Source organism: Arenibacter hampyeongensis (genome assembly GCF_002909255.1).
Lineage (GTDB): Bacteria > Bacteroidota > Bacteroidia > Flavobacteriales > Flavobacteriaceae > Arenibacter > Arenibacter hampyeongensis.
The window spans coordinates 1,094,240-1,307,222 of sequence record NZ_PIOB01000001.1; the positions used below are offsets into that span (position 1 = coordinate 1,094,240).

A 212,983-nucleotide genomic window follows, 5' to 3' on the forward strand; every position below is an offset into this window, starting at 1 on the left:
GTCTGGAAGATGCCACGGGCAAGAGTGGAATACCCTTGCCAAAAGTGCAGGCTGTAAGTGTGGAGGTACTGAAGGATATCGAGGACACAGGATTTAAGTTAAGGGAATTAATTTTTGAATCCGGATTGTACGAACTTGTTCTTCCCCCCCAGTCAATTACATCCAAGAATTCCAGTGAATTGGAAATGAAGCTGGAAAAGCTTATTCCTATTAAGGATAATATTATATGGCTTTCCCTAAAGGACAACTATGTCCAGGACAAGCATTTAAAAACCATCAGTCAATTTGTAAACCTTCAAAAGCTGGTGATTGAAAAAAATCCGATCACTGATGCTGGCATTGGCGAAATAGAGGCCAACGAAAGCATAACTGGCCTCAATTTATATCAAACTAAAATAACGGCATTGAGCTTTGAAAACTTTATCAAAATGAAGGGATTGAAGCGAGTGTATGCGTGGGGGACGGCCATAACAAAGGAGGAGGTAGATCGTTTTGCGACAAATGAAAATAGTCCGGCAATAATTTTGGGTATGTAAAATTGAAGCATGGTCAGGCATACGAAAAATCATATTGGGTTAGGGATAAAGTAAATTTTATCGACTTTCTCACCTAAGAAATTTAATCAAATACAAAAGTAGTTCCCTAATGAAACAAAAAGTTGTAATAGTATTTATTTTATTAGGCTTGGTTGCCCTGCTTTTTGCGTTTAAATCGGGTTTTTTTAAAACTTCCCAAGGTGTATATGCCAATCAGAAACTGCCGGAGGTAGTGGACTATAATTTCCATATAAAACCTATACTTTCGGATAATTGTTATACCTGTCACGGCCCTGATGCCAATAAGCGGAAAGCGGGCCTGCGCCTGGATCTGGAGCAAGGGGCGCTTTCGGAACTTCCGGAGAATCCCGGCAAATATGCCGTTGTAGCGGGGAAACCCGGTAACAGTATGCTTTACCTTCACGTGGTCTCCGATGACCCGAAACAGTTGATGCCTCCAGCGGATTCACAATTGAAATTGAATTCCTACGAAAAGAGATTGTTAAAAAAATGGATAGAGCAGGGCGCCAAATTTGAAAAGCACTGGGCCTTTATCCCGCCCAAGAAGGCGGATCTGCCAAAAACAGAAACGGAGGACTGGGCCCAAAACGAGATAGATGCCTTTATTTTGGAAAAGATGGAGGAGAACGATTTGGCCCCCGCCCATAAAGCTGAAAAGCCCACCCTTATCAGAAGAATGAGTTTGGATCTTACGGGTTTGCCGCCAAATGCAAAACAGGTACAACATTATCTATCCAATACCTCGGAGGAAATTTTGGAACAGGCCATAGATGAGTTTCTGGCTTCTCCGACATATGGGGAACGAATGACCCAAGTCTGGTTGGATGTGGCGAGATATGCTGATTCCCATGGCTATCAAGATGACAGCTATAGGAGTATGTGGCCCTGGCGCGACTGGGTGATCCACGCTTTTAACAACAACCTTCCCTATGATGAGTTTTTGACCATGCAACTCGCGGGCGATCTATTGCCGGATGCCAATAAGGAAGAGATTCTGGCCTCTGGATTCAACAGGAACCACCCTATAACTCAGGAGGGGGGAATCATACAGGAGGAATACCGTTCCTATTATGTAGTGGACCGTACCAATACCTTGGGGAAAGGAATCTTGGGTCTTACTTTGGAATGCGCCAAATGCCATGACCATAAATACGACCAGTTGACACAAAGGGATTATTTTGAAATCTATTCCTTCTTCAACAAGGTGGATGAAAAGGGATTGCAAAAGACGGCCGGTGATGCTTTTAGAAAGGAATATTTTGCTGATGCACCCTTTTTAACAATTACCGATGAGGAGACAGAAGGCGTTTTATCCTTTATTAATAAAGCTGAGGGAAAAGATGTCAAGGTGATGGTGATGAACGATTCCATCCCTAGAAAAACGTATATTTTCAACCGTGGCGAGTATGACAGCCCTGGAGAAGAAGTGTTCCCCAATGCACCGGAAATAATACTTCCCTTTTCCGAAAAACTACCAAAAAATAGATTGGGATTGGCCCAATGGATGACCGATGAAAACAATCCGTTGACCTCGAGGGTCTTTGTGAACAGGGTCTGGGGGATGTTGTTCGGGAACGGGCTTGTGGAAACCTCGGAGGATTTCGGTGTCCAGGGGAGCCTGCCCACCCATCCGCAATTGTTGGACTGGCTGGCAAAGGATTTTATGGAGCATAATTGGGATATTAAATATCTATTAAAAAAAATAATGCTTTCCGCCACTTACCAGCAAAGTTCGGTAGCCTCTGAGGAGTCCAAAAAGGCCGACCCGGACAACAAATGGCTTTCCAGGGCACCCAGGTTCAGGATGAGCGGGGAAATCATCAGGGACTATGTCCTGGCCACAAGTGGGCTGTTGAACAAAGGAATAGGTGGACCCAGTGTAAAACCGTACCAGCCTCCGGGACTGTGGGAGGAGACCACGGCCGGAAGTAACAGAGGAGGCTTAACCAGTTATGTTCAGGATGAAGGAGATAAATTGTACAGGCGCTCCCTGTACACGCTTTGGAAAAGGACCCTGCCACCACCTAGCATGTCGATTTTCGATGCGCCAAATAGGGATATTTGCGAGGTAAGGAGGCAGAAGACCAATACCCCACTTCAGGCACTGGCTCTTCAGAACGACGTCCAGATGTTGGAGGCAGCAAGGGTATTGGCAGAAAATATTATTGTAGAAACCAATGATCCCCAGCAATGGGTCACCACTGTTTTTCAGCGAATTTTGGTGAGGAACCCTAAAGAGGATGAAAAAAAGGTCTTGGAAGAATACTATACCGATGCCTTGAACAATTTTATGAGCAACCAGGAAAATGCCGAAAAATTGATTGCCCAAGGAGAATATAAAAGGTTGGAAACAGATCCAGCTAGGACAGCAGCACTTATGTTAACGGCTCAAGTGATATACAATCTTGATGAAACAATTACCAGGGAATAGGGACTATGGAAGTAATAATAATATGTCATTTGAAAAGATTGGATAAGCTATTTCCATGAAAATTGTTCGGGAATAAATTTTGGGAAGGAAGGCCCTTTGTATTTCGGCTATTTTTTTTGTCATATCATACTAATATCTATATTCATTAATGGATAGTTATGTACTATCAATTTCTCTCGAGATTGATAAGGTCATTATACTCTTAGTTACAACTCCCATATCTACTATTCTCTTGAATAGGATACTGTTATTTAGGGTAATATATTTAAACATGATTGGGGTTTTGTTCAACTCCAATCTTAAAATATACGCAAGCGTGTAATTCAATTGTGCCTCACAGTCTATGCTAGGAACGAAAATAGTCTTAATGTTTCTAGGGGTAAACAGATTTTTTAAATATGTGCATACATATAAACATATATGCACATATTTATTATATTTGAAAAACTGAATTATTGAATACTTCTAAATGAAAAGAAAAACGGATCAATATATTATCCCGGTAAAAAAGAAGAAGCTCAAACATAAAACTTATGATATTTTACCAGTGCATCCAATATTTGATGGGAAAATCGGTCTAGGTTATGATGGCTTAGCCACAAAGTTAGTAATGGAAAGGACCGTTATTTTGGATGGCTATATAGGTGTTGATTGGGAGGAGGTTGTTTCGTCGCTAGTTATTTCTCTCCAGAAATTGGGACGGTCCGTGTTAACCTTTGATATAGGGAATTGCCTAAAACCTGAGCACGATATTGAAAGTATGGTTGAACCCTTTTTAGGTGGAAATGATCCTATCTTCGGGTTCAAAACCAATTTGAGGTTGCAAGATTATTTTGACCTAAATAAGATAAACGCTATTGAGCCGGATGGAGCCACAGATATATTCATTGTATATGGTACAGGATCTTGTCAATCCAATTTAAAAGGGTGCATGGTTTACTTTGATTTACCAAAAAATGAATTGCAATTTAGAATGCGGGCTAAGAAAGTCCATAATCTGGGAATTAGCACAATTAAGAATGAAAAGCAGATTTATAAGCATTTCTATTTCGTAGATTGGGTGATTCTAAATGATGAAAAAAAGAAATTACTTCCAAAAATATCTTGGATAGTTGATCAGCAAAGGCCGGGTGAGCCTACTTGGATGGAAGGCTCGGCATTGAGAAAAAGTTTGTTAAAAATGTCCAGTTCCTATTTTAGGGTAAGACCATGGTTCGAACCGGGAATTTGGGGAGGACAATGGATGAAAGAGCGCTTTGAGGGATTAAATCAGGATGTTCCTAATTACGCTTGGTCTTTTGAGATGATTGTACCAGAAAATGGGCTGTTGTTTGAAGATGAAGGCAGACTTTTGGAAGTCTCTTTTGATATGTTGATGTTTCAGGAAAACAAAAATGTTTTGGGGAAAGCGGCCAATAGGTTTAAGGACGAATTTCCAATTAGGTTTGATTTTCTTGATACTTTTCAAGGGGGAAATCTTTCTGTACAATGTCATCCTAAACCAGATTACATTAAAAGTGAGTTTGGAGAAAATTTCACACAGGACGAGACTTACTATATACTTGATGCAGGGGAGGATGCCAATGTTTATTTGGGGTTTCAAGACGAAATTGACCCAATGGAATTCAAGCAAGATTTAGAACATTCCTATAATACCAAAGAAGTCTTGGATGTAGAAAAATATGTAATGAAACTTCCAGCAAAAAAACATGACCTATTTTTAATCCCTCATGGTACGGTACATTGTTCCGGTATCAACAATATGGTTTTGGAAATAAGTGCCACTCCATATATTTTCACTTTTAAAATGTACGATTGGCAGCGACTTGATATGGATGGTCAACCAAGACCTTTGAATATTGAACATGCCTTTAAAAATTTGGATTTCAGTAGAAAAGGAAGTGTTGTTAAAGAAACCTTGGTGTCCAAACCAAGGGTCGTTGAATTTGGAAATTCGTGGGAGAAAGTTCATTTGCCTACACATAAAGATCATTTTTATGATATCTATAGATATGAATTCAACAAAGAGGTTATCATTGAAAATTTAGGTCAATGTCATATTTTAATGCTCGTAGAAGGCTGTACTATAGAGCTGGAAATTGTTGATGCAACCCAAGAATTCCATTATGCTGAAACATTTGCAATTCCTGCAGCGACCAAAAGTTATAAATTGATTAATAGAGGAGATTCTACGGCAAAGGTTATTGTCTCCTTTGTAAAGGATGAAGCATGTTAAGTTATAATCTATTTTACATTAAAACTGTAGTTATACACTTGTTAATTGCATTAATATCAGGTAGTGGCTTTTGTCAACAATCTGAAATTTGGCAAATAGGTATTTCCGATAATAGTAGTGCAGAATTTGCTTTGGCTTCCAATGAGTACGATAAATTCTTAGAAAAGGACTTTGGTTGGGAAGATAGGTTTTATGTAATTGGGTATTCGGTAGAGAGGAAGGACTTTCCATTTGTGCTGCCTGGAACTGTAGATTATTGGGGTGGTACTTCGGGATTGGCAGGGATTAGGCCGCACGAAATTAATATTTTATTTGGTATTGATTCAAAACCAAAAATAGGGGACTGGCAATTAATTGTGGATATTCTGGATTGCAATCCAGTAACACCCCCTTATCTTAAAATTTCTGTCAATGGAAAATCTTGGAAATATAAACTGGAAAACGGACGCAATCCTGAAGCACTCAAAGGGGAGATTATAAATACTAAAGAACAGAAAATAATTATACCGATAGATGCTAAAATGCTAAAAAATGGAGGTAACAGTATCCAGTTGACCACTTTGGAAGGTAGTTGGTTGGTTTTTGACCAAGTTCGATTGAATGGACCTCAAAATGTCATCCTGTTACAACCTGAGAAGGCATTTGTCAGAAATGTTGCCCCTGCAGATTATGAATTGGATAAAAATGGTACTCGGTTTCAACCTCTCTTGTTGGATGTGCAATATCTTCAAGGAAGTCCAAAAGTGAGTGTTATATTGGATGGGAAAACCATTTTTGAAGAGATCGTAGAACATGGCAGAAATATCTATGAAGTTCCGATGATGGCCGTAAGCAGTTCAGTAACGAACAGTTATTCCGTATCTGTAGATGGAAAAATAATTGATAAGGGCGAAATTCTACGAAGTCCGCAAAAACTAAATCTCCTTTCGGATTATGTGGATACCAAGATTGGTACAGGACATTCAAGATGGATGATTGCTCCAGGTCCGTGGATGCCTTTTAGTATGGTCAAAATTAGTCCCGACAACCAAAATGAAGGATGGCAAGCCGGGTATCAACCTACTTTTGAGAGTGTAGGCGCCTTTAGTCATATTCACGAATGGACTATGGCAGGTCTGGGTACATTCCCCACCAATGGGCCACTAATTACGGAGGTTGGAAATCAAGGGGAACCAGATAATGGCTATCGTTCGCGAGTCGAAAAGTCTACTGAAGAGACACCCTTAGGATATTACTCTGTTTTTCTGAGCGATTATAATATTAAGGCAGAGCTTACAGCTACTACAAGAGCTAGTTTTCAGAGATATACGTATCCAAAGGACTCCCAGGACTCAAGAATTCTAATCGATTTAAAGGTTCCATCAGAATATGCATATGATATTCAAGAAGCTTACTTTGAGAAAATAAGCGACCATAAACTTGCGGGTTATAGCAAACAAAAGTCGTCGTCCATTTGGGGAGAACAATACTACCGCAGCCAAATGGTTGAGGATGGGGATAAAAAAATGGAATGGGATGATGTTGATCAAGAATACACGGTGCATTTTGTGATGGAATTTGATCAACCCATAAAAAATTTTGGAGTTTGGGTCAACGGACCTGCAAAAGGGAATAATGATGCTTATATATCCGAGGAGACGTCCAAGATAACTGTTTCAGATCCAGAGGACATTGTAGCCTTTGTGGAATTCGAAACATCTAAGAACCAAGTAGTACAGACAAGAACAGGCATATCATATGTAAGTGTTGAAAATGCAGGATTGAATTTAGAAGAAGAAATTTCGCAGCCATTCGGTTGGAGTTTTGAAAAAGTGCGGGAGAATCAAGAAAAGACCTGGAACGATTTATTCAACAGGGTCAAGGTTACCTCCAATAACATATTGGAAAAGACCAGATTCTATTCCAATATGTACCGTGCCTTGGTAAGCAGAAATATTTTTAGTGATGTGGATGGCAGTTGGGTCGATGCTGAGGAACATGTACAGAAATTCTCAAATCCTGATGATGTCGCCTTGGGGTGCGATGCCTTCTGGAATACCTTTTGGAACCTCAATCAGTTCTGGAATTTGGTAACTCCAGAATGGTCTTCAAAATGGGTAAAATCTCAATTGGCTATGTACGATGCTAGTGGTTGGCTAGCCAAAGGCCCAGCTGGAATGGAATATATACCTGTAATGGTGGCGGAACACGAAATTCCTCTAATCGTGGGTGCCTATCAAATGGGGATTCGCGATTTTGATGCCGAAAAAGCTTTTGAGGCTGTCTATAAAATGCAAACAACAAAAGGGGAGCAAGTGGGTAATGGCTATGCAGGCAACAGGGATCTCGAAACCTATCTCAAACATAAATATGTGCCATACAATAAGGGGCGATTTTCCAACACTTTGGAATATTCTTTTGACGATTTTACTGTTTCACAATTCGCCAAATCCTTAGGCAAGATTAACGAATATAATGAATTCATCGATAGGGCATACTGGTGGAAAAATGCTATTGATCCTGAAATTGGCTTTGCTCGATTAAAACATTCGGATGGTTCTTGGGTTAAAGATTTTGATCCTATTGAAACCGGTGGCAATCATCAATTTGCTGAGGGCAATGCTTGGCAGCTTACCTTTTTTGTGCCCCAGGATATTCCTGAATTGGCCAAAATAATAGGGGAGGACTTATTAGCAAAACGTTTGGATGAAGGTTTCAAGGTGAGCAGTAATTGGCGCTATAATGCCCCGAACGAAAAGTATTGGGATTTTCCTGTTATCCAAGGCAACCAACAATCCATGCATTTCTCATTTATGTTCAATTGGGTAAAAAGACCATGGTTGACGCAAGAATGGAACCGAGATATTTTATCGCGTTTTTACGGCTACGGAGTTTCAAATGCTTATCTGGGCGATGAAGACCAAGGACAGATGAGTGCGTGGTTTATGATGTCGGCCATAGGTCTTTTTCAGACAGACGGAGGCACAAGAGCAGAACCTATATATGAGATAGGAAGTCCATTGTTCGAGAAAATTGAAATAGATCTTGGCTATCAATATGATAGGGGAAATAACTTTGTCATTGAAGCTAAAAACACTTCTTTCAATAATAAATATGTGCAAAGTGCGACACTGAACGGAAAGAAACTGACAAACTTTTGGTTTCCTGCAAAAGAGTTGTTAAAGGGAGGCAGCTTAATATTAGAAATGGGCCCTATACCTAATGTAAATTGGGGAATTGGAAGTATGCCTATGCCTCCAAGTAGTGCAGATTTTAATACCAAAATCCAAGATAATGAATAAGTACTTTATTTTATTTATGGCATTCTGTGTTGGTATAGGCACAGCGCAAAATAAGGACAATGAATTGGCCGATAGGATACTTGCCAATATAGAATTTGGGCAAGTACAAAAAAGGGCTTTGGAAGTGGTAAAGACAGGCTTCAATGCTGGCGATGGCTATGGTGAGGTCTGGATAAGGGATTACAATACTTTTATTGAATTATCTGCCGAAGTTTTTGAGGCAAAGGAATTGGAGGAGAATTTATTGGTGTTCTTTAGGTTGCAAGGTGACGATGGAAACATCATTGACGGATTTATACCTAAAGAAAAAGCAGTTAAGATTGATGGGGGATATCAATACATTTATAACGATTTGGAGCCTACCTATTGTGGACACAAAAATACCGTAGAGACTGATCATGAAAGTTCCTTGGTACAGGCTGTCTATAAATATATCAAGAAGACTGGCAACAAAAACTTCCTAAGAATAAAAGTTGGAAATGAAACCGTTGCGGATCGAATGGAAAAGGCAATGCAATTTCTTATGGAGTACCGATGGGCCAATAAATTCGGCTTAATATATGGAGCCACCACGGCAGACTGGGGCGACGTGCAACACACACATCCGTGGGGTGTTTATATTACCGACGACACCAAATATTGTGTTGATATTTATGATAATGCCATGATGTTGATTGCGTTGGACAATTTGATGGAACTTCTTCCCGATACAAAAGTGAAATGGCAGATAATACGTAACAATATAGCTAGGAACACCATGGAGGTGTTATGGGACGAAAAAAATGAGAAATTCATTCCTCATGTATATCTCGATGGATCGCCCTATCCTGAAGAATTTAACGAAAATGAAATCTATTATCACGGAGGAACGGCGGTTGCCATTGAAGCTGGACTCTTGAACAAAGAGCAAATCAAAACTTCCTTGAATAAGATGATGGCCAATGTAAAAGCTTCAGGCGCAGGTTCGATTGGCCTGACCTTGTACCCTACCTATCCTGAATGGGCATTTGAAAATAAAGGAATGTACCCATACGGCTATCAAAATGGTGGAGATTGGACATGGTTTGGGGGTCGAATGATTCAACAATTAATAAAATATGGCTTCGTAGAGGAAGCTTTTGAACAAATAGAGCCGATGACTAATCGTGTGATAGTGAACAATGGTTTCTATGAGTGGTATACTGTCAATAATAAACCGGAAGGCTCGGGGACATTCCGGGGATCTGCTGGGGTATTGTATATTGCAATTGAAATGTTTAAGGATTGGGCCAAAAAAATAAAATAGTTTGGCGATCAGGATAGCTGTATTCAATTATTCTGCCATATTCTAAAAATTAATATAAAGTAAATAGTGTTATCTTAGAGGGTTAATTAATTGGAAGAATCCATTTAGAATATGAATTTTAAGTTAGATCAAAACAGCCCCGTGCCCTTACATGCTCAAATTGAAGAATATTTACGAGGACTCATTATTAAGAAGGATTACAAAAGCGGAAAAAAGTTTTTGCCAAAGGAGGTCGCCATGTCCAATAAATTGGGGGTCTCCAGGAATACGATTAGACAGGCCATAAATAAATTGGTTCATGAGGGACTAATTGAGCGCAAAAAGGGAGTTGGGACCAAAGTGGTAACAAAGAAAATATCTACTCGGTTGGACAATTGGATCAGCTTTACAAAAGAAATGCGAAATCAAGGCATTGAGGTTGTTAATTATTTAGTTAACATTGCTTTGGTTGAAGTCCAAGATGAGGTAGCGGAGGCACTATCCATTGCCAAAACAAAAAAGGTTTGGAAACTTGAAAAAATAAGGGGTTCAAAGGAAGCGAAATACCTTTACTCAGTATCATATTTTCATCCCAGAATTGGGATTACCGGAGATGAAAATTTTATGATCCCTTTGTACGAGTTATTGGAAAAGGAGCATGATATTATAGTTTCTACTTCTAAAGAAAAATTAAGGGCTATAAAGGCTGACAGTAAAATAGCAGCTTTGCTTGACATTGGCAAGGATGTGGCTATTTTAAAAAGGGAAAGATTAGTTTTAGATATTGGCGATAGGCCTGTTGAATACAATATGGTTTACTATCATACGGATTATTTCACCTACGATATAGACATTAAAAGGGAAGTTTAATTTTATTAATTGATTTCGTAAGTGTCCATTTTGATTTTGTTATATATGTTTAAATGTACTTACATTATATAAGATTTTTGTACCTATAATTTTCGTAAGTCCAAAAACCCAAATTAAAATTTACTCAACTTATGATTTCAATACTAATTAATCTATAAAAAATTTTACATGAATTACCGAATAGCCATTGGGGTCGATGTGGGGGGGAGCCATATAACCTCTGCCGCGGTGAACATAAACAAACTTACAATAGTTGAGGGGTCTACCTTTTCCGTCAAGGTAGACAATAAGGCCACTAAAGATGCCATATTGGAAAACTGGAGCAGTGCCATTAACAAAACCTTGGATAGTATTTCTTTGAATAGTAATGTGGACATCGCATGCGCAATGCCAGGTCCTTTTCATTATAAAACCGGATTGGCGTTGTTCGTTGGAAATAATCAAAAATATGAAAGCCTTTACAATGTTTCCATACCCGATGAATTGGGGAAATACATTAAAGGCACTAATTTGGATTTCAGATTCATTAATGACGCCACTGCTTTTGGAGTCGGGGTGGCATCTATGGGCAAGGCAAAAAATTACAGCAAAGTTGTAGCTATTACTTTGGGCACTGGTTTTGGATCCGCATTCATCAAAGACGGTGAGCCCCAAGTAATTTCACATGATGTACCAAAGGGAGGGTTTATGTGGGACAAACCGTATAAGGATGGTCTAGGCGATGATTATTTCTCAACCCGTTGGTGCATAAAAAGGTATAAGGATATTACTGGAGTCGAGACAACTGGAGTCAAGCAAATAGCCAATGCTAACAATGATAATTCACGAAAAGTTTTTGTTGAATTCGGTTCGAACATGGCAGAATTTATGTTGCCTTTTCTCAAAAATTACCAACCCGACCTTATAATTCTAGGAGGTAATGTGTCTAAGGCCAGTGAACTTTTTCTCCCTGCTTTTAAAAACAAGATCAAAGATGCCGGAATGCGTGTTGATTTTGAAATATCCGATGTATTGGAAGAAGCGGCCATTATTGGAAGCGCCAAATTATATAACTCCCATTTTTGGGAACAAGTACAAAACACAATTTATTAGGAAGATGAAACAAATGAATATGAAAACACCTTTGAGTCATCAGTTTTTTAACGCCTATCTAATGCTGTTTTTATGCACAACGATTACGGCACAATCGCCATCACAGCAGGTGATTTGGCACATAGGACAGTCAGATCGATCTTATTCGGAATTTGCTTTGGCTCCAAATGGCTATGCCGAGTTTGCTCCTGAAGGATTTGGCGGTACCAATAGGTATTATGTGGTCGGCAAATCGAATCCTGGGAATGATTGGCCCTTTATTCTTCCTGGACCTAAAGATGATTTTGCCGGTTATGGTTATTGGGCCGGACGTGCGCTTCATCAATTGCCCATCTACTTTGTACTGGAACAAACCACCGAGGGGGATACTTGTGTACTTCTGATCGATATATTGGAGGCGAGTTCGAAAAATGCACCTTTGTTCAGGGCCTATATTAACGGAAAAGTGTACGAACAACAATTACGGCCTGGTAAATCAGGCGACCTTCCGGAACGGTTACAGTCCAATACCCAAACGGTCTCGTTTTCAATTCCATCCGTGGAATTGAAACGAGGGGTGAACGAGATTATCTTCCAAAATATGACAGGGGGTTGGTGCGTGTTTGATGGTATCAAGTTGATCGGCCCTAATGAATTATCCTTAGGAGTGATTGATAACACTGTTTTAAAGTCCGTTGCCTTCGCTGATTTTGAAATGAATAAAAAAAATAAAAAATTTCAACCCCTTTTAGTGGATATACTACAGCAAGAAAACAGTTCGGAGATAAAGGTATTTGTGGACGGACAGGAGATTATTAAAAAAAGTGAGGTGGGTCACAGTATTCTTGAATTTTATGTACCGGCTGTATCCTTAAAAAAAATGTCCGAGGTTAAAATATACGTGGATGGAAAACTGAAGTATGAGCAACAACTACAAAGAATGCCAATGGAACAAATTGCACTTTCCGATTATGTGGATCAATTTATGGGCACTAGTGGATCTCGTTGGATGATTACCCCCGGGCCCCGTAACCCAATGCCCATGGTACAACTTGGTCCAAATAATGAAGAAACGGTGTGGAAGGCAGGCTATGAATATCAAATAGAAAGTTTAACCGGTTTCAACCATACCCAGGAATGGACCATGGCCGGATTTCTAATGATGCCGACCGTTGGAGCATTGCAAACAAACCCGGGCCCTGAGAATAGTCCTGATTTGGGGTATCGTTCCCGAATCGATAAATCGTCAGAAAAAGCTAAGATTGGAAAATACAGTGTAGACCTGACGGACTACAATATTCATGTAGATCTTACCGCTACCACCCGAGCGGCTTTTCAAAGATATGTTTTTCCCAAATCGGACGCTTCGCGTGTCTTATTGGATGCTTACCCGGATGCTGAATATGGCTATCAAAATGTGGAGACCGAGATAACCAGAATAGACGATAAAAGAATAGAAGGTTACGTACATCATATTTGCGATAAGACGGGTTATATGATGACCCAAGATTACAAATTGTATTTTGCATTGGAGTTCAACAAACCTTTTGAAAGTATGGGAGGGTGGACGGACAAGTCCAAGGCCTTGGAAAAAATGAACCATGGCCTAACCTATGAATCGGTTCAAAATGATACCAGGACAATCAAAGGTTCAGGAAGTGTTGGTGCATTTGTCAATTTCAAAACAACAGAAAATGATACGCTTTTAGTAAGAAGTTCCATTTCTTTGGTAAGTGCTGAAAATGCATGGTTGAATTTAAAAAAGGAAATCACTGAGCCGTTCGACTGGAATTTTGAACAGGTGGTCAAAAACCAACAGGACCTTTGGGATAAATACTTGGGCAGGATAGAAATAGAGACCGATGATTATCTTCAAAAAGTAAAATTCTATACCAATCTATATAGAGCGTTGTCTGGAAGAATGGCATGGGGCGATGTAAATGGTGAATGGAGGGACATGAACGAAGAGATTCAAACATTTGAAGATCGCGACCAAAGGTTGTGCTCTGGAGAATTTTGGAATACATTTTGGAACGTTCAACAGTTGAATCAACTGATTGCCCCCGAGTTTTCTTCGATGCAGGTTAAAAGTTTGCTCGCGTTCTATGATAAGGGAGGCTGGCTATCCAAAGGCATTTTTGCCGGGGAATATTCCAGCGTTATGGTCGCGGAACATGGTATTCCCTGGATTGTAGGCGCATGGAATAGTGGCATCAAAGACTTTGATTTTGAAAATGCATACAAGGTTATGCGCCATGTGCAGACCACTCTACCTATGGACTCCCATCCCGGAGGTGGAAGAGTGGGCAATGAAAGCCTTGAGCCCTATTTGAAATATGGGTACGTACCACTAAATACGAATCTTTACCAAAGTTATGTCTCCAATACCCTTGAATATGCTTTTGACGATTGGTGTTTGGCCCAGGCCGCCAAGGTCCTAAAGGAGGAAAAGGACTATAAGTTATTTATGAACCGTGCGAGGAACTGGCAGAATATCTTTGATTCCAAATCTGGCTTTATGCGGCCAAAAAAAGCTGACGGAACATGGTACGAGCCATTTGACCCCTATCATACGCCAGGTTTTGTCGAGGGTAATGCTTGGCAATTTAGCTGGTTCGTTCCACACAATATGAACGGCTTGGTTGACGCTATTGGCAAGGAACGCTTTGTTGCCCGTTTGGACAGTGCAATGCACCGTTCGCAAAAAGTGAATTTTAATGCTTTAGGCGATAATTTTTCAAAATATCCCATCAACCATGGTAATCAGCCAAATATGCAATCCTGTTACCTCTTTAATTATGCGGGCGCTCCTTGGTTGACGCAAAAGTGGGCAAGGGAAATACAGGATAAATATTATGGAACAGGCCCTAGGGACGCCTATCCTGGAGATGAGGATCAAGGCCAAATGAGTGCTTGGTATGTGATGAGTACCCTAGGATTATTTCAGATGGATGGGGGCGCGGCGATCCATCCACAGTACGAATTAGGTAGTCCAAGATTTGAAAAGATTACCATTCATTTAAGTGATGAGTATTATGGTGGAAATACTTTTGTTATCAAAGCCAAGAATGCATCCCGAGATAATAAATATATTAATGCAGCCAAGCTGAATGGGAAAAAATGGGATTCATGGAAAATTCCACAAAAAGAGATAATAAAGGGCGGGGAATTGATATTGGAAATGAAGGATGTTCCCAATAAAGAAGTATTCAATAAGTAATCCTGGGTGATTATGTCCCTAATGGCAATAATGAAGGTTGTATTTGGCGCCATCTGGGAGGAGAATTTTAAAAATGCCATTAGATAATTGTTAAAATAATTTAATTATGACATCTGCGGATAATTTAGAAGTGAATGATTTAGCCAACTTTGGTAAACCTGTAACTGAAATGTTCAAACAACCTCAAAGTCCTGAGGAATGGGAGCAATATGCACTGACCGAAGAACAACTTGAATTTTTTCAAGAGTACGGTTTTCTTTCAGGAATTAAAATTTTAACGGGAGAACAGGTAAATTGGCTGAACGAGGAATTGGCCGAATTCAACCCCATAGATAAGGAGCGCAAGAAATTGTTCTATCATTACGAGAGCAATGAATCCGAAGACCCCAATAGGGTTCTTTTTCATGCCATCGGAGGATGGCGGGCAGCAAAGGGGTTCCATGATCTTCTTTGGGCCCCGGCCTACCGCATGGCTGCTTACCAGCTGATGGGAGGCTCATTTAAGCTCTTTCATGATCAGCTTTTTTGTAAACCCTCAAAGCACGGCGGTGTGGTAGCTTGGCATCAAGATTTTTCATATTGGACTTTTACCAAGCCTATGAACCATCTGACCTGCTGGATAGGCCTTGATAATGCCAACGATGACAATGGCTGTTTGTATTATATTCCCGGAAGTCATAAATGGGGTCTATTGCCAGTTACCGGATTAGCAGGCGACATGGATGCCGTTCAAAAAATTCTAAACCAGGAGCAGTTGGCCAGTTTTAACAAAAGGAAAGCGAATGAATTGCCAAAGGGATATGCCAGTTTTCATCATCCTCTTACTTTACATGGCTCTTATGCCAATACTTCGGATCGCTCGAGAAGGGCGGTAGTCATCAATGCAATGGGGCCAAATACCGTTTCGAACATTGCAAACTACGACCGTCTTGATGCATTGAAACATTTTCCTCCACTTGGTAAGGATGGACAGTTATTGGAGAGCAAATTTTTCCCATTGCTTTTTGATGCGGACAAAGAACTGGGAAGCTTAAAGAAGACTATTCCGATACTGGCCAAAACCAAAAGAAATAATTGAATTTTGTTTTAAAAAGACCAATAAAAATGAAAATATGATAGTGAAAGACAAAGAGGCCGTGAAGACTAATATGAAGTATGTGTATTTGGTGACCGCGGTGGCCGCCTTGGGTGGACTTTTATTTGGGTATGATACTGCTGTAATTGCCGGTGCCATAGGGTTCTTGCAAACCAAATTTGAACTGTCTTCCGCAATGACCGGGTGGGCGGCATCAAGTGCCATATGGGGTTGTTTGTTTGGGGCCATGTTCGCAGGTTATGCCAGTGACAGGTTGGGAAGGAAAAAAGTGCTATTGGCAACTGCCGTACTTTTTTCGCTATCGGCAATAGGCTCGGCCATCCCAAATTCCCTTACACAATTTGTAGCTGCCAGATTCGTTGGAGGTTTGGGAGTGGGGGCGGCCTCCATGCTTTCACCTTTGTATATTTCCGAAATTGCACCTGCAAAGATGAGGGGAATGTTAGTCTCGTTGTACCAATTGGCAATTGTGTTGGGAATCAACTTTGTCTATTTCGTTAACTTGAAAATAGCCAATGTAGGAACCGAAGCCTGGAATATAGAAATGGGATGGCGGTATATGCTTGGATCGGAGATTATACCTGCACTTATTTTCTTTTTATTGCTTTTTAAAGTGCCTGAAAGTCCACGCTGGCTTACTTTGAAGGGTAGAGAAAAGGAAGCGGCCACCATTCTGGAAAAAGTAAATGGGAAGGAAAAGGGGATGCAAGTTTTAAATGAGATCAAAGAAGCTATCATGGCCGAAAAAGGAACGTTGAAAGAGCTATTCGCCACAAAGTTAAGAAGGACACTGATAATCGGTTTGGTTCTAGCTTTGTTCTCACAGATTACGGGTATAAATGCAATCATATATTATGCTCCTGAAATATTCAAGAATATTGGCTTCGGTACCGATTCGGCCTTACAGCAGACCGTAATTATCGGGTTTATTAATACCATTTTCACCTTTGTGGCCATTTACTTTATTGATAGAATGGGAAGAAGGACTCTATTGTTATGGGGGTTATCAGGCATGATTGTTTGTCTTTTCGGAACGGGCCTTGTTTTCTATTTAGGGCAAAGTTCCAGTATATGGACGTTAATTTTCATATTGGGCTTTACTGCAAGTTTTTCCTCTTCACTTGGGCCGATTCCATGGGTGATAATGTCAGAAATATTCCCAACGAAAATCAGAGGCTTGGCTATGTCCTTTGCGACCATGACCCTTTGGTTGGGGGTGGTGGCCATCACACAATTTACCCCTATAATGCTCGAAAATTTGGGTGGGGCATATACCTTTTGGATATTTATGGGTAACGCAATTTTTCTATTGATTTTCACCTACAATATGATTCCCGAAACCAAGGGAAAGACTTTGGAAGAAATAGAAAAGAGTTGGAGCAAGAAATAGGGGACGACTTTTTGAGCGAACGCAAAAGAGTATAATAACTTAGTATGAATAAAAGCTAGAATAGCTTATGAAAAAATTATCATATAAAATAACTTAAAATTATGTCTTTTCCATCTCACCAACGAACCGTGATATTTACTTTTCTATTCATGATATTGCTGAACAAAGTGCAGGCAGGTCCTGGAAATATTGCCATTAATGCCAGAGCTACTGTTAGTGCTGCCATTAATGACCAATTGGGAGCTATTAATGTAAATGATGGGATGGTTTATTTTGAGGATATGGGCGAATGGGTCTCTGATAGTAAGATGAATTTTTGGGGCGGTATTAATTATCCATGGGCAAAATTAGATTGGGACCATCCACAAACAATTAATAAGGTAATTGTTTATGATAGACCTAACAGCCAATCACATACGGCAGGAGGAACCCTTTTCTTTAGTGATGGAACAGAAATAAGTGTAACGGCAATTCCAAACAATGGCGCTCCAAAAGTTATTTCGTTTCCCGATAAAACAATAAAGTGGTTACGCTTTGAGGTTACTGATGGGAATGGGAATAATTTAGGTTTGTCGGAGATTGAAGTGTTTCCTGCACCCTCTGACTACAAAGACCCTGTTTCTTGGGTGGATCCTTATATAGAAACTACAAGAGGTAGATATTTTTTCTTTGTAACTGGGAGTCGTCCTTTTGGAATGGTCAGTTCTGCCCCCATGACGCGAAACAAAAATCAAATGGGAGGAGGTTACAACTACAATTCGACAGAGATTTTAGGGTTTCCTCAGGTACATGGCTGGATGCTTTCCGGAGTAAATATAATGCCCACAACTGGGTTGATAAACCCTTCAAATGGGGAGGAGAACTGGAAATCATCTTTTTCACATGAGGATGAAATTGTGCAACCCGGCTATCATAAGGTTTTTTTGGAAAAGTATAGGACCTGGGTAGAACAAACTAGTACGGATAGGGTAAGTTTTTATCGTTTTAAGTATACACAAGACTCCAAATCCAATATTTTGGTGAATTTGGGGGGATATCTTAGTACGACTACAATGACAGATGCCCAAGTAAAGAAAATCAGTAACAAGGAAATCGAAGGTTCGGTGAACACAACAGGACGATTATGGGGTGGACCAGATAATGTAAAGATTTTTTATGTGATTCAATTTGATCGCCCTTTTGAAACTTTAGATGGTTGGGTAGGGGAAAAGAACTATTCGGATATATCAAGTTTGCAAGGTGACAAAGAGGTGGTGCCAAAAAATTCAGGACAAAGTTATTACGACTCAAAGACCTCGGGAGTCAATGCTATTTACCAGGTAAGAAAAGGAGATGAGATTCAAATGAAAATTGCAATCTCTTATACCAGTATTGAAAATGCCCGTAATAATTTGGTTCAAGAATGTAGCGATTGGGATTTTGATAAAGTGAGACTGGATTCAAAAATGGAATGGAACGACTGGTTGGGGAAAATTCAGGTCAAGGGAGGTACAAATGAACATAAAATTAAATTTTATACTGATTTGTGGCACGTACTATTGGGTAGGCACAAGATTGATGATTTTACCGGTGATTATCCAGATTACACCAAAGGGTTAAGAAAAGGGAACCATACCATAAATGCTGAGCTAAAAATTAGAACTGTTCCAAAAGATGAAAAAGGTAAATCAAAATTTCATATGTACAATTCGGATGCATTTTGGTTAACTCAATGGAATTTAAATATTCTTTGGGGATTGGCATGGCCAGAGATGTTGGATGAATTTTCTTCGTCACTAGTTCAATATGCTGATAATGGGGGGTTATTGCCCCGAGGTCCCAACGCTGGGGGGTATTCCTATATTATGACTGGTTGCCCAGCAACTCCATTAATCGTTTCCGCCTACACCAAAGGAATTTTAACTAAGGTAGATAGTGAGCATGCCTATAATGTCATGAAGTTAAATCATATGCCTGGGGGAATGTTGGAAGCCGACGACCATTATATTGAAAAAGGCTACTTTGCAGGAAATGCGGGAAGGACTTTGGAAGCGGCGTTTCAAGATTGGTCCTTGGCCCAGATGGCCGAAGGATTGGAAAAGAAAAATGATGCCCATTATTTTTTGAAACGCTCCGAAGGTTGGAAAAAGTTATACAACAAGGAGCAAGGTCTTATTTTTCCCAAGGACCAAAATGGAAAATGGTCCCACGGCGACCCGCTTAGCGGTAAAGGCTGGATCGAAGCAAACGCCTGGCAGGCTACATGGTCGGTATCACACGACATCCAAGGGTTATCGGCATTAATGGGCGGTAATGACAAGCTAAGCGAAAAGCTGAATTTTGCCTTTGAGCAGGCAGAACCTACCGATTTTGTTTTTGCCTATGGGAATGGTTACGTGAGTTATGCCAACCAACCAGGCTGTTCCAATGCACATGTATTTAATTATGCTGGCAAGCCATGGCTAAGTCAATATTGGGTGCGTAAGGTAAAAGAACAAGCCTATGGAGCGATAACCCCTGACAAGGGCTATGGTGGCCATGACGAAGATCAAGGACAAATGGGGGCCGTAAGTGCCTTAATGTCCATTGGGCTTTTTAGCCTAAACGGAACCTCATCCTTAGACCCGGTGTATGATATTACCAGCCCTGTTTTTGATGAAATAATCATTAAGCTTGATCAGAATTATTACCAAGGTGAGAAGTTCGTTATTAAGGCATATAACAACTCTGAAGATAACATGTATATCCAAAAAGCTAACTTGAACGGTAAACTACATGAAGAATTCTATTTTGACCATAAGGAATTTAGTAATGGTGGAATCCTAGAATTATGGTTGGGACCAAATCCAAATAAAAAATGGGGCGTTAAAGAATTGCCGAATTGAATGCCAATAATATGAATTTTTGATAATTCAAAATATTTCATCTTAATTATATTTTAAAAATATGATGTATGTCATATTTTTTTTATTATATTTGATTATGTCTATACATATAAACATGGTCTGTTTTTTGTGCTAATTGGCACGAAAAGTCCGCATAGGTTCCGTTTTAATTAGAAGGACAGATAGCCAAAAAAATTGAAATTCCGAGTTGTAACAGGTGTTAATATGAAACTCGTTATTTTTTATAATGCACTTTGAAATAGAATAACTGACATCTTAATCGATTTATCATAATCTCAAACTTTACATTTCTTAAAAAAGTAGAATCTTTTGAGTAAGGCCAATGTGAAGGGATTTAGGAGCACAAGCTTAATTATTAACCAATCAATTAAACCTAAAATGAAAAGCAAACTATTCTTACGTGGCCGGCCATGGGCCAATTACAATGCGTACTTCTTTATTTTATCTTTTCTCCTATGCACTGGTTTATGGGCAAATGATAATATTCTAAACAAAAACAAGGAATCTAAACTCCTTGAGGAAGTAGAGAGTATCACTTTTAATGCTGTTTATCAGCAAAGTGTATCCGGGCAAGTCGTAGATGAAAACGGAGTGCCTCTTCCAGGTGTTAGTGTATTGGAAAAAGGCACCACTAATGGTGTGGCGGCCGATTTCGACGGAAACTACAGTATTACAGTCGGTAGTGAAAACAGTGTCCTGGTTTTTTCATATATAGGATATTCGAGCAAGGAGGTAATAGTTGGTGCGTCATCGACAGTTGATGTGAATATGGAGTTGGATGCCAGCCAGTTGGACGAAGTTATCGTTGTGGGATATGGAACTCAGATAAAGGCAAAGGTTACCAATGCCGTTGTTCAGGTATCTGGTGAGACAATTAATAAATCACCCTCTGTTTCTATGGCGAATTCCCTGGCAGGTCGTATGTCCGGAGTTTTTATTACTCAGAACAGCTCAACACCAGGTAGGGATGATGCAACAATTCAGGTAAGAGGAACAAATACCTATCGCAATAGTGGTGCACTTATCGTCATTGACGGGGTTGCCAATGCAGATGGGATAGATAGATTGGACCCCAATGATATTGAGACAGTCACTGTATTAAAGGATGCCTCTGCAGCAATTTATGGGGCACAATCTGCTGGTGGTGTTATATTGATTACCACAAAAAGAGGTAAAACCGGGAAAATGCAGGTTGATTATAATTCTTCGTTAAGTTTCCAGAGTTTGGCAAAACAAAGGGAATATGCAAATGCGGTGGATTATATGAATATCGTAAATTCGGCTGATATACTGAATGGGGCTGACCCTTCTTTTCCTAATGAGACCATAGATAACTTTAAATCCGGGGCGAGAAAATCCGAGAACTGGTTGGAAGCCTTTTACGGAGGTCGATCTGCTTTACAGAAGAGGCAGTCTTTGACAATGTCTGGAGGATCTGAGCGGATCAGGTATTTTACGTCTTTGGGAACATCGTCTCAAGGGGGACTTTTGGTGGGAGACAACAAAACAAAAAACAGACAATACAATGTAAGGATGAATCTGGATGTCAAGGCTAATGATAATCTGGATATAGGCTTGGATATTGCTCTACGTCAAAAAAACTCCCAATATCCTCAAGGTGGTGGTGCTGGCGGTAGTGGTAATACCAGCCCCCTTGTAGAAGCATTTGTTGATGGAGACACCCGTTACCCGACCCAAGGATGGTCCCATTTAAATCAGGCTGCCAGGGTCAGAGGTGTTGGATACCAGAGGGAGGCGGATCATGTGTTGACCTCGAGATTAACCTATAAATATAAAATTCCGGGTGTGGAAGGCCTATCTTTGGAAGGCTTTGCCGCCTTTAACAGAACCTGGCAATATGATAAGGCATTCAATTGGCCATGGGACTATTGGGAGAAAAATTTGGAGGGTGAAATTATTAAAGTCAAGGCAAGGGATATAGATCCTGAAGGACTGACAGAAAGATTTGAACAAGAAGAGGCCATAACATTAAATGCAAGAATTGCCTATTCTACGATTATAGGCGAGGACCATAGGTTGGATGCCTTCGTAGCCTATGAACAAAGCGAAGGTAAAGGTAATTACTTTTGGACGTCACGATTGGGGTTTGCTTCTAAATCGATCGATCAACTTTTTGCGGGCAGCGAAGACACTGCAAATTTCAGGAATTTTGGTTCCGGAAGTGTAAATGCGAGAAGAAATTATTTTGGTCGCTTGTCGTATGACTATAAATCAAAATATCTGTTCGGATTTAATTTTAGATATGATGGGTCCATAACCTTTCCAAAAGATTCGCGATTTGGTTTTTTCCCTGGCGTATCTGCGGGTTGGGTGATTTCTGAGGAATCCTTTTTCAAGAATAATCTAGTGAACCATTTAAAGCTTAGGAGCTCTTGGGGGCAGTTAGGTAACGATAGGGTGGATCAATTTCAATACTTAGCTGTTTATAAGTACAGTGAACCACCCGGTTTCGGTATAATCGGAGATGGATATGTTTGGGGCAACCAAGATGTAAAAGGGGTGGTGCCAGATGGTGTTGCCAATCCAAATATTACTTGGGAGGTATCAGACAATCTAGATATTGGGCTCGAAATGGGCTTGTTTGAGGGCGCGCTGAACTTTGAATTGGATTACTTTATAATTAAGACCACTAACATATTGGGTCGAAGAATAGCGTCTATTCCGGCATATACCGGTCTAGATCTGCCCGATGAGAATATTGGGGAAATGGAAAATAAGGGAATCGATTTTTCATTTAGATATAATCAAAAATTGGGTGAATTGGGCCTTGGTCTGGGAGGGACTTTGACCTATGCCAAAAACAAGATCATATATTTTGACGAAACGCCTACCGATTTTAAATATCAGAAATTGGAAGGGCAACCTTTTGGTTCGAATTTGGTATATGAATCTATTGGCATTTACAGGACCCAAGCAGATTTGGACAGTAACGTGAATTATCCCAATGCTGGTCTTGGCCAATTGATTTTTGCAGACCTAAGTGGGGATGGTCAGATCAATGGCGATGACAGATATCGCTATGACCCACTTCAAACTCCAAGACTTCAATTTGGTTTAAATTTGGATCTGAATTATAAGAATTTTGATTTTACGGTATTATTCCAAGGTGCCACCAAGGTACAAAGAGCATTGAGCAACGGTTTCAATTCAGGGGCCGGAGGGAATTCATTTGATTATGCTGCACAAAATAGCTATACTTTAGATCGTACGGATGCCTTGCTCCCCAGGGTAGGGACAACAACTTTAGGAAATTCCGCTAGTGATTTTTGGTACCGGGATGCATCTTATGTTCGTTTAAAATCTATGGAATTCGGATATAGTTTTCCAAAAGATATTATGAATAAATTTGGTATTGATCAATTAAGATTCTTTGCCAGTGGTTATAATTTGTTGACATTCTCAAAATTGGATAAATACGGTTATGGAGATCCCGAGCAAGACAATGGGGGTTATCCTCCTTTAAAAACAATAAGTTTTGGTTTAAATCTAGCTTTTTAAAAAGATAACTATGAGAAATTTAATAAACATCAATAAATTGAAGAATATAAAGAACGCCATTCCCATTCTCTTAGTTGTGATTATGGGTGCCACATTGGTATTGTCATGTAATGATGATTTGTTGGACAAAAGTCCATTGTACGCCATTCCAGAGGAAGACGTTTTTAACGACCCCATTTTTTTGAATGGCTATGTTGCTTCCACCTATAATGGCATTAAAGTTCATTATCGGCCGTCTGCTGGAGGGCTTATAGGTTTAACGGATCTGGCCTTTATACAAACACAAACAAATGATATAGGGGGGCCGGGAGAGGAATATCTTCAAGGTGGGATGACTCCAGAAAATGTGGACGCCCTTACAAATGGGTTATGGGCCCATCAATACAAGTATATTACCAATGTGAATGTTTTTTTCGAAAAAGTAGAGGGTTCAACTATGGATAAGGATATTCTAGATCCTCTAGTAGGCCAGATGCTCTTTTTAAGGGCCTATATGTATTTTGAATTAAGCAGGCATTTTGGAGGTGTTCCGTTAATTACCGAAACTTTTAGTTTGACAGAAGAGTCCTATAGTGTTCCACGAAACACCTACGATGAGGTTGCCGCATTTGTAATTTCAGAAGCTGAAAAGGCCATTCCGCTTCTTAAGAATCATGGGGATGCACCCTCAGGGGCTGCCTCCAAACAGGCGGCAATGGCTTTAAAGGCCAGAATGCTATTGTATATGGCAAGCCCTTTGAACAACCCTAACAATGACTTATCCAAATGGCAAGCTGCTGAGGTGGCCACAAAAGCGGTCATTGAATCTGGGTTTACGTTACATCCCGATTATATGGAATTATTTCATGATCCAGTTGCGGAGGACGAAATCATACTTGCCAGAAGTTATACGAGTCTAAACAGAGTGGCATCACAAGGCGGATGGGGGTATAATTATGATTTCTGGCCCAGTGGCTTTGATGCGAACCAGAGAGTTACGCCTACTCAGAATTTTGTAAACACATTTCAGATGACAAATGGGGAATACCCATATCTTGAAGATGGAATCACCATAAATCCGACTTCCGGTTATGACGATCAGCTCCCAAATTTGAACAGAGATCCGCGATATTATGTAAATGTTCTCTATTCGGGAGCTGTTGTTCAAATTTTTGATGGATCCAAGAGCGCAGAGCGGGCTTATGAATATTGGGAGGATGCAAACCCAGATATTCCTATGGAGAATCCTGATTGGAATGGTGAAACTATTTTTGATTTCGGAAAAGACTCCAAGTCATTCTGGGTTGCTGGAAAAACGCCTTTCCATTGGAACATACAAACCGGGTATGCGTTTAGAAAGTTGACTGATTTTACCAGCCCTAGGGCCAGTTGGGACCATGACTATGATAATGTGACCTCCTATTTTAGATTGGGAGAATTCTTGTTGAATTATGCCGAAATTCAAATGGCACTAGGCAATGAACCTCTAGCGCGTGACTACATTAATAGGGTGCGTAAAAGGGAATCGGTCAATATGCCCGATGTTACAGAGAGTGGTGCTGATCTGGTCCGTGTATATAGAAGTGAACGCGTAGTAGAATTAAACTTGGAAGACTCACGTTTTTATGACCTTATGAGATGGAAAGCGGCACCTGGATTGGTGGATCTTAATCCTGCCAGAGGAATTACAAGTCTTAAAAAGGACTGGTCCGATGGAGGCAAACTAAGTTATGAGTATGGCAAAATTACTACGGCTACAACAAGAGCACCCTGGCCCGGAGATTACTATTATTTAATGCCAATACCTATTGATGAAATAAATAAAAGTGACGGAGCACTGGAGCAAAATCCGGGGTATTAATGACCGGTAACGTTAGTTGTTGGATGGTGATTAGTTCTAAAGCAGTCATTATGTAGCTAACTTGCCACATAACTTAAATGTCAAATATTAAATTATTTGTCTATTTCTGTAAACTTATAATTTGAATTGAATCCGTCTAGTTTTACATGAATTAGACGGGTTTCGTTCTATTCAATCGGAAATTAATTGTTTGTTGATGAGAGTGGTATGGATAAATGTAGGAATTATGTTAGTTTAGTTAAAAAAAATTAATAATGTCAAAATTTGTTTTAGGCCTTATGAACTGTTTTAAGAGGGTTAGAGTATTTCTTTTACCCCTTCTTATAGTGGTCCTATTTACTAGTTGTGAAACTTCAACAGATGATAATTCAATAGGCCTATTTGAAAAATTATCATCGGAACGTTCGGGAATCGATTTTTCAAACAACATAACGGAGAACGATTCGATCAACTATTTTAGCTACCTCTATCTTTATATGGGTGGCGGCGTAGCCATAGGAGATTTTAACAATGATGGCCTTCAGGATATTTATCTTACCGGAAATATGGTGGAGAATAAAATGTATCTCAACAAAGGGAATTTGCAGTTTGAGGATATTTCCAAAGAAGCAGGGGTTGTCGCGGATAATAGGTGGGTAACTGGCGTTACTTTAGGAGATGCCAATCAGGACGGATGGCTGGATATATATGTTAGTGTTTCAGGAAAATGGGTTACTAGAAAAAATTTATTATTTATTAATGATGCCAAGGTTGGCGCCAACCCCACTTTCACCGAATCGGCAGAAAATTATGGCTTGGCGGATACTGGAAATACTACCCAGGCCGTATTTTTTGATTATGATCTTGATGGTGATCAAGATCTGTATGTAGCAAACTACCCAATGACCTCTCCTGGCCAGAACATGGAGAAATATTTGAACTACACCAATTTGGGTACTCCTTATGATCAAAGCGATCGACTATACAGGAATGATGGTAATGGGAAATTTGCTGATGTGACCCAGGAGGCAAATTTGGCGAAATACGGACTCTCCTTGGGAATTTCCGTAGGCGATTTTAATCAAGATGGTTGGCCCGACCTTTATGTGTGCAATGACTTTGTTACACCCGATTATTTTTTGATCAATAACAAGGATGGTTCCTTTTCCGATCAAAATTTAAAGCTAACCAATCATACTTCTTATTTTTCCATGGGTTCAGATGTTGCCGATTTTAACAATGATGGTTTATTGGACCTGCTGCAAGTGGATATGTTACCCAAAAGTAACAGCAGGATCAAAGAAAACATGGCTAGTATGGATACCGATAGATTCAATGATATCGTAAGAAATGGACTGCATCATCAGTACTCGACGAACACCCTGCAATTGAATATGGGCAATGACAAGGATGGATTGCCACGATTTGGGGATGTTGCCCGAATGTCTGGATTGTCTTCAACGGATTGGAGTTGGGCTGCTTTATTTGCCGATTTTGATAATGATGGTTTTAAGGACGTTTATGTGACGAACGGAGTTAGACGAGACATAAACAATCAAGATTTTTTTGCCGTTCCTAAAGAGGAAACAGACAAATTGAATGATTTGGAACTAACAAAGAGATTACCTTTTGAAAAAATCAGGAACTTTGCCTTCAAAAATAAAGCAGATCTTTCTTTTGAGGATATAGGGCAACAATGGGGGATCGATTATGAAGGATTTTCCAATGGAGTGGCCTATGCCGACCTTGACAATGACGGTGATTTGGATTTGGTAGTAAACAATCTGGACGATAAAAGTATACTCTATGAAAATAAGGCGAGCGACCGGAAATTGAATAATTTTTTAAGAGTTAAAATGAATGGCCCTAAAGACAATGCTTTTGGTTTAGGCTGTAAAATATGGTTGGAAGACAATGGGGAGACTCAATTTCAGGAATTGACTTTGACCCGAGGATTTCAATCATCGGTAGAACCAATATTGCATTTTGGAATAGGAAAAAAGAATACCATAGATAAAGTCAGGATACTTTGGCAAGATGGGAAAGAACAGCTTTTAACCAATGTTAAGGCCAATCAACTCCTTGCAGTTGATTATAATGATGCGAAAACAAAAGGTAAATTTCAAAAAGAAGTGGCAAAACCCCTTTTTGAGGACATAACGGAGCAAGTTCAGTTGAAGTTTAAGCACGAAGAAAATCCATTTAACGATTTTACATACCAGGTTCTACTTCCTCATAAAACATCGGAGTACGGCCCGGCAATGGCAGTAGGTGATATTGATAACAATGGTTTGGACGATATTTATATTGGAGGAGCGTATGGACAGGCCGCAAAGATGTTTTATCAGAATGAAGAAGGCATTTTTATTGAAATTTTAGATGAGGTTTGGGAATCGGATAAAAAACAAGAGGATGTAGGTGCAACCTTTTTTGACGCCAATGGTGATGGATTACAAGACCTTTATGTAGTAAGCGGGGGCAATGAAGCTGAAGCTGAAAGTGATTATTATCAAGACCGTTTGTATATAAATGAGGGCCAAGGGAAATTTAGAAAAAATAGTACTGCCCTTCCGAAAACGAACAGTAGTGGATCCTGTGTAGTTGCTGGAGATTTTGACAATGACGGAGATATGGACCTCTTTGTGGGTGGAAGGTTGACCCCAAGAAATTACCCAGTTGCCCCCAGAAGTTATATCCTTAGGAATGAGAGTTCTACATCGGGTATAAAATTTGTGGATGTTACCGAAGAAATTTCGCCTGGGCTGGCAAATATTGGAATGGTTACCAAGGCTGAATGGGTAGATTTTGATGATGATAGTTATTTGGATTTAATGGTTGTAGGGGAATGGATGCCTATTTCCTATTTTAATAATAATAAAGGGAAATTTGTAAATGAAACCGAAAAAATGGGGTTTTCTGGAACTAATGGTTGGTGGTTTGGTATGACCAGTGAAGATTTTGATCATGACGGAGATCTTGATTTTGTACTGGGAAATCTTGGTCTAAATTACAAATATCAGGCTACTGAAAAAGAACCATTTGGTATCTATATGAGAGATTTTGATCGGAACAATAAGAACGATATTGTCTTAAGTTATTTTGAAAGTGGAACAGAATATCCTGTTAGAGGTAAAGGGTGCTCATCGGAACAGATTCCTGTTATAAGTTATAAATTCAAAGATTATAAGTCTTTTGCAGCTGCAAGCTTGGCAGACGTATATACTACTGATGAATTGAATGAATCCTTGCAATTTAAAGTGGGTAGCTTTGCAAGTGTATACATGGAGAATCTAGGCGGTCACAAATTTAAAATTAGTCCATTGGACAATTTAGCACAGATATCTTCTATTAACACGATCTTGGCTGAAGATTTTGACAATGACGGAAATATGGATTTGGTAATAGGAGGCAACTTGTATGGTTCCGAAGTGGAAACACCGAGAAATGATTCCAGTTTTGGCGCTTTGATGGTTGGTAACGGGAAAGGTTCTTTTAGTAGCAGAATGCCCTATGAAAGTGGTATAATGGCGAAGGGTGAGGTAAAAGCCATAGAAAAAATTAGGTTGACAGGGGGTCAAGAAGGGATACTTTTTGCCAAAAACAATGATTATTTGCAGCTGCTTAAAATTTCAAATTAGTTGGCCGATGCAGGAATCGTTTTCCCAATGTAATAATGTTCATTAGCTTCTAATGAGAATTATGGATACTGTGGGGCAAAACGTATCCCTGTAATAAAGTATAATAGAAGTTGAGTTAGTTTAGTTTTTTGACCACAGATTCAATTATGATAATAAATAGATGGGTCTGTGGTTTTTATCGACTAAATATTTTCTAAAGTGGATTCTTTGAATTCCTTTAAGTTTTTTCATTTAAAAAGGAATCTTAATAACGGCCTATTTGGGTAGGATAGCATTATCAATGAATTAATTTTCCCCTAATGAAAAAAGCAATTCTATGTTCATTTGGCATTCTTGCATTGACATGTGTTTCCATAGATAATAAAATTTCGTATTTGGCAGTAAAATTACTGACTGATCGTAATGAACAATCCTCTATTTTTGAAATTTTAGAAGTATACTTGGAAAATATACTCCTGCAACCTTTGTTTTACTCCCATGATTTTTAGTAGTGTACGTATTACGAAACGATTGATATTGATGAAAAACCTATAAAACCTAAAGCCATAAAAAAATGACCTTAAAGACCAACCTGAACAATCTTTATTTAGTCATTTCCACAATTAGGTTGTACGTTCTATTTTTGGGATAACATGAGGTAGTAATCGCGATTTGAACCTAATTTGCAAAGTTGAGCGCGTGGAAATAAAGACCTTCCAATTATTTTATTGGCTCCAGTTATTCCAAAATCATTTCCATGGGGACCCAGATGAATTTTGGTCGGTAGTAATCGGTATTTACTTCATGGATTTTTTTGACGTCAAAGCTGTTGACGCAGTAGGAAATCAATAATTTATTATCCGTTATGTATTGAGGGTGGGCCATAGCATTATACGTAAAAATCTGATCTTTAACATTCTCCTGTTCAGTGGTATGGTACAATAATTTTTCATTACGCCAAGGTCCCCAAGGGGCGTCGGCAACGTATGAGTATATATTTCCGTTTCCCAGTTCCCTTGCTTGTAGAATCAAAACATATATATCTCCTTGCTTAAAGACGGAAAATTGTTCTGGTACTGGTTTATGGATTCCAATCAAAGGTTTACTTGTCAAGGGGTCTGAGACCCAGGTCTTGCCATCAAAAAATTTAACCCTGTTTATTTCATTTTTTTCTAGGTCAAAAGTTGCTCTTGCAACATGCAGGGCAGTAGAATCCTTATCACTCCAAGACCCGTATATATAGATTTCATTCCCTTCAGTCAATATGGAATGTCCATAATGCACATTATTTTGGTTTGAATAGGGAAAGTTTTCTTGGCTGTTAACCTCTAAAGTGTTTTTATCCAAACGAATATAATCGGTTCCTGAAAATTTAAAGCCCCAATCATAATCCCCATGTAGAAACCGGGACATAAAAATATGGATTATTCCATTTTTTTGAAAACCATGTCCTGGCCAATAGTATTCCTTTGGATTTCCATTGGTTGGCTTTAATAGTGCATCCGGCACTATTGATGCATCATTATACAATGCCTTGTGGGTGTCTTTTTTTTTGTTGATTAAAATAAAGGTATTGTTGATCATAGGACTATTAACATCCCTTTTCTTGTTTCGGACAGGGGTTAAAAAAGAATCTCCCATCATGAATATAGATTTGTTATCATCCAAGGGAAAAGAAATTACACCATCAGCACCAGTAATTCCTAAACTATCTACTGTGACCAGATTATTGAAAGAATCAGCTTTGGTCACAAGTCGTGCGTCAGTTTTGTCTTGGTGCTTAGGATTGATATTGTGGCTACTGCGACAGTTGGTATTTAAAATAACCAAAATCACAATAGAAATTTGTTGAAAGAATTTCTTAGTTAAATATATTTTTATTGGAATTGCCACTTTTGTGATTTTTTTTAAAGGTATTAATAAAAATCAATTTGTTCATATGTATGAACATGATAAATATATTATTATTATATTTGACATTGGTGACGTTAATTATGAAAAATTTACGCCTTTTATCCAAAATATGTTGTTATTTTAGTATAAATAATATCATATATGTAAATTGAGCGGCAGTATCCTCTCATAGGAGAATGGATAATTTTACAGTTCTTCCCTCCTAGAACTTAAACAATTGAAAATGTAGTTCCCTAATGAAACAAAAAGTTGGTATAGTAGTTATTTTATTGGGCTTGGTTGCTTTATTGTTTGCATTTAAATCGGGATTTTTTAAAACTTCCCAGGATGGGTACATCAATCAAAAGCTGCCAGAAGTCGTGGACTATAATTTCCATATAAAGCCTATTCTTTCGGATAATTGCTATACCTGTCATGGCCCTGATGCCAATAAGCGAAAAGCGGGCCTACGTCTGGACCTGGAGGAGGCCGCATTGTCACAATTGCCGGAGAATCCCGGTAAGTTTGCCATTGTAGCCGGAAAGCCTGGTCATAGTCTTTTGTACCAGCATGTGGTTTCCGATGACCCAAAGCAGTTGATGCCTCCGCCGGATTCCCAATTGGCACTGAATTCCTATGAAAAGAAACTTTTAAAAAAATGGATAGAACAAGGCGCCAAGTTTGAAAAACATTGGGCCTTTATCCCGCCCAAGAAAGCGGACCTGCCAAAAACGGAACTGGCGGATTGGGTCCAAAATGAAATCGATGCCTTTATTTTGGAAAAGATGGAGGAGAACGATCTGGTTCCGTCCCAAAAAGCGGAAGAACACACACTGATCAGACGAATGAGTTTGGACCTTACTGGGCTGCCGCCAAATGCCAAACAGGTCCAGCACTATCTTTCCAATTCCAAGGTGGATGTTTTGGAACAGGCCATAGATGAGTTTTTAGCCTCCCCCGCATATGGGGAGCGAATGACCCAAGTCTGGTTGGATGTGGCGAGATATGCGGATTCACATGGCTATCAAGATGACAGCTATAGGAGTATGTGGCCCTGGCGCGATTGGGTGATCCATGCTTTTAACAACAACCTGCCCTATGATGAGTTCTTGACCATGCAAATGGCTGGCGATCTGATGCCCAATGCGAATAAGGAGCAAATTTTGGCTACCGGATTCAATAGGAACCACCCTATAACCCAAGAGGGCGGTGTAATCCAGGATGAATACCAATCCTATTATGTGGTGGATCGTACCAATACCTTAGGGAAGGGCATTTTGGGCCTTACCCTGGAATGCGCCAAATGTCACGACCATAAATACGATCAGTTATCCCAACAAAATTATTTTGAAATCTATTCCTTCTTCAACAATGTTAATGAAAAAGGCCTGCGTATGGATGCGGTACAAGCTGCCAATCAGAAATATTTTGCAGACGCACCATTCATGACCATTACCGATAAAGAGTCCAAAGGGGTTCTATCCTTTATCAATAAGGCTGAAGGAGAAGCGGTCAAGGTGATGGTCATGAACGACTCCACACCTAGAAAGACATATATTTTCAATCGTGGCGAATATGACAGTCCAGGAGAGGAAGTGACCCCCAGTGCTCCTGAAATAATATTTCCCTTTTCCGACAAACTTCCAAAAAACAGATTGGGATTGGCCCAATGGATGACCGATGAGAACAATCCATTGACCTCAAGGGTCTTTGTGAACAGGGTCTGGGGGATGTTGTTCGGGAACGGACTTGTAGTTACTGCAGAGGATTTTGGGGTACAGGGAAGTCTGCCCACCCATCCACAATTGTTGGATTGGTTGGCGAGAGATTTTATGGATAATAATTGGGACATTAAATATTTATTAAAAAAAATAATGCTTTCCGCCACTTACCAACAAAGTTCCATTGCCACTGAAGAGTCCAAAAAGGCGGACCCTGACAACAAGTGGCTTTCAAGATCCCCAAGATTTAGGATGAGCGGGGAGATCATTCGCGATTATGTTTTGGCTACAAGCGGGCTGTTGAACAAAGAAATTGGTGGACCCAGTGTAAAACCTTATCAGCCCCCTGGCCTTTGGGAAGAGACCAATGCTGGTGGAAATAGAGGAGTCCTTACTACCTATGTTGCCGATGAAGGCGACAAATTGTACAGACGATCCTTGTATACTTTATGGAAAAGGACATTGCCACCGCCAAGTATGTCCATTTTTGATGCGCCAAATAGGGACATTTGCGAAGTAAGGAGACAGAAGACCAATACTCCCTTACAGGCACTGGCACTTCAGAACGACGTCCAGATGTTGGAGTCGGCTAGAGTATTGGCGGAAAATACCATTACTGATACTAAAGATGCCAAGCAATGGGTCACCACTGTTTTTCAGCGCATATTGGTTCGTAATCCCAAAGAGGAAGAAAAAAAGGTTTTGGAGGAATATTATACCGATGCCTTGGATAATTTCTTGAAGAACAAGGAAAATGCTGAAAAATTGATTGCCCAAGGCGAATATAAGAGATTGGATACCGATCCGGCAAAAACAGCCGCACTTATGTTAACAGCACAGGTGATATATAATCTAGATGAAACAATTACCAAAGAATAACGATTATGGAAGAAGACAAATCAAAATCTGAAAATCCACTTAAAGTAAACCGTAGGCACTTCTTTTCTCAATTGAGTGTTGGGATCGGTTCTTTGGCTTTAGGGTCATTGTTGATTCCAGATCTGTTTAAAGGAGGTAAGGGGCCATTGGCCAGTCAGCCACTTGGTATTCCCCATTTTGCACCAAAGGCCAAACGGGTAATCTATTTGTTTCAATCAGGGGCCCCGTCACAATTGGAGTCGTTCGATTATAAACCTACCTTAACCAAACGGATGGGGGAGGATTTACCGGAATCCATACGAAATGGCCAACGACTTACTGGTATGACCTCTGGTCAGGATAAATTTCCATTGATGCCTTCAGCTGCCAAATTTGCCCAACATGGTAAAAGTGGTGCTTGGGTAAGCGAATTTTTTCCTCATATTGCCAAAATTGCGGACGAGATATGTATTGTAAGGAGTATGCACACCGAGGCTATCAATCACGATCCGGCCATCACCTTTTTTCAGACGGGTAGTCAACAATCCGGAAGGCCCAGTATGGGTTCCTGGATGAGTTATGGTTTGGGCAGTGAAAATCAAAATTTACCTTCCTTTGTGGTGCTTACCTCTAGGGGAAAAGGTAATAGTCAAGGCCTATATTCCAAGTTATGGTCCAGTGGCTTTCTGGATTCCAAGCATCAAGGGGTACTGTTGCGCTCTGGAAAAGATCCAGTTTTATATTTAAACGACCCGGACGGACTATCGCGTTCAGATAAGCGTCATTTATTAGATCATGTATCCTCACTTAATAAAATACATCATGTTGAAACTGGGGACGATGAGATAGAATCAAGGATTGCCCAGTATGAAATGGCCTATAGAATGCAAATGTCCGTACCGGATGTTATGGATATTAAGAAAGAACCAGAATCCATTATAAAATTATATGGAGAAGATTCCCAAGTTCCTGGGACCTATGCCGCCAATTGTCTTCAGGCCCGTAGGCTTGCAGAGAGTGGAGTGCGTTTTATTCAATTGTACCATCAGGGTTGGGATCAGCATGGCAATCTGCCCAATGAAATGGCAGGACAGGCCAAGGATGTAGATCAGGCTTCGGCCGCACTTATCCTGGATCTAAAGCAACGTGGAATGTTGGAGGATACCTTGGTTATTTGGGGTGGAGAGTTTGGAAGGACCAACTATTGCCAAGGAAATTTTGATCCTAAAAATTACGGTAGGGACCATCACCCTAGAGCCTTTAGTATATGGATGGCCGGTGGTGGTATAAAACCTGGCATTACCTATGGTGAAACCGATGAATTTGGATATAATATTGTAAAGAATCCGGTTCATATCAACGATTTTCACGCTACTATAATGAATAATTTGGGACTGGATCACGAACAATTAATTTATAAATACCAAGGCCGTCGCTTTAGGCTTACAGATGTTGCCGGTAATGTTGTAAATGATATCTTAACATAGTATATGGCTCAAAAAAATAGTTCTCCATGGGTCGATTATGTTATTTTCGGTCTTACTGTATTTCTTGTATTCTGTTTAATTTTCGAATCTTTTATTGATCTTCCCAGTCTTGTGGCATGGTTGGGGCGCTGGCATCCCCTAATTCTACATTTTCCCATAGTGCTTTTGTTAATGGCTGCTGCAATTGGCCTATTCAATAGAATAGTGCCCAAACTATTGCTAACGATTGCCACATTGTCCGCCTTGGTTACGGCCATTACAGGATTCTTTTTGGGAACAGAAACGGTACCTAAGGGAGACCTTATTTTATGGCATCAATGGATGGGGGCGGGCGTTGCATTTTTGGCGGTTTTGTGGTATTGGTTGAGTACTAATCATTTACAACAAACTTATTTGGTCAAAGGTATTCAGGTGATATTGATTCTCTTGGTTGGTTTCACTGGCCATTTTGGAGGAATGATTACCCATGGCGAGGACTTTCTCGCCATGCCGCGAAGTAAGAAATTGGAAAAAATTCCCGAAAATCCATTGATATATGAACATATAGTTCACAGGGTGTTGGACAATAGTTGTATAGGTTGCCATAATCCCAACAAGTCAAAAGGAGAGCTTTTAATGACAAGTATTGGAGAACTAATTAAAGGGGGTGAAAGTGGTCCCGCTTTGGTTGTTGGCGACCCAGTTAATAGTGAATTAATTAGGCGCTTGCATTTGCCCATGGAGGATGAGGAACATATGCCCCCTGATGGCAAGAAACCATTATCCGACAACGAAATACAGATCTTGGAACGCTGGATAGCCTTGGGCGCCTCGGACACCTTAAAGTTAAGTGATTTGGACAACAGTGAACCTCTAGCGGGGATGGTCAAAAAAATGATGGAGGAAGGAACATCGAATTCATGGGCAAAACTTCCAAAAGTAGCGGATAGTACCTTGCAGAATTTGGCGTCGGATTACGTTACTATACAAAGGATTAGCAGTAATTCACAAGCATTGAGTATATCCGTGTTTTTGCCGCCGGATTACGATCCGAAAAATATAACGGACTTAAAACGGATTTCTAATAATATCATTGAATTAGATCTGAGCGGAATCCCCATTGGAGAAAAGGAAATGGAATTTGTGGCAATGTGCAAAAATTTGGAATGGTTGGAAGTGGACCGTACTCCTCTCACCGATACGGAGTTTGATAAATTAAAGGGTCTTGCCCAGCTAAGAGTTCTAAAGGCTTATGAAACTGGTATTACCGATAAAAGTGTCGCCGTTCTAAAGGATTTTAAAGGGCTAAAAAGTCTTTACTTATGGGAGACACAAATTTCTGAAGTGGGATTCACCGAGCTAAAGGAAGCATTGCCCAATCTAATATTAGACCACGGAATTGATCCAGAGCTCAAAAGGGAATTTATCGAGAAAGACACTATTGTGGATAGTATACAGTAATTTCGTAAGTAGATTAATAATTACTTAGGATGTATATTACTTTTCGTATTCCAATTGTCATTTTACTATTTGTCTTTCATTCCATATCGATCGCCCAAACCAGGTATGAGTATGCCCATCAACAAATGGGTACCCAAATTGGGTTGGTATTCTATCAAAATGAAAGCGATGCGGGAAGGGCAGATTCAATAGCTGAATTGGTATTCAAGAGAATAGATGAACTGAATGGCACTTTAAGCAATTATCTGCCAGAAAGTGAAATTAACAGGCTTAGCAGTAGTCCAAATATAAACGTCACGGTTAGCGATGACCTGTTTCGACTAATGCAGATTTCTGTCGTCTATGCCGCAAGGACCAATGGAGCCTTCGATATTACTCTTGGACCATTAATTGAACTTTGGAGAAAAGCCAGGCAAAACAAGGAAGTACCTTTAATTGGAGAAATGCAGCTTGCCATAAAAAGTATAGGTTATGGCAATTTGGAATTCCCCGCTGGGAATATCATAAAACTTAGTAAGGAAGGCATGCGATTGGATGTTGGCGGGATAGGCAAGGGGTTTGCCGCAGATGAGGCGATCAATTTATTAAAAAGGCATGGTATAACAGCTGCCTTGGTGGATATGGGTGGCGATATCACGGTTAGCGATGCCCCGCCCAATAAGAAGTTTTGGGTTTTAGGCTTTAGTTATATCGATAAAAATGGGGGTGAAGTCTTCCAAAAAATAAAGTTGAAAAATCAGGCAGTGGCCACTTCGGGAGATTTATATCAGTATGCCATGATTGATGGAAAACGATATTCCCACATTATAGACCCTTACAGTGGTAAGGCGCTGAACAATAATATTCAGGTAACGACAATTGCTCCCAATGGAACTATGGCCGATGCCTATGCCTCTGCTTTAAGTGTCCTAGGTGTTGTGAATGGTAAGCAATTTATTCAAGAAACCCCTAATTTAGAGGTCTTCATGGTCGAGGATGTCCCTGGGGCATACCAGCAGTGGAATAGTTCTGGATTTTTGAATTATATAATGGAGGATTGAAATAAGATTGTAAATAATTAAAGGTTCCTTTCACTAGAAGTGGAACGGAAGGGGTGATTATGGTGGGTATTTGGTGTTCTGAGCTGGATCCCTTCCGACTTTTGTCCCTGAGAAAGGTCCAAAAGCCACCTTCCCTTGCCAAGGGAAGGAGCATGTTGAATGGTATATTGAGGAAATTAGGGATATCTTTAAGAATAGTGAAGTGGAACGAAAGGGGTGATTTGTTAAATTCGATTGGTGTTCTGGGCTGGATCCCTTCCTACTTTTGTCCCCGAAAAGGATCCAAAAGTCATATTCCCTTACCGAGGGAATGAGCAAATATTTTAGTTGTTATAATGTGGTCCAACACTAGTTATACATGAAGTTAGAAGTTATATGAATACAATTGAAAAAATAAAACAACTGGCAAAAACATATTCTTCAGAATTCATTGGAATCCGAAGGTTTCTTCACCAGCACCCGGAACTGTCGTTTAAAGAGTATGAGACTTGCTCTTATGTACGGCAGCAGCTTATGGCAATTGGTATTCACAAAATAGAATCTGTGGCAAAAACTGGGTTATTGGCCACTATTAATGGTACCGATAAAGGAAAAACCATCCTTCTTAGGGCGGATATGGATGCTCTGCCCATTAATGAAGAAAATACTGTGGAATACGCTTCCCAAAATAAAGGGGTTATGCATGCCTGCGGGCATGATGTGCATATGACTTCTTTGTTGTTGACCGCTAAAATTCTATTTGAGCTTAGGAATGAATTTTCTGGAACTATAAAATTATTATTTCAACCAGGTGAGGAACTAATGCCGGGAGGGGCAACCTTGGTCATGAAAGAGGTCGCTTATAAGACATTGGGTTCCATTCCCCATTTGGGACAGCATGTAATGCCAAACCTTCCCGTTGGCAAGGTGGGTTTTAGACCTGGACTATTTATGGCCAGTATGGATGAGATTTATATTACAGTGATAGGGAAGGGAGGGCATGCCGCAGTGCCGGAAGAATGTATAGATCCCATTCTAATTGCTTCCCATATTATTGTAGCTGCCCAACAAGTGGTCAGTAGAATGGCATCGCCAAAAACTCCCAGTGTATTGTCTTTTGGGCGTATTATTGGCGATGGAGCCAATAACGTTATTCCGGACAAGGTAACTATTGAAGGTACTTTTAGGACTTATGATGAAGTTTGGAGAACGGAAGCCATAGAAAAACTCACCAAGATGGTAAAATCCATTGCAGAGGGGATGGGTGCGGAATGCTTAGTGGATATTCCAAGGGGATATCCCCACCTTAAAAATGACCTAACCCTGACCAACTCCATGAAACAGGGTGCTATATCTTTCCTTGGGGAGGATAATGTGGAAGACCTGGATTTATGGATGGCCGCCGAAGATTTTGCCTACTACACCCAAAAAAATCAGGCCTGCTTTTATTTATTGGGCGTAGGGAATACAGAAATCGGCATTACTTCCGGATTACATACCCCAACCTTTAATATAGATGAAACGGCTCTGGAAACAGGAGGTGGATTAATGGCATGGCTGGCTATGGAGTCTCTGGCATAGACCGTTATTGTTCATGTAGATTACGGACAGGTTATTCTACGGTTAGGCCCTCAGTCAGGACCGATTGAACTTCCTTTTGGTCCAACTCCTCGTCCAAACGATGTTAATGTTGTGCATTAAATCCAATTTTACTTTAAACATGTTTATGGGCAATAAAAAGGATATGTACTTATTATCCAATTAAGTGGTACGGATATGAAAAAATTGTTTTAAAACAACAAGGTAAAGGTGGTGTACTTGTCAGGAATTGAATTCACCTTTAAATTGCCGCCGTGCATCCGTAATATCTGTTTGGATAGACTTAACCCGACCCCCGTTCCGGAATTTTTAGTGGTGAAAAATGGGACAAAGATTTCGTTTATCAATTCTGCAGGTATACCAGGGCCATTGTCCTTTACCTCAATATATTTATGCCCTGATTTATTGATTCCGGCCATCAATTTTATGGAACTGTTTTTTTGCTGTTCCAGGGATTGGAGTGCATTTCTACACAAATTGATCAAGACCTGGGTTATTTGTTTTTCATCAATAAAAAGTTCCAAGTCCTGGGTGTGCATTCGCATTTCAATGGACGTATTTGAAAATTCTTTGTCTTGCCCTACCAATAATATTACTTTCTCCAATAAATTATGTACACGAACAATTTTTTTATCCGGCATAGGAACATTTAAAAAACTGCGGTATGATTGCACGAAACTCATTAAATTAGTTCCTTGATCTTTTATCACTTCCAGGCCCTTTATGGTGTTTTCCAAACGTTTTTGATATACAGTTTCATCCACAAGGTTTTTGTCTGCCATCGTGTTATATTTTAAAATGGAATCGGAAATGGAAGTTATTGGAGTGATGGAATTCATTATTTCATGGGTCAGAACCCTAATTAGCCTGGTCCAGGATTCGGTCTCTTTTTCGTCCAATTCCTGATGAATATCTTGGATGACCACCAATAACAATTCTTGTCCATCCATATTAAAGGAAGAGGACTTTATGGCCAAATCTATTTTCTCCCGTTCATTGGTCAATTGGAGCATTCGACGTTCAAATGGCTTTAATTCACTAAATATTTGATACAAATCCTCATCTACTTGCGTTAGTTGCTTAATGTGGTTAAGGGGTGTGTAATTCAGCATTTGTTCAATTCTGGGATTGGCAAAAAGAATATGTCCTTTACTATTGATAGCTAAAATACCTATATCCGCCTGTTTTAATATTTCTTGGTAGAACCGTTCTTGGGTCTGATTTTTTAAATGAATTTTTTGAATCATTTCATTGAGCATGTTAAGACTGTGATTTAGTTCTTCTAGAGACTTAACACTCAATTTTTCTGGAAATCTAAGGGTGAAATCCTCATTTTTTATGGCATCAAAGAAATAGGCAATTTTTCTATTGGTTTCGTTAACATATCTGATTAAATGGTAGGTTTGAAATACAAGGATGGCCAGTGATAGGGCCGCAAGGACATACTTTTCCCTGTACAGGAGAAAGGCAATTAAAACTGCTGTAATGCTTATGAGCAGCACTCTGCCAATAGTCTGGAAATAGAAGTTTTTACTCACCATTTTTTTCCTGCTTTTTAATTTTATTGTACAGTGTTTGCCGAGAAATTCCCAATTGGGCAGCGGCGGCACTATAATTGCCATCATTGTTGTGCAGAGCGTTCAATATCATTATTTCCTCCATTTCCTCCAAAGTTTTTGGTAAGACCTCTGTTGTTGTCGAAGATTTGATATTCAATATAAAATCGGTAGGTTTTAGAATATTTCCTTCGCACAGGATCACTGCCCTTTCTAAGGTATGTTGTAGTTCCCGTACATTTCCCGGCCATGAATATTGTTTCAGCTTTTCTATGGCTACATCGTTTATTCGAATCCCATGTTTTGCATATTTGGCACTATATTTCTTTAAATAAAAGTCAGCCAAGGTCAATATATCATCACCTCTGTCCCGAAGTGCGGGAACCTCTATATGGATGGTGTTAATGCGATACAGTAGATCTTCCCTAAACAGCCCATCCATTACCATTTGCTTTAAATTGCCATTGGTGGCGCAGACCAACCGTATATCTACGGGAATGGATTTGTTGGAACCTACACGTACAATTACCTTATTTTGAATGGCCGAAAGCAATTTGGCCTGCATTTGTAGGGAAAGATTTCCAATTTCATCCAGAAACAGGGTGCCTCCATTAGCTGCTTCAAATTTGCCAATTCTATCTTCCTTAGCGTCCGTAAAGGAACCTTTTAAGTGGCCAAATAGCTCGCTCTCAAATAGATTTTCTGAAATGGAACCCATATCTACCGCAATAAAAACTTCATTCTGTCTAGGGGATAATTTGTGGAGTTGTCGGGCAATAAGTTCTTTGCCAGTGCCATTTTCACCTGTGATCAGAACATTTACATCCGTTTTGGCTACTTTTTGGGTTAGATTTAATACGGAAGTCAAGGCCTTTGAATTTCCTATTATATAATTTTTGTCTTGGTTAATGACCTGTTTTAAGTTGCTTTCCTTTTGTTTTAAATGATTTATTTCTTTTTGGGATTTACGAAGCAAATAGGCAGCTTTCACAGTGGCCAAGAATTTATCGTTGTTCCAAGGTTTTAGGATAAAATCTGATGCGCCTTCTTTCAGGGCCTTGACCGCTAATTCTACGTCTCCGTAGGCGGTCATCATAATAACAGCGGTCAGTGGTGTTTTTTTCTTGATTTCCTTTAACCAAAAGAGACCTTCATTTCCGGAATTCACTCCGGCGGAAAAATTCATATCCAACAGAACAACATCAATTTTGTTTAAATCCGGAAAGGACGATATTTGATTGGGATTGGAAATTGTACTTATGTTCTTGTATTCAAACTGTAATAATATTTCCAGTGCACTCAAGACACTTTTGTTATCATCTATTACTAAAATCTGCGCATCTACCATGATTATATCAAAATTGGTCATGTTAAAACTACAAAACCTGTTCTTTAAAATGTAAATAGTGTCCAACTATTGGACATTTATTGTACAACTATTTTACATCAATATTTATTTAGTTTTAATATTAAGATGTAAATACGTGTAAATCAATTAATTGAGTATATGGCACGAACTTGGAATATGGTTGTAGGTCGACAGTTAATTCAATTATCAATATGAAGCCCTTTTTAATCGCATTTGCATTATGAATTTTAAGAAAGGAAAATTATTTTTTATCCTATTTTTCATCACCTTGAATGGTTTTGGTCAAGAGAACTGGACTTTGGACAATTGCATTTCCTATGCCTTAGATCATAATCTTACACTGAAGGATTATCAATATTTGGAAAATTCCGGCAAGGAAAGTTATAATCAGTCCCTAAGGGACCTTCTTCCTAGAGTGAACGGATTCGCCGATTATAATATTCGGTATGGCCGATCTACCGATCCCAATACCAATGATATAATAAATACCGATTTCTTTTCCAATGGCTATTCCATGAGTGCTTCCATTGATCTTTTTGAAGGATTCCAAAAGATCAACACTATCAAGGCAAGAAAACTATTGTTTAAAGCAAGCAAGGAAGCAGCACAACAACAAAGGTTCTTACTGGCTCTTAGGGTAATGACAGCTTACCATGACATTCAGTTTTATGAAGGTATATTGGCCATTTCAAAAGAGCAACTTTCCATTTCCGAGGCCAATTTTAAGCTTGCCAAAAAGCAAATTGAACTGGGGCTGAAGGCCGGGGCTGATTTGTATGAGGCGGAATCCATTCTGTACACGGATCAGTTGGATGTTACCCAAAGTGAAAACCAATTGCAGGCGGCCAAGCTAACCTTGATTCAGGAAATGAATTTGGATAATGCCCAAACCATCCAGTTAAACCCTGTTGTACCCAAAACGATTTCTGAAAACGAAATTGAAACGGATAGTATCTACGGAAAAGCAAAGGAATTTGTACCCCTTTTAAAGGCACAACATCTTAGAACGGAGGCGGCAAAAAAGGAACTGGGAATTGTTAGAGGAAGGCTTTACCCTTCACTTTCCTTTGCCACTGGCTATGGTACCGGATATTACGAAACTACTAGGGATACTTTGGGCGTCACCATTCCATTTAAAACTCAAATTGAGGACAATGCCTCCAGATTTATAGGTTTTTCCCTTAATGTTCCCATTTTTAATGCCTGGTCCACGCGGTCTGCCATAAAGCAGCAGAAAATAGCCTTGGGAAGGGAACAAAATAATCTAAAAATACAGGAACAGGAAATATATAAGGCCATACAACAATTGGTACAGGAAAATAAGGCCTTAAATGTTGAAATTATACAAAGTGAAAAACAAATTATGGCCCAGGAACAGGCTTTTGGAGTGGCACAAAAAAAATATGAAAAGGGATTGTTTACCATTATGGAGCTGAATCTTGCAAAATCGATGTACGCCACTTCCCAAAATAAAAATTTACAGGTAAAACTGCAACTTCAAATTAACCAAAATACACTGTCTTTTTACCAAGGCTTACCTATTTTTAACATTAACAGCACCAATTAAAATGGATATACAATTAGAAAAGAAGAAAGGATTGAGACCAAAACACTATGGGTACATCGCCCTTGGCGTTTTGTTGCTCTTTGTGGGATGGAAAATGTTAACGGCAAGTGTGGGCAACACTTTTAGAACCGAAAAGGACAAACTGTCCATTGCTGAGGTTGTTCAGGGGAAATTTGACGATTATATAACCATCAATGGTACCGTGGCGCCGATTGCTACCATTTATATGGATGCTTATGAAGGCGGGCGTGTAACCGAAAAACTAATTGAGGAAGGAGCTATGGTACAAAAGGGCGATATCATTCTTAAGTTGGATAACATTGGCCTTTATGAGCAAATATTGAATAGTGAAAGCAATTTGGCCTTAAAGCAGAACGACCTTAGGTCTACCAAATTAACCTTCGATTCCAGACAGGTAGAAGGCAGAAAATCCTTGGCTACTGCTAGGACGGAATTGCAACGTTTGAAAAGAAATTTTGAGCAGAACCAAGCGCTTTATGACGATGAATTAATTTCTAAGGAAGTGTATTTGACCTCAAAAGAGAACTATGAACTTTCAGAAAAACAATATGATATTGTAAAAGTACAAACAGACAATGATGACGAACTGAGAAAAACTTCCTTGCCTGTCTTGGAGGCCGATTTAAACCGTATGCAAAAAACTTTGGGCATGGTCTATCAGCGCTTAGACCATTTGAACGTAAGGGCACCGGCAGATGGACAACTGGGGTTTTTGGATGCCGAAATAGGTCAGAATATTAGTCAAGGTCAACGAATTGGGCAAGTAAATGTGCTAACAGATTATAAGATCGAAGCGGATATAGATGAACATTATATAGATCGTGTAAAACGAGACTTAAATGCAAGTTTTGAGCGCAATGGAACGGAACATAGGCTAAGGTTGAGAAAGGTATATCCGGAAGTGCGAAATGGCAAGTTCAAGATAGATTTGGTTTTCACTGGTGAAAAGCCACAAAACATTCGGGCCGGGCAAAGTTATAATATAAAACTTCAGTTGGGGGAATCCAGTGATGCGCTCTTGCTGCCCAAGGGAAGTTTTTTCCAAAGTACCGGCGGACAATGGATTTTTGTGGTTAGCCCTGATGGTGACCAGGCATTGAAGCGAAATATAAAAATAGGAAAACAAAACTCCAGATTTTATGAAGTGTTGGAAGGATTGGAAAATGGTGAAAAAGTAATTACATCCAACTATGATAGTTTTGGAGATGCGGATAATATAGTGCTGAAATAGCTTCGGCTAGGCTCAGCTACCCAATTTGAAAAAAAGAACCCTGAGTGGAACGGAAGGGTGGTCTAGCAGAAAGAATAACATTAAAAAACTGTAACTAAAACGAAATACAGAAGTCTTTAATTATAACACTTAAAATCCAATCGAAGAATGATACAAATACAAAATCTTAACAAAAGCTTTAGGACCGAAGAGGTAGAAACTTTGGCACTGAACAATGTGAACCTTAAAGTTCAAGAAGGGGAATTCGTAGCCATAATGGGGCCATCTGGCTGTGGCAAATCCACTTTATTGAATATTATAGGTATGTTGGACAACCCTACTTCCGGGAGTTATCAATTCGCTGGCCACGAAGTTGGGCATTTAAAAGAAAATCAACGTACCCAACTGCGAAAAGGGAATCTAGGCTTCGTCTTCCAGAGTTTTAATTTGATTGATGAACTCACCGTCTTCGAAAATGTGGAATTGCCTTTGATCTACCTTAAAATGAATAAAAATGAGCGAAAGCAAAAGGTGATGGCCGTATTGGAACGGATGAAAATAGCACATCGTGAAAAGCACTTTCCACAACAACTCTCAGGAGGTCAGCAACAACGTGTTGCAATTTCAAGGGCCGTTGTCACAAATCCAAAGTTGATTTTGGCGGATGAGCCCACGGGAAATCTGGATTCCAAAAACGGAATCGAAGTGATGAACCTGTTGACAGAACTAAATCAGGAAGGTACCACTATAGTGATGGTAACCCACTCGGATCGGGATTCCCACTATGCACATCGCATTGTGAATCTCTTTGATGGTCAGATTGCCACCGAAAGCCATAATAGGGCTATGGGGGCATTGATGTAGAAGACCAAGTAGCGATAGGAAAGTGAAACCTGCAAGGTGTAGTCCGCTCTTTTTACGGACCTCCTAGTAGGCCTGGAAAAGATTTGGAAGGGAAACCTTGCAGGTTGGGATGGAAATAAAAGAAAGAGGTTTTGGAAACCTTGCAGGTTTATAAGAAAAAGGAGTTTATGCATCAATCTATGCTGAACTTGTTTCAGTATCAAAATCAATCGGAACTGAACCGGTTTCAGTGCCAAAAAACACTAATCATGTTTAAAAATCACATCAAAATTGCGTGGAGAAGTCTTAAAAGACAGCCCTTTTTCGCATTCCTAAATACGTTTGGCCTGGCCATTGGCATGGCCGGAGGACTGCTCATATCTTTATACATCTACGATGAAATGAATTTTGATACGATGTTCAAAGATGCCGATCGTATTTATAGAATAAATGCAGATATAAAATTTGGTGGAACGGAGAGTAAATCCGCACAAGTTTCAGCACCAATGGCTGCAGCAATGGAAAGCGATTTTTCACAGGTGGAACTAACTACTAGATTTAGGAATTTGGGCGGTATGCTCCTCAGAAAGAGTAATACGGAAGCCAACATAAAGGAAGAAGGTGCAACCTTTGTGGATGCTACTTTCTTTGAGATGTTCGGTCTTGACCTGTTGGTAGGGGATATGCAAACCGCCCTAAAAGAACCCAACACCTTGGTCCTGACCAGGACGGCAGCCCTGAAACATTTCGGTTTAAAAAAAGCTATAGGTCAAAGTTTGGTATTGAACAATACCGATACCTATACGGTAACCGGGGTAATAGAGGATATGCCAGAGCGATCATTTCTAAGAAATCACAACGTTTTTATGGCAATGGCAGGGAATGAAGACGCACAAAAGCAGGAATGGACCAGCCATAATTTCTTTACTTTTATTAAACTAATACCGGGTGCCGATATTGCCGATTTTCAGACACCCTTACAGTCCATGCTCGGCACATATATAATGCCGTATGTACAGACATTTCTGCCAGGTGCAACCGAAGAACAGTTGGAGGCCTCTGGTAATTATCTGTATTATGGCACTATAGCTTTGAAGGATATACATCTGTATTCTGCCAAAGACCATGAACTTAGCCCGAACAGCAGTATCCAAAATGTCTACATTCTTTCATTTATAGGTTTGTTCCTGATTTTATTGGCCAGCGTTAATTTTATGAACTTGTCAACGGCACAGTCCCTTAAACGGGCAAAAGAAGTGGGTATTCGTAAAACCTTGGGGTCGGATAAACCTGCCTTGATACGACAATTTTTGACCGAATCGGGTTTAATTTCCTTCATCTCCCTTTTGTTTTCCTTGGGCATAGCAGTAGTGGCCATCCCTTATTTTAATGCACTTTCCGGGAAGTCCATTTCCATACCATTTACCGAACCTGTTTTCTGGATGGCCTTATTTATTGGGGCTACGGTTTTAGCTCTCTTTTCTGGAATGTATCCTGCATTCTTTATGTCGCGTTTTGCGCCGGTGAAGGTGCTAAAGGGAGCAGGAGCAACTAGTACCGGAGGAGGAAATATTAGAAGTTTGCTTGTGGTATTCCAATTTGCTATTTCCGTGTTTTTAATAGTAAGTACTTTGGTCGTCTTTATGCAATTGAAGTTCATTCAAAGTAAAGATCTGGGTTTTACAAAAGATCAGGTTTTGATTGTTGACGATGTATATACATTGGGAGAAAAGGCCACGGCTTTTAAGGAGCAGGTAGAGCAACTTGGCCAAGTGCAAAGTGCAACATTGAGTAGTTTTTTACCAACACCATCCGTCCGAAGTAATACCTCTTTTTTTAAGGAAGGGGGGGCAACGGCGGAAAATTCCATCAATATGCAGATATGGAATGTTGACGATAATTATATCCCCACTTTGAATATGGAAATCCTGGAGGGCAGGAATTTTGATAGACAGTTTGGTACCGACTCTACGGCTATGCTCATCAACGAGTCGGCGGTCGCCATTTTGGGAGTGCAGGCCAAAGAGGCCTTGGGAATGCGAATTATTCGCAATTTTGAAAATGGGAGTTCCAATAATTTTACAATTATTGGTGTAATCAAAAATTTTAATTATGAATCGCTCAGGGAAAATATTGGTGCCGTGAGCATGACTTTGGGAAGGTCTACCGGTTCTTTGGCTGTAAAACTTGAGGCTGGGAATTTTTCAAACTCAATTTCAAGTATTGAAGGGATATGGAACAAAGTGGCACCGGGACAACCTTTCAGCTATCGATTTATGGAGGACTCCTTTAATACCACCTATGAAGCAGAGCAGCAGTTAGGACGTATTTTCGTGACCTTTACTATACTGTCCATTTTAATCGCATGCCTTGGATTGTTTGGCCTAGCGGCCTTCAATGCTCAAAAACGCACCAAGGAGATAGGCATCCGAAAAGTGTTGGGCGCCAGTATCGGCCAAATAACTTATCGCCTCACGACCGACTTTTTAAAAATGGTAGGGGTAGCCATTATTGTTTCGCTGCCCGTTGGCTGGTACTTAATGAACAAGTGGCTCGAGGACTTTACCTATAGAATAGAAATTAGTTGGTGGGTGTTTGCCTTTGCAGCGCTAATTGCACTCACCATAGCGGTACTAACTGTAAGCTACCAAAGTATTAAGGCGGCCATCGTAAATCCGGTAAAAAGTTTACGAACCTAGTGAGAAAGTGATCAGTAAACAGTGTTCAGTGATCAGTAAACAATAAGTAAAAAGTGAGCAGTTGGCAGTGAGCAGTAAACAGTTTCCAGTGAGCAGTATACAGTTGGCAGTGCACAATGAGCAATTAACAATGAATTGGGAGCAGTGAACAGCTAAGAATTGAAACGCATATCATCAATCAAATCAAAAAACGCAAATCATGTTTAAGAACTATCTAAAAATCGCTTGGAGGAACTTATGGAAAAATAAGGGCTATTCCGTAATAAATGTTGGCGGGCTTGCCTTGGGAATGGCGGTTACGCTCATAATTGGTCTCTGGATCCAAGATGAACTTAGCCATAACAGTTATTTTAAAAACAAAGACAGTATTGCACAAGTGTTCCAATCACAAACGTTTAACCAAGAAACGGGTACGGGCCCCGCTATACCCAGACCCTTGGAAAAAGCGTTACGGGACGGTTATGCAGATAACTTTAAGCATTTGGTAATGTCTTCGTGGAACATTTCCAGATATCTTCGATACAAAGAGAAAAGTCTTTCCAAAAAAGGAAATTTTATGCAGCGGGAAGCTCCTGAAATGTTGGATTTAAAAATTGTAAAAGGGGAGAAAGATGGCTTGCGAGAACTAAATTCCGTAATGCTGTCCGAATCGGTCGCCTATGCGCTTTTTGGTAATGAGGAACCTATTGGTAAAACCTTACAAGTAAACAATCAATATGATGTAATGGTGAGTGCGGTATATGAGGATATTCCTTTTAATAATTCATTTCATGATGTCGAATTCCTAATGCCATGGGACAAAATGATAGCGACCCAAGAATGGATGAAAAATGCTGAAGATCAATGGGGAAACAACTCCTTTCAGATGTTCGTTCAGATTGCTGACAATTCCACAATGGAAAAAGTTACCGAGGCCATTCTGAATGTGAAAAAGAATTTAAACGAGGATACGGCGGAATTCAATCCACAAATATTTCTTTTTCCAATGAAAGATTGGTACTTACGAGGCAATTTCGAAAACGGGGAGCAAGTTGGTGGCCGTATAAAATATGTGTGGCTATTCGGAATAATTGGAGCCTTTGTTTTGCTATTGGCTTGTATAAATTTCATGAACCTGAGTACGGCCAGGTCCGAAAAAAGGGCCAAGGAAGTGGGGATTCGAAAATCCATTGGCTCACAAAGAAATCAATTGATCAACCAGTTTTTGAGCGAATCTTTCTTAGTGGTATTGTTTGCGTTTATTATTGCTGTGATGATTGTTTTATTGTCCATGAACGGATTCAACGATTTATCCAAAAAGGAAATTTCGTTCCCATGGAATAGCACTGTTTTTTGGGTTGTCTCATGGGTGTTTATAACGATTACGGCTTTGGTGGCAGGTAGCTATCCGGCACTTTACCTGTCTTCTTTTAGACCGGTAGATGTATTAAAAGGAACCTTCAAATCTGGAAAATATGCCGGATTGCCCAGAAAAATTTTGGTAGTACTACAGTTTACCGTTTCCGTGGCCTTTATTATTGGAACCGTCATAGTAATGCAACAGATCAATTATGCCAAAAACCGACCAGTGGGGTATGATAAAGCTGGCCTTGTTCAGATACCTACCTTCAGTCAAGATTTTGAAGGTAAATATGACTTAATGCGAAGCGAATTTTTAAATTCAGGTGCGGTAATCGAAATGTCGGCTTCCAGCAGCCCAACCACGCAGATTTGGTCCAACCGCAGTGGATTTGATTGGGAAGGCAAGCCCGAAGGTTTTCAAGAGGATTTGGCATGGACCGAAGTAACTCCGGAATACGCTAAGTCTTTAGGTATGGAAATTGTTGAAGGCCGAGATTTTTCAAGGGAGTTCGCTACCGATTCAAACGCTGTGTTGATCAATCGGACCGCAGTAAAATACATGGGGATCAAGGATCCCGTTGGCAAGTTTTTAAAAGACGATGATGAAGAAGATCCAGGTCCACCCTTAAAAATTATTGGTGTTGTAGAAGACATGATTACGCAATCGCCCTATGAACCTGTAAAGCAGGGTGTTTATGTTTTTGATAAACACGGCAATTCCAGTTTCTATAATTTAAGATTGAATCCAAATCAAAGTGTAGGTCAGAACATGGGAACTATTGAAAGTGTGTTCAAAGAACATTTTCCTGGCCTTCCTTTTCAATATGATTTTGTAGATGATGAATACGGCGAAAAATTTGCTGCTGAAGAACGCATTGGAACCTTATCTGGGATTTTTACGGCACTGGCCATTTTAATAAGTTGTCTTGGCCTATTCGGACTTACCTCATTTGTAGCGGAACAGCGTACCAAGGAAATAGGGGTCCGGAAGGTTCTGGGAGCCACTGTATTCAATGTGTGGAACATGCTTTCCAAAGATTTTTTAAAACTGGTAATCATTTCTTGTTTTATAGCCATACCTATTTCGTACTACGTTATGAACGGCTGGCTGCAAGACTATCCATACCATGTAATCTTGGAGTGGTGGATCTTCGCTTTGGCCGTTATTGGATCGTTGGCGATTACCATTCTAACCGTGAGTTTTCAGGCCATTAAAGCGGCTAATGCCAATCCGGTAAAAAGCTTGCGAACGGAGTGAGAAAGTAAACTGTTGGCAGTAAGCAGTTGACAGTAAACAGTAAACAGTTGGCAGTTGCCAGTGGGCAGTGAACAATTAACAATGAATTGGGGGCAGTGGACAGTTGGCAGTAAGCAGTTAACATTATCGTAGAACAAAGAATAACTATCAATGTGCAATGAATACGAAAGATATTAAAATTTAAACCATAAATCGAACCTGTTCCCCCTTCTTGGGTGGGGGTTTGGGGGAGGACCAAAAAAACAGGGATCATGCTAAAAAATCATCTAAAAATTGCCTTACGATTCTTTTTAAGGAACAAATTGTTTACGGGTATCAATGTCTTAGGCCTTTCCATTGGAATTACGGCATTTATCCTGTTGACGCAGTACATCACATTCGAAAAAAGCTATGATACCTTTATCCCTGATGTAGATGACCTATATAGGGTTACCCTGACTACAAATTTGGGCGATAATGGATTTGTTACTTCAGCAACAAATCATCCTATGACAGGCCGGGCAATGCTATCAGATTTTCCGGAAGTTGAAAGTTATACCCGTATTGCTGATAAACCAATGGCATTTTCAGGCACTATGAATATTTCATATACCAATACACTAGGTGACGAAATAAAATCTGATGCCAATGATGATCATATTTATTTTGCTGATAATGCAATTATCAATCTTTTCGATTTACAATTCATTCAAGGTGATGCCGCAACTGCACTCAATGAACCTACCTCTGTAATTCTGAGTGAGAAAATAGCCCATCGCTTTTTCGGGAATGAAGACCCAATTGAAAAAATGATAGAGGTCAATGATAATTTTAAATTGAAGGTAACCGGTGTTTTTAAAGAACGGCCAGACAATACGCACTTACCTATGGGTATGATTGTTTCCTATAACATCTTCGGACCAAATGGCGATCATGCGAACAGTTGGGTATGGCCAGAATTTTACAATTATATTAAGCTAAAACCGGGAACAAGTCAGAAGACCGTAGAAGCTAAGTTTCCGGGATTCGTAAAAAAATATTTGGGGGATATTATGATCGAGCACGGGTTTGAAGCAAAAATGGCATTGCAACCTGTTAAGGACATTCATTTAAAATCACACTTATTAAAAGAGATTTCTGCCAACAACAGTGAAGGTACCTTGTACTTTTTATTGATCGTAGCAGGTTTTATAATTGCAATCGCTATGATTAATTTCATCAACCTATCTACTGCCAAATCAATGGAGCGCGCTAAAGAAGTCGGTATTAAAAAGGTGGTTGGCGCCCCTAGATCGATACTTATACATCAATTTCTATTTGAATCGCTCCTCATTAATTTTTTTGCAGTTATCATAGCATTTGTACTGATCAATTTGTTGATTCCCTCTTTTAATTCATTGGTCGGAATAGAGGTTTTAAACTTTGGAATGTGGGGTGAATGGCAAGTCTGGTTGGCCATGATAGGTATATTTCTTATAGGAGGAGTATTAGCAGGCCTTTACCCGGCCTTTGTATTGTCCGGTTTTGTACCTATTGAAGTTCTTCGAGGTAAGTTTCATAAAACAACAAAAGGAAATACACTTCAAAAGACTTTGGTAGTTTCTCAATTTGCCATTTCAATAGCGCTTATTGCGGGAACTTACATTGTTTATAACCAATTCTCATACATGCAAAACCAGGACCTTGGTTTCAACGCTGAGCAAAATCTTGTCTTTGCTGCACCAACTTATGCTGATTCAACCACCCAACTGAAAGTTGAATCTTTTAAGCGGGAACTGATTCAAAACCCAAGAATCAATAGTGTCGCCTTGTCTGATGAAATACCAGGAAAGCCAATTGTACAAGGGAATACCATAAGACAGGTGCATAAACCAATAGAGTTGGGGGTCAGTGCCAATTTCGTAATTATAGATCAAGATTTTATAAAAACCTACAACATTGATCTCTTGGCAGGAAGAGATTTTGTGAAGGAAGATACCAGCTCACTGTATACGAGGGAAGGTCCAGTTCCGTCCGGTCATAGGGTCCTGATCAACCGTTCGGCGGCAAGAATATTGGGGTTTTCGGACCCTGAAGCGGCTATCAACAAAAAGATGATTTTTAAGTATGGCCCAATTGATAGAACAGCCGACATAATCGGAGTGGTGGAAGACCATCATCAACAATCGCTTCAAAAAGGGTACGATCCAATTGTCTTCATGAATCTCATGGGCTACGGAGTCTCGTTTGTAACTGTAAATATTGCAGCTGGTAATATTCCTGAAACCACAGGCCAAATAGAGTCCAAATTCAAAGAGTTTTTTCCAAACGATTTGTACAACTCCTTTTTTATGGATGACTATTTTAATCGGCAGTACCAGGCCGAATCGAAATTCGGGATTATCTGTTTGGTGTTTTCATTGTTGGCAATTTTTATTGCGGCATTGGGACTATTCGGTCTGGGATCGCATATGGCCATGCAAAAGACCAAAGAGATAAGTATACGGAAAGTTATGGGTGCCACTGTGGTACAGGCCTTGGCAATAATTCCAAGTAAATTGCTTAGCCTGGTGCTGCTATCGGGGGCAATTGCCTTACCGATCATCTATTTTGTCACTAAAAAATGGTTGGAAAAATATGCCTTCAAAATTGAACTTAATATATGGATGTTCGCATTGCCACTCTTGGTAGTGCTACTGGTAGCAGCATTGTCCATCCTCTCTCAATCATTTAAAACGGCAATGGTCAACCCGGCAGAATCCTTGAGAAACGAATGATTATCAATCCATAAAATCGACCATAATGATTAAAAATTATCTAAAAATAGCGTGGCGAAGCATTAAAAGTGATAAGCTCTTCACCTTTATTAAGGTCGGTGGTTTTGCCATGGGCATTGCAGCATGTCTGTTAATAGCCTTATTCATCGGCGATGAACTTGGTTATGATCAACAATACAAAAACAAGGACCGTATTTATCGGGTTGTTTTGCAGGGTTTTATGGACGGTGAAATTAGAAAGAGTGTCCATTTTCAATTGCCTTTTGCGGATGCCCTACAATCCGATTTTCCAGAAATTGAGAAGGCTGGTAAAATAAACATGAGCGAGCTCTTTGGCGCTGGCAAACGAGGATTGCGTTTGGTAGGTGAATCGCAAAACAATTTTGAGGACGGATTTGTATTTGCCAACCAGAACATCCTTGAGATTCTTGAGATTTCCTTGGAGCAGGGAAACTCGAAAGAAGCATTATTGCAACCTGGGAATATTGTGATTTCCAAATCCAAGGCAGATAAATACTTCCCAAATGGGGATGCCTTGGGCAAGTCCATTGTGTTGGATGACAATACGTCAAGGCCTTATACTATTACCGGCGTAATGCCGGATTTTCCCAAAAATTCCCATCTCCAGTTTAATTTTCTGTTACCCATAGAGGATACCAATATGAGCTGGACCAATCAGAATTATTTCACCTATGTTCTCGTGGACGAAAATGCCAGTATTCCGGCATTGGAGAAAAAAATGTTTTCCATTATGGAAAACTACATAATCCCAGCCCAATTGGCTTATGGTCGTGACCCAGCTTTTATCCAAGTCCTGAAAACAATTGAATATAAGTTGCAACCAATTGCCGATATACATTTACGATCAGATCTTGCCATGGGGGATGGTCTAAAACATGGTGATATTAGGTTTGTTTGGCTATTTGGAGCCATAGCAGGGTTTATTTTATTATTGGCCTGTATCAATTTCATTAACCTTACTACCGCCAAATCGGCCAATAGGGCAAAGGAAGTGGGATTGCGTAAAACGGTTGGGGCTTATAAAAGTAATCTGGTTGCACAATTCCTTACCGAATCGGTACTGTACAGTCTAATCTCTTTTTTATTGGGGTTGATGTTGGCTTGGGCCTTGCTCCCTACCTTTAATGAAATTGCAGCAAAGTCCATTTTATTTCCCTGGGAGGTTGGGTGGTTTGTGCCCCTTATGGTAGCCTCCGCCCTGCTAATTGGGATTTTGGCAGGAATGTACCCTGCATTTTATCTCTCTTCCTTTAGACCTGTAAATGTGCTGAAAGGGAGCCTTAGTGTCGGCAGTAAAAGCGGAAATCTTAGAAGCGGATTGGTCGTGTTTCAGTTTGCTGCATCGGTAATCCTCATTATAGGGACACTGATCATCTACAAGCAAATGGATTATATCCTGAAAAAAGAACTGGGTTATGACAAAGAACAAGTGGTGATTTTGGAAGGGGCCAATATCTTGGGAAATAATTCGGAAAGCTTTAAGGCTCAATTGTTACAGCTTCCTCATGTACAAAATGTAACAAAAAGTGATTATTTGCCGATCGATGGCGCAAAGAGAAATGGCAATACTTTTAAAAAGGTGGGTGAGGGAATTGAAGATCGTGGGATTCCTGCCCAAGTTTGGCGAGTGGATTATGATTACATAAAAACATTGGGAGTGAAGGTAAAGGAGGGTAGGGATTTTTCCAGGGAATTTGCTTCCGACTCCATTAACTCGATGATTGTCAATGCTAAAATGGCCAAAGATCTCGGTTATGATAATCCTATAGGAAAGCATATAAACAATGGCAAGGACTGGAATATTGTGGGGGTGGTACAGGACTTTCACTTTAAATCCTTGAAAGAAGATATAAGCGCGCTTACCCTAGTTGTTGCAAACAATGACGTGGGTGCAATTTCCGTAAAACTTAAGACTGATAATATTGGGGAGACCTTGACATCCATGGAAACCATTTGGAACAAAAATGTTCCCAACCAAGCTTTTGCTTATTCTTTTTTAGACCAGAAATTTACTCAAATGCACGAGGATGTGCAGCGTATGGGAAAAATATTCAACAGTTTTGCCTTGTTTGCTATTCTAGTAGCTTGTTTAGGACTGTTTGCACTTTCCGCCTTTATGGTGGAACAGCGAAAAAAGGAAATAAGTATTCGGTTGGTTTTAGGGGCTCCTTTTGAAAGTATCTATAAACTATTGACATTGGATTTTTTAAAGTTGATTGTTATTGCCATACTTATTGCGATACCTATAGGATGGTATATGATGAACCGATGGTTGGAGGATTTTGCCTATAAGGTAGATATTGGATGGGAGATATTCCTGAGTGCAGGTGGGATTGCCTTGGTCATTGCGGTAGCGACCATTAGCTACCAATCTATAGGGGCGGCATTGATCAAACCCTTGAAAAGTCTAAGGACGGAGTAATCCTCAAGGAATAACCAAGGTTCAGTTTGTGGCTATGGTGAACTTTGGAAAAGGAAGAAATTGATTTTCCTAATTGAAGCCAACGGGAATCAATTACTTATCCTTGAAAGGAGTTAGGGGAAGGATATCAACTAATTAAATAGATAATATGCTACTACAACTTAATAACATTTTTAAATGGGTAAACTCAGGGGGGCAACGTATCTTCCTCTTAAAGGATATTAACCTCAATGTGGAAGAAGGGGAGTTTATTTCGATTATGGGACCCTCAGGTTCGGGTAAATCCACACTGCTCAATGTCATTGGCATGTTGGATAATTTTGATGAAGGGGAATACAGTTTTTTGGATGAGCCCGTTCACACCTTAAAAGAAAAACATCGCGCCAATTTGTACAAACAATATATTGGCTTTGTTTTTCAATCCTACCATCTATTGGATGACCTTACAGTAAAGGAAAATCTGGAAATGCCCTTGCTGTATAAGAAAGTGGGCAGCTCTGAACGTAAATCCTTGGTGGCCGATACTTTGGACCGTTTTAATATTGTTGGAAAGAAAGACCTTTTTCCTTCACAGCTGAGTGGTGGACAGCAGCAATTGGTAGGCGTTGCACGTGCACTGATCTCATCTCCTAAGCTTATTCTTGCAGATGAACCTACAGGGAATTTAAACTCCAAGCAAGGGGAGGAAATCATGGGTCTTTTTAAACAATTGAATAGTGAAGGGGTCACTATAATTCAGGTGACACACTCAGAAAAAAATGCTACCTATGGCTCGCGTATAATAGATTTGTTGGATGGGAGAAAAATATAGTTTTAGACATCCGTAAATTCATGAGAGTTGTTCTCTGAGTATAATGGGAAGAATAGAGTGATTTTTCCTTACTTTTGGGTATTCCATCGGTGAGTATAATATGAAAAACTATTTGCAGTATTTTATTAGTTTTCTGTTTGTGCTACTGATCTATGGTATACATATGTTGCCGGTGTCGGACAGTATGCTGAATGAAAACAACACCGAACTTTCCCATGTTTTTTTAGCTTCCCAAATTAGATATCATCAAGAATTCGCGCCTTTTGCAAGACGCCCGTTGACCTCATTGTTGATTGAGGGCAATTCCGGCATTTTTGGAGTTACCTTAGGGGAGTCTTTCGTTATAGTAAACCTAATATTGTTATTTATCAGTGGAATATTGATATATGCAATCTCATTAAAACTTAATGCTTCAAAGGGCCAGGCAATGTTTAACCAAGTGGCCTATTTTCTAACATTTTCAATTTTATTTGCTTTTTTTCCTCCGGTATTTAGTTATGATGAGCCACTTCAATATTGTTTGATTATGCTCAGTATTCTTGCTCTGATGCATGAAAAGTGGCAGTATTATGTTCCCTTATTTTTAATGGCGACCATAGCTAGGGAAAGCACTGTTTTCCTATGGCCCGGCTTGGTAATTATATTTTCTGGCCTAAGTTTGAAATCCAAAAATATGTGGTCCCCAACAGTTAGAAGAAAACTGCTGCTACTTTTTATGCCACTTCCCCTTTATGGTATTTATTTGGGGGTATTTTTATGGATTACCGGTATTTGGAAGGAGACCTCCGAAATTGCAGCTAACAGGCTCAGCTGTTACTTCCAAAACTTTGGAACTTATGCCAGTTCCATTGAAACCATGGTTTCCTTTTTCATAGTATTGGGCCCCAGTCTATATTTGCTTTATATAAATCTAAAGCCTAAGGTATTTACCATTTTGGAAAAAAAGTATGTATTGGCCTTTCTTCTTGCAGTGGTGATAAATACACCTATTGTAATGGCAGCAACTTTGGCCAGGGAAACAAGGTTATTTGCATTGCCCCTTTTTTTTATATGGCCTTTGGCCGGACAATTGTTTGGAAAGGAATTGACCTTGTTATTGAGGCCTGGCCTGTATCTTGATTGCTTCAGGAATTGGCGATATAGTCTGTTTTTATTGACTTTGTTCCTAGTAAGTTATTCAGTCGCGTTTAAACTGTATGTTCCCAGTTTTCCTGCAAAGGATAATTTTTTTAATGAATATCTTTTAATACTTCTTTTAATGATATCATTGCATTTTGTGCTTTTTACTTTTAAGAGAAAAGGAGGGGCGTTGTAGGAAAGAATTGATTAAAGCCAAAAACCGTTATGATGATCAATCTTTAGTCAGCTCTTGTTGCCCCAAGTTTACTGACTGTGCTTTGTAATTTAAGGATCATCAAACTCCCACTTACTCTTTTACCTTACGATGTAATACAGGAGCCACCAAATTGGGGTCGCGAGGTAATGTGGATTGTTCAAATTCCAGTTTGTGTTCATTTCCCATGTTATCATAGGATTCCAATACTAAATCTAAATAGCCTTTTTCAATAATACTTTTGTCTTTGTCATTAAAGGCATCATATTCATATGCCGGCAGTGCCTTGTATGCATAGACTTTACCATTTTCAAAATCGTATTCTTCAACACGATCTGTGACATCAATTCTTGAGTACCCTAATTCAAATTCATCAAACAATGCTAATTCCTCATGGGTTAGAAAATACAAAGTACAGTTTAATCGAATATCCTTATTCTCTATAATATTTAAAAAAATGGATTTTTCGTAAGGTATGGCACTGTTGTTTTTAAGACAAAGGGACTCATATTTTATATATTCCGCCGGAAAATTAGGGTCGCTATTTGGGGCTACAAAATTCCAAGCGCGTTGCAGACCGTTAAGATGTATCCAATAAATGGGATCTTGATATTTCCTCCCTAGAATTTCCTCAAGACTCTCCAAAGAGGATAGCATGCCGTAGCCGATCATTCCTACTTTGCCTTCTTGGATTTTTATTGTGGATTTGTCTTTCATTTTCATGCAACCTACTTAAGTGATAATAGCCAATTTCCCTGCTGTTTTCATAACCTTATTGATCCGACCAAACCGCAAGTTCATTACCTGAAGGGTCTTTAAAGTGGAATCTGTGCCCCCCGGGGAAAGAGAAAATATTTTTTGAGATTTGCCCCCCTGCCTCGATAATTTTAGTTTTAATGACCTCAAGATCGGTATGAAACAAAACAATTAAAGCACCATTTACAATTTCGTTTTCAGTCTTTTCGAATCCACCTTCAAGTCCACTTTCCGAAAAAGCGATATAAGTCGGTCCATAATCCGTAAAAGTCCATTCAAAGGACGAAGTGTAGAACTTCTTAATTGCTTCCAGGTCCTTGGCTTTGAACTCAACATAGTTGATATGACTGTCTTTGGTGCTCATATAATTTAATTTATGATTGGCTACAATTCGAATACCAATTTATTACCTTCAATTGTCATTTGGACACCGATATTTGTCGGCATCACTCCCCGTGATTTTTGATGATTTTCAGTATACTTCGGTCCAACATTTTAAACATTAATTCCATTGGTCAAAAGCCAAAAGCATAAGCTTTACAGCTAATGTTGAAGTTGGCGCAATAATTTTCATAAAAGCAAAGCAGCCTTGAATATGATTGGGGACAAGTACATAAAGCTACCCTTTTTTATTTATTTTTCGGCAAGTTTTTCATGCATTTTTTTGCCTTGCTTAACGATTACTTCAATGATTTCCTCAATATCTTTTTTTGAAGTCCTAAAATTTACAATACATCCCCGCAGGCAATATTTATGCTGAACTATGGCATTCGATAAGAATACCTCTCCACCTTGTTGCAACTCATCCAATAAGGCTTCATTTAGGGTGTTTAAATAGGCTTCGTTCTCTTCTGTTTTTCCGTCATAACCACCTGGGACATATCTCAAGGTAGCAATACTCAAGTTTTGCGTTATAGCTTCCAACTCAGTATGATTATCAGCTAGTTGGAAAAGGAATTGGGATAATTCAATATCTTCCCTTATCGTTTTCAAATATCCATTTCTTCCTATTTGCTTTAATGCCATCCAAACTTTAAGAGCTCTAAATCCACGCGAGTTTTGAAGCCCATATTCATAAAAATTATGAGTGAGCCCATGGTCATTTTTACTAAAATTATAGTATTCTGGATGAGAACTAAAGGTATCGGTAAGGTGTTTCGGGTTTTTTACCAAGGTACACCCTGCCTCCAATGGACTATAAAGCCATTTATGAGGGTCAAGGGCGATGGAATCTGCTTCTTTAATGCCTTCGAACATCTGTTGTAATTCGGGAATAACAGCAGCAGGTATACCATATGCTCCATCAATATGGAACCATAAATTGTATGTTTTGCTTATGGATGCGATAACCTTTAGGTCATCTACAACTCCTGTACTTACATCTCCTGCTGTTCCAACAATCATAAACGGTTGGTGGCCATCTTTCAAATCCTTTTTAATGGCTTGTTCCAAGAGATTATTATCCATTTTATTACAGCTGTCGGTAGGGATCCATCTAGTGGATTTTGAACCGTGACCAAAGAGAATAGTGGCTTTTTCTACCCACGTATGTGTAGTTTTTGAACAATAGACAATTAATTTTTTTGAAGAAGCAGTTAGGCCATCTACCTTAATATTTTTTGGTGCCTTGGCCGTTCGGGCCGCTAAAAAGGCCGTGAAATTGGCCATATTTCCACCACTGACCAGGATTCCACTACAGTCTGGCGAGACCCCAATAAATTCGGCCAACCATTTTACGGTTTGTTTTTCAATTTCTGTAGCAATGGGGCTAAGTATTTGTGCGCCAACATTGGAATTCACGGAGGCCGCCAATAAATCGGCAAACATGCCAATAGGTGCTGGCGATGAAGTAATATAGCCCATGAATTTTGGATGACCGTTGAGCAAGGAATGGTTCATCAATAGTTCGGAGGCATTGGAGATTATATCAGCCGCTGGACTTCCATTTTCGGGTAGTGATGAAGCTCCTAATATTTTTTGAAGTTCTTCTGGAGATTCTCCCGAGGTAACCGCTTTTTCATCAATGGAGTCCAGAAATCCGGCAATCTTATCAATTAGCTGATATCCAATTTTTTTAAACTCCTCCTTACTTATTTCCAGTGATGAATCTCGTTTATTTATCATATCGTTCAAGGATTTAACAATTGGTCAATTCAATTTTAGCAGGGCATGGAAAAGTAACTAGGCCAATTAAAAGGTATTATCATGTTAATTCTTTTTATGATGTCATTTGAAACTTTCTCCCTAAACCATATTTGCTGGCTATTGAAAATACTTATAAATTTCATCGGCAATAATTCCATGCCCTTCTGCATTGGGATGATTTACTTGGGACATATATTTGGAAATGCTATCTCCTGCAACAACTTTTTCCTTAAATAATGCGTAGCTATCCACAAGTCCAACCCCGTTTTCTTTTGCTAATTGCCTAATCTGATTTTTGTGCTGTTCCAAAACATTATTGGTTTCCATAATGCTTATTCTTTGGTCTGGGGAAGGGGTTAAAAGGATTATTTGAATTTTCTTCTTCAATGCTTTTCCAATCATATTATTCCATGCTTCATATGATTTCTCAAGCCCAACTCCTGTATCATTTAAGGCATAATCCAAGAAAAGAACATCAGGTTCATGGTTTAGAACTTCAGTCTCAAAACGTTGGGCTCCACGTACTGAATTTTCACCGCCAATGGAAGTATTTATAATGTTGACTACTGCAAATGGATATTGTTCCTTTATTCTCTTTAATACCTGGTAAGGATAGGAGTCAAAGGTATTGACCATAGGTGTCTTAAAATATCCTGCAGGTACCGAATGCCCATGAAAAACCAGATTGATCGTTCTGTTTTCCGGCCATTTTTTAACCAGTTCTGCTTTAATATCATTTAAATAATTAGAAGGAGGGGCAATCTTGTTTTGCGCATTTGTAGACCAAAAACATAATATCATTAGAAATATGGCAAATTTTATTTTTTTCATTTTCACTAGTTTTTTATCGGTTTTGGTCACAAGGGATATAAAATAGGTTCGAAACCACACAATGCCAAGCTAAAAAGTCTTGGGCAATGGCAATGGTTTAGGATATCTCTTTAGCATTGGATACATTTCTTGTAAATAAAAGTTATAGCAGCTCCATTTTTATCCAAATGGACCAAATAAAAAATAAAGTAATGCACATGGTGATTCCATATAATAAAAGAATTGCAAGCATTCTTAAAAGAGTCTTTCCCCAACTGCGTTTGTAGAGATGCAACTTTCCGAAAAATAAGTAAATAGGTATGGATGCGATCAAGTAGTTCTCGGGATAATAAGTACGAATTGGGAATATAAGTTTTAAGCAAATTATTACAATAAACAATAGGAAAACAAAGGTATGTTGATTTATGGCGAGGACCAGGTGACTATAATAATATTTTTTACTTTTTCTAAATATCATCCACAGGAAGAATGCGTAAACTGGCATAAGAAAGAATAAGGACCAGGAAACGAATTTTAGGAAGCTGTCCATATACATTTTAGGGTCGTTTAAAACCCTTGTCAGGGCATTGGACAATTTCTCTGGAGCGATGGAGGTAGTGTCAAAATTTAATTGGTTTGTACTTAAGGAATCGGCAGAAGTATTAGTAGGGTTCAACTGTTCATTAATAGATAGGTTTATTTCCTGTCTGTCTTTTTCACTAATTTGTATTTTTCTTCCAGCATAGATGGACAACAATAAAAAGAATATGAAACTCATAAATATATAAAGCCTAAAAGGTGACATATACCTTGCCCTATAACCACTTAAATATTCTTGTGCAAATTTTCCAGGACGGAAAATAAGGGATGTCATGGATTTCCATATCCTTGTATCAAAGGCAAATATATTCCCGGCAAGATCAACAATTAAAAAGCGAAAGGGTTTTTCAAACTCATATACAGACTGTCCGCAATTAGGGCAGTATTTACCTGTAAATTGAGTTTTACAGTTCTTGCATTCGGCATTTTCCAGTTTTACCTGAGACTCTTCTGAATTCATTTTGATTTGATCGGTCATTTCTGGAGGTCTATTATTTTAAGTGATTGGCAATATGGGTAAAATGGAGCACTGCGTATTGAGCAATATTTGGCTTTATCAGGTTTGGATCTTACAGTTGGGGAAAGTAGTAATCCCTAGTTCTAAATCGGCCCATACATTATACCCACTGGTTTTATCAAATTTACATCATTTCTTAGAAAGTTTTCAATGTCAATTTTATCTTTCAGTTCTAGGCAAAAATAGATGCTTCAATTTTTATGATTCAACCGTAATCTGTACGAGCAGTTTTTCTGCCATTGTGGGGAGATTTTGTTATTGGACAGGAATTTTGCCTTATAGACAGCAGGTATGGGAATGATAAATATATCGACCTTTTCTACGAAGGGCATTTATAAAACTTGCACATTTCTTTTATCTTTAGAAAAAAGTAAGTGAATGGATGTTTTAAAAAGGAATAATGTAAATGTAATTGGCAAGGGGACCCAAGTTATTATGTTCGCCCACGGTTTTGGATGCGATCAGGTCATGTGGAGATTTATAACTCCTGCTTTTGAAGCGGATTTTAGGTTGGTGCTGTTTGATTATGTTGGCTGTGGTAATTCGGATACAGCGCAATATAATGAAGATCGCTACGGTTCGCTTCAAGGATACGCACAGGATGTTCTTGAAATATGTGATGCCCTAAACCTAGAAAACGTAATATTTGTGGGGCATTCCGTGAGTTCCATGATAGGGGTAATCGCCTCCATACAACAACCGGAATTGTTCCGTTCATTGATTCTGGTGTGTCCATCCCCTTGTTATATTAATAAGCCAGGATATACTGGAGGCTTTGAAGAAAAGGATTTAAAAGAACTTATGGAAGTCATGGAGAATAATTATGTTGGCTGGGCAAGTTTTCTGGCTCCAGTGGTTATGAAAAATACAGAAAGACCAGAACTTACTCAGGAACTTGAAAAAAGTTTTTGTTCTATGGACAAGGAGATTACGGGCAATTTTGCCAAAGTAACTTTTTTTTCGGACAACAGGGAAGACCTTCCCAAGGTGAATGTTCCCAGCCTAATTCTTCAATGTACGAAAGATGATATTGCAAGTGACAAGGTGGGCGACTTTGTGCACGATAAATTAAGAAAAAGTGTAATGTACCATATGAAGGCCACTGGACATTGCCCGCATATGAGTCATCCAGCAGAAACGATTAAATGTATCCAGCAATTTTTACAGCCTGAAGATATCCTTACCTAGTTTAACCTTTGAAGTAAAGATCAGTGAATAATAATCACCCATGTTATATTTTTTCTTTTTCAGTAGATGGCTATCTAACACATATAAACCAGAGGATGCTCCATCATTTGGAATATGAAGAAAAGGATGTTATAGGCCAGATACGCTTTGAAGAATTGCTAACCGGTGGAAGCCGGATTTTTTATAAGACCCATTTCCTGCCAATGTTGATGATGCAGGGCAATGTCGATGAAATGTTCCTCTCCATGAGTTCTAAATCTGGCAAGGAATATCCTGTTTTAATGAATATGGTCCTAACCAACGATTTGGGAATGCCGATTGTAAATGCAGTAGGTCTTCACATGGCAAAGCGCAATAAGTACGAGAAAGGAATTCTTGAGGCCAAGCAGGCGGCAGAAAAGGCACTTAAGGAGAACGATTTGTTATTGAAAATGAAGGCAGAACTGGAAAGGCATCAGAAGTTATTGGAACAACAATTACGGGAATTAAAACGCATTAATCAGGAGCATGTGGATTTCAATAAAGTGCTTTCCCATGATATGCAGGAACCTTTGCGTAAAATACAACTATTTGCAGGTCTCCTTGAAGGGAAAACGGTAAAAGAGGGAGTTGGGAAGGAATTTGGATCATATCTTAAAAAACTTCAAGGCCTATCAGAATATTCCCGTGACTTATTGATGCGGTTACAGCGCTATCACTCCTTGGAAAATAGGATGAACGAATTTACAATAGGAAACCTGGAAGAAATGACCCATGCTGCCACCTCAAAATTGAATATCCCGGAAATTCAGCCAGTCTTAACCCACTTAGGGGTCAAGGAGGTACGTGGAGATATTCCTAGATTGACTTGGGTTTTGAGGGAATTATTGTCCAACGCATACCAGTTTCGAACCGAGGATAAACCCTTGCATATCGAAATTTCATCTGACCTGATCAAGGATAATTACTATAAGGCCGTACAGGACGCCTACCGCTATACGGACTTTATTCAGATACGGATCAAGGACAATTCGAAGGGATTTCCCAATAGTGATCAGGATAAGATTTTTGGACTTCTACAAAAATTTCATGTTGAAAGTGGTACAGGCTTAGGACTGGCTTACTGTAAAAAGATAGTGGAACTCCACTACGGCCATATTTTATCAAAAGCAATTGTTGGAGGAGGGTCACAATTTACGATTTTGTTGCCTTATATTCCTTGAGAAATTATTAAGGCGAAATGAAGCATTATTTCAAGGCGTTAGGAATTTATTATTCTAAATCTATTTTTTTTGAATAAATATAGGTTCTGAAGCAATTGATCAAATTATTTAAATAAATAATGATATTGAGCCTAATTAGGTCAGGAATATCAAAATTCTGAACTTCCTTTCTTTATATTTGCGGCCTATCAATAAAAAGAAAATTTATGATATTGAGTAACGCATATTTTGATGGAACTGTAAAATCCCTAGGATACACTTCAGCTACTGGAAAGTCTACCATTGGGGTAATGGAACCAGGAGAGTATGAATTTGGAACCTCTGCCAAGGAAACCATGATAGTCGTTGAAGGCGAATTAATAGCCCTATTGCCAGGTGAATCCGAATGGAAATCGTTTAAGGCTGGCACTTCTTTTAAAGTCGGAGCCAATACATCTTTTAAAGTAAAATCAGTAGGACAAACATCCTATTTGTGTCAATACGCTTAAGGGAGATTTTCTGATCTTAGGGCATTAAGCTTTAAAACCAGGAATAATTTCTGTTTTCTTATGACCATTTTGATTAATGGCGAACGGAGTTGAGTTTTAGTTTATTGTAGGTTTTATTGGGCTACATAATCTGGTTAAATTCCAATTTTTCGCCATCCAGTCCCCTTATTGCAAAATATTTACAACCTTTGTCCCAGAAATTTAGGAATACGGGTTTCTCTTCTACCATTGTAAAGCCCGCTTCCTTTAGTTCGCGAAAGGCTTTTTCAACATCGTCCACATCGAAGGCAATATGGTCCACATGGCCATCCTTGCGCGATTTTAATTCCAATAGGTCGTTTTTGGTAACCTGGTATAGCTCAATAATTACTCCCTTTTGTTCCATCATGGCCACGAGTATGGTGTCGTTTTCCTCAGGAACATCTACATGGGAATCCATGACCCTCTTAAAACCAAGGGACTTGTAAAATTCCAATGAATCCTTTAAGTTGGAAACCGGTAGTCCAAGGTGCTGAAGTCCGTTGAAGTTGTCCTGGAGAAAGATTTTGCTTGGGCTCATAAATATGGATTTGATTCTTTTATTGTAAGATAACAATTTAATTTCATTGCTATTGTGTTCAAAAAATAGGGCTTGAACTTTTTAAGGAGTAGGCTGCGAATTCTTCTTAATTGTGAAGTTAAATCCATTTCCAATAATTCCCAATATTTTGTAAGATGGAAGATTTTCAGATGTGCCAGGTCTAATGCCTATTTCAAAACTTTTGGAGTAGGCTATTTCTTATAATCCGATTTAATGATTTCTTTAATCCCTTCCAAATAAGGGGTGGTTTTAAAATCGAAATGACTATTGAATTTGTCCGAGTTGAAGACATAATCCCTGTCATATTGATACATCATTTCCGGCATTTCCCTCATAATCGGCATAAAAAGGCCAAGTAGCTTTACCATTAATCTGCTGGCAACCTGTATTCTAGGTTTTACACCCATTTCTCTAGCAATGGCCTCTATCCATTCCTTGCCTGTATACGGGTTTTTCGCTGTTGGTAAATGCCATATCTGATTGTACGCTTTTGCTGAATTGCCAAGCAAGGCGGTTGCCCTGCCGGCATCTGGAGTATAAGTAAAGGAATGTTCAAAATTTACGGAGGATAGCCAATTTGCTTTTTTTCCACTACTTAACGGTTTAAAAACCATCTCTGTCAACATGCTCGAACTTTTAATATTTGGGCCATAAAAATCTGCAGAACGGGCGATTAAGGCTTCAAGTTGTCCCTCTTTGACTTTATTCATGATCATGCCGGCTACCTCCGAACGTATTGCGCCTTTCTTGCTTGGAGGATCAATGGGTGTTTTCTCATTCATACCATTTAAATAATTGGGGTCGTACATGTATATATTGTCAAAAAACACCAATTTGCAGTTGTACTCAATGCAGGCATCAAGTACATTTTTTATGAATTTTGGCCAGTTATTTTGCCATACCAAAAGATTATAGGGAAAACCAAGGGTGACATATGCAATACTCGAGCCTTGGATTGCTTCAAAAACCTTCGTTCTAGCTGTAAGGTCAGCGGAAAAAAGTTGATCTGTTTCATTTATCTTTTGCGGATTTCTACTTACCAACCTAATATCGGTAGTATACTCTTTTAAAGCCTTGGCGAGTTCAATGCCAATTGCCCCGCCAGAACCCAATATCGTTTGCATAGCTGTTTCTTTTGTTGATTAATTAGATATTTCAGATCTTGTCTTTGTTGTTATAGGTTGTAATAGAGGTGCAAAAGTTACAGTGATTGCAAGCCAATATTTTTCCACTATCAAAATATCCTTTTTAAAATTAAGAAAATTCCTTATTCTTTAGTGGTTTTATAAAGTTTTAATCGGCATATATGCAAGGCTTTAAATCAGTATTTTAGGTTTAGTACTATGTCAAATATAAAATCGTAATTTAGGCCTACCACTATATCTCACAGAACCATTATATTAATTTTGAAGTCCCTAATGAATTTTAAGAAGAAATCCATTTTAACCTTATTTTCCATTGTCATTACGGCCTCTGCTATTGGGCAATCCAGGACAGTAGCTACGAATCGTATTTTAAGTGCCAATGATTTTCAATTTCTGGAAATACTTACAGCAACAATAATTGATAGTTCCCGTATTTATCCTGGACAGAAGGTTGCTGACCAAATGGGGAACAACAATACGGGTATGACACTTGTAAAGCCGGGAGGCAGGGGCAGTTATCCTGCTTTTTGGATACGTGATTATGCCATGTCTTTGGAATCTGGATTTATTACGAAGGAGGAACAAAGAAATATGTTGATGTTGACGGCTTCTGCCCAAGCCGATAGAACATGGATTACCAAAAATGGGTCCTTGATTCCTTTTGGTGCTATTGCCGATCATATTCGTATGGACGATAGCTTACCAATCTACTTTCCTGGGACTTATAGTTTCGAGGAACAGGGAACTCCACAATTTGGCAGGACTCCGCCCTATGGCGATCAGTTTTTCTTTGTTCAAATGGCCCATTATTATATAAAAAGTTCAGCAGACTTATCCATTTTGGAACGGGAAATAAATGGCACCAGGCTTATAGATCGACTTGAAATTGCGTTCCATGTGCCTCCATCGAGATTGGATAATCATATTGTTACTACCACGGACCATTTTAGGGGTATCGATTTTGGTTTTAGGGATGTAATGACCATTACAGGAGATCTTTGCTATCCGTCCATATTAAAATTTAGGGCAGCCTTGGATCTTGCCGACTTGTTTGAAAAACTGAACAACACAACTAAAGCGGAAAAATACAATTCGATAGCCCAAAAAATCAAGGAGGCTTTACCGTTGGTGTTTTTGGATGAAAGAGGTATGCTTAAGGCTTCGAATGGAAAAGGTAGTCAGGCGGATGTTTGGTCAACTGCCTTAGCGATTTATTACGATATTTTAAATAAGGAAAATACGGATAGAACAAGCCGCTTCTTGTCCAAGGCCTACGAAAATGGCCATTTATCCTATAAAGGCAATATTAGGCACATTTTAACCACGGATGATTTTAACGGGTCTACAGCCTGGGAATTTTCATTGGCGCAGAAAAATACATACCAGAACGGGGCATATTGGGGAACACCAACGGGATGGGTGTGCTATGCCATAGCCAAGACCAATTATAAACTTTCGCAGAAATTGGCCAAAGAATTCGTAGATGATCTGCGTGAAAACGATTTTAGAAAAGGGTTGGAATATGGAGCTCCCTTTGAATGTTTTCATCCTTCCGGACACACACAAAACCCATTGTATATGACCACAGTAAGTTGTCCCTTGGCTGCGTTTAGGGCAATTGTTGAACATTGATAGTGCCTAAATGTTTTTCCTCTCTTTAGGAATTGTAGCCCTGTTTATTGATGTTGGATAGTACTAAATAATATTGAGGTATTTCAATCTGAGCTGTACCTCTGAATCTTCAGCAACCGTTTTGGCTAGTTTATCCAACTTAATATCAAATTTATAGTTGTAATTGCCAGAATTCATGAGCACGATCGAATTTAAAATTAAAAGCGCCTCACTTGGTTTTTCCGACTCGTACAGGGAATTTGTCATTATTGCCGAAGGGTCCAATTTCTTTACAATACCTAGAAATTCGGCAGCGCGTACCCTGTTAATTAGCTCTGTGTCCTGGGAGGCCATTTCCCTGATATGGGATTCCATTCCATTGGCTTGCTGCCCGAAAGTACTACAAGCGATAATTGCCCAATATCTTTCCCGTGGGTCGGATGATTTTAGGGCAGTTGTAAGGGAATTCTTGGCATCATCAAAATGCTGTAGGTTTAAATCGGCAATCTCGATATATTTTTGAATTTCGTTACTGTGAATTTTTCCGAATTCCACAGGATTTTCGAATGCCTTCTCAATCAGGAAGTGTTCGGGATAGAAAGATAGATCAGGCATTCCTTTTACCCAGCTAGCGAGTTTTTCTCGCATATTGATAAGTGTAGAGCTATACGCTGGATCATCTGCCAAGTTCTTTGTTTCATAGGGATCCGCATCAATATCAAAAAGCATTTCTGGGGCACGTTTTTCGAAAAAAACGGATTGCACCTCATTGAGTTTTCCATCGTGGTACAAGGTCTGCCATTCCTGATAGGCCAATTGCTTGTAACGATAGTTGTTCATTAATCCGTCATAATTAAATGGCTGATAGCTCCTAATGTATTTATACTTTCCTTTTCGTACGGCCCGTACCACATCATATTTTTCATCAAATCTATCGGCATAACTATAGGTCTCGTCACGGGAATTTAATTCCTCGATCTCTATATCCTTGCCTAAAAATGCTGTTCCATCTATTTCTTTAGGGATATCAATTCCGGCGAGATTTAACACGGTTGGTGCCAAATCTATAAAACTCACAAAACCATTTATAGTGCTACCAATCTTATCTCTTACCAGATGTCTATAATTTTTGGGAACATGGACCACCATTGGCACATGCAATCCGGTTTCATACAGATATCCCTTGCTTCCCGGCAAAACGCCACCATGATCGCCGAAGTAAAAAATGAAGGTGTCATCCAGGCGACCCTCTTCTTTAAGTTCCTTTATAATTTCCCCGACCTGACGGTCCATTTCCCTGATTTTATCGCGGTATAGAGCATTGGTGTATTTAAATAATTGGGTATTGGGATGATTGGGTTGAATCTTAAAAGAGTTTATATCTGTTTCAGTAGGATTGGACTCCATGTCCTGAGCAGTAAAGTGCATACTGGATTCATGGGAAACCCCAATGTTAAAGACATGGAAAAATGGCTGTTTTTCAGACCTGTTTTTCCAACTGGCCTTCTTTGAAGATTCGTCCCAAACATCATCACTTTTTATTATATTGTAATCTTCCTTGCTATTATTGGTGGTGTAATAACCGGCCCGTCTTAAATAGGCAGGAAACATTTTGAGTGAATCGGGCATGGGGACAACGGCCATCTTTCTATGAAATTGGGCCCCAATACGTGGTCCGTAGCAACCGGATATTATTGCCGAACGGGCAACACTACAGACGGGGGCATTGGAAAATGCACGATTAAAGATCAAACCTTCTTTGGCTAGCGATTCAATATTCGGGGTAGGAATTCCATTGTCATCAAAAAGCTTTTGGTAGTGCTTGGAATTGTCCTCGGAGGTAATCCATACAATATTAGGGGGCAACTCCTCTTTTTGTTTTGTTTGGCAACTAATTATAGTAATGGCACATAGAAGGATGGCGCAAGTATTGAAAATTAGGCTATGATTAATTTTAACCATTGTATATGTTTTGAATTTATGGGCCAATATTTGGCACATGTCTGTTGTTAACAGTTCCCAATATAGTAAATCTTCTATATCCTTAGGACCTAATTAGCAATTTTAGAGTCCTTGTATGCAGTACTTTTATTTTTGGAAATTATAAGCAAAAAAATATTTAAAACCTTGAAAATAAGCACTTTAATGCCATAAACTTTTTTCGTTTAGTATGTTAAAAAGGCGTAATTGTTTGGTGGTATTCACATCCCGAAGGTTTTGACTCTTAATTATACCCATAAAACCCTTATTTTTATTGAAATAGATGTTAAGTATACCTGTACTTAATTCGAAGGAATAATAATTACTAATTATGAAAAGCAAAAGAGCCCAAATTGTTTCAACCATCCTTTTATCGTTATTGTTTTTATCCACCTATTCATTAATTGCCCAAGAGCATCTTGATGTTGACCATCAAAAGAAAATGCATGAGCGCAATGCCATGGGAGACGGAGCAACATTGAAGGTTTTACTTTTTTCAGGTACTGGTTGGTTCCGACATCCTGACATCCCCATCGTAAATGGATGGATCGTACGGTTGGGTGCCGAACACAATATGCAGGTAGATGTAAGTGAAACTGGAAACGATATTTCAAAGGAAAAACTGAGCTATTATGATGTATTACTGTTCAACAATGCAAACGTCCTGGATAAAGTATTTAATGAAGACCAGCGCAAAGCCATAGAGGAATGGTATAGAGCAGGGGGAGCAATTGTTGGTTTACATGCATTGTTGGTGCATCAGGAAAATTGGCCTTGGATAATGGAATTGGGAGGTTGTGATTTTAATAGTGATTCTGAGTTTCTAAAGGCTAAACTTGTGGTTGATCCCATGGCAATGGATCATCCTGCCGTTAAGGGGATGGGAAAAGAGTTTTGGTATGAAGCAGATTGGACCAATCACACCAAGTCTGTTACAGGCTTGCCAGGTGTACAGGTATTAATCAGGGTAGACGAATCAACATACCAGCCAGTAAGAGAATATTTCCAGACTAGAGGTGGCGTAGCAATGGGAAAGGATCATCCCATAGCCTGGACCAGGGTTTGGGGTGGAGGAAGATTCTTCTATACAGAATTGGGTCATGACATTCGCTCATTGAATACGGATTTTGGAAGACAACATCTAATAGAAGGCATAAAATGGGTAGTGAAAAAGGAATGATAGGACATTTACCTTTAAATGATCTAAATCTGAAAATTAGTAATTCTATAAACCACAATTAAAGATGGCGAAATCTATTTGTACAAATAGTATATATAGACTTTTTTGGGTTTTGAGTATTCTATTTTTGGGTTCATGCTATGACTCATCAGATACTGAAATAAGTTTCAATAGGGATGTTCGCCCTATCCTAAATAGCAAATGTTTAAGATGTCACGGAGGAGTTAAAGCCAACGGGGAGTTTAGTTTATTATTTGAAGAAGACGCTTTTAATAAAACTCAATCTGGTAAACCCGCCATTGTCCGTGGGAATCATGAAAAAAGTGAACTATATAGGAGATTGGTGTCCAAAAATCCTGAGATTAGGATGCCATATGAGTCTCCAGAACTCTCCCAGAAGGAAATCGAAATCTTGGCGAAGTGGATCGATCAGGGTGCAAAATGGGAAAAACACTGGGCGTATATTCCTCCTAAGGAAGACATCATACCACCTGTGGTAGCCGATAGCGGTTGGGTCAAGAATCCAATAGATCAGTTTATATTTTACAAGTTAAAGGAGAAGGGATTGTCTCCCTCTACAAAGGCGGATAATAATACCCTAATGAGAAGACTTTATTTGGACCTTACGGGATTACCACCGACCGTTGAAGAGGCCAAGGCTTTTTTGGAAGATAATTCTACCGAGGCTTACGAAAATTTGGTAGATCAATTACTGGCGTCTTCCCATTTCGGGGAAAGATGGGCCAGTATGTGGTTGGATCTGGCACGTTATGCGGATTCCAAGGGGTTTGAAAAGGATACCAACAGGGAAATTTGGAAATTTCGGGATTGGGTAATAGCGGCCTTTAATAAGGATATGCCCTTTGATCAATTTTCCATTGAACAATTGGCGGGAGATCTACTGCCAGAACCAACGGAGGAACAGTTGATTGCAACCGCCTTTCATAGAAATACCCTTGCCAACGATGAAGGAGGAACCGATAATGAAGAATTTAGAGTGGCTTCTGTTGTGGAAAGGGTAGCAACTACCTACGAAGTCTGGCAAGGAACCACAATGGCCTGTGTTCAATGTCACAGTCACCCATATGACCCTTTTAGGCACAAGGAGTTTTATGAATCCATGGCTTTCTTTAATAATGCGGCCGATGACGATTCTTATTATGAAAAACCTAAACTTTTCACCTATTCCAAGGAGAACAAAAAAGAAGTGGAAAAGCTTTTGGAGTACATTAATGGGCGTTTGCTCCCTAGTGACGGACAAATAACAAAGTCACGTTTTTTATACGACCAAAAAGGGGCCTTGTTAACGCATCTGGGATATCGCTTCACGGAAGCTGAAGCATTTGATAAGACCAGTCCGTTTATAGAGTTGGACGGGGGTTTGAATTTTTTATGGCAGATTCAAGATAGTTCATGGGCCAGCTACAATGATGTTGATTTGAAGAAAGTTAATAAGATGGGCTTTGTGGTGTCGGCTTCGCTGAAATATGCAGGTGATATTTCCATTCATTTGGATTCCCTTAATGGAAGAAAAATTGGAGAAGTACGCATCAGTAGCACCGAAGGTTCCAAGCTTGTGGAAAACGGATTGAAACTTAAAGAGTTTAGTACCAATATACCCGATATTACAGACGAGCACGATATTTTTTTGCAGTTCCATAAAGGCGAGATTTATGTGCCCCATCTTTTCTATTTGGATAAGATCTTCTATTATGAAAAGGAACCTCTAAAGGATAATTTCGACAAGGAATTTAAGCAAAAATTGGAGGAACTTGCCCAGATTCCAACTACAAGTACTCCCATAATCCAAGAATTACAAAAAGATAAGGCTCGTAAAACCAATGTTTTTGATCGGGGAAGCTGGCTAAATTTAGGAGAAGAAGTACAAGTAGGTATTCCGAATATTTACGCTTTGGACGAATCCAAGGAGCCTAGCAATAGGTTGGAATTTGCGAAGTGGATGGTAAGTGATGAAAATCCTCTTTCCGCCCGTGTCGTGGTAAATCGTTTTTGGGAGCAAATCTTTGGAAGGGGTTTGGTGGAATCCATGGAGGAATTTGGTTCACAGGGCAAAAACCCAAGCCACCCGGAGTTGTTGGATTGGATGGCAGTGAAATTAATGAAGGAATACAATTGGAAGATAAAGCCTTTGTTGCGCGACTTTGTCCTTTCGGCTACCTATCAACAATCATCGATTGTGGGCGACGATCTATTAGAACTGGATCCCAATAATAACTGGTTATCGAGAGGATCCCGTAAACGTCTTTCAGCGGAGCAGATTCGGGATGAAATTTTGTTGGTCAGCGGTTTGTTGAATAAAACGATCGGGGGACCAAGTGTCATAAATTCGGATGTTGAAATTGCTGGCGGATGGAACACCCTTCCGGATTATGTCATAAAAGGTGATGAAGCTTTGTATAGACGTTCGTTGTATACATTTTGGAAACGTGTAAACCCACCTATGAACATGATCGTATTCGATAGCCCGGATAGGTCAGCTTGTGTTTCAAGTCGGGTACTGACCAACACGCCCTTACAGGCCCTTAGTCTACTTAACGACAAAACTTTCTTTGAGGCATCGCAATTGTTGGCCAAACAAATGTTTGAGGCTGATAATCAAATGGAGAATCAAATAAAATTTGGATATTTTAAGGTGATGGGAAAAAATATTGATAAGGACAAATTGATGCAATTGACCCAGCTCTATAAAGAGGCACTATCACATTATGAAAATAACACGGCTCATTTGGAATTTCCAGATGTGGCCTTGCAGTATTCAGGAAAAAATAAGCCAATGTTGGCGGCACTGACCATGGTGGCCAATGTATTCCTAAATCTGGATGAATTTATAGTAAAAGGATAATATATTAGTATGGATATTTTCAATGAGGCACATTACCGTGAGAGCGAATATAATACCCGGAGGCACTTTTTAAAAAATTGTATTTCCGGTATGGGGGCCTTAACTCTTGGTTCTATGTTGGGCGGAGATTTGTTTGCCAACAATTTGCCCCGACCAATGGCAGGACATGATATCCCACATTTTTTACCCAAGGCAAAGCATGTTATCTATTTGCACATGGCTGGGGCACCATCGCAATTGGAGCTTTTTGATCATAAACCAGTTCTAAATAAATTAAACGGACAGGATTGTCCTCCATCCTTACTGGAAGGCAAACGATTTGCGTTTATTAGGGGCACTCCTAAAATGCTTGGCTCGCAGGCCACTTTTAAACAGTACGGAGAATCCCGAACTTGGATATCCAATTATTTGCCAAAATTTGCCAGCGTAGTCGATGAAATTAGTTTTCTAAAGGCAGTTTCCACGGAAGAATTTAATCATGCCCCGGCCCAGTTTTTAATGCAGACGGGATCACCAAGACAAGGTAGGCCTTCCTTGGGAAGTTGGGCAACTTACGGGCTCGGCTCGTCCAATGAAAATCTGCCCGGTTTTATTGTTTTACTTTCCGGAGGGGTTGTCACTGGGGGAAAACGTCTTTGGGGAAGTGGTTTTTTACCTACCGTTTATCAAGGTGTACAATGTCAGTCGAAAGGGCCGGCAGTAAGGAATCTACAAAACCCTAAAGGTGTGGATGCTACCTTGAGAAAACAAACTGTTGAAGTTATAAATAAAATAAACGAACAGGAGTATCAAGAATCCCGTGATCCTGAAATTCTAACGCGAATGTCACAATATGAGTTGGCCTTTAAAATGCAAACTTCAGTACCTGGTGTTATGAGTATTGATGATGAACCAGATTACATTAAAAATCTATATGGTGCAACTCCTGGGGAAGGTTCCTTTGCTAATAATTGCCTTCTAGCGAGAAGGTTGGTTGAAAATGGGGTGCGGTTTGTTCAGCTTTATGATGAAGGTTGGGATACACATGGGGTAAGTCCTGGTAGTGGGGTAGATGTTGGCCTAAAGGATAAATGTAGTCGTATTGATCAAGGCATGACAGCACTTCTTACGGATTTAAAGCAAAGAGGGCTTTTGGAAGAAACGCTAATTGTTTGGGGAGGAGAGTTTGGACGAACCCCAATGATGGAAGCAAGGTCGGGCCAAGGTTTTTTTGGGCGAGATCATCACGGGGAAGCCTTTACCATGTGGATGGCCGGTGGAGGAATTAAAAAGGGATTTACTTTTGGAGAAACGGATGAAATAGGTTATTCGGGAATTCTGGGTAAGGTTCATGTACATGATATACAGGCCACAATTCTGAACCAATTGGGATTGGATCACGAAAGACTTACCTTCCATTTTCAAGGAAGGGACTTTAGACTAACGGATGTAAGCGGCAACGTAATAAAGGATATTTTAACACAGCAGTATTGAATATGGAAATAGATTTATTTTTAGGGCGATTTCACCCATTATTGGTGCACTTACCTATAGGTTTTATTGTATTGACAGTGGTTATTGAAATAATTGGCCTGTTTAAGAATGATAAGAAGATTTACGATCGTATTGTTCAATACTCGCTGATAGCGGTAATGGTGTCCGGCCTTATTACCATTGCCACGGGACTTTTACTCTCTCAAGGAGGGGACTATGCTGCGGATACCCTTTGGCAACATAAGTGGCTTGGGATCGGAGTAGTGGTATTTTCCGCCTTGGCCTACGTACTTAAAATAAAAATCCGCACCTATAATAACAAGCACTCTATTTTTATCTCGTCCGTATTAATAATCCTTGTTGGCTTAACCGGGCATCAAGGTGGTGTACTTACCCATGGTCAAGATTACCTTCTGGCCTATGCGCCTGATGCATTAAAGAAGCTCGCAGGAATGGATGTGGTAGACTCAAACAAAGGAATCCAACATAAGAATCAGGACTCTGTGCTTATTTATCGGGATATTATTCAACCTATGTTCGAACAAAAATGTACCACCTGCCATAATAATGAGAAACAAAAGGGGGGCCTTGATCTTACGGCGTATAGACATTTATTTATCGAGACGGAAAGTGGATATCCAATTGTACAAAGCGTTCTAGAGGAAAGTGAACTATTTAAGCGTATCAGCTTACCATTGGACAATAAAAAATTTATGCCCACCAAGGGAAAACCTTTGAGTTATAGTGAAATTAAAATTCTTGATTATTGGATAAATATGGGAGCGGATAGTCTGGCAGTCTTTGACCATAAAAATATGACGCCAGAATTATTGCAGCTAATGATCCGGGATTATAATTTGGACTATAACCCTAAACCCTATATAGAAACTATTGTAGTTGAAGAGATTGGGGAACAAAAAGTAGGTATTTTGATCGAAAATGGATTTTCTGTTGACAGGTTGGGAGAAGATAACTTTTTATTTGATGTAAGTTATGACAGGGCGACCATAGGAGAGGAACAGATTAGTTTATTGAAAGAAATAGGTGATAATATTACCACTTTGAACCTTTCCAATTGCGGTTTAACAAATGAGTTGCTTGCCCAGTTGCCCGAGTTAAAAAATTTAACTAAAATTGATTTACATTCAAATCCAATTTCTGATGATGCTATCCAGCAATTGCATAGATACAAGCACCTTGAAGTAATTAATCTTTATGATACGGAGGTTTCCAATGACGGTTTAAAATTATTATTGGATATAGACTCCTTGAGAAGGTTGTATTTGTGGAAAACCAAGGTAACCCAGGAGATGGTAGATGAAAGTAGTAATACGGCCAATGTAATAATTGATCTTGGGGGTGCCATCTAAACCGTATAACCAAGGGATAAGCAGAACTTTGAAGCTTACCCAGCTTCACTGGTTTTTTCTATTTTGAGATAGAGTGCCATTATTTTGCCCTAATGATTTTCAAAAGGTGCATAAGGCACAAATATTTGAAGTTTATCCTTAAACCGTTTATATTTAATGATTCTCTTTAAAAGGAGTTTTATCAATTCAAGCAAACTATATGAAAGCATTACCATTATTTACACTATTTACACTATGCCTTTTGTTGTTTCACAGCTGTGCAGAGAAGGAGGACAAAAAACCTAAGAAACCCAACATCCTGTTCATCATGTCCGATGACCATGCCTATCAGGCCATAAGTTCATATAGTGACCACCTAATTCAGACCCCAAATATTGATCGTTTGGCCAAGGAAGGAATTCTGTTCAGAAATGCCAGTGTCACCAATTCTATCTGTGCCCCGTCCAGGGCCACTATTCTCACAGGGAAGCACACCCACATTAACGGAAAAATTGATAACCACAATCCATTTGATACCACTCAGGTTACTTTTCCTCAACTATTTCAGAAAGCGGGGTACCAAACTGCGATGTTCGGGAAGTTACACTTTGGAAACAATCCCAAGGGAGTGGACGAATTTATGATCCTGCCGGGACAGGGGCATTATATTAATCCGGATTTTATCACCCAGAAAGGAGATACTACCATTACAGGGTATGTAACCGATATTATTACGGATATGAGCCTTGAATGGTTGGATAAAAAAAGAGACCCCAATAAGCCATTTCTTTTAATGTACCTGCATAAGGCGCCCCATAGACCTTGGTGGCCAAGAGCAGATAAATTTATGGAGTATACCCAAAAAACCTTTCCCTTGCCAGAGACCCTTTTTGACGATTATAAAAATAGGGGCACTGCGGCCAAAACGGCCGAGATGAATTTATTGTACCATATGCAGTATAGCCATGATAGCAAGATTTGGCCCGAAACTTTGGAAACCATGGGAGGCGTAGAACCATTTGTGGAAGGTTCCCAGGCAGACGTTTATAACGAATTCAATCGTGGAAATGAAAAACAAAGGCAAGAATACAAGCCTATTATAGATGCCATTAATCTAGATTTTAAGGAAAAGTGGCCCTCCATGACCGACAAGGAAAAAATGACCTGGAAATACCAACGGTATATGCAGGATTATTTGGGTAGTATTTCTTCCGTGGATGATAATGTAGGAAGAGTATTGGATTATTTGGATGACAACGGCCTGGCAGAAAATACCATAGTGGTCTACACTTCGGACCAAGGGTTTTATTTAGGGGAACACGGTTGGTTCGACAAGCGTTTTATTTATGATGAATCGTTTAAAACGCCCTTGTTGATTCGCTGGCCCAATGAAATTAAACCAGGAACCACTGAGGAAGAAATGGTGCAGAACCTCGATTTTGCCCAGACATTTTTGGAGGCGGCACAAATAGAGGCCCCTGCTGATATGCAGGGTGAAAGCCTAATGCCATTGTTAAAGGGGCAAAGCGACCAATGGAAAAGGGAGGCGGTTTATTACCACTATTATGAGTATCCCAGTGTGCATATGGTAAAACGTCACTATGGCATTGTTACCAAGGAGTACAAATTGGCACATTTTTATTATGATGTGGATGAATGGGAATTATACGACCGTAAAAAAGACCCCAGGGAGATGAACAATGTATATGATGATCCAGCCTATGCAGAGGTTGTAAAGGAACTAAGGGAAAAACTGGCCCAACTACGGACAAAATACAAGGATTCCAAGGAACTGGATGATAAGTACATTGAACAATCCAAGAAGTACTAGAGGGTTCCATTTAATGAAATGGTTATTAAAAAATTAGCGGGTATTATATCCCGCTTTTTTTGTCAAATTATTATAAGGTGGCGAGGGAAAAGAAGAAGTATTTTATTTCTTCTGATAAGCCTAACGTGGAAATCTATAACAATCAGATTTTTTAATTGGTATAGGATAATGAATCCAAAGTTTGTCATTTTGATTTTTCTATAGAGATAAAAGGTGGGAGTCACTTCGACAGAGTCCCTTTTTTGGGACGACGAGAAGTCGCACAAGTTGGGTTTTGGCGAAGGCTATTTACTTTTCGGGTTTCGAGAATTTGTGTACGCAATTGATGTTTTGGTTGCGCTACTTGTGTGATTTCTCCCTCCGGTCGAAATGACTGAGGAGGTCACTTCGAAATGAGTTGTTTTTTTTTGCAACGATTAAGAAGTAGCACAAGCTGGGTTTTTGATTTTTGGCATCTTTAATTTATTTTTATGGATGAATGGGTTCCTCCCGTGTAAACCTAAGTAACTTTTTTAAGCTGCTAGTGTAATTTGCATATGCTGAAACTTGGATTTCTCGTCGCTCATACTTCGCTCTGTCGAAATGACCTATTCTATTATAATTTGTATGACCGTATGGGATCTTAGAATATTGGGTTTATGCATTCAAAATTTTCTCTGGCGTAATCGGCAGATCATTCACCCGTTTTCCGCAAGCCTTAAAGATGGCATTGGCAATTGCCGCAGCGGTTGGAGGCATAGGCACTTCTCCCACACCCTTGGCATCCTCCTCAGGGCGATTGATAATGGCAACCTCCACTTCAGGTATTTGTGAAAATCGTAGAATGGGGTATTTTAACCAGTCTGTACTAGTTATTTCCTTCGTATTGAAGGTCACCTGCTCCTTTAGGGTCCAGCTGGCCGCCTGGATCATGCCTCCTTCAACTTGATTGGTAATCCCATCCATATTGATCACTTCGCCTACATCTACTGCCGCCCACATTTTAATAAGTTCAATATTGCCCATGACCTTATTTACGGCAACTTTGGCAGCCATAGCAATATAGGCGTCCGTATTCTTATACCTCATAAAGGCATAGCCAACACCTTGATCATCGGCTATATTTTGGGAAGCGGTTAGTTCTTTCACCTTCTGGATGACGGCAACGGCCCTTTCGTCTTCCAAATGATTTAGACGGAAATCCAAGGGGTCTTGTCCAGCCTTTTCGGCCAAGGCATCCATAAATGATTCTATGGCAAATATATTGGTGAAAGACCCCAAACTGCGCAATGAGGAAACACGAAATGGCCCTTTGTAGTAATGGGCATTAACCTTCATGTTGGGAATGTTGTAGTAAGGATCGGCGTTTCTATGGCCTCCTCCCAAGTACCCTCTCGAGTTCATTTCGAAAGGCGTTTCCAAATGTCGTGCTGCCAATACCGTCCCAGCATCCTTATTGGGACGTTGGCTATGGGAGTCCGTCCACACCTCGGCCTTCCAATAATTTATTCTATTATTTTCATCCAAGCTGGCTTCCAATTCGGCAATCATAGCCGGACCGTAGGGGTCCCACGCATGTTCATCATGTCTGGACCATTGCACCCGAACATGTATATTGGGGTGTTCCAATGCCATAAGGGCGGCGTCGGTTGCAGCATCATCAGCCGTGCTATGACCAAAACAACCTGCCCCCGGAACAGCTATAATATGTATTTTATCGGCCTCCATAGACAACATGGCCGCCAATGCCTCCCGCAAAGGATATATACCCTGACTATGGGACCAGATGTGCAATACTTCACCATCAAACATGGCCAACCCACATGCCGGGCCTAAAGAAGCGTGCTTTATATAAGGTTTGGTATATCTCGCTTTAATAGTTTTTACATCTTTAATCGCTAACTCCACATTACCTTCATTCCTAATCGTTTCGGGATCATCGGAAATCCCTTTGATATGTGTAAACAGATTTTTTGGTTCCGGAAAAGGTGTCGAAGTAGTCCATTCAGAGTGGTTCTTAAGGTATTGTTCTGCTTTAATTGCTTGATGTTCCCTTTCGGTAATTACACCCACAAAACTTCCTTTTATTACTGTTTTAATGACCCCTGGAACTTCCGCTTTTAAGCCATTCCCATCAAGAGTAATCAGTTTTGATTCATATCCAGGTGGTCTTACCACCCTGGCATGTACCATGCCGGGAAAGCGCAAATCTTGAATATAGCCCCCCTGCCCTCGAACCATTTCTCCTATATCAGTTCTTGGTATCGCTTTTCCAACGTAGCGGTGTTCAGCCTTGTTTTTAATGGGTACGGGAATGCTCACTTCCCTTTTTATTTGTTCACCTTCGAGGATTTCGGCAAAAGTGAGGGATTTGTTGCTCAGTTTCGATTTAACAACGCCATTGAATAGAAGCAGGTCGGCAATGGGAGTATTTAGTTTTTTACGCGCCAACTCCAGTAATTCCTGTCTTGCGGTAGCCGCTGCAAAACGTACGGACATAGCACTGTATTGAATGGAAGCACTGGCGCCGGTATAGCCTTCATTTGGCGTTAGCCCGGTCTCTGCCAAATGCACTTGAACTTTGTTCAAATCCATATCCAATTCTTCTGCCGCAACTTGCTGGATGGCGGTGCGTATTCCCTGTCCCAATTCTACTTTTCCCGATAATACCCTAATTCTTCCATCTTCCAATATTTCCAACCAGGCGTTAACGGTATTGGTACGTCCTATACTGCCCGGAAGTTTGCCGTCATAAGTAACACGGGAAGCTATGGTAGGGTCTTCCGCACCTATGCAAGCCCCAAGGAGTGAGAACCCTACACTGATATAACCCATGTTTTTGATAAATTTTCTTCTGGATTGAAGGGGTAGCGCTGTCATAGTGTAGGTATGGTTTAGAGGCTTTTGGCCGCGGTTTTAACAGCCTTGATTATTCTGGTATGGCTTCCACAACGGCATAGGTTGCCTTGCAGGGCATTTTTAATTTCCGCATCATCTGGACTAGGGTTTTTGTTTAGCAGGCTTATAGTAGCCATCACCATCCCATTGAGGCAATAACCGCACTGGGCGGCTTGCTCCTGTACAAATGCCTGCTGAACGGGATGAAGATTTCCGTCATCACTTACAAGACCTTCCATGGTGGTTATTTCAGCTTCCCCAATAGACGATACCGGTAGCATACAACTGGTAGTAGCACTGCCATTTACCAACACTGTACAGCTTCCGCATTGAGCAAGGCCACACCCATACGTAGGTCCGTTCAGTTCCAGATAATCCCTCAAAACATAGAGTAAGGGGGTATCGGATTCTGTCTCGATCCTTTTTTGGGAGCCATTGATGTTGAGGTGGTAGGTTGGCATGCTAACAAGTTTAGCTTCTAAGATAATGAATTGCTTTTCTAAAACAAATGCAGGGGCAGTTCTAGTAGGCAGGAATTAGCGGATTGGTGAATTTTTAGCCAAACATTGGAAATTGTCCCTACAATTATAATACAGGAACGTTTTTATTGAAAATCTGGAATCAGAGGATTGTTATGCACTAATGCCTAATACTTTAAAATCAAGGGTTTAAGCAAAAAAATGTTTAATTTTAATTTAATTAATTTAATATCCAATAATTTTTGATATTACGGAGTATTTATGAAATTCTATGGGAAAACTACACGTTTATATTATCTTGGTTTTTGTGATTTTGTATTTTCAATCGGTTGCCGGGCAGTCCTTGGAAATAAGCGAAAATGGAAGGCACATTGTAAAGGCCGATGGCACGCCTTTTTTCTATTTGGGCGATACGGCTTGGGAGCTATTCCACAGACTGGACATTAAGGAGGCGGACTATTATCTTAAAAATCGTGCTGATAAGGGTTTTACCGTTATTCAAGCAGTTGTTTTGTCTGAACTGAACGGTATAACCGACCCCAATGCCAATGGTGACCTGCCTTTATTTAACAAGGACCCTAAAAGACCCAATGAGGCTTATTTTAAACATGTGGATGCCATAGTGGATAAGGCCAGTTCGCTGGGGCTGGTCATTGGAATGCTTCCCACATGGGGTAGTTATTGGAGTTCCCTGAGTGAAAAGGATATTATTTTTAACCCTGAAAGTGCCAAGGAATTTGGATTGTTTTTAGGGAAAAGATATAAGGGAAAGCCTATTATTTGGATCTTAGGTGGGGATCGGAATATTAGAACGGACAATGATAGGAAAATCGTGGAAGCAATGGCAGAGGGAATTAGGCAGGGGTGTAATGGACAACAGCTTATCACCTTCCATCCCAGGGGTCCTGGAATGTCTTCGGAATATTTTCATGATGCCGAATGGCTGGATTTTAATATGTATCAATCCTCACACGGTCAACATGGGCATGACAACGGACTTTATGCAGAGCATGATTATGCCCTAGAGACCACAAAACCAACCTTAGACGGGGAACCGAGATATGAAGGCATACCGGTGGGGTTTTATTTTAAAGGGACCGACCCTATGGATCGTTTTGACGATTACGATGTTAGGCAGGCTGCCTATTGGTCTGTTTTTTCCGGGGCTTGCGGACATACCTATGGGAACAATAATATTTGGCAGATGTACACACCCGATCATAGGCCAATTATTGGGGCCACAATACCTTGGAAAGATGCCTTGGATCATCCTGGGGCATATCAAATGAAACATCTTAGAACCTTAATGGAGGCGCGTTCCTTTTCCAAATTGGCACCTAAACCGGAGATGATCATGAATAGTATGGAAAAAAATGGCGAACCCGTTAGGGCAGTATTGGCCTCTGATTCATCTTTTGCGATGATCTATTCGCCCAGAGGAAAGGCCTTTGCTGTTGACAAAGGAATGGTTTCGGGATCAAATAAAAAGGCCATTTGGTACGACCCAAGATATGGAGTGTCATATCATTTGAGCACCTCGGACACGGATGGTATCCAGACCTATAAGCCTCCCACTTCGGGAAGAGGTCAGGATTGGATCCTCATCTTGGAAAACGCTGACCTTAATTTATCCATGCCAGGTTTCCATTGATGCTTGGTGAAGTTTATTGGGAGTCCCTGGAATTTACCAAGGAGAACAGATGATGGTGTAGTTTTTTAGATTGAGAGTTAAGGGTCTTTTACCTTCCATTTATTAGTGTTGTCGGCTAGACCGTTAGCCTAGAAATGATCGTCACTTTTGATTCTGAAATAAAAAATGTACGGTTGCCACAATCTGGTGCTTAGTCATTCGCTCAGGATTTCAAAGGCACGGATAATGTAGCTATCCACTGTTTTTATTCAGATGTTGCGGTATTCTGAGATTTCGGTACAGGTAAGACCTTCCTTAACATCCACTACTGTTAGCAACCTTACTTTGTCGACTACGGCCGGCTCAGGCCTAATAAGCAGCCTAAGAAACCATGGTCACGCTAAGTTTGAGGGTTTATTGCATCAATGTCCAATTTCACAAGAGCATCCCGAATGGGTTTCTCCATGCCAGTCAAAAGCAGGGGCATAGTCGTTCATTTCCCAATAAAAGGCGCTTCTAGGTTTCTCATAATTTCCAACCTCGTTCATGGTTGCCGTATCGTATAATCTACCGTTGATCATGGTATATCTTACCGAGTTGGAATTTCGAATATTTTCAAGGGGATTTTCGTCCAAAACTATCAGATCTGCCAACATTCCTACTTTTAAGGAGCCGAGCTGATCGTCCATCCCTAAATAATCTGCCCCATTTATGGTCGCTGCTTTTAAGGCCTCCATATTTGTCATTCCGCCCTGCGCCAGCATCCAAAGCTCCCAATGCGCCCCAAGACCTTGTATTTGGCCATGTGCACCCAAATTTACCTTTATGCCTGCGTCCGACAATTTTTTGGCATTTTTGGAGACAAGGATATGACCGTTTTCATATTCTTCTAGGGGGGCCATAGTACGGTGTCTGGACCGGGAGTCTATGACACCTCTTGGTGTATATTTTAAGAGTTTTTCATCTTCCCAAACGTTGGTGGTTTGGTACCAGTAGTATTCTCCGTTCAATCCACCGTAATTAACGATCAAGGTAGGGGTGTACCCAGTTTGGCTAGCGGCCCACAATTGTACAACGTCCTTATGCAAATTGGCGACCGAGATATTGTGCTCTATTCCGGTATGTCCGTCCAAAATCATGGACATATTATGAAAGAATGTGGAGCCCCCTTCAGGCACAACCTGAATTTCATTTTCATGTGCGGCCTTTATAATTTGCTGCCTTTGATCTCTTCTAGGTTGGTTATAACTTTTTACTGAAAAAGCTCCGAACGCTTTGGTTCTTAAAATGGCCGAACGCGCATCCTCCAAATTGTTTACGGTAGCCTTAAAATCACCATCCGCTCCATATAAAATAGCACCAGTCGAAAAAATCCTGGGACCCACCATATTTCCTGTGCGTACCATTTCAGATTGTGAGAACACCATCTCGGTGTTTGCCGATGGATCATGTGTTGTAGTGACACCATAGGCTAGATTTGTGTAATATTGCCAGTGTTTTTGAGGGCTTAGGCCAAATCTAAAATGCCCAAGGTGTGCGTGTACATCTATTAAACCGGGCATAATGGTTTTGCCACTAACATCAATAATTTTGGCATCTGCAGGTATGCTGACAGTGTTCTTGGAACCAATGCCCGTTATTTTATTATCCTTGATGAGAATGGTACCATTTTCCAATACTTCATCATCATTCATGGTAATGATCCTTGCTCCTGTAAAAGCAATAGTGCCCTTAGGTTTGTCCGACGCAAGGCTGAGGTTTATTTTAATGCCCAAGGTATCCATCTTAGGAATGGAATCCGGTGCACCTTCCAAAAATAAAAACCTTTGGTTAATGGGCGTATTAAAATAGGCATCTCCAAGGGTCCAATTGAGTTTGCTGCTATTGGCGGACCAATGCAAATTAATTCCTGCATCACGTGCTACTTGGGCCACGGGGACATTGGTCGCTTTTCCGTCCAATTCAATCGTGTTCCCTGTCATTGGCAATGCTGCGATGTAGACCTTATATAAATTGGTAAACGCTATCCAATTATCATCCGGACTTGGAATCATTCTTTGCGCATATTTGGATTTTACCAATTCTCGAGCCTCCTTACCTTCGAGGTTTACGGATTTCAGGGTTTTGGTCAGCTCTCCAAAAAGATATCCACCGGTTTGGTAATAGATCCTGCTTGCATCCTTATTGAACGCCGGAAATTCACCTTCTTTTATGACCAATTTTTTGTTGGATTTCGAACCTGATTTTTTGAAATTACTTACTTCCAACAAATAAATTCCGGGTTCTTTTGTATTTACATAACCCTGATGCCCGTTGCCTGCTTCTTCCCGATACACAATGAGGTTGATATCTTTAGGCGAAAAAGAAGGCTCTCTGTATATGGCTTTTTCTTCGGTTATCTGTATAGGTTTGCTTTTGGGAGAAGTTAAATCAAGCCTTTGTATAGCTCCCATTTTTTCATCGTTCCAAGTAACATAAACCAGGTATTTGCCGTCTTTGGAAAAGGTAGGTTCAAATTCAAGGTCTGTTCCAGAAGTGAGACGCATCGCTGTGCCATTTGGAAGCGACTTTTTCCATAAGTATCCAGCGGCATTGAAAACCAAAGTTTTACCATCGGGAGAAGTTACAGCGTTCCGAATTGCTTTTGGATTAAAGGTATCCGGGGCTGCATTGTTTTTAAATTTTAAGGCGTTTACGATTTTATGGTTGGCGGTTGCTTCAAAAGGTATGTCGGTAACCTGAAGGGAATTAACATCAATTTTTTGGATTTTTCCTTGTGCCCAGATAATGATTGATCTATCATCGGGGGTAAAATTGAACCCAGTGTAGGGTCCAAAGACAGCCCAGGTTTCCTGTTGGTCTTTACTCAGTTGATCGTTTATTGGCCATTCTTTTCCAGATTTAAGATCATGAAGGTAGAGTACAGTTTTCTCCCTTACCCTTTTCACAAAGGCCATTAGCTTGCCATCATGGGAAATTACGGGGCGTATTGCCCCTCCGGAGCCACCTGTTACCATTTCGGTTTCCCCATCCTCCAAGTTATATCTATTTATGACATATATCTGGCTGTTCGGGTCTTTGTTGTATTGAAAAGCACCACCCGGATATATGTCTTCACTGTAGTATACATATTTACCATCAGGGGACGCCCAAGGTTCCCCAACATCTTGTTGGTCATTTTTCTTTTTGGTAAGTTGAATGCCCTTGCCGCCAGATTTGTGGTACATCCAAATTTCGCCTGCTCCTAGTGAACGCGTTGAGGTAAAATGTTTTTTGCAAAAAATATAGTTTCCATCAACGGACCATACGGCATTATTTACCAACCTAAAATCTTCCTTGGTAATTTGTTTCGCTTCAGTACCATCCGTATTCATGATCCATATATTATCTCCCCCGCCGGCATCACTGGTAAAGCTTATACTCTTGCCATCCGGGCTATATCTTGGTTGTACTTCAAACGCATGTCCCTCCCGTATCAAGGTAGCGGTGCCCCCGGTGATGGGCATGGTGTAAATATCGCCCAGCATGTCAAAAACAATTTGGGTACCTTCAGGACTTACATCCAGACTCATCCAGGAACCTTCGTCCGAAGTGATGGACACATTTTTAAATGATAGAGCGGGGTTGGACACATCCCATTTGTCTTTCTTGGTTTCTTCTTTATCCTGTGAATGGGAGGTTTGGCAAACTAGTAATAAAAGGGCGAATAGGATACTATTTTTCATGGGAGGTAGTTCTTGTAAAATAATGTTCTGAGATTAGGTTGATAATAAAAATTTAAAGATAGCACTTTGAATTACATTGCCATATGCCAATGCGGCTCTGATCTTGTGGAGGGGAAAGTTTGAATAGGTACTCCGAGGTTGGAGATTTAGTGAAAAATGTTCCTGAATATTGGAATCCTTTTCATTTTAGCCATAACTAAATTACAGCATCCCCTTTGGTGAAAAATTGCTCTTTTGTTTATATTGGCTGGCAAAATATATGATGGAGTGTGGCCAGTTATTGGCTTGATTCAAAATTTAACACCCCAATTATTCCAATAAGAGGTGGGTTACTATATTTGGAGTAAAACCTTATCATTGCAGTTTATGAATCAAAAATTTAAACTTCCCCCGATTTTGAATCCCATAAGGTATTTAGTTCATTCAATTACACTCATAAAACAGGATAATTATTAAATAGAAATCTGATTCTTACAAAATGAATTTGGCATATTGGAAAGTACAAATATCAAAATTCGAAGTATCTTACCACCCAAATAAAAACAAAACCATTTGAATATATTCGAAATTATTGGGTGGACAGGTTCTGCGCTTTTTATTATTTCTTACTTCCTTTTAAGTATTAATAGGCTTAATGCAAATAGTGCTATTTACCAATTGATGAATGTGGCAGGAGGTTTATGTTTGGTTATTTGTGCATACGACACGCAGGACAGGCCTAACCTTTTTACCAACCTTATCTGGATGTTTATTGGGGTTTATGCTACCATCAAAATTATAAATAGGAAAAAGGGTTAAAATTAGGATTTGATTGGGCTATTAAATTGGAGCATTTCAATGGCAGCCTCCTTGTACTTTTTCAGCTTATAATCATACTCGTCGTTAGGTTCAAAAAGGGATAGATAGTAATAGGCCCCTTCTACCATAACAAATATTAAATCTGCCGTTTCCTTGGAACATTGGATATTGACCTCTCCATTTCTTTTGGTTTCTTCTATAACCTCCGTGAGTAATAATCTTAAATAATCATGTAATTCCTTATAGGCCAATTTTATTTTTTCATCACGAAAAATCAATGCAAAACAGCTGTAAAACACACCGTCATCTACAAGTTCGTTCCATTCCCTGGAAAACAAATTATTTATAATGCTCACCAATCGGGATCCACTTCTTTCTTTGTTGTATTCTGAGGTGTAGAGCTTTTTATACCGTTCCAGGATAAAACTGATCAGCCCGAATAGAAGTTCGTCCTTGGATTTGAAATAATGGAGTACCAGACTCGTGTTTACATCCATTTCAGTGGCCACCTTGGCCAAAGAAACATTCTCCAATCCTTCCTTTTGTGCCACCTTATAAAAGGCTTCGATAATTTCCGATTGCCTTTCTTTCTTTAAGCTTTTTCTTCCCATTAGCTGCCCAAGTTAATATAATCTTAACAATAATAATACAAAAATTTTAAATTGATTGGTCAATCAATCAATTTATTTTGTTACTTTGGCTTTTTGTTATTCCGTATCAGGGGAATAGACGATTATTTAACCAAAACCAAATAGTTTAAATTTTTAATTCGTTTTTATGAAAAAAGAAAAAAACCAACGCTTTCCCGAATGCAAGCCATTTATCAAAATCTTGATAGGTTTTGTATTTATGCTATTTATGGGACAGCACTCATTTGCCCAAAATCGGGCTATTACCGGAGTAGTATTGGACTCTGAGACCAATCAACCTTTACCTGGAGCAAGTATATTGGTGAAAGGAACAACGACAGGAGTAGTTACCGATTTTGATGGTAATTTCAGTATTGAGGTTCAGTCAGGGGAAGCCGTTCTAATTATTTCCTATGTTGGTTTTCAGCCACAGGAGGTATCGACCAGAGGCAAATCTACAGTCAATGTTTCATTGGTTCCGGATTCCCAGTCCCTGAATGAAGTAGTTGTAGTGGGGTACGGAACGCAGAAGAAAATTAATCTTTCCGGCTCAGTAGCGGTTGTGGACATGAAAAAATTGGAGGACAGGCCAATTGCAAATGTTTCACAAGGATTACAGGGCACAGTAGCCAATTTGAATATCTCCTTTGCCAATGGCGCTCCTGGAGGTACAGCTAGCATTAATATTCGGGGCTTTACCTCGATAAACGGAGGGAGCCCCTTGATCATGATTGATGGTGTGCCCTCATCGGAAGGAGATCTTACCCGTATGAATCCTAATGACATAGCCTCAATTTCGGTCTTAAAAGATGCTTCTTCTGCAGCAATTTATGGTGCTAGGGCCGCTTTTGGGGTTGTGCTCGTAACAACCAAAGAAGGAGGGCAAAGTAAGGTTACCTATTCCAATTCCTTTATATGGGGAAAACCTACCATTACGCCAGACCCGATAACAGATCCCTACATCTTTTCTAGGTTGTTGGATACAGCAACCAATAATACGCCGTGGGATTATGTAAATTATTCAGATGAAACCTACGCATGGGCAAGAGACCGGTCCAACGATCCAACTGTACCTAATGTAAGATTGGATCCTCAAAACCCTAATAGGTGGCAATATATGGGCGATACGAATTGGAACGAGTACTTTTTTAATAGTTCTGCTTTTTCCCAAAACCACAATATTTCTATAAGCGGGAAAAAGGAAATAGTGGACCCCAATAGCGAGAAAAAGGAAGTGATAAGTTACTATGTTTCCGGAAACCACACTCTGGAAAACGGATTAAATAGGTTGGCGGAAGATTCATGGGAGCGAAACGCCCTTAGATCAAAAGTCTCGATAACTCCTTATAAATGGATGGATTTTGAAAACAATACCTTCTTGTCCTTTACCAATAGAAACCTACCTACCTATGGTATAACAAATATTTACAATATTCGGCCAACCGATGTTGTGAAAAATCCGGATGGCACCTGGGCCAATTCGGATGCAGGTAGAGCCGCTGCGCGAATGATAGATGGTGGCAAAACTGCCATTACCGAAACGGGGATTCAGACCACGAACAAATTGAATCTTTATTTATTTGACAAAGCCTTAACCCTTACTGCGGAGCATACCTTTAAAAAAGATTTTGATCGTAGACATTGGGATGGCACTAAGTATAAAATAGGATTTGGCCCCAACGATATTAGGGAACAGGTGAGCGAGGATTATGCTTATGAGGCATTGGGAGAGAACAAATACAATGTAATTAACCTTTATGCCACGTATGCTAAAGAATTAAACAAACACAATTTTACGGCTATTGTAGGTTACAATAAGGAGGTCAATGAATTTGAATGGTTCTCGGCCAATAGGGATGATCTAATTTCATCGGATCTTCCCAACCTTGCTTTGGCTACTGGCGAGCAAACCGTTGGATGGGCCTATTCCGATTGGGCATTGAACGGTGTTTTTGGAAGGTTGAACTACATCTATAATGATCGGTATATTCTAGAGCTGAATGGTAGATATGACGGATCTTCAAGGTTCCCAAAAGAGGATAGATATGGCTTTTTTCCATCGGTTTCGCTAGCATGGATTGCAAGCAAGGGTTTTAGTGAAGAAGTAAGCGATGTGATAAATCATTTAAAATTTAGGATATCCAGAGGCTCCTTGGGAAATCAAAATGTGGGTAATTATGGGCATATCAACACTATGTCCACAGGACAATCTGGGTATTTGATAGATGGAGAATATCCAAAAACGGTTTTCGCACCTGGATTGGGGATAAATCCAAATACCTATACTTGGGAAAAGGTGGTGACCACCAATTTCGGAGTGGACCTAGGATTCTTTGATAATTCCCTGAACCTTTCATTGGATAATTATATAAGAAATACGATAGGGATGCTCACCCCAAGCCAGGAATTACCTGGGGTGTTGGGTACAGATCCTCCTAGTGCCAATGTTGCCGACCTTCAAACCTATGGTTGGGAATTTACCCTTGGATATAAGAACAGTCTAATTTTAGGAGGTAGCGCCTTTGATTTTGGCACTTCCTTGATTCTTTCCGACAATGAAACTACGATTACTAGATTTGACAATGACGGACAACTTTTTTCACAATGGAGAAAGGGAGCTAAAGTTGGAGAAATCTGGGGATTGGAAAATGACGGCTTCTTTAAGAACGAGGAGGAGATAGCAGCACTCGATGAATCCGCTATTGTACCCTGGGGAGCCTTATCCATTGTACCCGGATGGCCCAAATATGTGGACCAAGACGGTGACGGCAAAATATTACGTGGTGAATCTGCGAATGACCCCAAAGACCTAAAATTAATTGGGAATTCGAGTCCAAGGTACCAAATAGGTTTTAATATGGATATGGCCTGGAAAGGTTTTGATGTCAGCGGATTTTTACAAGGTGTTGGTAAAAGGGATTATTATCCTACCAATTACCTATTCTGGGGACCATATCAACAACCATATGCCAATATGTACGACCATCTCTTGGATTTTTACAGAGGTACTGCTGATAGCGATGCCCTAAGGGCCCAACATTCTCAATCCTATATAGATGCCGGCTTGGCGGATGCGAATACCGATGCGGAATATCCTGTTTTACAGAGTTGGTTGGCCGATTCCAATTATGGCGCAGGGTTGGATATTCCACAAACCAAATATTTAAAAAGTGCTGCGTACTTAAGGCTTAAGAATATTACTGTAGGCTATTCATTGCCAAATAATTTACTTGAGAAAATGCATATATCCAAATTGAGATTTTTCATAACAGGTGAAAATATATATGAATGGTCCTCTATTAAAAAACATATAGATCCAGAGGCTACCGGCAGTAGGGGATACGCTTATCCCTTTCATCGTAAGTTGTCGGTGGGTATGAATCTTACTTTTTAAATGGTTGAAACAAAAAAATAATACAATGAAAAATACGTACAAAATAATAGTGATTTCTTTACTGGCACTTGTGGGTTGCAACGATGATTTTTTGGATACCAATCCAGAATCCTCATTAGCCAAAGAGAATTTCTTTAATTCGGAATCGGACCTACAATTGTATATCAATGGCTTACATTCATTACCAGGTTTTGGCATGTTTTTAAGTGACCAGGGAACAGATGACATGGCCACCACGGGTGCAGTGGAAATAAAGAATATAACCATTGGTAGTCCCAGTTCGGAAAATATTGGATCAGGCTGGTCCTGGAGCCGTTTAAGGAGTGTCAATTTTTTTCTTGAAAATTTTGAAAAGGCCGAAATAGAGGCGGATGCGAAAATGCATTTCGAAGGACTTGGCAAATATTACCGGGCAGAATTTTACTTTGATAAAGTTAAAAGGTTTTCAGATGTTCCCTGGTATTCACAAACTTTGGACCCAGAGGATGAATCCTTGTATAAACCAAGAGACCCAAGGGCGTTGGTAGTGGATAGTATTATTAGCGATATTCAATTTGCTTCCCAGCATATCAGGGAAGATGTTGCATATGGGAACATTGACAAGTGGTCCGCTATAATGTTGCAGGCACGGATTGCATTGTATGAGGGGACCTTTAGGAAATATCATTCTGAGCTAAATTTACAAGGTACCGCAAATGAATATCTTGAAATGGCCATGAATGCGGCAAAGGAACTAATGGATTCAGGAAATTTTGATATCTATAATACCGGAAACCCTGGACAGGATTATTCGGCTATGTTTACTTCAGATGATCTGTCGGGCATTTCCGAAGCAATCCTGGTCAACGTTTATGATGTTGATAAAAAGAAAACCAGTGGAAATGGCAATGTCTTCGGAAATTATGAGCAAAGTGCCTCCAAGGCCCTGATGGACTCTTACTTAATGTCCGATGGTACCCGATTTAGCGAACAAGCTGGTTCCAACAACTTTAGTTTTGTTCAGGAATTTCAAAATAGAGACCCAAGGCTTTCCCAAACTTTTGTTTATCCGGGCTGGATATCTGCTGGAAGTACAAATCCATATGTATTGGAATTGAACAAAAATTTTACGGGATATCACCAAATAAAAGGTTATAACAATACCGTGGAAAGTGCTGGGGTAGACGTTGCTGTATACAGATATGCAGAAGCACTATTAATATATGCAGAAGCAAAGGCTGAGATAGGAACTATTGAGCAGGGCGATTTGGATATCAGCGTTAATAAGTTGAGGGCTAGGGCAGGTCTGCCTAATGTAGATTTGGCCCTGGCCAATAACAATATAGACCCAATCCTTGAAAATATTTATCCCAATGTTTCAGGTAGCAACAAAGGGGTTATAATGGAAATCCGACGGGAAAGACGTGTGGAATTCGCCGTAGAATCCTTCAGATTTGACGACCTTATGAGGTGGCATGCCGGGAAGGTTTTGGAAGAAATCCCGCAAGGCATGTATTTTCCAGGTCTTGGGAAATACGATATGACAGGTGATGGTGTTGTGGACATCAGTATTATTTCCAGTAGTGAAGATATTCCTTCACCAAAAGAAACCAATTCCCTAGGTACTGATTTAATTTATTACAAAGCCGGTTTCTTCGGGGATAGTAGCGCAAGCTTATTTTTATCCAATGGAACTTCTGGGAATATGGTCACCTCGGTAGATCAACCAAGCTTTGTGGAACCCAAATACTATTACCGCCCAATACCGGCGCACCAAGTAGCACTTAACCCACAATTGAAACAAATAATGGGATGGTAAACAATGATCCAAAAATCAATATTAACAACGAACCAATGAAGACTATAAAATCCATAATATTTCTATTTTTTGTCCTTTTAAGCGTGGGGTGTGAGGAAGACGTAACCCACTATGACTTTGAAAAATACAAGTTTGTATCCTTCATAGCAACTCAGATAACCGTGCAGGAAACCTATACCACTGACAATGGAGAAGCCTATCCTATTTACCTTAGGTATGATGGAAGCGTGTTGGAGGAGGATTTCACTGTAAGCGTCAAGATCACGGAAAATAATGCCCAAAAGGACATTGATTATAATGTAGAAAGTACAACGGTCTCCTTTAAAGCCGGTGAAATAAAATCGGAGCCGCTACTTATTAATATTGTAGACAATTTACTGAACAGTGATCAGGAAAGGAGTTTGACCATTGATATTGAAAGTGTAAGTAATCCCAAGATTGATATAGGTGTTGGGATTGTCAATCAATCCAATAAATCGGTTAGCTTAAAAATCATCGATGACGAATGTAGTGAGACGATAAGTATTTTCAATGCTCCGAATTTAATTAGTTCGGCAGGTAACAAAACTGTGACGGGTTCAGTGACGGATTCTATGGTTACTTTAACGGGCAACCTAATTGATTACGGTGCATTTCCAAATGCCAATCTTGGAATAACCCTTACTCCAACGGTTGAAGGTGGCACGGCTGGGGCGGCGACTTTTGATAACTACCCGGCAGGGACCGATAATGACGGATATGTTTATGAATTTAGGCAAAATGGACAGGGGACATATAATATTTGCGCTGGAGAAATTACAGTATCTATTGATGTTTATTATGAATCCGGAGGTTCCTGGGTTTATTGGTATACTTCCCAAAATGTAATCTCCATTCCTTAAAAAAAATTGAGTTGATTGAGTTAGTTTTTGTTTTTAGGAGATGTGGTTTCCCAAGAAACCACATCTTTACCATTCATTAATAATTTCATAACACCAAGAAATCCCTTGATACAATAACGATCTGAAAATGATAAAAACAATACAATACATTGCAATAATAACTTGTTTCAGTTTTATTGGAATTGCCCAAACCAAAAAAGCACCAAAAGTACTCTTTGTAATTGTGGATGGAATCCCCGCAGATGTTATTGAAAAGATTCCGACCGCCAATTTGGATGCCATATCGCAAGAAGGTGGCTATACCCGTGCATATGTAGGGGGCGAAAAAGACGGATATTCCCAAACACCAACTATATCCGCAGTTGGGTACAACAGTTTGCTTACTGGTACTTGGGCGAATAAACACAATGTATGGGGAAATGGAATTAAAGATCCCAATTATAATTATTGGACTGTTTTTAGGTATGCAAAGGAATACAGCCCTGAGTTGAAAACTGCCGTGTTCTCCACTTGGGAGGACAATCGAACCAAATTGGTAGGGGAAAACCTGGTTGGGACAGGGAATATTAAACTGGACTATTATTTTGATGGTTTTGAGCTCGATACTATAAATTTTCCACATGATGAAGACCGTTCTTATATCAATAAGATAGATGAACATGTTGTGGCGGAAGCTGCCCGATATATTAAAGATAAAGCCCCAGACCTATCATGGGTATATTTGGAATATACAGATGACATGGGGCATAAATTTGGTGATAGTGATCAATTTTATAGTGCCGTTGGAACTATGGACAATCAAATTGGTCATTTGTGGAAAGCCATGCAGTACAGGAAGGAAAATTATAAAGAAGACTGGCTAATCTATATTACTACGGACCATGGAAGAAATAAGGAAACAGGAAAAGGACATGGTGGGCAAAGTCATAGAGAGCGCCTTACATGGATTGTTACCAACACGAAAGGTTTAAACCTATATTTTAATAAAACTGAACCAGGTGTTGTGGATATTTTGCCTACGATGTTACGAAATCTGGACATCCATCCAAAAAAAGATCAATTATGGGAAATCGATGGTGTGCCATTGACTGGCCCTGTCTCAATTGCGAATGCCAAAGGTGTTCTGGGTGACAATAAAATTCAGCTTACTTGGGACGCTTATGAGAAGAGGGGAAAGCTTAAAATTTGGATTTCTTTGACAAACAATTATAGCCAAGGAGGTCAGGATGAATACCTATTACTGAAAAAAGTTAAAACTAAATCACAAAAGGCTTTTATAGACCTATCTGGATATTCCTCAAATTTTTATAAAATTATTCTAGAAGGAAAAAATAATACCATAAATTCATGGGTGATTAAAAAATAACAGGGACATTAAAAAATTTACAGAGAAGATGGGAAATAGGCACGATCCTAATAGAAGGCATCTTATTAAAAGTATGGGTCTAGCAACCGGTGCTGCTGCCTTGAGTGGTATTGCAATTGCCCAAGGGAACAAATTAGAAAGCAAACCCAAACGGGTTCTTCGAATTGCCCATATAACTGATGTTCACATTCGACCGGAACACAATGCCCCGAGGCGTTTTACAAATTGCCTTGAAGAAATAAAGAAACACAAAGTTGACTTCTTCCTAAACGGTGGGGATACCATTTACGCTGCTGATTATGACAATATCACTAGGGAGCGTGTTATGGCGCAATGGGAGATATGGAAAGAGTTGCGTTCAGGGTTTTTGGAATATAAACTTTATAGCTGTTTGGGCAATCATGATATGTGGTGGGCCGCTCCGGTAAAAACGGATGCCATGTATGGCAAGAATTATGTTGTTCAGCAATTGGATATGCCTTCACGGTACTATAGTTTTGACGAAAAAGGATGGCACTTCGTTGTTTTGGACAGTAACAATGGTAACGGTGGCACTTTGGACGAGGAGCAGTTTAGTTGGTTGGAAAAAGACTTGAACGGGCTTCTTCAAGGAACGCCTATTTTGATAATGTCCCACTATCCGATTCTTGGTGTTTGTACACATATTGATGGCGGTAATCACACAGACAGTAAGTCCATTACAAAGCTATTCCACAACCACCCCGATAAAATAATAAGCTGTATAAGTGGACATGTGCATTTGCTAGACCGAGCCGTTTACAATAATGTAAACTACTTCTGCAATGGTGCGCTTAGTGGATTTTGGTGGGAAGAAGGAAATAAGGATTCTGCCGGTAAAAGTTGGTACCATGAGACACCACCAGGATATGCCATAATCGACCTATTTGACGACGGATCTTTAGACAACACGTATCATCCCCATTCTTATTAAGTTCCCAATTTTTTGAATCATGGAGTATTTTTAAAATTATCCGTTGTGACATTTTGAACCCGCGAATATTCATTCAAAAACAACATCAACAATATGTTGAAAATCAATAAAACTATTAACTATAGCATCTTTTTTATTTTTATTGGACTTGCGTATTCCTGTAAAGTGCAGCAAAAATTTGAAAAGACTGAACAGGAGGCACCAATTGTTTTACAAGGCCCTGGTTGGGCAGCGGCATGGCAGCAAAAGGCCGGCGAATATAAGGCATTGTGCTACCAAGCATATAATTTGGCCCGCTTACGATTGGATTTTTTGGTGCAACAGACATCTGAAAAACCATTGGCAATAGTAACGGATATTGATGAAACGGTGCTGGACAATAGCCCATATCAGGTACACCAGGCATTGCGCAATGCAGAGTACAGTGATTCTTCTTGGATGGAATGGACGGCAAGGGTAGAATGTGATACAATTCCCGGGGCATTATCTTTTTTGCGCTATGCCAAGAGCAAAGGAATTGCTGTTTTTTATATAACTAACCGTCTTGAAAAAGAAAGGACTTCAACCCTAAAGGATTTGCAACGCTGGGGCTTCCCCGACGCTACCGATGATCATCTAACTATGAAAACCAATACTTCTGGAAAAGAGCTCAGAAGAAGTAAAGTTGCTGATAAATACGAAATCCTTCTTCTGCTAGGTGATAACCTTAGCGATTTTAGCGCTGTTTTTGATAAAAAACCCATGGTAGAACGCAATAACCAAGTTCAGGATAATGCGGCTATGTTCGGGAGAAGATTTATTGTACTTCCCAATCCTATGTATGGGGATTGGGACGGTGCAATTTATAATTACCAATACAATTTGCCGCCAAAAGAAAAAGAAAAAATTATTATAGGGTCATTGAAAAAATATTAATAATGAAGAGGAATTTTTTTGCATTTTGGGTTTGCTAATTATTAAACCTTTAAAGACTACTATAAATGGAAATGAATAATAGGGTGCTAAGTATTGCCTTTATGATTTTTATCGGTATGGCAGGTTACAGATGTCATGAGCCTAAACAGAATTTAGAAAGAACGCTTTTTAATGTATCCGACTATGGTGCTTTCCCAGATGATGGTAAGGACGATACCGAATCTTTGAGAAATGTTGTTGCCCTTGCTCGTACCACACCTGGGTCAATATTATTCTTTCCTCCAGGGCGTTATCTTATCTCCGACCCCCTCGCTCTTAAAATTCAAGAGAACGCCATGGCTGGAAAACTAGGTAAAAACCCTCAAGATCAATTATTTGTTCCCAATGAGGAGTACGCTATTGGACTGGATTTTATGGGCGCTAAGAATTTGGAAATACAAGCAAAAGGTGTTCAACTAATTTGTGACGGTTGGATGGAGCCCTTATCCTTTAGAAATGCTCAAAATATTATACTCAATGGCATCACCCTAGACTATAAACGTCGCCCAAACAATGAAGGAAAGGTTATAAATCTAGGACAGGATTTTGTTGATGTAAAATACACACAGGATGAGGTTTTGGCAAAAGATCAAATTGTATTACGCATTATGATTTATGATAAGGCTAAAAAATCCTTTTCAGGGGCAGGTGTTTATCAAAAGGGAATTGAATGGATCGACTCACAGACCATAAGATTTTATGGGGACGGAATTCGGGAACAGGCCAAAATTGGAGATATACTCATTACCTATTCCGGCTTCCATTATCGCCCTGCCATCCTGATCTACAAAACAAAAAACATCGTACTAAACGATGTTACCATCAACTCACAAGCAGGTATGGGCATAGTTGGACATTTGAGCGAGGATATTACCATGAATCGACTGAAAATTGTGCCAAGCAAAGGAAGATATACATCTACTAACACAGATGCCACCCATTTTGCTTCAAATAGAGGCTTAATTCGCTTCAATGAATGTGAATTTGGAGGACAGGGCGATGATTCTACCAATGTACATACCTATTATACCACCATTGCCAATAATACAATAGATGGCTATTGTGATATTTTCGTGGACAGAAAAAATTACACCCATTCCACCTATCTGGACGAACCTCAAGAGGGGGATATTTTGGCAGTAATCGATAAAGGAAATATGGCAGAAGTTGGGTATATTAGGGTACGTAGATTTTGGAGTTTTCCATTGGAATCCAAAGTGAAAATAGAATATGATGGTCAGCTGCCCAAAGAAATTAGTAATTACAAGCTAATAAATATATCTATGACCCCTGGATTGGAGTTTGTCAACTGTACTGTTCGATCTCATCGGGCAAGATCGGTATTGGTAAAAACTAGAAAAGTACTTATCAAGGATAACTATTTTGAAAATACTACTGGCACCGCTATCCACGTAGGCGTAGAAGGCGATTGGGGAGAAGGGCCGTCTTCAGAGGATGTGGTTATCGAAAACAATGAATTTGTAAATTGTGGTCTGGGTGGCCCAGAAGACGGCACCATGGATGGAGCGTCGGCCATTGCACTTCATGTTAAAGCGCCAAATACCAATACTCCCGGACTGCACAAACGTATTCTCATACAGGGGAACACTATTAGTGGTGGCAAGCACGCCATAGCAGTTAAAGGTTCTGAAGATGTTACGATTAGGGATAATATATTCACCAATATTTTCCAAGAACCTATTATAATCGGTGCTTCGGAAAGAGTAAAAGCTTATGAAAATAACGGTGGTAATGCGATAAGTAAGGGTGAAAAAGATCCTATATTGCCAAATATTATGTACTAATTTATAATATTTAAATATGGGTTTTTACAGTGAATGGACTCCATTAAGCATTTTGCTGATTATGTCCGTCAATTCCAAGAATAATGCGTTTCAACATAAAACCATATTTAATACACGATAGATTAATTTAAGAACTACAAATGATGAAATTATTTAGGAAACCGCTGGCAATAATCTCTTTTTTAACAATTATGGTCGGTTTAACGGGTATGGCACAAGATAACAAGAACGCCAAATCAAATCAATTAAAGGACCGTTGGACCATTGTTGGCGACAAAATAATGTGGCAGGTTAATGACGACCATACAGATAAAATAGAAATGAGTGGTCTTAAAATTTCTAACATCATATCGTATGGTTCAAAAAACAATGGAGACCTTTATTTGAGCCGCAAGATTGTCTGGCCAATGTTAAGGACCATTCCCAATAATACTCATGCAAGTTTAACACATACCTTCGAAATGTCACCTTCATATACAATTGATGGCGAACAAATAAGCACAGAGCATTTAGATAAGGTAGAATTGGATGGCACCTTGAATCTTTATACTACGATAAGCGAAGGAATAACTGCTCATCACTTCATATTCCCAAGTACGGACAAGCCGATTTATATTGAAAGGATTACAATATCGAACACCTCCAAGAAGGAAAAGGAAATAACTGTAAGTTTTCCAATTTATGAGCACCGAACTGAAGCTGGTAAAGGGGTAGATGGGGTGTACTTCCTGGATGCAAAAATGGATCGCCCCGGCACATACAAGCTAAGTCCCGGGGAGTCGGTAAAAGTTGCAATTCAGATTACCGGACGGAAAGACAAGGAGCTGTACATACAATGCAATCCTGTCAAAGAAGAGGGTATGAGACTAGATTTTACCAATGAAATGAGGGAATCGCTTGTTTTCGAATCCCCAGATCCCATATTAGATCACATGTTCTCCTTTGCAAAAATCAGGGCCACGGAGAGCATCTATGCCACCAAGGGAGGACTGATGCACGGACCAGGTGGCGGAGCCTATTATGCGGCTATTTGGGCCAACGATCAGGCAGAATATGTAAACCCGTTTTTTCCTTTCTTGGGCAATAAAAACGGTAACGAATCTGCCATCAATAGTTTTAGGCATTTTGCAAGGTTTATGAACGATGAATTCAAGCCCATTCCTTCTTCCATTATTGCTGAGGGGACCGATATTTGGAACGGTGCTGGAGACCGTGGGGATATGGCCATGATTGCTTATGGGGCATCTAGGTTTTCCCTGGCATATGGCAATAAAAAAGTGGCCAAAGAATTATTTCCATTAATAAAATGGTCGCTGGAATATTGTGAAAAACACAAGACAAAAGATGGGGTTATTGCTTCGGACACCGATGAACTGGAAGGCCGTTTTCCGACAGGGAAGGTCAATCTCACCACTTCAACATTAACCTATGGGGCATTAATAAGCGCCTCCCATCTTGCAGACGAGTTGAATAAGCCCGAACTCGCCCTACAATATAGGGAGAGGGCCGTGGCCTTGCGAGAGGCCATAGATAAATATTTTGGGGATACTATGGAGGGATTTGAAACCTACCGCTATTTCGATGGAAACCAAAAACTGCGCTCCTGGATATCCATCCCATTGACCATGGGAATCTTTGAACGTAAAGAGGGGACAATACAGGCCCTTTTGTCTCCTTATCTTTGGAGCGAAAATGGGGTTTATACGGAAGCTGGCAAGGAAACTTTCTGGGACAGAGCTACCCTATATACCTTAAGGGGTATTTTTAATGCAGGAGAGGTGAATACCGCCTATAGGGCATTGGAAAATTATTCTAGAAAAAGGTTATTGGGAGACCACGTGCCTTATGCCGTGGAGGCCTGGCCCGAAGGTGACCAGCAGCACCTTTCTGCTGAAAGTGGATTGTACTGCAGGGTTATAACAGAGGGCCTTTTCGGAATTGAGCCCATAGGATTCAACAAATTCCTATGTTCCCCAAGATTACCTGAAAACTGGGACAAAATGGCCTTGAAGAATATCAAGGCCTTTGGGCATAGTTTCGATATCGATGTGGTAAGGGGAAAAACAGGCACGAATGTGAAAATAATGAAAAATGGAAAGCTGATCGATCAAAAAACCTGGAATGGAGAAGAACCGTTATTATTTAAATTATAATAAAATGAGGAAAAAGAGACTCACTTTATTGCTCTGCGTTTCACTTTTGATGATATCCAATATTCAATCAACACTGGCCCAACAAATAATCGATCTCAAAGACTACGGCGTTAGGGCCAATTCTTTTCAGGATGCAGTACCGGCAATCACCAAAGCTTTGGCAGATGCCGCAAAATATGAATCTGCTGTAGTAAGGTTTCCAAAAGGGCGCATAGACCTATGGCCTGCAGAGGCTGCCAAAAGAGAGCTCTATGTTTCCAATGCTACCGAATCCGACACCCTGAGCAAGGTTAAAAATGTGGGAATTTTATTGGAGAATATGAGTAACATTACATTGGCAGGCGATGAAACTATAATAATGAGCCATGGCAAAATGGTACATCTGGCCAATATTAATAGCAGGAATATTACGGTAAAAAATATGGGATTCGACTATGAACGGCCTTCCATGTCCGAATTCACAATATTGGAGGTGACAGATGATTTTGCTTTGGTGAAAGTACATCGAGATTCGCGTTATTCGGTTATCGATCAAAAAGTGGTATGGTATGGCGAGGGTTGGAAATCAGGCCATTTACATACTATCAAGTTTAATCCGGAACAAGAGAGCATGTATTATTTTAGAAATCCGGCTTTTGAAAATGCTATAGCTACTGCCCAAGGGGATAATCAAATTCTGTTTACGGGAGATTTTTCCAAGGCGGGATTGGTTAAGGAAGATGTTTTAACAATGCGGGATACGTACCGGGATTGTTTGGGGGTACTCAATCATTTTTCAGAGAATTTGACCTTTGAGAACATAGGATTCCACTATATGCATGGCTTGGGAATGGTGAGCCAATTTTCAAAGAATATTTCCGTTGAAGGCCTTATAGCGAAACCTCGGCAGGAAACGGGAAGGATTATTGCCGGTTTTGCAGATTTTCTGCATTTTTCGGGATGCTATGGCAGGATTACCATAGAGAATAGCCTTTTTTCAGGATCTCATGACGATCCCATAAATGTACATGGGACGCATTTACGAGTGGTTGGCCATGAAGGGGATAAGATAAAAGTGCGTTTTATGCACCATCAGACATGGAACTTAATGGCTTTTGAAGAAGGGGATTCCATTGGGTATGTGGACAATGAGAACCTTTTGGTTTACCATAATGCTGTAGTAAAAAAGGTGACAAAATTGTCGGACCGGGAGCTAGAACTGCAATTGGACCGCCCGTTACCCAGGCAATTGAAGGAGAAGCATTGTGTAGAAAACTTGACCAAAACTCCTGAATTGGTAGTGAAGAATAATAGATTTGAACATACCAATACGCGAGGACTATTGGTGACCACAAGAAAAAAAGTGTTGATAGAGGGAAATACTTTTTTTAGAACGGGCATGCATGCCATTCTTATTGCCAACGACTGTAATTCGTGGTATGAATCGGGTGCGGTAAAGGACCTTACGATCAGGAACAATAAATTTATTGAGTGTGGGTATAATTCTTTTCCAAATACTTATCCGATTGCTATTATGCCGGAGGCCCATAATTTTGTAAAGAATCAATATGTACATTCCAATATTAGTATTGTAGACAATGAGTTTACGCTTTTTGGTCCCCCATTATTGTTTGCCAGGGCCACAGAGAATCTTACTTTTGAACGCAACAAGGTGCGGAAAGGGGACCAGGAAAACTTCCCTGTTAGCAATCAGCCCATGTTTTTTTTAGAACATTGTAAGGATGTAAGTATCCAGTCCAATGTAATGGATATTGAAGGAATGGAAACTAAGATTCAGATCAAGGCTATGAAAAGGTCCCAATTGGACTATGATGCCAAATATGAATTGCAACTGATTACAAAATAGACTACTGTTTAAAAACAGGGCTTAGCGTTGGAAAAGGACAAAGAGCGGAAAGAACTGCCCAGATAAATTCAACTATATTAAACCACAATATTCAATAACAACCCCTATTATGAAGCTTACCACAGGAGTACTCAGTATTTTAGTATTGATCACATCATGTAGCACCGAAAAAAAGGAATCCAACCAGGAGCACCTCAAAATATGGTATGATCAACCGGCCTTGGCAACTGCGAAGGACGATCCAAATGGTTGGAAAGACGATGCGGAATGGCTAAAGGCACTGCCCTTGGGCAATGGATCCTTTGGGGCAATGGTGTTTGGGGATGTTAATTTGGAGCGAATCCAATTAAATGAAGAAAGCATGTGGTCCGGTAGTCCGGATGATAATGATAACCCTGAGGCATTTGCTGCCCAGGCCGAAATTCGTGAACTATTGTTCAATGGTAAATATAAAGAAGCTACCGAACTCACCAATAGTACCCAGGTCTGCAAGGGGGAAGGCTCTGGGCATGGCAATGGGGCCGAAGTTCCCTTTGGATGCTTTCAAACCTTGGGAGACCTTTGGATAGATAATGGACAAAAAGAGCCTTATGAAAACTACCATAGGGAGCTGGATCTTGATGAGGCGATAGTACGCATAAGTTATACCCAAAATGGAGTAAACTACAAAAGGGAAATCTTTACCAGCTATCCCGATCAGGTTATGATAGTGCGATTTACGGCCAATAAACCAGGCCAAATTTCCTTCAGCGCCAAAATGGACCGGCCTGAGAATTATAAAACCTATTCCGAAGATGGGCAGTTGATCATGTCAGGGGCATTGCCCAATGGCAAGGGACAAGATGGCTTGCAATATATGACCCGACTAAAAGGCGCCAATAAAGGAGGTGCTTTGCAATATGTAGGCGATAGATTAGTTGTGGAAAATGCGAATGAGGTTACCTTATATTTATCGGCCTCAACAGATTATGTTTTAGATCCCCCAAATTATATTGGCCGGGATTATATAAATATTACTGAAGCCAATATAAATAAGGCCTTGGTCAAATCTTTTGATGAGCTATTATCAGATCATACCCAGGAATATCAAAACTACTTTAAGCGAGTAAGTTTGGATATTACTCCAGACCCTATAACTCCTTTGCCGACAGGAACCAGATTGGAAAGGTACAAGGAGACCAAAAATGACCCACACTTGGAGGAACTAATGTTTCAGTACGGTAGATACCTTTTGATCTCCTCTTCCAGACCCGGTACACTACCCGCCAATTTGCAGGGAATCTGGGCCAATAAAATTCAAACTCCATGGAATGGGGACTACCATACCGATATAAATGTACAGATGAACTATTGGTTGGCAGAAACCACCAATTTATCGGAATTGCATATGCCATTGTTCAATTTACTTACCTCCTTGGTGCCTTCGGGAGAGCGGACCGCAGAAGTACAATATCACAACAAGGGTTGGGTGCTACACCCCATCACCAATGTATGGGGCTATACTTCTCCTGGGGAAAGCGCTTCCTGGGGAATGCATACCGGAGGCGGCGCATGGCTAAGTACCCATATCGCAGAGCATTATGCCTTTTCCAAGGACAAAGATTTTTTAAAACAGATGTATCCAGTTTTAAAAGGCTCCGTTGATTTCTATATGGACTGGTTGGTAAAAGATCCCAAAACAGGGAAGTTGGTATCCGGACCAGCAGTTTCCCCTGAAAATACATTTATCGCGCCAGATGGCAGTCGAAGTCAGATCAGTATGGGGCCTGCCCATGATCAACAAGTGATCTGGCAACTTTTTACCGATTTTCTTAATTCTTCCAAAGAACTTGGAATAAGCGATTCCTATGTACAAAAGGTAAGCGAAGCCAAGAATTCCCTTTTAGGTCCAAAGATAGGCAGTGATGGACGTTTAATGGAATGGGCAGAGGAATTTGAGGAAGTAGAACCAGGGCATAGGCACATTTCACACTTGTTTGCACTTCATCCAGGAAATGAAATCAGTAGGATAGAGACTCCCGGCCTTGCAGCCGCCGCAGGTAAGTCCTTGGACCATAGAATTGGCAATGGTGGTGGAGGTACCGGATGGAGCGCAGCCTGGCTCATTAACCAATACGCGCGTTTAGGCGATGGTGATAAAGCCAAGAGTAGTTTGGAAACCGTCCTCAGCAAAAGTACCGCTGTGAATTTATTCGGACTGCATCCGCCTTTTCAAATGGACGCTAATTTTGGAACCACCGCAGGAGTAGCTGAAATGCTTTTGCAAAGTCATGCCGGGGCCATAGAATTATTACCGGCCTTACCTAAGGCTTGGCCAACGGGTAGTGTAAATGGGCTTAAGGCAAGGGGAAATATAACGGTAGATATGAAATGGGAAAATGGACAACTGCTTTATGCCAATATCGTGGCACCCGTGGGAAAAGAAATCACTGTTTCATACGGGGCATTGAAAAAAACCGTTCAGTTAAAGGAAAATGAAATATTCAAGTTTGTTACGGACAATGCCAACTAATTAAGAAAGCCGATGTTAGTTGAGTTTAAAAGGAACAATAGTAGACTATTGTTCCTTTTTTGTTGCTAGATTTAGCTACTTTGATAGTATTCAAAAAACGGTAGGCCAAAAATGATGGATACTGTCCTAATTTTTAACCTAAATCGCAACAATATCGCCTTTTAAGGATTCAAGAATTGCGATAACTTCATTTTTTTCTGCCTGTCCAATTCCATTAGTGTCCAGAGCCCATACTGTGTCGTCCGTGGCACTGGCCCATTCGGTTTCATTAATGTGCATGCCTGTATGTGAAGTACGCATATCCCTGCCGGAATATTTATGAGGCCCCCCAGTTCCCATGGAGAAGAACTCAAAAACCAATTGCTTAAGCTTATCCATATCGATATTATTAAAATGGTGGCCTATAAGTGGATTGTTAGCATTTTTGTCCAATACATCATTGACAATTTTCCTAACACCAAGTTCTGAACCCAATCTTTCATATAGGGAAGTCTTTTGCGTGGTGATTGCAGTTTTGTCCATAACTCGAATGATTTTGAAGTGAATAAAATTGGTTACAAACTCTTAAGATTTTCGATGAAATCGTTCTATTGTGAATGTTGTTGGGGGTATCACAATTTGTGCCATTGAATTGGCCAAGGCTCAATAGGGGACATGTACAGAAGTTCTTAAAGTTAGCATTTTTCTATAGATTTTCCCAATTTAAAAATACAATACCTGCTCTCTATAGTGAAAAATTATTACTATACTTTTCTTGTTGATATTGTTGGTGGCCCAATCTATTGTCGGATTAAAATAGGTGAAGGATAAAGATTTTGACTAGACCGGGTAATTGGAGTCTATGCTGGTAAAAGTTCAAGAATTCCGTGTACGGAATATGAATTAAGAAGTATATTGGGAAAAAATAGACTAATTAAGGTGATTTAAAAATAGTAATAGGTTATGAGTGTAAAATTAGGACTACGGGCTGTTGTGGCTTTAAGTATTTTAACAATGTCATGTAAGGCACTAACAGCCGATAACAATACTCCAATTGTTGATTCTTTACAAAATAACACTATAAATATTTATTGTAATGAAGATAATAATTTGTACCAATTGCTATTATCCAGGGCATATAAGGTGAACCGTTATGAAAATATTAATAATGCTCTAGAAGGTAGCTTAAAGGGTGATAGACTATTAGTATTGGCCAAAAACTATCCGGCCGAAAAGACTGCGCTCCCAGAGGGTTTCTATAACATGGTCAAGGAAAAGGATCTGAAGGTCTATGTAGAGTTTCCTGATCGTTTGTCCAGCGGTGTAACCGGAGAAATAAAGTCCACCGAAAAAGAAAGATTGGTGGTTACCTCGGATTTTTTTGGAGAGCGATTGGAACGATCAATGATTTTGGATGCGGGGCTTTATAAGTATGTAAATGTTCCTGAAAGAGCCTCCCACCTAAAAGGAGCTAAGGTAGCGGGGTTTAAAAAGGCCGTTTATGGTCTTGAAAACACCCCGAATTTCCCCATTCTATTTGAGGATGGCGATGTACTGGTATCGACCACCAAGTTGAGCGATTTCAACAGAAGTCGGTATTCCCCCCATAATGCGTGGAGGAATGCGATAGGGGGTATTCTGTCCCATATGTCCATAGACATGGACGAAGAAGCCATAAAATGGGAACCCATTGTACGGCCCACCTTCGATGCGTCGACGGCCATTTCCAAAGAAGATTATCGCACAGCTGTTGATCGTGGTGCGGAGTGGTACGATAAGGCCAAGTTTCTAATCCATCCAGAATGGAGGGATCACTGGCGCAGTATTGACACCTTAAAATTACCGGTTGGTTCACCTATGGATCTTAATCTGCCCTCTGGGGATGGTTCATTGGGCGTTATGGAAGGCCACTACTCCTATATCAACCCCGATGGGAGCCAACAATACCGATATTGGCTCCGTGCCGATTGTGTAGCCGAGACCGCCATGACTTTGGCAACCGCGAACGGGATAAAACAAAATTCCAAATATTTGGAAACGGCCACTAATCTAATGGATTTTGTATATAATTCGGAAACCTTTAAAACTACCAATAGTATAGATCCAAAGCAATCGTCCTATGGACTGATAGGATGGGCAGATACGAATAAACATCGATATTATGGTGATGACAATGCCCGGGTAATCCTTGGTTCTGTACTGGCATCGCAGACGATGATGAATCCCAAATGGGACAAGCAGATATTGGAACTGATCTTGGCCAATTTTCGGACCTCTGGCTATAAAGGGTTTCGAAAAGGAGCACTAAATGGTAAAGATATAGACCAAACCACTTGGCAGGTACTCATGGCAAGGGATCTGGAAAATATTGCCCCACACTACGAGTCATGGATATGGGCAACCTATCTCTGGTTGTACGATAAGACAGGCTACAAACCCTTGTTGGACAAAGCCAAGAGAGCCATTTCCATTACCATGGAAAACTACCCTACAAATTGGTTATGGACCAATGGGCTCCAGCAGGAACGTGCTCGGATGATTCTTCCACTTGCGTGGCTGGTGCGAGCCGAAGATACACAACAACACAGGGATTGGCTACATTTAATATGCGATGATCTATTGGAACATCAGGTGGACTCTGGGGCATTTAGGGAAGAATTGGGAATTGGTGATAATGGAAGATACGGTGCACCAAAGTCCAACGAAAGCTATGGGCATGCTGAAGCTCCCGTAATTCATATTAATGGAGACCCAGTGGCAGATATGCTCTATACAACAAACTTTGCATTTTTTGCCTTGAACGAAGCTGCACAGGCAACCCAGGAACCAAGATATCTGACAGCCATCGACAAACTGGCAGATTTTCTGGTTCGTATTCAAAGCACCTCCTCTGGAAGGGCCGATCTGGATGGCTGTTGGTTCCGTGCCTTCGATTTCGAAGACTGGGAATATTATGGTTCCAACGCCGACCATGGCTGGGGCGCTTGGGGAACCTTAACAGGATGGACACAAAGCTTTATCACCACAACTTTGGCACTAAAACTTGAAAATACGAGCTATTGGGAAAAGACCAAGGAATCTACGGTAGGAACCGAAATTGAAGAAGTTTGGCAACAAATGTTGCCGGGAGTGGAACATTAATTGGTACACGAATTATATAAAAAAACTTAGATTTTCAATTAATGCACCTAGTCAAATTTACAAAACAGTATACAGTGGCTTTGTTAAACGATAAGGTTTCCTTTTGGGGAAAATATTCGCCAGGCAAGGAGTCGCGATTCAGTTTTTGCTGCTTTGACCGATAAGGAAAAGATATTTTCAAACGCCCTGTTTTAGGTATCGAGCATGGAAATCATTGCAGGAAATAAACAAGTACAACTGGAATAAAACTATGGATACAACGGTAATGAACATAAATAAGGGAAATAAAAGATATCTGGCACTGATCTGTTTTGTGGCTTCATTGGGGGGTGTACTCTTTGGGTTTGACACGGCGGTCATTTCAGGAACCTTCGGGTTTGTGGAAACATTTTTCACCCTGGATAAATTAGAAGTGGGTTGGTTTGCCAGTTCCGCTTTGGTAGGGGCCATTGGGGGAGCAGCCATTTCCGGAGTCTTAAGTGATAAATTTGGCAGAAAACCTGTGCTCATGATTGCGGCATTGTTGTTCTTTGTTTCAGCATTGGGGTCAATGGTACCCCCGAACTTTATCTTTCTTATTGTTGCCAGGCTTATTGGGGGAGTCGGTGTCGGAATGGCATCGGTACTGGCACCGCTTTACATTTCCGAGGTTGCACCACCCAAAATCAGGGGAAGGCTAGTAGCCTTATACCAACTCTCTATAGTCATAGGTATATTGCTGGCCTATTTTTCCAATTGGTCCCTGTTAGGGTTTTCACATGGAAATATGGAGGCTTTCGGTGGAACAGGAATTTTCCATAGGGCTATGGTATCGGAGGTATGGCGAGGTATGTTTGGATCAGAGATGATCCCCTCGGGACTGTTCATTTTGTTATTGTTCCTTATCCCGGAAAGTCCCCGTTGGTTGATAAAAAATGGACAAGCGGATAAGGGCTATACTATATTGTCCAAGATCAGTGGTGCAACCGTGGCCAAGAATGAACTGGAGGAAATAAAAAAGACGGTTACGCATATTAAAGGAAAGATCAGTGAACTTTTAAAGCCAGGATTACGTCTGGCCTTGATCGTAGGGGTCGGGCTTTCTGTCTTCGGGCAGTTCACTGGGGTTAACATTATCGTGTATTACGGGCCCACCATCCTCGAAGATGCTGGGTTCCAATTGGACAGTGCGTTACAGTTCCAAGTGGCCATCGGAATCATCAACCTGATATTCACCATAATCGCTTTATGGAAAATAGATAGTTGGGGCCGACGCCCATTGTTGATCTGGGGTATGTCCGCAGTCTTTATTTCCCTGATAATTATAGCGACGCTATTCATCACAGGACAGACATCGGGCATTTGGATCGTTGTCATGTTATGCGTGTATATGGCTTCTCTGGCCATTTCCATCAATGCGGTGATATGGGTGCTGATTGGAGAGATATTCCCCACCCGTATCCGGGGTCGTGCCATGTCCATTGCCACCTTCGCCAACTGGGGCATCAATTTCCTGACGGCCTTTCTGTTTCCATGGTATGTTGAGAAGATAGGTGTGGGTGCCGGCTTTTATACCTTTGCGTTCATGTGTCTGATAGCGACTTTTTTCTTTTACAAATATGTACCCGAGACCAAAGGAAAAAGTCTAGAGGAAATCGAGCAATATTGGAAAGAAATAAGTAATCAATAAAAACGAGTTATTTTTTGATATTTATTAATTACCACATGATTCATATTCCAAATTCGATCTATCGAACTGAAAGGCCAAAAAGAACAAGAATAATTTAAAGAAAAATCATCATGGAATTTTTGTATTATCCAACAGTTAAAAATTAGATTTGGGTTGGTTTGGTCGGCAAATGAACAATAGTAAACTATTGTTCATTTTTTGTTTCTGAAAATGGGAATGCGACCTTAAAATATAAGCTTAAGGATTTTGCTTAAAAAGCAAACACCACATCTAGACCACAGGAATTCACAACGCCTGCATCCTAAGATGAAAAATTGTTATTTTAGTTTTCTGTTGATACTGTTCCCAGCCCAATCTATGGTGGGGCGTTTATTATTGTAATTTAATACCTATGAAAAGAAGAAACTTTTTAGCCAATGTGGCCGCAGGAAGTGGATTGGTGGTTTTAAACCCAATTTATGCATCCAATGGAAAAAAGAATACTGAAAAGGTCAACAGTATTAATAAAGAAGGGAAGATCTTAAATGCAGATTTAGTAATTATCGGTGGGGGAACAGGGGGGTGTGCCACTGCATTAGGGGCACTTCGCAATGGTTTGACGGTGATCATGACCGAAGAAACAGATTGGATAGGCGGACAATTAACACAACAGGGGGTACCCCCAGATGAGCATAAATGGATCAACGACTTTGGTGCTACGGCATTATATCGGGAATTTAGAAAAAAAGTCAGGACTTATTATCGCGATAACTATCCACTAAAGGCGGAGTTTGCCGAAAATGAAAGGTTTAATCCGGGTAATGCCTCTGTTTCAGAAATAAGTCATGAGCCGAAAGTTTCGTTACGGGTGTTGGAAACTATGTTCGATCCCTATATCAGTGCCGGTAAACTGGTCCTATTAAAAGAAACGGTGGCTTTGAAGGCTTCTGTTCTTGGAAACAAGGTGCAATCTGTGAGTGTTAAAACCCTTTCCTCCGGTGAGATATGGAATTTAGTAGCACCCTACTTTGCGGATGCAACGGAACTGGGCGATTTATTGCCCATGACGGGAACCGAATATGTTTGTGGGGCCGAAGCTAAATCGGATACGGGCGAATTGCACGCCGCGGAAATAGCAGATCCCACAAATAATCAAGCCTTTACAGTCTGTTTTGCTATGGACTATAGGCCTAATGAGGATTGGACCATAAACAAACCTGAGGAGTATATGTTTTGGCGCGACTTTACTCCAGAAATGAAAACGCCATGGGCTGGAAAATTACTAGAGCTCAACTATTCCAACCCACGTACCCTCTTGCCAAAGAATTTGGGCTTTGATCCTAGGGGAAATCATATGAAGGAGGTATTGAACCTGTGGATCTATCGCCGAATATTGGCCAAGGATAATTTTGAAGACGGTTTTCTTAGCGGCGATATCACCTTGGTAAACTACCCCCAAAACGATTATTTTTTAGGGAATATCGTGGATGTTAGTGATAATGAGCTAAAACATCACATTAATAGGGCAAAACAATTAAGTCTGTCCCTATTGTATTGGTTGCAAACGGAAGCCCCTAGGTCCGATGGAGGGAAAGGCTGGCCAGGAATTAGATTAAGGCATGATGTTATGGGAACCAATGATGGACTGGCAAAATATCCTTATATAAGGGAGGCTAGAAGAATTAAGCCCTTATTTAGAATCACCGAACATCATGTGGGAGCAACCCAAAGAGCAACTATTCAAGGAGTTTCGGAAGCTGAAGCCCGTGCCAAAAATTTTGAGGATAGTGTGGGGTTAGGATATTACCATATTGATCTGCATCCAAGTAGTGGTGGAGATAATTACATTGACTTTTCTTCCCTTCCCTTTCAAATACCATTGGGAGCGTTAATTCCAGAGCGGATGGAAAATATATTTCCGGTGAATAAAAATATTGGAACCACGCATCTTACCAATGGCTGTTATAGACTGCACCCTGTGGAATGGAGTATAGGTGAAGCCATAGGGATGTTTGTACCTTTTTTAATGGGAACGGGTAGAAGCCCTCAAGAGGTTTACAAGGATGCCGCTGCAGTGCGGAAATTTCAAAGTCTCATTCGTAGTCAAGGGGTAGATACCCATTGGCCTTACGAAAAAATGTAAAAGATATGGGTGTAATTTTTCATTCTATTTCTGAACATTTTGGGCCCTGGCCCTATATTTGGGGATTGTCCAACAGTAAGAAAAATTGAGTTGATATCTCGTAGGGAACATTGTGAAACCATTCTTCCTTTTTTTATTCTAGACCCATGGGTATGTGGCTCCTAAAAGCAAAAGGTCGGTTTAACTTTATTTTTTATTACACACTAAACGGATATAAGCCTGGAGATAATGAGTTAGATCGGGTGGAGGCAAACAATATAATTTGAAAAATTCCAGATAAATGACTGCAATAAAAATTGCTTTGACTTAGCTGTAAAAGATTTTTTAACGCTATTACAAACAATTTGATGTTTAGGTTGAAAAAACATTTCTGAGCGTATCGAAAAAGAACTCTTGAAGAACATTTTATTTCGGACTTTTATTTCTCTCTCAATGTTTCAATGATTTTTCGTGTTTCGGCAATTCTTTTTTGTAGAGGGTCACGATACCACCAGGCGCGTTTATCTACCCGATCGTTGGGTTCCTCCAACTCCGCTTCCAGTTCATCCAGATACTTTTCGTTTAATGACAAATAGTCATCGCATGTTTCTGGGTTATGAAAACCGCCGTCATTTACAGTAATATAAATAGGTGTGGTATGGGCAACTTGATTTGGGCCTGCATAACAGCGTGCGGCTATCCAAGTCCCTTTTTCTACTTCTAGATCAAAGTTCAATTCCATTTTTTCCAAAGATTGATCATCGCCATCAGGCGTTATTTGTTTCAACACTTTTCCATGGGCTATTATCTCTAGCTTTGAAAGTGGAATTTGGTCTTTGTTTCCTAAAGCTTTTGCCTTAATAGAGACTTTTTGCGGGGCCGACAATTTAATTTCATCACCTGGGAGATTATCATCGATACTAAAAACAAGCATAGGGCCGGACGAGACAAAGGTGTGTCCTTCCTTTAGATTTTTTTTCCAAGATGCATACTCAAATTTCCCATCTATCCAAGTATAAAACCTGACATTGCCAATTCGGGCATTCCAACTTGGATCATCGGTACCAAATGAAGGACCAAGGCCACACCAGGGAAAGTCAGATCCTGCCGTTGCTGTAAGTTTATAGCCCAAATCCAGAAAGTGGTAGTAATTTTGGGTAAGCAGAGGGCCCCCATTGACACAAAATTGGAGCAGTTCAAGAAAGTCCACTTTGCCACTGAGCACGTCCAACGTCATACCCCTTGAACCATTAAAGGACATACCTTGGTGGGCATATCCGGTTATCCCGTTCAATTCATGAACCTTATCGAATATCTTATCGTATTCGTAATAGTCTTTTTGTTGCCGAACAAAATCATCGGCCACCAAAGCGATAGTATGACCAATTTGGTGAGTTCTTGGGTCCTCCTGGCCGGTAGAAAGTAAGCTTTCATTCTGTCCATATGTACCATCTTCTCCAAATGCATATTGGGAAAAATAAGTTGCCCAAAAATCTCCCATTTGAAGTAAGACTCCAACATTTAGCCCTTCGGCTTCGACCCATTTCAAGATTAGTGGGTTTTCTCTTGGAGACCGGCGAATATGAATGTGGTCATCGGCGGAATACCAACCTAAATCTGACATTTTAACCCATCTTTTCATCTCAAAACTAAAGGAATTTCCTCCACTTTCCTTTACTTCGATAGTCTGCGTCTGATCCAGATATTCAAACCCTTTTGATAGGGTAATTTTATATTTTCCAGGACGTAGATCAAGACTAAAATGACCATCAATATAGTAGGTGCTATCTGGTTGAAAACCGTAGCGTTCCGCTTTGTCGTCCCTTCCGTACATAATGGATATTGCCTCCTTGGGGATGCCGGCAACATATCCCTCAGAATTGGTGATTTTAGCTCGTACCGCGGTTGGCTTTCCTGTATTTTGATCCGTAATCGTAACCTTGACGGAAGCTGTACTATTTTGGCAAAGACAATGGAACGAAAAAGTAAAACATAAAAAAACAAGAACAATTTTCAGTGGGTTCATTTTCAGTGATTTAATTATTCGCCTTTATAAAGTTAACAATTAAAACTCATCTTGAATTTTTCTAGCTTCTGATTTCTAAACAGCTATCAATTTATGCCGATTACGGGGCCGTCGATGCAGGTGTTTTATAAGAAATTAATATTAAAAAAGTTATATATCGTATTCTTATATAAGGAGTAACCCACCAATTATTAAAAAAACAGACACTATCCCCTAAACTGTGTAAGTTAAAAATAACCAGGGTTTGACTTTTATTTAAAGTCAAACCCTTTCTTCATACCCACCTAAACGGACGTCCAGGAATCGTAGGTAACTGATTTAAAATAAGGCCCTGATGGTACCAAACAAAAAATCACCGCAAAGAGAAAATTTTAATGGGTTCATAAATGATAATGGAAATGAAGATTAACCGAACCCTTCCATTTCAGCTAGTCTTAAATTTGTATCCCTTCATAGGCAGTAGGATGATTTTTACAAGGTGAATACACAAGGCAGGCATCAGGGAATCGATAATGACAATTCGTAGTGAGATATTGTTCTAAACTTCAAAAAGCAGCTTAAATCAATATGAGCCAAAACTTAATTTATCATAAAATTTGTCCCATAGAAGAAGGAAAGTCTATAGAAATTACCATCTAAGCTAAAAAACAATAAAACCATTATGGACCATGTACTAGGGTTATAGAATTGTTGCTTGTACAATTTGAATGATAGTCCAATTATTTTTTTTGGAATCACTATTAACGATATGGAATGTCCATTAAATGATTAAACCCTAAATGGCCTATAATTTTATATCTTCATTAAATTGAACCCATAAGGGTATATTAATTAAAAAGGAATCAATACCTAGATTTGGTTCCAACTGATACTATATTTTTTTAATAATGCATTTATGAAAAAAAACAAGACTAGAAGGAATTTTTTGGGGAATTTATCGATGGTTGCGATTGGCGGAGCAACACTGCCCTTAATTTCGGCGGCTGCATTGAAGAATGATAATCTTGTGCCTTTCGGACTATTGTGCCCACCTTACCTTCAGGACCTAACAGAAAGCGCGGTGTGTATTACTTTTATTACGGCTAATAATGCCCATAGCTGGGTGGAATATGGGGAAAAGGAGTTAGAGTCCAAAGCAGAATCAACAGAAGATGGTTTTGTACGGGCCAACAACCGTCTAAACAAAATTGGGATTAATGGCCTAAAGCCTAATACAACTTATAAGTATAGGGTAATGAGCAGGGAAATTGTAAAGTTCGACCCCTATGATTTGGTTTTTGGAGAAACGGTAACGGGAGATGTTCATTCTTTTAGTACCCAAAATCCGAATTCAGATTCGGTTTCTTGTTTAATACTAAATGACATTCACGACCGTCCTTACTCTTTTTCAGATTTAATTTCTTTAAACCAAGACTTTCCATTTGATTTTGTGGCACTCAATGGGGATATGTTCGATCATCAAACCGATGAGCAACAGTTAATAGATCACTTGATTACACCCTGTACTGCCCTTTTTGCCAGTAATATGCCTTTCCTGATGATTCGAGGCAATCATGAGACTAGGGGCAAGTTTGCTAGAAATATCAAGGACTATTTTACCTTTCCAGATAATGAATATTATTTTTCCTTCCAGCAGGGACCTGTACATTGGATCGTATTGGATACTGGAGAAGATAAGGAAGATGAGACACCTGTTTATGGGGATATTGTGCGTTTTGATTCCTTCAGGGAACAACAGGCAAAATGGCTAGAGGAAGAGCTGCAAAACCCTAAGTTCAGAAATTGTAAGTTTCGTGTGGTTCTAATGCATATTCCACCTTTTCATTCCGGGGAATGGCACGGCACGATGCACTGTCGTAAACTTTTTCACCCTATTTTTGAAAATCACGGGGTAAACATGGTCATCTCAGGCCATACCCATCGCTATGGGGTACACCCTCCTTCGGAAGACCATAGTTATCCTATCATAATTGGAGGGGGACCCAAAACAGGAAACAGGACACTTATCCAGTTTAAGGCGGATGAAGAACAACTGAACATAACAATGATTCGAGACGACGGAGCCACGGTTGGGGAATATACCATTGAATAAAAAGGATTATTAATCTAAAAATTCCCCAATGGCGCTGCCTCTGCCCTGCCTGGATCAAAGACAGGGTCACAACTGCTTTTTTTGGCTATTTATGGGTTAGGTAATAAACAAAATATCGGTTTTTGACCCCTAGGGCCAAAATGATGCCGATAGCTTTAGGTAGGGCGAAACCTATATCGAGTGTAGTCTAGGTATGCCCATATGACTTACCTCAGGGATAGTTGGTTTCAAGAAATTTTTTATTGCAACAACGTTCGACTACCCAAACTTGGAAAAGTTATGGAAGTAAGATTATACAAAATTAAACTTTGTGGATTATTCATTTTTTTAATACAAAATCCTATTTTTGGTTTAAACGCCCGTTTTTATTAGCGTTTTCACCCTTTTTAGATTTTTAGCTTAATGTACTGTTCATTTTTTCCCCTTTAAATGGATTGAAACCATTGCCAATAAAATTCTTTTTTGAAAATGATTTTTAAGAAACGGTATTATCGCTCATTTTATATCTGCTTTCTAGTTGTGGGTCTTACAGTTTTCTTATCTGGCTGCAATCCGACCGGACCCTATGATAAGCTCTCTGCCTTGGACAACAGTGGGGTATCCAGAATAGTTCCCGATATAGTAGATTTCAACTTTCATATTAAGCCAATTATTTCGGATCGCTGCTTCCCCTGCCATGGCCCGGACCAAAATGCACTAAAGGCAAACCTCAGGCTAGACATGGAAGAAGGCGCCACTAAGAAAAAATTGAAATCGGGAGGTCACGCCTTTGTCTCAGGAAATATTGGAAAGAGTGAAGCTTTTTCTCGGATTACCTCAACGGATATAGAGCAAAAAATGCCGCCTCCGGAATCAGGGTTGGCACTATCGGAGCTAGAGGTGGCCATGATCGCCAAATGGATTGAACAAGGGGCAGAGTATAAGCCACATTGGTCATTTATTCCTCCTAAGGCCTCTCAATTACCGAAGGTTAGAAAGACTAATTGGGTCCAAAATCCTATCGATAATTTTGTCCTTCAAAAGCTAGAAAGTTTTGGTTTGGAGCCAAATTTTGCAGCCTCAAAAGAGACTTTATTGCGGAGAGTTACGCTGGACCTTACCGGTCTGCCACCGACCATTTCAGAAATTGATGCATTTATAACGGATAAATCGCCCAACGCATTTGAAAAAGTAGTTGATCGGTTACTAAACTCTCCTCATTACGGCGAGCGTATGGCACAAGATTGGATGGATGTAGCCCGGTATGCGGACTCCAACGGGTATTCTCAGGACGGGCTACGCGTAATGTGGCCCTGGCGGGATTGGTTGATAAACGCCTTCAACAACAATATGCCTTTTGATCAATTTATAACTTGGCAGGTAGCAGGGGACAAACTACCTAATGCTACATCAGTCCAAAGAATGGCAACAGGCTTTTTGCGGAATAATAGACTCAACGGCGAAGGGGGTATCGTGGATGAAGAGTATAGGGTGGAATATGTGATGGACCGCACAGAAACCGTAGCGACTTCCATGATGGGAATTACAATGCAGTGCGCTAGATGCCATGATCATAAGTATGATCCCATTTCGCAAGAAGAGTATTTTGAGATGTCCGCTTTCTTTAATAGTGTCAACGAATCTGGCATCTCACAGAACGATGGTAATTCTGGACCGCAACTATTGCTTACTACACCAGTGGTGGAAAAGAAAATTGAGCACCTAGAAACAAGAATGGCTGCACTGGCAGACACTTTAAATGTTCTGTTGGAAAAATCCTTTTCCATTGAGAAATTGCCCAATAAAACAATTGATTTGACACCTATTATTGATATCGATTTTGATCAGGACAAATCGCGTTTTGCCAATAGTGCAAAAAATAAAATCAGTATAAATTCTGATGAGGGCATAGCCGTAGAGGTCCACGATCATGGTAATGCCCTTAAATTTACGGGTTTTGACGGGCTACATATCAAAAGTGAATTCATTGATTTTGATAGGGCAGATCGTTTTTCATTTTCTTTTTGGTTTAAATCAGATCACCAAGGAGATCATACTACGGTGCTAGATCATTTGAGTGGTGGTGGGTCTAGCTTTAGAGGGTATGACATATCCGTTATTGACGAAATGCTAACGTTTCGGTTGGTTAGGACTTGGCCTGCCCATCTTATTTCTGTGAGTGCCCCAACACCCATAGTACGTAACCAATGGACACATTATGTATTCACCTATGATGGTTCGAGCAAAGCACAAGGAGTACAGGTCTATAGCAATGGAAATCTTGTAGAGAAAATCATCAATCTTGATCAATTAAACCAAAATATCAGCAATGATGGGTCACGCCTTAGTATTGGTGGTAGGCCGGGATATATAACGGATGCGAAAGGGGAGGGAAGTATAGATGACCTAAAGGTATTTGCCAAAGAGCTTAGTGAAGTGGAGGTAAATGCACTATTTAATGGGGCATCTTCGAAACCGCTAAAGTTAAGTGATGAAACACTAAGGAGACACTACTTGATAAATTACAACAAGGAAGTGATGAGTGTGCGGGAGAAAATCAGCCAATTAAATAAACAGAGGAATGCATTGCAGGATACGCTTATGGGCGTAATGGTGATGCAAGACCTACCCAAACCCAGGCCCACATACATTCTAGGTAGGGGAGCATATGAAAATAGGGAAAAGCAGGTGTATCCAAATACTCCCAAGGCTATCTTGGGCTTTGCCGACAGTCTCCCCAAAAATAGACTAGGGCTCGCGCAGTGGCTGGTGGATAAAAAAAACCCATTGACAGCTAGAGTAATCGTTAATAGGTTTTGGAAAATGTATTTCGGTCAAGGTATAGTGAATACCTTGGAAGATTTTGGAAGCCAGGGATCTCTGCCATCACACCCTGAACTTTTGGATTGGCTGGCGCTAGAATTTATAAACTCCGGTTGGGATATCAAGGCTTTCCAAAAACGGATAGTTATGTCGGCAACTTACCAGCAATCTTCACGAGTGAAAGAAAATATAAGAAAAAATGATCCTTCGAATACACTGTTGGCACGGGGTCCAAGTATAAGGCTGCAAGCTGAGTTTATACGGGATTGCGCCCTTTCTGCCAGTGGTCTGCTGAACTTGGATATAGGTGGGGCCAGTGTTAAGCCATATCAACCCGCTGGACTATGGTCTGAAAAGGGCGAGTTTAGTGTTTTGAAAAATTACGAGCAGGATCATGGAAAAAAACTATACAGAAGAGGGCTATATACCTTTTGGCGGCGAACTTCACCATTACCTTCCATGTCACTTTTCGATGCTCCTACCAGAGATAATTGTACTGTATTACGTCAACAGACGAACACCCCTATGCAAGCTTTGGTTCTGATGAACGATCCTCAATTTGTGGAAGCTGCCAGGGTATTGTCGGAGCGTGTAATACGGGAAAACAGCGGCAAAAAAGATCAAATTATACATGCACATCGATTGCTTACGGGAAAAATGCCAAATGATGAGGTATTGGCGTTACTGATTCAATTGGAGCTAGATGCCCGAGAAAATTTTTCATGCAACACTGATTTGGTGAAGGAGCTATTGGCCGTAGGGGAATACCCTGTGGATTCGGCATTACCTTCACTGGAAGTGGCTGCAATGACCGTAGTGAACAATACATTGCTTAGTTTGGGTGAGACCATAATGAAGCGGTAGTAGATAGTTATTCAACTATATAAATGATAAATGGGTAAAAAAATAAATTTTTCAGATCTCGATAAAATGCACAGCCATCCCTTAATCGCCGAAAGGCTGCAAATGAACAGGCGCAATTTTCTGTCCAAGGCCGGTATTGGTATAGGCGGATTGGCACTGGCGTCAATGACCGCACCATTAAATGCATTTTCGGGGCTGGGCAATGGATTAAAAGAGCAGGAGATTCCCGAACAAATTAGGCATTTTGCGCCCAAGGCGAAAAGGGTAGTTTATTTATTTCAAAGTGGTGGGCCTTCCCAACATGACCTGTTCGATTATAAGCCTTTGCTTCAAGAAATGAATGGTAAGGAATTACCGGATTCGGTACGGAACGGACAGCGTGTAACAGGGATGACGGCCGGACAAAAATCCTTTCCATTGGCAGGTGCCCAATTTGATTTTAAGCAATATGGCAAATCTGGTATTTGGGTGAGTGAACTTCTCCCGCACACCGCCGCTATCGCAGATGAGATTTGTGTTATTAAATCAATGCATACCGAGGCTATAAATCACGACCCCGCCTTAACTTTTTTTCAGACTGGTTCCCAGCAACATGGAAGACCCTGTATTGGCTCTTGGATGAGTTATGGGTTGGGAAGTGGAAATAAGAATTTGCCAGAGTTCTGTGTCCTACTATCCAATGGCACGGGGAAATTAAATGCGCAACCCTTATCGGCTCGTTTGTGGGGAAGCGGATTTTTGCCTTCATTACATCAGGGGGTACAATTTCGTTCGGGTAAGGAATCCGTGCTCTATCTTTCCAATGCTCCTGGAATAGATACACAGAATAGAAGAAAAATGTTGGACTATTTTAGTAAGATTGAAGCCCAGCAATTCGAGATCGAACACGATCCCGAAATTCAGACCCGCATTGCCCAGTATGAAATGGCATACCGCATGCAGTCATCAGTTCCTGAAATGATGGATGTTTCAGGGGAAACTAAGGCCACATATGACCTGTACGGTCCAGAATCAAGGGTGCCCGGCACCTATGCTGCCAATTGTTTGTTGGCAAGGCGACTTATTGAAAGGGACGTAAACTTTGTTCAGTTATACCATAGAGGCTGGGACCAGCATTTTAATTTGCCCAATAACCTTGCCAACCAGTGCCGAGATACGGATCAAGCTTCGGCAGCTTTGGTAATGGATTTAAAGCAGAGAGGTTTACTTGAGGACACCCTGGTCATTTGGGGGGGCGAATTTGGTAGAACAAACTATTCACAGGGAGTTTTGGAAAAAGGAAATTATGGTCGTGACCATCACCCGCGGTGCTTTACAATGTGGATGGCTGGTGCGGGAGTTAAAAAGGGTTTTAGCTATGGGGTAACGGATGAGTTTGGATACAACATAGTTGAGTCACCGGTTCATGTCCATGATTTTCAAGCCACATTGTTACATTTGTTAGGTTTTGACCATAAAAAATTGACGTATAAACATCAAGGTCGTCGGTTTAGACTTACGGACGTTCACGGAAACGTGGTAAAGGATGTCTTGAGTTAGTGCCAACAATATTTTTGCCCTTGAGGCCTAGTAACAGGAACTGGATTCTTTCCTTCGTTTCACTACCGAAAGGGTCTTAGGGGGAGGCTGCGCATGAATAGCCTTCAACGCCAATGCTTTGCCATTTTTTCTTGTCCCCAACTTCCAGACCATAGTTAGTTCCATTGAAACGGGAATAGAAATCCTGGAAGTTCACCACTATTTCCTCCTAACAGGTTTGTAGAATATACCCATAATCTGTTCTTGGTCCAGATTATTATTTCTTCAGTTCAACTTATTGGTGAAAGTGCGAAATAATACGCCAACTATACATAAACCCCTGTAAACCATACATTTGAATATTTAATTGATGCATCCTTTTCTTACATTTATGCAGGAATTTTAACCGAAAAATACGTTTGGCTCCCAACACGGTATTTGAACTGATCGCCAGTCAATTATTCAAAAAGGTAAGAATAGTTGTCATATGAAAGCATATTATCACCCATAAAAAAAATTTAAAATTTATTATTATGAAAGAAGACAAATCAAAACATGATGGGTCAAAGAGGTACCCAGATTTAGACCCTCCTTTTTCTTATGAACGAATTTTTAAAGAATTCAACCAATCCCCAACGGGTAAAATCCCCAAGGATTTAGAAGCCATTCTTTTGCCGGAGCCCAAACCCTATAAATTCAATGCGTTGAAGGCAGATCGAAATGAAAGACTAGAGGTAGCCTCTACGGTTCCCATGATGCCATCTTGGTTTGGCCAAAGCCCGTTACCAGAAAGGGCTATTTCCCCAATCGTACCTAAGATATCCATGAAAGGTAGGGAAGCGAACCCGCTGACCATGTTCAATCCAGAAGATCGGAGGATATACAATGACTTGAGCTATCCATGGGGCACTATTTGCCGTGTTGTTACCGCCGCCGGAGCTGGATCAGGGGTAATCGTGGGCCCACGGCATGTCGTAACCGCCAGCCACGTTGTGGATTGGTCTGGAAATTCGGGTGGCACGGTGGAGGTTCATCGTTCGGGTGCTACCGTAAGGGCATCCACGGCAATATCCAATATTTGGTACTACACTAAGGTGACAGGTACGGTAGATTGGTTTGAGCAAGATGAGGATTACGCAGTCTTGGTTACTTCCCAGCGTATTGGCGATTTATTTGGATGGATGGGTACGCGCACTTACAATAGTGCATGGGATAACGAACCTTATTGGTGGAATATTGGGTACCCTGGAAGCATTGGATCAGGGATACGGCCGACATATCAGCGAAATGCCAAGCTAAATGAGCCATGGTATGACCTGGGTCCCGCTCGGTCAATGAGTACCCGTGCTGATCTTACCCCTGGTAATTCGGGCGGACCCATGTTTGGCTTTTGGAGCAACGGACCCTATGTCGTTGCAGTGGCCTCAAGCGAGACCTCGAGTGAAAACTGGTGCGCAGGTGGTTCATGGTTGACCAATCTGGTTCGCCATGCAATTAATCAAAATCCTTAATTAAAGGCCTATTCACTAGCAAATAGACTAAAATAGCCCAGAGACCCTGACCAACTACTTCTGCCATAAGTGAGGAGATGAGAGGTGAGGGTCTCTGGGTCTTGGGGGTAACTTTAAACAGAAAACGAGGGGGCCAGATCTAATGCCGGGTAAGCCAAAAACAATTTAGGGATCTGGATTCTTTCCTCCGCTATGCTCGGGAAAGGGCCTTTGAGAGTCTTAACTAAGAAAACCATGGTCGCTCTGCGCCCGATTTTTTTTGTTTTGCACCAAAGCCAATATTGTACCAAGTATAAATGTGAGAACTGGATTCTTTCCTTCGTTTCACTTCGGAAAGGGCCTTAGGGGGAGGTTTTACTAGAAAAGTTTCCAACGCTAATGCGTTGGCTTTTTTTTATGTCGTCTGCTTAAGCAAGTACACTTGCCAAGCATACTCCATAAAAAAAGCCTTTCATTTCTGAAAGGCTTTCCTAGTAGCGGGAACTGGACTCGAACCAGTGACCTTCGGGTTATGAGTTTGGTCTAAAAACCAAGAAATACTATATATAACCCAAAATATTTTCTATCTAAGTCAAAAAACTGTAAAACCCTGTACGGACCGTGTACTCTGGTTAAACAATAAATATTTTCTACAATTTAAGGTAAAATATGAACAAAAACCAAGAAAATGTCGGAATAACTTTTTGATTACCATCGAAGAATTAGAGGTAATCCAAAATTGGACTAAATGCAACTTTAGTAATAATGGTATTGGAATAGTTCAACAATCCCTTTAGACAACTAGGCAGAATTAAATTACTTTATCTAAAGAAGGACTATCCTTTTTGTTTATTAAAATTAAAAAGTAAAAAAAGTACGGCTTCCATTTTTGTGCCCAATTTTTCAGTCAGGATTTTAAAGGCCCGTGTAATATGGCCTTCCACAGTTTTTATGGAGATATTAAGATATTCGGAGATTTCGGTATGGGTAAGGCCTTCCTTTTTATTCATTAAAAATATTTCCTTGCATTTTGAAGGCAATTTCTCAATCTCGATATTCATCAATTTAATCAAATTTTCCAATTCTTCAGGTTCTATGTCAACCACCAAATCAATAGCCTCAAAATATTTTTTCTCCAGATAAATTACAGGTTTATTTTTTCTGTATTGATCAATAAACTCATTATAGACCGATTTATATAAATAACTCTTAATTGATAAGTCTGGATTAATTTTTTTTCTTTTATCCCACATCTTAACAAATACATTTTGAACAATATCTTCGGACAAGGCATGGTCGTGGCATAAGGATTGGGCATAAGCGCACAAACTTTGGTAATAAAAGCCCATTAAGAAATCATAGGCTTTTGAATCGCCTGAGATTAATCTGTGGGCCAAAAATAGATTTCTTTTACTGTCCATTAAAAACAGGTTATTCATAACATGAGCAAGCAATATTAGTAAATATCTTAAAATAATCACAAAAAAATAGAGGGGTATTAAAAATTTGAACGTAGTAGGTATACAAGTGTTGAAAATCAAATGACCGAAACAGAAAAAATAATAGTTAAGTTTCTAAATCAAGAAGCAAATCATTCCGAGTTGGAAAAATTGGAAGATTTTCTTAAGAATGAGAGGGGCATACAAGTCTTCAATAGTTTTGTAAAAACACAATACCTAAGTACACTTTCCATGACAGAATACGATGTTAATAAGGCCAAGGAGAACATTAAAACAAGGTTAAAAAAGGGCAAACAGACTAGAAGGGTAAGCCTATATAAGAAAATGGCGGTTGCGGCCTCCATTATGCTGATGTTTGGCATGGCCTATTACATGTTATATAACAGCAGTCAAGTAAATACACCAGAAACTGACAAACAACCACATTTAATTATAGCGGGTACTGATAAGGCCATCCTTACCCTTGAAAATGGAGATGAGGTAGCCTTGGAAAAAGGAAAAAAATTTCAAACTGGGAAAGCCAGTAGTAATGGGGAGGAATTGGTATATGAAGATAACGGGCAAAGCAAAAGTGAAGAAAAGGAGCAGTTGTACAATTACCTTACAATCCCTAGGGGAGGTCAGTTTTTTGTTAAATTATCTGATGGTACAGAAGTTTGGTTGAATTCTGAAACTAAATTAAAATATCCGGTAGAATTTAAAGAGGGCACTAGCCGTAAGGTAGAATTAGTATATGGCGAGGCTTACTTTAAGGTTTCTCCAAGTACCGAGCACAAGGGAGCAGCATTTCATGTGCTGACGAAATCCCAGGAAATAGAAGTAATGGGAACGGAGTTTAATATTAAAGCATATATTAATGATCAGTTAATGGCCACTACCTTGGTGGAAGGAAAAATTAGAATTAAAAAAGGAGAGGTTAGTGAAACCTTGACGCCCAATCAACAAGCGAAAATTGGTCCTGAAAGTAATAATATAAAGATTCAGGTAATAGATGTTTCTCAGGAAATTTCATGGGTGAAAGGTTTGTTTTCTTTTAACGAAAAACCCTTGGAGGAAATATTGACGGTCTTATCAAGGTGGTATGATACTGAGGTCGTTTTTGCGAATGCCAAACACAAGAAGTTTGTTTTTACGGGAATATTGGAAAGAACCGAGGCAGTTGAGGATATTCTTAAGCTTATAGAGGCCACAAGTGAGGGGCAGATACAATTTGAAATTGACGATAAAACAATTATTATTAAATAAAAAAGGAAAAGGCCAGCACCTTCCACAGCAATGGCCTTTTTCCAAGTAGATCAATTAAAACAATGTTCAATTAAACCATTACAAATTTATGAAAATTAAATTAATCAACCGACCACCTTGCCTATTTGGCAAAGTTCTATTACGCCTTTTTATGAAATCCATTATTTTCTTATTTTGTACGATTTCATTTGCGCTAAACCCTATTAATGGGACAGGCCAAAATGCAGAGATTATTGTCGATTCAGATGTAACCCTGAACATTAAACAAGTCTTTCGGCTAATCAATAAGCAGACCGATTATAAGTTTATCTATCGACACGACCTCCTGAAAACGGCTCCAAATATCGACCTAAAAAAGGGAGTTATCAAAGCGGGGGATCTTTTGGACAAATGCCTCTCCCCGATAAGTTTTACTTACAACTTCACAGATGGTTCTACTATTGTAGTGAAAAAAAGATCAACGGATTCCTCGGAAAGTAGTTCAAGTAGGATCTTGGATAAGAAATTGCAATTTCAAGTGAGTGGTTCCATAACGGATGATGAAGAAATACCCTTACCGGGAGCTAACATTCTTGAAAAAGGAACTACAAATGGTACTCAAGCCGATTTTGATGGGAATTTTTCTATTAATGTGACTAATGAGAACGCTATTTTGGTGATTTCCTTTATAGGTTACGCCACCAAGGAAATTTCGGTCAGCGGGCAGTCTAATATTACTGTAAACTTGAAGGAAAGTACGGCCGGGTTAGATGAAGTGGTTGTTGTAGGGTATGGCACCATAAAAAAGAGCGACCTTACTGGTGCTGTCAGCACCGTAAAGGCAGAAGATTTGCCACTCAGCACTAACACATCCGTAGAACAGGCTTTGACATCAAAAGCAGCTGGCTTGACCATCACAACTGCCAGTGGTCAACCTGGTGCGGGTGTAAATATCTTGATAAGAGGTGCTGCGAATGTGGGTGCAAGTAACGCGCCTTTATATGTCATCGATGGTTTTCCAGTGGGTGGAAGTATTGAGCAGCAGAATATTGGAAGATTTGGTGATGCAGGTTTTAGAAGCCCTTTAAACGACATTAACCCTAATGATATTGCCTCAATAGAAATATTGAAAGATGCAAGTGCCACCGCAATCTACGGTTCAAGGGCCTCAAACGGTGTAATTCTGATTACCACCAAGAGGGGAAAAGAAGGGGTCGTTAAAGTTGAGTACTCCTCTAATTATACCGCCCAATCCACTTCTAAATGGTTGGATCTTCTGGATGCCCAGGAATATATGACCGAAAGGAACGAGGTCTTAATAGACCATGGCGATCCAGCTGCCTATACCCTTGAGGAAATCGCCAATGCCTCCCAGACTACCGATTGGTTCGATGCCATTTCGCAAAGTGGTTTTATACATCAACAGAATATCTCCATCAATGGTGGTACTGAAAATACCAAATATTTGTCTTCTATCAATTACTTTGACCAACAAGGGGTAATCAAAAACAGTGATCTGAATAGGATTACCGGAAGACTGAATTTGGACCAAAAAATTGGAAAACATATAAATTTTGGACTTACCCTTACCGCCAGTACCATTAAGAACAGAAATGTGCCTTTAGGGAGCGGAAATAATGAGTTTGCTGCTCCTTTACGCAGTGCCATAGATTTTTCCCCGATTCCTCCTATAAAGGATGAAAATGGTAATTTTTCCAGACATCCCATTACTAGTTTCAGTAGTACTTTGGCAAATCCAGTCTCTTTATTGGACATTCAGGATGAGACCGTTACGGAAAGACTCTTTGCAAATGCTTTTGTAGATGTAAAAATTGTGGAGGGTTTAAATGCCGGGGTAAAAGTAGGTGTTGACAAAAGGAGTGCTACAAGAAATTTTTACTCCCCTACGACCAATATTTTTGGTGCATCTGAAAATGGGACCGCTAGTAAATTTTTTAATAAGAGAAATGACCAGTTGTTCGGTTTTACCCTTACCTACAATAGGTTGTTTGGTGATGACCACAATCTGACGGTCTTGGGTGGTTACGAGTATCAGGAGTTTAATAGGGAAGGATTCAATTCAGGGAACAATGATTTTATTACGGATGGGTTGTTGTTCAATGATTTAAATGCAGGAATAGGTAATCCTCTTGTGGGATCATTCAAAACTTTTGACGAGTTGGCATCCTATTTTGGAAGGCTGAATTATATTTTCAAGGACAAATATTTACTTACGGCATCGATAAGAAGGGATGGTTCACCAAATTTTGGAGCTAACAACAGATGGGGAGTATTCCCTTCCACTTCTTTGGCTTGGCGAATAATCAACGAAAACTTCATGGCCAACCAAAATACGTTTTCAGACTTAAAGCTTCGTGTGGGTTATGGACAGACCGGTAATAATGCCATAACCGGTGCTACGGCATTATATCAGACCCGGGGCAATTATATTTACGGTGCTACAAACCAATCTCCTGAATTTGGGGTACAACAAACACGTTATGAAAACCCAGACCTTAAATGGCAGACCAATACCGAGATTAATGCTGGATTGGATTTTGCTCTGTTTAAAAATAGAATCTCGGGTAGTGTGGATTATTTTGATAAGAAAGTATCTGACTTATTGGGGACTAAACAACTTAAAACCTTTTTACCTATCAGTCAAATAGCTTTCAATGTTGGGGCGACCAAAAGTTCAGGGGTGGAAGTCACTTTGCAGACCAAAAACTTGACGGGTAATTTCAAATGGGATACTGGTTTTAATTTAGGAACTTATAAAGACCGTTGGACCGAGCGGGATCCAGCTGCCATATTACAACCTTACGAAACAGATAGCGATTTGTTGAACGCTGTTTGGATTTATGATTATCAAGGTATTCAGCAAATAGGCGACCCAATACCGGCTCACCAACCAAATATTAAACCAGGGCAACCCATAGTTAAGGATATCAATGGGGTGGACGATGAGGGTAATTTAATACCAGGACCTGACGGGCAAATAACACCGGCCGATAGAATTTTTATAGGTACCACTTCTCCAGGATTTGCATATGGTATTTCGAACAACTTAAGTTATAAGGGATTGGATTTGAGTTTCTTTTTACAGGGTATGGGAGATCGACTTAGGTTCAATGAAACAAGGTCGTTTTATTTGCTACGGGCTAGCAGCCTAAGGGAGGGTAGAAATGTCCTAGCCGAATTTACCGATAGGTGGACACCTGCAAATACCACTTCAGAAATTCCCGCGGGAACGGTAGACAGTACGCCGGGAAGTGCAGACAGATTGTTCTGGGAAGACGCCGGTTTTTTAAGGTTAAAGAACGTGACTTTGGGCTACACCTTTCAAGATAAAGTATTCGGGAATGTGGTAAGTAAAGCAAGAATATATGTAGATGCCCAGAATGTATTCTTAATTACCGATTATACTGGCATAGACCCAGAGTTCGACAGTATCGGGGCATATCCTAATCAAAGGTCCTTTACGATTGGCCTTAATGTTACTTTTTAAAAATTATACTATGAAATATATATATATCAAAAAAAAGATCCGCCTAATTGTTGGAGCCATTGGCTTAGGCATTTTGTTCCTTTTCTCTGCCTGTGAAGGTGATTTGGAGCCTAAAAATTTTAATGTGATAGATCCTTCTACATTTTTTAAAACGGAAAGTGATGCTCAAGCATTAACAAATGCAGTATATGACCGTTTTAATACCGGATGGACAGGAACCTTTCTTAATTATAAAGGGTTTTTTATTAGCGATATGGTTGGGGGCCAATTTTTTATAGTATGGACTCCACCAGAATGGGTGCGATTAAACGACTTTACATGGTCTGCATTAACACAAAATGAATATGCGGAGACATATTTTGCCGTAGTACCCTCTGTAGCTTTTGCAACGAATGTTATAGAAGATATTAAAGGAATTGATATTCCAGACGATGTTAAGGCAGGCTATATTGCTCAGGTAAGAACAGCAAGAGCACTTATGACTCTTTTTGGTTACGATTTGTATGGACCATTACCTCTGGTTGTTGACCCTGCAATTACCAAAAACCCATTTACCGAATTTGACCCTGTAAGATGGACAAAAGCAGAAATGGATACATTTATTGAAACGGAATTAATTGAAGCTCAAGCAGACCTTGTTAGCAAAAATGATCTGCCATCTGCCAAATATGGTGCTTTAACAAAAGGGGCCGCAATGACGGGTTTGATGAAGTTATATTTAATGCAAAAAAATTGGGCAAAAGTTAAAGCAATTACTGCTGACATAATGCTTGAAGGTTATTCATTAGAACAAACTACAGGCTCAGTATTTAGTGTTTTAAACGAAGCAAATGATGAAGTAATTTGGGCACAGCCAAGAACTTCAAACGAAAATGATGGTCCTGTAAACTTTACGGTTACTTCTTCTGTGCCTGGAGATTATGGAACCGATGCGTTTCCAGTAGGTACAGTACAAGGTTGGGGAGGTCTTCGTGTGCCATGGGAAATGTACGATGCATACGATGATCAAGATGAACGTAAAGCATTATTTCCAATTTCCTGGTTGGACGCAAACGGAGTTGAAACCGATATGCGTGCTAATGGAACTTTGGTTTCTGGAGCGCTTTATCTGAAATATGATATAGATCCCAACAGACAAGGTACGGCTCACGGTAACGACTATGTATTTTATAGATATGCAGATGTATTACTAGCAAGAGCTGAAGCGTTAAACGAACTAACGGCAGTAGATAGTGAAGCAATACAATTAGTGCAAGAAATTCGCGATCGTTCCAATGCAGGTCCAATTCCTGCATCTGCGACAGCAAGTCAATCAGCTTTTAGAGATTTTATACTTTTAGAAAGAAGAAAAGAACTTTTAGGTGAAGGTTGGTCAAGACAAGATTTGATACGCCATGGCAAGTTTTTAGATTATGCTCGTAACAGAGTATTAGAAACAGTTCCAGATGCTGCTGAAAAACATTTATTGTTTCCAATTCCACAAGATGCTATTAATGCTAATCCGAAGATAGAACAGAATCCTGGATATTAAATGTTTTGAGTTGTTTGTTGAAGTTAGTTTTAGGAGTGGGACAGGGCCTTTAAAAGCCCTGTCCTTTTCTGGCAAAGAATCATTTGTTAATCAACGAAATAATGAAAAAAAGCGATTATTTATACTTACTAGCACTCGGATTGTTTTTACAATTGTTGTTTACAAGTTGTAATAGTAATGAGAAGGAATTGCCATTATTTTCTTTGCTTTCTCCCACAGACACAGGAATAGCTTTTCAGAACAAGTTGGTGGAAAAATATGATGACAATATTCTCCGTAGTGAATATTTTTATAATGGAGGGGGTGTATCCGCAGGAGATATCAATAATGATGGTTTGGTAGATCTTTATTTTGTTTCGAACCAAGGAAAGAATAAACTCTACCTGAATCAAGGAAATTTTAAATTTAAAGATATTACTGAGACTGCTATGACTGGGGGTCATAATGGTTGTGCAGCTGCAAGTTCAATGGTAGATATCAATGGTGATGGTTATTTGGATATTTATGTTAGTTATACGGGAACTTCTAAATTAACGCAAACTGCCAATCAGTTGTTCATTAATAATAAAGATCTCACTTTCACTGAAACCGCAATGGTTTTGGGAATAAACGACAGAGGACAATCAAATCAATCTGTTTTTTTTGACTATGACTTAGATGGTGACTTAGACATGCTAGTTACCAATCATTTAATTAATTATCCGGAATTAAAGGATACCACGGCAATTATTTCTAAACAAAGTGCAAAAGCGGGAGACAGGCTTTATAGAAACGATGAATTTTATTTTAAGGATGTAACTAATGAGGCTGGAATTTATAGTCATGCATTGGGTTTTGGACTAGGTGTTGGAATTGGTGACGTTAATCAAGATGGTTGGCCAGACATTTATATAGGAAATGATTTTATAGAGAAAGATTACCTATATATTAATAATAAGAATGGTTCATTTACCGAAAAGTCACTAGACGCCTTTGGGCATATCACTAATTTTTCCATGGGCAATGACATAGCCGACATCAACAATGATGGGCTACTGGACATTGTTTCTTTGGATATGGCGAATACTAACAACTTCGATATTAAAACAGATATGGCAGGAATGAACCCTGTAGGCTTCAATAATGCTGTAAAGGCAGGATTTCACCATCAATATATGTATAATACCTTACAATTAAACATGGGCAATGGCCTGTTTAGCGAAGTTGCCAAAATTGCGGGAATAGATGCAACCGACTGGAGTTGGGCTCCATTATTGGCAGATTTTGACAACGATGGTTACAAAGATTTATTTGTAAGTAACGGGTTCCGTAGGAATTTTAGAAACAAGGATTTTCAAAAATATCAAGAGAAAAAGTATAACTCACAACAATGGACAAAGGAAACAATCCCGTATCTTATGAAGGACCTATTGGAGCATATACCAATAAAAACATTAACTAATAAAATATTTAAAAATTTAGATGGCTATTACTTCGAGGACAAATCTACCAATTGGGGTATGCTGGAAACTTCATTTTCGAATGGTGCAATCTATGCCGATTTGGACAATGATGGAGATTTGGATATAGTTGTAAACAATATAGACCAAGAGGCATTTGTTTACAGGAACAATACCAATTTTAAATTAAGTAATAATTTTATAAAGATAAATCTAAAAGGATCTAAGCATAATGATTTTGGTTTAGGGGCTAGGGTTACAGTTTATTTACCCAATAATACAAAACAATTTGCTGAACACTATATGGTAAGGGGATATAGATCCTCGGTTCCTTCTGGGTTACACTTTGGATTGGGACAGCAACATCAAATAGATAGTGTTTTTGTACAATGGCCAAATGGTATGGAGCAATTACTTACCCAAGTAAAATCCAATCAAGAAATACTGGTAAAATACGAAGATGCCAAAAAGAGAAAAAATAGAGCTGCAAGTGCCTCAAAACTGTTCGAAACCGTTTCTGCTGAAGATCATGGCATAACATTCTCCCATCGCGAAAATTATTTTGACGATTATAAAGTACAGTTACTACTTCCACATAAATATTCTCAATTTGGACCAGGTATTTCAGTAGCCGATGTAAATTCGGATGGGTTGGACGATTTTTACGTAGGCGGGGCTAAGGAACAATCCGGCGTGCTTTATATACAGCAAAAAGAGGGCATATTCGTTGAGAAAAGTGGGCCTTGGGTTGCCCATGCCAATCAAGAGAATGTAGCTTCACTTTTCTTTGATGCTAATGATGACGGACATCAAGATTTATATATCGTGAATGGCGGTAATGAGTATGAAAATGGTAATGAAGCCTATCGAGATCGTTTATATTTAAATGATGGTAAGGGGCAATTTTCAGATAACTCAAAAAATCTTCCCGATTTAAGATTTAGTGGTTCTAAAGTAAGAGCCTCCGATTTTGATAATGATGGTGATTTGGATCTTTTTGTCGGAGGTAGGGTCGTTGCTCAGGACTATCCGTTGCCTGCTTCAGGATATTTGTTAGAGAATAAAAATGGCAAGTTTAGCCTTATTACGGAAAGTATAGCACCTGAATTGGAAAATTTAGGCTTAATTACCGATGCGCAATGGACGGATATTGATGGAGACGGAGATGAAGATTTAATAGTCGTCGGGGAATGGATGCCCGTAACGATTTTTATGAACAACAATGGGCATTTTAAAAAATCTGATGGAGAAAAGAATGGACTTACAGATACCGAAGGGTGGTGGTATAGTATAGATACCGCAGATTTTGATGGTGATGGCGACATGGACATCGTTGCTGGAAATTTGGGAAACAACTACAAATATAAGGCCAGTATAGACCAGCCTTTTGAGGTATTTGCTTCGGATTTTGATCAAAACAAGAAATTAGATATCGTACTAGGTTTTCACGAGGAAGGAAAACTCTTTCCGTTAAGAGGTCGCCAATGTTCGTCTGATCAAATGCCTTATATAAATGAGAAATTCGGCTCTTATGAAGAATTTGCCAAAGCTACTATAGAAGACATTGTAGGAAAGAATAAAATGGGTGAAGCTCTTAATCTCAAGGCGAAGACATTTTCCAGTAGCTATTTTCAAAACAATGGTGATGGTACGTTTGCAACTAATCCCTTACCCTTTTTGGCTCAAATTTCAAGTGTAAACGACCTTTTCATAAAAGATTTTAATAATAATGGGCATTTGGACATAGTCTTAGTGGGCAATTTATATCAATCGGAAATAGAAACACCCAGGAATGATGCCAGTTATGGATTAGTGCTATTAGGTGATGGCAAAGGAAGTTTTAAACAACAGTTTCCTTATGAAAGTGGGTTCAACGTGAAAGGAGATGTCAAAGAAATAGCGGCTATTCAAATCAATGGGAGGCCACATATAATAGTGACCAAAAATGATGACCAGCTTCAATTGGTACAATTAAATAAGCAATGATGATGAAAAAATGCCTCCTGATTCCTTGCTTTGTAATCCTAATCTTTAAAGGGACTGAGAAAATATATGCACAATCTTTTAAGGAAGTTAGTGGAGATGCGGGCATTACACATCATTTTTTTAATGTAAATCAAGAGGGAGGCTCGGTCGCTTTTTTCGATTTTAATAACGATGGCTGGGATGACCTTTATGTTACTGGCGGTGGGCTACCAGATAAGCTTTTTGAGAATTTGGGCAATGGAGATTTTAAGGATGTTTCCAAAGCATTAGGAATTGATCAAGTGGCAAACATAGATACGATGGGGGCATATGCTGCCGATTTGGACAATGATGGATATTCCGATATTTTTATTTCAACCAAAATGGACGATACCTGTTATGTGCTATGGAACAATCACGGCAATTCGTTTGAAATTGCGAATACCACTTCTGGACTTTCCGATACGTTTTATGGGACTTCAATAGCGGTAGGGGATTATGATCTTGATGGAGATTTAGATGTATATGTAGGTAATTATAGAGCTATTACACAAGATGTGTTTTACAAAAACAATGGCCACCGTACATTTTCTAATATTAGCTCCCAAATAGTGGGAGACGATGGTAAAGGAGCAACTTGGGCAGTGGCATTTTCAGATTGGGACAGAGACAATGACCCGGACCTTTTTGTTGTTAACGATTTTGGAAATATAATTCTGCCAAACAAACTTTTTCAAAATGATTATCCTAATAATTCTTTTACCGAGATATCAGCTACTGTTGGATATAATGAAGCAATGGACGGCATGTCGATAGGAATCGGAGATTTTGATGAGGATGGTGATATGGACTATTATAGTTCCGATACCGGCCCTAATAATTTTTTTGTAAATGAAAATGATTCTTTTGTTGATAGAGCCATGGAATTAGGCATCACAGTAGATGATGGTACAAGTTGGGGATCTGTTTTTACCGATTACAACAATGACACATATCTCGATTTATTGGTTATGAACGGTCCTATAGGGCTAAGTGATGGGCATGAGCATAAAAATAAACTTTTTAGGGGTAATGGGGCTGCTTTCCAAGATGTTTCTGAAGCAGAGGGGGTTGCAAGCGTATATAATAGTAGGGGCTTGACATTGTCGGATTTTGATAATGATGGTCGTGTAGATTATGCAGCTGCGGTTTTGGATATAGAAAGGGAAACTCCAAGGCATATGCTGTTGTATAAAAATGTTAATAATAGCAATGCCAACTGGATACAAGTAGAATTACAAGGTACCTCAAACAATAAAGATGGTTATGGTAGTTTTATAGAGATTGAAGTAAGTGGCAGAACATTTTCAAAGGAACAGTACGGAGGTGGTTCGTTTATGTCCACACAGAGTAAGACCCAGCATTTTGGATTGGGGGACTATACTCGTGTCGATAAATTAAATGTTATTTGGCCAGGAGGTAATACTACAACGTTTAACAATTTATCTGTTAAAAAAAGGTTTCGGGTTGTTGAAAACGGAGAGCTTTTCGTTTTGGAACCTAATAAAGTATCCTTAAAACAAGGAGAAACAGCCTTTTTAGAAGGGGAATCACAAAATGTTCCGGGAATATATAGAGATACATTGGCAACTAATCCATACCGAACCATACGCATTACGAAATTAGACTTTAATGGTGAAACTAGTGGCGGAGAAAGCACTGGAGGTGAAGCTAACGGACTGTCGGTTGCTAGAAGATGGAATGAATTGCTATTGGAATCTATACGTAACGATTACGCACGTCCAACAGTGCATGCTAGAAATCTTTTTCATACTTCAATTGCTATGTACGATGCGTTCACAGTGTTCAATAATGAAGCAAAACCTTATTTTTTAGGAAACAAAATCGGCAATTATCAAGTGGACTTCTCTGGAATAACAATCCCTGGCAATGAGGAGGCCGCGCAAAAAGAGGCAATGAGCTATGCATGTTTTCGTTTGCTTAACCATCGTTTTAAGGATGCTCCCGGTTCCATTCGCCTACTTCAAAGTTATAAGGCATTGATGCAGGAATTGGGGTACGATTTCAACTTTACTTCAACAAATTATTCGGAAGGAAGTCCTGCTGCACTTGGCAATTATTTGGGGGAACAGCTTATTGCCTTCGGATTGCAGGATGGTTCTAATGAAATCAACCAATACGCCAATAAATATTATCAACCAAAGAACGATCCCTTAGTGGTTAATGAACCCGGTAACCCTACAATTACCTACCCCAATAACTGGCAGCCTTTGGCCTTGACTAATTTTATCGATCAAAGTGGAAATGTAATTGGCGCCAGCACACCCGAGTTTTTGAGCCCAGAGTGGGGCAGGGTTGTTCCTTATGCCCTTAAAAGAGATGAATTGACGATTAAAAACAAAGATGGACAAGAGTATTGGCTATATCACAATCCGGAAGGGCCGGCAGAAATAAAGTCAGATGGTACATTAGGAATGGCCGACCCCTATAAATGGAATTTTTCCTTAGTGTCCGTTTGGTCTTCACATTTAAATCCATCTGATGGAACAATGATTGATATTTCACCTGCATCTATAGGTAATATAGACCTCGCCAGCTTTCCAAAAACATTCGAAGAATATAAGGAATTTTATAATTTAACCGAAGGCGGAGATGTGGGTAAGGGCCATAAAATTAACCCGGTTACCAATGCTCCCTATGAGCCACAAATGGTTCTTAAAGGAGATTATACACGCGTCTTAGCCGAATTTTGGGCAGACGGCCCCAACTCTGAAACTCCTCCGGGACATTGGTTTACGATTCTAAATTATGTGAGCGATCATCCAATGACGGAGAAAAAATTCAATGGTAAAGGAGAGGTGTTATCAAACCTTGAATGGGATGTAAAAAGCTATATGGTCTTGGCTGGGGCCATGCACGATGCTGCTATCACTGCTTGGGGTTTAAAAGGGTATTATGATAATATAAGGCCTATTTCGGCCATTAGATATATGGCATCAAAGGGACAGAGCTCGGACAGGAGTCTTCCTAGTTACCACACTGAAGGTATACCATTGTTATCTGGATTTATTCAGGTAGTACAGAAGGACGACGTATTGGCAGGTATCAACAACGAGAATGTTGGTAAAATTAAATTGTATGCATGGAAAGGGAGTAATTTAATTGAAAACCCAGATACAGATATTGCCGGGGTAGGTTGGATTCTTGCGGAAAATTGGGTGCCTTACCAAAGGCCTTCTTTTGTAACACCACCATTTGGAGGATATATCTCGGGACATTCCACATTTTCAAGGGCTGGTGCAGAAGTATTGACCGAGCTCACTGGAAGCAAGTTCTTTCCGGGTGGAATGGGAACTTTTAGTATGGAAAAGAATAAATTTCTTGTTTTTGAAGATGGCCCAAGTGCTGATTTAACTTTGCAATGGGCAACATATCAAGATGCATCAGATCAATGCAGTCTATCCCGTATCTGGGGAGGCATACACCCGCCCATGGATGATATCGTGGGTCGAATTGCAGGTGAAGAAATTGGTAAAGAAGCATTTTCCCAATCGAAATATTTTTTTTATGAAGATAAAGATGGTGATGGATATTTAAGTTTTGAAGATGTTGACGATACAAATAATAATATACACTCAAAGATCGATCAGTCCCAAAAATTGGTTTATAGATTATTCCCTGTTCCTGTAAAAGATGAATTGACGCTGAGCATTGATGATTTTAAAGGAAGATTAAATTTCAGTGCATTTTCAATGTATGGTACCAAAGTGCTGGATAAGGAAATTGATGTGGCTCAAGGTGAAGTAATAATTCCATTGCAACAACTGGCATCCGGAGTATTTATTTTAGTTTTTACTAATGATAATAATGAAAAGCTAATCGCGCAAAAAATAATAAAACTGTGAAGCGCCTTCAATTTATAGATTAGAAGTGATAAAGTACCATGGTTTAATCTTATAGCCATGCTGCAAATTCAAAAATTGGAAAATATAAGTATGGAAATTCGTGTTCGAAAGTAAAATTAAGGTTCAAACAGGTCTAATAAATCAAAACGAAATAGATATGGCTCTTTCAAAAAAAGTACTCTTACAATTAATAATAATATGTATTGCATCGGGGTTTTTAAATTGCAGTAATAATGTAAAAGAAGTTAACAATAGCAAGTTTCCAGCTATTTCTGGGCTTTTGGAACGCAGATTACCAGAGCACAAAAATAGCTTCGTTTTCAAGGAAATTTTGGAAGAAGGTGATACTGATGTTTTCGAAATCTGGACAAAAGATGGCAAGGTAGAAATCTCTGGAAATAATGAGATCAGCATGGCAAGTGGCCTTAATTGGTACCTAAGATATTATTGCCATGTTCGTCCAACATGGGATAACTTTGATATAAGTCTGCCCAAAGAACTGCCAAAGGTAAAGGAGAAAATAAGACAAGAAAGTTCTGTCGATAACTCCTATTATCTGAATTATTGTACATTTAATTATTCCATGTCTTTTTGGAATTGGGAACGTTGGGAAAAAGAAATCGACTTTATGGCATTGAATGGGGTAGACCTGCCCTTGGCCATAACAGGGGCGGAGGCGACTTGGCAGAATACGCTAAATAGATTAGGCTATACAAAAGAAGAAATAGACGTTTTTTTGCCTGGGCCGGCATTTAATTCATGGTGGCTTATGGGAAACCTTGAAGGATGGGGAGGGCCTTTGCCGCAAAACTGGATAGACGGTCATGTCGATTTACAGAAAAAAATATTGGAACGAATGAAAGCTTTTGGAATGAAGCCGATTTTGCCAGCTTTTTATGGCATGGTTCCAAATTCGCTTATTGAGAAATATCCTGATGCGGACATTCGAGATCAAGGGATATGGGCTGGAGGATTCACGAGACCGGCATTCTTGGCTCCCACAGACCCTCTATTCGATAAAATAGCTTCTATATTTTATGAGGAACAGGATAAACTTTTTGGTTCTTCAGAGTATTTTTCGGGAGATCCTTTTCATGAGGGGGGATCTACCCTAGGGATTGATGTTCCAAAGGCTGGTAAGAATATTTTGAAAAATATGCATAAATCCTCTCCAAAGGCTAAATGGGTTCTTATGGCCTGGGGGCACAACCCGATGAATGAAATGTTCAATTTAATAAATGATAATGATGTGCTTATACTTGATTTGGAGGCCAATAATTATCCAAAATTTGAAATGCATAACAACTGGGGTGATAAGCCTTTTATTTGGGGCATAATCGGTAATTTTGGAGGGAATACGGGTCTTTTTGGAAGAATGGATGCGACGGTAAATGAATTTAATCGTATTTTAAATCATCCTGGACTAACAAATACAAATGGTGTCGGTGTAATACCTGAAGCTATTGAAAATAACCCAGTGATGTACGAGCTTCAATTTGAATTAAAATGGAGAAAGAATAAAGTTGACCTGAGCAAATGGTTAAATGATTATGCCTTTAGTCGGTACGGTAAAGAAAACCAAGATATAGAAGAAGCGTGGCAAGTTTTAAGAAGCACGGTATACTCAAATAGAATGGCTCGTAACAACGAACAGCAGGGAACTACCGAATCCGTGTTTTGTGCTCGTCCTTCCTTAAAAATTGAAAAGGTATCCTCTTGGGGCACTTCAAAATTATATTATAATCCGTCAGATCTTCTACCTGCCTGGAAAGCTTTTGTTGCACAGTCCAATGAGTTTAAAGATTCGCCTTCATTTGAATATGATCTTGTAGATGTGACCAGGCAAGTTCTAGCCAACTATGGGCAATGGGTACATACTAAGATGACTGAAGCATACGCTGAAAAAAAAATCTCAAGTTTTAGAGCCTTCAGCGATTTGTTCCTCGAGCTTATTAAGGATCAAAACGAGTTATTAAATACGAAAACGGAATTCATGTTAGGTCCGTGGATAGCGAGTGCTAGGGCATGGGGACAAACTAAGGCAGAAAAAGATTTGTATGAATTTAATGCCCGTACATTATTGACTACATGGTCATTTCAAGATTCCAATCTCCATGATTATTCCCATAGAGAGTGGGGTGGGCTCCTATCCGATTTTTATTTCCCAAGATGGGAAATGTTTATCTCAAAACTTGCCTCTGATTTAAAAGGAGAGCCTTCGGAGGAAATTGATTATTATTCCTTTGAAGAGAATTGGAATAAAGAACACAAGTTTTATGCTACCGAGGAACAACAAGATTGTATTCTCAAAGCAGATGAAATATATAATAAATACTACGATAAAATCCAAGCATCTTATCAGCAAAATACTGATAAATAAGTTCTATTTACAATATTTCAGGAGAAGCAAATGTGTTGGTGTCTAAGGTGTAATGGTTAGGGATGGTTGAGTTTGCAAATTTACATCGTGGAAATAGACCTTTTGGTAGAGAAAGGAAGGAACATTAGTAGACTGTAATCCAGAAAAGAGAAAATTAAAAAACAAGAAACCATTTGTTTTTAAAGACGTTTGTGGTCGATAATAATTAATAGCGCCAGGTCCAATAAGATAAAAACACTAGGAATGTAGAAAAAAACCTAAGAGTTCCGAGCATTGTTCGGTCATATTATAAACTTTAATTATTGATCAATGGAAAAAATACGATCTAAATTTAGTAAACAAGGTTATATCAAAATAGATGCTTTGCTTTCATTGGAAGAGGTAAAAGCTTTACGAACTATTTATGATGAATTGCTCCAAGACAAAATTGCAACTGCCAATTTACGTAGCGATCTTGCTGGTGCAGTAAATACCGCTGGCGAAAAGGTTGAACGCATCACACAAATTATGAGGCCAAGTAGTGTCAATCCCGCATTGCTCAACAACAAGGCTTACGAAAAAGCCTTGCAACTAGTAAAGGATATACTAGGAGCCGATATGGCGCTTGACTTTGATATGATGATCAATAAGGCTCCCCATACCAATACTCCAACCCCTTGGCATCAAGATGCTGCCTACTGGATTGATTTGCCCGATAAAAGATCGGCAAGTTGTTGGATAGCCTTGGATGAGGTATTCGAAGAAAATGGCTGTATGTGGTTTGTCCCTAAAGAGGAAGGGATTACCATATTTCCACATAAAAATTTACCCAATGGAGGAGCTCTTTATTGTGAAACCGACACCACCCAAGCAAAATGCATTCCCCTACATCCTGGTGGATGTACTTTTCATGATGGGTATACGCTTCACTTTAGCAAGGGCAATACTACTGATATGCAACGAAGGGCCCTAATCTTAAATTTCAGGCCACAAAAAATGATTGAGCTGGAAAGGGAGCAAGGGGTAGATCATACAGGGGCAAGAAAAAAAAGGACTTAGGCAGTCTATTTCTGTCATCCAATTTCAAAACTGATTTTGTCTACTAAAAACAAGATTAAATAAATCAATCTTGAATTTATATACCCCCGCTGTGGAAGCTCAGAAGTATCATGCGCAGTTTTTTAAATAAAGTAAAATTGGCCGGCTATCAAGGTGTGGAAATAGACCTGCCGATGGACCTTTCCCAGAAAAATGACTGCTGCTATGTTGAAGGATTTTGAATCTGATTATCTTGCCTAAAAAGCCGTAAAACCGACAATAATAATAAAGAAGATCTAACCTTTAACCACAACCCGTTTCTTGAAATTCACCATAGGGTGCACCACACCCTCTATTAAATAACCTTATGTTTACATAACTATCTAATAATCAAGTATTAATTGCTAGTATGGTATTTTAATATCCTAGTTTAACCATAGCCCATGCAGTGAAATTCACCACACCATCACCATAGGATGCACCCTACTTTAACCCTCTTAAGTTGTGTAGCTTTTTATTAATTATCCGGCGTTAATTTTAATTCACCCTATGGTGTTTTAGGTTTCACCCTATGGTGCACGTACGGAGCTTTGGCGTGTTAAATAGTGCGACAAAGAATCCTGCTATTCTGATTAAAATATCATCTACGCTAAATAAGAAATAAATTACTCCATACAAGCCGGTAATTCAACACCTCAAAATCTATATTATAGATTAATAAAAAATAGAATATTAACCTTAAGGAACTGGACTAGTACTTTTCATAGGACACGTTGTGTGCCTAGTTTTTTATTCTAATTGTATAAGATTAATTATTTATTTTATTCTTTTACTTGGAAAATAATTCTAAAATATTTCGATAATCTTCCGTTGGCTTTCTATAAAACACATCTCTGCGTATATGTTCGTAGAATCTACCATTATAAGTTATTTCATACACCCAAATAGCAATGTGACTTTCGGAAAGATCCTGGATTGCAGTAACTTTCATTTGCAGGCTGTTGGTTATTTCTTTTTCTAAAACAAAATGTATTTCTTCATCTTGACAGAAAAGTATATCTCCTTTATTTAAATTATCATAATAAGTTTGAATTGGATTCTCTCCAATAATTTTAGGAATATTAGGGTTTTTAGGTTTCTTCTGAGAAATTGTATTAGATTGTACAAAATCAGGATTTAGTTTTGTGTGTATCCACTCTCCCAATTGTCCTCCTTTAGGAATTTTACCTACTTTAGACCAATTAATTAAATTCTTTCTGGTGTTTTTAGATTCTTCTTTTGTCACCGTTCGCATCCAATCATAATTTTGTTCAAGTTCTCCGTCTATGGGTTTAGCTGGATTTGCAAGGAAATAGTCAATACTACCATACTTGAAAATTATTCTTGAAAGAGTTATTGGGTTTAGTAAGATGTTTTCCAATCTAGTAATCCACCATAAGTTTTCAGGTCTATTATTTTTCTTATTAGTGTCAATGTGGTCTATAATATGTTTTTCTGATGGTTGCTTACCATGAAAAGCAGTTGCAACAATTCTATGAACCGTTACCGATGAAAAATTAAAATAACCATGCTGTTTATCAGGTCTTCCAAAAGTCCATTTTTCGTCTAATGGTCTATTTCTTTTACCCTTCTTTTTTAATCTAAAAATGGCCCCATTATCCCTAACCAAATACTCTTCATCACGGTATTCACATTTTATTTCACGGTTAAATGTATTTATCAAATTATCGTCCATGATCGAATGCTCTACACTTTTTATGGTCTCTGCAAAAAATTGTCAGCAATGAGCCAAAAACCAGTTTATATTTTTGATTCCTGATTTAAATTCACCCCTTTTGTACTCTATTTACCTTATATAGGCTAGATATCTCTTTTTACTAATTTACTAAGTTCCGTTATACTGAGCGAATCAATTTCCCGATGGAGCATACGGTGACAATTGGAGCAAACTAATGCTAAGTCATTTAATTTAGTTGTAGATTCTCCATCTAAATCAGATAATGGAATACGATGGTGCGCTTCAATAAATCCTTTTCCGATTTTACCGTATATTTCATAAAAATCAAAACCGCAAACTTCACAGTCTAACTTACCGTATTTCCTTAAATATACTTCCTTTTTCTTTTTATTGATTTTAGAATCTCGTTCTCTAAGTTTATGCAGTTTGTAGATTACTTTCCCCTCGCGCACTTCATGAGATTCATCATCCTCTTCCTCACCAATACTATATAGTTTATTTGATAATTCTTCGTCCGAAATGGCACTTTTTATACGTTCAGCTAATTTATTTAAACCGGAAATATTGTCTTGAAACTCAAAGAAAACTTCCTTATCTAGTCTACTATATCGGTCCATTCCTTTGCCCTCATAATTGGGGTCAATGGCCTTAAAATTATTTAGTTTCATCGCAACCCCATTAGGGTTGCGAAAATTAATATGTTCCTTCCTAGATGTATGGATAGGTAATTTATTTAAGATTTCGGAAACTTCAATGATTTTCAGGTTGTTGCTGTCCATTTCTCTAGCCTCAAGGCTGTGATAAAGTTGAAGTGCTAATATTATTTCATCTCTATGCCATTTGGGAGGTCTAATTGATTTTTGATTTGTTGAAACCTTAATGAGGCTAACTGTTGTACCATTTCTTTTAAATAAATGTTCATAATTGTTAGTTCTACCGTGTATCTGAAAAGCAGTTATATCAGAGCCATCCTTTTTTTGATACCATTTATTGATATTCAATTCGTCCGCAATTTCTGAGGTTGTCATTGGAGTTCCTTTATGCTCAATAACTTTTACTATTGCATCGTGAAGCTTCATTTTTGACATTGTCATTATAGACGGGGGTTAATGGTTAGTATTTGCCGTGTTCAACGCATTTGAACACGGCGTTAGTGACCGTTAGGATTAATGAATTTAAATATTTGTGATTTCACTTCGGTTTTAATTTTATTGCTATCATAAACGTTTAATAATGCTTCTGTTTCTTCCCCTGCTTTAAAGATTGACTTGGCTTTAGACAATCTAGAGCGTTGTGAGTTGATCGTAAAACTTTTATAAGTCTGGTACTTTTTCGCTATCTCGTCATATTTTACGTCAATGTTTTTTGATAATTCTGGGAATAAAATAACTGCAAATATTTCCTTTCCGATTGCCCTTAATGATTTTTCCAAGTTGATATCTGATGTACTTTCCGAAACGCCGCTCTCTTTTGTTGCGTTCCTAATAATTTTTTCAGTATGTTCATTCAAAGGCATTTTTGGTATTGTTTGCTTTGAATTTTTTGGCTTATCAAACCATTTTATATTGGATATTGAAGTGCTTGCCCTATCAATTTCATATTCCATAGAAATTTTATCAAAATCATTATATTCTGAGGGAAATGTGTTTTTAATATAGCATCTAACATAATTTATTAATTCGTTTTCCTCACCAATGTTGGTTCCATTGTATTCTAAGTGATTTCTTTTTGGTACTAAAAACGAATTAAAAGGATGAACTAGCCTCAAAAAATGAGCTTTTAAAATTTTTAATTGATCATTTGATAGGTTTTGGTTCGCATATCTGATTTTCCTTTCAATATGGTATTCCTCTCGTGGGGGATTGTAAAATAATTTTTTTAAATCTAGATCTTCATAACCATAGCCCGTGGGTTTAATATGAGCTTGATACCAACCTTTTGTGTTCAGGTAAGCTCTTAATGCCCCTTTAGGGGAATAATAACATCGTTTTTTTTCATTGGATGTTTGTCCAAACCCTACTACTACTTGCCTCTGAGTAAGATAGTTTCTCAAATCAAACTCTGAGTAAGCAATATTTGCGAGTTTTAGACCGGTAAAAAGTAGGGAAAAAGTATTGTCGCAAAATGACATGTTAATACCGTTGGGGTATTTTGTCAGAAATCCACGCCTTAATAAATCGTAATTGTCTTTTGAATATGAACCGTATAGTCTTAAGAAAAAAACAGGATTTTCAATACTCATATAATTTATTAAGGCCTTATGAATGTGTTTTATAGTATCAACGTTATCAAATTGTGATTTAATCAGTTCATTGAATAAATCGCCAGTGTTACTAGCACTTCCAGACCTTACCTTATCAAAAGTGAAATTCCTAATATTCTCCATCGTGATTGTTTATGGTCGCTGATTATTTAGTTTTTAATTCCATTCCCTCTATTTAGGCTAAAATATTTTATAACGGTTTGGCTATTGCTTATAGGTATTGTTCGACATTTATAATTTAATTTCTAGGCTCGGATTCACTGCGAAAGTTCCTTAAATCTACAAAACGCATTCGCCAACTTTATTTGGTGAGGGCTTTTACACTCCGCTTCAAAAATAGCTGGGTTAGCCACCATAATAAATCGCGTACGGGCCCTCGAAACGGCCACATTAAATCGGTTGGGACTAAATAGAAAGTCCATTCCACGTGGGGCTTCTTCTAGGCTGGAAGTGGCTACAGAATAGATTATTACGGGAGCTTCTTGGCCTTGGAACTTGTCAACCGTGCCAACCTCCAAATTGGGCAATCGTTGTTTGATGGCCTGAACCTGTGCATTGTAGGGGGTAATGATTTTAATATCACTGGCCGTTAAAGTTGCTTCTTCACCCTTTTCATCGATGAAACCTATATCGCCACAAGTAAGATGTTCCACAATCTCCACTACCTTATCAACCTCTTCGGAAGATGAGTTGGTATTTCCAGTATGTTCAACTTCCTCAAGGTACAATCCGGCTCCAGCGTACTTTGAGCCTATTATCTGCTGTTGGTCAAGATGTTCTTTTGATTGTAATCTGTTCTCATAAAAGAGCTCAGACACAAACACATTAATAGATGAATGCATGCGCCAGGTCTCATCTAAAAAGACACCTCGTTCATCAGAAATGGTTTTCTCGCCCTGCAACACGTGTTCCAGAGCCGATACTTCGGTGCCGTCCGGATGTACGCCTTGTTGGGGTTGTTGCAATTGTTGTGGATCGCCCAAAAGAACGAGGTTTGAGCAACAGTGCGAAACAGCAAGCGTATCAATCAAAGACAACTGGCCAGCTTCATCAACAAAGAGGTAATCCACGCTACCTTCATAGGGTGGTTTACTCCACAAAAATGAAGTTCCGGCAATAACGTCCACATTGCCTATGGCTGCTTGGATAGTATTTTCATCCATGCTAACTGTCCAAGGAGAAGGGTTATCTGAATCAGGCTCGGTTTTCTGTGTCATTTGAATGATAAATCCTTCCTCTTGAGCTACCTCCCAAACTTTCGTTAACAAATTTGTAATGACTTTGTGGCTAAGGGCAGTAATTCCTATTTTCTTTCCTTGTTGAGCCAAACGCATAATAAGGTGGCTTCCCGTAAAACTCTTGCCCGCACCAGGCGGACCTTGAACTGGTAAATAGCTTTGATCAAGTTTGGCTGCGAAGTCAAAAGTTCGCTCCAATATATCTTCAATATTAATCCGTTCCTCCGTTAAACTTGGAGGGGTATTCATAAGCATTTGTCTTGCTGCTCGGTATGTCCCATGATCGCTATTCATACCATTGTCTACAACCCATTCTGCCAACCTGATAATGGCTTCTTCTTTGGAGCTGGAATTGACGCTTTCCAAACTCATAACGGAAATGGGGTGAGGCATGTCGATTTTAGATGGCCCTTTTTTGATTCGGAGTATACCCGTATCAATGTCAATCTCATGAATGGTACCCAGCTTATTGCCTTCCTGATCTTCTACAGTCTGACCTGGTCGCAAATCACATTCTTGAGGAGGAAATGTATAGGTATCAACTACACTTCTTTTTTCAGGCTCTCGATTACCTGTATACTCTAGAAAGGAAATTGCCTTTCGCTCTTCCAAGAGCTCATCTTCGGGAAGTTCTTTTAATCGGAAAAACTCCCACCAAAATGACTTATTCTCTCTGCGATACCAATCAAGCATATGAGCCAGAATATATCGAGCCTGCTCAACTTCGCTTCGATCAATCTTTATTGGAGGTACACCATCGAGTAGAGCATTCATAATGGGTTGAATGCGCTGTTGATGCTCAGTGATATTAACACTGGCATCACCGTTGCCATCTTCAGGTCTTGTAATGTTTTCGCCTTTGCCAATTAGCTTGGCACGAATATCCTCCAACCATGCTTGAAGGCGAACCAATGATTCGCAGTCATCTTGATTGTATAGTTGGACGGCATCTTTGGTTTCCTTTGTTAAATTATCAATATTCCCTGTTTGAAGAAGTAACTCCAGTTGTGATTTATGACTTGATAGCTTACGCAAATCCATCATGCGCTCGTACCCAAAGAACGCTTCCAAGTCTTTGATTGAGTATTTCTCAACGCTAGCTCGTACAGACTGCCGAACAACACTATAGAGATCTACAAATGTGTCTGATCTTAAAAAATTATCAATTTCATTTTCACGCGATGCATATTTACCCATTAGCCGTTTAAAAGCTGTGACTTCGTAAGGTGCATAATGGTATATATGGAGTGAAGGGTCTTCTTGTTTTAGCTTAAAGGCAAAGTCAATGAATTGCTCAAAAATTTCTTTTTCTTCAGTTTCATTTTTAGCCCAGAAGGCATGGTATACACCTTGGTGCACATAACCAATCATGTACTCAAGACCATCTGGCTCAACCATCCGGTCGCCTTCAAAATCGAGGTAAATATCATTCAAGGAAGGCTCTGGTAGTTTGTTCAGGCCTTTGTCTTCTTCAATGTCTAAAGTTTCGTAATAAGGTTCATAACCGTTTTGTCTGCTCGTATGCTGTACACGCGCCTGTTCTCGAAGTTTGTTGTATGTCTCTTTAACACCTTTAGAAGGATCAAAAGGCACAGGTAAATCGAGATTGGCCAGTTTATCCAGGGTGTCAACATCATGCAAATTTAGTTCCTTCATTTGTGATTTACCCATTCCAGCCACAAAGGCTAGGTGGTCATCTTTTCGTCTAATAGCATTACAGTTCTTCCACCATCTGCAGATATCGCAATGGCCGACTGGCTCAGGGTAGGTCTCCTCATCATTTGCAATTGCTTCTTCTAAATTCCGTTTCACAACCCGCATATATGCCGCATGTTCATCATAGCGATAGTATTCTTCACCTTCAGGTTTTATAACACCCATATACTCTGGAGTTATACCTTGGATTTGTGCTACGCGCTCTGAATAAAGGCCAATTTGTAAAATTGTACCAGCCTTGGTTTCATTCGCCAGTTTGGTATCCCACACCTCATAAGACCAATCTCCTAAATCACTTGGTTTATCCACCTTCTTTAGAAAATCAGCCCATCCGCTCCATTTACCATCTTCTTTCAACCTTGCTTGGTAAATAACATCCATACCAGCTTTCATGGCATCTATGGTATGCTTTTCAGCATGGGGGTCGTCAGTACTAATTTCTGATACAGTTTTTCCTTGAACCGAGATCTCTTTAAGGTGATTCTCTTCAAACTCTATACCTTTATCTTTCAGCATTTGCAATACACGATTGGTGTATACTTCAGGATCTGCAATTTCGCCTCTTGAATGCTGTTTGTTGAGCTGAGTAAGATGTTTGCAGCTGCTGTGAGAAGATAGATCGGAAGGGCTATAAATAATCTGGTTGTTCTTGTATTTCATATGAAAATTGAAGAAAAGCTATTTATTGAAAAACTATTGTTAGTTGATCTAATTAATTTGTCTAACGGTTTAACTATGGGCTGTGTCCCGAAGGGCATTGCGTATATATGTAGTTGTATTTTTGTGCTTTTTTCTCTCCGCGTTAGCTCACACACACTCTTTGACAAGCTTTGGCCTGGGTGTTCGCTTTGAGCGGCTTGGCAATATGTATGGTTGTGAGGTACGGGCATTTTAGTATCGTTCTAAAAATCGTCTTTGTCTTTCCCAATCACCACTTTTCTGACAATATTCAATTCGTTCGTTTAAGTATCTCTTAATTGGAATGAGTTTTATTCCAACAGTTGATTTTTCAACAATCGAAAGGATGTTTCTCCAATCTGCCATTTCAATGTCAGCAAGTATCACATTACCTGTTCCGCTTGTTCTGTTCCCACGCCACCAAATCTTTGAGAAGATTTCTGTGTCTTGACTTAATGAAAGAAATAACAGCAAGATTTCTTCAAACATTTCTTTCATTGAATGCCTTACAATATCAATAAGTACATTCATTTTATTAGCATCAGAAAAGTTTTCTTTGCAGTAAGCAAGAAGAAAGCTCTTTGCTCTATCTTTTGGTTCGCCTTGTATGTTTCTGAAAAATGAATTACAGAAATGGTCAAGGATTCCGAAGTATGGTTCTTTGTCAATTACTAAATCAAAAACAGATTTCAATACCTCTTCAATATTTTCCACTTCCCACACAAATGCAAAATTTTTATAATCGCTTGAAATTCCAAAATGCTTATCTGAATACAAACTATTTACATATTCAACTAGGAATTCGGAATCTTTTTTCAAAATATTTAGAAAACCTTTTCCTTCATAGTCAAAATGATTATAGATTTTGTCTTGCTGCAAATACGCTTTCTTGATAAGTTCAATATCGTCACCCAATTGTTCAAAGTGAGTGCTGAAAAAGTCCATCCAAACCTGTAATCGTGTTCCTTCCTTTCTATTCTTCTCAACAATGGTTCTTAGAATGATTTGAAACAATTTTGGTTCAAACTTTAGGAATCTTTGCAGACGGTCAAAGTGAATTATGTTTGCTTCTTTCATGCTACTGACAGTATGAACTAACGCCTGAACATATTCCTTGGAGATTAAAGAATCGTCTATGTATTCATAAAATGAAAGTTCCCAAAGTCCTTTATTGAGAAATTCTTGTTGCTGAACAATCTCCCAGATTCTCTTCGCCTGTTTCGCTGTTTTTAAATGATTTCTGAATACAATTCTTGGAATATAATTCGCCTCGTTATTGTTTTCAATTACTTCAATCAACAATAGACAGCCTAACTCAAAATTATTTGAACAGTTTTCGTCAACAACATGGTCAAGAGTAGTAATGTAATTCCATTCATTTTTTGCTGCCTTTTTAAGGAATATAAAAATTTCGTAAAACTCTTTTACTTCTACTTCTATCTTAAACACAAATGAGCCTCTTATTTCGGCCTCTTTAAGTTTTTCATACTCTCTATAATCATCAAAATCATAGATTTCTTTATCTCTCAACCTATCCCAATCAATCTTTAAGAATATTTCATATGTCGGATTTGTAAACTTGTGTATCAATGAATTGAAAGATGGATGTGTGACAGAATTTCTTTTACACCACCTGATTTGATCTTGAACATACCTGCAGTGCTCAAATGAGTTTATGTTTAAATGCTTATCAATTATTCCTATCAAAAAAGGAATATCAAATGCCATTATTTCCTTTGTTACGTCGGGGCTAACACTTGAATAGCTCAACAATAGATTTAATGAATCTTTTGGATTTATCTCAAAGTTGACTTCAACAGCGTTCCAAATTTTCTGTCTGAAATCTTGAATCGCTGGAATATTTGGAATTGGATAGTCATACCAAAAAAATGAATGATTTCTTCCACCTTTTGTATGATGAAATTTGAATGAAAGAAATGTTTTAGCTAGTTCGTAAAAAACAGTTGTAAAAAGTGAATTGCCCTGCCCTAAACCGTCAAACAGAATTTGAAATAAAACTTTTTGTCTCTGAAATCTATATTTAGTTTGGTCTTCTCTGTCAAATGTTAATTGCTCTCTGATTTTATGAATCCATTCGGGTAAATGTTCTGGTTTCTTCTTTGTGTATTCAAAACCTAACTCAATAACATCTTTCAAGTTTCTTGTGTAGCGAAGGAACTCGCCAAGCAATTCAACCACTTCATTCTTATTATAAGTGAATGTATTGTTCTCATATGTAACTTCATATTTTAGCGTTGATACAACAGGTAATCCTTTAGTAATATTGAATATGAACTCCAAAGATTCTGATTGCATATAATACCAAAATGTTGAAAGGAACTTGAATGCTTTTTCTTCTTCGCTCTTTATTTCCTTCCAATAATTTTGCAGGAAGGGTTGAAGTTTGTCCATTACATTGCTAACGCCAAACGTATTGTTGGCAGGAATCACACAATCTTTGAAACGATTGCCATTACTATCAAAATAACTACTCAGTAGCGTCTCGAACGAAAGTAGGTTGTCTTGAATAAATGCTTTGTAGAAAAAATAAGTTGATAGATTTTGTTCGGGAATTTTCACATGCTCAAATTGAATCTCCACCAATTCCAAATTATCCAACTTATCGATTACATCAATGAATGCTGAATAGTCAATCCCAAAATTATTAAGAATGGAACTTGTGATTTCTCTATTTTTATAAGGAATTGTATAAAAGAATGCTATCAAACCAAGGCACTTGATATTTAGTGCCTTTGCAAATTCGCCATCATCTTTTATAAAAGTTGAAAAATAATTTTCAAACAAATCGGATACGTCATGCAGAACGTAAATGTTTTGGTGTGCCTTAGAAAGTAAGGCGGTCATGATTGCAAGCCGAGGATTGCCGTCTGCAATCCGCACAATTTCTTTATGATAATCTTGATTTAGAATTTCAAACGGCTGTGCCTTTATAATATCTATAATCTGTTCGTCTGTGAATTTTACTAAGTCAAGTCGTTTTGGAGAAAACTCTTGGCAGAGAATTCCAATTTCCTGAAAGGCATAATCTCTAACTGTGATTATGATTTTTAATTTTCCTTTTCTTGTTCCTCGATAAAACCCAGTTATTTGACTGAAGGCGTCAATTCTATTTGCATCGTCAACAAAAAGTATGTAGTCTTTTTCAGTATCAAAGTATTGATACAAGTCCTCAAGTAATGTGTGATGTTTATAGGAAACACAATATGCTCCAAATGTCAAATTCTCTGAAAGAAAATTGGTAATGCCCTCAAGTGCTAATTTGGTTTTGCCAATTCCTGGAGCACCAGTTAAAATGATAAAATCATTCTTAAGTATAGTTTCTTTAAGTGCTTTGAGTTCTTCGTTTCTGTGTAAAAATGTATTGTTTAGAGGAGTTGATATTCCCTTTGAAGCTCTATTGTATTCCTCAATGAATTTTTCAATTGAAACAATTTGTCCTGTATCTAATGGCAAGCCCAAATACTCATGTGTTAGGTCACGATGATTTAGATGAAGTTCTATTGATAAAGAATCAAGCGTATAAACTGTTAGTCCAATTCTTGTTTTAGCTAAAAGGTTTCTAAGTGTCTGAATTTCTGCTGTCGTTAAGTTGAAATTCACACAAAGTATTATTTCAGCAATTTGATTAAGAGGAATTCCTGTTCTATTTGTGTCAATACACTTTTTTATATCGTCTTCTAATTTTTTTATTCCGGCAGTTATGTTGGTAGAATACTCAACGAAAATGTATTTGCCATTTTGTAGAAGTAGAAAACTATCAGGAGTTCCCTTTACTGTTTTCTGTTTCCCACTTTGGCTTCCCGTTCTTGAAAATGCAGAATAGTTGCTGTTTCTCAACGCAAGAAAACTATCACTCAACTCCTGAAAAGTAGCTGGGTTGATTGAAGAAACTGCATTTTCTATTGCTTGAAGCCTACTCATTTACAACAATTAAATTCATTAGCTCTTGACGAATCATTTCTTGTAACACTTTATAGTCTTTATAAATCAAAAACCTCTTAGATTTGATATCAATAGGCAATTTTTCTGGTTCACTAGAAATGAGAATAACAGGCTTATCTAAAGCTTGTGCAATACCCAATTCATATAAGACATTTGGGTTTCTCCCATTAATGTTGGCAATGATTAGATTTGACTTAACAATTAACTTTAACATTTCTGGAAATATATCTCCTTTAAAATAATTTTCATCACCTCTAAAAGCTTTAAATCCAGCACTTGTACAAGCTTCTCGAATTACTTTGTAATCGTCATAATATATATCATTGAAAGGCGTGAGAATAAAGATAAGCCGTTGGTCGATGGTTAAATCATTCTCACTTATCCCATTAGCTCTTAAAAATTCAGAGAAATAAGTTTTTCTACTATTGGTAATTGGACTCTTGTTTTCTATATATTCTCTTCTAAGTAAAAGATGGTTTACATCTTTCCACCTTTCTTCTGTTTGAATTAACCTATCATTTAAACTATACATTTGTTTTTCAATTGAATTTCTTATACTTTCTAACACAGCTCGATTTTTCTCTTCATTATACTTTGATTTTCTTAGTCTAGAATAAATAAGTACGGTCAGTAAGGTAACTACTGCGCTTGTTAAGGCAATAAGTAATATTGATATGTAAGAGAAATCACTCATGATTATTATTTTGATTAGATTCATAATCAATATTTGATATTTCCACGTTTTTAGTTTCAATTACTAGACTAACAGACTTGTTTATTGCGAAACCAGCAATAGAAAGGTTAATGAAAAGTAATAGAATCCACCACCTACTTTTTTTTAAAAATTGGTCAACCGAAATACGCCAAAGTAGAACTATTAATATTGCCGTAGCTATTCCAATGAAGCAGTAAAATAGACCAGAGGATTGATTGTCAACCTTTGTTATTGTGAAGGCAACTGTAAACGATAGTGCAAGAAAAATGATGTCAACCGGCAGTTCACAAACAGATTGTATAGTGGCAGGCATATCATATTTTCTACCAACCAATAACTTTAATAAAAATCCTATTAGAAGTAATACTGATGGTAATATTATTTGTAAATGTTCCATTTAATCTATTTTGTGTGTGGTCAATTCTGGCTCTTTTACTTGCAAAGCATTCGCTTGTGCATTAGGGTAAGCAAATGTGACTAAATGTGCGATTCGCATACGAATTCTGTCGTACATATTGTTCAGTGTTGTTGTTTTTCTGCATGAAGCAGAACTTGTGGATATAGTAACTTATTACTATATCTATTTTAGGCATTTATATGCTAACTAGCCAGTACCTAAGTACTTCTTAGTGTCCTATAATTCCTATTAATTCAATAAAATTTTCTGTGGTGTAAAGAGGGGGGAGTACTACAACCAAGAGTTTGTTATAAGCCTTCTAAGTTAGCAAATATTGGTTTTGATATTTGCTTAATCGATAAAAATTGGATTATATCCGTTGAATGGTATATTCTTGATTGATTAAGAAGTTTTCATGAAAAAATAATTTCACCATCTATGAACCACAACTTCAATAAAGCCACACTTTGTATTAATCGACTACAAACCAGTGCTTTATAGGTAATTGTTAGTGGAGCACCACACCCTTTCACCATAGGGTGCACCACAGCTTCACCCTATAGAAGTTTATGCTCTAGTTATTGTTTTTTATTGAAGACATTCGCCAACAAATATTCCACTGCATCCTGATCAGAGAGCATTGGTTTCTCTTTTGGAATAGGAATTTCTTCGGGAATTTGGGCGGATGGTTTTCTGATTTCCTCAAAATGGTATTCAAAGTTGAGATTGGTCAGTATCTTAAATCCCGTTTCAAATTCAATGATGGATTTCAAGAGGGGATTGTCCAAGGCAAGCTGGGAATCAAAATACCCTACATGGCCCATTAAAAATTCAATTAGCAGTTCGGAATCTGCTAGGTTACTTTTCAAAGCATTTTGTTTGGCTTCCATTAATTCCAATTTGGGCATATTTTCAATGTTCTTGATTCCCGGTGCCTTTTCTTTTGTGCGCGTAAAACCCACGGCAAGGTCAAATGCCTTTTTAAAGTTGTAGGTAAACTGTAATAGCGCCAATTGTTTTATTTCCTTGGGCTCCAGACCATAAGCAGCTCCATTGAAACGGTAATAGAAATCCTGAAAGTTTACGGCTATTTCCTCTTGGTAGGTTTTCAGTATAAACCCATAGAGTTCCTCCTGTACGTTTTCGGAAACATAGACTACTTCATTGTCGGCTGTAGCACTTACCAAGCTCATGTTTCCATCTCTGGGTAGGTTAATACGGAACCGCGTTTCCCATATGCCTTTTTTTACCAGCAGTTGCTTTCTTTTAGGTTCGGTCAAGGCATTTAGGTCTACCTTTTTAAATAAGCCAAAATATTTCATAGTGCCCATGCGTGGATTAGGTTTTGTCTGCTGACTTGTTTATTGAATCGAATAAATGGGAATAGTCATCAGGCAGTGCCGCGTCAATGTCCCTCAAATATTTATCCAATGCAGTGATCGTACTGTGGCCTGTGATCAACATTAGTTTGCTCTTTACCACCATCGGGCTTTCGTTCTTGGCCATTTCCCTATACAATTTGGTAATAAAGGTATGTCTAAAGCTGTACAGTCCATAATCTGTTCCTAATCCAAAATGGTCCTTCACTTTCTTAAATCGATTGGAGAAATAGTTCCTTTTATCGTTTTCGGAGGCCGTCCATTCCCCGCCGATTCCCTGTGGTGTAAATAGAAAATGGTCCTTGCGTTTTTTGGATAGATCGGGCAATTGCTTCAAGAGTATTTCAGGGATGATCTTGATCTTTACAGGACTGTTCTTGGCCTTTACGTAGATTTTACCATCCTGTAGGTCCAAATCTTGGATCTTCAAGCGGCAAACCTCTATGGGCCTTAAAAAATTAAAGCAAATAAACTGAATGAATAGCCGGAGCAAGGGATCCTTTTCCTTAAGATGGGTGTCAATTTCCCTTTCCATGGATGGTGTATAGGTCTTGTTCCTGGTGGGGGTGGACTTCAATACGTTTATTTTTTTTATATAATTTTCTGCGATGATCTCATTGTTCTCCATAACCTGGAAAAGGGAACTAAGAGCGGTCCGGGTATTGTTGCGGTTCCTGGAACTGGAATTGTCCAGTACTTCGTTCAAATAGAGGATAACGGTCTTCTTTTTGATGTCCAGTATAGGGCCGTCCGCCAACGCGTTCTCTTCCAGCCATTTTAGAAACCTGTTTATTCTGCTCTTGTATTTTATGTAGGAATTGTCATTTAGAACGTTTCGTTTGGTATTTAAGGCCAGCTCGAAAGCTTCTCTTACGGTAACAGTTTCTGTTTCGATTTCTGTTGTTGTCAGAGCTGATGGCGTGGGAGCGGGTACTTGGACTGGTGTAACAGTTGGTGCCGCTTGGATTGGTTGTGTTGGAAGTGGTTGCTTTTTAAGAAACTCCGGAGTGGACGGAATGGCTGCCACAGGTCTGATTGGTTGGGCGAGAGGCAAAGGTTCCGTAGTTTTTACTGGCGTTGGTTTTTCCACTACCTGGGTACTTGGTGAATTGCCCATAAAGGCCATTTCCAGTTCGGTATTGTCGCCATAGGGGTCAAATCCGGCCTCGAGCAATAGGAAAAGATTTCTTTGTATGGTCCTTAGGTGCGCTATCCGTTTCCTCATCTCCTTGTAGCTGTTGGCACCGGCCTTGATATTGGTCTGTCTTTTCAAGATTCCAGTTTCCGGATCCCGGAAGGAAAAGTAGACGTACCAATCTTTGTTCAGAGCTGCTTTTTTTGCGGTCGCGGAGAGTTTGGACCATTGATGAATGTCTACCCCGCCGGTATAGATCTTGGGTTCGGAATACTTCAATTTCATGCTAAAAACGTGTACGTTTGCGTGTACTTTGCGTAAAAGTAGGACAATATTGGACATAAAAAAAACGGATAGGGAGGACCCGATCCGTTGATTTTATTGGCCTTTCGGCTTAGTAGCGGGAACTGGACTCGAACCAGTGACCTTCGGGTTATGAGCCCGACGAGCTACCTACTGCTCTATCCCGCGATGTATGTTCAATGTACCTTAATGGTACTGTCATTTTATTTTTTTTCAGTCAGAGTAGGTACCCTGTCCTGAGCGTAGTCGAAGGATGCTGCTCTATCCCGCGATGTGCGTTTCCAAAATAGTCAACTTGGCTTTTAACCCCCAGTTCATAATGCTGACAGAATTATTTCGGACTGCAAAGATACATCCTTTTTATGATTTCCCAAATCTATTTTGAATATTTAATTTAAAATCGGGTTAAATTTTCATCAAACATTTAAAATTGGCCAGTTGTAGTCCACCTTGTCCAAAATCTTTCTATTTTGTATCGATTTTAATTAAAATCCGTCACCTTTAATTTGCCCGATCATTTATGGATAACTATGGTTTTCTCTCAATATTGCCGCCTATCATTGCTATTGTATTGGCACTCAGAACAAAACAAGTTTATATTGCCCTGCTTTTTGGAATATGGTTTTCATGGGTCATCATCAATGACTGGAATTTTCTCACCGGTTCCTTGGCGGCCATAGAGGGGATGGTGAATGTTTTTAAATCTCCGGGCAATACCAGGACCATTATGTTTAGTGCCCTAGTAGGAGCTTTACTATTGTTTATTCAATATTCCAGAGGGGTAGAAGGGTTTATAAATGAGATCAATAAGGTAATAACCTATTTTGAGAAAAAACAGAGTGGCTATAGTAGGGTAGTGGTGCAGCTTATGGCATTACTTACCGGAATTTTACTTTTTGTGGAGACCAGTATTAGTTCCTTAACGGTAGGTACACTATATCGACCTGTTTTTGATAAACTAAAGATTCCCAGAGAAAAACTGGCCTATATTGCCGATTCCAGTTCTGCTCCTTCATCTATTTTAATTCCCTTTAATGCTTGGGGGGCATTTATAATGGGATTATTGCTTACCCAAGGAATAGAGAATCCGTTCGGAACCATGCTTGCTTCCATAGCCTATAATTTTTATCCCATCCTCGCCATAGTTACTGTTTTTGTGGTAATTATTACCAAAAAGGATCTTGGTCCAATGGCCAAGGCAGAAAAACGAACAAGGGAAACAGGGAAATTGTTAAGTGATACTGCCCAACCCATGTTGTCCAGTGAGGTAACCTCTTTTGCGCCCAAAGAAGGGATCAAGGCTAAGGCCTACAATATGATCGTGCCTTTGGCGACCATGGTATGCATGATGCCCATTAATTTGGCATATACGGGTTGGGACGCTGTTGATAATGCCACTTCTTTTGCCGATCATCTTTTTAAGGCCATAGGCAATGGTTCTGGCTCTTCATCCGTCCTATATGCAGTACTCACGGCAATTTTGGTAGCCATGGTGATGTACCGATCTCAAAAAATCATGAAAACCAAAGAAATGATCGATCTTACCCTGAAGGGAATCAGTGAATTAATGCCCTTGGCTTTATTAATGCTATTGGCCTTTGCCATAGGAGATGCCTGTAATGCTTTGGGAACCGGGGAGTTTGTGGCCAATTGGTCCAAGGAATGGTTGTCGCCCGCTTTTTTACCGGCAGTTATTTTTGTCATCAGTTCCTTTATAGCGTTTTCGACCGGGACCTCTTGGGGTACTTTTGCCATTATGATGGCAATTTCCATGCCCATGGCTGAAATCCATGGCGCACCACTACCTTTAATTGTTGCAGCTACCTTGGGAGGTGGCGTTTTTGGGGATCACTGTTCTCCCATTTCGGACACCTCCATTATTTCTTCCATGGCTTCAGCCAGTGATCATATAGATCATATAAATACACAGTTGCCCTATGCCCTGATCGGTGGTTTGGTAACCGTAGTGCTTTACGTTATTTTAGGCTTTATTATGATATAGATGGCTTTATATAATTACCTTTGCAATCATAAAGGTTAAAAAGGGAAGATGTCGCATAAAGCTGGTTTTGTTAATATTATAGGAAATCCCAATGTGGGGAAATCCACACTCATGAATGCCTTTGTAGGGGAAAAACTATCTATTATTACCTCCAAGGCTCAAACTACCCGGCACCGTATTTTAGGAATCGTCAATGGTGACGATTTTCAGGTGGTTCTTTCCGATACTCCAGGAATAATAAAGCCGGCCTATGAATTGCAGTCTTCTATGATGGACTTTGTAAAGTCGGCCTTTGAAGATGCCGATGTCTTGATCTATATGGTGGAAATTGGAGAAAAGGCCCTTAAAGACGAGCGCTTTTTTGAAAAAATTAAAAATACTAAGATTCCTGTATTGCTCTTGTTGAACAAAATTGATGTTTCAGAGCAGGGTATCTTGGAAGAGCAGGTGCAGTATTGGCATGAGCAATTGCCTACAGCGGAAATACATCCTATATCCGCCTTGCAGAATTTTAATGTGAAGGAAGTATTTTTACGAATTTTGGAATTGCTGCCAGAAGCACCGCCATATTATCCCAAAGACCAATTAACAGACAAGCCCGAGCGCTTTTTCGTAAACGAAACCATTAGGGAGAAAATCCTTCAATTTTATAAGAAAGAAATCCCTTACTCCGTCGAGATCGATACAGAAGAATTTTTTGAGGACGAGGATATTATCCGCATGCGGTCCGTCATCATGGTGGAGCGCGATTCCCAAAAGGGGATTATCATAGGCCACAAAGGAAGCGCCCTCAAAAGAGTTGGTGTTGAGGCCCGAAAAGATTTGGAGAAATTCTTTGATAAACAAGTGCATTTGGAGCTCTATGTAAAGGTCAACAAGAATTGGAGGAGCGATCCAAACCAATTGAAGCGCTTTGGTTACAATCAGGGTTAGAGTCGTACCCGATTGTTCTTAGGGAGCTGCTTTCCCGTAATTTCTTGGCTCAGCCACACAATGATAAGAGTAAGGCAAGACCTCTCGACTGCGCTCGAGGGGACATTAGTGTTACACAAACATTGTCGGGTAGAGCCTATGCCGATAGATTTCTTGAGAAACCTCAATTATATTCATTGAATTTTTATTCAATTGTAATAATAATTTTTTATTTTGACTACTGACTACTGACTACTGACTACTGACTACTGACTACTGACTACTGACTACTGACTACTGACTACTGACTACTGACTACTGACTACTGACTACTGCTGGTTTCCTTCTTTGGTGTGCCTAACCATAAACTCATGCAATTGATGCATTTGCGGCTTGCCTTTTCTTTTTCCGATTCTTCCAAAGAGATAAAGAATCACCCATGCCACTACCATTAAAGCCATTAATCCCAATTGGAGTCCTATCTCCTTGCCCAAGGCGTTATTGGAATAGGCCCAAACTCCAAAAATGATGAACAATGTGGCCACTCCGAAATGCACGAACATAAAAAATGTCCATAGGGTAGGGTTGGGGCCAAATAATCCATATATAATGCTATCTCCCTCTTCCTGGTCCACCACCTCGATCTGCAGCTGAGGGGACCAAAAATGGGATTCCTGCTTATTGAATTTTATAAAAACATGTTGGTCGGATATCTTTACGATAAAAGGCGGAGTGTCCGCATTTTGGAATAATTGCAATATGGGTTTCGCAGGACCACTTAGGTTAATTTGGAACCTTGGTCTGAGGACAATTTCGTTGGGTAAAGCTTTCAAACTAGATGGCTGATAATTAGGATAAAAGATACTGTTTTTTCTTCGGATATAAATAGTACTTTTGCAGCAAATTAAAAGTATGAGTGCTATTGTAGCCATTGTAGGAAGACCTAATGTAGGCAAATCAACCTTTTTCAATCGATTAATTCAGAGAAGAGAGGCCATTGTTGATGCCGTTAGTGGGGTTACGCGTGACCGTCATTATGGGAAGAGTGATTGGAACGGAGTGGAGTTTTCAGTGATCGATACCGGTGGATATGTATTGGGAAGTGATGATGTTTTTGAAAAAGAAATAGATAAGCAGGTAGAATTGGCTATAGATGAGGCAGATGCTATCATCTTTATGGTGGACGTGGAAGCTGGGGTTACAGGAATGGACGAAGATGTAGCCAATTTGTTGAGACGTGTAAATAAGCCTGTTTTCCTAGTAATAAATAAAGTGGACAACGGTAAAAGAGCGGAAGATGCCGTGGAATTCTATTCGTTGGGTCTAGGGGAATATTATACTATTGCCAGTATTAGTGGTAGTGGAACGGGCGACTTACTTGACGATTTGGTCAAAGTATTGCCGGAAAGGGAAAAGGAAAAGGACGACTTGCCGCGTTTTGCAGTGGTCGGAAGGCCTAATGCAGGTAAATCATCGTTTATCAATGCCCTTATTGGGGAAGAGAGATATATAGTGACAGATATTGCTGGCACTACCAGAGATAGTATAGATACCAAATACAATAGATTTGGCTTTGAATTTAATTTGGTAGATACTGCCGGAATTCGTCGTAAGGCAAAAGTAAGGGAAGACCTGGAGTTCTATTCCGTAATGCGTTCGGTTAGAGCCATTGAGCATTCGGACGTGTGTATTCTTATGTTGGATGCCACACGTGGTTTTGACGGGCAGGTGGAAAATATTTTCTGGTTGGCGCAACGCAACAATAAGGGAATCGTGATCTTGGTGAATAAATGGGATTTGATAGATGACAAGGAGACCAATACTATTAAGCATTACACTCAGAAAATTAAGGAGGCCATAGCGCCTTTTACAGATGTGCCCATTCTTTTTATATCCGTTTTAACGAAACAGCGAATTTTTAAGGCCATCGAAACTGCCGTTCAGGTTTATGAGAATAGACAAAAAAAGGTGGTGACCAGAAAACTGAACGATATCATGTTGCCCATTATTGAAAACTATCCTCCACCGGCCTATAAGGATAAATATGTAAAAATAAAATTCTGTACCCAATTGCCGACACCTTATCCGCAATTTGCTTTTTTCTGTAACCTCCCCCAATATGTAAGGGACCCCTATAAGCGATTTTTGGAGAATAAATTAAGGGAGAATTTCGATTTTACGGGGGTGCCCGTATCGGTCTTTATGAGAAAGAAATAGAAATCCTTATTTATATTGGGATTTTTCTAAAGTCAGGGTCATAAAGTTCTGTTAACCATTTGGGTCGTAGTAGTTGTTGATATATTTTTGGGGACTTACCAAATTACCAAGAATACAAGACATACCAATCAAATGCAGAAATTTTACTTTTCGCTCCTATTTTCTATTTTATTTTTTAGCCATTCCTTTTCCCAAGATTTTGTTTTAAGTGGGAAGATCGTCGATGCCATTACTAAGGCTCCATTGGAGGCTTCTACTATTTATGCGGAATCCTTAAAGGATAGTTCCTTGATTTCCTATACCGTATCCGATCAAAAAGGGGTGTTTGAGTTGGAAGGCGATACAAGTCTTAAAGAAGTAAATGTTTTCTTCTCTTATAATGGCTATAAATCACATAAGGTAAAAGTTAAATTACAGCCCCAAGTGGATTTGGGCAATGTGCAATTGGAAGAGCAGGCCCAGGAATTGGATGGTGTTCTTATTGTGGGAGATCGGGTGCCAATTACCATTAAAAAGGATACGCTGGAATTTAATGCGGATTCCTTTAAAACCAAGCCGGATGCTTCGGTAGAGGATGTGCTAAAAAAACTTCCAGGGGTAGAGGTGGATAGCGACGGTAAGATTACCGTGAACGGTAAGGAAGTAAACCAAGTACTGGTTAATGGGCAAGTGTTTTTTAGTAATGATCCCAAAGTAGCTACCAAAAGTTTGCCTAAGGATATTATAAGCAAGATCCAAATTACCGATACCAAAACCAAGACGGAGGAATTTACCGGTGAATCTGGTGATGGTGAAAACAAGACCATTAATTTAACCATAAAGGAAGATAAGAATAAGGGCTATTTGGGAAGAATGGCTGCGGGTTATGGTACCGATGAAAGATATCAATTAAATGGCTTGCTCAATTATTTCAACGATAAAAAAAGGGTAAGTTTTATTGCCAGCTCCAATAACATTAACAATTCCGGGTTTTCTTTTGATGAGATCTATGATATGGTAGGAAATACCAGTGGAGGCTATTCAGGGGCCCGGGAATCGGGGCTTATCAATAATTTTGGCAATGGTATTACTACTTCGTCCAACATAGGGACCAGTTACGCGAATTCTGAAAAAGGGGAATATAAGATTGATGCCAATTACTTTTTTGGATATAGCGATTCTTATAATGACCAAAGGACAAGTAGGGAGAACATCTTGCCGGATAGTAGATATTTTACGGATAATGTATCCAATTTCGAGGGTTCTACCAATTCCAACCGTGGGGCGGCAAATATAGATTACGATGTGGACGAAACGTTTCGTATTACGGTACAGCCTTCCATGAGTGTCAATAGAACAAATTCGATCAACAGCAATAATAGGGTGTCCACTGATGAGAGTGGGGATTTGATCAATAGAAACGACAGGACAACTGTCAACGACGGATTTCAAAGAAATTTTTCCAATCGACTTAGTGTAATGAAAAAGTTGGACACCATTGGCAAACTGATCAGCATTACCTTTTCCAATGACAATTCGGAAAATGTGAATACTTCCAACCTAAATTCGATCAGGGAAATATTTGGGGATGATCCCAGCGTAGAAAACCTAGATCAACTGTCGGAGACGGACAATAAAAGAAATTCCTATGAATTGGAGGTAGATTATAGGCAGCCTTTGACCAGTAAACTTTTCTTGGATTTTGGTTATGAATACAGAAATGACCAAAGGGACAATGCCAAACAAGTAATGGACTATGATGCCAGTAGCAACGGCTACACCAACTTAAATTCAGCCTTGAGTTCCGATTTTATTTTCGATAATATTCAACAGTCACCTTCTTTTGGAATACGCGGTAATGGTGAAAAATTGAATTTTAGGGTGAATGCCTCCTATGTGATGACAGATCTAAAGAACCAAGATTATCTTCAGAATACCTCTTTTTCCAATTCCTATAAGAATTTAATGTTTAGGAGTCATTTTCGATACAACATCGATAAAAATAAACGTTTGTACCTAAGGTATAATTCTAGGCTCAATATTCCGTCCGTAAATCAATTACAGCCTGTACCTAATATCAATGATCCTTTGAATGTAGTTATAGGTAACCCCAATTTGTTGCCCAGCGTTAACCACGGGATAGATTTTAATTACAATAATTACAATTGGAAGGAACGCAGTGGGATATTTATTTATTCGGGAATCGATATTCAAAAGGATAGGGTGTCCGCCATCTCCACAACGGATGACAATTTTTTAAGGACAACAAGATATACCAATATAGACGGGAATTATAGTGGGTACGGCGGAATGGGATATTCCAAGCAAATTAAGAAGGATAGTACCTATACCATTAAATTTAATGTAAGGCCACGATTGAGTTTTGGAAGGCAGGTAAGTTTTACAAATGGTGTGGAGCTTAAAGCAAATAGTTTTGATGTTACTCCCTATTTTTCAACTACCTTTAATTATAAGGAAAAAATAGAGATTGAACCTGGTTATAGTATAGGATTTAATAATACCACCTATAATTTGGATGGGTTGGATGATATTAAATTTACTTCGCAGAATGCCGAACTAAAGGTGACCACTTATTGGCCCAAGAATTTAATATGGGGCAATGACCTAAGATATAGCTATAACGGCAATGTTGGTCCTGGGTTTAAAAAAGATGCCCTATTTTGGAATATGAGTCTCGGACTTCAAATGTTGAAGGATAAGGGGACCTTAAAGGTCTTGGCCTATGATTTGTTGGACCAAAATATAAATACCAGAAGAACCACCGGAGAAGATTATATTCAAGATTTTCAGGGTACCGTACTCCAGCAATATTTTATGGCCAGCTTTACCTATAAGTTTGATCAATTTGGAGGTAAATCACCTAGTGGTGGAGGTAGACGTCGTTACAATTAATGTTTTTGTTCGATTTGTTTCTGGTTTGGTAGGGTTTCTGGATTGAATGGTTTTAAAACCATTGTTAAGTTCCGCAGTGATACCTTAACACATTGTTACATTAGTCCATTTTCAAATCACCAAATCACCTCATTTTTAAATTAAAACATTTGTACATTAACACATTGGTATATTAACACTACCACCCTCCAGAGGAGCCACCTCCACCGAAGCCTCCACCGCCGAAGCCTCCACCGAAACCACCTCCACTGCCGCCACCAAAGCCGCCGCCGGATGACCCCGATCTATAACCGCCTCGTCCCATATTGCTTAGGATAATAATGTCCCATAGGTCCATTCCTTTGCGGTTACCTCCCTTGCCACCTCCTCTTCTTCCCTTGTTGGAAAGAATGATGAGTATAACAATGAAAATAATGAATGGCAATAAGGTCTGAAATGGAAATCCCGGGGTTTTGTCAAAGCTGCGGTCTTCTTTAAACTCCCCATTAAGGACGTTAAAAATGGCGTCCGCTCCTTTGTTGAGGCCATCGTAATATCTATCCTGCTTGAATTCCGGAATAATTACCGTTTCTATAATCCGTTTGGAAAGTGCATCTGTCAATAGTGGCTCAATGCCATATCCTGTATTGATGGCAATTTTGCGGTCCTCCCTGGCCAATAAAATTAAAATACCATTGTCTTCCTTGGCTTGTCCAATACCCCAGGCATGTCCCCAGTTGGCACCTAAAAAGTTTATATTTTCCCCGTCAGTAGTTGAAATAATAGCCAGTACAATCTGCGTGGAAGTGCTATCTGAGTAGCGGATCAATTTTTGTTCCAGACTATTGGATTCCTGGGGAGAAAGTAGGCTTATATAATCATAAACACTTGTCTGTTCCTCAAGTTTTGGCTTTTCGGGAATTTTAAATTGGGCAACAGATATAGAGAAGCTGCATAAGACCAGTAATGGGAGGCTACCCTTTAGATACTTCATTGCTTAATTCATTGGGATTGTTATGCTGCCAAGGGAAATGGGTTTCCAATTCTTTGCCGGCCATGAGTATTCCTTCGATGATGCCTTGCTTAAATTGTCCTTTTTTAAAATGATATTCGAGGGTAGTTTTGGTAGTGTCCCAAAAATTATCGGGAACCACCTTGTTTATTCCCTTGTCCCCGTAAACAACAAACTTTTTGTCATTTACCGCGATGTAGATGAGGACTCCGTTTTCTTCTTTGGTATTGTCCATTTTTAAGTAGTGAAATACCTCTTGGGCACGTTCAAAATGGGATTTATTGGACTGAGGTTCAATATGCACCCTAATTTCCCCAGAAGTATTTTTTTCGGCCTCAACAATGGCATTCACTATTTCCAATTCCTCATCGGCCGTTAAAAAGTCTTCTACTTTGGACATAAAATTTTAGTTGAATTCGAAATTCACGTCAGGTGCCTGCTCAGCACCGGCTTCCGATTTAAAGTAAGCCAATTCATCAAAATTGAAAAGACCTGCCAATACAGAATTGGGGAAGGTTTTTATATGATTGTTGTATGGCAATACACTTTCGTTAAAACGATTTCGTTCTATGTTTATTCTGTTCTCCGTGCCTTCCAACTGTGACTGTAGTTCCAAGAAATTTTGATTTGCCTTCAGCTCCGGGTAGCGCTCTACGGTGACCAATAGACTTTTCAAAGCACCACTCAATCCCCCTTGAACCTCATTGAATCTTGCGAGTTGCTCCGGGGTAATGTTGGTGGGGTCAATGCTCACCGAAGTAGCTTTGGCTCTTGCTTCTATAACAGCTGTAAGTGTTCCTTTTTCAAAGTCTGCTGCACCCTGTACTGTCTTGACAAGGTTGCCAATAAGGTCGTTCCGTCTTTGGTAGGCACTTTCCACATTGGCCCATGTCTGGGTGGAGGTCTCCTTAAGTTTAACAGCTGTATTGTTAAAACCTACAGCCCATTGGTACAGGCCAATGCCTAAAACGACAAGGATAATTACCGGAATTAACCATTTTTTCATGATCGGAGTATTTAAAGTTATTTATAGTTGATTTTTAATTTTGATCAGCTCGGCCTTTACCTTTTCCAATTTTTGGATGACATCAAAGGTGGACAAAGTCTTTAGCTTGTCTTCCTTAAGATGAATCTTGGCCCCTTCCAAGGTAAAACCACGTTCTTTTACCAAATGGTAGATCAATTGGAGGTTCTTAATGTCCTGGGGGGTAAATTTTCTATTTCCTTTCGCATTTTTTTTAGGCTGCAGAACATCGAACTCCTTTTCCCAAAAACGAATAAGGGAGGCGTTCACATCAAAGGCATCGGCCACTTCACCAATACCATAATATCGTTTTTCCGGAAGATCTATATGCATTAATCCAGGGATTGATTTTCTTGGGTTGCGTATTTCAACATATTTTCGAATTCTTCCGCTGTTAAACTGCCGTAATAGAAGTTGATCGGGTTAATGCGTTCGTCATCTTTCCAAACCTCATAATGTAGGTGTGGCGCCTCGGAACGTCCTGTGCTTCCCACAAAGCCAATAAGATCGCCTCTTTTTACCTTTTGGCGGGCTTTAACATTATACTGGCTTAAATGGCCGTATAGGCTCATATATCCATAACCATGATCAATTCTTATATGTTTTCCGTAACCCGAGGCGTTGTTGTCAGCTCGCGAAATAGTGCCGTCTCCAGAGGCGTATATCGGGGTTCCCTTGGGTGAGGTAAAATCCATTCCCCAGTGCATTTTTCTTGCCTTGGTAAAAGGATCGGAACGCCAACCGTAACCCGAGGCCATACGCGCAAGATCTTCGTTCTTTATAGGTTGTATTGCGGGTATTGCCGCCAATAATTTTTCTTTTTCCTCTGCCAGCTTGGTAATCTCATCCAAGGATTTGGATTGTATTACCATTTGTTTTTGGATAATATCGAGCCTCTTGGTAGTGCTGATGATCATTTCGGAATTGTTGAAACCTTCAAGGGATTTGTATCTATTGACCCCTCCGAATCCTGCCCTTCTCTGTTCTTCAGGTATTGGATTGGCCTCAAAATACAATCTATAGATATTGTTGTCCCGGTCTTCAATATTGGCCAATACATTTTCTATCTGCTCCATTTTTTTGCCCAAAAATTCGAACTGGAGTTCATAATTTTTAACCTCCCTGGCCAATGAAAGCTCACGTGGGGTGTTCACCAAATTGGTATTCAAAAGTAAGATGAGACCTAAAAACCCAAAAAGAAAAGACCCCAGAAAAAACAAGGCGATATTTCTATATCTTCTGGATTTTCTGGGTTCTATCTTCCGATATGATAGAGTGTCCGGATCGTAATAGTATTTTACCTTAGACATGTATCTAATTTATTCTATTTTTGTGGTTGTGTTTATAGATAACTTGCAAATTCGCAAAATGTTTTCTAACAACCGTTAAATATATAAAAAGCTTACCAATTTACATGAAATCCCAAGAAATTAGAGCCAAGTTTTTAGAATTTTTTAAGGAAAAAAACCATAAAATTGTTCCATCTGCGCCTATGGTGATCAAAGATGATCCAACTTTGATGTTTACCAATGCGGGAATGAATCAGTTTAAAGAGTTCTTCCTGGGCAACTCTGTTCCAAAGTCCACACGGGTAGCCGATACCCAAAAATGCCTAAGGGTAAGCGGCAAGCACAACGACTTGGAAGAAGTAGGAAAGGATACCTATCACCACACCATGTTTGAAATGTTGGGAAACTGGAGTTTCGGTGATTATTTTAAAGCCGAGGCCATTGATTGGGCCTGGGAGTTTTTAACCGATGTGTGCAAAATTGATAAGGATAGCCTTTATGTAACCGTTTTTGAGGGAAGTAAGGATGCAGATCAGTTGGAGCAGGATTATGAAGCATTGGACCTATGGCGTAGAATAGTAGCTAAGGATAGAATCCTTATGGGGAATAAAAAGGATAATTTTTGGGAAATGGGAGACCAAGGCCCTTGTGGACCCTGTTCCGAAATACATGTAGATATACGTTCCGCTGAAGAAAAGGCAAAGGTTTCAGGTGCCTCTTTGGTAAACCAAGATCATCCCCAAGTGGTGGAGATATGGAACTTGGTTTTTATGCAGTACAACAGGAAGGCCAACGGACAATTGGAATCCTTGCCTGCCAAGCATGTGGATACCGGTATGGGCTTTGAGCGCTTATGTATGGTAATGCAAGGGGTGCAATCCAATTATGATACAGACGTGTTTACCCCTATTATAAGGGAGATAGAAACCATAACCAATTCCAAGTATGGAAAGGATGAAGAAATAAATATAGCAATTAGGGTAATTGCCGATCACATAAGAGCAGTATCCTTTTCCATTGCTGACGGGCAATTGCCGAGCAATACGGGTGCAGGCTACGTAATCCGTAGAATTTTGAGGAGGGCCATACGTTACGGATTTACCTTTTTAAATACCAAGGAACCCTTTATGTTCCGTTTGGTGAAGGTCCTTTCCGATACCATGGGAAAATCCTTCCCAGAGCTTAAGGATCAACGTCAGTTAATAGAAAATGTAGTCAAGGAAGAGGAACATTCCTTTTTAAAGACCCTGGACCAAGGCTTATTATTGTTGGATAATATTGTTGGAGAAAACAAGGACAAAAAAATAGACGGTAGAAAGGCTTTTGAACTTTACGATACTTTCGGATTTCCTATAGACCTTACAGCTCTCATTCTAAGTGAAAGAGGTTATGAATTGGATGAAAAGGGTTTCGATATTGCCATGCAGGAGCAAAAGGATCGGTCAAGATCGGCATCGGAAGTTTCAAAGGATGATTGGGTTATTTTATCCAATGATGAAGTAGAGGAATTTGTGGGATATGACGTCTTGGACATCACGGTGAAAATTGTAAAGTACAGAAAAGTAACTTCCAAAAAAGAGGGAGAGCAATATCAATTAGTGTTCAATCTTACCCCATTTTATCCTGAAGGGGGCGGTCAAGTAGGGGATAAGGGATATCTGGAGGCTCCTAATGGTGATGTGGTATATGTTTTGGATACCAAAAAAGAAAATAACGAGATTATCCATTTTGCTAAAAACCTACCAAAGGATACCGGAGAAAAATTTAAGGCTGTGGTCGATGCAAAGCAGCGTAAAAGAACCGAATGTAACCATACTGCTACCCATTTATTGCATCAGGCCTTACGCGAAATTTTGGGAACACATGTGGAACAAAAAGGTTCGGCAGTACACTCCAAATACCTGCGATTCGATTTTTCGCATTTTGCCAAACTTAGTGCAGATGAACTGAGGGCCATTGAAAGTTTTGTAAATGCGAGGATAAGTAATGGACTTCCTTTGGAAGAACAGCGAAACGTGCCCATGGAAAAGGCTTTGGAACAAGGAGCTATGGCCCTGTTTGGGGAAAAATATGGGGATGCGGTACGAACAATTCGCTTTGGACAATCAGTAGAACTTTGCGGTGGGACCCATGTGCAGAATACGGCCGATATCTGGCATTTTAAAATTAAGTCGGAAGGGGCAGTTGCTGCAGGAATACGACGAATAGAGGCCATAACCTCAGATGCGGTAAAGGACTTTTATTCTGAAAGCAATAACACCCTTTTGGAATTAAAGGAACTTTTAAACAATTCCCAGGAGCCCGTTAAAGCATTAACTGCCTTGCAGGAGGAAAACTTAAGGTTAAAAAAAGAGGTGGAGAGCCTGTTGAAGGACAAAGCCAAAAATTTGAAGGGTGAATTGCTGAATGAACTTATGGAAGTTAACGGAATTCAATATTTGGCCAAAAAGGTAGATTTGGATGCAGCGGGAATTAAGGATATCTCATTTGAATTGGGCCAGAACAGGAAGGACCTATTTTTGCTATTTGCATCGGAAAAAGATGGGAAAGCAATTTTGTCCTGCTATATTTCCAAGGAGCTGGCCAATGAAAGAAAATTAAACGCAGGAACCATTGTACGCGAACTTGGCAAATATATCCAAGGTGGCGGAGGGGGACAGCCCTTTTTCGCTACTGCTGGAGGTAAAAATCCTGCAGGAATCCCCGAAGCATTGGAAAAGGCTAAAAGTTATTTGATGTAGACCGCCCAGCAAGTTTAATATTAGCTATGAAAAATGAAACTACAGACCCAAATACCCTTATCGCGAGCAAACGATGGCATAGATTACGACAGTAGATTGCTTTTGTTGGGTTCTTGTTTTGCGGAAAATATTGGGGATAAATTTGGGTACTACAAGTTTCAGTCTCTAGTAAATCCCTTTGGAATACTTTATCAATCTATGGCAATTCGAAATTTTGTCAAGAAGGTCGTATCGGGCCAAGAGTTTTTGGATGATCACATGCTATCATCTGGAGACCAATGGCAGTGCTTGGATGTTCATTCCGATTTGGGGCGGTCCACAAAAAACGAGACGTTGGAGGCTATTGAAAATGCCACCAAAAAGGCGGACCATTGGCTCCAAGGGCTTACCCATGCAGTAATTACCTTGGGCACGGCCTGGGCCTACGAGTACCGGCCAACGTACAGTATAGTTGCCAATTGCCATAAATTGCCCCAAAGTAACTTTAATAAATTACTATTGGATCCAGTAACAATTACTGCTTCACTTTTGGAGACTATTTCGTTGTTAAAGAAGAGGTCTCCAAGAGTAAAGGTTATTTTGACCATTTCCCCTGTTCGTCATTTGAAGGACGGATTTTTGGAAAATCAGCGCAGTAAGGCCAATTTAATTACCGCTGTCCATGAGGTGTTGGAGAATTCACCTGGGACGGCCTATTTTCCGGCTTACGAAATTATGATGGATGAATTGCGCGACTATCGTTTCTATGATACGGATATGGTACATCCCAATCAATTGGCAATAGATTATATCTGGGAAAAATTTGCCTCTGTTTGGATTGCCACAGAATCAATGGCTGTTATGGAGAAGGTGGTGGCCGTTCAGAATGGTTTAAATCATAGGCCATTTAATCCTGAATCCCCAAAACACCAAGAATTCCTTAAGACACTTGATCAAAAAATTACGTACCTTCAAAAGGAGTATCCTTTTATGAAATTTTAGTGCATGAAGAAAATATTGATTGGAGTAATCCTAACCTTGGCAGCGGTACTTATCTTCCGTTCCTGTGCCGATGAAAAAGAAAAGAAATCTATTTTAAAAGAGAATTCCATGCTCATCCAAGAGCAGATCAATAATGTCTCCAAATTAATCGTAACCGAAGGGCATTTTGCAGAAGTATATAATTATAAGGATTCCCAACAATTGTTCGGGCCATTGATAACTGCGGATAAAAAGGCTCTGGTTGTAGTTAATGCTGAAGTGACGGTGGGGTACGATTTAAGTTTGATAAAATTTGAAATAGACGAGGCTACCAAGACACTTCGAATAATCGATATCCCGGCCCCGGAAATTAAGATAAACCCGGATTTTGAGTATTACGATGTTACTTCGGACTATTTAAATCAGTTCAATGCTGAAGACTACAATAAAATTAAGCGCAATGTTAATGCTTCCCTATTGAAAAAAATAGAGGCCTCTACTTTAAAATCCAATGCGGAGAACCGACTCTTAAGTGAGCTTTCCAAATTCCTGATGCTTACCAATTCAATGGGGTGGACACTGGTGTATGGGGATAGGAACATTGAAAATTTAGACGAGCTAAGGTTGTTGGATTAAATATCTGCCCATATTAGCAATTCATCCATTATTTCACAAAGGCATTTGCCCACTTTATATAATTTTCCCAATCGTAATCTGTAACATCATGTTTGCCAGTACGAATGTGATAGGCCACCGTATTTTGGATGGGCTCGTTTACCTTGGGCATTACTTTGGTCCCTATTCCTTTCTTGCCGTATAATTCATAAACCGATGATGCATAATATGTGGAAAGGAACTCTCCCCTAGGGTCGGCCCATTCATCCTCCTCGGCACTGGCTACATAAAGTGGTCTTGGCGCAATAAGGGCCAATAATTGGTGCTGGTCTATTGGTAAGGCTTCTTCATTATCGCTGTACTCATTGAAATTATCGCAAAACCAATGGGGAAACCTTTCGTTTATAACCCCTAGGGTCTCCCCAAATTTGCGTTTGGAAAGTGCTGCACCTCCGCATCCCGAGTTATTTGAAATTACCCCGGCAAACCTTTCATCTGTTGCCCCTGCCCATAGCGATGTTTTTCCCAATCGCGAATGGCCAAAAGCTATGACCTTTGAGGCGTCAATATCAGGGTCTTTTTCAAAATAATCCAAAGCCCTCATCATACCCCAGCTCCAAGCCGCAATACTGCCCCATTCGTCCGGTTTTGGTTGACTTTGGGTTTCTTGATACAATAGATTATGGACTCCGTCTGAAAAATCATTTTTATCCGGGTCAACCTCGCCGTAATATATAGTTGCCAATCCATAACCGGCATCCAATATTTTTTCCAAGGCCCAGCGATTGGTTCTTTTACCTCGGGATTCCTCGGTTAACGTATGGTTCTCAATACCAAAAGCCTCGTTGTTATTGGCCCAGGCTGTCGGGATTAAGACTGCCTTGTCCTCTGTAATGGTATGGTTTCCATAGAAATTATATCCTAAAAAAACGGGGGCCTTGTCCAAATTCTTTGGTATATATAGCAAAATGGTAAAACTCAATATTTTGTTGTTATTCTTAAAAGTGAGCTGAACCTGTTTACGTTTGGCTTTTCCGTTCAGGGCATTGCTGTCCTGTTCCAAAATGGTATAAGAATCTATCTCTAGGGCTTTGGGGAGCTTTCCATATACGTTGTTTTCAAAAAATTTAAGTAGTTCTGGCCTTCTGACTGTTTCCCATTTCTGAACAGAGTTTATTTTTTCACCACTAACTGCCACCAGGGGGTCCGGCACTTCAAAAGTGGGGACCTTACTTTCATCATAAATAGTTTGGGATGTTACAAGGGACATAGATAGCATTAAAAAAGAACAAACGTAATAGGTCAATAACTTCATTTCAGGTCTATTATAGGTAGTGCCATAAATATAGGGAATCCATTTTAAAATATAACGAAGGCTAGATTACCAGGCTATTATCCACCAAACCTAGGCCGTCGTCAATAAGATGTCCTAATTGCGGTTTACTTTGTTTAAGGGTTTCTAGGTAAGATTTTAATTCTTTGGCGAAATTTTCATCCCCATTGTTTTTCGCCAATTCGTAAAGTTCAACTGCCAGGAGCCAATCTTTTGGGTGATTGGCTTTTATTTCCTGAAAAACCTTGTTTCTGGAAATAGTCACATTTTTACCTTCCCTAAATTCCCTTACTTGCTTGTACAACTGCTCCAACTGTTTCCTTTTTGGAGTTTTGGCCGATTTTATAGTGGTGTCTGTAATTTTATGGTTCACCAAATCAAAACTTTTTAAATCCGCAGGACCATTGAAAACGGAAACGATATTTTCTCCAACCGCCATATGGTATAATCCCATATTGGGATGAAAAAGTATTTTTTTATCATGTGTAACCGTGCAATTGGCCAATGTGATCAGTATAATTTCCCCCTTTAGGTTTCTAGTTCCTGTAATAATTTCTCCTGAAACTTTTATGTCGCCAATAAATTCAAGGGACACAACTTCACCTTCATAAATATTATAGGCTTTTAGGTCACGGGGACTCATATCTTCGATCGCAAGATTTATGCCTTTTAATTTCCCTATGGGAGACCCAAAGCCATTGGGATGCTGTAAAATACTATGTCCGATCAATTCCTTTTCGCGATAGGAAAGTGCCGTATTTCCACCGGTCTGTAGATAGACCGGTTTTCCTTCATGGGAAATGACACTATCAAAATTACCGGAAATTTGTAGGCCGGTACTAAGTTCAACGGTCCCCAATTCCTTGGAATCTATAAGTTTTTCCAAACCACTTAATCCGCCTTTTCGCAATGACATGGTGTTGGTAAATTCCTCCAAAACTTGGTTGAGATAGGCAAAGTCCGGGGTAACGAAAAGTTGGGGCTGTGGTTGGGTAATATCGAAGGAAGTATGTGCTGCTTCAATGGAATAGGGTATTTTTTTTACTTTATCCGTCATGCACCAGGCACTTTCACCAATAGAGGAAAGTAGACCTGCCCCGTATATCTTAGGTTTGTCCAGAGTGCCGATTAGTCCATATTCAACTGTCCACCAGTGAAGGTTCCTTATAAGCGCCATTTCACTGGGCTTGCCCATGTTTTCCTGTAAATCCTCAATTTTCTTTTGGGCCTTATCTATTGCTATTTGAGGCGTGCCCTGGGCTTCCTTAATAATGGATAAATGTCTTACGGCTTCATAAAGTTCATAATCCTTGGCACTGGAAATGGCTTTAGATCCAATTTCCCCAAACCGCCGTAGATATTCCGCATATTCTGGATTGGCAATGATGGGGGCGTGACCAGCCCCTTCATGTATTATATCGGGTGCCGGTGTATATTCAATATGTTCCAATTGTCGTATGTCCGAAGCAATAACCAGGACATTGTAGGCTTGGAATTCCATAAACGCCGATGGGGGAATAAAGCCATCTACCGCTACGGCAGCCCACCCTATTTCCTTCAAAATCCGGTTCATGCCATACATATTGGGAATATGATCTATGGATATGCCCGTTTTTTTTAAGCCCTCCAAATAACTTTTATGGGCAACCTTGCTTAAATAATCCACATTTTTGCGCATAACATATCGCCACACCGCCTGATCGATCGGAGAGTAATCCTCATAATCTTGAGGTTTTATGTATTGCTTCAAATGCTTGGGAAGCTTATCCAATATGTAGTTACTTTCGTAGGACATACAATGCGTTTTAATCCTTTTAAAGGTACAAAATGCCACCATGCCTCCCAAGGATGATGTTATATTATTGTAGGGTTGTTTATTCCCTTTATGAAGTTGCTTTTAAATCATACTGGCTTAGTTTTGAGTAACAGCCAATAAAAAAATTCCCTTCCATAACGGGAAGGGAATCCAAGGGGGATTTAATCCAATATCCTAAAGGCCGTCAAATTATCTCACGGAGGGTGTTCGTTAGGGAGAAATTTTTAATTTATGGCAGTCCCTGGAGGATAAGCCTCCAAAATTTCAGAAACAAACTCTTTTATCCTTGCCTCTTTCTTCTCCATATTTCTAATATTGTTCAAGGTTCCTATGCCCCTTCCCTGCCAGACCAATTCCTTGTTCTTGGCGTCGATGATGTCTATATATAAAGAGCCTTCGGTTCTTGTGCTAACATTGTTCCCACCGTAATAGGGAGATCCCCAGTAAAACGGAGACCAACCCCAGCCATAGTAGCCAGCTCCCCAATAGTTGTTGTAAACATCTACCTGTTGTTTTTCTTTCGTAAATATGCTCAATAAAATATCAGGATTTTCGGATTTTACAAAACCCCTAGAGCTCATCTCGTCATCTATGGCATGTAAAATTCTCTTTTTGTCCAAATCCGATATTTGGGCCTTGTCTATGCCTGTCTTATAAAAGGCATAGGTTTTAAACGAATTAAAATTTGCTTCTTTATCATAATCTGATAATACACGTACCGAGGTGCAGGAACTTGCGAAAAGCAACACCAAGATCGGAACGACTAAAAATCTAATTTTTTTCATAGCTATTTTATTTGAATTAGTACTTATGATATTCCACTCTAATATTCGCAAAAATCATGCCGAAGACCTTAGTTGTCGCGCTGTGCATTCGTTTTGTGATCGTAGCCGTAAGGACAGTGTCTGCAGCCACTTTCACAACAATACCCCCTTTTTAGATGATATTGTTTGGTGAAAACTTTGTATCCCTCCTCTGAAAGGTAAAAATCCCCTTCCTCCAATGGTATAAATTTCTTCATTGATGTAAATTTATGGGATTTATACCAATTAATATTAGGAGGGAAGCCAAGGGTGCCTATTTTAACAGAGTTTAGCATACTTTTTGCGTTTTAACCTATTTTGTTCGTAGTAAGGCGATTATGGAAAATTTTTTTGACATTACCCCCTTATATTTGAGAAGCGCATTATTTATCCTAGTAAATGATAGTAGTATTTAGACATTTGTTTTATAAGAACTACGTTGGACTGTCTCTTTGGCCCTTCATTATTTTAAAGAACTCCTCTTTAAAAAAGGATGCTACGCTGGTTAATCACGAAAGAATACACTTAAGGCAACAACAGGAATTATTAATAGTCCCTTTTTATTTTTTGTATTTATTGGAGGGTCTTATTCGTTTTCTAATTTATTTTGATGCCTATAAAGCTTATCAAAATATAAGCTTTGAACGGGAGGCCTATGATAATGAAACCAATTTATATTATCTACAGGAGAGAAGGCCGTATAGCTTTATTAAATATCTTTGGGGCGAAAAGCCTTCAACGTGCAGGGAATAAATCAAAAAGTAGATCTTTCTATTTTAAGGGAAAAACAAGTCGCTCTCTCTGTAAGAAGAGAAGACCTGATACATCCGTTTATCCCTGGCAATAAGTACCGCAAACTTAAATACAATATATTGGAAGCCAAGCAAAGGGGCTTGGGTACCATTCTTACCTTTGGTGGTGCTTTTTCCAATCATATTGCAGCCACGGCCTACGCCGGGAAATTATACGGAATAAGAACCATTGGTGTAATCAGGGGTGAAGAGCTCAGTCATAATTGGATGAATAACCCTACTCTGGCCCAGGCCCATGAGCACGGGATGAATTTTGAATTTGTTTCAAGAACTACTTATAGGGAAAGGGCGGATAGGTCATTTTTAGAGGTGTTGGAAAAGGAATTTGGTCTGTATTATTTGATTCCCGAAGGGGGTACAAATTTATTGGCCGTTAAAGGTTGTGAGGAAATATTGACCCCGGAAGATAAGGGTTTTAACGTCATATGTTCCAGTGTTGGAACAGGTGGCACCTTGGCCGGAATCATCAATTCTTCACTTAAGGATCAGAGAATTATAGGGTTTCCATCCTTAAAAGGTGATTTTCTAAAAAAAGATATTCGTAATTTTACGGCCAAAGAAAACTGGGAACTCAATACCGATTATCATTTTGGTGGTTATGCAAAGGTTTCAGAGGAACTTATAACATTTATTAATTATTTTAAGGAAAAGACCAATATATTAACAGATCCCGTTTATACAGGAAAATTATTATTTGGTATTTTAGATTTGGTAAAGAATGATTATTTTAAACCAGGGACCAAAATTTTAGCAATACACAGTGGTGGTTTACAGGGAATTGCAGGGATGAATTTAGTATTAAAAAAAAAGAATCTTCCATTAATAAAAGTATGATAAAAAGAATAGCAATAACAATGTTTTTGGGTGTGTTTTTGGTTAGCTGTGGGGTTAAAAAGAAAACTACCTATGCTAAAAAACCCAATGTTAGGACCACTACCGCATCTACCAAAGCCCCGACCAAACCATTGGGCGAGTCCAAAAATGAAGGGGATTATGCTTTACCGGAGGACAATGGCAATTTTGTGAAATTTACAGTAAACACAACAGAGGAATATATAGAAACATTTGCTGAAATTGCCCAATTTGAAATGAAGGCATATGGCATTCCGGCCAGTATTACCTTGGCCCAGGGCATTCTGGAAAGTGGTGCTGGTAGAGGGGTACTAGGGGCCAAGACCAATAATCATTTTGGTATAAAGTGTCATTCAGATTGGGATGGGGATTATGATTTTCATGATGATGATGCAAAAGGGGAGTGTTTTAGGAAATACAATCATCCCATGTATTCTTTCAGGGACCACAGTGTATTTTTGTCCTCAAGGGCACGTTATGCCTTTTTGTTCGATTTGGAACATGACGATTATAAAGGATGGGCCTATGGTTTAAGGGAAGCCGGTTATGCAACGGACCGGAAGTATCCGCATAAGTTGATCGCTCTTATAGAGCGTTATGAATTGGACAAATATGACAGGAAAGTTGTTGGGTCCGGTACAATAGTTAAAAGGGAGCCAAAGCAGTACGATTACAAAATTCATGTGGTACAAAGGGGAGATACCCTATATTCCATTTCCAAACGGTATTTCGTTTCCATTCCGGAATTGATGAAGCTGAATAATATGACGAACAGTAATTTGGCAGAGGGCCAAAAATTGACCGTAAAATCCGAAAAAATTAGATAATTTATGATTTATAGAAGAAGCAGTGCTTTATTTGCTGAAGCACAGCGTTATATTCCTGGGGGGGTGAATTCTCCCGTAAGGGCGTTTAAGGCCGTTGGAGGTAATCCTATATTTGTAAAGGAGGCCAAAGGGGCTTATTTGTACGATGAGGATGGCAACAGATTGATAGATTATATAGCATCATGGGGCCCTTTAATTTTGGGGCATGCCTATGAGCCCGTCATCAATGCTGTTATTGAAAAGGCAAAAAAGGGTACGTCGTTCGGAATGCCTACAGAAATAGAGACACAGTTGGCAAAATTGGCGGTTTCAATGGTTCCCAATATTGATAAGATACGTTTTGTAAATAGTGGTACCGAAGCTTGTATGAGTGCCGTACGTTTGGCCAGGGGATTTACGGGAAAGGATAAAATAATAAAATTTGCGGGATGTTATCACGGCCATTCAGATTCATTTTTAATTCAAGCCGGTAGTGGAGCTGTAACCTTTGGGAGTCCCAACAGCCCGGGAGTTACCCAAGGGACGGCTAAGGATACCCTTTTGGCAGCCTATAACAATCTAGAAAGTGTAAAGGCCTTGGCTGTGGCCAACAAGGGAGAAATAGCGGCTATTATAATTGAGCCTGTAGCAGGAAATATGGGATGTATTATTCCTGAAGAACATTTTATTAAGGGACTTCGAGAACTTTGTGACCAAGAGGATATATTGTTGATCTTTGATGAGGTGATGACCGGATTCAGATTGGCAAAAGGTGGTGCCCAAGAAGTATTGGGTATTAAGGCGGATATAGTAACCTTTGGAAAAGTAATTGGAGGAGGATTACCAGTTGGTGCCTTTGCGGCAAGAGACGAGATTATGGGGTATTTGGCTCCGGATGGACCGGTTTACCAAGCCGGAACGCTGAGTGGAAATCCCTTGGCCATGAGTGCCGGTTTGGCAATGCTGACCGAGTTGAACAATAATCCAGAAATTTTCAGGAGTTTGGCCGATAAGACCAAGTACTTGGGAGATGGTATGGCAAAAGTATTGACCGATAACAATATCGCTTTTCAGATGAACAGGTTCGGTTCCATGATATCCATTCACTTTACAGAAGGACCGGTGACCGATTTTGAATCTTCGGCGAAAGGCAACAATGCCATATTTAAGAAATATTTCCACGGGATGCTCAGCCAGGGAATATACCTGCCGCCGAGTGCATTTGAAAGCTACTTTTTAAACGATGCCCTGAGTTATCAGGATTTGGATGAGACCATTGCGGCGCTTTCCAATATTGCTAAAGATCTGCAATAGTAAAAATAAGAAGGCTAAATAGACATCACTTTTGTCCATTTAGCCTTCCTAATTGATTGGGGGAGGTTTTTATTTTCCTTCAGCTCTTTCCTTGTGGCGCTGCATTCCTTTGCCTTTTCTGTGGCCTTCTCTGTTCATTTTCATTTTCTCCCATTTTTCATACTGTTCATTATTCAGTATTTTTTTCATCTTTTCCTTTTGTGCGATCTGACGGTCCAACATGGCCGTTTTCATGGCATAACGCTCTTCCGAACTTAATTTTTTAGCCTCGCCGCTTTCTCTTTTCGCTTTCATTTCATTCATTTTTTCTGCGCGTTTCTTGGCATTATCCAGGTTTAAACTCTGAATTTGCTTTTGTTGTGCCTCTGTAAGGTCTAGGGCCAAGGTCATCTGCTTCGTTTGTAAAGTGGCCATTTGTTCCGGGGTCATGTCTCTCATATCTCCCCTTTGACCTCTTTCTCGCTCTGGTTTTTGTGCCATGGCGGTTATACCGGCCATTAATACTGCTAATACAATTAATTTTCTCATCTGTTTTTATTTATTTGTTATTAAAAGGTCAAATGCAATTCGCAATTAAACATCTCGGCTCATTTCATCCAATTTATAATTTAATGATTTGTTTATAGGACAATACAATGGCATATTAGTTTAAAGAGAATTATGGATTTAGCGCAATTTTAACAGATGGTGACCTATGGATGTGGGGGAGAATAATTGATATAGTGGGAGAAATTATTAATTTCCAATGGATTGGTATTAGGTGTTTTTGCCAATAAAAAAGGGCATAAACCTAAGTCTATGCCCTTTTTCAAAACAAATTATTGGATTGTTGTTATTGTACGTTCAAAAATTGATTTCCGGAGTTATCAGCCAAGGCTTCAATATTGGCATTTGATTTTTTGGTTGAGATTAATTCGTTTTCTGTAGGAGTATCATTGGATAGATTATTGTAAACCAATGCTGATACTAAAAAACAAATAAAATATAAAAGACTTTTTATTTTGTAGGACATAGATTTGGGGATTTTTATTACACCTCTAAAATAACTAATCTATGACCTCGAATTTGGCCAATGTTGTGAAACGCACATAAAATTGTTGTAAACGGGCAATTTAATGTGGTAGAAAGTTTGAAATGAAAGTGGAAATAGTATTATTTTAGGATTTTGTCCAGTTTTGCTACTTTAGTGTCTAAGTCCAGATTATTGGATTGTAGTTGAATGATTTCGGCAGAATCACGACTGTTTTTGTTGTCATATTCTGGCTCCAAAGCGTAGTACAATACAGCCGATGCTACAAATGTGACAAAATACAATAAACTTTTAATTTTATAAGACATAGATTGGGGGGTATTAAACAAGGCCTCAAAGTAGAAAAAATATTAAATGGCGAAAAATAATTTATGTTAAAATTTGCGTTTAATCGATAAAAGGTATCCATTCAACGGAAAAATCTTGAATTAGGGCATAAAAAAGGGGCTTCCTATTAAAGGAAGCCCTTTTCAATCCATTCAATATGACCATTTTACATGTTAAAGTGGTCTCCTAAGCATGGTTCAATTTAACTGTTGGGGTCCAATACTAAATTTATCCTCTCCACGGCATCCTGCAAATGATATTTGCTCATAGGATCGGTTGTTCTCACTATGGCATTTTTTAGGTCCTTTCTAAGAATATTCAATTCTGCTCTTGCAATTGATCTTATATCGGACTGACCGGTGTTAATGGGTGTCGACTTTTGATACCCACCAGAATTCCCCTTTTGGGTTTGGTTTTCAGCGGTCATCAAATATGCCAATCTTTCTATATGCGCCTTTTGAAGATTTCTTCTATAGGTGTCAATTTTATTCCCTTTTTGTGTTTCGGACCATAGGCCTTTTCTTAGGTCTGTCATCATTTCCAATATGGAATAGGCCTCTTTGCCGCTGGCAGTTTCGTTCTCGATTAATCTAGCCAATTTGCCCAAACTCAAAATATTGTCCAAGGTTCTTACTTGCAGACTTCTTATACGCTCCACGGAACCCGAATATTCAATTTTATTAAAAATGTCCGGTACTATCAGCCATTCAGGCGTTTGGAATAATTGTTCCTGCACAAAAAGCAAGCAATTTTTTTGGTACTCCTTATTTACCGGGGAATAAACGGCCCCTTCTTGGTCATAGGTCTTATAGTGTTCATATACCCCGCCAATGTTATTGCTAACATGGCCCATGTATCTGTTGAATTGGGAAACTACTTGACCGTAGAGGGTGTTTAGATCATCGTATTCCTTACCTTTTTCTGCAGTCCATTCCAATAGTTTTGGGGTAATTCTTTTTAAATTTGCAATGCCATAGGCACTGGCCTTAATGGCGTCGTCACCCAAATCTTCAGTTTGGGAACTTGGGTCAACTACATCTCCTACCTGTTGGTGGCCAAATCGGTACAGTGGATCTCCTGAATGTTCCAATATCCAACTATCCAGGGTTTCTTTTTCCTCCGTATCGGATTTGCCCAATATGGGACGGTATCCCCAGCCTATAGCATATTTGTCATATATCCCAATATCGGGCATTAGGGCAACACCCTCGTCCCCAGGTTGGGCAATGTAATTAAATCGGGCGTAGTCCATGATGGAAGGTGCCGTACCATATTGTTTGGTGAAGGAGGCGGAGCGGAGTGAATCTACTGGATAAGCAACACTGCTGCCCATATTGTGGGGTAGGCCAAGGGTATGTCCAACTTCATGAGAGGAGACAAATCGAATTAAACGGCCCATTACCTCTTCTTTAAATGCAACACCCCTGGCATCTGGATTGATGGCAGCTGTTTGTACAAAAAACCAGTTTCTTAATAAGGTCATTACGTTGTGGTACCAGTTGATATCCGATTCCAATATTTCACCGGTTCTGGGATCGCTAACATGGGGTCCGTTGGCATTGGGGATTGGTGATGCCAAATAGCGAACCACGGAATAACGTACATCCTCAGGTGACCATTCCGGGTCCTCCTCGGGAGAAGGAGGGTCTTTGGCCAAAATGGCATTTTTAAAGCCTGCAGCTTCAAAAGCTACCTGCCAATCCTCAATTCCTTGTTTTATAAAAGGGACCCAGCTTTTTGGCGTAGCCCTATCAACATAATACACTATCGGCTTTTTGGGTTCTACAAGTTCGCCATTTTTGAATTTTTCAATATCTTCATCCTTCACTTCCAGTCGCCAACGGTCAAGAAAACGCACAGTCTTACTTTCTTGGGCTTCCAGGCCATAATCTACCTGGCCACGTGCAAACCAACCAACACGCTTATCAAAATACCGGCGTTTCATAGGTTCTTCTGGCAGCATTATCATGGAATTATTAATTTCAATGGAAATAGATCCCAAACTTTCATTGGACGGGGAGTTGCTGGCTACATAGGTCTTAACATGTCTTGCCTCAATATTTAAGGGGTAACTTTTAAGGGTGTCTATGTAACTTCTGGATTCATCCAGTCGTGAAACCTTATATTCCTTGCGATAATATTCCGGCATTCCAAGGGCATTTACGTCTTTCTCAAAAAGATCGTTGACCTGGATAACCGTTGCAGGTTTTAAGCTATCTTTTTTAAACGCCTTGATATCAAATGTATATAAGACTGGTTCAAAATTGGAATTTACCACGGCCTCACTTACCGGAAGCGAATCTGCGGCAACTATATCGTGGCTTACCACCCTTAGTAAAACCTTTTTCGACAACTTTTCCCATCTAAGGACCTTGGTGTTTATTTTTCCACCTCCAAATCCAATACCGGTGGCGGTTTTGGAAATTCGGCTTACCATTAGCATTTCCTTGTTGAATAAGGAGTCTGGTATTTCGTAATAATGATTATCGTCTACCATATGGACATCAAAAAGTCCTTTGTCCGTTTTTGCTTCTTTAGTAATTACTTTTTCATAGGATTCTATTTTTCCTTTTTTGGATTTTTCTTTGGAATCTGTCTCTTCTGATTTTTTGTCCTTCTTTTTAAAGATTTGAGCTTCTGTAGTATGGAAGCTTCCTATTAACAATAATGAAAATAACGCTTTCGCGAGTAACCTTTTAAACATATTTCGCTCTTTTTTGATGAATTGTTTCAAAGAACTAAAAAATATTTAAGTTTTGGAAGTGGATAGGCATTATTGCCCAATTGCAATATTATTAACGGTATTTCATGTATTTGTGAATCATAATGGGATGATCATTGAATTTTATGAGGGAAAGGATAAAATTTCCCAAATAATCTGTAACATTTTTGGTTTTTAAAAGTCTATATAATAGAGAATTTCTTTTTATAGACTATTTGAATCAGGCAAATGTAGAGCCTTTGTGAGAGCAAAGGCTCTATTTTTGTAAGGGCATTTCCAGTATGTACTTTCTTGCTCCAGCTTATAAATTAGAAGAGAAGAGGAATTACGAATTGGAACAATAGGATCAACAGAACTACCGAGATTAGGTTGAGAATTATTCCTACCCTTGCCATTTGATATACCTTTATGTAGCCACTTGCAAAAACTATGGCATTGGGTGGGGTGGCCATAGGCAACATAAAGGCACAGCTACTGGCTATGGTAACCGGAATCAACAAATAAAGTATAGGTACATCAAGCCCTATCGCTATTCCTGCCACCACTGGGGCCAGCACTGCGACCAAGGCAACATTGCTCATCAATTCTGTCATGAAAAGCATCAATGTTATAAGAAGGGCTACTGTGAAAAATACACTGATTTCACTGTTGGAAATAGTGTTCGCCACCATATCTACTATGCCACTGGTAGCCATTCCTTCGGCCAAGGCCAGTCCTCCACCAAATAATATTAAGATTCCCCAGGCCAATTTTTCGGTATCGCTCCAACCAATTATAAAGTCGCCCTTTTTAAGGTTAAATGGGATGGCAAACAGGGAAACGGCGGCTATCATACTAATGATAGTGTCCGATAGTCCCAGTGACGGAAATATACTGTTGATCAATGTTCTAAAAATCCATAGGAAAACCGTTATTCCAAAAATGCTAAGCACCATTTTTTCTTTACGGCTCGTAGGTCCCAATTTTTTTAATTCTTCCTGAATAATCTGTTTGGAGCCTGTAAATTTTAATTGTTTGTTGGGAAATAACCATTTTACGAGGACAAGATAGCTAATGGTTACCATGACAATTGAAAATGGTAATCCAATAATCATCCATTTTAGAAATGAGATTTCAATATTGTATTCGTTTTCCAGCAAACCGATTAAAATGGAATTGGGTGGTGTGCCTATAACAGTGGCTATACCGCCAGCATTGGCAGAAAAAGCAATACCCAACATTACGTTTAATGCAAAATTGCGATCATCCTTGGTAAAGCCATCGGCGTCGTTTATCAATAGCCCTATAACGGACATGGCAATGGGGAGCATAACAACGGTACTAGCCGTATTGCTGATCCACATACTCAAGGCAGCCGTAGCGATCATAAATCCCAGGACTACCTTATTTGGTGTGGTTCCTGTAATTTTTATAATGTTGAGGGCAATGCGTTTATGTAAATTCACTTTTTCCAAGGCAAGAGCCATGACAAAGCCCCCAAAAAATAGAAAAATAATGGGACTTCCATAATTTGCCCCCACTTCGCTGATGGGCATAATCTTAAGTAAGGGAAATAGAATGAGAGGCAATAGGGCAGCTACTGAGATTGAAACGGCTTCCGTAATCCACCATACCACCATCCAAACCGCCACGGCGATTACTGCATCACCTTTTTCGGAAACTAGGGTATTGGGTAGGTTTAAAAGAATAATAAAGAATAGAGGGCCTAGTATCAGTCCCAATTTTTTGCTTAAATCCATATGGGAGGTTTATGGTCTCCTAAACTAGGCTATTTCCCTCACTTATAAAAATCAAAATTAAAGGGTCGTTAATGGTTTTGCCTTTATGATTCCGATCAATTAAAAATGGACTCCAAGGATATCAGATTTAAGTCTCTATCCACTGCGCCATATAAAATTTTCACAACGGATAGTTCTCCTAAATTTACAATAGTATCCTTGGTTCTGTACCCAGCAACGAAGAACAGTTTATTGTTTATTTCCAAAATATCCGGTATAAAATTTCCATTGTACTTCAGCTTTACAATCTCTGTTCCGTTGGGGTCATATTTCCGTAAATAACCATCCTCTGTTGAGATTACAAAGGAATCTCCCAAAGAAATCATGGCCTGGATGTTATTGTCCATACTAAAATAATGGGTGGCGATTAGCCCTCCACCCGGCTTGGAAACGGTAAGTTCCCCATTGCCATAGGTGGCTAAATTTCCATTGGACATTTGTACTATATGGTATGCCCCATTTAAATGGTTGGCTTCTGTGATTCGCGTGGCCAACTCAGTGTGCCCATATTCAACTGTTTTGGTTACGGCCAAATCATTGTCAAAGAATATAAGTGACGGACTATAGTTTGTAATATTAGGCGCGGTGATATTCTTGTCGAACGTTCCTCCAAAGGCCACATAGCCATCCACGGTCTTAATCATATCCGCCAGCATCGCATTATTAGATCCAATTGTTTTAAATTGAACATCAAAGGCATCACCATTGGCATTTCTTTTTTCAATAACGGCCTTATAAATCCCGTTATCCTTTTGTGTTCCATAGAATATAGAATTCACATCTTGTTTTAAATATCCGTAAAGGTATTTGGTGGCAGAATTTACAGTGGACAGCAATAGCCATGTGCTATTTAGGGTAATTTCTTGAGATCCGTATAATTCTGGCAGTGTTCGGGAAAAATGGATGTTCTTAATTCCATTGCCTTGAAAATTTACAAAGCCATGTCCAGTATTAAATTGCTTGTCTGCAATGTACCTGGAAGTAGGTATTAAATAGTTATTTAACTCTTTGTAATAGAATTTTGGAATTGTGAGGCCTACCAGGTCTTCCGATTTCTCCAAATAGAAAATATTACCATTCTGTGGATTTATGCCTATTCCAATAGGAAGACCATTCAATCCAAGTGAATTGTCCGGGAAGTGGTAATAGGATTCCACAGGGGTCTCTACAAAAACGTTAAGGCTAAAGGTTTCACTATGTCTTTGGTCGTTATAGGTTACAAGGGTTATGGTAAAATTTCCACCTTCCTCAAAGGTAACCGTGGGGCTTTCTTGATTACTGATTTCATTATTGCCAAAAGCATAGGAATAAATCACAGCATTTTTGGAGCAATTGGTCAATTGCAAGGGTTCACCAAGGGTTAAAGTATCCTTGTCTACAGTAAAACAAGCGGTTAAATTTGTTTCAAGCTCGGGATTGATGACATCGGCCTTTTCATCCTTGGTACAGGAAACCACAAAAATCAAAATTAAAATAAGCGAGTAAATTCTTTTCATACTATTAAGATTTGGGGTCCTAATAGTATTAACGTTCCATGGTTACTTTTGTTTCATTATTCCGTTGTAATCAGGGGTTTAAACGGTGAAAACAACAAGTTGGTTGCCAAATCAATAAACAATGGAATCTGTGGCTATTTTGGGCAATTCATAATCCCCATAATCAAAAAACACTTCGCCTTCTTTTGGCTTGTCCGCTTGATTCGGTTTTTTAATAGGGGTGTTGAACAGATAAACTATTTGTAATTTTTTAAACCTTTTTAAATGGTCCAGTTGGGCCTCCTCAAAATTGGTGCCCATCAGGTTCAGGTTTCTTAGGTATTCCAGTTTTTCCAAAAGCTCAATGTTATTACCTGATATTTTGGTGTTGTCCATTTTTAGAATAGTAAGGTTGGGCAGGGTGCTCAATTTTTCAAAAATGCCATCCGTAATCTGCGTTTCCCCAAGATCTAGATATACGATCTGATTTTTAACTGAGGACAGTAGGTCAAAATCCTTATCCGAAAAAGTAGGTTTGTTGATGCAGGATACCCGTATAAAATTACTGCTTTCACTTACCTGTTCTACATGGAAACCTTTTTTCTTTATGGCAGAAATAGTATCTTTTGGAACTTCGGCAATATCAACATCAGGGTAAGTTTCATCTTTGGCCTTAGGGAAAAAGGCCCGGAACAATTCTTTTTTTAACCCCAGTTCCCCAATTTTTTTGTCAAAAGAGTTATCGTTGGCAATCCAGTTTTTAATGATGTCTATCTCTTCTTTGGAAAGTTGGGTCTTATCCTTAGGGGGCATATGGTCCTCATGATCATGTGGGAGAATCAGTCTGGCGTACAAAGAACTTTTCTCTGGATCATTGGATTCAATGACGGCACCGTTTTCGCCACCTTTGAGGATTCCATTTTCCTCCTCCAATTGCAATTCGCCTTTTTCCTTTTTGGAATTATGACAGCTAACACATTTATTGTTCAATATGGGTTGCACCAAGTCTGTGTACAGTATGGCTTCTTCCCAATTTTCTTCCTCAATTGTGGGCATTTCATATACTTTTGGACCAACGCCTAACAGCGTTTTTATACTGTTCGGCAGTGGTTCTATAAGGTAGTCGGAACCATGGGTGATATTACCTCCAAGATGACCTGTAAACGATATTAAAAAAAGAAGGGAGAAGGACAATAGTACCACTGGTAATCGGTTTAAAAAATGGACTTGCGAAGGGACCAACAAACGGAGATACATTAGCAATGAAAATACGGCAGTGGTAATGCCCAACCATAAATGAAATTTTACCGTATCAAAGGAATATCCTTCACCCGTATATAGAAGATAGCCACTAATGCAAGCGATTGTTGCTGAAATAAAGGCCCATTGAAATATTAGGCCAATTATTTTGGACCATTCATTGTTTTTTCTGTCAAACCATTGAAGCAATAATCCAGTTATGATAAAGCCTATTGGTAAATGCACTACAAGGGGGTGTAAACGCCCTATTAATTGTTGAATTACTTCCATTAATTATTTATTCAGTTTTAGGCGTTCTTTTAAGACTTCCTTTAGGTAAGGATCAGAAAACATCCCTAAATCCACACCATCATAACCGGATACCTTGGCCCTAACACAAAAGGCGTCCCAAGACAATTGGTTTGCCCAATCAGTTTGAAAAAATAATACCTTTTCTTGTCCATAGGAAAAGAGTAAAGATCCAAAAAGAATGATAAATAATCGCATTGTGTTGGTTTGGTTGGTTTTTTAGGCAAGTATTTCCTGTATAACGTGCCCTTCTACATCCGTAAGACGGAAGGGTCTTCCTTGAAAATCAAAAGTAAATTGTTCGTGGTCAAATCCCAATAAGTGCATCATGGTGGCATGGACATCGTGTACGGAGACCTGGCCCTCCAAAGCGGAAAAGCCTATCTCATCGGTCACACCCCAACTGGCACCTTTTTTTATACCTCCTCCGGCCATCCACATGGTAAACGCATCGCCGTGGTGATCCCTACCTTTATAGGCCATTTCCTGTCCTTCCCTATTTTCTTGCATGGGAGTCCGGCCGAACTCGCCACCCCAGACTACCAAGGTTTCATCCAATAATCCTCTTTGTTTAAGATCCAAGAGTAGGGCGGACATGGGCCGGTCTATTTCTGTACATTTATTTCTAAGCCCCAAATCTACTGCGGTATCATGTCCTGTACCATGACTGTCCCATCCCCAGTCGAACAATTGTACAAAACGTACTCCGTCCTCCACAAGTTTTCTGGCCAAAAGGCAATTGTTGGCAAAGGATTCCTTTCCCGGTTGCACACCGTACATTTCTTTAATATGTTCGGGTTCATTGTTGATGTTCATGACCTCTGGCACTGCGGTCTGCATGCGGAACGCCATTTCGTACTGATTGATCCTAGCCAAAATTTCCGGATCGGAATATTCATTGAATTCTTTCTTATTGATGTTGTTTATTGCATCAATGGTACTTTTTTTAAGATTCCGGCTTATGCCTTTGGGGTCGTCTATATAAAGCACCGGATCTCCTTTGGATCGGCATTGGACCCCTTGGTAAACTGATGGTAAGAAACCACTACCCCAAACACTCTTTCCTGCATCCGGTGTTTTACCTCCTGAGGTAAGAACTACGAAACCAGGCAAATTCTGATTTTCGGAACCTAAGCCATAGGTGACCCATGACCCAATACTTGGTCTGCCCAATCTGGGGCTTCCCGTATGCATGAACAATTGGGCGGGCCCGTGATTGAATTGATCTGTGTTTACCGCTTTAAGAAAAGCAACTTCATCCACTACTTTGGAAAAGTGCGGCAAGAAGTTGGACACCCAGTTACCCGATTCCCCATGTTGTTTAAATTCTGCCTGAGGTCCCAAAAGTTTAGGGGTTCCCCTAATAAAGGCAAATTTTTTCCCTTCCAACAGGGATTGAGGACAGGCCTGATTGTGCAATTTATGTAGTGTGGGCTTATAATCGAACATTTCCAGTTGCGAAGGGGCACCAGCCATGTGTAGATAAATAACCGATTTTACCTTGGCTGGGAAAGGAGGCGCCATAGAAGCCAAGGGGTTTACATCCCTTTCCGTTAAGGCAATCTTAGCTTTTTCGTTGTTGCCGAGAAAGGAATTACAGGACATAGCGAAGGAACCTAGGGCCAAACCGCCCATCCCGGCAACACAATCCTTAATGAAATGCCGACGGGTCTTGGCCTGAATTTCCCGCTGTAACTTTTCTTTTATTAATCGGTCTAAACTGTTCATAATTACGATTTTGTTAAAAACTCATCCAAGTTCATAATGGCATTGGCCACAACGGTCAATGCCGCTAAATTGGCATTGGCATCGGTCTCAAATGGAATAAATTCCTTTATGTTTTTCGGTTTATCCTTGAAATCGGATAGGGAAACGTTGTACAATTCCCTTAAAGCGCTTAATTTTTCGTCACTAATGTCTACCAATACCGCTTTTTTATAACCTTGTCGTATGCTGGTGTCCACATTATTGCCCTGGCCCATAAATTTAGCCAAATGATAGGCGGTTTCTAGATATACAGGGTCGTTAAGGGTGACCAAGGCCTGTAAAGGGGTGTTGGTTACGGTCCTGCGAACCGTTGATACTTCCCTGCTTCCTGCATCAAAAGTGAGGAATGAAGGATATGGACTGGTTCTTTTTAAATAGGTGTAAAGGGCTTTTCTGTATTTGTCCTCTCCTAGGCTTTCTACCCAATTGCCGCCGTTGTATACTGTTTGCCAAATACCTTCCGGTTGTGGTGGCATTACACTGGGGCCGTACATTTTTGTGCTCAAAAGCCCCGAAACGGCAAGGGCCTGATCTCGAATTTGTTCCGCTCCCAGGCGCATTCTTGGACCACGTGCATATAGTCTGTTTTCAGGATCCAAATTGTATAATTTGGCATTGTTCTTGGAACTTTGTCTGTAGGTACCGGACATTACAATGTCCTTTACCAAGGCCTTTATGCTCCAATTATGCTCGTTCATTAATCTTAAAGACAACCAGTCCAATAATTCTGGATGGGTTGGAGGGTCGGACTGGGAGCCCATATCCTCTAAGGAGGCTACTATTCCGCGCCCGTAGATTTGCTGCCATACCCTGTTGACCAAGGTACGTGCCGTTAGCGGATTTTCTTTGCTGACGATCCATTTGGAGAACCCTAACCTATTTTTTGGCCATGCATCGTTCCAAGCATTGAGGCTTTTGGGAGTTGCAGGTTGCACAGTATCGGTTTTCATAAGCCAATTGCCTCTTTCGAAAACCTGGGTGGTTCTTTGTTGATAATCGGGATTTTCCACAATAATGGGCAGTGTAGGGGTATTGGTATTCAACATCTGCATAAAATTCTCGTCCATTTGGGTGTAACCATTGTTATCCGCCTTAATTTCTGGAAGAAAAGCAAACCACGAAATGTAGCTAGTAGGACTTTTTGGTGAAATCTTATCGTTGTTCGCCTCTATATATAGGTTTAATTTTTCATTACTTTGTTTAAAGGGAAATTTTTGGATAACCCTACCGTTGGTTTTGTTTGTTGTAAATTGAGCCAAAATTTCCCCCTCTCCATGATCTCTTCTTATGGTTACCTTGGTTCCATCTATTCCCGAGGAATACTTCATGTACATATAATTGGCACCTTGGGTATAAACATCATTGAGGTAACAGGAGCCATTGTCCCTTAAGGCGAGCCATTTGGTATCCGCCAAATTGCCATTGGTGTAGTTCTTGGCCGAATGGGCATGGTAGATTGGTTCAGAATATTGTAGGAAATTATTATAGGCTTCGGCTATCTCCTTTTTCTCATTTTTAGAGATCCAATCATAAATACCAGTGACTTTCCTTTGTTGCTCCTCGTTATAAAATTTCAAATTAGGCTCATCTTCCGATGTATCTTCATCTCTGGTATTGTTGAAAAATGCCATTAGATTGTAGTATTCCCTATTTTTAAAGGGATCATAGGTATGGCTATGACATTGTACACATCCTATTGTGGTACTCTGCCATACTTCAAAGGTAGTGTTTACCCTATCAATTAGGGATGCTACTCTGAATTCCTCGTCATCCGTTCCTCCCTCATCGTTGTTCATGGTATTTCTATGGAAGGCAGTCGCGATAAGTTGATCGGCAGATGGGTTGGGCAGCAGGTCGCCCGCCAATTGCTCAATAGTAAATTGGTCGTATGGCATATCGTTGTTTAGGGCTTTTATAACCCAATCTCGATACTGCCACATTGATCTTCCCATGTCTTTTTCATAGCCCTTAGTGTCCGCATAGCGGGCATGGTCCAACCACCAACTGGCCCATTTTTCACCGTAAGCATCTCGGGACAACAGCTCGTCTACCATATTTTCATAGGTAATTTTGCCAGAGGTAAAATCATTAAATATGGATTCGTCTGGTGGGAGTCCGGTAATATCCATGGCCAGTCTTCTGGCTATAATATTGGGCTCCGCAGCCGGACTTGGTTCCAAGTCGTTGTTTTCCAGGGTTCTCAATATAAAGTGGTCAATTTCATTTTTAATAAACCCTTGAGAATCATTGGAAGAAATACCGGCGGACTGTGTTGCTTCCGGAATTTCCACTTTTTCCGGTAAGGTATAGGCCCAGTGTTTGCCCCATTTTGCGCCCTGGTCAACCCACTTGGTCAATAGTTCAATGTCCTCTTTTGAAAGTTTGGATTTTTTATATGGCATGCGCAATTCCGGGTCATCTTCCTTTAAACGCTGGATAAAAGGGCTTTTGGCCGCGTTGCCCGGAATAATTGCAGGAACGCCGGATTCGGTATCTGCGAAGGCTTCTTCCTGGAACAAAAGACTAAAACCGCCACTTTTTTTAACCCCGCCGTGGCAGACAATGCAGTTCTTGTTCAGAATTGGTTTTATATCCGCACTAAAATCTACAGTATCCGAAGGTTTAAGAAGGTTCCATACAGAAATAATAAGTATAATGATACCGATAAATAAAAGGCTATATGATACTTGCTTTTTCACGCTATTATTTTTAAGTATTTGTTCTACAATAATATTTTCGAATCCGAGTAATCAATGTGCTCCAACCGTAAAGTAATATTAAGTAGTTAATTTAATTGTTTCAAGGGGAATAATAGTACCACCTAATATAATTATGTGCAACCAACATTACGTCAATTGTCAATACTTTTTTGTCTTGCACGCTTTTAAATGTTCTTATTAGTTCTCCAAAAATCGAACCGTTTCACGATACTTATATCTGGGACATCCAAAATGCGATATTTTGGAATAACAAAACGGCGATATTTTAAGCAATTATATGGGAAATAAACCCCAATATCCACCAAATAACTATTTTATTAGGAAATTTTCCGTCAATCCTGCCTATTATTCATCTAAAACTTAGTTTATATCAGAGCAATACCACTATAAAAGTATGAAAATGTAAAGGCATTGTCAACACAAAATTATCCCAACGGCAGATGATGGTTATAAGGTACAAGAATTTCAGTGATTCTATCCTAATGACAGAATCACTGAAATTCATTGAAAGTTTTGTTGTTCTCTGGAAATTATTTCTTTAGAAGCACCACTTTAATGTCACCTTCGGTGGCAACTTTGATCAACTCGTGCTTGGAAAGGGCCTTCATGGATTTATCCCATTTTTTACCGCTTAGCCCCGCTTTGGTCTTAAGTTCTTCCAACGCTAACTTTCCTTCGGATTTTAATAGGGCAAGTATGTCTTTTTCTTCCTCACTAAGCTCAACTTGTTTCTTTTCCGGCCTCATTTGTGGGAAGAACAGTACTTCTTGTATGGAGGCGTTGTTGGTCATTAACATGACCAGGCGATCAATGCCGATACCAATACCACTGGTAGGGGGCATTCCATATTCCAGTGCCCTTAGGAAATCTTGGTCAATGAACATTGCTTCGTCATCGCCTTTTTCTGAAAGTTGTAGTTGGTCCTCAAACCTTTCACGCTGATCGATGGGGTCGTTCAACTCAGAATAGGCATTGGCCAACTCTTTACCATTTACCATTAGCTCAAAACGTTCCGTTAATGCCGGATTGTCCCTATGCTCCTTGCACAAAGGGCTCATTTCTTTAGGGTAATCTGTGATAAAGGTGGGTTGTACGTAGTGATGTTCACATTTTTCACCGAAAATTTCATCGATAAGTTTGCCAACTCCCATACTATCGTCAGCCTCAATATGTAATTTTTTGGCTACTTCCCTCAGTTCTACTTCATTCATTCCGGCAACATCAAAACCGGTATGGATTTTAATAGCTTCCAATATGGGAACTCTGGGGTAAGGAGCCTTAAATTCTATCTCATTTTTACCAACTGTCACTTTTGAAGAACCATTTGAGTCAACTGCCACTTTTTCCAGAAGCTTTTCGGTCATGTCCATCATCCAATTGTAATCCTTGTAGGCCACATAAAGTTCCATGACCGTAAATTCAGGATTATGGGTGCGATCCATACCTTCGTTCCTAAAATCCTTTGCAAATTCGTAAACACCATCAAAGCCTCCTACAATCAACCTTTTTAAGTACAACTCATTGGCAACCCTTAAGTATAAAGGAATGTTCAGGGCGTTGTGGTGAGTCATAAACGGACGGGCAGCCGCACCTCCGGGAATAGGTTGTAATATAGGGGTCTCAACCTCCAAATAGCCGGCATCGTTAAAAAACTGACGCATACTATTGGTGATTTTGGTACGCTTTATAAAATTTTTCTTAACACTGGGATTTACTACCAAATCCACATATCTCTGGCGATAGCGCAATTCAGGGTCGTTAAACTCATCATAAACCTTACCTTCTGCATCTACTTTTGGCAAGGGCAACGGGCGTAAGGATTTACTTAGTAAGGTAAAATTCCTGACCATTACGGTTTTTTCCCCAACCTGAGTGGTGAAAAGTTCCCCTTCAATGCCAATAATGTCACCAATGTCCAATAATTTCTTATATACATCATTGTACAAGGTCTTGTCATCCCCTGTGCAAATTTCGTCCCTATTGAAATAGACCTGTATACGACCTTCACTGTCCTGTAGTTCGGCAAAAGAAGCCTTACCTTGGATTCTTCTGGACATAAGTCTTCCGGAAAGGACTACCTTTTTACCTTCTTCATAATTCTCCTTGGCCTTTTTGGAAGTACTATCAACTGGGTATAGTGCGGCTGGGTAGGGGTCGATGCCCATTTCCCTTAACTTGCCAAGTTTTTCCCTTCTAATTACTTCTTGTTCCGAAAGCTGCATATACTTATAAATTAAGGCTGCAAATATAGTTACTCTGCGTTAATCTATCAATCCAAAAATCAGAATTGATAGTTTTCAAAATAGGCTACAGCAATTATTTATGTTTTCATGTAACAAACTGACCGTTTTTTAGTCTTATTGGTACACCTGCCCCGTCTATGGGCAGAATCAATCAAAATTCGAAAAAATGGGCTGTTTTAGAGTCATATTGGCCATTGTTTTTCCACCCTTGGCCGTATTGGGCAAGGGCTGCGGTTCCTTTATAATAGTTTTTCTGCTTACCCTTTGTGGATGGGTACCCGGTGTAATCGCCGCGCTGATCATCCTTAACAATCCAAACTAGGGTTTTGAGGTTTGGTTTATGGGTGGAGTTTGTATCTTTGCAGCATGAACAAAAGGATTCTCTTAGAAGATTTGGGACGTAAAGATTACAAGGATACTTGGGATTACCAGGAGCAATTGTTCAAATCCATTATCGACTTAAAAATAAGGAATAGGAGGGAGGGTTCCCAATTGGAAACACCCAATCATTTTTTGTTTGTAGAACATCCACATGTATACACTTTGGGTAAAAGCGGTGATATGGATAATCTGTTGGTGGATGAAAATGTACTTACCGAGAAAGGCGCAAAATTCTACAAGATAAACCGTGGCGGGGATATAACCTATCACGGTCCCGGACAGATTGTTGGTTATCCTATTTTGGACCTTGATAATTTCTTTACCGATATTCATAAATACCTAAGGTTTTTAGAGGAGATGGTTATTTTGACCCTGACGGATTACGGTCTTAAAGCGGAGCGATCCAAAGGGGAAACAGGAGTTTGGTTGGATATAGGCACACCGTTTGCCAGAAAAATATGTGCTATGGGCGTCCGAGCCAGCCGATGGGTAACCATGCACGGTTTTGCATTGAACGTGAATGCCGATCTCGGCTATTTTGATTTGATGATTCCCTGCGGTATCAAAGGTAAGGCCGTTACTTCCTTAAATGTTGAACTTGGAAAAAAGGAAGTGGATATGGAAGAAGTGAAGCAGAGACTATTGAAGCATTTTGAAATTCTTTTTGAAGCTGAATTTCAAAGTAGTGATAAACAATTTTGAAAAAAACCAAGACCAAAGTCTTGGTTTTTTTCATCTAAAATCTTTCTGATTTAATTATTGAACTTGGTGAGTTGCATTTGGTTGGTAAGATCACCATTCTTTTTATATGTTTCCTGCTTTACCATTCCTACCCCTTCCGTAAGCCATAACTTGGATTGCATTGTCTGTTTTACGCCCATGGTCTCTGAAATATTGTCCTGAGTTATCACGTAACACTCAAAGGTACCTGCAGGGGTTGTGATACTTTCTTTTTTTTCCACTTTCCTATTTAGCTGGTCTACTTTAATATTCATGTTCATGCCAGTCATTTTAATGGATATGGCTACATTGGCGTCGTCTAAGCCTTGGCCAACCTTAAGGTTGTTAGGCAACTCTATATCTGTTCCGCTAATCTCCATTTCCACCCCCATGTCCGTATATTGTTTCATCATTTGTGCCGGTACCAGTGAATTGTAGTCTATTTTGACTACATCCCCGGTACAACTGATTTTATAATCGGATACCAATATTTCCTTTCCTTTTTCATCTGTGAACTTCATATTCATGGTAGCGGTGGTAACACCGCCCGAATTTTCGACATTTATAATGGAATAATCGGTAACGCCTTCGGTTTTTCCTTTTTTGTTGGTCATCGTATATTGAAAACTCGTACCCTCTTCCATTGGATAGTATTTGCTACAATCCTGAGATAAAGTTGTTGAGGTTACAAGGAAAAAGCTACAAATTAAGGTAAGTGTTCTCATATTTTTTATTTTAGATGGATATGTTTTAAAGTTACATTTTCTTGAAAACGACACGCCTGTTCTGGGCCTTGCCGTCAGGAGTATTATTGTCTGCTATGGGCTCGCTTTCTCCCTTGCCTTGGATTTGCAAACGGCCATCTGAAATACCATATACGTTTACTAGGGCATTTTTTACCGCATCAGCTCGCTTTTGGGACAAGCTTAAATTGGCATCTTCAGGGCCATCGGCGTCGGTATGTCCAGTTATTGTTAGGTTCATTCCGTTTTCCTCCTGTAATACTTGGGAGATTTGTCGTATGATTCCCATGGATTGAGGTTGGATGTTGGCCGAGCCGGAATCGAATAGAATCCCATTGGTGGAGACCTCCCCTTCGGAAATCAGCTTACGGCGTAGGTCCAAACCACCTTCGGCTACTTTAATGTCACTTATGAACACGCGTTCCTTCCCATCCTTAAAATTGTTCATATGAAATTTTAGAGTGTTCAATACAGCGCCTTGGGGTACCATTCTTGGGATATCGATATGTTTTTCTTCGTTGACCCATAATCGAAAACGCTGCTTATTCACGGCAATGGAAATATGGGGTCTATCTAATATCTCTTCCCTAAGATCTGCCTTGACAACACTGTAAATTTCTCTTTTGTTATTAATGTGATTGGCCATGGTTATGCCTATTGGGGAGTATAGGCAAAAAGGAATATGGGCATGTACAAAATTGGCGCCTTCCTTAAATTTGTCGTCATCACTTAAATCTACTCTAAGAAATGCGGTAGAAGACGTTTTATTGTCCAATCCCAGTGCCAATATATCAAATTCAATGGTGTATTCCTCGGGCAAATTTGGTGTGTCTGGAATGAAATAAATGTTGTATCCCGAAATTAATTCCAGCCACTTTTCGCCAGAATCGTTCACGGATACAACTTCCCCACCACCATTGGTGTTCCATCTGGATGGGAAGTCGCCAATGAAATCGTTGGAGAAATCATCATAAAATAAAGGCTTATCCCCTGGAACATAATCAAATTTACTATATACCTCAATGGTTTTTCCACTAGTCTGCCCAGCTGTGCCGCCACTACCGTTATTTTCGCCCACATTTCCGGGATTGTCCTGGCCGGAAGGAGGTAATGGGTTACCTATTTGTGGGTCTGAAGGAGATTTTTTAGAGCCCGGTTCAAGAATACTGTCCAAAACTTCATCTGTCTTTTTAGTGGTTTCTTGATCAACGCGTCTTTCTACAGTCCGCTCTACCGCCCTTTCTGCCCTCTTGCCCAATTTTTTCAATATTTGGCAGTGTACCTCGTTGCTGACAAAAAATAGCAACAGAAAAGATAATATTACTCTGGGGAAAATTTTGAAGCTAATCATGATCGTTATTTTTAGTGTTCTCAATGTATTTTCATTATAATGTACTACAGGTCAATAAATTAACTAAAATTAACGAAATTTTAGCCAGACGGCCGGAATGGTGTATATCTGGCACGTTTTTATGTATTAATAGTACAGTTACCGCTATGGTTAACATTTGAGCTAAAAATGTTTTTGATAAAAGTGTTTCAATGGTGCATGGAATCACCATATAGTATGGGACTGGTCGTATAAAATGTAATCATTTTTCTTATTTTTTTCGTAGAAAAATCAGAAACTTTTTATCCAATATGGAAATCTATATATAAGAATATTTTTTAGTTGATCTTATAAACTATAATCGAGTTGTCCTGGTCTTTTGCAACCAGTTCCAATTTATGGTCATTGTCCATGTCAATTAGGTCGATACTGGAATTCCCTGGAACGGGAAAGTTGGAAATGGCTTCGGCCTGACTGTCGAAAAGATAGATTTTTTGGTTCTGTATATCTGTGACGCTAATGTATATTTTGTCATTTAAATAAAATATCCTCGGTTTTGAATACACTCCAAGGTCCAATTCCACCTTTTTGCTCCTTATGGTCAGAATGTTATCGTTCATTAAGGCAAGGGTATTGCTTGTGGCATCTATACCATGGTCTGGGAGCAGATTTAGATTGGCAGTAGTCGTTTTACCTTTTTCATCAATTTGGAATAACCGTCCCTTGGTGTCTGTAACCGTAAACTTGTTCTTATGAAGAAGCACCTCGTTTTCGGAAAAATTTATTCTGTCTTTCACATTAACCCGGGAATCACCTGTCCTGGACAATATTTTTAATTCTCCCCCTTCTTGTTTCATCACCAGATAATCCTTTTTGCCTACCCTAAAATGTTTGGGTGTGCCCAGTATGGGATTATCTGCCTTGGTGTACTTAAAACCCTTTACTATCTGTCCCAAGCGGTTGTACATGCTCACTTTTGTTCCCTGGGTCACTACAAATCGATAGTCCTTTTTGCGGTCGTAATCAAATACGGCCAAGGGGTTTAAATTCCCCCCTTCATAAGTGATGTTAAAAGGTGGTACATCTTTTCCATTCCGATCTACTATAAGAAACTCATTATCGGTAGTAAAGGCCAATTGTAATCTTCCGTTTTTATAGAGATCTACCTGTTCCACACGTCCCTGGATCCTGCCTTTTAATTGCTTTTTCCATATTACCTTGCCATCGGTGGAGATTAGGTAAAGGTTGTTGTCCTGATCCTGAACTATTATTTCGTCTTTATTGGTCCTGTGGTTTTTTACATATTGAGGTGTTGTAACTATTTCAGTCTCCAATTGAAGGGTGAAATAAGGAATAGTTTTGTTCAAAGTAGTTTCGTGGGCTATTTTTTGAAAAAGTAAATTGGTGTGATGAAAATTATCATCAGAGACCATTTGGGCAGCAAAGGAATATTCGGAAAGGGCCTTGATTTTAATATCCTTGGTCATCTCTTTATCAATGTAGTTATCCAGAAAATATTCAACACCATCTGAATTGGATACAAAGAGTATGGAAGATTCGTCTGCCAATTGTTCTTTTGCCGTTTTATAAACCGATGTTTTTTCGAAAGTGGAAGTATTCTTAAAATTGCCAATGAAGGTCTTTAAGGTCTCCGCAGTGGAGGAAAATACAAAGGCATTTTCTATAATGGTGTAATATTTGGCCTCGAAATCTTGTATCAAGGGGTTGAAATAATGATTCAAGAAATTGGTCTTGGAAAGCTCAACAATTTCGATGCCCTGGTATTCTTCGGATGCCTTTTCCAATTTATCCAGATAGTTCAATATATTCTCGGAACCGTATGTGTGAAGTATCACCGACTTTTCATTGTTCATGTAAACAAATCCAATTTCTTCAACAGCCTTAAAAGTGGTGTCTATAACGATGGAACGGTCCAAATATTTTTTTTGGTTCAATGCAAAGTTTTCGTAATTGTCAAAGGTATAGGCCATAATGGCATCAGCGGCCATGGGGGCAAGATTGGGCGTCCTAGGGCTTAAGGCATGGCTGTCCCTAAATAGATTGCTGTAATTTATGATGGAATCATTGGCCATACTAATACCATTAAGTTTAAGGTGGTCCTTATTGGTGTTAAAATCGAGGGAAACCCAATCCGCAAATTTGGAAATCTCGGCCTTATGTCCATCGGCAAAAATATGGGCCAAGAATGGGTTGCTTTTGTTGGTATTGACAAAAATATTGGCACTACTCTGATTATTGGCTATCTGGTAAAGTTTATTTAACGATTCGTCCATTGCCAGATCCTTTTCGTTTCGAATTATATTTTCAATCAACATTTGAGCAGAACTTACTATTGTTTTATCGTTCAGTACTGTAGCGAAGAAAGTAGTGCCTTCCACAGTGTACTTGTCAAAGTTTTTACCTTCATAAGTAATATTTTCAACAACTTTATTGTTTTCATCGTCAATTTGAAAAAGGTCGTCACTTTTTTGGGCAATAAATATCAATTCAAAACTCTCCTTTCCCAATTCCACCAAGGCCAAAACACTTTCGCCATTGGGTTGAACGTATTTGAGCGACTTTAGTTTATCCAAAACGGACGTATAGGTAGTTGTTGCGGATAATGTCTTTAGAAGGTCGCTATTTTCCAGCTCACTGGAAAAGGATGGTTTATCGTTTATTTTTATGATAATGGCACTATTCTGTGGAACAAAGTAGAGTAGTGACGAGGTTTTGGTGCTTTGCACTGTACATCCTATGGTTAGTAAAAAAAGTACAGCTAGTAATTTGAATTTCATAAATGAAGCTTTGGGCAAATTTAAGATTTTTAAACATCCAGTTTTAATTGATCCGGTAATTGTCTAAAAGTTTTTCTATGGTATTTCGTTAAACCGTATTTTCTGATAGCTTCCCTATGTTCCTTGGTAGGGTAGCCTTTATTTTTCTTCCAGTTGTACATGGGGTATTCCAAGTCAATTTTTTCCATATAGGCATCTCTGTAGGTTTTTGCGAGAATGGAAGCGGCGGCAATGCTGAGGTATTTGCCGTCGCCTTTAACTATACAGCAGTGGGGAATGTTTTGGTAAGGATTAAACCTGTTGCCGTCCACAATAATTAATTTGGGATTCATAGTTAACTGATCAAGGGCTTTGTGCATGGCTAAAAAGGAAGCGTTCAAAATATTTATTTTGTCTATTTCATCTGGGAAAACTTGGGCAACCCCATAGGTCGTGGCATTGGTTTCAATTATGGGTCTAAGGAAGTCGCGTTTCAACGCAGTCAATATTTTTGAATCATTAAGGGTGTCATTTACAAAATCTTTGGGTAAAATAACAGCTGCTGCCGTAACAGGTCCAGCCAAGCATCCTCTACCGGCCTCATCGGTTCCTGCTTCTAAAAGGTATTTATATTTGGCTTTTAACATTTATGGTTGTTCCATTATTTATTATAGTTATGAAATGGAGTATCATTTATCATTATTTAACAAACCAAATCTTGGCTATAAATAATACGGCCTACCATGGGCGATGTCAAATATAAAAATTTAAAAAAGGGATTACTGTCCGTTTGAGTCAAATTCGATTGTAAATACCATTATTATTAAAAGTTTCTTAGAGATTGTTTGTTTAAAAACAAGGTAACATTTTTTAAGATTATATAATAATGACGATTTTGTCACAAAGCAATATGCAGTATTGAGGGTTAATTTTGACATTAGGAACTGTTAAAAAAGTATCATTACAATAAAAGTAAGAATAAACTGATAACAATAATGACGCAAAAAGGCAATAATCCTAACATTTACTTCGCAGAACAGTTATATTTTTGATAATTTAATAAATATATAACCTTAATTTAACAAACAGTGCGTCTAATGTTAAATATTTTAGTTTTGTTAACGAATTTTCTACACATTTGCAATTGACTAATTCTTAAAAAAAAGTAAATGAAATCAAAACTAACTTGGATTTTAGCTCCAATTATGGGGTTATTTATGAGTTTTTCCTACGCACAGGAAAAAACAATCACAGGTACCGTGACCGATCAAATGGGTCTAGTGTTGCCTGGGGTTAATATAGTGGTCGAAGGGACTACTATTGGAACACAGACTGATTTTGATGGTAATTACACCATTCAGGGCAGTCAAGGCCAATCTTTATTGTTCAGTTATATTGGACAAATGAGTGTTACAAAAGTAATTGGCGAATCGTCGACTATTGATGTTGTTATGCAAGAGGATGCCCAAGCCCTGGAGGAAGTGGTAGTTACTGCTTTGGGTATTTCACGGGATAAAAAATCCTTGGGATATTCTACACAGGAAGTTCAAGGTGAGGAATTGAGTACGGTAAAGAGCGGAAACTTTGTAAATGCTCTATCGGGAAAGGCTTCTGGGATTCAAATTAAGAAGAACAACAACCTAGGGGGTTCCACCAATGTGGTTATTAGAGGAAATGCCTCATTGACTGGAAGCAACCAAGCCCTGTTCGTTATTGACGGTGTTCCGGTAAACAATACCAATACCAATTCAAAGTATCAAGGCGAGGCAAGTGGTAACTACTATGATTATGGAAATACCGCCTCCGATATAAACCCTGATGATATTGAGTCTGTAAACGTTCTAAAGGGAGCTGCGGCTTCTGCATTATATGGTTCAAGGGCAGCCAATGGAGTCATAATGATTACTACTAAAAAAGGAAAGGATTCCCAAGGAATTGGGGTTACCGTTAATTCGGGAATATCAATCGGTTCCATAGATAAAAGTACTTTTGCCAAGTACCAAAACCAATATGGAGCTGGATACGGACCTTATTACGGACCGGACGAAGACGATTTCTTTAATATGGAGGATGTTACAGGAGACGGTGTTGCAGATTTAACCGTTCCTTATACTGAAGATGCTTCATACGGTGGTAGATTCGATCCAAATTTAATGGTGTACCAATGGAATGCATTGGATCCAGACTCTCCAAATTATAGAACGGCTACTCCTTGGGTAAATGCCAAGAACGGGCCTATTACATTTTTTGAAACACCAATTACAACAACCAATTCGGTTTCATTTTCAAGATCTTATGAAGATGATGGTTCTTTTAGGTTGAACTATACCCAATTTGATCAAAGCGGTATAATGCCGAACAGTTCCATAAAAAAGCATAACTTTTCTATGAGCGGTACTTTTAAATTGACCGATAGATTGACCGTTACGGGATATGCAAATTATATCAATACCAAAGCACATGGCCGTAATTCTACCGGTTATAATGATAACCAAATAAGTAACTTTAAGCAATGGTGGCAGACCAATGTGGATCTTAAGGAACTAAAGGATATCTATTTTGACACTAAAAGAAATGTTACTTGGAACCCTGCGACCAGCGATGCCGGTTCGGCACCAATCTTCTGGGACAACCCGTATTGGGCGCGTTATGAAAATTACCAAAATGATGGTAGGAACCGTTTTATTGGTAATGTGTCATTGGATTACAAATTTACGGACTGGTTAAACTTTACAGCAAGGGCGGCTACCGACACTTACTCTGAGATACAAGAGGAGAGAAGGGCCAATGGGAGTGTGCCAACAAGTTTTGGTATTCCCGATAGTGCTGGAAACAGAGGGAATGTGGATTCTGGATACGGAAGAAGAAATTTGGATGTTACTGAGACCAATTACGATTTCATGTTTAATTTTCAAAAAGACCTTTCGGAGGACTTCAATTTAAAAGGAATAATTGGTACCAACATTAGAAGGAGCGAATTTCAATCCATCTATTCTGCTACAAGTGGCGGGTTGAGTGTACCTAGACTGTATTCATTACAAAACAGTACTGGGCCACTTGCTCTTCCTGTTGAAATTGCTGAAAAAATAGGGGTAGACGGTATTTATGCCAGCGCCTCTTTGGGTTACAACAGTATGCTTTTCCTAGATGCCACCATTAGAAGGGACCACTCTTCAACTTTGCCGGCAGATAATAGTACTTTTTATTATCCTTCCATTGCTACAAGTTTCGTATTCACAAATCTTTTGAATGCCGATTTCATCACTTTTGGTAAATTGAGGGCCAACTACGCTGAGGTAGGTAACAGTGCACCTTTCGATTTTCTATACGATACTTATAACGTAAACATTCCACCAGGGGCACCAAGTACTTCTGTGGACAATCAAAAAAAGAATCCTAATTTAAAACCAGAGAAAACAGAGAGTTTTGAGGTTGGATTGGAGATGAAATTTTTGCACAACAGGTTAAGTTTTGACTTGGCGTATTACCAAACCAATTCTATTGATCAAATTTTTGGAGTTCCAGTATCAAGGGCTACCGGTTTTGAAGAAAAAATTCTAAATGCTGGTGAAATTGAAAACAAGGGTTTGGAACTTTCCATATCTGGAAATCCAGTTAGAACCGATAACTTTAGTTGGACTGCCATGGTCAACTGGACGAAGAACAAAAATGAGGTAGTATCATTGGAAGATGGAATCCAGACTTTGCAGTTGGGAGATTTCCAAGGTGGGGTAACCCTCAATGCCGAAGTAGGAAAACCTTACGGAGTAATATATGGTACGGATTATACCTACCTAAATGGCGAAAGAGTGGTTGATCCAGCAGACGGGCAATACATAAAAACGTCTACGTCAGATCAAACCATCGGAGACACCAACCCTGACTGGTTAATGGGGATATCCAATAAATTCAATTACAAGAATCTCTCGTTTAGCTTTTTGATCGATATACAACAAGGAGGTAGTATTTTCTCCCTGGATCAATATTATGGGCGTGCAACCGGGTTATATGCAGAGACCGCATTTATAAACGATTTGGGTAATCCTGTTAGGAATTCCTTGGCCGATGGTGGAGGTTTTATCAATGAAGGTGTTAATCCTGATGGTGCAACAAACACTTCTAGGATCAGGGCCGATAGATTTGGTGCTTTTGGATATAGAAGAGGTTTACCGGATAAAGCATTTGTCTATGACGCCAGTTATGTGAAACTTAGGGAAGTGGCACTTACCTATAATTTGCCAAGCAAGTTATTGACCAATACTTTCTTGACCAATGCTAGTTTAAGCGTTATTGGATCAAACCTATGGATTATTGACAAAAATATTCCACATGAAGATCCAGAAGGAGGTTTGTCTGCTGGTAACCTTCAAGGGTATTCCGTTGGTTCATTGCCGACCACAAGGGATTTTGGTGTCAATCTTAAATTACAATTCTAAAATAAAAATAAAAATGAAAAAACTAGCAATATTAATTACAGCCGTGATTTTTGCTTCTTGTTCCAGTGATTTGGAAAATCTGAACGAGAACATCAAGGATCCTTTGGCCGTACCTGGTGAAAGTTTGTTTACCGGGGCGCAGAAAAGCTTGGTGGACCAAGTGGTTGATTTGAATGTTAACAATAACAACACTAAACTTTGGGCCCAGTATTTACAGGAAACTACATATACAGATGAAAGTAACTATGACCAGGTTACCAGGACTATTCCCGAAAAACATTGGAGTGTATTGTACAAAGATGTTTTAAAGGATTTGGATGAGGCTGAGAAGGTAATTGCCGGAACAACCTACCCAACTCCAGAGCAGGAGGTTTTAAAGCCTAATAAGCTGACTATTATTGAGATTCTTAATGTCTATGCATATAGCATCTTGGTGGAAACCTTTGGTGACGTTCCTTATACCGAAGCTTTGAATATTGATAATCTTTTGCCTAAATACGATGATGGCGAAACGGTATATAAGGATTTGATCGGTAGATTGACCGCGGCCATAAATGCGTTGGACGAGACCAATGGAAGTTTTGGCAGTAGCGATAGAATATACAATGGAGATGTGGCAAAATGGAAAAAATTCGCGGCTTCCCTAAAATTAAGAATGGGTATTCTTTTATCCGATAAGGATGCGGCATTTGCCAAAAGTACTGTTGAAAGTGCTGTTGCCACCGGGGTGTTTACAAGCAATGCGGATAATGCATCCTACACATATTTAGGCTCCGATCCAAATACAAATCCAATTCATGATAATTTGGTCCTGAGTGGAAGAAAGGATTTTGTAGCAGCTGTTACGATCATTGATGTTATGAATACTTTGGACGACCCAAGAAGGCCTCTTTATTTTTTACCTACGGATGATGGTACCTTCAAAGGAGGAAGCATAGGGGAAACTTCCAGTTATTCTACCTATTCGCACGTATCTGCCCAGGTTGAGGAAGCAACATTTCCAGGTATTATCTTGGACTATGCCGAGGTAGAATTCTTGTTGGCAGAAGCTAGGGCGCGCTTATTTGAAGTTGGCGGTACCGCTAAGGATCATTATGACGCTGGTATTACGGCCTCTATTCTTGATTGGGGTGGTTCTGGCAGCGATGCAACAACGTATTTGTCCCAGTCCAATGTAGATTATGACTTGGCTATTTTGGCAAGTACTGCTACTACGCCATGGAAAGAAGTTATTGGGACTCAAAAATGGATAGCACTCTATAATAGAGGGTTGGAGGCTTGGACATCTATAAGGTTATTGGATTATCCACTAATGGCTACTCCTGCCGATGCTGTTTCCGGTTTTCCTAATAGATATACCTACCCAATAATTGAACAGTCTTTGAACGGGGCCAATTACGGTACCGCTTCTTCCGCCATAGGTGGTGATGAGGCAGAGACCAAATTGTTCTGGGATTTGAATTAGAAATAAGATGATTTGAGTTATAATAAACCTGCAGGAATCCCCTGCAGGTTTTTTTGTTTTTGGAATGAGCTATGGCATGACGGGTTAAAAAGACACCTTGTTGTTCTTGTGTTTAAAGAAGGGACTTAAGTTTGTTTCCAAACGCTTTAAATTGATTGATTTTTCTGTTTTGTAAACTTTCACATTTCATTAAGGACAAAAAAATTAACTTTGTCGGTGTAACTTTGAAGCATGAGATATTTGTTGACACTTTTAATAGTGTTTTTTAGTCAGGCCGTTAGTGCTCAAGAGGATTCAATTCCCCCATCACAGAAAGAGGGTGCCTCTTCCATGGATCGTAAAATTAGAAATCTTCCGCCTAAAAAAAATGGTGAAAATCAGGGCCAGGAAATTACCATTAAAGATTATAAGATCATTAGCTACGAAAGGGATACCACATTTTTGGATACCACTATCTCCATTCAGAAAGAGTACAAGAACAATTTTCTGAGAAGGGACGATTTTGAATTGATGCCCTTTGCCAATGTAGGGCAGCCCTATAATAAATTGGGTGTGAATTTCGATTTAGAGGATACTTATCCAAGTATGGGCGCCAGTGCGAAGCATTATAACTATATGGAAGCTAGGGATGTTAATTACTACAATGTAGCCACCCCTGTGAGCGATCTAATGTTTAAGACTACTTTTGAGCGAGGACAGCTGTTGGATGCTTTATTGACCTTTAACACCTCTCGAAAGTTAAACTTTTCAATAGCCTATAAAGGCTTTAGGTCATTGGGTAAATATCAATATAGTGAGGCAGAGTCGGGTAATTTTAAAATGACGGCCAATTATGAAACAAAGGACCAGCGCTATAATTTAAGAACGCACCTCGCCGCCCAGAATTCCTCCACAGAGGAAAATGGTGGTCTGTCCAATAAGGAATTGCAATTTGAATCAGGAGATTCTGAATTTAAGGACCGTTCCAGGCTGGATGTGCTTTTTTCCAATGCCACTAACCGCTTATTGGGAAAGAGATATTACTTAGATCATCAATATATTCTGTTCGGTAAAAAAAAGGATTCGGCAAAGATCGGAACAACTTCCTTGGCCCTTGGGCATGAATATAGTTATGAAACCAAATACAATCAATATAAACAAACCGCTCAGAACGATTATTTTGGGGAAGGATATAACTCTAGTATAGGGGATAAGGCTAGTTTGAAAACGACTTATAATAAAGCCTATGTCCAATTCTCGAATAGGACTTTAGGTGTGTTGACGGGACATATCAATCATTATCATTACAACTATTTTTTCAATTCTGTATTACAGACGCCTACCCAGCTTATCCAAAGTCAGTTGAGTGGTGATGAAATCTCTGCTGGTGCCAAATATGTGAAGAAAATAGGTGGTTTTCAGTTGAATGGGTCAGCTCAGGTCAATATCTCAGGAGACTTGTCGGGAAATTTATTGGATGCCTTCGCCAGTTATGATGTTAATAAGAATAATAGGCTTAAATTTTCCATTCACTCATCTTCGCGTATGCCTAATTTTAATTTTCTTTTATATCAAAGTGATTACACTAATTATAACTGGCAACATACAGACGATTTTAATAAGCTGAATAATAATGGTTTTCAGTTCGATTTGGAGTCCAATTTATTTGGCAATATAATGGCTAAATATACTTCCTTGGACAATTACACCTATTTTGCTGCCGATCCTTCGGAAACCGTTGTTGAAGGTGGGGAACAGGCATTTATTAAACCGTTCCAGGAGAGTGGTACTATTAACATTATAAAGGTTAAATATGGTAAGGAGTTTAAATGGAAGGGATTTGCGCTGGACAATACTGTTATGTATCAGAATGTTTCCCAGCCCAATGAAGTGTTAAATGTACCTGAGGTAGTAACCAGAAATACCTTGTATTATTCCAGTTTTGTATTTAAAAAGGCCATGTATTTGCAAACTGGGGTTACCCTGAAGTATTTTACATCATACAATGCGGATGCCTATAATCCTGTATTGGGGGAATTTTACTCCCAAGGCCAGGAAGAATTGGGAGGCTTTCCCATGCTGGACTTTTTTATTAATGCCCGAGTGCAGCAAACAAGGATATTCTTGAAAGCGGAACACTTTAATTCCTCATTTAGTGGCAGCAATTTTTATGCTGCCCCAAATTATCCTTACAGGGATTTTGTAATCCGATTTGGATTGGTTTGGAATTTCTTTTCTTAGTAAAAGTTTCACTTTTCCATGTTTTGCGTTTTACAATCTATAGGAGTCTTTAAAAACCAAAAAAATATAAAAATATTTAAGCTGTAAATCAGGCTGTTAAAGGTGGATTGAAAATTCTTTTAAAAATAATTCGAAAAAGGTGTTGTGTAAGCGAAAAAAGTATTCTACATTTGCACCCGCTTAGAGAAAGAGCGATAGTGAAAAAACAGTAAGAAGTTCATTGATATATTGTAAAGACAGCGCGCCATATTTTTGGGAACAGGGATATGGTGCAGAAAAAGAAATCGAAAGAACGGGCCGGGAAGATATC

General features: G+C 39.5%; 131 protein-coding genes and 1 tRNA gene (1 of these 132 only partly in view). 79 read left to right on the plus strand and 53 right to left on the minus strand.

The window, feature by feature from the left end:
* The 14 genes from CWD91_RS04450 to CWD91_RS04515 form a co-directional block, all read left to right on the plus strand.
* Positions 1–536, plus strand: partial view of a DUF2231 domain-containing protein gene (locus tag CWD91_RS04450; RefSeq protein WP_103439706.1) — the 3' portion only. 859 nt of this gene lie to the left of the window's left edge; the window shows 536 of its 1,395 coding nt (coding positions 860–1,395); the start codon falls outside the window, past its left edge; the stop codon is at positions 534–536.
* Between the two features lie 109 nt (positions 537–645).
* Positions 646–2,988 carry a PSD1 and planctomycete cytochrome C domain-containing protein gene (locus tag CWD91_RS04455; protein WP_103439707.1) on the plus strand — a complete coding sequence of 781 codons (2,343 nt, stop codon included), beginning with the start codon at positions 646–648 and terminating at the stop codon, positions 2,986–2,988.
* Between the two features lie 469 nt (positions 2,989–3,457).
* The gene (locus CWD91_RS04460; RefSeq protein WP_103439708.1) at positions 3,458–5,224 is read left to right on the plus strand and encodes a class I mannose-6-phosphate isomerase; all 1,767 of its coding nucleotides are present in this window, start codon (positions 3,458–3,460) and stop codon (positions 5,222–5,224) included.
* A complete protein-coding gene (locus CWD91_RS04465; protein ID WP_103439709.1) occupies positions 5,218–8,505 on the plus strand; it encodes a GH92 family glycosyl hydrolase in 3,288 nt (1,095 codons plus the stop codon). The genes CWD91_RS04460 and CWD91_RS04465 overlap by 7 nt, the downstream gene beginning before the upstream one ends.
* Positions 8,498–9,790, plus strand: a complete 1,293-nt coding sequence (locus CWD91_RS04470) for a glucosidase family protein (RefSeq protein ID WP_103439710.1) — start codon at positions 8,498–8,500, stop codon at positions 9,788–9,790. Before CWD91_RS04465 ends, CWD91_RS04470 begins: the two co-directional genes overlap by 8 nt.
* Positions 9,791–9,901: 111 nt before the next feature.
* Positions 9,902–10,639 (plus strand): GntR family transcriptional regulator, encoded by a 738-nt coding sequence (locus CWD91_RS04475; protein ID WP_103439711.1) that lies wholly within the window; start codon positions 9,902–9,904, stop codon positions 10,637–10,639.
* Between the two features lie 168 nt (positions 10,640–10,807).
* A complete protein-coding gene (locus CWD91_RS04480) occupies positions 10,808–11,731 on the plus strand; it encodes an ROK family protein (RefSeq protein WP_103439712.1) in 924 nt (307 codons plus the stop codon).
* Positions 11,732–11,750: 19 nt separating this feature from the next.
* On the plus strand, positions 11,751–14,930 hold the full coding sequence (locus CWD91_RS04485; protein WP_192877631.1) for a GH92 family glycosyl hydrolase: 3,180 nt from the start codon (positions 11,751–11,753) through the stop codon (positions 14,928–14,930).
* 106 nt (positions 14,931–15,036) lie between these two features.
* Positions 15,037–16,008, plus strand: a complete 972-nt coding sequence (locus CWD91_RS04490; RefSeq protein ID WP_103439714.1) for a phytanoyl-CoA dioxygenase family protein — start codon at positions 15,037–15,039, stop codon at positions 16,006–16,008.
* A 34-nt stretch (positions 16,009–16,042) separates the two neighbouring features.
* A complete protein-coding gene (locus tag CWD91_RS04495) occupies positions 16,043–17,416 on the plus strand; it encodes a sugar porter family MFS transporter (RefSeq protein ID WP_103439715.1) in 1,374 nt (457 codons plus the stop codon).
* Between the two features lie 101 nt (positions 17,417–17,517).
* Positions 17,518–20,280, plus strand: a complete 2,763-nt coding sequence (locus tag CWD91_RS04500; protein ID WP_103439716.1) for a GH92 family glycosyl hydrolase — start codon at positions 17,518–17,520, stop codon at positions 20,278–20,280.
* A 399-nt stretch (positions 20,281–20,679) separates the two neighbouring features.
* Positions 20,680–23,820 (plus strand): SusC/RagA family TonB-linked outer membrane protein, encoded by a 3,141-nt coding sequence (locus CWD91_RS04505; protein WP_103439717.1) that lies wholly within the window; start codon positions 20,680–20,682, stop codon positions 23,818–23,820.
* 10 nt (positions 23,821–23,830) lie between these two features.
* The gene (locus CWD91_RS04510; RefSeq protein ID WP_103439718.1) at positions 23,831–25,660 is read left to right on the plus strand and encodes a RagB/SusD family nutrient uptake outer membrane protein; all 1,830 of its coding nucleotides are present in this window, start codon (positions 23,831–23,833) and stop codon (positions 25,658–25,660) included.
* A gap of 254 nt (positions 25,661–25,914) precedes the next feature.
* A complete protein-coding gene (locus CWD91_RS04515; protein ID WP_239985647.1) occupies positions 25,915–29,277 on the plus strand; it encodes a VCBS repeat-containing protein in 3,363 nt (1,120 codons plus the stop codon).
* A 717-nt stretch (positions 29,278–29,994) separates the two neighbouring features.
* Here the strand turns inward: CWD91_RS04515 and CWD91_RS04525 are convergent.
* A complete protein-coding gene (locus CWD91_RS04525; protein WP_157943711.1) occupies positions 29,995–31,008 on the minus strand; it encodes a DUF5005 domain-containing protein in 1,014 nt (337 codons plus the stop codon).
* A 398-nt stretch (positions 31,009–31,406) separates the two neighbouring features.
* Between CWD91_RS04525 and CWD91_RS04530 the strand changes: the two genes are divergently transcribed.
* The 5 genes from CWD91_RS04530 to CWD91_RS04555 all read left to right on the plus strand — a co-directional run bounded on the left by CWD91_RS04530 (position 31,407) and on the right by CWD91_RS04555 (position 39,255).
* Complete coding sequence (locus tag CWD91_RS04530; protein ID WP_103439721.1) at positions 31,407–33,749, plus strand: PSD1 and planctomycete cytochrome C domain-containing protein; 2,343 nt, start codon at positions 31,407–31,409, stop codon at positions 33,747–33,749.
* A gap of 5 nt (positions 33,750–33,754) precedes the next feature.
* Complete coding sequence (locus CWD91_RS04535; protein ID WP_103439722.1) at positions 33,755–35,215, plus strand: DUF1501 domain-containing protein; 1,461 nt, start codon at positions 33,755–33,757, stop codon at positions 35,213–35,215.
* Positions 35,216–35,218: 3 nt separating this feature from the next.
* Positions 35,219–36,655, plus strand: a complete 1,437-nt coding sequence (locus CWD91_RS04540) for a c-type cytochrome domain-containing protein (RefSeq protein WP_103439723.1) — start codon at positions 35,219–35,221, stop codon at positions 36,653–36,655.
* A gap of 29 nt (positions 36,656–36,684) precedes the next feature.
* Complete coding sequence (locus CWD91_RS04545) at positions 36,685–37,695, plus strand: FAD:protein FMN transferase (protein ID WP_103439724.1); 1,011 nt, start codon at positions 36,685–36,687, stop codon at positions 37,693–37,695.
* 375 nt (positions 37,696–38,070) lie between these two features.
* Positions 38,071–39,255 (plus strand): M20 metallopeptidase family protein, encoded by a 1,185-nt coding sequence (locus tag CWD91_RS04555; protein WP_103439726.1) that lies wholly within the window; start codon positions 38,071–38,073, stop codon positions 39,253–39,255.
* Between the two features lie 209 nt (positions 39,256–39,464).
* Here CWD91_RS04555 and CWD91_RS04560 read toward each other — a convergent pair whose 3' ends face one another.
* Positions 39,465–40,814, minus strand: coding sequence for a sensor histidine kinase (locus CWD91_RS04560; RefSeq protein ID WP_103439727.1), 1,350 nt, complete (start codon positions 40,812–40,814; stop codon positions 39,465–39,467).
* A complete protein-coding gene (locus CWD91_RS04565) occupies positions 40,804–42,198 on the minus strand; it encodes a sigma-54-dependent transcriptional regulator (protein WP_317045599.1) in 1,395 nt (464 codons plus the stop codon). The genes CWD91_RS04560 and CWD91_RS04565 overlap by 11 nt, the downstream gene beginning before the upstream one ends.
* Positions 42,199–42,418: 220 nt before the next feature.
* Between CWD91_RS04565 and CWD91_RS04570 the strand changes: the two genes are divergently transcribed.
* The 9 genes from CWD91_RS04570 to CWD91_RS04610 all read left to right on the plus strand — a co-directional run bounded on the left by CWD91_RS04570 (position 42,419) and on the right by CWD91_RS04610 (position 58,441).
* Positions 42,419–43,765, plus strand: coding sequence for a TolC family protein (locus CWD91_RS04570; RefSeq protein WP_103439728.1), 1,347 nt, complete (start codon positions 42,419–42,421; stop codon positions 43,763–43,765).
* A gap of 1 nt (position 43,766) precedes the next feature.
* Positions 43,767–45,017: an efflux RND transporter periplasmic adaptor subunit gene (locus CWD91_RS04575; protein WP_103439729.1), complete on the plus strand. Its 1,251-nt coding sequence runs from the start codon at positions 43,767–43,769 to the stop codon at positions 45,015–45,017.
* Between the two features lie 147 nt (positions 45,018–45,164).
* Positions 45,165–45,860 carry an ABC transporter ATP-binding protein gene (locus tag CWD91_RS04580; RefSeq protein ID WP_103439730.1) on the plus strand — a complete coding sequence of 232 codons (696 nt, stop codon included), beginning with the start codon at positions 45,165–45,167 and terminating at the stop codon, positions 45,858–45,860.
* Between the two features lie 248 nt (positions 45,861–46,108).
* Entirely contained in the window at positions 46,109–48,538 is a 2,430-nt protein-coding gene (locus tag CWD91_RS04585; RefSeq protein ID WP_103439904.1) for an ABC transporter permease, read from the plus strand.
* A 199-nt stretch (positions 48,539–48,737) separates the two neighbouring features.
* Positions 48,738–51,137, plus strand: a complete 2,400-nt coding sequence (locus tag CWD91_RS04590) for an ABC transporter permease (RefSeq protein ID WP_103439731.1) — start codon at positions 48,738–48,740, stop codon at positions 51,135–51,137.
* A gap of 251 nt (positions 51,138–51,388) precedes the next feature.
* Positions 51,389–53,872, plus strand: a complete 2,484-nt coding sequence (locus CWD91_RS04595) for an ABC transporter permease (protein ID WP_157943712.1) — start codon at positions 51,389–51,391, stop codon at positions 53,870–53,872.
* A gap of 25 nt (positions 53,873–53,897) precedes the next feature.
* Positions 53,898–56,315: an ABC transporter permease gene (locus tag CWD91_RS04600; protein ID WP_103439733.1), complete on the plus strand. Its 2,418-nt coding sequence runs from the start codon at positions 53,898–53,900 to the stop codon at positions 56,313–56,315.
* Positions 56,316–56,463: 148 nt separating this feature from the next.
* Positions 56,464–57,126, plus strand: coding sequence for an ABC transporter ATP-binding protein (locus CWD91_RS04605; protein WP_103439734.1), 663 nt, complete (start codon positions 56,464–56,466; stop codon positions 57,124–57,126).
* A gap of 100 nt (positions 57,127–57,226) precedes the next feature.
* Positions 57,227–58,441 (plus strand): hypothetical protein, encoded by a 1,215-nt coding sequence (locus tag CWD91_RS04610; RefSeq protein WP_103439735.1) that lies wholly within the window; start codon positions 57,227–57,229, stop codon positions 58,439–58,441.
* Positions 58,442–58,552: 111 nt separating this feature from the next.
* On the opposite strand, the gene CWD91_RS04615 is transcribed toward CWD91_RS04610, so the two are convergent.
* From CWD91_RS04615 to CWD91_RS04635, 5 genes are all read right to left on the minus strand, one after another.
* Positions 58,553–59,182, minus strand: coding sequence for a hypothetical protein (locus tag CWD91_RS04615; RefSeq protein WP_103439736.1), 630 nt, complete (start codon positions 59,180–59,182; stop codon positions 58,553–58,555).
* A gap of 49 nt (positions 59,183–59,231) precedes the next feature.
* Positions 59,232–59,579, minus strand: a complete 348-nt coding sequence (locus tag CWD91_RS04620) for a VOC family protein (RefSeq protein WP_103439737.1) — start codon at positions 59,577–59,579, stop codon at positions 59,232–59,234.
* Positions 59,580–59,848: 269 nt separating this feature from the next.
* Positions 59,849–61,339, minus strand: coding sequence for a pyridoxal phosphate-dependent decarboxylase family protein (locus CWD91_RS04625; protein ID WP_103439738.1), 1,491 nt, complete (start codon positions 61,337–61,339; stop codon positions 59,849–59,851).
* A gap of 138 nt (positions 61,340–61,477) precedes the next feature.
* Positions 61,478–62,191, minus strand: coding sequence for an SGNH/GDSL hydrolase family protein (locus CWD91_RS04630; protein WP_103439905.1), 714 nt, complete (start codon positions 62,189–62,191; stop codon positions 61,478–61,480).
* Positions 62,192–62,333: 142 nt separating this feature from the next.
* Positions 62,334–63,248, minus strand: coding sequence for a DUF3667 domain-containing protein (locus CWD91_RS04635; protein ID WP_103439739.1), 915 nt, complete (start codon positions 63,246–63,248; stop codon positions 62,334–62,336).
* Between the two features lie 417 nt (positions 63,249–63,665).
* On the opposite strand from CWD91_RS04635, the gene CWD91_RS04640 reads away from it, so the two are divergent.
* The 3 genes from CWD91_RS04640 (at position 63,666) to ppnP (ending at position 66,165) form a co-directional block, all read left to right on the plus strand.
* Positions 63,666–64,475 (plus strand): alpha/beta fold hydrolase, encoded by an 810-nt coding sequence (locus tag CWD91_RS04640; RefSeq protein WP_103439740.1) that lies wholly within the window; start codon positions 63,666–63,668, stop codon positions 64,473–64,475.
* Between the two features lie 95 nt (positions 64,476–64,570).
* Positions 64,571–65,677 (plus strand): sensor histidine kinase, encoded by a 1,107-nt coding sequence (locus CWD91_RS04645; RefSeq protein ID WP_103439741.1) that lies wholly within the window; start codon positions 64,571–64,573, stop codon positions 65,675–65,677.
* A gap of 206 nt (positions 65,678–65,883) precedes the next feature.
* Positions 65,884–66,165, plus strand: a complete 282-nt coding sequence (gene ppnP, locus CWD91_RS04650; RefSeq protein WP_103439742.1) for a pyrimidine/purine nucleoside phosphorylase — start codon at positions 65,884–65,886, stop codon at positions 66,163–66,165.
* Positions 66,166–66,286: 121 nt separating this feature from the next.
* On the opposite strand, the gene CWD91_RS04655 is transcribed toward ppnP, so the two are convergent.
* A complete protein-coding gene (locus tag CWD91_RS04655) occupies positions 66,287–66,724 on the minus strand; it encodes a VOC family protein (protein WP_103439743.1) in 438 nt (145 codons plus the stop codon).
* Positions 66,725–66,936: 212 nt separating this feature from the next.
* Positions 66,937–67,869: an NAD-dependent epimerase/dehydratase family protein gene (locus tag CWD91_RS04660; RefSeq protein ID WP_103439744.1), complete on the minus strand. Its 933-nt coding sequence runs from the start codon at positions 67,867–67,869 to the stop codon at positions 66,937–66,939.
* 294 nt (positions 67,870–68,163) lie between these two features.
* On the opposite strand from CWD91_RS04660, the gene CWD91_RS04665 reads away from it, so the two are divergent.
* Complete coding sequence (locus CWD91_RS04665) at positions 68,164–69,522, plus strand: glucosidase family protein (protein WP_103439745.1); 1,359 nt, start codon at positions 68,164–68,166, stop codon at positions 69,520–69,522.
* A gap of 63 nt (positions 69,523–69,585) precedes the next feature.
* On the opposite strand, the gene CWD91_RS04670 is transcribed toward CWD91_RS04665, so the two are convergent.
* Entirely contained in the window at positions 69,586–71,463 is a 1,878-nt protein-coding gene (locus CWD91_RS04670) for a sulfatase family protein (protein WP_239985648.1), read from the minus strand.
* 349 nt (positions 71,464–71,812) lie between these two features.
* Between CWD91_RS04670 and CWD91_RS04680 the strand changes: the two genes are divergently transcribed.
* From CWD91_RS04680 to CWD91_RS04700, 5 genes are all read left to right on the plus strand, one after another.
* Positions 71,813–72,661, plus strand: a complete 849-nt coding sequence (locus CWD91_RS04680) for a ThuA domain-containing protein (RefSeq protein WP_103439747.1) — start codon at positions 71,813–71,815, stop codon at positions 72,659–72,661.
* A gap of 64 nt (positions 72,662–72,725) precedes the next feature.
* On the plus strand, positions 72,726–75,524 hold the full coding sequence (locus tag CWD91_RS04685) for a DUF1553 domain-containing protein (protein ID WP_103439748.1): 2,799 nt from the start codon (positions 72,726–72,728) through the stop codon (positions 75,522–75,524).
* Between the two features lie 9 nt (positions 75,525–75,533).
* Entirely contained in the window at positions 75,534–76,997 is a 1,464-nt protein-coding gene (locus CWD91_RS04690) for a DUF1501 domain-containing protein (protein ID WP_103439749.1), read from the plus strand.
* Positions 76,998–76,999: 2 nt separating this feature from the next.
* A complete protein-coding gene (locus tag CWD91_RS04695) occupies positions 77,000–78,367 on the plus strand; it encodes a DUF2231 domain-containing protein (RefSeq protein WP_103439750.1) in 1,368 nt (455 codons plus the stop codon).
* A gap of 199 nt (positions 78,368–78,566) precedes the next feature.
* Positions 78,567–80,177, plus strand: a complete 1,611-nt coding sequence (locus CWD91_RS04700; RefSeq protein ID WP_103439751.1) for a sulfatase family protein — start codon at positions 78,567–78,569, stop codon at positions 80,175–80,177.
* Positions 80,178–80,813: 636 nt separating this feature from the next.
* On the opposite strand, the gene CWD91_RS04705 is transcribed toward CWD91_RS04700, so the two are convergent.
* Entirely contained in the window at positions 80,814–83,036 is a 2,223-nt protein-coding gene (locus CWD91_RS04705) for a xanthine dehydrogenase family protein molybdopterin-binding subunit (RefSeq protein ID WP_103439752.1), read from the minus strand.
* 14 nt (positions 83,037–83,050) lie between these two features.
* Positions 83,051–83,515, minus strand: coding sequence for a (2Fe-2S)-binding protein (locus tag CWD91_RS04710; protein ID WP_103439753.1), 465 nt, complete (start codon positions 83,513–83,515; stop codon positions 83,051–83,053).
* A gap of 289 nt (positions 83,516–83,804) precedes the next feature.
* Between CWD91_RS04710 and CWD91_RS04715 the strand changes: the two genes are divergently transcribed.
* Positions 83,805–85,184 carry a glycoside hydrolase family 140 protein gene (locus tag CWD91_RS04715; protein ID WP_103439754.1) on the plus strand — a complete coding sequence of 460 codons (1,380 nt, stop codon included), beginning with the start codon at positions 83,805–83,807 and terminating at the stop codon, positions 85,182–85,184.
* A gap of 401 nt (positions 85,185–85,585) precedes the next feature.
* Here CWD91_RS04715 and CWD91_RS04720 read toward each other — a convergent pair whose 3' ends face one another.
* The gene (locus CWD91_RS04720) at positions 85,586–88,888 is read right to left on the minus strand and encodes an amidohydrolase family protein (RefSeq protein WP_103439755.1); all 3,303 of its coding nucleotides are present in this window, start codon (positions 88,886–88,888) and stop codon (positions 85,586–85,588) included.
* A gap of 552 nt (positions 88,889–89,440) precedes the next feature.
* On the opposite strand from CWD91_RS04720, the gene CWD91_RS23210 reads away from it, so the two are divergent.
* Positions 89,441–89,686 carry a CBU_0592 family membrane protein gene (locus CWD91_RS23210; protein ID WP_103439756.1) on the plus strand — a complete coding sequence of 82 codons (246 nt, stop codon included), beginning with the start codon at positions 89,441–89,443 and terminating at the stop codon, positions 89,684–89,686.
* 2 nt (positions 89,687–89,688) lie between these two features.
* Here CWD91_RS23210 and CWD91_RS04730 read toward each other — a convergent pair whose 3' ends face one another.
* The gene (locus CWD91_RS04730) at positions 89,689–90,297 is read right to left on the minus strand and encodes a TetR family transcriptional regulator (RefSeq protein WP_103439757.1); all 609 of its coding nucleotides are present in this window, start codon (positions 90,295–90,297) and stop codon (positions 89,689–89,691) included.
* A 166-nt stretch (positions 90,298–90,463) separates the two neighbouring features.
* Between CWD91_RS04730 and CWD91_RS04735 the strand changes: the two genes are divergently transcribed.
* From CWD91_RS04735 to CWD91_RS04780, 10 genes are all read left to right on the plus strand, one after another.
* Positions 90,464–93,709 (plus strand): SusC/RagA family TonB-linked outer membrane protein, encoded by a 3,246-nt coding sequence (locus tag CWD91_RS04735; protein ID WP_103439758.1) that lies wholly within the window; start codon positions 90,464–90,466, stop codon positions 93,707–93,709.
* Between the two features lie 25 nt (positions 93,710–93,734).
* On the plus strand, positions 93,735–95,507 hold the full coding sequence (locus CWD91_RS04740) for a RagB/SusD family nutrient uptake outer membrane protein (protein WP_103439759.1): 1,773 nt from the start codon (positions 93,735–93,737) through the stop codon (positions 95,505–95,507).
* Positions 95,508–95,542: 35 nt separating this feature from the next.
* The gene (locus tag CWD91_RS04745) at positions 95,543–96,388 is read left to right on the plus strand and encodes a hypothetical protein (RefSeq protein WP_157943713.1); all 846 of its coding nucleotides are present in this window, start codon (positions 95,543–95,545) and stop codon (positions 96,386–96,388) included.
* Between the two features lie 127 nt (positions 96,389–96,515).
* Positions 96,516–97,754: an alkaline phosphatase family protein gene (locus tag CWD91_RS04750; protein ID WP_103439761.1), complete on the plus strand. Its 1,239-nt coding sequence runs from the start codon at positions 96,516–96,518 to the stop codon at positions 97,752–97,754.
* 28 nt (positions 97,755–97,782) lie between these two features.
* Positions 97,783–98,706 carry a metallophosphoesterase family protein gene (locus CWD91_RS04755; protein WP_103439762.1) on the plus strand — a complete coding sequence of 308 codons (924 nt, stop codon included), beginning with the start codon at positions 97,783–97,785 and terminating at the stop codon, positions 98,704–98,706.
* 93 nt (positions 98,707–98,799) lie between these two features.
* Positions 98,800–99,621 carry a 5'-nucleotidase, lipoprotein e(P4) family gene (locus CWD91_RS04760; RefSeq protein WP_103439763.1) on the plus strand — a complete coding sequence of 274 codons (822 nt, stop codon included), beginning with the start codon at positions 98,800–98,802 and terminating at the stop codon, positions 99,619–99,621.
* A gap of 65 nt (positions 99,622–99,686) precedes the next feature.
* Positions 99,687–101,465: a right-handed parallel beta-helix repeat-containing protein gene (locus CWD91_RS04765; protein WP_103439764.1), complete on the plus strand. Its 1,779-nt coding sequence runs from the start codon at positions 99,687–99,689 to the stop codon at positions 101,463–101,465.
* Positions 101,466–101,605: 140 nt separating this feature from the next.
* Positions 101,606–103,618 carry a hypothetical protein gene (locus CWD91_RS04770; protein WP_205164595.1) on the plus strand — a complete coding sequence of 671 codons (2,013 nt, stop codon included), beginning with the start codon at positions 101,606–101,608 and terminating at the stop codon, positions 103,616–103,618.
* A gap of 4 nt (positions 103,619–103,622) precedes the next feature.
* On the plus strand, positions 103,623–105,464 hold the full coding sequence (locus CWD91_RS04775; protein ID WP_157943714.1) for a right-handed parallel beta-helix repeat-containing protein: 1,842 nt from the start codon (positions 103,623–103,625) through the stop codon (positions 105,462–105,464).
* Positions 105,465–105,573: 109 nt separating this feature from the next.
* On the plus strand, positions 105,574–107,976 hold the full coding sequence (locus CWD91_RS04780; RefSeq protein WP_103439767.1) for a glycoside hydrolase family 95 protein: 2,403 nt from the start codon (positions 105,574–105,576) through the stop codon (positions 107,974–107,976).
* Between the two features lie 138 nt (positions 107,977–108,114).
* On the opposite strand, the gene CWD91_RS04785 is transcribed toward CWD91_RS04780, so the two are convergent.
* A complete protein-coding gene (locus CWD91_RS04785; RefSeq protein ID WP_103439768.1) occupies positions 108,115–108,498 on the minus strand; it encodes a group I truncated hemoglobin in 384 nt (127 codons plus the stop codon).
* Between the two features lie 420 nt (positions 108,499–108,918).
* On the opposite strand from CWD91_RS04785, the gene CWD91_RS04790 reads away from it, so the two are divergent.
* The 3 genes from CWD91_RS04790 (at position 108,919) to CWD91_RS04800 (ending at position 114,887) form a co-directional block, all read left to right on the plus strand.
* Complete coding sequence (locus CWD91_RS04790; protein ID WP_103439769.1) at positions 108,919–111,096, plus strand: hypothetical protein; 2,178 nt, start codon at positions 108,919–108,921, stop codon at positions 111,094–111,096.
* Between the two features lie 250 nt (positions 111,097–111,346).
* Positions 111,347–112,765, plus strand: a complete 1,419-nt coding sequence (locus CWD91_RS04795; protein ID WP_157943715.1) for a sugar porter family MFS transporter — start codon at positions 111,347–111,349, stop codon at positions 112,763–112,765.
* A gap of 391 nt (positions 112,766–113,156) precedes the next feature.
* On the plus strand, positions 113,157–114,887 hold the full coding sequence (locus tag CWD91_RS04800; protein ID WP_103439771.1) for an FAD-dependent oxidoreductase: 1,731 nt from the start codon (positions 113,157–113,159) through the stop codon (positions 114,885–114,887).
* A gap of 418 nt (positions 114,888–115,305) precedes the next feature.
* Here the strand turns inward: CWD91_RS04800 and CWD91_RS04805 are convergent, their stop codons facing one another.
* On the minus strand, positions 115,306–116,892 hold the full coding sequence (locus CWD91_RS04805) for a CehA/McbA family metallohydrolase (protein ID WP_103439772.1): 1,587 nt from the start codon (positions 116,890–116,892) through the stop codon (positions 115,306–115,308).
* Between the two features lie 895 nt (positions 116,893–117,787).
* Here CWD91_RS04805 and CWD91_RS04810 point away from each other — a divergent pair.
* From CWD91_RS04810 to CWD91_RS04825, 4 genes are all read left to right on the plus strand, one after another.
* A complete protein-coding gene (locus tag CWD91_RS04810) occupies positions 117,788–118,984 on the plus strand; it encodes a purple acid phosphatase family protein (RefSeq protein WP_103439773.1) in 1,197 nt (398 codons plus the stop codon).
* A gap of 468 nt (positions 118,985–119,452) precedes the next feature.
* Positions 119,453–122,650, plus strand: coding sequence for a DUF1553 domain-containing protein (locus CWD91_RS04815; protein WP_103439774.1), 3,198 nt, complete (start codon positions 119,453–119,455; stop codon positions 122,648–122,650).
* Between the two features lie 66 nt (positions 122,651–122,716).
* Entirely contained in the window at positions 122,717–124,189 is a 1,473-nt protein-coding gene (locus CWD91_RS04820; RefSeq protein WP_103439907.1) for a DUF1501 domain-containing protein, read from the plus strand.
* Positions 124,190–124,701: 512 nt separating this feature from the next.
* Positions 124,702–125,679, plus strand: a complete 978-nt coding sequence (locus CWD91_RS04825; RefSeq protein WP_103439775.1) for a trypsin-like serine peptidase — start codon at positions 124,702–124,704, stop codon at positions 125,677–125,679.
* Between the two features lie 815 nt (positions 125,680–126,494).
* On the opposite strand, the gene CWD91_RS04830 is transcribed toward CWD91_RS04825, so the two are convergent.
* Positions 126,495–127,079, minus strand: coding sequence for an RNA polymerase sigma factor (locus tag CWD91_RS04830; protein WP_103439908.1), 585 nt, complete (start codon positions 127,077–127,079; stop codon positions 126,495–126,497).
* A 120-nt stretch (positions 127,080–127,199) separates the two neighbouring features.
* Between CWD91_RS04830 and CWD91_RS04835 the strand changes: the two genes are divergently transcribed.
* From CWD91_RS04835 to CWD91_RS04865, 7 genes are all read left to right on the plus strand, one after another.
* On the plus strand, positions 127,200–128,363 hold the full coding sequence (locus tag CWD91_RS04835; protein WP_103439776.1) for a FecR family protein: 1,164 nt from the start codon (positions 127,200–127,202) through the stop codon (positions 128,361–128,363).
* Between the two features lie 151 nt (positions 128,364–128,514).
* Positions 128,515–131,850: a SusC/RagA family TonB-linked outer membrane protein gene (locus CWD91_RS04840; RefSeq protein WP_157943716.1), complete on the plus strand. Its 3,336-nt coding sequence runs from the start codon at positions 128,515–128,517 to the stop codon at positions 131,848–131,850.
* Between the two features lie 10 nt (positions 131,851–131,860).
* Positions 131,861–133,381, plus strand: a complete 1,521-nt coding sequence (locus CWD91_RS04845; protein ID WP_157943717.1) for a RagB/SusD family nutrient uptake outer membrane protein — start codon at positions 131,861–131,863, stop codon at positions 133,379–133,381.
* A 101-nt stretch (positions 133,382–133,482) separates the two neighbouring features.
* Positions 133,483–136,806: a VCBS repeat-containing protein gene (locus tag CWD91_RS04850; protein ID WP_103439779.1), complete on the plus strand. Its 3,324-nt coding sequence runs from the start codon at positions 133,483–133,485 to the stop codon at positions 136,804–136,806.
* Positions 136,803–140,690, plus strand: a complete 3,888-nt coding sequence (locus CWD91_RS04855; protein WP_103439780.1) for an FG-GAP-like repeat-containing protein — start codon at positions 136,803–136,805, stop codon at positions 140,688–140,690. Before CWD91_RS04850 ends, CWD91_RS04855 begins: the two co-directional genes overlap by 4 nt.
* Before the next feature lie 157 nt (positions 140,691–140,847).
* Entirely contained in the window at positions 140,848–143,070 is a 2,223-nt protein-coding gene (locus CWD91_RS04860) for an alpha-N-acetylglucosaminidase (protein WP_157943718.1), read from the plus strand.
* A 309-nt stretch (positions 143,071–143,379) separates the two neighbouring features.
* Complete coding sequence (locus tag CWD91_RS04865) at positions 143,380–144,108, plus strand: phytanoyl-CoA dioxygenase family protein (RefSeq protein WP_103439782.1); 729 nt, start codon at positions 143,380–143,382, stop codon at positions 144,106–144,108.
* A gap of 808 nt (positions 144,109–144,916) precedes the next feature.
* Here CWD91_RS04865 and CWD91_RS04870 read toward each other — a convergent pair.
* The 10 genes from CWD91_RS04870 to CWD91_RS04915 form a co-directional block, all read right to left on the minus strand.
* Positions 144,917–145,822, minus strand: coding sequence for an HNH endonuclease signature motif containing protein (locus CWD91_RS04870; protein ID WP_103439783.1), 906 nt, complete (start codon positions 145,820–145,822; stop codon positions 144,917–144,919).
* A 125-nt stretch (positions 145,823–145,947) separates the two neighbouring features.
* Positions 145,948–146,904 (minus strand): HNH endonuclease, encoded by a 957-nt coding sequence (locus CWD91_RS04875; protein ID WP_205164596.1) that lies wholly within the window; start codon positions 146,902–146,904, stop codon positions 145,948–145,950.
* 71 nt (positions 146,905–146,975) lie between these two features.
* On the minus strand, positions 146,976–148,211 hold the full coding sequence (locus tag CWD91_RS04880) for a hypothetical protein (protein WP_103439784.1): 1,236 nt from the start codon (positions 148,209–148,211) through the stop codon (positions 146,976–146,978).
* A 134-nt stretch (positions 148,212–148,345) separates the two neighbouring features.
* On the minus strand, positions 148,346–151,702 hold the full coding sequence (locus CWD91_RS04885; RefSeq protein ID WP_103439785.1) for a TM0106 family RecB-like putative nuclease: 3,357 nt from the start codon (positions 151,700–151,702) through the stop codon (positions 148,346–148,348).
* Positions 151,703–151,933: 231 nt separating this feature from the next.
* Positions 151,934–155,662, minus strand: coding sequence for an nSTAND3 domain-containing NTPase (locus CWD91_RS04890; RefSeq protein WP_103439786.1), 3,729 nt, complete (start codon positions 155,660–155,662; stop codon positions 151,934–151,936).
* Positions 155,655–156,377: a TIR domain-containing protein gene (locus tag CWD91_RS04895; protein ID WP_157943719.1), complete on the minus strand. Its 723-nt coding sequence runs from the start codon at positions 156,375–156,377 to the stop codon at positions 155,655–155,657. The genes CWD91_RS04890 and CWD91_RS04895 overlap by 8 nt, the downstream gene beginning before the upstream one ends.
* Positions 156,370–156,795, minus strand: a complete 426-nt coding sequence (locus tag CWD91_RS04900) for a hypothetical protein (RefSeq protein WP_103439788.1) — start codon at positions 156,793–156,795, stop codon at positions 156,370–156,372. Before CWD91_RS04900 ends, CWD91_RS04895 begins: the two co-directional genes overlap by 8 nt.
* 578 nt (positions 156,796–157,373) lie before the next feature.
* Positions 157,374–158,126 (minus strand): hypothetical protein, encoded by a 753-nt coding sequence (locus CWD91_RS04905; RefSeq protein WP_103439789.1) that lies wholly within the window; start codon positions 158,124–158,126, stop codon positions 157,374–157,376.
* A gap of 7 nt (positions 158,127–158,133) precedes the next feature.
* Positions 158,134–159,594: a tyrosine-type recombinase/integrase gene (locus CWD91_RS04910; RefSeq protein WP_103439790.1), complete on the minus strand. Its 1,461-nt coding sequence runs from the start codon at positions 159,592–159,594 to the stop codon at positions 158,134–158,136.
* 113 nt (positions 159,595–159,707) lie between these two features.
* Positions 159,708–159,780, minus strand: a tRNA-Met gene (locus CWD91_RS04915).
* 352 nt (positions 159,781–160,132) lie between these two features.
* On the opposite strand from CWD91_RS04915, the gene CWD91_RS04920 reads away from it, so the two are divergent.
* The gene (locus CWD91_RS04920; protein WP_103439791.1) at positions 160,133–161,614 is read left to right on the plus strand and encodes a Na+/H+ antiporter NhaC family protein; all 1,482 of its coding nucleotides are present in this window, start codon (positions 160,133–160,135) and stop codon (positions 161,612–161,614) included.
* A 48-nt stretch (positions 161,615–161,662) separates the two neighbouring features.
* Entirely contained in the window at positions 161,663–162,547 is an 885-nt protein-coding gene (era, locus tag CWD91_RS04925; RefSeq protein ID WP_103439792.1) for a GTPase Era, read from the plus strand.
* A gap of 308 nt (positions 162,548–162,855) precedes the next feature.
* Here the strand turns inward: era and CWD91_RS04930 are convergent, their stop codons facing one another.
* Positions 162,856–163,359 carry a GTP-binding protein gene (locus CWD91_RS04930; protein ID WP_103439910.1) on the minus strand — a complete coding sequence of 168 codons (504 nt, stop codon included), beginning with the start codon at positions 163,357–163,359 and terminating at the stop codon, positions 162,856–162,858.
* 79 nt (positions 163,360–163,438) lie between these two features.
* On the opposite strand from CWD91_RS04930, the gene der reads away from it, so the two are divergent.
* Positions 163,439–164,743, plus strand: a complete 1,305-nt coding sequence (gene der / locus CWD91_RS04935; protein WP_103439793.1) for a ribosome biogenesis GTPase Der — start codon at positions 163,439–163,441, stop codon at positions 164,741–164,743.
* A 132-nt stretch (positions 164,744–164,875) separates the two neighbouring features.
* Positions 164,876–167,635, plus strand: coding sequence for an outer membrane beta-barrel protein (locus CWD91_RS04940; RefSeq protein ID WP_103439911.1), 2,760 nt, complete (start codon positions 164,876–164,878; stop codon positions 167,633–167,635).
* Positions 167,636–167,813: 178 nt separating this feature from the next.
* Here CWD91_RS04940 and CWD91_RS04945 read toward each other — a convergent pair whose 3' ends face one another.
* From CWD91_RS04945 to CWD91_RS04965, 5 genes are read right to left on the minus strand one after another with little or no spacing between them, the layout of a single operon-like run.
* Positions 167,814–168,608, minus strand: coding sequence for a TPM domain-containing protein (locus tag CWD91_RS04945; RefSeq protein WP_103439794.1), 795 nt, complete (start codon positions 168,606–168,608; stop codon positions 167,814–167,816).
* Positions 168,589–169,026 carry a TPM domain-containing protein gene (locus CWD91_RS04950; protein WP_103439795.1) on the minus strand — a complete coding sequence of 146 codons (438 nt, stop codon included), beginning with the start codon at positions 169,024–169,026 and terminating at the stop codon, positions 168,589–168,591. The genes CWD91_RS04945 and CWD91_RS04950 overlap by 20 nt, the downstream gene beginning before the upstream one ends.
* Before the next feature lie 6 nt (positions 169,027–169,032).
* Positions 169,033–169,632, minus strand: a complete 600-nt coding sequence (locus CWD91_RS04955) for a LemA family protein (protein WP_103439796.1) — start codon at positions 169,630–169,632, stop codon at positions 169,033–169,035.
* Between the two features lie 21 nt (positions 169,633–169,653).
* On the minus strand, positions 169,654–169,983 hold the full coding sequence (locus CWD91_RS04960; RefSeq protein ID WP_103439797.1) for a MerR family transcriptional regulator: 330 nt from the start codon (positions 169,981–169,983) through the stop codon (positions 169,654–169,656).
* The gene (locus tag CWD91_RS04965) at positions 169,983–170,960 is read right to left on the minus strand and encodes a M23 family metallopeptidase (RefSeq protein WP_103439798.1); all 978 of its coding nucleotides are present in this window, start codon (positions 170,958–170,960) and stop codon (positions 169,983–169,985) included. Before CWD91_RS04965 ends, CWD91_RS04960 begins: the two co-directional genes overlap by 1 nt.
* 104 nt (positions 170,961–171,064) lie before the next feature.
* On the opposite strand from CWD91_RS04965, the gene alaS reads away from it, so the two are divergent.
* The 3 genes from alaS to CWD91_RS04980 are packed head-to-tail and all read left to right on the plus strand — an operon-like array spanning position 171,065 to position 175,276.
* Positions 171,065–173,680 carry an alanine--tRNA ligase gene (gene alaS / locus CWD91_RS04970; RefSeq protein WP_103439799.1) on the plus strand — a complete coding sequence of 872 codons (2,616 nt, stop codon included), beginning with the start codon at positions 171,065–171,067 and terminating at the stop codon, positions 173,678–173,680.
* Between the two features lie 33 nt (positions 173,681–173,713).
* Positions 173,714–174,661 (plus strand): GSCFA domain-containing protein, encoded by a 948-nt coding sequence (locus tag CWD91_RS04975; RefSeq protein WP_103439800.1) that lies wholly within the window; start codon positions 173,714–173,716, stop codon positions 174,659–174,661.
* A 3-nt stretch (positions 174,662–174,664) separates the two neighbouring features.
* Positions 174,665–175,276: a DUF4230 domain-containing protein gene (locus CWD91_RS04980; protein ID WP_103439801.1), complete on the plus strand. Its 612-nt coding sequence runs from the start codon at positions 174,665–174,667 to the stop codon at positions 175,274–175,276.
* 28 nt (positions 175,277–175,304) lie between these two features.
* Here CWD91_RS04980 and CWD91_RS04985 read toward each other — a convergent pair whose 3' ends face one another.
* From CWD91_RS04985 to CWD91_RS22615, 4 genes are all read right to left on the minus strand, one after another.
* The gene (locus CWD91_RS04985; RefSeq protein WP_239985650.1) at positions 175,305–176,570 is read right to left on the minus strand and encodes an alpha/beta hydrolase family protein; all 1,266 of its coding nucleotides are present in this window, start codon (positions 176,568–176,570) and stop codon (positions 175,305–175,307) included.
* A gap of 61 nt (positions 176,571–176,631) precedes the next feature.
* Positions 176,632–178,383 (minus strand): aromatic amino acid hydroxylase, encoded by a 1,752-nt coding sequence (locus CWD91_RS04990; RefSeq protein ID WP_103439802.1) that lies wholly within the window; start codon positions 178,381–178,383, stop codon positions 176,632–176,634.
* 245 nt (positions 178,384–178,628) lie between these two features.
* On the minus strand, positions 178,629–179,189 hold the full coding sequence (locus CWD91_RS04995) for a DUF4136 domain-containing protein (protein WP_103439803.1): 561 nt from the start codon (positions 179,187–179,189) through the stop codon (positions 178,629–178,631).
* Between the two features lie 68 nt (positions 179,190–179,257).
* A complete protein-coding gene (locus CWD91_RS22615; protein WP_157943720.1) occupies positions 179,258–179,425 on the minus strand; it encodes a DUF5522 domain-containing protein in 168 nt (55 codons plus the stop codon).
* 181 nt (positions 179,426–179,606) lie between these two features.
* Between CWD91_RS22615 and CWD91_RS05000 the strand changes: the two genes are divergently transcribed.
* Genes CWD91_RS05000 through hemL form a run of 4 tightly spaced genes read left to right on the plus strand, consistent with a single transcriptional unit; the run spans position 179,607 to position 182,991 of the window.
* On the plus strand, positions 179,607–179,960 hold the full coding sequence (locus tag CWD91_RS05000; protein WP_103439804.1) for a hypothetical protein: 354 nt from the start codon (positions 179,607–179,609) through the stop codon (positions 179,958–179,960).
* Complete coding sequence (locus CWD91_RS05005; RefSeq protein WP_103439805.1) at positions 179,948–180,853, plus strand: 1-aminocyclopropane-1-carboxylate deaminase/D-cysteine desulfhydrase; 906 nt, start codon at positions 179,948–179,950, stop codon at positions 180,851–180,853. Before CWD91_RS05000 ends, CWD91_RS05005 begins: the two co-directional genes overlap by 13 nt.
* Entirely contained in the window at positions 180,850–181,698 is an 849-nt protein-coding gene (locus CWD91_RS05010) for a glucosaminidase domain-containing protein (protein WP_103439806.1), read from the plus strand. Before CWD91_RS05005 ends, CWD91_RS05010 begins: the two co-directional genes overlap by 4 nt.
* 3 nt (positions 181,699–181,701) lie before the next feature.
* Positions 181,702–182,991 carry a glutamate-1-semialdehyde 2,1-aminomutase gene (gene hemL / locus CWD91_RS05015; protein WP_103439807.1) on the plus strand — a complete coding sequence of 430 codons (1,290 nt, stop codon included), beginning with the start codon at positions 181,702–181,704 and terminating at the stop codon, positions 182,989–182,991.
* A gap of 69 nt (positions 182,992–183,060) precedes the next feature.
* Here hemL and CWD91_RS05020 read toward each other — a convergent pair whose 3' ends face one another.
* The 11 genes from CWD91_RS05020 to lysS all read right to left on the minus strand — a co-directional run bounded on the left by CWD91_RS05020 (position 183,061) and on the right by lysS (position 198,580).
* Positions 183,061–183,519, minus strand: a complete 459-nt coding sequence (locus tag CWD91_RS05020; protein ID WP_103439808.1) for a hypothetical protein — start codon at positions 183,517–183,519, stop codon at positions 183,061–183,063.
* A 304-nt stretch (positions 183,520–183,823) separates the two neighbouring features.
* Positions 183,824–184,003: a hypothetical protein gene (locus CWD91_RS05025; protein ID WP_103439809.1), complete on the minus strand. Its 180-nt coding sequence runs from the start codon at positions 184,001–184,003 to the stop codon at positions 183,824–183,826.
* Positions 184,004–184,143: 140 nt separating this feature from the next.
* Positions 184,144–184,329 carry a hypothetical protein gene (locus CWD91_RS05030; RefSeq protein WP_103439810.1) on the minus strand — a complete coding sequence of 62 codons (186 nt, stop codon included), beginning with the start codon at positions 184,327–184,329 and terminating at the stop codon, positions 184,144–184,146.
* 221 nt (positions 184,330–184,550) lie between these two features.
* A complete protein-coding gene (locus tag CWD91_RS05035) occupies positions 184,551–187,052 on the minus strand; it encodes a zinc-dependent metalloprotease (protein WP_103439811.1) in 2,502 nt (833 codons plus the stop codon).
* 326 nt (positions 187,053–187,378) lie between these two features.
* Positions 187,379–188,809 carry an SLC13 family permease gene (locus tag CWD91_RS05040; RefSeq protein WP_103439812.1) on the minus strand — a complete coding sequence of 477 codons (1,431 nt, stop codon included), beginning with the start codon at positions 188,807–188,809 and terminating at the stop codon, positions 187,379–187,381.
* Positions 188,810–188,904: 95 nt separating this feature from the next.
* Positions 188,905–190,344, minus strand: coding sequence for a PKD domain-containing protein (locus CWD91_RS05045; protein ID WP_103439813.1), 1,440 nt, complete (start codon positions 190,342–190,344; stop codon positions 188,905–188,907).
* A gap of 111 nt (positions 190,345–190,455) precedes the next feature.
* Positions 190,456–191,853 (minus strand): c-type cytochrome domain-containing protein, encoded by a 1,398-nt coding sequence (locus CWD91_RS05050; protein WP_103439814.1) that lies wholly within the window; start codon positions 191,851–191,853, stop codon positions 190,456–190,458.
* 3 nt (positions 191,854–191,856) lie between these two features.
* On the minus strand, positions 191,857–192,069 hold the full coding sequence (locus CWD91_RS05055; protein WP_192877632.1) for a hypothetical protein: 213 nt from the start codon (positions 192,067–192,069) through the stop codon (positions 191,857–191,859).
* A gap of 21 nt (positions 192,070–192,090) precedes the next feature.
* On the minus strand, positions 192,091–193,599 hold the full coding sequence (locus CWD91_RS05060) for a DUF1501 domain-containing protein (RefSeq protein ID WP_103439815.1): 1,509 nt from the start codon (positions 193,597–193,599) through the stop codon (positions 192,091–192,093).
* Positions 193,600–193,601: 2 nt separating this feature from the next.
* Positions 193,602–196,337: a PSD1 and planctomycete cytochrome C domain-containing protein gene (locus tag CWD91_RS05065; protein ID WP_103439816.1), complete on the minus strand. Its 2,736-nt coding sequence runs from the start codon at positions 196,335–196,337 to the stop codon at positions 193,602–193,604.
* A 551-nt stretch (positions 196,338–196,888) separates the two neighbouring features.
* Positions 196,889–198,580 (minus strand): lysine--tRNA ligase, encoded by a 1,692-nt coding sequence (gene lysS, locus CWD91_RS05070; protein WP_103439817.1) that lies wholly within the window; start codon positions 198,578–198,580, stop codon positions 196,889–196,891.
* Between the two features lie 187 nt (positions 198,581–198,767).
* Here lysS and CWD91_RS05075 point away from each other — a divergent pair, with 187 nt between their 5' ends.
* Together CWD91_RS05075 and lipB are read left to right on the plus strand one after the other, a co-directional pair.
* Positions 198,768–198,923: a YqaE/Pmp3 family membrane protein gene (locus tag CWD91_RS05075; RefSeq protein WP_103439818.1), complete on the plus strand. Its 156-nt coding sequence runs from the start codon at positions 198,768–198,770 to the stop codon at positions 198,921–198,923.
* Positions 198,924–198,967: 44 nt separating this feature from the next.
* On the plus strand, positions 198,968–199,684 hold the full coding sequence (lipB, locus tag CWD91_RS05080) for a lipoyl(octanoyl) transferase LipB (protein ID WP_103439819.1): 717 nt from the start codon (positions 198,968–198,970) through the stop codon (positions 199,682–199,684).
* Positions 199,685–199,734: 50 nt separating this feature from the next.
* Here the strand turns inward: lipB and CWD91_RS05085 are convergent, their stop codons facing one another.
* The 4 genes from CWD91_RS05085 to CWD91_RS05100 form a co-directional block, all read right to left on the minus strand.
* Complete coding sequence (locus CWD91_RS05085; protein ID WP_103439820.1) at positions 199,735–200,427, minus strand: TapB family protein; 693 nt, start codon at positions 200,425–200,427, stop codon at positions 199,735–199,737.
* Positions 200,428–200,458: 31 nt separating this feature from the next.
* On the minus strand, positions 200,459–201,796 hold the full coding sequence (locus CWD91_RS05090) for an OmpA family protein (protein ID WP_103439821.1): 1,338 nt from the start codon (positions 201,794–201,796) through the stop codon (positions 200,459–200,461).
* A gap of 317 nt (positions 201,797–202,113) precedes the next feature.
* Positions 202,114–204,573, minus strand: a complete 2,460-nt coding sequence (locus tag CWD91_RS05095) for a ribonuclease HII (RefSeq protein WP_103439822.1) — start codon at positions 204,571–204,573, stop codon at positions 202,114–202,116.
* A 29-nt stretch (positions 204,574–204,602) separates the two neighbouring features.
* Positions 204,603–205,199 carry a ribonuclease HII gene (locus tag CWD91_RS05100; protein ID WP_103439823.1) on the minus strand — a complete coding sequence of 199 codons (597 nt, stop codon included), beginning with the start codon at positions 205,197–205,199 and terminating at the stop codon, positions 204,603–204,605.
* Between the two features lie 522 nt (positions 205,200–205,721).
* Between CWD91_RS05100 and CWD91_RS05105 the strand changes: the two genes are divergently transcribed.
* The 3 genes from CWD91_RS05105 to CWD91_RS05115 all read left to right on the plus strand — a co-directional run bounded on the left by CWD91_RS05105 (position 205,722) and on the right by CWD91_RS05115 (position 212,673).
* Positions 205,722–208,988 (plus strand): SusC/RagA family TonB-linked outer membrane protein, encoded by a 3,267-nt coding sequence (locus CWD91_RS05105; RefSeq protein ID WP_103439824.1) that lies wholly within the window; start codon positions 205,722–205,724, stop codon positions 208,986–208,988.
* 13 nt (positions 208,989–209,001) lie between these two features.
* Positions 209,002–210,453, plus strand: a complete 1,452-nt coding sequence (locus tag CWD91_RS05110) for a SusD/RagB family nutrient-binding outer membrane lipoprotein (protein WP_103439913.1) — start codon at positions 209,002–209,004, stop codon at positions 210,451–210,453.
* Positions 210,454–210,684: 231 nt separating this feature from the next.
* A complete protein-coding gene (locus CWD91_RS05115; RefSeq protein WP_103439825.1) occupies positions 210,685–212,673 on the plus strand; it encodes a putative porin in 1,989 nt (662 codons plus the stop codon).
* Positions 212,674–212,983: the final 310 nt, after the last annotated feature.

Excerpts from the sequence above, each read along its gene's own strand:
- CWD91_RS04455 (WP_103439707.1), top strand. The coding sequence starts at position 646 with ATGAAACAAAAAGTTGTAATAGTATTTATTTTATTAGGCTTGGTTGCC.
- CWD91_RS04460 (WP_103439708.1), top strand. The coding sequence starts at position 3,458 with ATGAAAAGAAAAACGGATCAATATATTATCCCGGTAAAAAAGAAGAAG.
- CWD91_RS04465 (WP_103439709.1), top strand. The coding sequence starts at position 5,218 with ATGTTAAGTTATAATCTATTTTACATTAAAACTGTAGTTATACACTTG.
- CWD91_RS04470 (WP_103439710.1), top strand. The coding sequence starts at position 8,498 with ATGAATAAGTACTTTATTTTATTTATGGCATTCTGTGTTGGTATAGGC.
- CWD91_RS04475 (WP_103439711.1), top strand. The coding sequence starts at position 9,902 with ATGAATTTTAAGTTAGATCAAAACAGCCCCGTGCCCTTACATGCTCAA.
- CWD91_RS04480 (WP_103439712.1), top strand. The coding sequence starts at position 10,808 with ATGAATTACCGAATAGCCATTGGGGTCGATGTGGGGGGGAGCCATATA.
- CWD91_RS04485 (WP_192877631.1), top strand. The coding sequence starts at position 11,751 with ATGAAAACACCTTTGAGTCATCAGTTTTTTAACGCCTATCTAATGCTG.
- CWD91_RS04490 (WP_103439714.1), top strand. The coding sequence starts at position 15,037 with ATGACATCTGCGGATAATTTAGAAGTGAATGATTTAGCCAACTTTGGT.
- CWD91_RS04495 (WP_103439715.1), top strand. The coding sequence starts at position 16,043 with ATGATAGTGAAAGACAAAGAGGCCGTGAAGACTAATATGAAGTATGTG.
- CWD91_RS04500 (WP_103439716.1), top strand. The coding sequence starts at position 17,518 with ATGTCTTTTCCATCTCACCAACGAACCGTGATATTTACTTTTCTATTC.
- CWD91_RS04505 (WP_103439717.1), top strand. The coding sequence starts at position 20,680 with ATGAAAAGCAAACTATTCTTACGTGGCCGGCCATGGGCCAATTACAAT.
- CWD91_RS04510 (WP_103439718.1), top strand. The coding sequence starts at position 23,831 with ATGAGAAATTTAATAAACATCAATAAATTGAAGAATATAAAGAACGCC.
- CWD91_RS04515 (WP_239985647.1), top strand. The coding sequence starts at position 25,915 with ATGTCAAAATTTGTTTTAGGCCTTATGAACTGTTTTAAGAGGGTTAGA.
- CWD91_RS04530 (WP_103439721.1), top strand. The coding sequence starts at position 31,407 with ATGAAACAAAAAGTTGGTATAGTAGTTATTTTATTGGGCTTGGTTGCT.
- CWD91_RS04535 (WP_103439722.1), top strand. The coding sequence starts at position 33,755 with ATGGAAGAAGACAAATCAAAATCTGAAAATCCACTTAAAGTAAACCGT.
- CWD91_RS04540 (WP_103439723.1), top strand. The coding sequence starts at position 35,219 with ATGGCTCAAAAAAATAGTTCTCCATGGGTCGATTATGTTATTTTCGGT.
- CWD91_RS04545 (WP_103439724.1), top strand. The coding sequence starts at position 36,685 with ATGTATATTACTTTTCGTATTCCAATTGTCATTTTACTATTTGTCTTT.
- CWD91_RS04555 (WP_103439726.1), top strand. The coding sequence starts at position 38,071 with ATGAATACAATTGAAAAAATAAAACAACTGGCAAAAACATATTCTTCA.
- CWD91_RS04560 (WP_103439727.1), bottom strand. The coding sequence starts at position 40,814 with ATGGTGAGTAAAAACTTCTATTTCCAGACTATTGGCAGAGTGCTGCTC.
- CWD91_RS04565 (WP_317045599.1), bottom strand. The coding sequence starts at position 42,198 with ATGACCAATTTTGATATAATCATGGTAGATGCGCAGATTTTAGTAATA.
- CWD91_RS04570 (WP_103439728.1), top strand. The coding sequence starts at position 42,419 with ATGAATTTTAAGAAAGGAAAATTATTTTTTATCCTATTTTTCATCACC.
- CWD91_RS04575 (WP_103439729.1), top strand. The coding sequence starts at position 43,767 with ATGGATATACAATTAGAAAAGAAGAAAGGATTGAGACCAAAACACTAT.
- CWD91_RS04580 (WP_103439730.1), top strand. The coding sequence starts at position 45,165 with ATGATACAAATACAAAATCTTAACAAAAGCTTTAGGACCGAAGAGGTA.
- CWD91_RS04585 (WP_103439904.1), top strand. The coding sequence starts at position 46,109 with ATGTTTAAAAATCACATCAAAATTGCGTGGAGAAGTCTTAAAAGACAG.
- CWD91_RS04590 (WP_103439731.1), top strand. The coding sequence starts at position 48,738 with ATGTTTAAGAACTATCTAAAAATCGCTTGGAGGAACTTATGGAAAAAT.
- CWD91_RS04595 (WP_157943712.1), top strand. The coding sequence starts at position 51,389 with ATGCTAAAAAATCATCTAAAAATTGCCTTACGATTCTTTTTAAGGAAC.
- CWD91_RS04600 (WP_103439733.1), top strand. The coding sequence starts at position 53,898 with ATGATTAAAAATTATCTAAAAATAGCGTGGCGAAGCATTAAAAGTGAT.
- CWD91_RS04605 (WP_103439734.1), top strand. The coding sequence starts at position 56,464 with ATGCTACTACAACTTAATAACATTTTTAAATGGGTAAACTCAGGGGGG.
- CWD91_RS04610 (WP_103439735.1), top strand. The coding sequence starts at position 57,227 with ATGAAAAACTATTTGCAGTATTTTATTAGTTTTCTGTTTGTGCTACTG.
- CWD91_RS04615 (WP_103439736.1), bottom strand. The coding sequence starts at position 59,182 with ATGAAAATGAAAGACAAATCCACAATAAAAATCCAAGAAGGCAAAGTA.
- CWD91_RS04620 (WP_103439737.1), bottom strand. The coding sequence starts at position 59,579 with ATGAGCACCAAAGACAGTCATATCAACTATGTTGAGTTCAAAGCCAAG.
- CWD91_RS04625 (WP_103439738.1), bottom strand. The coding sequence starts at position 61,339 with ATGATAAATAAACGAGATTCATCACTGGAAATAAGTAAGGAGGAGTTT.
- CWD91_RS04630 (WP_103439905.1), bottom strand. The coding sequence starts at position 62,191 with ATGAAAAAAATAAAATTTGCCATATTTCTAATGATATTATGTTTTTGG.
- CWD91_RS04635 (WP_103439739.1), bottom strand. The coding sequence starts at position 63,248 with ATGACCGATCAAATCAAAATGAATTCAGAAGAGTCTCAGGTAAAACTG.
- CWD91_RS04640 (WP_103439740.1), top strand. The coding sequence starts at position 63,666 with ATGGATGTTTTAAAAAGGAATAATGTAAATGTAATTGGCAAGGGGACC.
- CWD91_RS04645 (WP_103439741.1), top strand. The coding sequence starts at position 64,571 with ATGCTCCATCATTTGGAATATGAAGAAAAGGATGTTATAGGCCAGATA.
- ppnP (WP_103439742.1), top strand. The coding sequence starts at position 65,884 with ATGATATTGAGTAACGCATATTTTGATGGAACTGTAAAATCCCTAGGA.
- CWD91_RS04655 (WP_103439743.1), bottom strand. The coding sequence starts at position 66,724 with ATGAGCCCAAGCAAAATCTTTCTCCAGGACAACTTCAACGGACTTCAG.
- CWD91_RS04660 (WP_103439744.1), bottom strand. The coding sequence starts at position 67,869 with ATGCAAACGATATTGGGTTCTGGCGGGGCAATTGGCATTGAACTCGCC.
- CWD91_RS04665 (WP_103439745.1), top strand. The coding sequence starts at position 68,164 with ATGAATTTTAAGAAGAAATCCATTTTAACCTTATTTTCCATTGTCATT.
- CWD91_RS04670 (WP_239985648.1), bottom strand. The coding sequence starts at position 71,463 with ATGGTTAAAATTAATCATAGCCTAATTTTCAATACTTGCGCCATCCTT.
- CWD91_RS04680 (WP_103439747.1), top strand. The coding sequence starts at position 71,813 with ATGAAAAGCAAAAGAGCCCAAATTGTTTCAACCATCCTTTTATCGTTA.
- CWD91_RS04685 (WP_103439748.1), top strand. The coding sequence starts at position 72,726 with ATGGCGAAATCTATTTGTACAAATAGTATATATAGACTTTTTTGGGTT.
- CWD91_RS04690 (WP_103439749.1), top strand. The coding sequence starts at position 75,534 with ATGGATATTTTCAATGAGGCACATTACCGTGAGAGCGAATATAATACC.
- CWD91_RS04695 (WP_103439750.1), top strand. The coding sequence starts at position 77,000 with ATGGAAATAGATTTATTTTTAGGGCGATTTCACCCATTATTGGTGCAC.
- CWD91_RS04700 (WP_103439751.1), top strand. The coding sequence starts at position 78,567 with ATGAAAGCATTACCATTATTTACACTATTTACACTATGCCTTTTGTTG.
- CWD91_RS04705 (WP_103439752.1), bottom strand. The coding sequence starts at position 83,036 with ATGACAGCGCTACCCCTTCAATCCAGAAGAAAATTTATCAAAAACATG.
- CWD91_RS04710 (WP_103439753.1), bottom strand. The coding sequence starts at position 83,515 with ATGCCAACCTACCACCTCAACATCAATGGCTCCCAAAAAAGGATCGAG.
- CWD91_RS04715 (WP_103439754.1), top strand. The coding sequence starts at position 83,805 with ATGGGAAAACTACACGTTTATATTATCTTGGTTTTTGTGATTTTGTAT.
- CWD91_RS04720 (WP_103439755.1), bottom strand. The coding sequence starts at position 88,888 with ATGAAAAATAGTATCCTATTCGCCCTTTTATTACTAGTTTGCCAAACC.
- CWD91_RS04730 (WP_103439757.1), bottom strand. The coding sequence starts at position 90,297 with ATGGGAAGAAAAAGCTTAAAGAAAGAAAGGCAATCGGAAATTATCGAA.
- CWD91_RS04735 (WP_103439758.1), top strand. The coding sequence starts at position 90,464 with ATGAAAAAAGAAAAAAACCAACGCTTTCCCGAATGCAAGCCATTTATC.
- CWD91_RS04740 (WP_103439759.1), top strand. The coding sequence starts at position 93,735 with ATGAAAAATACGTACAAAATAATAGTGATTTCTTTACTGGCACTTGTG.
- CWD91_RS04745 (WP_157943713.1), top strand. The coding sequence starts at position 95,543 with ATGAAGACTATAAAATCCATAATATTTCTATTTTTTGTCCTTTTAAGC.
- CWD91_RS04750 (WP_103439761.1), top strand. The coding sequence starts at position 96,516 with ATGATAAAAACAATACAATACATTGCAATAATAACTTGTTTCAGTTTT.
- CWD91_RS04755 (WP_103439762.1), top strand. The coding sequence starts at position 97,783 with ATGGGAAATAGGCACGATCCTAATAGAAGGCATCTTATTAAAAGTATG.
- CWD91_RS04760 (WP_103439763.1), top strand. The coding sequence starts at position 98,800 with ATGTTGAAAATCAATAAAACTATTAACTATAGCATCTTTTTTATTTTT.
- CWD91_RS04765 (WP_103439764.1), top strand. The coding sequence starts at position 99,687 with ATGGAAATGAATAATAGGGTGCTAAGTATTGCCTTTATGATTTTTATC.
- CWD91_RS04770 (WP_205164595.1), top strand. The coding sequence starts at position 101,606 with ATGATGAAATTATTTAGGAAACCGCTGGCAATAATCTCTTTTTTAACA.
- CWD91_RS04775 (WP_157943714.1), top strand. The coding sequence starts at position 103,623 with ATGAGGAAAAAGAGACTCACTTTATTGCTCTGCGTTTCACTTTTGATG.
- CWD91_RS04780 (WP_103439767.1), top strand. The coding sequence starts at position 105,574 with ATGAAGCTTACCACAGGAGTACTCAGTATTTTAGTATTGATCACATCA.
- CWD91_RS04785 (WP_103439768.1), bottom strand. The coding sequence starts at position 108,498 with ATGGACAAAACTGCAATCACCACGCAAAAGACTTCCCTATATGAAAGA.
- CWD91_RS04790 (WP_103439769.1), top strand. The coding sequence starts at position 108,919 with ATGAGTGTAAAATTAGGACTACGGGCTGTTGTGGCTTTAAGTATTTTA.
- CWD91_RS04795 (WP_157943715.1), top strand. The coding sequence starts at position 111,347 with ATGGATACAACGGTAATGAACATAAATAAGGGAAATAAAAGATATCTG.
- CWD91_RS04800 (WP_103439771.1), top strand. The coding sequence starts at position 113,157 with ATGAAAAGAAGAAACTTTTTAGCCAATGTGGCCGCAGGAAGTGGATTG.
- CWD91_RS04805 (WP_103439772.1), bottom strand. The coding sequence starts at position 116,892 with ATGAACCCACTGAAAATTGTTCTTGTTTTTTTATGTTTTACTTTTTCG.
- CWD91_RS04810 (WP_103439773.1), top strand. The coding sequence starts at position 117,788 with ATGAAAAAAAACAAGACTAGAAGGAATTTTTTGGGGAATTTATCGATG.
- CWD91_RS04815 (WP_103439774.1), top strand. The coding sequence starts at position 119,453 with ATGATTTTTAAGAAACGGTATTATCGCTCATTTTATATCTGCTTTCTA.
- CWD91_RS04820 (WP_103439907.1), top strand. The coding sequence starts at position 122,717 with ATGCACAGCCATCCCTTAATCGCCGAAAGGCTGCAAATGAACAGGCGC.
- CWD91_RS04825 (WP_103439775.1), top strand. The coding sequence starts at position 124,702 with ATGAAAGAAGACAAATCAAAACATGATGGGTCAAAGAGGTACCCAGAT.
- CWD91_RS04830 (WP_103439908.1), bottom strand. The coding sequence starts at position 127,079 with ATGGACAGTAAAAGAAATCTATTTTTGGCCCACAGATTAATCTCAGGC.
- CWD91_RS04835 (WP_103439776.1), top strand. The coding sequence starts at position 127,200 with ATGACCGAAACAGAAAAAATAATAGTTAAGTTTCTAAATCAAGAAGCA.
- CWD91_RS04840 (WP_157943716.1), top strand. The coding sequence starts at position 128,515 with ATGAAATCCATTATTTTCTTATTTTGTACGATTTCATTTGCGCTAAAC.
- CWD91_RS04845 (WP_157943717.1), top strand. The coding sequence starts at position 131,861 with ATGAAATATATATATATCAAAAAAAAGATCCGCCTAATTGTTGGAGCC.
- CWD91_RS04850 (WP_103439779.1), top strand. The coding sequence starts at position 133,483 with ATGAAAAAAAGCGATTATTTATACTTACTAGCACTCGGATTGTTTTTA.
- CWD91_RS04855 (WP_103439780.1), top strand. The coding sequence starts at position 136,803 with ATGATGATGAAAAAATGCCTCCTGATTCCTTGCTTTGTAATCCTAATC.
- CWD91_RS04860 (WP_157943718.1), top strand. The coding sequence starts at position 140,848 with ATGGCTCTTTCAAAAAAAGTACTCTTACAATTAATAATAATATGTATT.
- CWD91_RS04865 (WP_103439782.1), top strand. The coding sequence starts at position 143,380 with ATGGAAAAAATACGATCTAAATTTAGTAAACAAGGTTATATCAAAATA.
- CWD91_RS04870 (WP_103439783.1), bottom strand. The coding sequence starts at position 145,822 with ATGGACGATAATTTGATAAATACATTTAACCGTGAAATAAAATGTGAA.
- CWD91_RS04875 (WP_205164596.1), bottom strand. The coding sequence starts at position 146,904 with ATGAAGCTTCACGATGCAATAGTAAAAGTTATTGAGCATAAAGGAACT.
- CWD91_RS04880 (WP_103439784.1), bottom strand. The coding sequence starts at position 148,211 with ATGGAGAATATTAGGAATTTCACTTTTGATAAGGTAAGGTCTGGAAGT.
- CWD91_RS04885 (WP_103439785.1), bottom strand. The coding sequence starts at position 151,702 with ATGAAATACAAGAACAACCAGATTATTTATAGCCCTTCCGATCTATCT.
- CWD91_RS04890 (WP_103439786.1), bottom strand. The coding sequence starts at position 155,662 with ATGAGTAGGCTTCAAGCAATAGAAAATGCAGTTTCTTCAATCAACCCA.
- CWD91_RS04895 (WP_157943719.1), bottom strand. The coding sequence starts at position 156,377 with ATGAGTGATTTCTCTTACATATCAATATTACTTATTGCCTTAACAAGC.
- CWD91_RS04900 (WP_103439788.1), bottom strand. The coding sequence starts at position 156,795 with ATGGAACATTTACAAATAATATTACCATCAGTATTACTTCTAATAGGA.
- CWD91_RS04905 (WP_103439789.1), bottom strand. The coding sequence starts at position 158,126 with ATGGGCACTATGAAATATTTTGGCTTATTTAAAAAGGTAGACCTAAAT.
- CWD91_RS04910 (WP_103439790.1), bottom strand. The coding sequence starts at position 159,594 with ATGAAATTGAAGTATTCCGAACCCAAGATCTATACCGGCGGGGTAGAC.
- CWD91_RS04920 (WP_103439791.1), top strand. The coding sequence starts at position 160,133 with ATGGATAACTATGGTTTTCTCTCAATATTGCCGCCTATCATTGCTATT.
- era (WP_103439792.1), top strand. The coding sequence starts at position 161,663 with ATGTCGCATAAAGCTGGTTTTGTTAATATTATAGGAAATCCCAATGTG.
- der (WP_103439793.1), top strand. The coding sequence starts at position 163,439 with ATGAGTGCTATTGTAGCCATTGTAGGAAGACCTAATGTAGGCAAATCA.
- CWD91_RS04940 (WP_103439911.1), top strand. The coding sequence starts at position 164,876 with ATGCAGAAATTTTACTTTTCGCTCCTATTTTCTATTTTATTTTTTAGC.
- CWD91_RS04945 (WP_103439794.1), bottom strand. The coding sequence starts at position 168,608 with ATGAAGTATCTAAAGGGTAGCCTCCCATTACTGGTCTTATGCAGCTTC.
- CWD91_RS04950 (WP_103439795.1), bottom strand. The coding sequence starts at position 169,026 with ATGTCCAAAGTAGAAGACTTTTTAACGGCCGATGAGGAATTGGAAATA.
- CWD91_RS04955 (WP_103439796.1), bottom strand. The coding sequence starts at position 169,632 with ATGAAAAAATGGTTAATTCCGGTAATTATCCTTGTCGTTTTAGGCATT.
- CWD91_RS04960 (WP_103439797.1), bottom strand. The coding sequence starts at position 169,983 with ATGCATATAGATCTTCCGGAAAAACGATATTATGGTATTGGTGAAGTG.
- CWD91_RS04965 (WP_103439798.1), bottom strand. The coding sequence starts at position 170,960 with ATGTCTAAGGTAAAATACTATTACGATCCGGACACTCTATCATATCGG.
- alaS (WP_103439799.1), top strand. The coding sequence starts at position 171,065 with ATGAAATCCCAAGAAATTAGAGCCAAGTTTTTAGAATTTTTTAAGGAA.
- CWD91_RS04975 (WP_103439800.1), top strand. The coding sequence starts at position 173,714 with ATGAAACTACAGACCCAAATACCCTTATCGCGAGCAAACGATGGCATA.
- CWD91_RS04980 (WP_103439801.1), top strand. The coding sequence starts at position 174,665 with ATGAAGAAAATATTGATTGGAGTAATCCTAACCTTGGCAGCGGTACTT.
- CWD91_RS04985 (WP_239985650.1), bottom strand. The coding sequence starts at position 176,570 with ATGAAGTTATTGACCTATTACGTTTGTTCTTTTTTAATGCTATCTATG.
- CWD91_RS04990 (WP_103439802.1), bottom strand. The coding sequence starts at position 178,383 with ATGTCCTACGAAAGTAACTACATATTGGATAAGCTTCCCAAGCATTTG.
- CWD91_RS04995 (WP_103439803.1), bottom strand. The coding sequence starts at position 179,189 with ATGAAAAAAATTAGATTTTTAGTCGTTCCGATCTTGGTGTTGCTTTTC.
- CWD91_RS22615 (WP_157943720.1), bottom strand. The coding sequence starts at position 179,425 with ATGAAGAAATTTATACCATTGGAGGAAGGGGATTTTTACCTTTCAGAG.
- CWD91_RS05000 (WP_103439804.1), top strand. The coding sequence starts at position 179,607 with ATGATAGTAGTATTTAGACATTTGTTTTATAAGAACTACGTTGGACTG.
- CWD91_RS05010 (WP_103439806.1), top strand. The coding sequence starts at position 180,850 with ATGATAAAAAGAATAGCAATAACAATGTTTTTGGGTGTGTTTTTGGTT.
- hemL (WP_103439807.1), top strand. The coding sequence starts at position 181,702 with ATGATTTATAGAAGAAGCAGTGCTTTATTTGCTGAAGCACAGCGTTAT.
- CWD91_RS05020 (WP_103439808.1), bottom strand. The coding sequence starts at position 183,519 with ATGAGAAAATTAATTGTATTAGCAGTATTAATGGCCGGTATAACCGCC.
- CWD91_RS05025 (WP_103439809.1), bottom strand. The coding sequence starts at position 184,003 with ATGTCCTACAAAATAAAAAGTCTTTTATATTTTATTTGTTTTTTAGTA.
- CWD91_RS05030 (WP_103439810.1), bottom strand. The coding sequence starts at position 184,329 with ATGTCTTATAAAATTAAAAGTTTATTGTATTTTGTCACATTTGTAGCA.
- CWD91_RS05035 (WP_103439811.1), bottom strand. The coding sequence starts at position 187,052 with ATGTTTAAAAGGTTACTCGCGAAAGCGTTATTTTCATTATTGTTAATA.
- CWD91_RS05040 (WP_103439812.1), bottom strand. The coding sequence starts at position 188,809 with ATGGATTTAAGCAAAAAATTGGGACTGATACTAGGCCCTCTATTCTTT.
- CWD91_RS05045 (WP_103439813.1), bottom strand. The coding sequence starts at position 190,344 with ATGAAAAGAATTTACTCGCTTATTTTAATTTTGATTTTTGTGGTTTCC.
- CWD91_RS05050 (WP_103439814.1), bottom strand. The coding sequence starts at position 191,853 with ATGGAAGTAATTCAACAATTAATAGGGCGTTTACACCCCCTTGTAGTG.
- CWD91_RS05055 (WP_192877632.1), bottom strand. The coding sequence starts at position 192,069 with ATGCGATTATTTATCATTCTTTTTGGATCTTTACTCTTTTCCTATGGA.
- CWD91_RS05060 (WP_103439815.1), bottom strand. The coding sequence starts at position 193,599 with ATGAACAGTTTAGACCGATTAATAAAAGAAAAGTTACAGCGGGAAATT.
- lysS (WP_103439817.1), bottom strand. The coding sequence starts at position 198,580 with ATGCAGCTTTCGGAACAAGAAGTAATTAGAAGGGAAAAACTTGGCAAG.
- CWD91_RS05075 (WP_103439818.1), top strand. The coding sequence starts at position 198,768 with ATGGGCTGTTTTAGAGTCATATTGGCCATTGTTTTTCCACCCTTGGCC.
- lipB (WP_103439819.1), top strand. The coding sequence starts at position 198,968 with ATGAACAAAAGGATTCTCTTAGAAGATTTGGGACGTAAAGATTACAAG.
- CWD91_RS05085 (WP_103439820.1), bottom strand. The coding sequence starts at position 200,427 with ATGAGAACACTTACCTTAATTTGTAGCTTTTTCCTTGTAACCTCAACA.
- CWD91_RS05090 (WP_103439821.1), bottom strand. The coding sequence starts at position 201,796 with ATGATTAGCTTCAAAATTTTCCCCAGAGTAATATTATCTTTTCTGTTG.
- CWD91_RS05095 (WP_103439822.1), bottom strand. The coding sequence starts at position 204,573 with ATGAAATTCAAATTACTAGCTGTACTTTTTTTACTAACCATAGGATGT.
- CWD91_RS05100 (WP_103439823.1), bottom strand. The coding sequence starts at position 205,199 with ATGTTAAAAGCCAAATATAAATACCTTTTAGAAGCAGGAACCGATGAG.
- CWD91_RS05105 (WP_103439824.1), top strand. The coding sequence starts at position 205,722 with ATGAAATCAAAACTAACTTGGATTTTAGCTCCAATTATGGGGTTATTT.
- CWD91_RS05110 (WP_103439913.1), top strand. The coding sequence starts at position 209,002 with ATGAAAAAACTAGCAATATTAATTACAGCCGTGATTTTTGCTTCTTGT.
- CWD91_RS05115 (WP_103439825.1), top strand. The coding sequence starts at position 210,685 with ATGAGATATTTGTTGACACTTTTAATAGTGTTTTTTAGTCAGGCCGTT.